The organism is Rhizobium album, from assembly GCF_003122325.1.
Classification (GTDB): Bacteria; Pseudomonadota; Alphaproteobacteria; order Rhizobiales; family Rhizobiaceae; genus Metarhizobium; species Metarhizobium album.
Map to the genome: position 1 here is coordinate 166,149 of NZ_QFBC01000004.1, position 222,463 is coordinate 388,611.

At 62.9% G+C, this 222,463-nt stretch carries 225 protein-coding genes, 3 tRNA genes and 4 pseudogenes (2 of these 232 only partly in view); 132 read left to right on the forward strand and 100 right to left on the reverse strand.

Annotated elements, in window-relative coordinates:
- Positions 1-665, forward strand: partial view of a class I SAM-dependent methyltransferase gene (locus DEM27_RS11465; protein WP_109458370.1) — the 3' portion only. It extends 67 nt beyond the left edge of the window; only the last 665 of its 732 coding nucleotides appear in the window; its start codon lies beyond the left edge, outside the window; its stop codon occupies positions 663-665.
- Positions 666-781: 116 nt separating this feature from the next.
- Here DEM27_RS11465 and dnaA read toward each other — a convergent pair whose 3' ends face one another.
- The 3 genes from dnaA to mutM all read right to left on the reverse strand — a co-directional run bounded on the left by dnaA (position 782) and on the right by mutM (position 4,503).
- Positions 782-2,323, reverse strand: a complete 1,542-nt coding sequence (gene dnaA, locus DEM27_RS11470) for a chromosomal replication initiator protein DnaA (RefSeq protein WP_109458371.1) — start codon at positions 2,321-2,323, stop codon at positions 782-784.
- Between the two features lie 838 nt (positions 2,324-3,161).
- Positions 3,162-3,428, reverse strand: a complete 267-nt coding sequence (gene rpsT, locus DEM27_RS11475; RefSeq protein ID WP_109458372.1) for a 30S ribosomal protein S20 — start codon at positions 3,426-3,428, stop codon at positions 3,162-3,164.
- Between the two features lie 184 nt (positions 3,429-3,612).
- Positions 3,613-4,503, reverse strand: a complete 891-nt coding sequence (gene mutM, locus DEM27_RS11480; protein WP_109458373.1) for a bifunctional DNA-formamidopyrimidine glycosylase/DNA-(apurinic or apyrimidinic site) lyase — start codon at positions 4,501-4,503, stop codon at positions 3,613-3,615.
- A gap of 149 nt (positions 4,504-4,652) precedes the next feature.
- On the opposite strand from mutM, the gene ubiE reads away from it, so the two are divergent.
- The 3 genes from ubiE (at position 4,653) to DEM27_RS11495 (ending at position 7,807) form a co-directional block, all read left to right on the forward strand.
- On the forward strand, positions 4,653-5,429 hold the full coding sequence (gene ubiE / locus DEM27_RS11485) for a bifunctional demethylmenaquinone methyltransferase/2-methoxy-6-polyprenyl-1,4-benzoquinol methylase UbiE (protein WP_109458374.1): 777 nt from the start codon (positions 4,653-4,655) through the stop codon (positions 5,427-5,429).
- Positions 5,430-5,477: 48 nt separating this feature from the next.
- Entirely contained in the window at positions 5,478-7,049 is a 1,572-nt protein-coding gene (gene ubiB / locus DEM27_RS11490; RefSeq protein WP_109458375.1) for a 2-polyprenylphenol 6-hydroxylase, read from the forward strand.
- A 245-nt stretch (positions 7,050-7,294) separates the two neighbouring features.
- Entirely contained in the window at positions 7,295-7,807 is a 513-nt protein-coding gene (locus DEM27_RS11495) for a DUF1993 domain-containing protein (protein ID WP_109458376.1), read from the forward strand.
- A 21-nt stretch (positions 7,808-7,828) separates the two neighbouring features.
- Here DEM27_RS11495 and DEM27_RS33585 read toward each other — a convergent pair whose 3' ends face one another.
- Positions 7,829-9,028 (reverse strand): LysR family transcriptional regulator, encoded by a 1,200-nt coding sequence (locus tag DEM27_RS33585; RefSeq protein WP_165823398.1) that lies wholly within the window; start codon positions 9,026-9,028, stop codon positions 7,829-7,831.
- Between the two features lie 109 nt (positions 9,029-9,137).
- On the opposite strand from DEM27_RS33585, the gene DEM27_RS11510 reads away from it, so the two are divergent.
- The 5 genes from DEM27_RS11510 to DEM27_RS11530 all read left to right on the forward strand — a co-directional run bounded on the left by DEM27_RS11510 (position 9,138) and on the right by DEM27_RS11530 (position 16,415).
- Positions 9,138-10,721, forward strand: a complete 1,584-nt coding sequence (locus DEM27_RS11510; protein ID WP_109458377.1) for an aromatic amino acid lyase — start codon at positions 9,138-9,140, stop codon at positions 10,719-10,721.
- 30 nt (positions 10,722-10,751) lie between these two features.
- A complete protein-coding gene (locus DEM27_RS11515; protein ID WP_109458378.1) occupies positions 10,752-12,128 on the forward strand; it encodes a dihydroorotase in 1,377 nt (458 codons plus the stop codon).
- A 4-nt stretch (positions 12,129-12,132) separates the two neighbouring features.
- Positions 12,133-13,422, forward strand: coding sequence for a Zn-dependent hydrolase (locus tag DEM27_RS11520; RefSeq protein ID WP_109458379.1), 1,290 nt, complete (start codon positions 12,133-12,135; stop codon positions 13,420-13,422).
- Positions 13,403-14,497 carry a DUF917 domain-containing protein gene (locus tag DEM27_RS11525; RefSeq protein ID WP_109458380.1) on the forward strand — a complete coding sequence of 365 codons (1,095 nt, stop codon included), beginning with the start codon at positions 13,403-13,405 and terminating at the stop codon, positions 14,495-14,497. Before DEM27_RS11520 ends, DEM27_RS11525 begins: the two co-directional genes overlap by 20 nt.
- Positions 14,498-14,753: 256 nt before the next feature.
- Entirely contained in the window at positions 14,754-16,415 is a 1,662-nt protein-coding gene (locus DEM27_RS11530; RefSeq protein WP_109458381.1) for a urocanate hydratase, read from the forward strand.
- Positions 16,416-16,819: 404 nt separating this feature from the next.
- Here DEM27_RS11530 and DEM27_RS11535 read toward each other — a convergent pair whose 3' ends face one another.
- From DEM27_RS11535 to DEM27_RS11565, 7 genes are all read right to left on the reverse strand, one after another.
- The gene (locus DEM27_RS11535) at positions 16,820-17,392 is read right to left on the reverse strand and encodes a glyoxalase superfamily protein (protein ID WP_109458382.1); all 573 of its coding nucleotides are present in this window, start codon (positions 17,390-17,392) and stop codon (positions 16,820-16,822) included.
- 205 nt (positions 17,393-17,597) lie between these two features.
- Positions 17,598-18,848 carry a cysteine desulfurase-like protein gene (locus DEM27_RS11540; protein ID WP_109458383.1) on the reverse strand — a complete coding sequence of 417 codons (1,251 nt, stop codon included), beginning with the start codon at positions 18,846-18,848 and terminating at the stop codon, positions 17,598-17,600.
- A gap of 78 nt (positions 18,849-18,926) precedes the next feature.
- Complete coding sequence (locus DEM27_RS11545; RefSeq protein WP_245445793.1) at positions 18,927-19,610, reverse strand: GntR family transcriptional regulator; 684 nt, start codon at positions 19,608-19,610, stop codon at positions 18,927-18,929.
- Between the two features lie 98 nt (positions 19,611-19,708).
- Complete coding sequence (locus tag DEM27_RS11550; protein ID WP_109458385.1) at positions 19,709-20,008, reverse strand: CcdB family protein; 300 nt, start codon at positions 20,006-20,008, stop codon at positions 19,709-19,711.
- Positions 20,009-20,233, reverse strand: a complete 225-nt coding sequence (locus DEM27_RS11555; RefSeq protein WP_109458386.1) for a type II toxin-antitoxin system CcdA family antitoxin — start codon at positions 20,231-20,233, stop codon at positions 20,009-20,011.
- A gap of 79 nt (positions 20,234-20,312) precedes the next feature.
- Complete coding sequence (gene lepA / locus DEM27_RS11560) at positions 20,313-22,139, reverse strand: translation elongation factor 4 (RefSeq protein ID WP_109458387.1); 1,827 nt, start codon at positions 22,137-22,139, stop codon at positions 20,313-20,315.
- 75 nt (positions 22,140-22,214) lie between these two features.
- Positions 22,215-23,477, reverse strand: coding sequence for an MFS transporter (locus tag DEM27_RS11565; protein WP_109458388.1), 1,263 nt, complete (start codon positions 23,475-23,477; stop codon positions 22,215-22,217).
- A 163-nt stretch (positions 23,478-23,640) separates the two neighbouring features.
- On the opposite strand from DEM27_RS11565, the gene DEM27_RS11570 reads away from it, so the two are divergent.
- The 4 genes from DEM27_RS11570 to DEM27_RS11585 all read left to right on the forward strand — a co-directional run bounded on the left by DEM27_RS11570 (position 23,641) and on the right by DEM27_RS11585 (position 26,410).
- Positions 23,641-24,216: a helix-turn-helix domain-containing protein gene (locus DEM27_RS11570; RefSeq protein ID WP_109458389.1), complete on the forward strand. Its 576-nt coding sequence runs from the start codon at positions 23,641-23,643 to the stop codon at positions 24,214-24,216.
- 21 nt (positions 24,217-24,237) lie between these two features.
- Complete coding sequence (locus DEM27_RS11575; RefSeq protein WP_109458390.1) at positions 24,238-24,756, forward strand: GNAT family N-acetyltransferase; 519 nt, start codon at positions 24,238-24,240, stop codon at positions 24,754-24,756.
- Positions 24,757-24,869: 113 nt separating this feature from the next.
- Entirely contained in the window at positions 24,870-25,265 is a 396-nt protein-coding gene (locus tag DEM27_RS11580; protein WP_109458391.1) for a DUF4148 domain-containing protein, read from the forward strand.
- A 119-nt stretch (positions 25,266-25,384) separates the two neighbouring features.
- A complete protein-coding gene (locus tag DEM27_RS11585) occupies positions 25,385-26,410 on the forward strand; it encodes a histone deacetylase family protein (protein ID WP_109458392.1) in 1,026 nt (341 codons plus the stop codon).
- Between the two features lie 47 nt (positions 26,411-26,457).
- Here the strand turns inward: DEM27_RS11585 and DEM27_RS11590 are convergent, their stop codons facing one another.
- Positions 26,458-27,288, reverse strand: coding sequence for a tetratricopeptide repeat protein (locus DEM27_RS11590; RefSeq protein ID WP_109458393.1), 831 nt, complete (start codon positions 27,286-27,288; stop codon positions 26,458-26,460).
- Positions 27,289-27,418: 130 nt separating this feature from the next.
- Between DEM27_RS11590 and DEM27_RS11595 the strand changes: the two genes are divergently transcribed.
- From DEM27_RS11595 to DEM27_RS11615, 5 genes are all read left to right on the forward strand, one after another.
- Positions 27,419-28,810 (forward strand): leucyl aminopeptidase family protein, encoded by a 1,392-nt coding sequence (locus tag DEM27_RS11595; protein ID WP_109458394.1) that lies wholly within the window; start codon positions 27,419-27,421, stop codon positions 28,808-28,810.
- Positions 28,811-28,951: 141 nt separating this feature from the next.
- Positions 28,952-29,302, forward strand: a complete 351-nt coding sequence (locus DEM27_RS11600; protein ID WP_109458395.1) for a MarR family transcriptional regulator — start codon at positions 28,952-28,954, stop codon at positions 29,300-29,302.
- A gap of 38 nt (positions 29,303-29,340) precedes the next feature.
- Entirely contained in the window at positions 29,341-30,192 is an 852-nt protein-coding gene (locus DEM27_RS11605) for a C40 family peptidase (RefSeq protein WP_109458396.1), read from the forward strand.
- Positions 30,193-30,292: 100 nt separating this feature from the next.
- Positions 30,293-30,646, forward strand: coding sequence for a hypothetical protein (locus DEM27_RS11610; RefSeq protein WP_109458397.1), 354 nt, complete (start codon positions 30,293-30,295; stop codon positions 30,644-30,646).
- 91 nt (positions 30,647-30,737) lie between these two features.
- Complete coding sequence (locus DEM27_RS11615) at positions 30,738-31,769, forward strand: hydroxyacid dehydrogenase (RefSeq protein WP_109458398.1); 1,032 nt, start codon at positions 30,738-30,740, stop codon at positions 31,767-31,769.
- A gap of 117 nt (positions 31,770-31,886) precedes the next feature.
- Here DEM27_RS11615 and DEM27_RS11620 read toward each other — a convergent pair whose 3' ends face one another.
- Positions 31,887-33,242: a DUF4214 domain-containing protein gene (locus DEM27_RS11620; protein ID WP_109458399.1), complete on the reverse strand. Its 1,356-nt coding sequence runs from the start codon at positions 33,240-33,242 to the stop codon at positions 31,887-31,889.
- Positions 33,243-33,412: 170 nt separating this feature from the next.
- Here DEM27_RS11620 and DEM27_RS11625 point away from each other — a divergent pair, with 170 nt between their 5' ends.
- The 4 genes from DEM27_RS11625 to DEM27_RS11640 all read left to right on the forward strand — a co-directional run bounded on the left by DEM27_RS11625 (position 33,413) and on the right by DEM27_RS11640 (position 36,238).
- A complete protein-coding gene (locus DEM27_RS11625) occupies positions 33,413-34,063 on the forward strand; it encodes a MarR family winged helix-turn-helix transcriptional regulator (protein WP_109458400.1) in 651 nt (216 codons plus the stop codon).
- 156 nt (positions 34,064-34,219) lie between these two features.
- Positions 34,220-34,768 carry a carboxymuconolactone decarboxylase family protein gene (locus tag DEM27_RS11630; protein WP_109458401.1) on the forward strand — a complete coding sequence of 183 codons (549 nt, stop codon included), beginning with the start codon at positions 34,220-34,222 and terminating at the stop codon, positions 34,766-34,768.
- A gap of 61 nt (positions 34,769-34,829) precedes the next feature.
- Positions 34,830-35,399, forward strand: coding sequence for a TlpA disulfide reductase family protein (locus DEM27_RS11635; RefSeq protein WP_109458402.1), 570 nt, complete (start codon positions 34,830-34,832; stop codon positions 35,397-35,399).
- 152 nt (positions 35,400-35,551) lie between these two features.
- Complete coding sequence (locus DEM27_RS11640; protein WP_205908896.1) at positions 35,552-36,238, forward strand: MOSC domain-containing protein; 687 nt, start codon at positions 35,552-35,554, stop codon at positions 36,236-36,238.
- A 90-nt stretch (positions 36,239-36,328) separates the two neighbouring features.
- Here DEM27_RS11640 and DEM27_RS11645 read toward each other — a convergent pair whose 3' ends face one another.
- From DEM27_RS11645 to DEM27_RS33975, 4 genes are all read right to left on the reverse strand, one after another.
- Positions 36,329-36,802, reverse strand: coding sequence for a VOC family protein (locus tag DEM27_RS11645; RefSeq protein WP_109458404.1), 474 nt, complete (start codon positions 36,800-36,802; stop codon positions 36,329-36,331).
- 111 nt (positions 36,803-36,913) lie between these two features.
- Complete coding sequence (locus tag DEM27_RS11650) at positions 36,914-38,134, reverse strand: MFS transporter (RefSeq protein WP_109458405.1); 1,221 nt, start codon at positions 38,132-38,134, stop codon at positions 36,914-36,916.
- 41 nt (positions 38,135-38,175) lie between these two features.
- A complete protein-coding gene (locus tag DEM27_RS11655) occupies positions 38,176-39,075 on the reverse strand; it encodes a dihydrodipicolinate synthase family protein (RefSeq protein WP_109458406.1) in 900 nt (299 codons plus the stop codon).
- Positions 39,076-39,419: 344 nt separating this feature from the next.
- Positions 39,420-39,698 (reverse strand): Arc family DNA-binding protein, encoded by a 279-nt coding sequence (locus DEM27_RS33975; protein ID WP_165823399.1) that lies wholly within the window; start codon positions 39,696-39,698, stop codon positions 39,420-39,422.
- A 372-nt stretch (positions 39,699-40,070) separates the two neighbouring features.
- Here DEM27_RS33975 and DEM27_RS11665 point away from each other — a divergent pair, with 372 nt between their 5' ends.
- Positions 40,071-41,165 (forward strand): helix-turn-helix domain-containing protein, encoded by a 1,095-nt coding sequence (locus tag DEM27_RS11665; protein ID WP_109458408.1) that lies wholly within the window; start codon positions 40,071-40,073, stop codon positions 41,163-41,165.
- A 217-nt stretch (positions 41,166-41,382) separates the two neighbouring features.
- Here DEM27_RS11665 and DEM27_RS11670 read toward each other — a convergent pair whose 3' ends face one another.
- Both DEM27_RS11670 and DEM27_RS11675 read right to left on the reverse strand, forming a co-directional pair.
- On the reverse strand, positions 41,383-41,916 hold the full coding sequence (locus DEM27_RS11670; protein ID WP_109458409.1) for a GNAT family N-acetyltransferase: 534 nt from the start codon (positions 41,914-41,916) through the stop codon (positions 41,383-41,385).
- A 171-nt stretch (positions 41,917-42,087) separates the two neighbouring features.
- The gene (locus DEM27_RS11675; RefSeq protein WP_109458410.1) at positions 42,088-42,318 is read right to left on the reverse strand and encodes a tautomerase family protein; all 231 of its coding nucleotides are present in this window, start codon (positions 42,316-42,318) and stop codon (positions 42,088-42,090) included.
- A gap of 299 nt (positions 42,319-42,617) precedes the next feature.
- Here DEM27_RS11675 and DEM27_RS11680 point away from each other — a divergent pair, with 299 nt between their 5' ends.
- Positions 42,618-43,547 carry a LysR family transcriptional regulator gene (locus DEM27_RS11680; RefSeq protein WP_109458411.1) on the forward strand — a complete coding sequence of 310 codons (930 nt, stop codon included), beginning with the start codon at positions 42,618-42,620 and terminating at the stop codon, positions 43,545-43,547.
- A gap of 111 nt (positions 43,548-43,658) precedes the next feature.
- Positions 43,659-44,462, forward strand: coding sequence for a 5-oxoprolinase subunit PxpA (locus DEM27_RS11685; RefSeq protein ID WP_109458412.1), 804 nt, complete (start codon positions 43,659-43,661; stop codon positions 44,460-44,462).
- A gap of 51 nt (positions 44,463-44,513) precedes the next feature.
- Here the strand turns inward: DEM27_RS11685 and DEM27_RS11690 are convergent, their stop codons facing one another.
- Entirely contained in the window at positions 44,514-45,374 is an 861-nt protein-coding gene (locus DEM27_RS11690) for a DUF4214 domain-containing protein (RefSeq protein WP_109458413.1), read from the reverse strand.
- A 411-nt stretch (positions 45,375-45,785) separates the two neighbouring features.
- Here DEM27_RS11690 and DEM27_RS33980 point away from each other — a divergent pair, with 411 nt between their 5' ends.
- From DEM27_RS33980 to DEM27_RS11710, 5 genes are all read left to right on the forward strand, one after another.
- A complete protein-coding gene (locus tag DEM27_RS33980; RefSeq protein ID WP_165823400.1) occupies positions 45,786-48,008 on the forward strand; it encodes a sensor histidine kinase in 2,223 nt (740 codons plus the stop codon).
- Between the two features lies 1 nt (position 48,009).
- On the forward strand, positions 48,010-48,690 hold the full coding sequence (locus DEM27_RS11695; protein ID WP_165823401.1) for a response regulator: 681 nt from the start codon (positions 48,010-48,012) through the stop codon (positions 48,688-48,690).
- A gap of 129 nt (positions 48,691-48,819) precedes the next feature.
- A complete protein-coding gene (gene greA / locus DEM27_RS11700; RefSeq protein ID WP_109458415.1) occupies positions 48,820-49,302 on the forward strand; it encodes a transcription elongation factor GreA in 483 nt (160 codons plus the stop codon).
- Between the two features lie 138 nt (positions 49,303-49,440).
- Positions 49,441-50,370: an MYG1 family protein gene (locus DEM27_RS11705; protein ID WP_109458416.1), complete on the forward strand. Its 930-nt coding sequence runs from the start codon at positions 49,441-49,443 to the stop codon at positions 50,368-50,370.
- A 123-nt stretch (positions 50,371-50,493) separates the two neighbouring features.
- Entirely contained in the window at positions 50,494-50,784 is a 291-nt protein-coding gene (locus tag DEM27_RS11710; protein WP_109458417.1) for a hypothetical protein, read from the forward strand.
- Positions 50,785-50,849: 65 nt separating this feature from the next.
- Here DEM27_RS11710 and DEM27_RS11715 read toward each other — a convergent pair whose 3' ends face one another.
- The gene (locus tag DEM27_RS11715) at positions 50,850-51,569 is read right to left on the reverse strand and encodes a Crp/Fnr family transcriptional regulator (protein WP_109458418.1); all 720 of its coding nucleotides are present in this window, start codon (positions 51,567-51,569) and stop codon (positions 50,850-50,852) included.
- A 216-nt stretch (positions 51,570-51,785) separates the two neighbouring features.
- Between DEM27_RS11715 and coaBC the strand changes: the two genes are divergently transcribed.
- Together coaBC and DEM27_RS11725 are read left to right on the forward strand one after the other, a co-directional pair.
- Positions 51,786-53,006 (forward strand): bifunctional phosphopantothenoylcysteine decarboxylase/phosphopantothenate--cysteine ligase CoaBC, encoded by a 1,221-nt coding sequence (gene coaBC / locus DEM27_RS11720; protein WP_109458419.1) that lies wholly within the window; start codon positions 51,786-51,788, stop codon positions 53,004-53,006.
- Positions 53,003-53,383: an MmcQ/YjbR family DNA-binding protein gene (locus DEM27_RS11725; RefSeq protein ID WP_109458420.1), complete on the forward strand. Its 381-nt coding sequence runs from the start codon at positions 53,003-53,005 to the stop codon at positions 53,381-53,383. The genes coaBC and DEM27_RS11725 overlap by 4 nt, the downstream gene beginning before the upstream one ends.
- Here DEM27_RS11725 and DEM27_RS11730 read toward each other — a convergent pair.
- Positions 53,364-54,188, reverse strand: coding sequence for a class II glutamine amidotransferase (locus tag DEM27_RS11730; RefSeq protein ID WP_109458421.1), 825 nt, complete (start codon positions 54,186-54,188; stop codon positions 53,364-53,366). The two genes, DEM27_RS11725 and DEM27_RS11730, sit on opposite strands and share 20 nt — an antisense overlap.
- A gap of 251 nt (positions 54,189-54,439) precedes the next feature.
- Between DEM27_RS11730 and DEM27_RS11735 the strand changes: the two genes are divergently transcribed.
- The 3 genes from DEM27_RS11735 to DEM27_RS11745 all read left to right on the forward strand — a co-directional run bounded on the left by DEM27_RS11735 (position 54,440) and on the right by DEM27_RS11745 (position 55,976).
- Positions 54,440-55,066 (forward strand): glutathione S-transferase family protein, encoded by a 627-nt coding sequence (locus tag DEM27_RS11735; RefSeq protein ID WP_109458422.1) that lies wholly within the window; start codon positions 54,440-54,442, stop codon positions 55,064-55,066.
- Positions 55,067-55,132: 66 nt separating this feature from the next.
- Positions 55,133-55,564, forward strand: a complete 432-nt coding sequence (locus DEM27_RS11740; protein ID WP_109458423.1) for a DUF3237 family protein — start codon at positions 55,133-55,135, stop codon at positions 55,562-55,564.
- Between the two features lie 7 nt (positions 55,565-55,571).
- Positions 55,572-55,976, forward strand: a complete 405-nt coding sequence (locus tag DEM27_RS11745) for a GFA family protein (RefSeq protein ID WP_109458424.1) — start codon at positions 55,572-55,574, stop codon at positions 55,974-55,976.
- A 67-nt stretch (positions 55,977-56,043) separates the two neighbouring features.
- On the opposite strand, the gene pcaF is transcribed toward DEM27_RS11745, so the two are convergent.
- Entirely contained in the window at positions 56,044-57,249 is a 1,206-nt protein-coding gene (gene pcaF / locus DEM27_RS11750; RefSeq protein ID WP_109458425.1) for a 3-oxoadipyl-CoA thiolase, read from the reverse strand.
- 221 nt (positions 57,250-57,470) lie between these two features.
- Here pcaF and mbfA point away from each other — a divergent pair, with 221 nt between their 5' ends.
- Complete coding sequence (gene mbfA, locus DEM27_RS11755; protein WP_109458426.1) at positions 57,471-58,454, forward strand: iron exporter MbfA; 984 nt, start codon at positions 57,471-57,473, stop codon at positions 58,452-58,454.
- Positions 58,455-58,530: 76 nt separating this feature from the next.
- Here the strand turns inward: mbfA and DEM27_RS11760 are convergent, their stop codons facing one another.
- Together DEM27_RS11760 and DEM27_RS11765 are read right to left on the reverse strand one after the other, a co-directional pair.
- Complete coding sequence (locus tag DEM27_RS11760) at positions 58,531-59,133, reverse strand: transglutaminase-like cysteine peptidase (protein ID WP_109458427.1); 603 nt, start codon at positions 59,131-59,133, stop codon at positions 58,531-58,533.
- Between the two features lie 129 nt (positions 59,134-59,262).
- Entirely contained in the window at positions 59,263-60,063 is an 801-nt protein-coding gene (locus tag DEM27_RS11765) for an alpha/beta hydrolase (RefSeq protein WP_109458428.1), read from the reverse strand.
- Positions 60,064-60,246: 183 nt separating this feature from the next.
- Between DEM27_RS11765 and infC the strand changes: the two genes are divergently transcribed.
- The 8 genes from infC to pheT all read left to right on the forward strand — a co-directional run bounded on the left by infC (position 60,247) and on the right by pheT (position 66,214).
- Positions 60,247-60,783, forward strand: coding sequence for a translation initiation factor IF-3 (gene infC / locus DEM27_RS11770; protein ID WP_109458429.1), 537 nt, complete (start codon positions 60,247-60,249; stop codon positions 60,781-60,783).
- A gap of 213 nt (positions 60,784-60,996) precedes the next feature.
- Entirely contained in the window at positions 60,997-61,200 is a 204-nt protein-coding gene (rpmI, locus tag DEM27_RS11775) for a 50S ribosomal protein L35 (protein WP_109458430.1), read from the forward strand.
- 42 nt (positions 61,201-61,242) lie between these two features.
- Positions 61,243-61,647, forward strand: a complete 405-nt coding sequence (gene rplT, locus DEM27_RS11780) for a 50S ribosomal protein L20 (RefSeq protein ID WP_109458431.1) — start codon at positions 61,243-61,245, stop codon at positions 61,645-61,647.
- 129 nt (positions 61,648-61,776) lie between these two features.
- A complete protein-coding gene (pheS, locus tag DEM27_RS11785; RefSeq protein ID WP_109458432.1) occupies positions 61,777-62,859 on the forward strand; it encodes a phenylalanine--tRNA ligase subunit alpha in 1,083 nt (360 codons plus the stop codon).
- A 3-nt stretch (positions 62,860-62,862) separates the two neighbouring features.
- Positions 62,863-63,099 (forward strand): DUF4160 domain-containing protein, encoded by a 237-nt coding sequence (locus DEM27_RS11790; RefSeq protein WP_109458433.1) that lies wholly within the window; start codon positions 62,863-62,865, stop codon positions 63,097-63,099.
- Positions 63,080-63,355: a DUF2442 domain-containing protein gene (locus DEM27_RS11795; protein WP_109458434.1), complete on the forward strand. Its 276-nt coding sequence runs from the start codon at positions 63,080-63,082 to the stop codon at positions 63,353-63,355. Before DEM27_RS11790 ends, DEM27_RS11795 begins: the two co-directional genes overlap by 20 nt.
- 4 nt (positions 63,356-63,359) lie before the next feature.
- A complete protein-coding gene (locus tag DEM27_RS11800; RefSeq protein ID WP_109458435.1) occupies positions 63,360-63,779 on the forward strand; it encodes a GFA family protein in 420 nt (139 codons plus the stop codon).
- Positions 63,776-66,214, forward strand: coding sequence for a phenylalanine--tRNA ligase subunit beta (gene pheT, locus DEM27_RS11805; RefSeq protein ID WP_109458436.1), 2,439 nt, complete (start codon positions 63,776-63,778; stop codon positions 66,212-66,214). The genes DEM27_RS11800 and pheT overlap by 4 nt, the downstream gene beginning before the upstream one ends.
- 74 nt (positions 66,215-66,288) lie before the next feature.
- Here the strand turns inward: pheT and DEM27_RS11810 are convergent, their stop codons facing one another.
- Both DEM27_RS11810 and DEM27_RS11815 read right to left on the reverse strand, forming a co-directional pair.
- A complete protein-coding gene (locus tag DEM27_RS11810) occupies positions 66,289-67,032 on the reverse strand; it encodes a type 1 glutamine amidotransferase (protein ID WP_109458661.1) in 744 nt (247 codons plus the stop codon).
- Positions 67,033-67,155: 123 nt separating this feature from the next.
- Entirely contained in the window at positions 67,156-67,596 is a 441-nt protein-coding gene (locus DEM27_RS11815) for a DoxX family protein (protein ID WP_109458662.1), read from the reverse strand.
- A 178-nt stretch (positions 67,597-67,774) separates the two neighbouring features.
- Between DEM27_RS11815 and DEM27_RS11820 the strand changes: the two genes are divergently transcribed.
- Positions 67,775-68,068, forward strand: a complete 294-nt coding sequence (locus DEM27_RS11820; RefSeq protein ID WP_109458437.1) for an Rdx family protein — start codon at positions 67,775-67,777, stop codon at positions 68,066-68,068.
- Positions 68,069-68,126: 58 nt separating this feature from the next.
- Here DEM27_RS11820 and DEM27_RS11825 read toward each other — a convergent pair whose 3' ends face one another.
- Positions 68,127-68,492 carry a BA14K family protein gene (locus DEM27_RS11825; RefSeq protein WP_109458438.1) on the reverse strand — a complete coding sequence of 122 codons (366 nt, stop codon included), beginning with the start codon at positions 68,490-68,492 and terminating at the stop codon, positions 68,127-68,129.
- A gap of 272 nt (positions 68,493-68,764) precedes the next feature.
- On the opposite strand from DEM27_RS11825, the gene DEM27_RS11830 reads away from it, so the two are divergent.
- The 3 genes from DEM27_RS11830 (at position 68,765) to DEM27_RS33985 (ending at position 70,807) form a co-directional block, all read left to right on the forward strand.
- Positions 68,765-70,198, forward strand: a complete 1,434-nt coding sequence (locus DEM27_RS11830) for a phosphomannomutase (RefSeq protein WP_245445795.1) — start codon at positions 68,765-68,767, stop codon at positions 70,196-70,198.
- Between the two features lie 80 nt (positions 70,199-70,278).
- Positions 70,279-70,365 (forward strand) — tRNA-Leu (locus DEM27_RS11835).
- A gap of 187 nt (positions 70,366-70,552) precedes the next feature.
- Positions 70,553-70,807: a hypothetical protein gene (locus tag DEM27_RS33985; protein WP_165823402.1), complete on the forward strand. Its 255-nt coding sequence runs from the start codon at positions 70,553-70,555 to the stop codon at positions 70,805-70,807.
- 40 nt (positions 70,808-70,847) lie between these two features.
- Here the strand turns inward: DEM27_RS33985 and DEM27_RS11840 are convergent.
- Positions 70,848-70,937: transfer RNA gene (locus DEM27_RS11840), tRNA-Ser, on the reverse strand.
- Between the two features lie 222 nt (positions 70,938-71,159).
- Between DEM27_RS11840 and DEM27_RS11845 the strand changes: the two genes are divergently transcribed.
- The 10 genes from DEM27_RS11845 to deoA all read left to right on the forward strand — a co-directional run bounded on the left by DEM27_RS11845 (position 71,160) and on the right by deoA (position 80,588).
- On the forward strand, positions 71,160-71,477 hold the full coding sequence (locus tag DEM27_RS11845; RefSeq protein ID WP_109458440.1) for a hypothetical protein: 318 nt from the start codon (positions 71,160-71,162) through the stop codon (positions 71,475-71,477).
- Positions 71,478-71,500: 23 nt separating this feature from the next.
- Positions 71,501-72,166 (forward strand): peptide-methionine (S)-S-oxide reductase MsrA, encoded by a 666-nt coding sequence (msrA, locus tag DEM27_RS11850; protein ID WP_109458441.1) that lies wholly within the window; start codon positions 71,501-71,503, stop codon positions 72,164-72,166.
- 224 nt (positions 72,167-72,390) lie between these two features.
- Positions 72,391-73,383 (forward strand): BMP family lipoprotein, encoded by a 993-nt coding sequence (locus DEM27_RS11855; RefSeq protein WP_109458442.1) that lies wholly within the window; start codon positions 72,391-72,393, stop codon positions 73,381-73,383.
- Positions 73,384-73,609: 226 nt separating this feature from the next.
- Positions 73,610-75,118 (forward strand): ABC transporter ATP-binding protein, encoded by a 1,509-nt coding sequence (locus DEM27_RS11860; RefSeq protein ID WP_109458663.1) that lies wholly within the window; start codon positions 73,610-73,612, stop codon positions 75,116-75,118.
- A gap of 7 nt (positions 75,119-75,125) precedes the next feature.
- The gene (locus tag DEM27_RS11865; RefSeq protein WP_109458443.1) at positions 75,126-76,232 is read left to right on the forward strand and encodes an ABC transporter permease; all 1,107 of its coding nucleotides are present in this window, start codon (positions 75,126-75,128) and stop codon (positions 76,230-76,232) included.
- A gap of 10 nt (positions 76,233-76,242) precedes the next feature.
- A complete protein-coding gene (locus DEM27_RS11870; protein WP_109458444.1) occupies positions 76,243-77,214 on the forward strand; it encodes an ABC transporter permease in 972 nt (323 codons plus the stop codon).
- A gap of 3 nt (positions 77,215-77,217) precedes the next feature.
- Positions 77,218-77,610 carry a cytidine deaminase gene (locus DEM27_RS11875; RefSeq protein WP_109458445.1) on the forward strand — a complete coding sequence of 131 codons (393 nt, stop codon included), beginning with the start codon at positions 77,218-77,220 and terminating at the stop codon, positions 77,608-77,610.
- Positions 77,607-78,392 (forward strand): purine-nucleoside phosphorylase, encoded by a 786-nt coding sequence (locus DEM27_RS11880; RefSeq protein ID WP_109458446.1) that lies wholly within the window; start codon positions 77,607-77,609, stop codon positions 78,390-78,392. The genes DEM27_RS11875 and DEM27_RS11880 overlap by 4 nt, the downstream gene beginning before the upstream one ends.
- Positions 78,393-78,494: 102 nt before the next feature.
- On the forward strand, positions 78,495-79,265 hold the full coding sequence (gene deoC, locus DEM27_RS11885) for a deoxyribose-phosphate aldolase (protein WP_109458447.1): 771 nt from the start codon (positions 78,495-78,497) through the stop codon (positions 79,263-79,265).
- A 3-nt stretch (positions 79,266-79,268) separates the two neighbouring features.
- Positions 79,269-80,588, forward strand: a complete 1,320-nt coding sequence (deoA, locus tag DEM27_RS11890; protein WP_109458448.1) for a thymidine phosphorylase — start codon at positions 79,269-79,271, stop codon at positions 80,586-80,588.
- A gap of 143 nt (positions 80,589-80,731) precedes the next feature.
- Here deoA and DEM27_RS11895 read toward each other — a convergent pair whose 3' ends face one another.
- The 12 genes from DEM27_RS11895 to DEM27_RS11950 form a co-directional block, all read right to left on the reverse strand.
- Positions 80,732-81,289, reverse strand: a complete 558-nt coding sequence (locus DEM27_RS11895) for a TIGR02281 family clan AA aspartic protease (protein ID WP_245445797.1) — start codon at positions 81,287-81,289, stop codon at positions 80,732-80,734.
- A gap of 102 nt (positions 81,290-81,391) precedes the next feature.
- Positions 81,392-82,021 (reverse strand): uracil phosphoribosyltransferase, encoded by a 630-nt coding sequence (upp, locus tag DEM27_RS11900; RefSeq protein WP_109458449.1) that lies wholly within the window; start codon positions 82,019-82,021, stop codon positions 81,392-81,394.
- A 173-nt stretch (positions 82,022-82,194) separates the two neighbouring features.
- Positions 82,195-84,591 carry a phosphoketolase family protein gene (locus tag DEM27_RS11905; protein ID WP_109458450.1) on the reverse strand — a complete coding sequence of 799 codons (2,397 nt, stop codon included), beginning with the start codon at positions 84,589-84,591 and terminating at the stop codon, positions 82,195-82,197.
- Between the two features lie 231 nt (positions 84,592-84,822).
- Positions 84,823-85,809, reverse strand: coding sequence for a type II secretion system F family protein (locus DEM27_RS11910; protein WP_109458451.1), 987 nt, complete (start codon positions 85,807-85,809; stop codon positions 84,823-84,825).
- A gap of 16 nt (positions 85,810-85,825) precedes the next feature.
- Positions 85,826-86,830 carry a type II secretion system F family protein gene (locus tag DEM27_RS11915; protein WP_109458452.1) on the reverse strand — a complete coding sequence of 335 codons (1,005 nt, stop codon included), beginning with the start codon at positions 86,828-86,830 and terminating at the stop codon, positions 85,826-85,828.
- Between the two features lie 12 nt (positions 86,831-86,842).
- Positions 86,843-88,339 carry a TadA family conjugal transfer-associated ATPase gene (locus DEM27_RS11920; protein ID WP_109458453.1) on the reverse strand — a complete coding sequence of 499 codons (1,497 nt, stop codon included), beginning with the start codon at positions 88,337-88,339 and terminating at the stop codon, positions 86,843-86,845.
- Positions 88,340-88,369: 30 nt separating this feature from the next.
- Complete coding sequence (locus DEM27_RS11925; protein WP_109458454.1) at positions 88,370-89,659, reverse strand: CpaE/TadZ family protein; 1,290 nt, start codon at positions 89,657-89,659, stop codon at positions 88,370-88,372.
- 32 nt (positions 89,660-89,691) lie between these two features.
- Positions 89,692-90,411, reverse strand: a complete 720-nt coding sequence (locus DEM27_RS11930; protein ID WP_420028814.1) for a CpaD family pilus assembly protein — start codon at positions 90,409-90,411, stop codon at positions 89,692-89,694.
- Positions 90,412-90,424: 13 nt separating this feature from the next.
- Positions 90,425-91,999, reverse strand: coding sequence for a type II and III secretion system protein family protein (locus DEM27_RS11935; RefSeq protein WP_109458455.1), 1,575 nt, complete (start codon positions 91,997-91,999; stop codon positions 90,425-90,427).
- On the reverse strand, positions 91,996-92,805 hold the full coding sequence (gene cpaB / locus DEM27_RS11940; protein WP_109458666.1) for a Flp pilus assembly protein CpaB: 810 nt from the start codon (positions 92,803-92,805) through the stop codon (positions 91,996-91,998). The genes DEM27_RS11935 and cpaB overlap by 4 nt, the downstream gene beginning before the upstream one ends.
- Positions 92,806-92,993: 188 nt before the next feature.
- Positions 92,994-93,506 carry an A24 family peptidase gene (locus DEM27_RS11945; protein WP_109458456.1) on the reverse strand — a complete coding sequence of 171 codons (513 nt, stop codon included), beginning with the start codon at positions 93,504-93,506 and terminating at the stop codon, positions 92,994-92,996.
- Positions 93,507-93,629: 123 nt separating this feature from the next.
- Positions 93,630-93,803 carry a Flp family type IVb pilin gene (locus DEM27_RS11950; RefSeq protein WP_109458457.1) on the reverse strand — a complete coding sequence of 58 codons (174 nt, stop codon included), beginning with the start codon at positions 93,801-93,803 and terminating at the stop codon, positions 93,630-93,632.
- A gap of 393 nt (positions 93,804-94,196) precedes the next feature.
- On the opposite strand from DEM27_RS11950, the gene DEM27_RS11955 reads away from it, so the two are divergent.
- The 5 genes from DEM27_RS11955 (at position 94,197) to DEM27_RS11975 (ending at position 98,221) form a co-directional block, all read left to right on the forward strand.
- On the forward strand, positions 94,197-94,604 hold the full coding sequence (locus DEM27_RS11955; RefSeq protein WP_337250471.1) for a pilus assembly protein N-terminal domain-containing protein: 408 nt from the start codon (positions 94,197-94,199) through the stop codon (positions 94,602-94,604).
- A gap of 108 nt (positions 94,605-94,712) precedes the next feature.
- Entirely contained in the window at positions 94,713-95,345 is a 633-nt protein-coding gene (locus DEM27_RS11960; protein WP_109458458.1) for a TadE/TadG family type IV pilus assembly protein, read from the forward strand.
- Positions 95,345-95,941 (forward strand): TadE/TadG family type IV pilus assembly protein, encoded by a 597-nt coding sequence (locus DEM27_RS11965; RefSeq protein WP_109458459.1) that lies wholly within the window; start codon positions 95,345-95,347, stop codon positions 95,939-95,941. Before DEM27_RS11960 ends, DEM27_RS11965 begins: the two co-directional genes overlap by 1 nt.
- 94 nt (positions 95,942-96,035) lie before the next feature.
- Positions 96,036-97,256 carry a phosphopentomutase gene (locus DEM27_RS11970; protein WP_109458460.1) on the forward strand — a complete coding sequence of 407 codons (1,221 nt, stop codon included), beginning with the start codon at positions 96,036-96,038 and terminating at the stop codon, positions 97,254-97,256.
- Positions 97,253-98,221, forward strand: coding sequence for an adenosine deaminase (locus tag DEM27_RS11975; protein ID WP_109458461.1), 969 nt, complete (start codon positions 97,253-97,255; stop codon positions 98,219-98,221). The genes DEM27_RS11970 and DEM27_RS11975 overlap by 4 nt, the downstream gene beginning before the upstream one ends.
- A 26-nt stretch (positions 98,222-98,247) precedes the next feature.
- On the opposite strand, the gene DEM27_RS11980 is transcribed toward DEM27_RS11975, so the two are convergent.
- On the reverse strand, positions 98,248-98,607 hold the full coding sequence (locus tag DEM27_RS11980) for a VOC family protein (protein WP_109458462.1): 360 nt from the start codon (positions 98,605-98,607) through the stop codon (positions 98,248-98,250).
- 11 nt (positions 98,608-98,618) lie between these two features.
- Entirely contained in the window at positions 98,619-100,202 is a 1,584-nt protein-coding gene (locus DEM27_RS11985; RefSeq protein ID WP_109458463.1) for a peptide chain release factor 3, read from the reverse strand.
- 84 nt (positions 100,203-100,286) lie between these two features.
- Between DEM27_RS11985 and dut the strand changes: the two genes are divergently transcribed.
- From dut to cysK, 4 genes are all read left to right on the forward strand, one after another.
- A complete protein-coding gene (dut, locus tag DEM27_RS11990) occupies positions 100,287-100,751 on the forward strand; it encodes a dUTP diphosphatase (RefSeq protein ID WP_109458464.1) in 465 nt (154 codons plus the stop codon).
- A complete protein-coding gene (locus DEM27_RS11995) occupies positions 100,751-101,650 on the forward strand; it encodes a GNAT family N-acetyltransferase (protein WP_109458465.1) in 900 nt (299 codons plus the stop codon). The genes dut and DEM27_RS11995 overlap by 1 nt, the downstream gene beginning before the upstream one ends.
- Before the next feature lie 193 nt (positions 101,651-101,843).
- Complete coding sequence (locus tag DEM27_RS12000) at positions 101,844-102,461, forward strand: LysE family translocator (RefSeq protein WP_109458466.1); 618 nt, start codon at positions 101,844-101,846, stop codon at positions 102,459-102,461.
- Between the two features lie 155 nt (positions 102,462-102,616).
- Positions 102,617-103,585 carry a cysteine synthase A gene (cysK, locus tag DEM27_RS12005; RefSeq protein ID WP_109458467.1) on the forward strand — a complete coding sequence of 323 codons (969 nt, stop codon included), beginning with the start codon at positions 102,617-102,619 and terminating at the stop codon, positions 103,583-103,585.
- 64 nt (positions 103,586-103,649) lie between these two features.
- Here the strand turns inward: cysK and DEM27_RS12010 are convergent, their stop codons facing one another.
- From DEM27_RS12010 to rsmI, 9 genes are all read right to left on the reverse strand, one after another.
- Positions 103,650-105,182 carry a YifB family Mg chelatase-like AAA ATPase gene (locus tag DEM27_RS12010; protein WP_109458468.1) on the reverse strand — a complete coding sequence of 511 codons (1,533 nt, stop codon included), beginning with the start codon at positions 105,180-105,182 and terminating at the stop codon, positions 103,650-103,652.
- A 178-nt stretch (positions 105,183-105,360) separates the two neighbouring features.
- Positions 105,361-106,308: a glutathione synthase gene (gene gshB / locus DEM27_RS12015; protein ID WP_109458469.1), complete on the reverse strand. Its 948-nt coding sequence runs from the start codon at positions 106,306-106,308 to the stop codon at positions 105,361-105,363.
- 108 nt (positions 106,309-106,416) lie between these two features.
- Positions 106,417-106,920, reverse strand: coding sequence for a cupin domain-containing protein (locus tag DEM27_RS12020; RefSeq protein ID WP_109458470.1), 504 nt, complete (start codon positions 106,918-106,920; stop codon positions 106,417-106,419).
- Between the two features lie 86 nt (positions 106,921-107,006).
- Entirely contained in the window at positions 107,007-108,128 is a 1,122-nt protein-coding gene (locus DEM27_RS12025; protein WP_109458471.1) for a sn-glycerol-3-phosphate import ATP-binding protein UgpC, read from the reverse strand.
- Between the two features lie 12 nt (positions 108,129-108,140).
- Positions 108,141-108,983: a sn-glycerol-3-phosphate ABC transporter permease UgpE gene (gene ugpE, locus DEM27_RS12030; RefSeq protein WP_109458472.1), complete on the reverse strand. Its 843-nt coding sequence runs from the start codon at positions 108,981-108,983 to the stop codon at positions 108,141-108,143.
- A 13-nt stretch (positions 108,984-108,996) separates the two neighbouring features.
- The gene (locus tag DEM27_RS12035; protein ID WP_109458473.1) at positions 108,997-109,878 is read right to left on the reverse strand and encodes an ABC transporter permease subunit; all 882 of its coding nucleotides are present in this window, start codon (positions 109,876-109,878) and stop codon (positions 108,997-108,999) included.
- Between the two features lie 70 nt (positions 109,879-109,948).
- Positions 109,949-111,247: an extracellular solute-binding protein gene (locus tag DEM27_RS12040; protein WP_109458474.1), complete on the reverse strand. Its 1,299-nt coding sequence runs from the start codon at positions 111,245-111,247 to the stop codon at positions 109,949-109,951.
- A 114-nt stretch (positions 111,248-111,361) separates the two neighbouring features.
- The gene (locus tag DEM27_RS12045) at positions 111,362-111,730 is read right to left on the reverse strand and encodes a YraN family protein (protein ID WP_109458475.1); all 369 of its coding nucleotides are present in this window, start codon (positions 111,728-111,730) and stop codon (positions 111,362-111,364) included.
- Positions 111,720-112,631 (reverse strand): 16S rRNA (cytidine(1402)-2'-O)-methyltransferase, encoded by a 912-nt coding sequence (rsmI, locus tag DEM27_RS12050; RefSeq protein WP_109458476.1) that lies wholly within the window; start codon positions 112,629-112,631, stop codon positions 111,720-111,722. Before rsmI ends, DEM27_RS12045 begins: the two co-directional genes overlap by 11 nt.
- A 251-nt stretch (positions 112,632-112,882) precedes the next feature.
- Here rsmI and dnaN point away from each other — a divergent pair, with 251 nt between their 5' ends.
- From dnaN to DEM27_RS33990, 8 genes are all read left to right on the forward strand, one after another.
- Positions 112,883-114,001, forward strand: coding sequence for a DNA polymerase III subunit beta (gene dnaN / locus DEM27_RS12055; protein WP_109458477.1), 1,119 nt, complete (start codon positions 112,883-112,885; stop codon positions 113,999-114,001).
- A gap of 74 nt (positions 114,002-114,075) precedes the next feature.
- On the forward strand, positions 114,076-115,014 hold the full coding sequence (locus DEM27_RS12060) for a DUF72 domain-containing protein (RefSeq protein WP_109458478.1): 939 nt from the start codon (positions 114,076-114,078) through the stop codon (positions 115,012-115,014).
- A gap of 104 nt (positions 115,015-115,118) precedes the next feature.
- Entirely contained in the window at positions 115,119-115,757 is a 639-nt protein-coding gene (gene pmtA / locus DEM27_RS12065) for a phospholipid N-methyltransferase PmtA (protein WP_109458479.1), read from the forward strand.
- An 11-nt stretch (positions 115,758-115,768) separates the two neighbouring features.
- Positions 115,769-116,341 (forward strand): histidine phosphatase family protein, encoded by a 573-nt coding sequence (locus tag DEM27_RS12070; RefSeq protein WP_245445799.1) that lies wholly within the window; start codon positions 115,769-115,771, stop codon positions 116,339-116,341.
- Entirely contained in the window at positions 116,328-117,020 is a 693-nt protein-coding gene (pyrF, locus tag DEM27_RS12075; protein WP_109458480.1) for an orotidine-5'-phosphate decarboxylase, read from the forward strand. The genes DEM27_RS12070 and pyrF overlap by 14 nt, the downstream gene beginning before the upstream one ends.
- A 22-nt stretch (positions 117,021-117,042) precedes the next feature.
- Complete coding sequence (locus DEM27_RS12080; protein WP_109458481.1) at positions 117,043-117,330, forward strand: DUF1330 domain-containing protein; 288 nt, start codon at positions 117,043-117,045, stop codon at positions 117,328-117,330.
- 111 nt (positions 117,331-117,441) lie between these two features.
- Complete coding sequence (locus tag DEM27_RS12085) at positions 117,442-118,422, forward strand: complex I NDUFA9 subunit family protein (RefSeq protein WP_109458482.1); 981 nt, start codon at positions 117,442-117,444, stop codon at positions 118,420-118,422.
- 287 nt (positions 118,423-118,709) lie between these two features.
- Positions 118,710-118,874 carry a metallophosphoesterase family protein gene (locus DEM27_RS33990; RefSeq protein WP_165823403.1) on the forward strand — a complete coding sequence of 55 codons (165 nt, stop codon included), beginning with the start codon at positions 118,710-118,712 and terminating at the stop codon, positions 118,872-118,874.
- Positions 118,875-118,926: 52 nt separating this feature from the next.
- Here the strand turns inward: DEM27_RS33990 and DEM27_RS12090 are convergent, their stop codons facing one another.
- On the reverse strand, positions 118,927-119,733 hold the full coding sequence (locus DEM27_RS12090) for an undecaprenyl-diphosphate phosphatase (protein WP_109458483.1): 807 nt from the start codon (positions 119,731-119,733) through the stop codon (positions 118,927-118,929).
- Positions 119,734-119,881: 148 nt separating this feature from the next.
- Between DEM27_RS12090 and DEM27_RS12095 the strand changes: the two genes are divergently transcribed.
- From DEM27_RS12095 to DEM27_RS12135, 9 genes are all read left to right on the forward strand, one after another.
- Positions 119,882-120,574 carry a glutathione S-transferase family protein gene (locus DEM27_RS12095; protein WP_109458484.1) on the forward strand — a complete coding sequence of 231 codons (693 nt, stop codon included), beginning with the start codon at positions 119,882-119,884 and terminating at the stop codon, positions 120,572-120,574.
- Positions 120,575-120,599: 25 nt separating this feature from the next.
- The gene (gene queG, locus DEM27_RS12100) at positions 120,600-121,766 is read left to right on the forward strand and encodes a tRNA epoxyqueuosine(34) reductase QueG (protein ID WP_109458485.1); all 1,167 of its coding nucleotides are present in this window, start codon (positions 120,600-120,602) and stop codon (positions 121,764-121,766) included.
- Positions 121,757-122,647: an SDR family oxidoreductase gene (locus DEM27_RS12105; protein WP_165823404.1), complete on the forward strand. Its 891-nt coding sequence runs from the start codon at positions 121,757-121,759 to the stop codon at positions 122,645-122,647. Before queG ends, DEM27_RS12105 begins: the two co-directional genes overlap by 10 nt.
- Before the next feature lie 417 nt (positions 122,648-123,064).
- Positions 123,065-123,424 carry a septal ring lytic transglycosylase RlpA family protein gene (locus DEM27_RS12110; RefSeq protein ID WP_109458487.1) on the forward strand — a complete coding sequence of 120 codons (360 nt, stop codon included), beginning with the start codon at positions 123,065-123,067 and terminating at the stop codon, positions 123,422-123,424.
- 111 nt (positions 123,425-123,535) lie between these two features.
- On the forward strand, positions 123,536-124,825 hold the full coding sequence (locus tag DEM27_RS12115) for an RsmB/NOP family class I SAM-dependent RNA methyltransferase (RefSeq protein WP_109458488.1): 1,290 nt from the start codon (positions 123,536-123,538) through the stop codon (positions 124,823-124,825).
- 130 nt (positions 124,826-124,955) lie between these two features.
- The gene (locus DEM27_RS12120) at positions 124,956-126,236 is read left to right on the forward strand and encodes an imelysin family protein (protein WP_109458489.1); all 1,281 of its coding nucleotides are present in this window, start codon (positions 124,956-124,958) and stop codon (positions 126,234-126,236) included.
- A 46-nt stretch (positions 126,237-126,282) separates the two neighbouring features.
- The gene (locus tag DEM27_RS12125; RefSeq protein ID WP_109458490.1) at positions 126,283-127,824 is read left to right on the forward strand and encodes a di-heme oxidoreductase family protein; all 1,542 of its coding nucleotides are present in this window, start codon (positions 126,283-126,285) and stop codon (positions 127,822-127,824) included.
- Positions 127,824-128,930 carry an imelysin family protein gene (locus tag DEM27_RS12130; RefSeq protein WP_109458491.1) on the forward strand — a complete coding sequence of 369 codons (1,107 nt, stop codon included), beginning with the start codon at positions 127,824-127,826 and terminating at the stop codon, positions 128,928-128,930. Before DEM27_RS12125 ends, DEM27_RS12130 begins: the two co-directional genes overlap by 1 nt.
- A gap of 4 nt (positions 128,931-128,934) precedes the next feature.
- The gene (locus tag DEM27_RS12135) at positions 128,935-130,026 is read left to right on the forward strand and encodes a DUF1513 domain-containing protein (protein ID WP_109458492.1); all 1,092 of its coding nucleotides are present in this window, start codon (positions 128,935-128,937) and stop codon (positions 130,024-130,026) included.
- A gap of 7 nt (positions 130,027-130,033) precedes the next feature.
- On the opposite strand, the gene DEM27_RS12140 is transcribed toward DEM27_RS12135, so the two are convergent.
- Positions 130,034-130,582, reverse strand: coding sequence for a GNAT family N-acetyltransferase (locus DEM27_RS12140; RefSeq protein ID WP_109458493.1), 549 nt, complete (start codon positions 130,580-130,582; stop codon positions 130,034-130,036).
- A gap of 83 nt (positions 130,583-130,665) precedes the next feature.
- Between DEM27_RS12140 and DEM27_RS12145 the strand changes: the two genes are divergently transcribed.
- The 4 genes from DEM27_RS12145 to guaA all read left to right on the forward strand — a co-directional run bounded on the left by DEM27_RS12145 (position 130,666) and on the right by guaA (position 133,972).
- Positions 130,666-131,118 (forward strand): TspO/MBR family protein, encoded by a 453-nt coding sequence (locus tag DEM27_RS12145; RefSeq protein WP_109458494.1) that lies wholly within the window; start codon positions 130,666-130,668, stop codon positions 131,116-131,118.
- Between the two features lie 36 nt (positions 131,119-131,154).
- Entirely contained in the window at positions 131,155-131,631 is a 477-nt protein-coding gene (locus tag DEM27_RS12150) for a PaaI family thioesterase (protein ID WP_109458495.1), read from the forward strand.
- A complete protein-coding gene (locus tag DEM27_RS12155; protein WP_109458496.1) occupies positions 131,628-132,266 on the forward strand; it encodes a 5'-methylthioadenosine/S-adenosylhomocysteine nucleosidase in 639 nt (212 codons plus the stop codon). Before DEM27_RS12150 ends, DEM27_RS12155 begins: the two co-directional genes overlap by 4 nt.
- 143 nt (positions 132,267-132,409) lie before the next feature.
- Positions 132,410-133,972, forward strand: a complete 1,563-nt coding sequence (gene guaA, locus DEM27_RS12160) for a glutamine-hydrolyzing GMP synthase (RefSeq protein WP_109458497.1) — start codon at positions 132,410-132,412, stop codon at positions 133,970-133,972.
- A 21-nt stretch (positions 133,973-133,993) separates the two neighbouring features.
- Here the strand turns inward: guaA and DEM27_RS12165 are convergent, their stop codons facing one another.
- Positions 133,994-134,548: a DUF922 domain-containing Zn-dependent protease gene (locus tag DEM27_RS12165; RefSeq protein ID WP_109458498.1), complete on the reverse strand. Its 555-nt coding sequence runs from the start codon at positions 134,546-134,548 to the stop codon at positions 133,994-133,996.
- 203 nt (positions 134,549-134,751) lie between these two features.
- On the opposite strand from DEM27_RS12165, the gene DEM27_RS12170 reads away from it, so the two are divergent.
- Positions 134,752-135,411: a 2'-5' RNA ligase family protein gene (locus DEM27_RS12170; protein ID WP_109458499.1), complete on the forward strand. Its 660-nt coding sequence runs from the start codon at positions 134,752-134,754 to the stop codon at positions 135,409-135,411.
- A 72-nt stretch (positions 135,412-135,483) separates the two neighbouring features.
- Here DEM27_RS12170 and DEM27_RS12175 read toward each other — a convergent pair whose 3' ends face one another.
- Positions 135,484-136,434 (reverse strand): aldo/keto reductase, encoded by a 951-nt coding sequence (locus DEM27_RS12175; RefSeq protein ID WP_109458500.1) that lies wholly within the window; start codon positions 136,432-136,434, stop codon positions 135,484-135,486.
- A 221-nt stretch (positions 136,435-136,655) separates the two neighbouring features.
- Between DEM27_RS12175 and DEM27_RS12180 the strand changes: the two genes are divergently transcribed.
- Entirely contained in the window at positions 136,656-137,642 is a 987-nt protein-coding gene (locus DEM27_RS12180; protein ID WP_109458501.1) for a Gfo/Idh/MocA family protein, read from the forward strand.
- 6 nt (positions 137,643-137,648) lie between these two features.
- On the opposite strand, the gene DEM27_RS12185 is transcribed toward DEM27_RS12180, so the two are convergent.
- Genes DEM27_RS12185 through DEM27_RS12200 form a run of 4 tightly spaced genes read right to left on the reverse strand, consistent with a single transcriptional unit; the run spans position 137,649 to position 140,055 of the window.
- Positions 137,649-137,978 carry a GtrA family protein gene (locus DEM27_RS12185; protein WP_109458502.1) on the reverse strand — a complete coding sequence of 110 codons (330 nt, stop codon included), beginning with the start codon at positions 137,976-137,978 and terminating at the stop codon, positions 137,649-137,651.
- Positions 137,978-138,340: a DMT family transporter gene (locus tag DEM27_RS12190; protein WP_109458667.1), complete on the reverse strand. Its 363-nt coding sequence runs from the start codon at positions 138,338-138,340 to the stop codon at positions 137,978-137,980. Before DEM27_RS12190 ends, DEM27_RS12185 begins: the two co-directional genes overlap by 1 nt.
- Positions 138,341-138,350: 10 nt before the next feature.
- The gene (locus DEM27_RS12195; protein WP_109458503.1) at positions 138,351-139,046 is read right to left on the reverse strand and encodes a class I SAM-dependent methyltransferase; all 696 of its coding nucleotides are present in this window, start codon (positions 139,044-139,046) and stop codon (positions 138,351-138,353) included.
- 19 nt (positions 139,047-139,065) lie between these two features.
- Positions 139,066-140,055: a glycosyltransferase gene (locus tag DEM27_RS12200; RefSeq protein ID WP_109458504.1), complete on the reverse strand. Its 990-nt coding sequence runs from the start codon at positions 140,053-140,055 to the stop codon at positions 139,066-139,068.
- 126 nt (positions 140,056-140,181) lie between these two features.
- On the opposite strand from DEM27_RS12200, the gene DEM27_RS12205 reads away from it, so the two are divergent.
- Complete coding sequence (locus tag DEM27_RS12205) at positions 140,182-142,032, forward strand: hypothetical protein (protein WP_109458505.1); 1,851 nt, start codon at positions 140,182-140,184, stop codon at positions 142,030-142,032.
- Between the two features lie 47 nt (positions 142,033-142,079).
- Here DEM27_RS12205 and DEM27_RS12210 read toward each other — a convergent pair whose 3' ends face one another.
- Both DEM27_RS12210 and DEM27_RS12215 read right to left on the reverse strand, forming a co-directional pair.
- Positions 142,080-143,387 carry a phage head spike fiber domain-containing protein gene (locus DEM27_RS12210; RefSeq protein ID WP_109458506.1) on the reverse strand — a complete coding sequence of 436 codons (1,308 nt, stop codon included), beginning with the start codon at positions 143,385-143,387 and terminating at the stop codon, positions 142,080-142,082.
- Positions 143,387-143,650, reverse strand: a complete 264-nt coding sequence (locus tag DEM27_RS12215) for a spike base protein, RCAP_Rcc01079 family (protein WP_109458507.1) — start codon at positions 143,648-143,650, stop codon at positions 143,387-143,389. Before DEM27_RS12215 ends, DEM27_RS12210 begins: the two co-directional genes overlap by 1 nt.
- Before the next feature lie 280 nt (positions 143,651-143,930).
- On the opposite strand from DEM27_RS12215, the gene xseA reads away from it, so the two are divergent.
- Together xseA and DEM27_RS12225 are read left to right on the forward strand one after the other, a co-directional pair.
- A complete protein-coding gene (gene xseA, locus DEM27_RS12220; protein WP_109458508.1) occupies positions 143,931-145,544 on the forward strand; it encodes an exodeoxyribonuclease VII large subunit in 1,614 nt (537 codons plus the stop codon).
- Between the two features lie 2 nt (positions 145,545-145,546).
- A pseudogene (locus DEM27_RS12225) lies at positions 145,547-145,747 on the forward strand (NAD(P)H-dependent oxidoreductase); the annotation flags it as partial.
- Positions 145,748-145,848: 101 nt separating this feature from the next.
- Here DEM27_RS12225 and DEM27_RS12230 read toward each other — a convergent pair.
- On the reverse strand, positions 145,849-146,331 hold the full coding sequence (locus DEM27_RS12230) for a MarR family winged helix-turn-helix transcriptional regulator (protein WP_109458509.1): 483 nt from the start codon (positions 146,329-146,331) through the stop codon (positions 145,849-145,851).
- A 99-nt stretch (positions 146,332-146,430) separates the two neighbouring features.
- On the opposite strand from DEM27_RS12230, the pseudogene DEM27_RS12235 reads away from it, so the two are divergent.
- Positions 146,431-147,325 (forward strand): annotated as a pseudogene (locus tag DEM27_RS12235) (EamA family transporter).
- A 27-nt stretch (positions 147,326-147,352) separates the two neighbouring features.
- On the opposite strand, the gene DEM27_RS12240 reads toward DEM27_RS12235, so the two are convergent.
- Complete coding sequence (locus DEM27_RS12240; protein ID WP_109458510.1) at positions 147,353-148,603, reverse strand: aminopeptidase; 1,251 nt, start codon at positions 148,601-148,603, stop codon at positions 147,353-147,355.
- A 150-nt stretch (positions 148,604-148,753) separates the two neighbouring features.
- Between DEM27_RS12240 and DEM27_RS12245 the strand changes: the two genes are divergently transcribed.
- From DEM27_RS12245 to DEM27_RS12260, 4 genes are all read left to right on the forward strand, one after another.
- The gene (locus tag DEM27_RS12245; protein ID WP_109458511.1) at positions 148,754-149,503 is read left to right on the forward strand and encodes a helix-turn-helix transcriptional regulator; all 750 of its coding nucleotides are present in this window, start codon (positions 148,754-148,756) and stop codon (positions 149,501-149,503) included.
- A gap of 327 nt (positions 149,504-149,830) precedes the next feature.
- The gene (gene yddG, locus DEM27_RS12250; RefSeq protein WP_109458512.1) at positions 149,831-150,709 is read left to right on the forward strand and encodes an aromatic amino acid exporter YddG; all 879 of its coding nucleotides are present in this window, start codon (positions 149,831-149,833) and stop codon (positions 150,707-150,709) included.
- Between the two features lie 70 nt (positions 150,710-150,779).
- The gene (locus DEM27_RS12255; protein WP_109458513.1) at positions 150,780-151,904 is read left to right on the forward strand and encodes a glycosyltransferase family 4 protein; all 1,125 of its coding nucleotides are present in this window, start codon (positions 150,780-150,782) and stop codon (positions 151,902-151,904) included.
- On the forward strand, positions 151,901-152,830 hold the full coding sequence (locus tag DEM27_RS12260; RefSeq protein ID WP_109458514.1) for a UDP-glucose 4-epimerase family protein: 930 nt from the start codon (positions 151,901-151,903) through the stop codon (positions 152,828-152,830). Before DEM27_RS12255 ends, DEM27_RS12260 begins: the two co-directional genes overlap by 4 nt.
- Before the next feature lie 110 nt (positions 152,831-152,940).
- Here the strand turns inward: DEM27_RS12260 and DEM27_RS12265 are convergent, their stop codons facing one another.
- From DEM27_RS12265 to DEM27_RS12275, 3 genes are all read right to left on the reverse strand, one after another.
- A complete protein-coding gene (locus DEM27_RS12265) occupies positions 152,941-154,002 on the reverse strand; it encodes a M14 family metallopeptidase (RefSeq protein WP_109458515.1) in 1,062 nt (353 codons plus the stop codon).
- A 76-nt stretch (positions 154,003-154,078) separates the two neighbouring features.
- Positions 154,079-154,705 (reverse strand): hypothetical protein, encoded by a 627-nt coding sequence (locus DEM27_RS12270; RefSeq protein ID WP_109458516.1) that lies wholly within the window; start codon positions 154,703-154,705, stop codon positions 154,079-154,081.
- Between the two features lie 98 nt (positions 154,706-154,803).
- Complete coding sequence (locus DEM27_RS12275; RefSeq protein ID WP_245445801.1) at positions 154,804-154,980, reverse strand: hypothetical protein; 177 nt, start codon at positions 154,978-154,980, stop codon at positions 154,804-154,806.
- 294 nt (positions 154,981-155,274) lie between these two features.
- Between DEM27_RS12275 and DEM27_RS12280 the strand changes: the two genes are divergently transcribed.
- From DEM27_RS12280 to DEM27_RS12295, 4 genes are all read left to right on the forward strand, one after another.
- Positions 155,275-157,581 carry a transglycosylase domain-containing protein gene (locus DEM27_RS12280; RefSeq protein WP_109458518.1) on the forward strand — a complete coding sequence of 769 codons (2,307 nt, stop codon included), beginning with the start codon at positions 155,275-155,277 and terminating at the stop codon, positions 157,579-157,581.
- 276 nt (positions 157,582-157,857) lie between these two features.
- Complete coding sequence (dnaK, locus tag DEM27_RS12285) at positions 157,858-159,771, forward strand: molecular chaperone DnaK (RefSeq protein WP_109458519.1); 1,914 nt, start codon at positions 157,858-157,860, stop codon at positions 159,769-159,771.
- A 79-nt stretch (positions 159,772-159,850) separates the two neighbouring features.
- Positions 159,851-160,984, forward strand: a complete 1,134-nt coding sequence (gene dnaJ, locus DEM27_RS12290; RefSeq protein ID WP_109458520.1) for a molecular chaperone DnaJ — start codon at positions 159,851-159,853, stop codon at positions 160,982-160,984.
- Positions 160,985-161,235: 251 nt separating this feature from the next.
- Positions 161,236-161,748 (forward strand): MarR family winged helix-turn-helix transcriptional regulator, encoded by a 513-nt coding sequence (locus DEM27_RS12295; protein WP_245445803.1) that lies wholly within the window; start codon positions 161,236-161,238, stop codon positions 161,746-161,748.
- A 12-nt stretch (positions 161,749-161,760) separates the two neighbouring features.
- Here the strand turns inward: DEM27_RS12295 and DEM27_RS12300 are convergent, their stop codons facing one another.
- The 8 genes from DEM27_RS12300 to DEM27_RS12335 all read right to left on the reverse strand — a co-directional run bounded on the left by DEM27_RS12300 (position 161,761) and on the right by DEM27_RS12335 (position 169,901).
- Positions 161,761-162,435, reverse strand: a complete 675-nt coding sequence (locus DEM27_RS12300; protein WP_109458521.1) for an amino acid ABC transporter permease — start codon at positions 162,433-162,435, stop codon at positions 161,761-161,763.
- A gap of 194 nt (positions 162,436-162,629) precedes the next feature.
- A complete protein-coding gene (locus DEM27_RS12305; RefSeq protein ID WP_109458522.1) occupies positions 162,630-163,427 on the reverse strand; it encodes an ABC transporter substrate-binding protein in 798 nt (265 codons plus the stop codon).
- An 82-nt stretch (positions 163,428-163,509) separates the two neighbouring features.
- Complete coding sequence (locus tag DEM27_RS12310; RefSeq protein WP_109458523.1) at positions 163,510-164,718, reverse strand: pyridoxal phosphate-dependent aminotransferase; 1,209 nt, start codon at positions 164,716-164,718, stop codon at positions 163,510-163,512.
- Between the two features lie 180 nt (positions 164,719-164,898).
- Positions 164,899-166,386 (reverse strand): aldo/keto reductase, encoded by a 1,488-nt coding sequence (locus tag DEM27_RS12315; protein WP_109458524.1) that lies wholly within the window; start codon positions 166,384-166,386, stop codon positions 164,899-164,901.
- Between the two features lie 26 nt (positions 166,387-166,412).
- The gene (locus DEM27_RS12320; protein ID WP_109458525.1) at positions 166,413-167,414 is read right to left on the reverse strand and encodes a branched-chain amino acid ABC transporter permease; all 1,002 of its coding nucleotides are present in this window, start codon (positions 167,412-167,414) and stop codon (positions 166,413-166,415) included.
- Positions 167,414-168,322: a branched-chain amino acid ABC transporter permease gene (locus DEM27_RS12325; protein WP_109458526.1), complete on the reverse strand. Its 909-nt coding sequence runs from the start codon at positions 168,320-168,322 to the stop codon at positions 167,414-167,416. Before DEM27_RS12325 ends, DEM27_RS12320 begins: the two co-directional genes overlap by 1 nt.
- Positions 168,319-169,083, reverse strand: a complete 765-nt coding sequence (locus DEM27_RS12330; RefSeq protein WP_109458527.1) for an ABC transporter ATP-binding protein — start codon at positions 169,081-169,083, stop codon at positions 168,319-168,321. The genes DEM27_RS12325 and DEM27_RS12330 overlap by 4 nt, the downstream gene beginning before the upstream one ends.
- On the reverse strand, positions 169,080-169,901 hold the full coding sequence (locus DEM27_RS12335; RefSeq protein WP_109458528.1) for an ABC transporter ATP-binding protein: 822 nt from the start codon (positions 169,899-169,901) through the stop codon (positions 169,080-169,082). Before DEM27_RS12335 ends, DEM27_RS12330 begins: the two co-directional genes overlap by 4 nt.
- A 108-nt stretch (positions 169,902-170,009) precedes the next feature.
- Between DEM27_RS12335 and DEM27_RS12340 the strand changes: the two genes are divergently transcribed.
- From DEM27_RS12340 to DEM27_RS12380, 9 genes are all read left to right on the forward strand, one after another.
- Positions 170,010-170,792, forward strand: coding sequence for a GntR family transcriptional regulator (locus DEM27_RS12340; protein ID WP_109458529.1), 783 nt, complete (start codon positions 170,010-170,012; stop codon positions 170,790-170,792).
- 22 nt (positions 170,793-170,814) lie between these two features.
- A complete protein-coding gene (locus DEM27_RS12345; RefSeq protein ID WP_109458530.1) occupies positions 170,815-171,165 on the forward strand; it encodes a TIGR04076 family protein in 351 nt (116 codons plus the stop codon).
- 3 nt (positions 171,166-171,168) lie between these two features.
- On the forward strand, positions 171,169-172,224 hold the full coding sequence (locus tag DEM27_RS12350; RefSeq protein WP_109458531.1) for an aldo/keto reductase: 1,056 nt from the start codon (positions 171,169-171,171) through the stop codon (positions 172,222-172,224).
- Positions 172,224-172,658 carry a DUF4440 domain-containing protein gene (locus DEM27_RS12355; RefSeq protein WP_109458532.1) on the forward strand — a complete coding sequence of 145 codons (435 nt, stop codon included), beginning with the start codon at positions 172,224-172,226 and terminating at the stop codon, positions 172,656-172,658. Before DEM27_RS12350 ends, DEM27_RS12355 begins: the two co-directional genes overlap by 1 nt.
- 39 nt (positions 172,659-172,697) lie before the next feature.
- On the forward strand, positions 172,698-173,960 hold the full coding sequence (locus tag DEM27_RS12360; protein ID WP_109458533.1) for an ABC transporter substrate-binding protein: 1,263 nt from the start codon (positions 172,698-172,700) through the stop codon (positions 173,958-173,960).
- Positions 173,961-174,210: 250 nt separating this feature from the next.
- Complete coding sequence (locus DEM27_RS12365; protein ID WP_109458534.1) at positions 174,211-174,939, forward strand: transcriptional regulator NanR; 729 nt, start codon at positions 174,211-174,213, stop codon at positions 174,937-174,939.
- Between the two features lie 97 nt (positions 174,940-175,036).
- On the forward strand, positions 175,037-175,663 hold the full coding sequence (locus tag DEM27_RS12370; RefSeq protein ID WP_109458535.1) for a ribonuclease D: 627 nt from the start codon (positions 175,037-175,039) through the stop codon (positions 175,661-175,663).
- Between the two features lie 106 nt (positions 175,664-175,769).
- Positions 175,770-177,032, forward strand: a complete 1,263-nt coding sequence (locus tag DEM27_RS12375) for a hypothetical protein (RefSeq protein WP_109458536.1) — start codon at positions 175,770-175,772, stop codon at positions 177,030-177,032.
- Between the two features lie 128 nt (positions 177,033-177,160).
- On the forward strand, positions 177,161-177,502 hold the full coding sequence (locus DEM27_RS12380) for a hypothetical protein (RefSeq protein WP_109458537.1): 342 nt from the start codon (positions 177,161-177,163) through the stop codon (positions 177,500-177,502).
- A 59-nt stretch (positions 177,503-177,561) separates the two neighbouring features.
- Here the strand turns inward: DEM27_RS12380 and DEM27_RS12385 are convergent, their stop codons facing one another.
- Positions 177,562-178,947 (reverse strand): nicotinate phosphoribosyltransferase, encoded by a 1,386-nt coding sequence (locus tag DEM27_RS12385; protein ID WP_109458538.1) that lies wholly within the window; start codon positions 178,945-178,947, stop codon positions 177,562-177,564.
- 263 nt (positions 178,948-179,210) lie between these two features.
- On the opposite strand from DEM27_RS12385, the gene DEM27_RS12390 reads away from it, so the two are divergent.
- Complete coding sequence (locus DEM27_RS12390; RefSeq protein WP_109458539.1) at positions 179,211-180,968, forward strand: hypothetical protein; 1,758 nt, start codon at positions 179,211-179,213, stop codon at positions 180,966-180,968.
- Positions 180,969-181,071: 103 nt separating this feature from the next.
- On the opposite strand, the gene rpsA is transcribed toward DEM27_RS12390, so the two are convergent.
- From rpsA to aroA, 3 genes are all read right to left on the reverse strand, one after another.
- Positions 181,072-182,775, reverse strand: a complete 1,704-nt coding sequence (rpsA, locus tag DEM27_RS12395; protein ID WP_109458540.1) for a 30S ribosomal protein S1 — start codon at positions 182,773-182,775, stop codon at positions 181,072-181,074.
- Between the two features lie 169 nt (positions 182,776-182,944).
- Positions 182,945-183,583 (reverse strand): (d)CMP kinase, encoded by a 639-nt coding sequence (gene cmk / locus DEM27_RS12400; protein ID WP_109458541.1) that lies wholly within the window; start codon positions 183,581-183,583, stop codon positions 182,945-182,947.
- Positions 183,580-184,947 carry a 3-phosphoshikimate 1-carboxyvinyltransferase gene (gene aroA / locus DEM27_RS12405; protein ID WP_109458669.1) on the reverse strand — a complete coding sequence of 456 codons (1,368 nt, stop codon included), beginning with the start codon at positions 184,945-184,947 and terminating at the stop codon, positions 183,580-183,582. Before aroA ends, cmk begins: the two co-directional genes overlap by 4 nt.
- A gap of 268 nt (positions 184,948-185,215) precedes the next feature.
- Between aroA and DEM27_RS12410 the strand changes: the two genes are divergently transcribed.
- The 7 genes from DEM27_RS12410 (at position 185,216) to rnhA (ending at position 188,749) form a co-directional block, all read left to right on the forward strand.
- Entirely contained in the window at positions 185,216-185,602 is a 387-nt protein-coding gene (locus DEM27_RS12410) for a TIGR02300 family protein (RefSeq protein ID WP_109458542.1), read from the forward strand.
- Positions 185,603-185,749: 147 nt separating this feature from the next.
- A tRNA-Ala gene (locus DEM27_RS12415) sits at positions 185,750-185,825 on the forward strand.
- A gap of 204 nt (positions 185,826-186,029) precedes the next feature.
- Positions 186,030-186,335, forward strand: coding sequence for a hypothetical protein (locus DEM27_RS12420; RefSeq protein WP_109458543.1), 306 nt, complete (start codon positions 186,030-186,032; stop codon positions 186,333-186,335).
- A 2-nt stretch (positions 186,336-186,337) separates the two neighbouring features.
- Positions 186,338-186,541, forward strand: a complete 204-nt coding sequence (locus DEM27_RS12425; protein ID WP_109458544.1) for a hypothetical protein — start codon at positions 186,338-186,340, stop codon at positions 186,539-186,541.
- A 12-nt stretch (positions 186,542-186,553) separates the two neighbouring features.
- A complete protein-coding gene (locus tag DEM27_RS12430) occupies positions 186,554-186,751 on the forward strand; it encodes a hypothetical protein (protein WP_109458545.1) in 198 nt (65 codons plus the stop codon).
- Between the two features lie 153 nt (positions 186,752-186,904).
- On the forward strand, positions 186,905-187,933 hold the full coding sequence (locus DEM27_RS12435; protein ID WP_109458546.1) for a hypothetical protein: 1,029 nt from the start codon (positions 186,905-186,907) through the stop codon (positions 187,931-187,933).
- A gap of 246 nt (positions 187,934-188,179) precedes the next feature.
- Complete coding sequence (gene rnhA / locus DEM27_RS12440; protein WP_109458547.1) at positions 188,180-188,749, forward strand: ribonuclease HI; 570 nt, start codon at positions 188,180-188,182, stop codon at positions 188,747-188,749.
- A 321-nt stretch (positions 188,750-189,070) separates the two neighbouring features.
- Here rnhA and DEM27_RS12445 read toward each other — a convergent pair whose 3' ends face one another.
- The 4 genes and pseudogenes from DEM27_RS12445 to DEM27_RS12465 form a co-directional block, all read right to left on the reverse strand.
- A complete protein-coding gene (locus DEM27_RS12445) occupies positions 189,071-189,634 on the reverse strand; it encodes a DUF4214 domain-containing protein (RefSeq protein ID WP_109458548.1) in 564 nt (187 codons plus the stop codon).
- Positions 189,635-189,756: 122 nt separating this feature from the next.
- Positions 189,757-189,984, reverse strand: coding sequence for a hypothetical protein (locus tag DEM27_RS12450; RefSeq protein ID WP_109458549.1), 228 nt, complete (start codon positions 189,982-189,984; stop codon positions 189,757-189,759).
- A 371-nt stretch (positions 189,985-190,355) separates the two neighbouring features.
- Positions 190,356-190,727: pseudogene (locus DEM27_RS35345) on the reverse strand (BRO-N domain-containing protein); the annotation flags it as partial.
- Between the two features lie 268 nt (positions 190,728-190,995).
- The gene (locus tag DEM27_RS12465) at positions 190,996-191,223 is read right to left on the reverse strand and encodes a hypothetical protein (RefSeq protein ID WP_109458552.1); all 228 of its coding nucleotides are present in this window, start codon (positions 191,221-191,223) and stop codon (positions 190,996-190,998) included.
- Between the two features lie 96 nt (positions 191,224-191,319).
- Between DEM27_RS12465 and DEM27_RS12470 the strand changes: the two genes are divergently transcribed.
- Complete coding sequence (locus tag DEM27_RS12470) at positions 191,320-192,240, forward strand: DUF4214 domain-containing protein (RefSeq protein ID WP_109458553.1); 921 nt, start codon at positions 191,320-191,322, stop codon at positions 192,238-192,240.
- Between the two features lie 33 nt (positions 192,241-192,273).
- On the opposite strand, the gene DEM27_RS12475 is transcribed toward DEM27_RS12470, so the two are convergent.
- Positions 192,274-192,819: a DUF4214 domain-containing protein gene (locus DEM27_RS12475; protein WP_109458554.1), complete on the reverse strand. Its 546-nt coding sequence runs from the start codon at positions 192,817-192,819 to the stop codon at positions 192,274-192,276.
- A 594-nt stretch (positions 192,820-193,413) separates the two neighbouring features.
- Between DEM27_RS12475 and DEM27_RS12480 the strand changes: the two genes are divergently transcribed.
- Positions 193,414-194,292, forward strand: a complete 879-nt coding sequence (locus DEM27_RS12480) for a tyrosine-type recombinase/integrase (protein WP_165823405.1) — start codon at positions 193,414-193,416, stop codon at positions 194,290-194,292.
- A gap of 203 nt (positions 194,293-194,495) precedes the next feature.
- Here DEM27_RS12480 and DEM27_RS12485 read toward each other — a convergent pair whose 3' ends face one another.
- Positions 194,496-195,254, reverse strand: coding sequence for a DUF6680 family protein (locus tag DEM27_RS12485; protein WP_128755494.1), 759 nt, complete (start codon positions 195,252-195,254; stop codon positions 194,496-194,498).
- A gap of 41 nt (positions 195,255-195,295) precedes the next feature.
- Between DEM27_RS12485 and DEM27_RS12490 the strand changes: the two genes are divergently transcribed.
- On the forward strand, positions 195,296-195,865 hold the full coding sequence (locus tag DEM27_RS12490) for a recombinase family protein (protein ID WP_205908893.1): 570 nt from the start codon (positions 195,296-195,298) through the stop codon (positions 195,863-195,865).
- Between the two features lie 50 nt (positions 195,866-195,915).
- Here the strand turns inward: DEM27_RS12490 and DEM27_RS12495 are convergent, their stop codons facing one another.
- From DEM27_RS12495 to DEM27_RS12520, 5 genes are all read right to left on the reverse strand, one after another.
- Positions 195,916-197,178, reverse strand: coding sequence for an ATP-binding protein (locus DEM27_RS12495; RefSeq protein ID WP_165823406.1), 1,263 nt, complete (start codon positions 197,176-197,178; stop codon positions 195,916-195,918).
- Positions 197,179-197,320: 142 nt separating this feature from the next.
- Positions 197,321-198,625 (reverse strand): tyrosine-type recombinase/integrase, encoded by a 1,305-nt coding sequence (locus tag DEM27_RS12500; RefSeq protein WP_245445805.1) that lies wholly within the window; start codon positions 198,623-198,625, stop codon positions 197,321-197,323.
- Positions 198,626-199,642: 1,017 nt separating this feature from the next.
- Positions 199,643-200,197: an OmpA family protein gene (locus tag DEM27_RS12510; protein WP_109458559.1), complete on the reverse strand. Its 555-nt coding sequence runs from the start codon at positions 200,195-200,197 to the stop codon at positions 199,643-199,645.
- Positions 200,194-200,859: a L,D-transpeptidase gene (locus tag DEM27_RS12515; protein ID WP_109458560.1), complete on the reverse strand. Its 666-nt coding sequence runs from the start codon at positions 200,857-200,859 to the stop codon at positions 200,194-200,196. Before DEM27_RS12515 ends, DEM27_RS12510 begins: the two co-directional genes overlap by 4 nt.
- A gap of 546 nt (positions 200,860-201,405) precedes the next feature.
- Positions 201,406-202,986: a class I adenylate-forming enzyme family protein gene (locus tag DEM27_RS12520; protein ID WP_165823407.1), complete on the reverse strand. Its 1,581-nt coding sequence runs from the start codon at positions 202,984-202,986 to the stop codon at positions 201,406-201,408.
- Between the two features lie 158 nt (positions 202,987-203,144).
- On the opposite strand from DEM27_RS12520, the gene DEM27_RS12525 reads away from it, so the two are divergent.
- From DEM27_RS12525 to DEM27_RS12545, 5 genes are all read left to right on the forward strand, one after another.
- Positions 203,145-204,128: a quinone oxidoreductase family protein gene (locus tag DEM27_RS12525; protein WP_109458562.1), complete on the forward strand. Its 984-nt coding sequence runs from the start codon at positions 203,145-203,147 to the stop codon at positions 204,126-204,128.
- A 7-nt stretch (positions 204,129-204,135) separates the two neighbouring features.
- Entirely contained in the window at positions 204,136-204,591 is a 456-nt protein-coding gene (locus tag DEM27_RS12530) for an acyl-CoA thioesterase (RefSeq protein WP_165823408.1), read from the forward strand.
- 109 nt (positions 204,592-204,700) lie between these two features.
- Positions 204,701-205,882, forward strand: coding sequence for an acyl-CoA dehydrogenase family protein (locus tag DEM27_RS12535; RefSeq protein ID WP_165823409.1), 1,182 nt, complete (start codon positions 204,701-204,703; stop codon positions 205,880-205,882).
- A gap of 9 nt (positions 205,883-205,891) precedes the next feature.
- Entirely contained in the window at positions 205,892-206,959 is a 1,068-nt protein-coding gene (locus tag DEM27_RS12540) for an acyl-CoA dehydrogenase family protein (RefSeq protein ID WP_109458565.1), read from the forward strand.
- Between the two features lie 24 nt (positions 206,960-206,983).
- Positions 206,984-207,790 (forward strand): enoyl-CoA hydratase/isomerase family protein, encoded by an 807-nt coding sequence (locus DEM27_RS12545; protein WP_109458566.1) that lies wholly within the window; start codon positions 206,984-206,986, stop codon positions 207,788-207,790.
- 72 nt (positions 207,791-207,862) lie between these two features.
- Here DEM27_RS12545 and DEM27_RS12550 read toward each other — a convergent pair whose 3' ends face one another.
- The gene (locus tag DEM27_RS12550; RefSeq protein WP_128755495.1) at positions 207,863-209,374 is read right to left on the reverse strand and encodes a FadR/GntR family transcriptional regulator; all 1,512 of its coding nucleotides are present in this window, start codon (positions 209,372-209,374) and stop codon (positions 207,863-207,865) included.
- Positions 209,375-209,485: 111 nt separating this feature from the next.
- Positions 209,486-209,650: pseudogene (locus DEM27_RS12555) on the reverse strand (cupin); the annotation flags it as partial.
- A gap of 186 nt (positions 209,651-209,836) precedes the next feature.
- Between DEM27_RS12555 and DEM27_RS12560 the strand changes: the two are divergent.
- Genes DEM27_RS12560 through DEM27_RS12570 form a run of 3 tightly spaced genes read left to right on the forward strand, consistent with a single transcriptional unit; the run spans position 209,837 to position 212,576 of the window.
- Positions 209,837-210,694 (forward strand): transketolase, encoded by an 858-nt coding sequence (locus DEM27_RS12560; RefSeq protein ID WP_109458672.1) that lies wholly within the window; start codon positions 209,837-209,839, stop codon positions 210,692-210,694.
- Entirely contained in the window at positions 210,687-211,685 is a 999-nt protein-coding gene (locus DEM27_RS12565) for a transketolase family protein (protein WP_109458568.1), read from the forward strand. Before DEM27_RS12560 ends, DEM27_RS12565 begins: the two co-directional genes overlap by 8 nt.
- A 9-nt stretch (positions 211,686-211,694) precedes the next feature.
- Positions 211,695-212,576: an enoyl-CoA hydratase/isomerase family protein gene (locus DEM27_RS12570; protein ID WP_109458569.1), complete on the forward strand. Its 882-nt coding sequence runs from the start codon at positions 211,695-211,697 to the stop codon at positions 212,574-212,576.
- 28 nt (positions 212,577-212,604) lie between these two features.
- Here the strand turns inward: DEM27_RS12570 and DEM27_RS12575 are convergent, their stop codons facing one another.
- From DEM27_RS12575 to DEM27_RS12600, 6 genes are all read right to left on the reverse strand, one after another.
- Entirely contained in the window at positions 212,605-213,021 is a 417-nt protein-coding gene (locus DEM27_RS12575; protein WP_109458570.1) for a hypothetical protein, read from the reverse strand.
- Between the two features lie 5 nt (positions 213,022-213,026).
- A complete protein-coding gene (locus DEM27_RS12580; protein WP_165823410.1) occupies positions 213,027-214,256 on the reverse strand; it encodes an MFS transporter in 1,230 nt (409 codons plus the stop codon).
- 5 nt (positions 214,257-214,261) lie between these two features.
- Positions 214,262-216,721: a TonB-dependent siderophore receptor gene (locus DEM27_RS12585; protein WP_165823411.1), complete on the reverse strand. Its 2,460-nt coding sequence runs from the start codon at positions 216,719-216,721 to the stop codon at positions 214,262-214,264.
- A gap of 179 nt (positions 216,722-216,900) precedes the next feature.
- Positions 216,901-217,827 (reverse strand): FecR family protein, encoded by a 927-nt coding sequence (locus DEM27_RS12590; RefSeq protein WP_109458573.1) that lies wholly within the window; start codon positions 217,825-217,827, stop codon positions 216,901-216,903.
- Between the two features lie 102 nt (positions 217,828-217,929).
- Positions 217,930-218,400 (reverse strand): RNA polymerase sigma factor, encoded by a 471-nt coding sequence (locus tag DEM27_RS12595; RefSeq protein ID WP_245445817.1) that lies wholly within the window; start codon positions 218,398-218,400, stop codon positions 217,930-217,932.
- Between the two features lie 964 nt (positions 218,401-219,364).
- Positions 219,365-221,023, reverse strand: coding sequence for a M20/M25/M40 family metallo-hydrolase (locus DEM27_RS12600; RefSeq protein WP_109458575.1), 1,659 nt, complete (start codon positions 221,021-221,023; stop codon positions 219,365-219,367).
- A 185-nt stretch (positions 221,024-221,208) separates the two neighbouring features.
- On the opposite strand from DEM27_RS12600, the gene DEM27_RS12605 reads away from it, so the two are divergent.
- Positions 221,209-221,466 (forward strand): hypothetical protein, encoded by a 258-nt coding sequence (locus DEM27_RS12605; protein WP_109458673.1) that lies wholly within the window; start codon positions 221,209-221,211, stop codon positions 221,464-221,466.
- A gap of 80 nt (positions 221,467-221,546) precedes the next feature.
- Here DEM27_RS12605 and DEM27_RS34355 read toward each other — a convergent pair whose 3' ends face one another.
- Complete coding sequence (locus DEM27_RS34355) at positions 221,547-221,765, reverse strand: hypothetical protein (protein ID WP_205908897.1); 219 nt, start codon at positions 221,763-221,765, stop codon at positions 221,547-221,549.
- 131 nt (positions 221,766-221,896) lie between these two features.
- Between DEM27_RS34355 and DEM27_RS12615 the strand changes: the two genes are divergently transcribed.
- Positions 221,897-222,343 (forward strand): type II toxin-antitoxin system RelE/ParE family toxin, encoded by a 447-nt coding sequence (locus DEM27_RS12615; protein WP_109458576.1) that lies wholly within the window; start codon positions 221,897-221,899, stop codon positions 222,341-222,343.
- On the opposite strand, the gene DEM27_RS33590 is transcribed toward DEM27_RS12615, so the two are convergent.
- Positions 222,277-222,463, reverse strand: the end of a protein-coding gene (locus DEM27_RS33590) for a hypothetical protein (protein ID WP_128755496.1). 365 nt of this gene lie beyond the right edge of the window; 187 of the gene's 552 nt are visible here — the last part of the coding sequence; its start codon lies off the right edge, out of view; the stop codon is at positions 222,277-222,279. The two genes, DEM27_RS12615 and DEM27_RS33590, sit on opposite strands and share 67 nt — an antisense overlap.

The window sequence follows — 222,463 nt, forward strand, 5'->3', positions numbered from 1 at the left end:
ATACCGCCTTCTATCTCGGTCGTGCCGCCCCCGGAGACCGCATCCTCGACATCGGCTGCGGCACAGGCCTGACGGCACAGCTTTTTGCCGAGCGCGGCCATGAGGTCACCGGCGTCGAGCCGGCGGCAGCCATGCTTGCCGTGGCCCGCAACAACGACGTGGACGGTCGGATCAACTGGGTCGAGGCGGATGCGCGCACGCTCGACCTGCCGCAGCGTTTCGACCTGGCGATCATGACCGGCCATGTCTTCCAGGTCTTTGCAGCCGACGACGCCCGCGCCGTGCTGCAGGCCGCCTTCCGGCACCTGGAGAGCGGCGGCCGCCTTGTTTTCGACAGTCGCAACCCGTTGCGGCGCGCCTGGCAAGGTTGGACGCCACAGCACTCGGCCCGGCGCATCGTGGTGGAGGGTTTGGGGCACGTTGACGTTCACCACGCGGTGACGGCGGTGGAGGGCGAATGGGTGACCTTTGTCAGCGAGCATCGATTTATCGAGACCGGCATCGTCAAGGCCAGCCATAGCCGCCTTCGTTTTCCGCCATCGACGGAAATTACCGCGATGCTGCAGGCCACGGGGTTTACCGGCATCGAACTTGACGGCGACTGGAACGGCAATCCTTTCACGCCCGACAGCGCCGAAATCATCGCCTGCGCCCGCAAGCCTTGAGCGCGGCACCAACAGCAAAAAGCCTCACCCTTTTTGCACGAAAGGATGAGGCCTGAGGGCACAAACAGATAAATGCCGGGCCGCAGACAGTCGAACCGTCTCGCCCGGCAACACGATCACTCGTTGATCAGACGCTTCAGAAGCTCGATCTCATGGCTCAGCTTGGTATCGCCGGAGATCAGCTCCTCGATCTTGCGCACCGCATGCAGCACGGTGGTATGATCGCGGCCGCCAAAACGCCGGCCGATTTCCGGGAAGGACCGTGGCGTCAGCGTCTTCGACAGATACATGGCGATCTGGCGCGGCTTGACGATCACGCGCGTGCGGCGGTTCGAGACCAGTTCCTGGCGCGAGACGTTGTAATGCCTTGCGACGATGCGCTGGATGTCCTCGATGCGCACCCGCTTCGGCTCGGAGCCGACGAGATGGGCGAGCAGTTCGTCGACGCGGTCGATCGACAGGTTGGGTTCGAAGGAGCGGCGGAAGATCAGCTGGTTGAAGGCGCCTTCCAGCTCGCGGCCGCTCGCGGTGATGTTGCGGGCGACATGCGAAATGATATCGCCGGGAATGTCGATCGACGGATCGTCCTTGCGGACGGACTGCAGCCGCTGCGTCAGCATTTCCAGCCGCATGTCGTAGTCGGGAACATCGAGTTCGATCGCCACACCGCCCTGCAGGCGCGAACGGACGCGCGGATCGAGCGATTCCAGCTCCCAGGGGGCGCGGTCGGCAGCCACGACGACCTGCTTGGCGCTGTCGAGCAGCATGTTGAGCAGATGGCAGAATTCGTGCTGGATCATCTTGCCCTGCAGGAACTGCATGTCATCAATGATCAGAAGGTCGATGTTGCGCAGCGAGTCCTTCAGCGTCAGCGCGTCATTGTCGCGGATGGCGGTGGCAAAACGCCACATGAAATATTCCGCCGTCAGATAGACGACGCGCGGCAGCCGCGGGCTGTTGACTGCGGCATTGGCGATTGCCTGCAGCAGATGCGTCTTGCCGAGACCGACCGTCGAATGGATGAACAGCGGATTGAAGCGCACCGCACCGGCGCCGGCTTCGGCGATGGTCTTGGCGGCGGCGAGCGCAACGCGGTTCGAAGAACCTTCCACGAAGGACTCGAAGGTGTAGCGGGAGTCGAGCGGCGAGCCGAACAGCGGGCCCGGGGCGGAGGCCGGGCGCTGCGGCACGGCGCCGGCGCTTGCGGCGACCTGGCCGATGCTCTGCGGCGCGCTGCGGCGCGGCTGGGCCGGAGCCGGTTCGGCCGCGGACTGGCTTTCCTCGGCGGCGGAGGGCCGGACGCTCCGGGTCGCCGTGCGCACCAGGATTTCCACCTTGAGGATTTCGGGATCTTCCGCCTGGAAGATACCGGTGATGAGATCGATATAGCGGTTGTTGATCCAGGACTTGAGGAACGTCGTCGGCACCGTCAACCGCACGACACTCTTGGACACCGAATGCAGCTTGAGCCGTGCAAACCAGCTTGCATAGACATCCTGACCGACTTGAGCCTTCAATCGGGCACTGAACCGATCGAACAGTGCGTTATAGGTCATACCGGTTTTATCCTCCGTCACCTCGGAGCATACCGCGTCAAACGGCTTCGGTGCCTTGTCCCCGTCTCCAAGGGCACCGGTCGTCATCATATTCACTTGCATTGTCGCCGCCTTCCAAATTCTCGTTGTCGGGCGAAACTATCCCGCTCGCCCGAGCCTTATTCTTTTCTCCGGTCCGTGCCCCGCTGGCCCGCGCCGGTCATATCCTGTTAAGTTGGGTCACCGGGCCAATCCGGCAACACCGACCTGAAGGAACCGGCCTTGCCGTTCCCTCTGCGGGCTCAACCGCCGCCATCCGATCCTCGCCCTCGTCGTTGAGACTCGAATGTTTTTCATGCCCTCCCTGATCACTCAAAACACCAGAGGACGCGAAGCCGCAAGACAGCCCGCGCGGTATCGATACCGATACCGTTAAATTCCCGTCAACTGTTTGAAAAGACGGCGTAGAACACGCCGCTTCCCAGGAGACAAAACCACTCTTCCGCTTGTTCAGCGTCAAATGAGCCAACATTGTGAAGGTGGTGTCCGCGCCCCCCGTTGAGAGGCATTTAGGCAGGATCATATGCCGAGATCAATGATGAATTTTACGCAAAATTAAGGGACGGGCATTGACTCCGGAGCCGCAATTTGGGTGTCACAAAGGCCTTCATCAAGAATCGCTTTTGAATCAAGGAGATTCAAAAAAGGCCAATTTGGAGCGGCGGGAAAAACAAAAAAAATAAAAAATCGCTTGACTCAAAGACCGGCCCAGCTGCCGCAACGAGAGTCATCCAGAGACCATACAACCTTCCGCAAACCTTTGAAAATAAAAGGATTTTTATGTCATGCCAGTGACATGCGGCCGTCTTGAGAAATTAACCAAGCCGTGGCGGAAGGCCAGAATCCGAAAAGCCCGGTCTCGCGACCGGGCTTATCATTTCACGTCATAATTGACGAAAATTTAGACCGCCAGAGCCTTCACGCGGCTCGCCAGGCGGGACACCTTGCGGGAAGCGGTGTTCCGATGCAACACACCCTTGGTGGCAGCGCGGGCCAGTTCCGGCTGGGCAGCCTTGAGGGCTTCCTGGGCGACGGCGAGATCGCCCGAAGCGATAGCTTCCTCAACCTTGCGGATGAAGCTGCGGACGCGCGAGCGGCGGTTCTTGTTGATTGCGGTGCGGCGAGCGATCTTGCGGGTCGCCTTCTTCGCCGAAGTAGTATTGGCCATGGATGCCTCTCTTCGAATTCAAACCAAACTCCGCCATCGCCGCGCCGGTCGTTGCGACCTTTCGTATCAGCCATGCGGGGAGCATTTGTGGAAGGCCGTCCAAGGCTTTCCGAACTGTGGGCGGGCATATAGCTCGAAAGCCGGGCGACGTCAACGCGCATTTTTCAAGAAAGCCAGCAATGGCCTAATGCTGGCACCGATCGCAATAGAAGGACGAGCGGCCCGACTGGACGATGCGTGCCACCGTGCCGGCGCAATCGGGCGTGCTGCAGGCCGTGCCTTCGCGGTCGTAGACGGAAAAGGAATGCTGGAAGTAACCCAGCGACCCGTCCGTCCGGATATGGTCGCGCAACGACGAGCCGCCGGCGGCGATCGCATCGGCGATGACGTCGCGGATGGCGGTGGTCAGCGCCAGAAGCTCCGGTTTCGGCTTGCCATCCGCGGTCACCAGCGTACCGGCGGCGCGCTGCGGCTTCAAGTGCGAGCGCCAGAGCGCCTCGCAGACATAGATGTTGCCGAGGCCGGCGATGTTCTTCTGGTCGAGCAGCGCGCCCTTCAGCGGCTGTGACTTTCCCTCGAAACGCCGGGAGAGATAGTCGGCATCGAGGCTGTTGCCCGTCGGCTCCGGCCCGAGCTCGCGGAAGGCGGCATAGGTGTCGAGGTCATTCCGCGCCATCAGTTCCATGAAGCCGAAGCGACGCGGATCGTTATAGATGACACGCAGGGCGCGGCCTGCCGCTGCCAGATGGAAGATCACATGATCGTGTTTTTCGTCTTTCGAACGCGGATGATGGAAGTCGCCCGGCACATCGACGGCCGCCCCCTCCTCGATGCGAAAGGAACCGGACATGCCGAGATGGGCGATGATCGTCAGGCCGTTTGCCAGATCGATCAGCAGGTATTTCGCCCGCCGGCCGAGCGAAACGATCGTCTGGCCATCGACCCGGACGGAAAAATCCACCGGAAAGGGAAACCGCAAGTCGCCGCGCCTAAGTTCGAGACGGGTGATGCGCGCGCCCTCCATGACCGGCGCCAGGCCGCGGCGGACTGTCTCTACCTCTGGCAATTCCGGCATGGCGTTCCTAACTTCCTGTTCCAACCCGTGGCAATGTGGTCTATAGACCTGCGCGATCTGCCGCAGGCTCTTTCGAGCGCAGAGATAGTGCGGCGGCGGCGTTTTTGCTATCGTTTTTCGACGATGGCCCTGCAAGATGGAGTGACCCGATGACTGAAAGCCGCACCTCTGCCGACGGCGGCATGTCCACCTCCTACGGCTTCCGCGACGTTTCCGAAGGCGAGAAGCAGGGTCTGGTCAATGAGGTCTTCCACAAGGTCGCCAAGCGCTACGACATCATGAACGACGTGATGTCGGCCGGCCTGCACCGTGTCTGGAAGGACGGCATGGTCGCAGCACTCAATCCGCGCAAGGATGCCTCCTACAGGGTGCTCGACGTCGCCGGCGGCACCGGCGATATCGCCTTCCGCATCGTCGAGGCATCGAATCGCCTGGCGCATGCCACCGTGCTCGACATCAACGGCTCCATGCTCGGCGTCGGCGCCGAGCGCGCCGCCAAGAAGAAGCTTTCCGACAACCTCACCTTCGTCGAGGCCAATGCCGAAGACCTGCCCTTCGAGGCCAACTCCTTCGACGCCTATACGATCGCCTTCGGCATCCGCAACGTGCCGCATATCGACGTGGCGCTGAAGGAAGCCTACCGCGTGCTGAAGCGCGGCGGGCGGCTGCTGGTGCTGGAATTTTCCGAGGTGGAAATGCCGTTGCTCGACAAGGTCTATGACCAATGGTCTTTCAAGGCGATCCCGCAATTCGGCAGGATGATCACCGGCGAGGCCGAACCCTACCAATACCTGGTGGAATCGATCCGCAAGTTCCCGAACCAGCAGGATTTTGCCGCGATGATCCGCGAGGCCGGTTTTTCGCGCGTCACCTTCACCAATTACGCCGGCGGCATCGCCGCGCTGCACTCCGGCTGGAAGCTCTGACGGCATGGCCAGAACACGTTTGATGCCGCTGACGGGCAGGCCGGCGCGATGAGCACGTTCGGCGCCTATTTCCGCCTCGCCCGCGTCGGCTGGGTTCTGGTGCGCGAGGGTGTGGTTTCGGCCCTGCCCTCCGAAGGCATGCCGCCGATGGCGGCGCTGGTGAAATCCTTTGCCGGCCTTTTTGCTCGCAAGCGCCCTTCCGAGGAGCGCAGCGACCGGCTGGCACGCGCCGTCGAACGGCTAGGGCCGTCCTACGTCAAGATGGGGCAGTTTCTGGCGACCCGGCCGGACGTGGTCGGCGCCGACTTCGCCGATGATCTGGCCGGCTTGCAGGATCGCATGGCCTTTTTCCCGGTCGCGGCGGCAAAAGCCTCCGTCGAGGGGTCGCTCGGCCGGCCGGTCGACGAGCTTTACAGCCATTTCGGCGATCCGATCGCCGCAGCCTCTATCGCCCAGGTGCATCCGGGCGAGGTGGAGACACTTGAAGGCAGGCGCAAGGTGGCGATCAAGGTGATCCGCCCTGGCGTGCGCCAGCGCTTCGGCCATGATATCGAGGTCATGTATCTCGTCGCGCGGGTGCAGGAGACGTTCATTCCTTCATCGCGGCGGCTGCGGCCGCTCGAGGTCACCCGCACGCTGGAACAGACCACCAAGGTGGAGATGGACCTGCGGCTGGAGGCGGCCGCCCTTTCCGAAATCGCCGAAAACACCGCCAATGACCCCGGCTTCCGTGTGCCGAAGGTCGATTGGGAGCGCACCGGCCGCGACGTCGTCACCATGGAATGGATCGACGGCATCAAGATGTCGAATGTCGAGGCGCTGCGAGCCGCCGGACACGACCTCAACCTCATCGCCGACAGGCTGATCCAGTCCTTCCTGCGCCATACGCTGCGCGACGGTTTCTTCCATGCCGACATGCATCCCGGCAACCTGTTCGTCGATGCCGCCGGCGATATCGTCGCCGTTGACATGGGCATCGTCGGGCGGCTCGGCAAGAAGGAGCGCCGCTTCCTCGCCGAAATCCTCTACGGCTTCATCACCCGCGATTACCTTCGGGTCGCCGAGGTGCATTTCGAAGCCGGCTACGTACCGGCGCATCACGATGTCGCGAGTTTTGCCCAGGCGATCCGCGCCATCGGCGAGCCGATCCACGGCCAGCCGGCGGAAACCATCTCCATGGGCAAGCTGCTGACGCTGCTCTTCGAGGTCACCGAACTTTTCGACATGGAGACCCGGCCGGAACTGGTGATGCTGCAGAAGACCATGGTGGTGGTCGAAGGCGTCGCCCGCATCCTCAACCCGCGCTTCAACATGTGGAAGGCCTCCGAACCCGTCGTCGGCGACTGGATCCGCACCAATCTCGGCCCGCAGCGCCTGATGACGGATCTGCGCGACGGGCTGAAAGCCGCCTTCAAACTGGCGGAAGCCGCACCGGAAATCGCCGCCAAGACCGAAAAAATTTCGCGCGAGATCACGGCGATGAGCGAGAACGGCCTGCGTTTCGACCCGGCGACGGCCGAGGCGATCGGCAAGTCGGAAGCCCGGCACGGCCGCTCCGGGCGCGTGGCGCTGTGGCTGATCGCGCTGACCCTGCTCTACATCGCCTGGCAGGTCACCTAAGCTGGCCGGGCTCCCTTCTCCTTTCAGGGAGAAAACGGCCCGACGGGTCGGATGAGGGGGCGAGACCCGGCAAGACTTTCCCCCGTAGCCCCCATTCCGCTGCAGACCGGTTTGGCGCGGCAAATAAAATCCCGGCTCGATGCCTGCAGGCCGTCGCGAAGCGGCTGAACGCTTCCTATATGCTCGCCATCGACGGCCGGGTCTCACCGGCCGCGACACAACAACAGCGGCCAAAAGGGAGCCCCATGTCCATTTCCGTCTACGATCTCACCGTCCCGGCGTTCCAGCGCGGCCTCGACGTCCTCTCCCACTATCTCGACAAGATCGAAGCCTATGCGCAGGACAACGGCGTGGATGCCAACGAGTTGCTGGGCGCCCGGCTCGCTCCGGACATGCACCCTTTTTCCGCGCAGATCCAGCGCGTCACGGACACCTCCAAGAACGCCCTCGGCCGCCTTTCCGGCCAGGAAGCGCCGCGCTTCGAGGACACCGAAACCACCATCGCCGAATTTCGCGCACGACTGGCCAAGGCGCGTGCCTATTTCGCCACCGTGACGCCGGAAAGCCTTGATGGCAGCGACAGCCGGGAGATCACCGTACCGCTCGGCCGCACCACCACGAAAGTGTTGTCCGGCAAGGACTATCTGACGAAGTTCGTTTTCCCGAATTTCTATTTCCACATCACCACCGCCCACGGCATTTTGCGCGCCCGCGGCCTGCCCGTCGGCAAGATGGACTATCTCGGCCCGATCGACTGACCTGTCCACCCTCCGCAGCGCTCAGGCCCGCATGAGGGACAGGAGTTCCAGCACCTGCCGCTGAAGACCCTGCCCCGTGCGGGCCTTCGGCCAAGCGATCCACAGCGGCAGGCTGTGGGAGGGATGCAAGCTGACCTGCCGGAGTTCGCCCCCCATCGCCGCCAGCGAAACACTCGGCAGGATGGACAGGAAACCATGACGCCCGACGAGCTTGAGGATGACGGGGATCGAATCGACCTCGACGATTTCCAGCCGCCGGCCGCGGCCATGGCCGAGGAGTTCGTCCAGCACCGGGTCGATCTTCTGCCGGAGGCCACTGCGCAGGCTGGGGATCGCCACCGGATGACGAAGCAGCAAGGCCGTCAGCGCCGCCGGATCGTCGAGGCGGACGCCGTCCATTTCCGACGCCCGGCCGACGAGGGCCAGCGGCGAGGCTGAGAGCAGCCGGCCGTCGAGATCGTCCGGCAGGGTTTCGACATCGAGCAGGACGACGTCGAACAGGCCGCGTCGCAGGCTGTTCAGCAGTTCCTCGGCGATCATCGAGGAAATGAACACCGGCTGGCGCGGATGGGCAAGCCGCCACCCCGCCGCCAGGTCGGCGAGGAAATCGGCGATCTGGCTGTCCGGCCCGAGCGGGATGACCGAGCCGATGCGCACCACCGTTTCGGTACGGCGGAAACGTTCGTCGGCGGCATTGGTCAGGTCGTGCCAGAGCCGTTCGATGCGCCGGATGATGTCGACGGCACGCTCGCCGGTTCGCGTCGGCGCCGCACCGCTGCGACCACGCTCCAGCACCGCATAACCCAGGACCGCCTCGACATGGGCGATCTGCCGCGTCAACTGCGGCTGGCCAAGACCGAGTTCGCGCGCCGCGGCGCGGATGCTGCCGATGCGCGCTACATGCAGAAGGCGGATCAGCGCGTCGAAACTCAGCATCTTGCCGGCAAGGGCTGCAACGCCGGGCGCCGGCCGGCCGTCGGCAATGAACAGCTCCGCGGCCAGATTGCTGAGTTCCTTCAATCTCGGCAGCAGGCGGCTGCCTTCGAGCGTCAGCATCAAGGAGGAGCCGGTTTTCTGCACCAGCGGCATGGCAAGCTCGGCCTCCATCCGGCGGATCGCGGCGGCAACCGAAGCCGGCGGGCGGGAGAGCGCCCGTGCCGTGGCCCGCAGGTTCTTCAGCTCCAGAACGATCGTCGTAGCAAGCACCGTCGCCGTGTCCATGATCGCGCTTTCGCCTTGGTTTTGTTGCCACATCATCCGTTCATGATTTGGGATATCCCACAGACGGGGATGTTTGAATAGTGTTCGCGAAGCAGGAGACGACCAAAGCATGACAGGCCCCCATCCCACCATCGAACTGACCGGCCAGCCGCTCGGCTTTGCCGAGCTAATGGAGATCGGTGCCGGCCGCATCCTGCCCGTCGCATCGCCCGCCGGCATGGCGCGGGTGGAGATGGCGCGCGGCATTCTCGAAGAGGCGATTGCCAGGGGCGTGCCGGTCTACGGCTCCACCACCGGCGTCGGCGCGATGAAGGATGTCGAGTGGTCGCCCGACGAACTCGATGCATTCAATCTCGGCCTGGTGCGGGCCCATCATTTCGGCACAGGTTCGCCCTTTCCCTGCTCGGTGGTGCGCAACGCCATGGCAATCCGCGTCAACACGGCATTGACCGGTTACGTCGGCTGCTCGACGGACCTGGTGGAAGCCTACCTCGACCTGCTTGCCGCCGACGTCATTCCGGTGGTGCGCCGCACCGGCTCCATCGGCTGCGCCGATATCGGCCTGATGGGCCAGATCGGCGCGGTGCTGACCGGCGTCGGCGAAGCCCGTTTCCGGGGTGAGCGCATGTCGGCCGAAGCGGCCTTCCTGGCCGCCGGTCTTGCGCCGCTGCGCATGGCGCCGCGCGACAGCCTTGCCTCGCTCAGCGTCAACGCCGTGAGTTTTGCCGCCGCGGCGGAGGCGACCCGCGACGCGGCCACCGCCATCCGAATGATGCTGGCGACGGCGCTGATGTCGGCCGGTGCGCTCGGCGCCTCGCGCCACCCATGGCAGGCGGTCGTGCATGTCGGCACGGCACGGGAAGCGCTGATCGGCTCCTGGCTCTGCCGCGCCGCGGACGACTGGGACTGGCCGGTCGCGACCCACATCCAGGACCCGCTCAGCCTGCGGATGATCGCCCAGGTTTTCGGCGCCGTGTTCGAAAGCCTTCTGACCGCCGGCCACAAGATCCTCGCCGCCACCGGCCGCTCCGACGACAATCCCGTCGTCGTCGAGGGCAAGGTCCTGACCTCAGGCGGCTCATTGCCGCTCGACGTCACCATCCTGCTCGAAGCCGCTGCCATCTGCATGGCGCATGCGGCCCGTAACTCCTTCAACCGCTGCGTCCTGCTCGGCAACGGCCAGCGGCGCAACCTGCCGGTCAACCTGGTGCCGGAAGGCCGCATCGCCACCGGCTTCGGCCCGGTGATCAAGCTCGCCGGCGAGATTTTTTCGCGCGTATTGTCGATGTCCAATCCGGTCTCGGCGCAGTCGCTGGTCGTGGCCTCCGGCATGGAGGATGAGGCTGCCTTCCTGCCGCTGGTGATCGAGCGTTTTGGCCGACAGGTGGAAGCGGTCAAGCGCCTCTCGGCGCTGGAGGCCCTGCTTTCGGCCCAGGCGATGGATATTCTCGGCGACAAGCCCGGCGGCGTGCCGAAGATGCTCTACGACATCGTGCGCAAGCATGCGGATTTTTACGTCGTCGACCGGCCGCTTTCTTCCGAGGTGGAAGCGATCGAGGAGGAACTGTCTTCGGAGCGTGTCGTCGGAGATCTCGCCGCTCAGGTGCCGATCGCCTCCATCGACGATTTTTTCGCGCTTTGCCCCCATCCACGCGACAACAGCCAGCGTCTGCCGGACGCGCTGTCCGCCTGAGCCTTCGAACCCGGGAAAAAGAGGAAGACCATGGCTGATTTCGATCTGGTTCTGAAAGGCACGGTGGTCCTGCCCGACCGTGTGGTCGAATCCGGTTATGTCGCCGTCAGCGGCGGCAAGATTTCCGAGGTCGGCCAGGGTGTCGCCCCCGCGGCGAAGGAGTGCCACGATCTCGGCGCCGCCTTGATCCTGCCGGGCGCCATCGACGCCCAGGTGCACTCGCTGTCGCAGAAGAACCAGGAGGATTTCATCTGGTCGACGCGCTCGGCGGCCGCCGGCGGCGTGACGACCATCGTCGACATGCCTTATGACGAGGGCAACCTGGTCTGTTCGGCCGAAGCGGTGAAAAAGAAGGTCGATCACGCCGGCCCGCAGGCCCGCGTCGACTTTGCGCTCTACGGCACGATCGATCCGGAGGAAGGTCCGGCGCGCATCGCCGAGATGGTGGCGGCCGGGGTTTCCGCCTTCAAATTTTCCACCTTCGGCACCGACCCGAAACGGTTCCCGCGCATTCCCCCCGCGCTGCTCGACGCCTGTTTTGCGGCGATAGCCCCGACCGGCCTGACCGCCGGCGTCCACAACGAGGACGACGAGGCGGTGCATGCCTACATGGCGAAGGTGAAAAGATCGGGCATCACCGACTGGCGCGCCCACGGCCTGTCGCGGCCGCCGATCACCGAACTTTTGGCCATGCACACCATCTTCGAGACCGGCGCGCAGACCGGTTGCCCCTCGCATGTGGTGCATTGCTCGCTCGGCCGCGGTTACGACATCGCCCATGCCTATCGCCGCGACGGTTTCGAGGCGACGGTGGAATGCTGCATCCACTACCTGACGCTGGACGAAGAAAACGACGTCAGGCGCCTGGGCGGCAAGGCCAAGATCAACCCGCCCATCCGCCCGCGCGCCGAGGTCGAAACTTTGTGGCGCAAGGTCAGCGAAGGCAAGGTCTGGCTGGTTTCGACCGACCATGTCAGCTGGTCGGAAGAGCGCAAGACCAACCCGGACATGCTGGCCAACTCCTCCGGCGTGCCGGGTTTGGAAGTCATGGTGCCGCTCTTCGTCAAGGGTGCGCTGGAACGCGGCATTCCGCTGTTCTGGGCGGCGCGGTTGATGGCTGAGAATCCGGCTAAACATTTCCGCCTTGACCACGTCAAGGGTGCGCTCACCCCCGGCAGGGACGCCGATATCACCGTGTTGACGCCGGAGGAGACGGTCTACGATGCCGCCGCCAGCGGCCACAATATCGTCGGCTGGAGCCCCTATAACGGCATCCGCCTGCCCTACCGGGTCTCCGGAACCTATCTGCGCGGCAAGCTCGCTTTCGACGGCAGCAAGGTGCTGGCCGAGCCGGGGACCGGCGCCTTCGTCCGCCCGCCGCTCCGCCACGTTCTGGCCGGAGCATGAGCCGATGAGCCGCAACCTGCCTGTCGATGCCGACCGTATCGCCGAAGACATCGATGCGCTGGCGGCGATCACCGAGGAAGGCCACCCCTATACCCGTCGCGCCTTCTCGCCGCTGTTCCTCAAGGGCCGCGCCTATATCGAAGCGCGGATGAAGGCGGCGGGCCTCGAAACCCGTATCGATGCCGGCGGCAACCTCATCGGCCTTCGTCGCGGCCGGAACCCGGCGCTCGGCACCATCATGCTCGGCTCGCATTCCGACACGGTACCGAATGGTGGTCGCTTCGACGGCGTTGCCGGCGTCATTGCCGCGCTGGAGGTCGCCCGTGCCCTCGAAGACCAGGGCACGGCGCTGAACCACAATCTGGAGATCGTCGATTTCCTGGCGGAAGAAGTGTCGCCTTTCGGCGTTTCCTGCGTCGGCAGCCGTGGCATGACCGGGCAGCTCCCCGATGCCTGGCTCGGCCGCACCGCGGAGGGCCGCACGCTGCACCAGGCGATCATCGACATGGGCGGCAATGCCGGCGTGCTGGCGCGGCAATCCCGCCCCGACATTGCCGGTTTCCTGGAACTGCATATCGAGCAGGGACCGATCCTGGAGATGGAAGGCCGCGATATCGGCGTGGTCACCGCGATTGCCGGCATCACCCGCATCGAGGTGACCATCGAGGGCCGCGCCGACCATGCCGGCACGACGCCGATGACCGGCCGGGCCGATGCGCTCGTCGCCGCCTCGCAACTTGTGCTCGACATCCGCCAGGCCGCCACCAGTCTCGGCACCGGCCGGGCCACCCATTTCACCGCAACGGTCGGCGAATTCCGCATCGAGCCGAATGCCGCCAACGTCGTGCCGTCGAAGGTGGTGCTCTTGATCGATGCCCGCGCCGAACTGCGCGACGACATGTTGACCTTCATGCGCTGGCTGGACGAGACCGCCAAGCGGATTTCTGACGATTACGGCGTGTCCGTGCTGCCGCCGGTAACGATCTCCGACAATCAGCCGACACCCGGTCACCCGGACCTGCTCACCATCCTCGACCGCGCCGCCGATTCGGTCGGCGCCAGCCATCGCCGCATGGCCTCGGGGGCCGGCCACGACACCGCCTGGATCGCCAAGGTGGCGCCGGCGGCGATGATCTTCGTGCCGTGCAAGGACGGCCGCAGCCACTCCGCCGACGAATGGGCGGAGAACGACGACATAGCGCTCGGCGCGGCGGTGCTTTTGCGCGCCACGCTGGCCATGGATGAACTTCTGCCCACACTTCAGGAGAACCGGAATGGGACGCATACTCGTTGAGAAGGATGTCGAGGCGGCCGTGAAGGGCGGCTCTGTTTACGCAGCCGGCGGCGGCGGCTGGGCCGACCACGGCCGCATGCTGGGTTATGCCGCCGTTTCGATCGGCAAGCCGGAACTGGTCTCGATCGACGAATTGGCCGACAGCGACTGGATCGCCACCGCCGCCGCCATCGGTGCCCCCGCTTCGACCACACCGTGGGAAATGCGCGGCGTCGATTACGTCAAGGCGGTGCAGCTCCTGCAGGAGGCGCTCGGCGAAAGGATCGCCGGCCTGATCATCGGCCAGAACGGCCGCTCCTCGACGCTGAACGGCTGGCTGCCCTCCGCCATCCTCGGCACCAAGGTGGTCGATGCCGTCGGCGACATCCGCGCCCATCCGACCGGCGACATGGGCTCGATCGGCATGGCCGGCTCGCCCGAGCAGATGATCCAGACCGCCGTCGGCGGCAATCGCGATGAGAACCGCTATATCGAGCTGGTGGTGCGCGGCGCCACCGCCAAGGTTTCGCCGATCCTGCGTGCCGCCTCCGACCAGTCCGGCGGCTTCATCGCTTCCTGCCGCAACCCGTTGCGCGCCTCCTATGTCCGCACTCATGCCGCACTTGGCGGCATCTCCATGGCGCTTGCGCTCGGGGAGGCGATCATCGCGGCGGAAAAGAAGGGCGGCGGCGCCGTCATCGACGCCATCTGCAAGACGACCGGCGGCACGATCCTGGCCGAAGGCACGATCACCAGGAAGGACGTCGTCTACACCAAGGAAGCCTTCGACATCGGCACCATAACCATCGGCGCCGGCGACAAGGCGGTAACGATGCATGTGATGAACGAATACATGGCGGTGAACGATGCCGGCGGCGCGCGGCTCGCCACCTTCCCCTCGGTCATCACCACGCTGTCGCCCGAGGGCGAGCCCCTGAGCGTCGGGCAGTTGAAGGAAGGCATGAACGTGCACATCCTGCATGTGCCGAAGGAGATCATCCCGCTTTCCGCCAGCGTGCTCGACCCGACCGTCTATCCCTCGGTGGAAAAGGCCATGGGGATCGATATCGCGAAATATGTGTTTGCAGGGCGGTAGGCCGCCATTCTCTCGATGCCGTCATCCTCGGGCTTGTCCCGAGGATCTACCCTCGGCTGCAAAGACAATGACGATAATGGCTATCTTTGCCGTGCTTGGACCCTCGGGACAAGCCCGATGGTGACGCAGAAGAGGTTTTATAAGTTTGTCACCAAGCCGACGACGTTAACTCACCTTCCTCTCCCCCGGGTGAAAAGATTCCCGTCGGGGTAGATGAGGCGCCGGCCGACGCGCCGTAAACCATAAGGACACCACCATGCCCAAGCCCAACCCGCGTCACCCGAACTTTCCGATCCCCGGCGGCCCGGCGTTGCGCGCCAAGGGCTGGCGGCAGGAGGCGCTGCTGCGCCTGCTCGAAAACGTGCTCTCGGTCGGCGAGGACCCCGACAGCCTCGTTGTCTATGCCGCGTTGGGCAAGGCGGCCCGCAACTGGGCAGCGCATCGCGGCATCGTCAAGACATTGATCGAGATGGACGAGGACCAGACGCTGATTATCCAGTCGGGAAAACCGATCGGCCTCGTCAAGACCCATGCCAAGGCGCCGCTGGTGATCATGGCCAACTGCAACATCGTCGGCCAATGGGCGAAAGCCGAGTATTTCTACGAGCTGCAGCGCAAGGGCCTGATCTGCTGGGGCGGGCTGACGGCCGGTGCCTGGCAATATATCGGCAGCCAGGGCGTCATCCAGGGCACCTACGAGATCTTCATGCGCATCGCGGAAAAGCGCTTCGGCGGCGAGCTGGCCGGGCGTTTCATTCTCACCGCCGGCCTGGGCGGCATGGGCGGGGCGCAGCCGCTCGCCGGTCGCATGGCGGGTGCGGCGATCCTCTGCGTCGACATCGACCCGGCCCGCGCCGAGGCGCGCAAGAAGATCGGCTACCTCGAAGAGATCGCGCCGGACCTCGACGCGGCGCTCGCCATGATCGACGCCGCGGTCAGGGACAGGCGGCCGCTGTCGGTCGGCCTGGTTGGTAACGCCGCCGACATCTACCCGGAAATCGCCCGCCGCGGCATCGTGCCCGACATCGTCACCGACCAGACCTCGGCGCATGACCTCGTCTACGGCTACGTGCCGAAGGGCATGGGCCTGCAGGAGGTCCGCTCCTTGCGCGAGGACGGCCAGGGACAGCTGATGGCGGCGAGCCGCGCCTCGATCGTCGACCACGTGCGCGCCATGCTGGATTTCCAGAAAAAGGGCTCGGAAGTCTTCGACAACGGCAACCTGATCCGCACCCAGGCACGCGAAGGCGGCGTCACCAACTCCTTCGACATTCCGATCTTCACCGAAGCCTATCTGCGTCCGCTGTTCTGCCGGGCCATCGGCCCCTTCCGCTGGATGGCGCTGTCGGGCGAAGAAAGCGACATCGCCCGCATCGACGACCTGCTGCTGGAGATGTTCCCGGATAACAGGATCGTCACAAACTGGGTGCGGCTGGCCCGCCAGTACATCCCCTTCGAGGGGCTGCCGGCGCGCATCGCCTGGCTCGGCCACGGCGAGCGCACCGCGCTTGCCCGCGCCGTCAATACCCTCGTCGCCAGGGGCGAGCTGAAAGGCCCGGTCGCCTTTTCCCGCGACCACCTCGACGCCGGCGCCATGGCCCATCCCAACATCATGACCGAGCGGATGAAGGACGGCTCCGACGCCATCGCCGACTGGCCGCTGCTCGACGCCATGATGTTGTGCTCGTCGATGGCCGATCTCGTCGTCGTGCATTCCGGCGGCGGCGGTTATGCCGGCTACATGACAAGCTGCGGCGTCACCATCGTCGCCGACGGGACGTCCGAAGCCGACGAACGGCTCGACCACGCGCTGACCAACGACACGGCGCTCGGCGTCATGCGTTATGCCGATGCCGGCTACGAGGAGGCGCTGGACGAGGTGGGGAAGAAGGACGTGCCCTACATCCGTCTGGAATGACAGGTCAGGCGCCTGACGCGCGGGACACATCGATATTGGCGGCCTGCGCTGCGGCAAACCAGCTGCAGAGGGCCACCACCAAGGCGACGGAAACCAGGGAGAGCCGGTGCAGCAGCGTCATATCGCCTTACCCATACCCAGCCGACGCAGCCGGATGCGCTCGTATATGGCCGCGAACACCTGCAACCTCCCCGACCGCCGGCAGGCGCGGCGGCACATGGCCAATAGGTACGGATCAGATCGGCTGAGGGTATTCTATTTCGCCGGGACAGGAACTACGCACGGCCTGACTTTTTTTGCGCTTTACACCGTAAGACGCGATGCTTGCGAGCCGGCAGGCGCGTTGCAAGGCCGTGGCTATCCAAGGCCTTGCGTCCAGCGCATCTATTCGCGAGGCAGGCCGGTCAGGCCTGGCCAGCCTGTTCGCCATCCTGTTTTTCGCAGAAGGCGATCCTGTTGCTGAACGGATCGGTGACCGTCATTTCCAGCCCCCAGGGCGCTTCTTCCACGCCGGGCTTCATGTAGCGGTAGTGTTTGCCGATCAGTTCCTCGCGGAACGCCCGCACCCCTGTCATCCACACGAAGGCCTTCGCCCCGGGAGACGCATCGCCGGCATGTTCGGAAAGATGCATGATCAGCCCGCTGCGGGACACCTGGCAGTAGAGCGGAAAATTCTCACCGAAACGATGCTCCCAATCGACAGTGAAGCCGAGGAAATCCCGATAGAATTCCATCGCCTTTTCGACCGAAAAAATCCGGAAGATCGGGATCGGCGGAGTGATGACCACCTTTTCCGCCGGCTTGGCCGGCGCAGACTCGGCTGCCTCTATGCGGGCCGCCAGGATATTCCAGTCATCGCAGCCGAACTGGGCGGCAATGATCTCAAGCGTTTCACTATGGGTCACGGAGACGTTGCGGTCGGCAAAGGCCTGACGAAGAACTTTGGCCATGAGTTTGGCATCGCGGAAATCGCGCATGAATTCATCCTTCCTCTCGGTAGACGACACCGCCAGTGCCCGCATTGCTGACCCGTCTACCATCGGATGCCATCAGGCAAGGACGAAAGGGTTTTTGCTGTCTTCGGATGTATTCACCAAACGCATGAGGCGTCGCGGGGCGGCCGGCCACATCCGGCCAAAACGGACGATATGCGGTCAGCTGCCGGGACGCAAGGGGGATTGGTTAGCGGCGGCGCGCGATGATTTCGCCCAGCACATCGCTGAAGCGCTTGACCTCGTCCAGCGTATTGTAATGCACCATGGAGATGCGGATGGCGCCGGTTTCCATCGTCAGCCCGAGGCGCTTCATCAGCCGCGGCGCAAACATGTGGCCGTCGCGCAGGCCGATGCCGGCCTGGCCCATGTCTTCGGCGATGACCTGCGGCGTGATGCCGGGAATGGAAAAGCAGATGGTCGGGACGCGGCCGGCCACCTTGTCTTCGTCGGAAATACCATAGATCACCGCGCCGTGCTGCTTCAGCACTTGCAGCAGCGCCTTCGTCAGCACCATTTCATAATCGCGGATGGCGCCCATGGCGGCGGCAAGCGCGGCACGGCGGGAGTTTGCTTCCGGCAGGAAACGGCGGCCGAGCGCTTCCAGATAATGGACGGCGGCATTCATGCCGGCGACGTTCTCGTAGGTGAAGGTGCCGACCTCGATCTTGTAGGGCGGCACGTCGGGGATGAAATCCTCCTTGAAGGTCGGCAGCTTGACGAGGGCATCGTAGCGGCCCCAGAGGAAACCCATGTGCGGTGAGAAATTCTTGTAGCCGGAGCAGACGAGATAATCGCAATCCCAGGCCTGCACGTCGATCAGGCCATGCGGGCCGTAATGCACGCAATCGAGGAAGACTTCCGCGCCCGCCGCATGGGCGATGCGGCCGACTTCGGCGACATCGACGATGGTGCCGATCGAATGGGCCGTCACCGTGCAGGCGACGAGGCGGGTTCTGTCGTTGACGAGCGGCTTCAGGTCTTCGGGATGCAGCGTGCCGTCCTCGCGCATCTTCCACCAGACGATTTTCGCGCCATCCGCCTCGAGCGCCAGCCAGGTGGCGATGTTGGCATCGTGATCCATATCGGTGACGACGATTTCATTGCGCTCATCCAGCATCTTGGCAATGCCGAGGCTGACGAGGCGAATGAAGGAGGTGGCGTTGAGGCCGAAGGAGATTTCTTCCGGACGATAGGCGTTCACCAGAAGGGCGACGCTTTCGCGTGCTTCCGCAAGGCTGCGATCGACACCCTGGCTGTGCCGGTACTTCGCCATGCGCTGGACATTGTAGTCGACCAGATGGGTGGCAACGGCATCGACCACCGACTGCGGCACCTGCGATCCACCGGCATTGTCGAGGAAGATGAAATCGCCGGCCTTCTCCAATGCGGGAAACAGCTTGCGGATCTCATGCACAGGAAAATCGATCTGGGCGGCCATGGCAAAATCTCCTGAAATAGGGTTGTGATCATTTGATCACAAGAAATTTTAAAGTTCAAGCATCTCGATGCCGGCCCGTCAGGAATCGGGGCAGAACCGCTGCAGGATATCCGCGGTCCAGGTGATGTCGTGGACAATCGAGGCGCGGACCCGACCGAAATTGCCGTCCTTCAGCGCCGCCAGAACGGCGCCATGCTGCCCTGAGGCCTCGATTTCGCCGGAACGGATCAGCGGCTCCACCGACGTCTGCAGGAGCCGCATATAGGGGCCGAAGCGCAGCCACAGCGTCTCGATCAACTGCAGCAGCACCTCGGAGCCGGAGGCGCGGTAGATGGTGAAGTGGAAGTCGTAGTTCTTTGCCATCAGGTCGTAGACATCGCGGTCACGACCGATGGAACGCTGCTCGGCGACGATCGCCTCCAGCCCGGTTATGTCGCGTGCCGTCAGCCTGGGCGCGCCGAGCTCCGCCGCCAGCCCTTCGACTGCGACGCGGGCGCGGGCCAGATCCTCCAGCCGCGCCACCGTCACCGCCGGCACGCGGGCCGAGCCGTTCTGCGCCAGTTCCAGTGCCTTCTCGGCGCCGAGCCGCCGCAACGCCTCGCGCACCGGCATGTTGCTGGTGCCGAACCGCTCCGCCAGCGAGGCGATGGTCAGCACCTGCCCGGGATCGAAGCTGCCGGCCATCAGCGCATCCCTGAGCCGCTGGTAGACGGCGTCCTGCACGGTCATGCGTGGCGGTATGGGGCCGGGGGCAAGCTTCACGTCAATCGCTCCGTCGCAATTCGATATCGGCAAGGGAGATGCCAGATCGGCCGGCGGAAGGCAAACCGGATCGACGCCGGTGGCGGCCGCCGGAGAGATCAGAAACCCTGGAAGAGGAAATCGGTGGCGGCGATGATGGTGTCGGCTTTATGCGAAAGATCGGCAATCGGCTCCCGCAATTCCTTTGCCGGTACCGCCGCAAGGAATTCCGTCAGCATCACATACATCTCGCCATCGATATCGAAGCGCGGATTGAGCCAGCGAACGAACGTATCGACGTCGCTTTCACGCACCAGCGGAGCCACGATCCGGGTGTGCAGGCCGTCGAGAAGATTGCTTTGCAGATCGAGTGCCAGGGCATCGCCGTGGCCCAGACGATAGACCTCGAACCGAGCCATTCAAAACCGCCGGTATTCTGCAAAAGGCAGTCCGTGCTTCTCGATATACTCGTTGGCGGCCCGGATCGCATCGGCGTTTTCAATGCGCCACCGGCGCTCCTTTTCCGCCTTGATCGCAGCAGCTAAATCATGGGTCGCAATTTGCGCACGATCGATTCCGAGGGCCTTGGCTTCGGCAGCCAACGCATCGTCTCTGTCCTCAGCCTGTCGAGCGCGCGAAACCATGTTCTCTCCGGGGTTGTACGAAGAATATACTGCAGAGATGCAAAATGGCAAAGGTGCTGGAAACGAGCGAGGAAGAACCTCACTCGTCCCCCATCTTCAGCGCGGCGATGAAGGCTTCCTGCGGGATTTCCACCTTGCCGAACTGGCGCATGCGCTTCTTGCCTTCCTTCTGCTTTTCCAGCAGCTTGCGCTTGCGGGTGGCGTCGCCGCCGTAGCACTTCGCCGTCACGTCCTTGCGCAGCGCCCGCACCGTCTCGCGGGCGATGACCTTGCCGCCGATCGCCGCCTGGATCGGGATCTGGAACATGTGCGGCGGGATCAGTTCCTTCAGCTTCTCGCACATGGTGCGGCCACGGCGGTCGGCAGCGGAGCGGTGCACCAGCATCGACAGCGCATCGACAGGCTCGCCGTTGACGAGGATCGACAGCTTCACCAGGTCGCTCTCGCGATAGTCGGCGAGATTGTAGTCGAAGGAGGCATATCCCTTGGAGATCGACTTCAGCCGGTCGTAGAAATCGAACACCACTTCGTTGAGCGGCAGTTCGTAGGTCAGCATGGCGCGGCTGCCGACATAGGTGAGTTCCGTCTGGATACCGCGGCGATCCTGGCAGAGTTTCAGGATACCGCCGAGATATTCGTCCGGCGTCAGGATCGTCGCCTTGATCCAGGGCTCGCGGAATTCCTCGATCTTGACGACATCGGGCATGTCGGCCGGATTGTGCAGTTCCTTTTCGGTGCCGTCCGTCATCGTCAGCTGGTAGACGACCGAGGGTGCCGTGGCGATCAGGTCGAGGTCGAATTCGCGGGAGAGGCGCTCCTGGATGATTTCGAGGTGCAGCAGGCCGAGGAAGCCGCAGCGGAAACCGAAGCCGAGGGCCGCCGACGATTCCATTTCGAAGGAGAAGGAGGCGTCGTTGAGGCGCAGCTTGCCCATGGCGGCGCGCAGTTCCTCGAAATCGGCAGCGTCGACCGGGAAGAGGCCGCAGAAGACCACCGGCTGCGCCGGCTTGAAGCCCGGCAGGGCTTCCGCCGTCGGGCGCTTGTCCTCGGTGATCGTATCGCCGACGCGGGTGTCGGCCACTTCCTTGATCGAGGCGGTGATGTAACCGATCTCGCCGGGGCCGAGGCTGTCGACATTGACCATCTTCGGGGTGAGCACGCCGACGCGCTCCACCTGGTATTTCGCATCCGTGCCCATCATGCGGATCGTCTGGCCCTTCACCAGCACGCCGTCGATGATGCGCACGAGGACCATGACGCCGAGATAGGTATCGTACCAGCTGTCGACCAGCAGCGCCTTCAACGGCGCCTTCTCGCCGCCGGCGCTCTTCGGCGGCGGCAGCTTGTTGACGATGGCTTCCAGCACGTCGGGGATGCCGAGGCCGGTCTTGGCCGAGATCAGCACCGCGTCCGAAGCGTCGATGCCGATGACTTCCTCGATCTGCTCCTTGATGCGGTCGGGTTCGGCCGCCGGCAGGTCGATCTTGTTGAGCACGGTGACGATCTCGTGGTTGTTGTCGATCGCCTGGTAGACGTTGGCGAGCGTCTGCGCCTCGACGCCCTGCGACGCATCGACGACGAGCAGAGAGCCTTCGCAGGCCGACAGCGAGCGCGACACTTCATAGGCGAAGTCGACGTGGCCGGGCGTGTCGATCAGGTTCAGCACATAGGTCTCGCCGTTCTGCGCCTTGTAGTGCAGGCGCACGGTCTGGGCCTTGATGGTGATGCCGCGCTCGCGCTCGATATCCATGGAATCGAGCACCTGTTCCGACATTTCGCGCTCGGCCAGGCCGCCCGTCGACTGGATCAGCCGGTCGGCCAGCGTCGACTTGCCGTGGTCGATATGGGCCACGATCGAGAAGTTGCGGATATGGTCGAGGGGCGTACGGGTGCTGTCTGTGCTCATGGTCGCGCATATAGCAGGGGGCTTTCGCGCCGCAAAGCGGAAAGAAAGACTTTGTTGACGATATTGGCCGGAAAATCAGCCGTTGCGGGCGGTATCGCCGGCTGGCGGATCGGTGAGCCCGGCGGCATTCGGCACCTGCGCCGTCATCATCTCGAAGGTTTCGCGTGCCTCTTCCGGCGCCCGCGGACGCTCGCGCAGGCGCAACGCAACAAAGATCGCATAAGCGACGGCAAGCGCGATCGCGACGTAGATGAAGGTTTTCGGCCCGAAGGCGGGCGTGATCAGCGTCACGGCGAGCGGCGCCAGCGTCGCGGAGATCGACCAGGCGAGCAGCTGCGTGCTGGCCAGCGGCACGAAGTCCTTGGGATCGGTGCGGTCGTTGCCGTGGGCGTTGGCGATCGAATAGACCGTCTCCACCGCCCCGGCCCAGATGGTGAAAACCAGCATCAGCAGCAACAGGCTGGCAAAGGAGACGAACAGCGAGGCGACACCGGCGACCGCAATCAGCGTGCAGACGCCGATCAGCACGTAGCGGCGATCGACGCGATCGGACATCACCCCCATGGGATACTGGATGAAGATCAGGCCGAACTGCATGCAGAACATCAAGAGCGCCACATCCTGCTGCGAAACATTGTTTTCGGCGGCATAGATCGGCGTGAACCCCTGCACCACCATCGATAGCCCGCCAGCGGCAAGCACGCCGACGAAGGCGACCGGCGAATTGCGCCAGGCCATGGCGATGTCGACGCTGACCTTTGCCGGAGCCGGCGGGATCGGCAGGCGCGTCAGGCTGATGGGGATGATGCCGAGCGTCGTGAACAGCACCGTCAGCATCGGCGCCATGTTGCCGTCCGCCGGGATCTGCCCGAAAATCCAGGCGCCCGTGCCGATACCGATGACATAGGTCATGTAGAAGACCGACATCGCCTTGCCGCGCCAGGCATTCGACGAGGCGTGGTTGAGCCAGCTCTGGGCAATGATGAAATTGGTATTGGCCGCAGCCCCGTAAAGCCCGCGGGCGAACACCCAGAGCAGCGGATTGACGCCGAAGCCGATCAGGATCGCCGACAGGATCACGACGGCAAACGAGCAGGGCAGCAGCCGGGCGTGGCCGACACGTCGGATCAGCAGCCCGGTCACCGCGCAGCCGACGAAACCGCCAAAGGCGATCGCCGTCAACGTCGCACCGGCGATCCAGGACGGCGCCTCGTTGCGGGCCAGCAGGAAGGGTACGTAGGCCAGCATCATGCCGTTGCCCAGCGCCACGCCGGTCATCGACACGATGATGCTGAAGATCGACAGAACCGATCCCGTTTCCTCCTTCGGCTGGCTCATCGTTCCCTCCCCGGCATGCGGACGCCCTCAACGCGACTCACTTGATGCAAGACCATAACGGCGACGGGCCGGCGGCAATATCGCCGGAGCGGCATGAATGAAATATTTTCCAGGACGGCCGAGGTTGCTTGATTCCATCAAAAGATCATGCAATTCTATAATAATGGAATCAAATGATACGGGGATCGAGATCGCCCTTGGCGCCCGCCTGAAAGCGTTGCGGACGCAACGGGCGATGACGCTAGAAGATCTGGCCGCGGCATCGAATGTTAGCCGGGCAATGATCTCCCGCATCGAACGCGCAGAAGCCAGCCCGACGGCATCGCTGCTGGCGCGCCTGTGCGAAGCGCTCGGCCTGTCGCTGTCCGCCTTCTTCGCCGATGGCGAACAGACCTATTCTCCGCTCAGGCGGCGTGCGGCACAGCGGCTCTGGCGCGATCCGCACACCGGTTACCTGCGGCGTTCGGTATCGCCGGAAGGCACGCCGTCGAGGGTCGATATCGTCGAGGTGGATTTTCCCGCCGGCGCCCGCGTCAGCTTTCCGCCGCGGCCCGAAAGCCGGGTGATGACCCAGCATATCTGGCTCTTCGAAGGCGAGCTGGAGATGACCATCGGCGAGACGGTGCATCGGTTGCAGCCGGGCGACTGCCTTTACATGGATATCGGCGATGCCTTCGACTTCCACAATACGGGCAAGGCGCCCGCCCGTTACGCCGTGATCCTCGATCGCGGCCACTGAACCGTTCAAGGAGTTCCTGCCATGACGACCCTCCGTCTTCTGACCGGCGCGGAAGCTCGCGCCGCAATTCCCGGCCTGTGCGAGGTGCTTGCCGATTCCGTCACCGGCGGCGCCTCCGTCGGTTTCATGCAGCCTTACGCGGCAGCCGATGCCGAACCCTATTGGCAGGGTGTCGCCGAACAGGCCGAAGCCGGCGCCACGCTGCTGATGGTTGCCGAAACGGATGGCGAGATCGTCGGCACCGTCCAGGTCGGCGTGGCGCAGATGCCGAACCAGCCGCATCGCGGCGACCTGAAAAAGCTGCTCGTCCACAGCAAGGCCCGCGGCCAGGGCCTGGGCCGGCAGTTGATGATGGCCATCGAACAGGAGGCGGCCAAGGCGGGCAAGACGCTGCTGGTTCTCGATACCGCGACCGGCAGCCCGGCGGAATCGATCTATCCGCGGCTCGGCTGGACCCGCGTCGGCGTCATTCCCGATTATGCCATGTGGCCGGAAGGCGGATATTGCCCGACCACCATCTTCTACAAACGTCTCGCCTGAGCGATTTCAACCCAAAAATAAGCCGATGCCACAGAGGGTTGGCCATTTTCGGCCGCCTGGGGCCATGCTAAGGATCGCGTGCAGGCATCCGCCTGTGTTTTGGGGATCGAACGATGAAAACTACATATTCTGTACGGCGCCTGCTTTCGGCCGCCGCAGGCGTTGCGGTGCTGTCTTCCGCACTGCTCGGCTTCGCTTCCAGCGCTTCGGCGGCAGACGTTACCTTCGTGATGCGCAACAGCCATCCGAACGCGGTCGAAGTCGAGCTTTACAGCCAGGATCGCAGCCATGTCTGGCCGGGCGACAACCAGGTCTATTACCTCGACGACGGCGAATCGAAGACCATGTCTCTCGCCTGCAACGAAGGCGAAAAGATCTGCTACGGCGCCTGGGTTTCCGGCGACAAGAGCACCTATTGGGGCACGGGCCCGGACAACGCCGAAACGTGCACGGATTGCTGCTACACGTGCACGGGCGGCGAGACGGAAGAAATCAACCTCGTCCCGTAATCGATTTTGCCGGCCGGACGCCTCTCTCGGGCGCCCGGCCGGCCTTTATGCGCAAGCGGCTTGCCTTTGCCTTCGCAACGGGGCTAACCTGATTTGATCAAAATCATCAGGGTCTTATTATGCGAGTCATTTATTCCGAAGATCACAAGCTGAGAGATGCCAAGACCGAGTTGCACGGCGGCCTGCTGGTCAAGCCGTTCGAAGGTCCGTTCCGCGCCGAATGGATCCTGCAGGCGGTGAAGGAAGAGGGGTTCACCGATGTCGTGGCGCCCGACAGCTATTCGCTGGAAACGGCGGAAAAGGTGCACGACAAAGGTTTTCTGTCCTTCCTCGAAACCGTCTGGGACCGCTGGGTCGCCGAAGGTTTCCAGGGTGAGGTGATCCCGACCTCGTTGCCCTATCGTCGTTCCCGCCACAAGATCCCCAACAACATCGACGGCGTCGTCGGTTATTACGCCAATGCGCTCGAAACCTCGATCACCCAGGGCACCTACAAGGCGGCGATTTCGTCGATGAACTGCGCGCTGACCGGCGCCGACTGGGTGAATGCCGGCAACCGCTTCGCCTTCTCGCTCTGCCGCCCGCCGGGCCACCATGCCGGCATCGACCTCTATGGCGGCTACTGCTTCATCAACAACGCCGCCGTCGCCGCCCAGCGCTTCCTCGATCACGGCGCCAAGAAGGTCGCCATCCTCGACGTCGATTTCCATCATGGCAACGGCACCCAGGATATCTTCTACGAGCGCAACGACGTGCTGTTCGCCTCGCTGCACGGCGACCCGGTCGATGCCTTCCCCTACTTCCTCGGCTATGCCGACGAGACCGGCGCCGGTGCCGGCGAAGGTTATAACCACAACTACCCGATGCCGCCGGGCACGCCCTGGAGCGTCTGGGGGCAAGCGCTCGACGATGCGCTCGTCAAGATCAAGGCGTTCGGCGCCGAAGCCATCGTCGTTTCGCTGGGTGTCGATACGTTCGAAAAGGATGCGATCAGCTTCTTCAAGCTGAAGACACCGGATTACATCACCATGGGCGAGAAGATCGCCAAGGCAGGCGTTCCCGTGCTCGTCTGCATGGAGGGCGGCTACGGCGTCAACGAGATCGGCATCAATACGGCCAATGTCCTGAAGGGGCTGGAGGCTTAAACGCTTTCATTTTGAGGGTGGGGTCGAAAAAAACGACCCCGCCCTCGTCAATTCGTCCCGTTCTCGATAGCCGGCTTACCTTTATCCGCAAGCTGCTTCCAGGAATTCTGCTGCGACAGCATCGAGCGCAGATAAGCGACGTTGGCATCCGCCTGCTGCTGCGAGAGTTCGCGCCGGGCAATTTGTTCCGCCTCATCGAAACGGCCCTGCAGGCCGACGACGAGTGCCAGGTTCTGGCGCACGCGGCTGTCGGCCGCCGCCTGCTGCGAGGCGGAGCGCAGGTAGGTTTCGGCGGTCTTCAGGTCACCGGCCAGCACATAGGACATGCCGAGGTTGGAGAGGATCGACGGTTCGTTCGGCTGGATGTCGAGCGCGTCGCGATAACGACCGCGCGCCTCGTTCGCGCGGCCCAGCTGGTCGAGGATGGCGCCTTCGGCGGATTTCAGCCGCCAGTCGGGCCGGTCCGGCGTCTGGGCGCGGCCGATGGTGGCCAGCGCCTGCTCCAGCTGCCCGGCGGCGGCCTGCGCCTTGCCGTAAGCGGCAAGAACCTCGCGGTCGGTCGGATTGGCGATCGCCACCCGCTGCATGACGGCCAAGGCCTGGGCATTCTTGCCGCTCATGCGCAGGACATTGGCATAACTCATGCCGATCTTGGCGTCCTTGGGGTTTTTCTCGTAAGCCTTGCCGATATTTTCGCCGGCACTGGCCAGTTCCGTGCTATTCATCTCCTCGACCGGCTTCGACATGCGCGGGATCGAACCCGTCGTCAGTTCCTTTCGCGACGATGCACAGCCGGCGAGCGCGACAGCGATCAGCGCCACGGCGATCCCCTGGAGAAGCTTCGACCTGCGTGAAACAATGCGTGCGGAAGATGCCATGGCCCTGCCTTCGATAGCGATTCTGCGCCATTTCGCGAAGTTTTTCGGCGCAACCTTCGATCCAGCAATAATCTGTTAACCCTAACAGAGTGTTAATGCAGCGATTCCCCAGCCAGTCCGAAGGTTGATCATGGCCCCCTACCAATACATCGAACGTCCCTCGCCCTTTACCGTCAAGGGCGGCAGTTCGCTGCCGATCTTCGCCGTGACGCCGGCCCATATCGAGACCGGCACCATCGATCCCGTCGCCCTCGACTGGGCGGGCAAGGCTGGTTACAAGGCCGAAACCGGCTCGCTCCTGTTGATCCCCACCAGCGACGGCCATCTTGGCGGCGCGCTGTTCGGGCTTGGCAAGAACCCGTCGAAGGCACCGTTCCTCACCGGCAAGCTTGCCCGCTCGCTGCCCGCCGGCGAATGGCACATCGAGACCGCGCCGCTGACCGCCAACCGGCTGGCGCTCGGCTACGGCCTCGGCAGCTACCGCTTCGACCGCTACAAATCCGAAAAGTCGGCCGGACCGACCCTGCTCATCCCGCAGGATGCCGATGCCCCCGACATCAAGCGCCAGCTAGCCGGCGTCTTCCTTGCCCGCGACCTGATCAACACACCAACCAACGACATGGGTCCGGCGCAGCTCGAAGCCGCCTTCCGGGCGCTGGCGGCCCATTACGGCGCCGAAACCAGCGTCATCACCGGCGCCGAACTCCTGGATCGCAATTTCCCGCTGGTTCACACCGTCGGCCGCGCCAGCGCCGACGCACCGCGCCTGCTCGAAATGCGCTGGGGCAAGAAGGGACACCGCCGCATCACGCTCGTCGGCAAAGGCGTCTGCTTCGATACCGGCGGCCTCGACATCAAGCCGGCCTCCTCCATGCTCTTGATGAAGAAGGACATGGGCGGTGCCGCCAACGTCATGGGCCTGGCGCTGATGATCATGGACGCCAAGCTGAAGGTCGACCTGCGCGTCATCGTTCCCGTCGTCGAAAACTCGATCTCCGCCAACGCCTTCCGGCCCGGCGACATCTACCGCAGCCGCAAGGGCCTGACGGTGCAGATCGACAATACCGACGCCGAAGGCCGGCTGATCCTGGCCGACGCACTGGCTTATGCCGACGAAGAGGAGCCGGACCTGCTGGTCGACATGGCGACGTTGACGGGCGCGGCGCGCGTGGCGCTCGGCCCCGATCTGCCGCCCTTCTTCACCGACGATGACCAGCTTGCCGACGACCTCAACGACGCCAGCATCGAGACCGACGATCCGATGTGGCGCATGCCGCTGTACATGGGTTACGATCGGGATATTTCCGCACGGCTCGCCGACCTCACCAATGCGCCGTCCGGCGGCATGGCCGGTTCGATCACCGCGGCGCTGTTTCTCAAGCGTTTCGTGACCCAGACGAAGAGCTGGGTGCATTTCGACATCTTCGGCTGGGCGCAGAGCGAACGACCGCACTCGCCTGTTGGCGGCGAGGCGCAAGCGATCCGTGCTCTTTACCAGCACATCCGCCGCAGTCTGCGCTGAAGTCCGGACCGGCCGGCCTCTTGCCAGGGCAGCGGCTTTCCGGGACAATAAGGCAATTCCAGCAAAAGTGCGCAGCGGTTTTGCGGCCGGAATTGCGTGCAAATGCTCTCGAAATGCGGTCTGGACAGGACGGAGTGCCGTGTGAGCTTGGAATTGACGGCGTCGCAGGCGCTTGGCCTGTGGCATGGGGTGATGCTGGAGCAGGTGCGCCAGGACGGTTTCGACCTGACGCTGCGGCAGATGGCGATCCTGCTGCACATCTATCTGGTGCCCCCACCCCACACCGTGCGCGGCCTGGCGGCAACGCTCGGCGTCACCAAGCCGGTGATCACCCGCGCGCTCTACACGATGGGCGAACTCGGCCTCGTCGACCGGGTGCGCGATGATATCGATCGCCGCAACGTCATCATCAAGCGAACCGTCAAGGGTGCGCTTTATCTCGAAGCCCTCGGCGACCTGGTGATGGCGCAGGGCCGCTCACTCACCGCCTGACAGAAGATAGCCTCCAGGCCGCCGCCGGAAAGGAACCGATGCTCGACCGCCGCCTCCACGCCTTCCGGTCCGATCTTGCCGAACAGGATCTTGAAGGGCATGTCGATGCCCTCCGTTTCGTTGCCGGCGACAAGGCCCGCATCGCGACGCCCGTCATCGCGCTGCGGCCCCTCGCGGACATGGAAACCGGCATCGACACCGAACTGCTGCTGGGCGAGGAGGTGACGGTTTTCGAGCGCGCCGATGGCTGGGCCTGGGTCAAGGCATCAGAAGACGGGTATGTCGGCTATCTGCCGGAAGCGGCTCTGACAACGGATGCCGACGCACCGACGCACCGCATCGCCGTACCGCGCAGCTTCGTCTATCCGCGTGCCGAATTGCGCAGCCCGGTGGTCAAGGCGCTCTCCATGGGGAGCCGCCTGACGGTCACCGGTGAGGCGGAGACCCGCGGCACCCGCTATTTCCTGCTGGCGGACGGCGGCGCCGTCATCGCCGCCCATTGCCTGCCGGTAGACGCAGTGCTCGATGACGACGCCGTATCGATTGCGCTGCGTTTCCTCGAAACCCCTTATCTCTGGGGCGGCCGCTCGGGCTTCGGCCTCGATTGTTCCGGCCTTGTGCAGCTATCGCTGATGATGGCCGGCCACAAGGTGCCGCGCGATACCGACATGCAGGCCGCCTTCCCCGCCGAGGACCTGCAGCGCGGCGATCTCCGGCGCGGCGACCTCGTCTTCTGGAAAGGCCATGTCGGTATCATGGAGGATGAGGCAACGCTGCTGCACGCCAACGGCCACACGATGACCGTGGCGCGCGAAAACTTCGACAAGGCGGTGGAGCGCATCGGCTGGCTCTACCAGCGGCCGACCGCCTATCGCCGGCTTGTATTGTGAGGCTTGCGCCATCAAATAGATGTGCGTTCCCGTGATCGGTCATCTCGGCTATTTTCATGGAAAAAGAGGCCGGCCGGATGCGGCCGGAAAGACGAAACGAATGCCTTCCCTGCGCCACGCTGCAGTTCTTGCCGCATTGACCCTGCTTTATGCCGCGCCAGTCATGGCGACGGATTTCAGCCGCGAGGCCGTGACTGCCGGCGATCCTTACCGCGACCTGCCCGGCGTCAAGGAACCGAAAAACAATCTCGGCAGCAACAGCGACGGCTTCGAATGCCGCACCGAACTCGGCGAACGGCGTTATTACCGCCGCGATCCCTTCTACCGCTTCGGCGAACCCGGTGTCGTCTACAGTTGCAATCGCAATGGCGTCACGGTCGAGAGCTTCGAACCGCCGTCACGCGGCGGCCGGTTCCCCGGGCAAAAGCAGGTCGGCTGGCCCTGGCAGGAGTAACCGCTTCCGGCTGCTTGATTTTTCGTGACAAAATTCCGATCCTGCCCGTCAATCACGGAGAATCCGCTGGGAGAGCGGAGGGGAGGAATGCATGTCTGACGATAGGAAGCCGCTGGTCATCTCGGCGCCGGCGCCGCGTACCCTGGATCTGGTTTTCAGCGACGAGGCTCGCCGCGCGCTTCACGTCGGCTACCGGATCGTCGAAGCCGATGCCGAAGACATCGCCGGCCTGCCGGACGACGTGCTGCGGGAGGCGCGCTACATCATCGGCCAGCCGCCGCTTTCGGAAGACACGCTGGCGCGGCTGAAAAGCCTGCGCTGTGTTCTCAATGTCGAGAGCAACCTTTTCAACAACATGCCCTACGAGACCCTGTTCCAGCGCGGCATTCATGTCGTCACCACCGGCCAGGTGTTTGCCGAACCGGTCGCCGAACTCGGCCTTGCCATGGCGCTCAACCTTGCCCGCGGCATCGTCGAGGCAGACGCGGATTTTCGTGCCGGCAAGGAACTCTGGGGCGGCGACGGCAATCGCTCGGCCCGACTGATAAGCGGCGCCGAGATCGGCATCATCGGCTTCGGCGATCTCGGCAGGGCGCTGAACCGGGTGCTGGCGGGCTTTCGCGCCCGCATCCGCGTCTTCGATCCCTGGCTGCCGCCGTCCATCCTCATCGACAACAACGTCGAACCCGCCAGCCTCGACACCGTGCTGCAGAACAGCGATTTCGTGTTCGTCGTCGCCTCCGTCACCACCGAAAACCAGGGTTTCCTTGGCGCGGATGCCTTTGCAAGCATGCGCAAGGGCGCGGCTTTCATCCTGCTCAGCCGCGCCGGTGTCGTCGATTTCGATGCGTTGATCGCAGCCGTCGCAAGCGGCCATATCGTCGCGGCCAGCGACGTCTTTCCGGAGGAACCGCTGCCGCTCGACCATCCCGTGCGGCGGCAGGCGGGTTTCCTGCTCTCCGCCCACCGCGCCGGCGCACTCGACAGTGCCTTCAAGAAGATGGGCGACATGGTGCTGGAAGACATGGCCCTGATGGACCGCAACCTGCCGCCGATGCGCTGCAAACGCGCCGAACGCGAAACCGTCGCCCGCATGCGCTCGAAACCGGTGACGGTGAACTGAGCAAGGCCGGCAGATGCTGCGCCCGGCAGCTATTCGTCAGGGCAAGGAAAAGGCATCTCCGCTGTACCATAACGGCGGAGATGCCTTGAGAGCGGTTTCGGGTCAGGTGCCTGACCCTCAGACGTACCAGATACCATCCGCGATCGCCGGCGCGACGCCCGTGATGTTTTCGGCACTTTCGGAGAATCCGGCGAGAACCGACGCCTTCGACACGCCGCCGTTCATCTGGCCTTCCCAATAACCGATGCCAGCGGCCTCGCCGGCACGGCCGAGCACGTTCTCGTAGAGCTTGGAAATAAAGCCGACATTGTCCGTCACGCCACCATAGACCGAGGCGAATTCCTGCGAGCCGATGAAGCCCGCAGCGACATCCAGCAAGGAGCGGCCGGCATCGATGGTCTTGATCCAGAAAGACAGCCCGGCAGCATCCGGCGTCCGGTCGAAGGCCGCCTGATAGATCCGGTAGGCCTGCCCGGCATTGCCCGCGATGTCCAGTGCCAGGGTTCCGTCGCTGAAACCGAGACGTTCGACGCCGAACAGCGACTGCGTCTGGTCGCCGAAACGCATCGTGATGGTGTCCGCCGTACGATCAAACTGAAACTGCGACATGCTGGAGCGGGCCACGGAATTGTGAACCATGTCGAGCCCGGGCCCGGCATTGGCAGAGAACGATTGCCCGTGCGCGTAAATGATGTCGTCGCCGGCATAAGTGACGATCGCATCGCGCCCGCCGCCCGTTTCGATGATGTCGTTGGCGCGCGTTCCGCGGATATATTCACCAGCAGCAGTTCCCGTCTGGCGCAACGTTTCGCTCGGCGCGTCCCAGGTCCATGCATAGGGATAGGCGGCATCCGCGGAGGCGTTGCCGAAAAGAACCTGAACCGCTTGAATATCGAAGCTTCCGAGACGCGGCGTATAGTCATTGTAGGTCATGACCGTATAGGTGCCGTTATCCATCGACGGATCGAGGATGACGTCCGGATCCGTATCGAAGGGGTGCTTCAACCCAAGCGCATGACCGATCTCGTGCAGGGCGACGTGGGTAAAATCGTCGTTGCTATAGGTGAGGGTGTCCGTGTTGAAACGAACGACGCCGGCACCATCATCGCCCCTGCCGCCATACACCGAAAAGGAACCATCGGCATTGACGAAGGCGCCGCTGGTCGGCAGGCCGGCATCGGCAGCACTTTCGTTGTCTTCGAGTGCATAAAAGCCGAAATTCAGATCGCCCTCATGGGACTTGGTTTCGAGAAGGATTACACCGCTGGCCGATGCCCAGGTGTCGAGCGCTGCACGAATAAGGCCCTGCTTGCCGGCATCCATGGCGCTGGCAAAAGGATTCTTCTCCGGCTCGATATTGCCCGCGGCAGACGAGGTCATGAAGGAATAGGTGAGGATGACCGGTTTTGCCTGAAGTGTCGGATACCAGTAATAACCGGACAAGAGTGCCGTATAGTCTGTAACTGTCGCCATGATTTCCCCTCGGATTGCTGCGGACCCCACACCCGCTCGGTCAGTGTAAGAGATATCGAGATACGACGGATGTCTACACTCGAAAGCTCGCCGGACCGGCTATTTTTGGTGTGATCCGCCGCACTTTTCGCGGCCTTGCAAATAAATAGGAATCCTATATATATGCGATCATGGAAACGCCGAAGAACCCGACCTCGATCCAACACCGAATTCGCGAAGGCCTATCGCGGGTTGCGATGGTGATGCGCGTCGACGACTGGAACCGTGCGAAGCGCGCCGGCATCAACCCGACGCAGCTTTCGATCCTCGAACTTCTTGAGGGTCGCGGAGACGGACTTGGCGTCAAGGAGATCGCCTTCCATCTCGGCGTGTCGCAGCCAACGGCCACGGATTCGATTGCTGCCCTCGAACGCAAGGGCTGTGTCGAGAAACGGCAGACGGAGACCGACAGGCGCGGCGTCAGCGTCGCGATCACAACTGCGGGCCTGACGGCCCTTCGTGCCGGCGATGGCGAGGAAAGCTTGGCCAACCAGGCGACCGAGGCGCTGGCGGCGCATGAACAGGAAGACCTGCTGGTCATGCTGATCAAGATGATCCGGCAGTTGCAGGTCAACGATGCCATACCGATCCAGCGCATGTGCACGAGCTGCCGCTTTTTTGCGCCTTTTGCCCATGCCGATGCGGCCCAGCCGCATCACTGCAAATTCGTCGACGCAGCTTTCGGCCAGCGGGATCTTCGCATCGATTGCCGCGACCACGAGACCGCCGATGCCGCAATCCGGGCTGCCACCTGGGCTGTGTTTGAAAACGGTCGGGACTGACCCCTGCGCTGCCGGCACGACCGGCGCCGCGTTGGGGCAGGACCGCTTCCCGCGATTTATCCGGCAGGGCCGTTCCTGGCGGATAAAACATCGGTCCGGCGACTGCCATCACCGGACCGACAACTCCCTCCCTCCAGGCTATTGAAAGGAAAGAACATGACAAGGATTACTCTCATCGACCCGTCGAATGCAACGGGAACCACCGGTGAACAGCTGGCCCAGATCAAGTCCGCATTCGGCATCGTTCCCAACATGTTCAAGGCAGCGGCAAATTCGCCGGCGGCGCTGAGCAGCATGTGGGGTTCCTTCGGCGCCCTCGGCGGCGGTCGGCTCGGCGCCAAGCTCGGCGAGCAGATCGCCGTCGCCATTGCCGACCGCAACGGCTGCAATTATTGCCTCGCCGCCCATACCGGCCTCGGCCGCAAGGCGGGCGCCACGGCACAGGAAATGGCCGAGGCGCAGGCCGGCCGCTCGACGGATGCCCGCACGGCCGCTGCCCTGCAGTTCGCCATCATCGTTGTCGACAATCGCGCCGGCATCCAACCTTCCGAGGTCGATGCGCTGCGGACGGCCGGTTTCGACGATGAAGAGATCGTCGAGATCATCGCCCACATCGCCCTCAACCTGTTCACCAACTACCTCAACGTCGCGCTCGACGTTCCGGTCGACTTTCCAGGTGTGAAGCTGACGCGCACGGCTGCCTGAGCAACCCCATGCAGGGCGGACCGTTCCCTCCGGTCCGCCTACACCGGAAGGATCCGACATCATGACCCGTTTTAATGCCCCGCTCGCGCCCGAAATCGCCGCCAGCGAATGGTTCAATGCCCCGACCCCGCTTTCGCTGCAGGCGCTTCGCGGCCGGCCGGTCTTTCTTCACAGCTTCCAGCTGCTCTGCCCCGGCTGTGTCGCCGAAGCCATCCCGCAGGTGCTGCGCATCGAACGCATCTTCGCCAATACCGATCTGCAGGTCATCGGCCTTCACACCGTCTTCGAGCATCATGCGGCGATGACGCCGGTGACGTTGCGGGCTTTCCTGCACGAGTACCGGCTGAAATCCCCCGTCGCCGTCGACCTTGCGGAAGACGGATCGGACATTCCGGTGACGATGCGGCGTTTCGGGCTGCGCGGCACACCGTCCTCGGTGCTGATCGGCCGTGACGGCGCCATCATCCACCAGGCATTCGGCGTCGAAGACGACATTGCCGTCGGCGCAAGGATCGCCATGGCGCTCTCTGCCCGCATGCCGGACATCAAGCCGGCCGTGGCATCCGATGAAGAAGGCGCGTGTGCCGATGGTACTTGCGCTGTTTCCCCGTCCGCGCAGGATGCCGCCTGAGGCCGCGATGATCAACACCGCCCGCGTTCTGCGGCATGTCCCCGGCCGGGTTTCGTTCCTGGCACCAACGAAGGCGGACGGTTCCACCGACCGCCGCAGCGATATCGACCAGCATCCGCCTTGATGCCGTTGAACTTGGAGGAAAGACCATGATGACGCTCCCGCTCCTCGGTTTGCTGGTCGGCAAGGTCGTCCCGCTTGGGCCGCGCAGAGTCCTGAGCGGCATCGCCAAGACGCAGGTTCCGGACAGTGTCACACTGTCGGAAACCGGCTTCCATGGCGACGTACAGGGCGATCCCATCCGGCACGGCGGGCCGGAAAAGGCCGTGCATCACTATCCGTTCGACCACTATGCGGCCTGGGCGGAGGGGCTCGGCCCCCATCCGCTGCTCAGCCATCCCGGCGCCTTCGGCGAAAACCTCTCGACCGCGGGGCTGTCCGAAAATACCGTGGCGATCGGCGATGTCTTCGCGCTTGGAACGGCGATCGTCGAAGTCAGCCAGGGCAGGCAGCCCTGCTGGAAGCTCAACGAACGCTTCGGCACGCCGGCGATGGCCCGGAACGTCCAGTCCACGGGGCGGACGGGCTGGTATTACAGGGTGCTGCAGGCCGGCACCGTCACGCCCGAAGACAGTCTGACGCTCATGGAACGGCGGTCGCCGGAATGGACCGTCGCCAGGATCTGGCGCACCTTCTACATCGACCCGCTCAACCGAAGCGAGCTTTCCGGCATTGCCGCGCTTGAACGCCTTGCCGACGGCTGGCGCAGCCACGCCACCCGCAGGCTGGAAACCAACAAAGTCGAAGACTGGAACAAGCGCCTCACCGGCATCGGTTAGAGAAAGACCAGCAAAAGCGCGTCGCGGTTTTGCGTCCGGAGTTGCGTACGAGCAAAGAGACGGAGAATGCCTCCGCCGGCGCGAAAAAAATCAGCCGCGCCGGGCTGCCTCGATTGCGGCGACGTCGATCTTCTTCATGGTCATCATCGCGTCGAAGGCGCGCTTTGCTTCGGCGCCGCCGGCCCGCATGGCTTCCATGAGCACCCGGGGCGTGATCTGCCATGAGATGCCCCAGCGATCCTTGCACCAGCCGCATTCGCTTTCCTGGCCGCCATTGCCGACGATGGCGTTCCAGTAGCGGTCGGTTTCCTCCTGGTTTTCCGTCGAGATCTGGAAAGAAAAGGCCTCGTCGTGCTTGAAGGCCGGGCCTCCGTTCAGGCCCATGCAGGCCACGCCGGCAACCGTGAATTCGACGACAAGCACATCGCCCTGCTTGCCATCGGGAAAATCGCCGGGAGCCCGTATGACGGCGCCGACGGCGCTGTCGGGAAAGATCTCGGCGTAGAAGCGGGCCGCCGCCTCGGCATCCTTGTCGAACCACAGGCAGATCGTGTTCTTGGCCATAACAATACCCTTTCATCCTGGTTGCAGGGTCGCCTTCGACGACCGATGCCTTGAAGACGCACAGGTTTACGGCAATCCGACATCAGGCTGAAAATTGTTTCGCGATGCGGGTCATTCCGCTTTCGAGCGCGGCGTGTCATCGATCTTCGGGAGGAACCACGTCAGCAGGCCGGCGAGCGGCAGGAAGGAACAGAGCCAGTAGACCGCTTCGATGCCGATATTGTCCGCCAGGCCGCCCAGGATGGCGGCGGCGATGCCGGCGAGCCCGAAATTCAGCCCGTAGAACAACCCGCCGATCAGGCCGATGCGGTTGGGCAGCAGTTCCATCGCGTAGATCAGGATCGAGGCGAAGGCGCTCGCCATGATCAGGTTGATCAGGATGGACAGGATCACCGTCCAGTACAGGTCCGCATAGGGGAGCAGCAATGTCAGCGGCAGCGGACCGAGCACGGAGATCCAGATGATCCGGTAGCGGCCGATCCGGTCGCCGACGATGCCGCCGATCAGGGCACCGGCCGCCGAGGCCAGCAGGAAAACGAACAGCATGATCTGCGACATCTGCACCGATGTCCCGAAGCGATCGATCAGGTAGAATGTGTAGAACGACCGGAAACTCTCCATGTAGGCGTTTTTCGAAAACATCAGCAGCGTGAGGACGACGAGGCCGACGGCCACGGTTGCCGGCGCATGGCGATGCAGCTTTTGCGCCGATCCCGCCGCACTCGCCGCGCTCTGCGCCAGTTGCCGGATCAGCGCATGCTGTCCGGCGGTCCAGATCATCAGCGCCATCGCGACAAGTGCCGCCAAGGCAAACCAGGCAAGGCTGGACTGCCCGTGCGGCACGATGAACACGGCAGCGAGCAGCGGCCCGAGCGCGCCGCCGAACTGGCCTCCGACCTGGAAGATGCCCTGCGCCAGGCCCTGCCGGCCACCGGACGCATACCGGGCCATGCGTGTCGCCTCCGGATGGAAAATCGAGGAGCCGATGCCGATGCAGGCCGCCGACACCAGGATGAGGGCGTAGCTCGACGAATAGGCGAGCCCGAGGACGCCGGCAAAGGTGAAGATCATCGCGACCGCCGTCGAATAGGGCATCGGATGCTTGTCGGTGTACAGGCCGACGACCGGCTGCAGCAGCGACCCCGCCGTCTGGAACGTCAGCGTGATGATGCCGATCTGCACGAAATCGAAACCGTGCGCCTCCTTGATGACCGGATAGATCGCCGCGATCAGGGACTGCATCAGGTCGTTGAGGAGATGCGCCAAACCGAGGATGAAGAGGATGCCGAGAAATGCCTTGGGGCGCCGGGCGGTCATGGAGATCGAAGTCATTGGATGCGGACCTGAATATTATGGCGAAAAACGTCTGGATATCATGCGAAATGCTTGCGAAGGACGATCAACGCCGCGGCGACGCGGTCGCGGGCCGTATCGGGCAGCGGGAGAACGGGCCTCAGAGGTTCGACTTTGCACAGGCCGAGGAGTTCGGCAATGACATACACCACCCTGAAACTGCCGAATTCCCTGAACAGGCTCCAGAGTGGCTCGAATGCAGCATTCAGCCGCTGTGTCTGCGCCACGTCGCCGGATTGTGCCGCCCGCGCCAGGGCCAGCGTTTCGACCGGCAACAGGCCCGCGGCCACCGAATACCAGGCATCGCCACCCGCCAGCAAGGACGCGGCGCAATCCCAATCGCCGCTGTAGCCTATGCGGAACGAGGGTGACGTCACTGACCGGATCGCATCCAGTTCGCCGGCGAAGTCTCCATCGGCCGGCAAGGGCATTTTTACGGCCGCGATATTTGCGACTTCGGACAGGCGGCCGATGAGCTCCCTTGAAAAGGTAAACCGGGTCGTGCCGGGATTGTTGTAGATCGCAAGCGGCAGTTCCCCGGACTCGGCGACGGCGGCAAAATGCGCATAGACTTCTTCGTCGCGCAACGGCGTGTAGGAGACCGGGGCCAGAAGCAGGCCGTTCGCGCCTGCGGCCCTGGCATCACGCGCCAGCGCCTGGGCGTCGTCCGTCCTGAGCGCGCCGACACCGACGATGACGGGTATGCGCCCACCCACTGTCGCCATTGCCGCTTCCACCGCCCGTCGCCGCTCCTCCCGCGTCAGGAAGGCGTAGGCGCCCGTACTGCCGAGCAGGCCGATCGAATCGACCCGGGCATCGGCAAGACGGTTCAGAACACGGGCAAGCGCCACGGTATCGACGCGACCGGAGGGATCGGCGGGCGTGATCGGAAAGGCCGACAGGCCTTCGAAGAGCGACATGGTGTTCCTTTCAAATCCGGGAGAGGAGAAACTTCGGCCCGACGAAGCCGAAGGACGCTGCGAGGGCGCCCTCGATGCAGCGGCAGCGCGACGATAGAGGCGAAACATCGGGCCTGTCGAGAAGAGATGGCATAACCGCAGAAAATCGTGATGCCGGGAGCCGCGCATCCCGCGGGATGACGACGATGCCGGATGAAGACGCGCCGGGACACGGCCCGGCCTCCTCAGCGCGATACAGACCAGCATGGATTTCGGGTTCAGCAGGTGCATCTCGCAGGCCGCGCCTGTAAAGCGCTGCCATGGACGCCTTGACGCGATCCTGCCCCGCTGCCGGCGCGCGGTCGCTATTCCCCGGCGATCCGCAATGTCTTGCGTGACGGATACTGTTCGTTTGTCGTCGCCAGGTAATGGCGGAACTGCTCCTCCAGGCAGGAGATGCGATCTCTCATCTCCTGCATGCTGTCATCCGCTGCTTCGAAGCGATTGCCCGTCTCGAAGGAGTTTTGCAACCGCGTCAATATCTCGGCCGTCATCGACCGGTTGTTGAGTGTCGCCGACTTCATCAAATCGCGGCGCATGGTTTCCGGAATGCGAAGCCTGAGATAATATTCGTTTTTTGACATGGACATTCCATTGCAAGCTGTGAATGGCGCCTTCCCGACCGACACCGGTCCGTCCCCGTTGCCGATCAGGGCGATCTTGGCGAAAATGGTATATTCAAAGGGGTCACCTCTTTTCCGAGCATGCCGGCGGGCCGGGCCATCCCCATGGCTCGCCCAGGAAACCACCCGCGGAAGACTGTCTGAATGGCCTGATGCCGCAGTCAAGACGCATGCGAGCGATTTGGACACTGGGATAATTATATGGGACGGGCAGTATAGAGACGGGGCCGGCCGGCCGGAAATCGACGACGAAGGCCGGAGACGGCGCTTGAAAAGCATCGGCGGTGACGCCTATTGTTTTGACCGCCGTCAATCGTTCCTGTCGAAGGCTTCATGACAAAACGCCTGTCTCCCATCGCCGTTTCGACCATCGATTGTTTCAGGATGGTTTTTCCGGAAAACGATCCCCAGGCCTCGGCGGCCTACGGTAAAATGATGCTGCCGCTGTTCGAGTTCGACGTACCGGATCCCGGCAGGAAGACGCCGTTCTCCTGTGAAGCGGAGATCTATTGCCTGCCTGATGTCACGGTATCTCGGACAAGGGCGACGGCCTCTCGGTTTACGCGGACGGTTCGAACGATCGCCAGGTCGGCAACCGACGACATGCTGGTGGTGTGTTATACGAGCGGTCACTTCACCTGTCGCATCGGCGAGAGAACCCGGCGCGTCGAGCAGGGAGAACTCGCATTCTTCGATCTTTCGCAAGAGGTCGTCATCGAGGCGCCATCCGTCGACAATATCAGCCTGGCCATTCAAAGGCGCAAACTGAAGCCGGCCATCCCGCTGCTCGACAGCGCCCATGGTCTCGTCATCCCGCCCGGAGCGCTCTCGAGGGTGCTGATCGGGGTGATGGAACACACGATGGAAATGGGAGCGACGATGCAATCGCCGCAAGCACGACCGATCGGCGAAGCGATCATCCTGCTCATCAATGCCTGCCTCGAAACCCTGTCGCAGCCGAGGACGACGTCCGACATACAGAGCGGTGCCGTGTCGCTGGCAAGCGTGAAGGCGGCCATCGAACGCCGCTTGGCCGACCCCAATCTGGGGGTCCAGTCCTTGCTTGAGGAATTCGGCATGACGCGCTCGACCCTCTACCGCGCCTTCGAACCGCTTGGCGGCGTCACGGCCTACATCACAGAACGGCGGCTGCGGCATGCATTCCGCCGGATGACCGATCCCGCCGAAAAAAACCTGCGCGTCTCGCACCTGGCCTTCGAACTCGGCTTCACGCATGCCTCGGCCTTCACGCGCGCCTTCAAGGCGCTCTTCGGCCTGACGCCCAAGGACATCCGGACGCTTGCCATCCGGCCGGCCGGCGAAGACATTCCGTTCTTCGTGTCGCCGGAGGCGATCCCTTACATTCATCCTCTCACGCCGGCGCTCATCGAATCCGGCTCGCGGGTCCCTCTCGGGCGCAAATCGTGATTCACGCGGGGCGAAGAATTGCACCATTGCGAGAGGTCGCCCGCCGCGTGTTCCGGTCGCCCTGCACGACAACCAGCGGCCGCCCCCGCTGTCGCTCAGCGACAGTGCCGCTTGACCATCAAGGGCGAAATGGGCGATTTCCCCTGTCCGCAGCGGGGTCGATGGCGCGGGCGGCGGGCAAAATATGCCGGATGGCTGCGGTTTGCGCCGGAACGCTCTACTCGCCGGTCCATCCCGAGCGCGTCAGCTCGTACCAGACTTCGCCATGCTCCCTGCCCGGAATCGGATCGGACGACTCGGTCGGCGTCGTGCGGGCATAGGTCATGCCGATCTTTTCCATCACGCGGCGCGAGGCCTGGTTCACCGCCATCGTGGTTGCCACGATCCTGTCGTAGCCGCCGGTTTCGAACCCCCAGTGCACGAGTGCCGAAGCGCCCTCCGAGGCCAGGCCCTGGCCCCAGTCCATCCGGCGCAGGCGGTATCCGAGTTCGGCCAGCGTGTCGCTCTCCGGCCACAGGCAGAACCACCCGACGAAGGCGCCGTTGCCCGTGCGGCGCGCCGTCCAGACATAAGGCTCCGTTCCGCTGGGCATGAGGAATGTCGCGTTCGGATCGACCCGGTCACGATCGACCGTGTGCCCGCCGTTCAGGAAGCGCATGACCTCGGGATCACGCTCGAGCGCGATAAAGTCGGTGCAGTCATCGCGACAGCAGGGGCTGAGTGTGAGGTGCTTCGTCTGCAGAACGGCCATTTTCGAACATCCATCCATGTCCCGGCAATCTGCGACAGTCGCGCAATACGGTCAATGTGCAGGCTGATAAACTGGCATTATGCACAACCATGTCGGAGCAGCGCAGACGGGCGTCTGGAGCAGGAGGCCGGTGATAGAATCCGGTTTGCGGGACGCACAGCGTTACCGGCTTCACGCCGGGTGGTCGCCGTCCGGCTCGGGGTCGTTTTCGTATTCATATGCGTCGCAGAACAGCTTGCCGTTGCGGCCCCAGTCTTCCCGGCTCACGTCGGTGAAGATGAAATTGATCGTTTCGGGTTTGCATTGCGCGATGCGGGCGAATTCACGGGTCAGCACTTCGGCCAGTTCCCGTTTCTGCTCAAGCGTGCGCCCCGGAAACCAATCGACACGAATGAAAGGCATGATGGATCTCCTTCTTGCAGCCGGTTTGCATCCAGCGAAACGACAGGCAACGGCGTCGCCAGCCGATACTGGTTAGCCGGTTGCCGGCGTCATTCCCAATCGGATTTGCCGTTGCCGTCTTATCCGCTTTTCTTATGGCGGCAGTTCGATCGATGCCGGATTGAGGGAAAACCGGCCCGAAAGGTGTTCTTTGTCGCCGGGCCTGCCAGCTTCGCCTCGACGGACGGACGGGAGGAGGTCATAGTCCGGCGGTCGGTGTCGCCGTTCGGTGTGGCGCCTCCTGATCAGTGGGTTCGATAATGCGCGTTTCTCTTCGTCACTTCCGTTTCTTCGTTGCCGTTGCCGAAACCGGGCAGGTGTCGAAGGCGGCCGCGGCCCTGTTCACGTCGCAGCCGGCGGTGACGGAAGCGATCAAGACGCTCGAAACCGACATGGGCGTCAAGCTGTTCAACCGCAGCCCGAAGGGTGTGACGCTGACCTATGAGGGGGCGATCTTCCTGCAGCATGCCCAGACCGTGCTTGCCGCCGCCGTGGATGCGATGCTGGCGCCGCAACAGGTGCAGCGGGACATGGCGGGGCAGATGACGCTCGCATGCACCCATACCGTGGCGGGCTATTTTGTCACGCCGTTGCTGTCGCGGTTCCGGCGGATTTTTCCGGGTATCGAGGTCAACCTCGTCGAATTCGAGCGGCCGGAGATCGAGCGGCGGGTCCTGTCGGGCGAAGTCGACCTGGCGGTCTGCCTGCTTTCACCGCTCGAAAGCGGCGACCGGATCGAGACCGAATTGCTGGTGCGGTCGAAGAGAAGGCTGTGGCTGCCCGCCAACCACGCCTTGCTGGAGCGCAAATCCATTTCGCTGCGCGACATACAGGCCGAGCCCTACATCATGCTGGCGGTGGACGATGCCGAGGAGACGACGCTCTCCTATTTCCGGAATGCCGGCCTGGAGCCCAACGTCGTCTTCCGCACCACGTCGATGGAGGCCATCCGCAACGTCGTGGCCGAGGGTTTCGGTGTCACCGTCCTGTCGGACATGGTCTACCGGCCGTGGTCGCTCGACGGCATCAGGCTCGCTGCGGCCGCCATTTCCGATACCGTGCCGAGCATGGATATCGGCCTCGTCTGGAGCCGCAGCGCCGGGCTCAGCCGCGATGCGAAAGTCTTCGTCGACGTCTGCCGTTCGGGCTCGGGCATCCTGGGCGGCATCGTGTACGACGAGCCGCAGTGAGGCGGCGCCCATTATCGGAAATTCCGAATTTCAATATCCTGCAATAAGATTATCAAACGGCGATCCCGGCCTGTAGCCTTGTTTTCTCACGTTAAAGCAAGGGGATATGGCATGGTCCGCAAGACAATCGACATCAGCTGCGACATGGGGGAAGGGTTTGGCCCCTGGCAGCTCGGCTCCACCAACGACGAACAGCTGATGACGCTGATCAGCTCGGCAAACATCGCCACCGGTTTCCATGCCGGCGACCCGAACCTCATGGACCTGTCCATCCGCCGGGCGCTCGGCAACAATGTCGCGCTCGGCGCCCATCCGGGCTTCCGGGATCTGCAGGGTTTTGGCCGCCGCAGGGTCGAGGCCAGTGCCGAGGAGATGGTCAACGACATCGTCTACCAGATCGGCGCGATCAGGGAGTTCGCCCGGCTGCACGGCGCAAGCCTGCAGCATGTCAAGCCGCATGGGGCGCTCTATATGGCGCTGGCCGCGGACGAGGCTGCATCGACCGTCTTCGTCAACACCATGCGTCGCATCGCCCCCGATACCTTCATCTACTGCATGGGCGCCTCCGCAACCTACAGGATCGCCGCTGAGCAAGGCCATCCGGTCGTGCGCGAATTCTATGCCGACCGCGAATATGACACGACCGGCAAGATCGTCTTTACACGCAAACCCGACGACTACAATCCGAAGAAGGCTGCCGACCGCGTGTTGCGCGCCTGCCTTGAAGGCAAGGTCCGGCCGATCGACGGGGAGGATATCGACGTCGGCTTCGAATCCATCTGCGTGCATTCGGACACGCCGGGCTCGGTCGAACTGCTCGTCGCCATCCGGGAAACCCTCACCGCAAACGGCATCGAGATCGCGCCGCCGTCGGCCGCAACGGCCCGGGCGGCGGACCAAGCCCCGCCGCGCTGAAAGCAGGGGTGGGAACGGGACCGCAAGCTTGTCCGCGGTCCCGCCTTGTCCTCAAGCGTACCAGATGCCGTCGGCAATGGCGGTGGAAACGCCGGTGACATTCTCGTTGCTTTCGGAGAAGCCGACCAGCGCCTCCGCCTTGGAGAGACCGCTGTTCAGGCGGTCTTCCCAGTAGCTGATGCCCGCGGTTTCGCCGGCGCGGCCGAGCACGTTTTCGTAGAGCTTCTGCACGAACTGGAGATTGGTGGGGTCGGCGCCGTAGATCGACTTGAATTCAGCCGAACCGATGAAGCCCGATGCAACATCGAGCAGCGTCTTGCCGCCATCCATGGATTTGATCCAGTAGGACAGTCCCGCCGTGTCCGGCGTGCGGTCGAAGGCCGCCTGGTAGATACGATAGGACTGGCCGGCGGCGCCGTTGAAATCGAAGGCGAGGATACCGTCCTGGAACTGCAGGCGCTCGATGCCGACCTGCTGGAAATCATATCCGGCACCATGCACGGTCACCTTGTGTGTGGCGGCATCGTAGGTGACGCTGACGTCGGAGAAAATCTTGGCGATCGTCGCGAAATCGAGGTCGCCGGTGGCCGGGCCGGGATCGACCGGACCGCCGGTGTTGAATTCCGGGATATCCTTGATCAGGGTCGTCGACGGATATTTCGCAAGAAGAGCGTCGACCGAGTTGACGAATTCGGCTTTGCCGATCTCGAAAAGATGCGGATTCTTCTCCAGTTCCTGTCGGGCCAGATCAAGATTGCTTTCGATTTCGGGGGTTAATTGCCCATAGGCCTTGAGAAGCTGCTCGACCTTATCGAAGAGCGCTCCGAAATCCGTGATGTTTAGACCGGCGACACCCGATTTCGCCAATTGAATAAAACCGGCGAGATCGCCGATCGTCATTTCTACTGCCATTTTAAGCCTCCTTTTGTTGCGGCGAGTAGAAACGCAGTGGTTTTCCCTGTCAATTTTACCCGCGTAAGATTTACGGCAAAACAACGTCCTCTCACCCGAACGGGTGATGCAGCGCCGGGGGGCGAATGAATGTTCTGCGCTCTACTGGACGGATACGGTTGTCAAAGCTTCTCAAGACGTTAAGGTAATCCGGAGTCCAGTGCCGAAGAAATGCGACTGACGGGCTGCAGGTGAGGCGTTTTGCGGCGGTAAACGGGGTGCGTACAATGGGAGATTGTAGATTTCTCTGCAGGCAGGCGGCCGGCTTGCCGGGCGGAGAGGAAAGCGTGGCGCCGTCGCCAGAGAGGGAGCGTCGCGATGCGCCCGCCCTGCGCGGCAGGCCCCGGCACGCCAGACGGGCCTGAGGGAAGGATGTTCGCTCCCGTTTCCCGACTTTTCCTGTTCATCGTCTTGATCGCGCTCGCGATCTTTTTCACGTGCGCACTCGCCTCGAACCAGGCGGCCAGCCATCTCGGCCTGCGGGTGGCAGAAAAGAGACTGGCCGATGGCGGTTTTGCCGGCGTGGTCGATGGCAAACCGGCCGCGATCTTCGGCGTTGCGCGCCTCTCGCCCGGCGGCCACGCGCCGGACCTCGCTTCCGTCGACGGTTTCGAACGCCATGCGGCGGACCGGCCGGACGATGCCGTCTTCTTCGAAGCGGACGATTTTATCGAAGAGCCGGACATGCTTGCCTCCTACGCGGCCAGCAACCGGTTCATGGCGCGCCAGGGCGCACTGGCGGAGATCTTGCGCGGTCCGTTTACGGTCGTTTACAGGTCCGGCGTCGATGCGCCACTTGCGGCCGCCCAAATATTACCGGCGCCGGATCGCGACCTGTCTCAGCTGGGGTCGGATTTTTTCGTGCAGATCGGCGCGGCCTCCTGCATGCTGCTGATTGCCGCCTTCCTCGTGACCCTGCGCCCCGGAAACGGTCCGGCGCTGGCCTTTGCCATGTCGGGGCTCGGAGCCGCGGTAGCGGCGCTGACCGCGGCGATCTACAGCTCGCGCGACATCGCGCTGGATGTCGCCCTTTTCAGGACATTGTCGGTCTTCAACCAGATCGGTACGTTCCTGTTCGGCATCGGCGTGATCTATCTCTTTGCCGTCTATCCGGTCCGTCTCGTTTCCTGGCGGCAGCTGTGGCCGGTGCCGCTCGTCTGTGGCCTGTTGGTGTTTGCCTATCGCCTGCAGCTTCTGCCGCATGAATGGGTGACGCCGCACATCGGCATCGTGCTGCTGCTGGTCGGCATCGTCGTCCTGGTCGTCGCCCAGTATCGCGCCACACGCGGCAATCCCGCCGATCGCGCCGTCATGCTGTGGCTCGGCATGTCGGTCATCACCGGCGCCGGTTCCTTCGTGCTGTTCGTCACCGTACCGGTCGTCATGGGGCTGCAGGTCGTGTTGTCGCAGAGTGTCGCCTTCGTTCCGCTGGCGGCGATCTATGCCGGGATAGCCGTCGGTATCGCACGGTATCGCCTCTTCGATCTCGGCCGCTGGGCCTATCGCCTGGCTTTCTACACGCTGGCGATCATGCTGATCGTCGCCGCAGACCTGGCGATCGCCTTTGCGCTCCGGCTGTCGCCGTCCAATTCGCTCGGCGCGGCGGTTCTTCTGGCCGGCTTCGTCTACATCCTGTTTCGCGACCTGGCTCTGCGCCGCATGCTGGCCCAGCGCCAGCCGGAAATCGTCAACCTCTACCGCCAGACCAATGCGGTGGCGTTCCAGCCCTCGGCCGCCGGCAAGGAGGAGAACTGGGCGCGCATGATCACCGGACACTTCAATCCGATGGCCAGCGAATTCCTTGGTAAATCGAACGACGGCAGGCCTTGCCTGCTGGAAGAGGGGCTGGGGCTCGCCATCCCCGCCTATCCCTGGTCGCGCGCCATGACGCTGCAGCTGGCGGAACGGGGCGGCCGGCTGTTCAACAGGCGCGACCTGGATCTGGTCGAGCAGCTCGCCAGCCTGGTGCAATCCGCCGAAAGCGACCGCCTTTCCTACGAGCAGGGCGTGCTCGAAGAGCGTCGGCGCATCGCCATGGACCTGCACGACGATGTCGGCGCCCGGCTGCTGTCCGGGCTTCATGCCAGAAGCGAGGCGCATCGGCAGGAATCGATCATGGATGCGCTGTCGGATATCCGGCAGATTTCCAGCGGGCTCATCGGCCGCGACGTCGTGCTCTCGGAACTCATCGGACACCTTCGCCACGAAACGCGCAACCGCGCCGAAATGCACGGCTTCACCCTGGACTGGCCGCTGACCCCCGCCGACGATTCGCAGCGCATCCTTCCCTACCAGGTCCATCGCAATTTTAACGCGGCGCATCGAGAGGCGCTGTCGAATGCGCTGAAACACGGCCTGCCCGGAAAGATCACCGTGCGGACCGAAGAGAGCGAAGGCCAGCTCATCCACGAGATCAGCAATGCCTCGGGCGATCCGGAAGACGCCGCACCCCACCGTGAGGGACGCCGGCTCGGATCCGGCAACATCCGGCTTCGGGCAACCAGGCTCAACGGCAGCGCCGAGACGGAATGGCGCGATGGCCGCTTCATGCTGCGGCTGGTTCTGCCGCTCGCGCCGACGGGCGCAGGAGAATAACATGGACGTGGTATCGGCTCGCAACGTCATCGTCGTCGAAGACAACCGGGAAACACGCCAGTGGATCTGCGAGACGTTGCGCCATCATTTCGATCGCGCCAACCCTCTGCCCGCCGCCAATTGCGAGGAAGCCGAAGCCATTCTGGCCGATGCCGAGGCGCATGGGCACAAGATCGACCTGGCATTGGTCGACATCAACCTGCCCGACGGCAGCGGCATCGCCATCATCCAGCGGATCGCCCGCAGCTTTCCGGAAACGCTGCCCGTCGTGGTGACGATTTTCGAGGATGATGCGACGCTGTTCAACGCGCTGGCCGCAGGTGCCCGCGGTTATGTCCTCAAGGGGGTGAAAACCGAAAGCCTGGTGGAGCAAATCCGGCGCATCGAACACGGCGAACCGCCGATCTCGCCGCAGATCGCCCACCGCATCCTTGCCTATTTCCGCGGAAAGCTGCCGCATGTGCCGGTGCAGGATGCAGCTGACAGCACCGACCGGCTGACGCAGAGGGAAATGGAAATCCTGCGCCTGCTCGGCAAGGGCCTGACCGCCATGGACATCAGCGTCGCGCTCGGCATTTCCCGCAATACCTGTACCACCCACATCAAGGCGATCTATCGCAAGCTCGGCATCTCCACCCGCGCCGAGGCAGCGCTGGAGGCGAACCGCCGCGGCCTTGTCTAAGGCATGTCGCGACACGTTTTTGAGCAATGCCGGCAAGGTGTGCGACGCTGCCGGTGGGCAAGGTTCTGGCGAACAGGCGATTTTTGCCGTATTGTCGGTCGTTTACCGCACCGCAAACGGAGTCCGATATTGAGCGTTGCCTTCGTCAAGGAAGAGAGTGCCGAAGCTGCTTCCGAAACCCTTCTGCCCGACCGCCCCGTCTCGCCCCATCCCAACCTGGTGACCCGGGCGGGGCTGCAGGCGCTGGAGCAGCAATTGCGGCTGGCGCGCGAAGCCTATGATGCGGCCGGTTCGATCGAAGACGTCAACGAGCGGCGGCGGCAGGCGGCCGGCCCCCTCAGGGACCTGCGATATCTTGCAGAGCGCGTCCGCACCGCCCAGGTCATGCCCGATCCGGCATCCACCGAGGTCGTCGTCTTCGCGAGCACGGTGACCTTCCACCGGGACGACGGGCGGGTGCAGACCTACCGTATCGTGGGCGAGGACGAAGCCGATCCGAAAGCCGGCTCGATTTCCCACGTGTCGCCGGTGGCAAGGCTGCTGATGGGCAAGGCCGTCGGGGATGTGGTCACTGTCGGCAACCAGGAACTCGAAATCGTCGCCATCGCCTGATCGCATCCTCGTGCTCAAGCCGGCAGCAACGCGGATTAAAACGCGGCCCCGGCAATTGGCGGATTGAGGCGGCCGGCAACACAGGCTATCCACGGCGTTGAGAAAATGCACCAGCCACGAACGAAGGCTCCCTGCCGCATGAATCCAGACTTCCTCGTCACCCATTCCGGTGGTTTCCACGCCGACGAACTCCTGTCCAGCGTCGTCCTGACCCGGCTTTTCCCGCAGGCCCGGCTGGTCCGCAGCCGCGCGCCGGAATGGATCACCCCCGGCGCGGACCGGATCATCTATGACGTCGGCGGCGCCTATGATGCCGAAGGCGGGATTTTCGATCACCATCAGCGCGGCGCCCCGCTGCGCGAGGATGGCCAGCCCTACAGTTCCTTCGGCCTGATCTGGAAACATTACGGCCGCGATTACCTCCTGGCCCTTGGCGTGCCGGAGGCGCATGCCGAAACGATCCATGCGTCCTTCGATGCCAAATTCGTGCTGCCGGTCGACCTGATGGACAACGGCGCGCTCAATCCCTCCGTTGCCGGCCCGCTGGCCGACCTGACGTTTCCGGCGCTGATCGAAACGTTGAAGCCCGTCTTCGACGACAACGAGCCGGGTGCGGACGACCGCGCCTTCCAGGCGGCGCTGTCGATCGCGCGCAGCTTCGTGGAGGCAGGCCTGGCGCAGAGCGCCGCGAAACTGCGGGCGGAAAGCCTGGTCTTCCGCGCCATCGAGGCAGCCGGCCCGTCGCATGTCGTCGAATTGCCGATGGGCATGCCGTTCCGCGCCGCCATCGTCAAGGCCGGCGCCGACCACCTGCTGTTCGTCGTCCATCCGCGCGACAAGGACTGGTGCCTGACCGGGATCCGCCGTGCCGACGAAGGTTTCGAGCTGCGGGCCGACCTGCCGGCGGGCTGGGCCGGACTGAGCAATGGCGAACTGGAGGCGGTTTGCGGCGTCGAAGGTGCAAGCTTCTGTCACAAGGGCCTGTTCATCGCTGCCGCCAAGACCCGTAAGGCGGCGCTGGCGATGGCCGACCTGGCCGTCCGGGAGGCGCTGGCGGCCGCCGCCTGACCGCCCCGCCACCATCACAGCCGCTTCCTGGCCCTTGAATGACGCGCAGGAGTTCTTAAGTGAAGCTTACCGAGGCTTCATGAGCTCGGCACGTCACAATGACTTTGAAAGTAGGTGGCCAATATGGAAAGCAGACAGATAACCATCCGAGACCTCAGCGTCGCCGAACGCCAGGAAATCTTCGTCACCATTGCCCAGACCCTGGAAGGCAACGCCCGCGAAGCCTTCGTCGAAGGCGACAAGCAGTTTGCCCAGCTCTCCAACAACATGGCGGAAGCGATCCGCATCAATGTGGACGAGCTGTCGCGCAACGATCCCGATACGGCCGAACGCGTGCTGCAGCAGGCAGCCGCCATCATCTCCAAGTTCAAGGCCGGACATCCCCACCAGATGCCGAGCACGGCAATCCACTGACAGGTGGCCTGACAGCGGAACGGGTGACGGGCAACGGCCTGTTTCCCGGATGCCGGCGGGAGGCGTCAGCGGCTCTCCACCATCTGGCTGAGATAGGTCGGATCGAACTGCGCCAGCGCCGTCAGCCGCGGCCAGTCGAGAATGGTGATGGTCTGGTTGACCCAGGTCAGCAGGCCGTCACGGCGCAGGGGCTGCAGCGTCTTGTTGAGATGCACCACCGAGATGCCGAGCACATCGGCCAGCTCCACCTGCGTCAGCGGAAAATGGAAGCTGAAATCCACCGTCTTCTTCACCGCCTTCAACCGCACGTAAAGCTCACAGACCAGATGGGCGAGATGCGCCTTCTTCGAGCGTCGCCCCATGGCCACGATCCATTCCCGGTGGATGGCCCCGTCGATCAGCGTGTCCAGCCATAAAAGCCGCGACAGATGCGGCTGGGTTTCGGTAATGTCTTTCAAATAGGTGTGATCGGCAAAGCCGACGTGACAGGCCGACAGCGCGATGATGCCGTGATCCATGGTTTTCAGCAGGAAGGCATGCAGGTCCATGAAATCGCCGGCGACATGCAGCGCCGTGATCTGCCGCGTGCCATCCGCCATGAATTTGTAGCGCGCGGCAAATCCCTCCAGCAGCACGGCGCTCTGAGTGGGTCGCGATCCCTCGCTGACTATATCCTCGTCGACGAGAAAAAACCGGTCTCGCGTCACGATTTGCCTGAGGGTTGTCTGTTCCGCGTTTGTCAGTATGTCGCGGTTCGACAGATTCAATAACAGCGACTCAATCAAAGTATGCCCCGCCAATAGTATATGGCGGTCGGTAATGCATGTGGAGCAGCCGCACATTTAACTTTTACAAGTCGTGGCGCGATTCATCGATATTTATGAAGCCATCCGGCGGCGGCCGGGTGCGTCGACCAAGGTGATTTTCGCCCTGGCCGCGATTCCGCTTGGCGCAATTATGCAGTAGGGTCACGGCCTGTTTCTGGTCGCGGATGCTTTTTCATGACACTTTCCGGCAAGCGTATCCTTCTCATCATCTCCGGCGGCATTGCTGCCTACAAGAGCCTCGACCTGATCCGTCGCCTGCGCGAACGGGGTGCCGGCGTTCGCCCGCTGATGACGGCCGGCGCGCAGCAGTTCGTCACGCCGCTTGCCGTCGGCGCGCTCGCCGCCGATCACGTCTTCACCGACCTGTTTTCCCGCGAGGACGAGCAGGATGTCGGCCATATCCGGCTGGCGCGTGACTGCGACCTGATCCTGGTGGCGCCTGCCACCGCCGAACTGATGGCGAAGATGGCCAACGGCCTGGCCGATGATCTCGCCTCCACCGTGCTGCTTGCCGCCGCAAAACCCGTGCTGGTCGCCCCGGCGATGAACCCGGTGATGTGGGGCGCTGCCGCCACCCGCCGCAATGTCGCGACACTGAAGGGCGACGGCATCCGCTTCATCGGCCCCGCCGCTGGCGAGATGGCCGAGAGCGGCGAAGCCGGTATCGGCCGCATGGCGGAACCGCTCGACATCGTTGCCGCCGCGGAACGCCTGCTCGACGACGGGCCGAAGCCGCTTGCCGGCCGCACGGCGATCGTGACGTCAGGACCGACGCATGAGCCGATCGATCCGGTGCGCTACATCGCCAACCGCTCCTCCGGCCGCCAGGGCCATGCGATCGCCGCGGCGCTGGCGGCACTCGGCGCCGAGGTGACGCTGGTGTCCGGTCCCGTCACCATCCCCGATCCGGCCGGCGTGACGACCGTCCATGTCGAACGCGCCGAAGAGATGCGCGATGTGGTGATTTCGCGCCTGCCCGTCGATATCGCCGTCATGGTTGCCGCCGTCGCCGACTGGCGGGTCGCTTCCTCTTCGGGGCAGAAGATCAAGAAGCAGCCGGGCGAGGCGCCGCCACCATTATTACTGACGGAAAATCCGGATATCCTGAAAACGGTCGGCCATCATGAAAACCGGCCGGCGCTGGTGGTCGGTTTTGCCGCCGAAACCCAGTCGGTGGAAGAAAACGGCCGGGCGAAACTCGAACGCAAGGGCGCCGACATGATCGTCGCCAACGATGTTTCGCCGGAGACCGGCATCATGGGCGGCAGCCGCAACCGGGTGAAGATCATCAGCCGCGACGGCGTCGCCGACTGGCCGGACCTGCCGAAGGACGCTGTGGCCGAACGCCTCGCGGCGCTGATCGCTGAAACGCTCGGAGCAAAGATCGGCGCATGAGTTCGGATCTGTTCAGCCGCGACGGTTTCGATGCCTTCCTGGCCGGCCTGCCGGCCGTCTCCTTCGTCGACCAGTGGGAAGCGCATGTCGCCAAGGTGGACGACAAGGTGTTTGCCGCCCTCGGAGACAGCAATTGCAACTGGGGCGACAAGATCGTCATCAAGGTCAGCGAAGAAAGTTTCGAGATCCTGACGGCAATCGAGGAAATCGGCCAGGCCGCCTATTTCGCCAAGCGCAAATGGGTGTCGGTCGGGCGCGCCGCGCCGCTGGGAGAGAACGAGTTGCGGCATTATATCCGCCGCTCTTACGAACTCGTCGCCGCTGGCCTGACCAGGAAGCGCCGTGGCGAACTGTCGATCAGCCTGCCGCTTCCATGAAGGCCGCCGCGCCGCGGCCGGGCGCCTTTTCCAGCGGCTGGAACAGCGCGGTTTCGAGGCCGTTTTCGCTGACGATGACGGCGCTGCCATCGGGGATTTCCACCCAGGTATCCGCCTCGTCGTTCAGCGGTTCCGAGACAAGACAATAGCCGCCACCCTTGCCGATCGGCGCCGCATAAAGGGTCGGCGCCCTGGCGTCGCTGGCGTAACGCACGGCATAAAGCGACTTGCCGTCGGAAAAGGCGGTGGTGAAGCGCACCAGCACCTCGCCCGTCAGATGTTTCGACAGCCGTTCGACGAAGGCAAGCGTTTCGGCCATCGCGCCGAGCGGATCGCTGCGCAGGCCGAATTGCAGTGCGAGCAGGAAGATCAGCTCGGAATCCGTCGTGCCCATGCGGGCCTGAAACAGCTCGTCATCCAGCATCGTCTCCATCGGCCGGCGCAGCCGGGCGAAGTCGCCGATCTGGCCGTTGTGCATGAAGGACCAGTTTTCGTGGATGAAGGGATGGCAGTTGTCCCGCCGCGTGCCGCCATGTGTGGCTGCCCGCACATGCGCCAGGAACAGCGGCGAGCGGATCTGCCGCGCGATGCTGCGCAGGTTGCAGTCCGACCAGGCCGGCAGGATGTCGCGATAACGGCCGGGGTCCGGCCGGTCGCCGTACCAGGCGACACCGAAACCGTCGCCATTCGTCGCCGTCTTCGCCCGCGTGGCGCAATGCGACTGCTCGATCAACGAATGCGCAGGCGAAGAAACGAGTTCCTCAAGATAGAGAGGATCTCCGCGATAGGCGGCCCATCGGCACATGGTTCACTCCGGTCCAGTGGCGAGAGATGAAATGTCAGCTTTGTAAAAAATGCCTAACGAAGCATTAAAACAAACCGTTTCTCTTCCGAAATCCCGGCAGAATCGTGTTTTTGCCAGTCCTGGCATGGGAATGGCGAGAAATACCGCCTGCCAAAGCGAAGAATCCCCGGTGGAGAATGAGCGGCGCGGCTTCCCATCATGCCGGCTTCGGCTAGAGTCCCTGCCAACAAGAACAGGCGTGGGAGAACAGCATGTATCGGCTTTACGGGTCGGCGGGATCGGGCAGTGCGGCGGTCGAGGCGGCGCTGGCGGAAAGCGGCGCAAATTATGTCACGGTGACCGTCAACACCGGCGAAGGCGAACATCTCGCCGCCGAATTCGCCGCGGTCAATCCCCGCAGACAGGTTCCGGCACTGGAATTGCCTGACGGTTCCGTCATGACCGAGAGTGCCGCCATGATGCTGCATCTCGCCGATGCCTTTTCTGCCGCCGGGCTTGCCCCGCCGCCCGGCTCTTCTGCCCGTGCCCAGCACGATCGCTGGCTGCTGTTCATGGCGGTGAACATCTACGAGGGTGAATTGCGCCGCTTCTATTCCGACCGCTATACCGACGATGCCGGCGGCACTAAAGCCGTCGAAAGCAACGCCTATGCCTATGTGCAGCGCCATTATGCGATGATCGAGGACGCCATCGGCGCCGGCCCGTTCCTGTTCGGGGCGCAGCCGAGCATGGCCGACATCTATCTCTGGAACCTGGCGAGCTGGATGGATCGCGCCTGGCTTTCCGCCGCATGCCCGAAGCTATCGAGGCTGGTCGCGGCGGTACGCGAACGGCCGCTGGTAGCGCCGATCCACAATGCGCATTTCGACGAAGCGTAGGCCGGAGAAAGCGCTTGGCACTTGCCATGGGTTTCGCATCAGCCTGAGATTTATCGGAGAACATAGATGACCACGGCAGACCCACGCCTTTCCTTCGTCGCCGAACTGGCCGTCACCATTGCCGAGCCCTATATGATCGGCAATGTCGGTCCCGGTATCCGCGAGGTGATCCCGATCACCGGCGGCACGGTGACCGGCCCGCGCCTGAACGGCATCGTCCTGCCCGGCGGCGCGGACTGGTGCCTGACACGGCCGGACGGCATTTGCGACATCTGGGCGCGCTACACGCTGAAGACCGACGACGGCGTGCTGATCTCGCTCGTCAATGCCGGCACCTGCGGGCAGGATGCCGAGGGCAACTTCGTCGGCAAGACCGTGCCGCAGTTCGAGGTGGAAGAGGGGCCTTATACCTGGCTGCGCCACGGCCATTTCGTCGGCACGCTTCTCACCGATGCCGGCGGCACGCTGGCCCGGGCGAGATTGTACGAGGTGATGTGAGGCGCGGATGCATATCGACGGCGGATGCCATTGCGGATACGTGACCTATGCTGCGGAGATCGATCCGGAGCGGGTGTCGATCTGCCATTGCAGCGATTGCCAGATGCTGACCGGATCGGCCTACCGGGTCACCGTCACGGCGCGGCGAGCGGATTTCCGGCTGTTGTCGAATGCCCCGAAACTTTATGCCAAGATCGGCGACAGCGGCCGTACCAGCCTGCAGTTCTTCTGCCCGGAATGCGGTTCGCCGGTCTATCGCAGCAGCGACGATCCTGACGATCACGAGATCGGCATCCGCCTGGGCGGCATCCGGCAAAGGCGGGAGTTGCGTCCACGGCGGCAGATCTGGTGCCGCTCGGCGCTTTCCTGGGTGGATGATATTGCCGAGCTTCCGCGATCATCGCAGGAATAGCTCCTCCGGAATGACACTGACGGTCATCGGGCAGCCGCGCGCGCGGCTGCCCCAAACCCTTTTCCGCTCAGACCCGTTCGAGCGCGATGGCGATGCCCTGGCCGACGCCGATGCACATGGTGGAGAGCGAATAGCGGCCGCCCGTCTCGGCAAGCTCCAGAGCAGCGGTGCCGGTGATGCGGGCGCCCGACATGCCGAGCGGATGGCCGAGCGCGATGGCGCCGCCATTGCGGTTGACCTTTGAGTCATCGTCGGCGATGCCGAGTTCGCGCAGCACGGCAAGCCCCTGGCTGGCGAAGGCCTCGTTCAACTCGACGACGTCGAATTTTTCCACGCCAAGCCCAAGCCTTGCCATCAGTTTCCGCGATGCCGGAACCGGGCCGATGCCCATGATGCGCGGCGAAACGCCGGCCGTTGCACCACCCAGAACCCGGGCGATCGGCGTCAGGCCATATTTCTTGGCTGCCGCCTCGGAAGCGACGATCAGCGCGGCAGCACCGTCGTTGACGCCGGAAGCGTTGCCGGCGGTCACGGTGCCGCCTTCCTTGCGGAAGGGCGTCGACAGCTTGGCGAGCGCCTCGATGCTGGTGGCGCGGGGATGCTCGTCCCTGTCGACGACGATGGCATCGCCCTTGCGCTGCGGGATGGTGACGGCGACGATTTCTTTGCCGAGCCGGCCGTTTGCCTGCGCCGCAGCGGCCTTTGCCTGGCTGCGCACCGCAAAGGCATCCTGGTCCTCGCGGCTCACCTTGAAATCCGCAGCGACGTTTTCGCCAGTCTCCGGCATGGAATCGATGCCGTATTGCTTCTTCATCAGCGGATTGACGAAACGCCAGCCGATTGTCGTGTCGTGGATTTCGGCATGCCGGGAAAAGGCGGTCTCGGCCTTGGGCATCACGAAGGGCGCGCGCGACATGCTTTCGACGCCGCCGGCAATCATCAGCTCGGCCTCGCCGGCCTTGATGGCGCGGGCGGCGGCGATGATCGCATCCATGCCGGAACCGCAGAGCCGGTTGATCGTCGTGCCCGGCACCGATTGCGGCAGGCCTGCCAGAAGCACCGCCATGCGGGCGACGTTGCGGTTGTCCTCGCCCGCCTGGTTGGCACAGCCGTAGATGACATCGTCCACCGCTTCCCAATCCACCGCGCCGTTGCGCGCCATCAGCGCCTTCAGGGGTGCGGCCCCCAGATCGTCCGTTCGCACAGACGACAAGGAGCCGCCGAAACGGCCGATGGGCGTGCGGATATAGTCGCAGATATAGGCTTCGGTCATGGTCGCATTTCTTTCCTGCAGGGCCCGGCGGGCCTTTTCGTGTGCCGTTCGGCACCCTCTCCGATTTTTCGCCGCCACATAACCCTCTCGACCGCTTCCCCGTCAATGCCCTGCCGGCAAATCGATGGGATGCCATCATCGCCGCCGTGCGGACTGCAGCGTCTTGACGCACGGCAGAGACATCGCTAAGTTTAGAATAATTCTAAACTGGAGTTGATGACATGCTCGGCCGCCTTTTCACGCGCCACAAACGCCTGTTCTCATCGCTGAGCGAGCAGGAAATCCTCGCCCTGGCGATCGCCTCGGAGGAAGATGATGCGCGGATCTACCTCGCCTACGCCGACCAGTTGCGGCAGCAATATCCGCATTCGGCCAAGGTGTTCGAAGACATGGCGGAGGTCGAACATACCCACCGCAACGTGCTGATCGACATGCACCGCCGGCGGTTCGGCGAGCGTATCCCGCTGATCCGGCGCGACCATGTCCGCGGCTTCTACGAACGCAAGCCGGATTGGCTGCGCGCCAACCAGTCGCTCGAGCAAATCCGCGCCGAGGCCGAACGCATGGAGGAGCAGGCGATCCGCTTCTACCGCGAGGCGGCCTCCGTCACCGGCGATGCCGACATCCGAAAGCTTCTCGGCGATCTTGCCGTGGCGGAGGAAGGGCACAAGGACATCGCCCATATGCTCGGCGAAAAACATCGCCCGGAAGACGCCCGCATCGAGGAAGACGAAACCGCGCGCCGGCAGTTCCTGCTGACCTATATCCAGCCCGGCCTTGCCGGCCTGATGGATGGCTCGGTCTCGACGCTGGCGCCGATCTTCGCCGCCGCCTTCGCCACCCAGGACACGTGGCAGACCTTCCTCATCGGCCTCTCCGCCTCGGTGGGCGCCGGCATCTCCATGGGTTTTACGGAAGCGGCGCATGACGACGGCAAGCTCTCGGGCCGCGGCTCGCCACTCAAGCGGGGCCTTGCCTCCGGCATCATGACCGCGCTCGGCGGCCTCGGCCACGCCTTGCCTTACCTCATCCCGCATTTCTGGACCGCCACGGCAATCGCCGCCGTCGTCGTCTTCATCGAACTCTGGGCGATCGCCTTCATCCAGAACCGCTATATGGAAACGCCTTTCCTGCGCGCCGTCTTCCAGGTGGTGCTCGGCGGTTCGTTGGTGCTGGCGGCAGGCATCCTGATCGGCAACGGATGATGCGTGGATATCTTCCAAACAACAAGGCCCGCCCCTCGCAGGGCAGGCCTGTTGAACAAATCGGTGGATGCAGGACTTATTGCAGCGCGCCGACCATGACGTCGGTGCCGTTCTCGATGGTCACCCAGCGGCCGGTGTTGAAAGTCGCCTGACGCTTCAGGAACGTGTAGGGTGTCTCGGACCACAGCTTGACCTCGTCGACGAGATTATCGAGCACGAAATCGCCTTCGGAGGTGCGCAGCGTCAAGACGGCATGGCCTTCGCCATCCGGCTTGCGCACAACGGTGATCAGCAGGTCGGAGGCCGAAAAACCGCGTTCCATCAGCTTGCGGCGCTTCAGGAGAACGAAATCCTCGCAGTCGCCGGCATCGGTCGGATAGGCCCAGACCTCGTCGCGGCCGAACAGTTCCTGGTCGGTCATCGGCGTGATCGTCTTGTTGACGTCCACGTTGATCTTCTCGACCAGCGACCAGCCGAATTCGGTGACATGCGGCGCAGCCGTGTTGCGGTTGCGGATGTTGCACTCGTCACGATACTTCTGGCAGAATTCGTAATGGCCGATCGGCTGGGAAGTCACGCCCCCGGTGATCATGGCGGGATGCGGCTTGGGCGCCGGCACGGCGATGGTCGCGGATGCAATGACGGCTACAAAAGCCACCAGCAGTCCCCTCGCACTCATTACAGCTTTCATGTGGTCGCCCCTCAAGTCTTAATAAAAAGTTAAGGGTCTTGGGGGCGAAGTGTCAATCATTACCGAAGCGTTAACGGAGAACATCAACGACTATGGTTAATATGCAACGAATCAGCCCTATTCCGCTGCCATTTCCCGGATCGCATCGCGCATGCGCTCGATGTCCTGCGGCCTTGATAGCCTATGGTCGCCGTCGCGGATGAGCGTCAGCACCACGTCGTCGGCCGGCAGATGCTCGACGAGTTTCAATGCATGCGTGTAAGGAACGTCGGCATCCTGCATGCCCTGCAGGATGTGAACCGGGCAATCGGTTGCGATGATGCCCTGCAGCACCCGGTTCTGCCGCCCATCCTCGATCAGCGCACGGGTGAAGATGTTGGGCTCGGGGCTGTAGTCCGACGGCTCCTCGAAATAACCGCGTTCGGCCAGCGACGTCCGCTCGGTTTCGGAAAGATTGGGCTCGATCAGTTCGGCGGTAAAATCGGGCGCCGGCGCGATCAGCACCAGTCCGTGCACCGCCGGCCGGCCGGCCTTCTTCAACTCCTGCAGCAACCGCAGGGCGATCCAGCCGCCCATGGAGGAGCCGACGAGCAGCACGCGGTCCGGCCCGACATGGGCGATGACCGCAAGCGCCTCCTCCAGCCAGCGGCTGATCGTGCCGTCGGTGAACGCGCCGCCGGACTGGCCGTGGCCGGAATAATCGAAGCGGATGGCGGCAAGGTCGAGCGTTTCGGCAAGTGCGTCCATCTCCACCGCCTTGGTGCCGGCCATGTCGGAGCGATAGCCCGAAAGCCACACCAGCGTCGGCCCCTGCCCGTCGGCGGCGGCGGGGCGGACGTGCATGGCGATCCGGCGCGAAGAATCCCCGTCTCCGACAGTCAGGAATTGCGGATCGGACGGCAGAAGGGAAGCAACCATGTCATAACTCCGGTAAAAGACGCGCGCTTTTTAAAGCAGATTCGCGAAAACCCTTACAGGAGGTGCTTTTTTCCTGGAAGCGTGCTATTGACTTCATCGTGGCAATCACGACATTGCCGTCAGTTGCGTTGACGGGCTCACGCGTGCCGCCGCACTCTTGAATCATCAAAGGAGAATACGACCATTCGCAGACCTTTCAAAGCCGATGCCCCAGTCAAGGACGGGCCGCGCGCCAACAGGGAAATCCGTATCCCGAAAGTTCAGCTTATCGACGCCGAAGGCCAGAATCTCGGTGTCGTCGCGACCGACCAGGCTCTCAAGCTTGCGGAAGAAGCTGGCCTCGATCTCGTAGAAATCTCGCCCAATGCCGAACCGCCGGTCTGCAAGATTCTCGATCTCGGCAAGCTGAAGTATTCGACGCAGAAAAAAGCCGCCGAAGCCCGCAAGAAGCAGAAGATCGTCGAAGTCAAAGAAATCAAGATGCGCCCGAACATCGACACCCATGACTATGAGGTGAAGATGAAGGCGATGAACCGCTTCTTCGAAGAAGGCGACAAGGTAAAAGTGACGCTGAAGTTCCGCGGCCGTGAAATGGCCCACCAGGAACTCGGCCTCAAGCTTTTGCTTCAGGTCAAGGAGGATACGCTCGGTATCGCCAAGGTCGAAGCCGAACCGAAGCTGGAAGGCCGTCAGATGATGATGGTCCTGGCGCCGAAATAAGGCCGCCGCCGGATACATGCACGAGCCGTCCTCAGGGGCGGCTTTTTGTTTTCCGGCCGTTCTCGCAAAATCCGTGAGCGGCCGGTTGCACTTTTGTGAAAGCGCGGTTATAAGCGCCCGTCCGAACGGTCCGGCAGGGCATGCCGTGGCCGTTCTTTATGCTTGAAGCTGGCCTCGTCCGCCGCTTCGATACAAGAACAATGGAGTAGCAAAATGCCCAAGATGAAGACGAAATCCTCTGCCAAGAAGCGGTTCAAGATCACCGCCACCGGCAAGGTCAAGGCTGCAGCCGCCGGCAAGCGCCACGGCATGATCAAGCGTTCCAACAAGTTCATTCGCGACGCCCGCGGTACCATGGTTCTCGCCGAACCCGATGGTAAGAAGGTGATCAAGAACTACCTGCCGAACGGTCTCTGAGACTCTTTCGCACTTTTGGATCAGATTTAAGGAGATCATGACATGGCACGCGTAAAACGTGGCGTAACGGCTCACGCCAAGCATAAAAAAGTCCTCAAGGCCGCCAAGGGTTTCTACGGCCGCCGCAAGAACACCATCCGCGCTGCAAAGGCTGCGGTTGACCGTTCCAAGCAGTTCGCGACGCGCGACCGTCGCGCCAAGAAGCGCAACTTCCGCGCCCTGTGGATCCAGCGTATCAACGCTGCCGTCCGCGATTTCGGCCTGACCTACGGCCGCTTCATCGACGGCCTGAACAAGGCTGGCATCGAAGTCGATCGCAAGGTCCTGTCCGACATGGCCATCCATGAGCCGGCTGCTTTCGGCGCGCTCGTCGAAGCCGCCAAGAAGGCGCTCGCCTACCTCAAGGACACGGGCACCCCGAACGAGTTTGAAGGCGCGGTCAAGTAACCAGCGCTTCCCAGACTTTTCGATAGTATTGGGAAACCCGCGCTGGCAGGGCTGGCGCGGGTTTTTTCATGTCTCCGTCACCTGAACGCGATAGGTGCGTTCGGATCATCGCCCGGCAGGAATCTGGAAATGTCCGATCTCGACAGTTTGAAATCATCGCTCCTGACGGAGATTGCCGCAGCGGCGGACGAAGCCGGCATCGAGGCCGTCCGTGTCGGCGCGCTCGGCAAGAAGGGTTCGGTCTCCGAACTGCTGAAGACGCTGGGCAGCATGTCCGCCGACGAGCGCCAGACGCGCGGCGCGGCGATCAATGCGCTCAAGACCGAAGTTACCGAGGCGATCACCGCCCGCAAGGCGGACCTCAAGGATGCCGCGATCGCTGCCCGGCTGAAGGCCGAAACGCTTGATGTCAGCCTGCCGGTACGCTCGTCGCCGGCCGAACGCGGCCGCATCCATCCGATCAGCCAGATCGTCGACGAAATCACCGCCATCTTCGGCGACATGGGTTTTTCGATCGCCGAAGGCCCCGACGTCGAGACCGACTACTACAATTTCACGGCGCTCAACTTCCCCGAAGGCCACCCGGCCCGCGAGATGCACGACACCTTCTTCTTCCAGCCGGATGAAAAGGGCGAGCGCAAGGTGCTGCGCACCCATACCTCGCCGGTGCAGATCCGCACCATGGAAGCCCAGAAGCCGCCAATCCGCATCATCATCCCCGGCAAGACCTACCGGCAGGATTCCGATGCGACCCATTCGCCGATGTTCCACCAGGTGGAGGGCCTCGTGGTCGACAAGACGGCCAACGTCGCCAATCTGCGCTGGGTGCTGGAAGAGTTCTGCAAGGCCTTCTTCGAGGTTCCCTCGGTGACGATGCGGTTCCGCCCGTCCTTTTTCCCGTTCACCGAGCCGAGCTTCGAAGTGGACATCCAGTGCGACCGTTCCGGCCCGATCGTCAAGTTCGGCGAAGGCACGGACTGGATGGAAATCCTCGGCTGCGGCATGGTGCATCCCAACGTGCTGCGCGCCGGCGGGCTCGATCCCGACGAGTACCAGGGTTTTGCCTGGGGCATGGGCCTCGACCGCATCGCCATGCTGAAATACGGCATGCCGGACCTGCGCGACTTCTTCAACGCCGATGTCCGCTGGATGAACCATTACGGTTTCCGCCCGCTCGACATGCCGACGCTGTTCGGAGGGTTGAGCCAGTAAGCGATGCCGACCCTGTTGATATGGCATGGATACAAGTTCCGGTTCTACGCCTCGGACGGGCCTGAACCGCCCCATGTCCATATCGTCAAGGAGGGCGGGTCGGCCAAGGTTTGGCTCGCCAGCATGGAAATGGCCTATAGTCACGGTTATAATGCGCGGGAGATCGCGGAGTTCTCCGCCAAAATCGCCGAGAACCGTGACGACTGGATGGAGAGGTGGAATGAGTTCTTTGGAATTTGAAACCGAAGAGATGCGGCCTGTTTCGGCAAGCTGCGACGCTCATTTCGTCTATGTGACGCTTGCCGACGGCCGGCAGATCCGGGCGCCGCTCTGGTGGTATCCTTTTTTGGCGACTGCGACACCCGAACAGCGGTCGAAGACGGAGTTGCAGTTTTCCGGTGTCTGGTGGCCGGAGATCGACGAAGGTCTGTCCGTCAAAGGGCTTCTTCTCGGCTGGAAGGCTCCCGGCGCAAAAGCCCCCGGGAAGGTTGCGTGATACGATGACCACACATGCAGGCGGCTGCCGCTGCGGTGCGATCCGTTTCGAGGCGAAGGCCGAGCCCATCCACATCAGCTACTGCCATTGCGGCGACTGCCGGCGGGCGAGCGGTGCGCCGGTTTCCGCCTTCGTCGGTTTTCGCGCCGATGATGTGGCTTTCTCCGGTGAGGCGGCCTCCACCTACGGCGCAGCGCCGATCACCCGCAGCTTCTGCGGCCGCTGCGGCTCGCCTATCGCTTATGCCGACGACCGGCTCGCCGGCCAGATCTACATGATGCTCGGCGCCATGGATGCGCCGGAACACTATCCGCCGCGCGTGCACGGTTACGTGCGCGAGCAGCTCGCCTTTTTCCATATCGACGACGGTCTGCCACGGATGGAGACGATCACCGTGCCAAGATCCCAAGGAGCACAGTTATGAAATTCACACTCTCCTGGCTGAAGGATCATCTCGACACCGACGCCACGCTCGACGAGATCTGCACGCGGCTGACGGCGATCGGCCTGGAAGTCGAGGATGTCGACGACAAGGCCGTCTACAAGCCCTTCGTCATCGCCCGTGTCCTGGAAGCCGAGCAGCATCCGCAGGCCGACCGGCTGAAGGTGCTGAAGGTCGATACCGGCTCCGGCGATCCGGTGCAGGTCGTCTGCGGCGCGCCGAATGCCCGCGCCGGCCTCGTCGGCGCCTTCGTGGCGCCGGGCACCTATGTGCCGGGTATCGACGTGACGCTCGCCGTCGGCACCATCCGCGGCGTCGAAAGCCGCGGCATGATGTGCTCCGAAAAGGAACTCAACATTTCCGACAATCACGACGGCATCATCGACCTGCCGGCGGATGCGCCTGTCGGCACGTCCTTCGCCACTTATGCCGGCCTTGACGATCCGGTCATCGAAATCAACCTGACGCCGAACCGGCCGGACTGCACCTCGATCTTCGGCATCGCCCGCGATCTTGCCGCCTCCGGCCTCGGAACGCTGAAAACCCGTCCCGCGCCGTCTTTCGCCGCGGAAGGCGAAACGACCGTCAAGCTCAGCATCGATCTCGACGACGAGAAGCTGTGCCCCGGTTTCGCCCTGCGGCTGGTGCGCGGCGTCAAGAACGGCCCGAGCCCGAACTGGATGCAGCAGCGGCTGATCGCCATCGGCCTGCGGCCGATCAATGCGCTGGTCGACATCACCAATTACATGACCTTCGACCAGGGCCGGCCGATGCACGTCTTCGACGCCGCCAAGGTGAAGGGCAATCTCACCGTCCGCCGCGCCACGGAAGGCGAAACCGTGCTGGCGCTCGACCAGCGCGAATACAAGCTGTCGCCCGGCAACGTCGTCATCGCCGATGACAACGGCGTCGAATCGATCGGCGGCATCATGGGCGGCGAACATTCCGGCTGCGACGACAACACCGTCGACGTGCTGATCGAATCGGCGCTCTGGGACCCGATGAACATCGCCAAGTCGGGCCGCACGCTCGGCATCATCACCGATGCCCGGTATCGTTTCGAGCGTGGCGTCGATCCGGAATACATGGTGCCAGGCCTGGAGCGGACCACGGAACTGGTGCTGGAACTCTGCGGCGGAACGGCGGCCAAGGCCGAAGTCGTCGGTTACAAGGGCCATGTGGCGAAAGTGGTCGAATTCCCGCTCACCGAAGTCAAGCGGCTGACCGGCCTGGAGGTTTCGGCGGAAGAGAGCCTGGATATCCTGAAACGACTTGGTTTCGGACCGCAGGGAATCGGGGATATTGATTCCGGCGCACGCATTCCGGTCACGGTTCCGTCCTGGCGCCCCGATGTCGACGGCAAGGCCGACCTCGTCGAGGAAGTGCTGCGCATCCACGGCGTCGACAACATCCGCCCGGCGCCGCTCTCCAACCATGCGGCCGTCAACGGCAAGATCCTGACGACGCTGCAGATCCGCACCCGCGCCGCCAAGCGGGCGCTTGCCTCGCGCGGCATGCTGGAAGCGGTCACCTGGTCGTTCATCTCCGAGGAGCAGGCAAAGCTGTTCGGCGGCGGCAAGCCGACGCTGAAGCTCGCCAATCCGATCGCCGCCGACATGTCCGACATGCGCCCCTCGCTGCTGCCGGGCCTGCTGTCGGCGGCGCAGCGCAACGCCGACAAGGGTTATGGCGACGTGGCGATCTTCGAAGTCTCGGGCACCTACGAGACGGACGCGCCGGAAGGCCAGCGCCGTGTTGCCGGCGGCGTGCGCCGCGGCACGGCATCGCTTGTCGGCGCCGGCCGCATGTGGTCGAACACGGCGAAGGGCGGCGGCAAGCCGGTCGATGTCTTCGATGCCAAGGCCGACGCGCTCGCCGTGCTGGAGGCCTGCGGCATGCCGATGACCAACGTGCAGATCGAGCAGGGCGGTCCCGACTGGTACCATCCCGGCCGCTCCGGCACGATCAAGATGGGACCAAAGGTGATCCTCGGTCATTTCGGCGAATTTCATCCGAAGACGCTGGAAGCGCTCGACGTTTCCGGCGCGCTTTGCGGCTTCGAGGTCTATGTCGATGCCATGCAGGAGCCGAAGAAGAAGGCGACCCGCACCAAACCGGCGCTCGACCTCTCGCCCTTCCAGGCCGTCAAGCGCGACTTCGCCTTCGTGGTCGATCGCGGCGTCGAGGCCGGCACCATTCTCAAGGCGGCCTCCAGCGCCGACCGCAAGCTGATTGCCTCGGTCAATGTCTTCGACGTCTTCGAAGGCGCCTCGCTCGGTGCCGACAAGAAGTCGATTGCCATCGAAGTGGTGATCCAGCCGGTCGAACGCACGCTGACGGACGAGGATTTCGAAGCCTTGACCGGCAAGATCGTCGCCAACGTCACGAAATCCACGGGCGGCGTGTTGCGCGCCTGAGGCGCAAAGCCATCGTCAAAAAAGAAGCGTCGCTCCGAAAGGGCGGCGCTTCTTTCTTTATAGCCGGGAAGGCGTCACTCGCCCGCGAGCAATTCCTTTTGTGTTTCAGCGGCTTCCGCCACCTTGATCGTCGCCACCCAGGCGCGGGCCAGCGCCAGGCCGGCGGCATCGGCGGGAACGCCGCGGGCGACGGCGAGTTCCGGGTGCTGCTCCAGCCAGCCCGGATGCAGCGTCTCCATCACCTGCGGCAGTTTCTGCCGCCAGTCGTCGACGACGGTGGTGCTGGCCTCGAAATGGAACTGGGTGCCATAGGCAGCGCGGCCGATGCGGAAGGCCTGGTTGCTCACCTTGCCGCTGGATGCCAGGTGCACCGCGCCCTCCGGTAGCGTGAAGGTGTCGCTATGCCATTCGAAGATCGGAAAATCTTCGCCGGCGGCCGAAAGCACCGGGTCGTCCTGCCCGGCCGGCGTCGTGCGGATGTCGTGCCAGCCGAACTCCACCGTCTGGCCGAGAATATTGTCGCCGCCATAACCGCGCGCCAGGATCTGGCTGCCGAGACAGATGCCGAGCACCGATTTACCGGCATCGCCGAAACCGCGCATCAGCGCGGCGAGCGCCGGCAGATAGGGATGCGTGTGGTCGTCGATGGCACTCTGCTCGCCGCCGAGCACCACCAGCGCATCGTGATCGTCAAGAGCGGGCAAGGCACCGCCGTTCCAGGGCTGGAAGATCTCGACCTTCGCGCCGGCTTCCGAAAGCGCGACGCCGACCTGGCCCAGATGAGAAACCACGGTGTTTTCAACCACTGCCACGCGCATGCTCATGCCACCTCTTGCGATCTCACTATCCGAATGGCCCTGCTGGCGACGCAGCGGGGCATTGTCGCGGAGGACAAGATCATGTCCGGCAAGGCGGTTCAAGAGCGGCGTCGGGTCATGGCCTCAGAATTGCCGGCCGATCCTGGCATCGACGGAGTGACGATTGGCGCCGCGGAAGGCGAAGAACAGGGTGATCGCCGCCCAGAGGATCGATTTTTCGGCGCCCATCAGGCCTTCGGCGCGCAGATAACCATGCACGTAGACGGTTACCAGAAGCACGATGGTGGCGGCAACGGCGGCCGGGCGGGTCAGCAGGCCGATGGCCAGCAGGATGCCGCCGAAGAACTCGGTGGCGGACAGCAGCGGCGACCAGAAGGCGCCCGGATAGAAGCCCAGTCCCTCGACCATCCCCGTCGCGCCAAAAGGATTGAGGATCTTGCCGTAACCGTGCACCGCAAAAAGACCGCCCGTCACGACGCGCAGCAGCGTTTCCGTCCAGGGAGTCAGCGCGGCATAGAGCGGTGCCAGTGCCGGAATGATCGGTTTCGGGCGTTCTTCGGTCATTTCCATTCCTTCCGTTCGAATCTGCCCGCATGCTGTGCGAAAACATCGCGGTCCAGGCAAGCCGGCCCAGGTCAAAACTTGACTGATCGAGTTGAATTTTCTGTGAGGCCGGCGTGAGCAGCCGTTGCCCGGCACGGCGGGCATGCTTAGATGACGAAAACAGCCGAGGACAGATCCGATGACCGAAAAACCCCGCATCACCATTCTTTACTGCACGCAGTGCAATTGGCTGCTGCGCGCCGGCTGGATGGCGCAGGAACTGCTGTCAACCTTCGGCGAATCGCTCGGCGAAGTGGCATTGCTGCCGGGCACCGGCGGCAACTTCGAAATCCACGTTAATGATCAGCTCATCTGGGAACGCAAGCGTGATGGCGGTTTTCCCGGCCCGAAGGAGCTGAAGCAGCGGGTGCGCGATATCATCGAGCCCGGCCGCGATCTCGGCCATACCGACAGGGTCTCGCACGAAAGCTGAGGACAGGCCATGCCGCCGGACCGGCGCCGATGCACCGGCCCGGCAGGATGGATGACCGTCAGCCCCAGGGCGAGCGGCATACCCGGTAGGCGCCGCCATAGCTCAGGAACCGGTTGGTGGCCGGATTGTAGGATTGGTAGCGGTTCAGGCACCAGCGGACATGGCGGTTGTAGCCGTGGCGCGGCCGGTAATAGTCACGGCTGTAATATCGCGGCCGGTGGTAGTGGCGATAGCCGTAATGTGGCCGCCAGACGCGACGGCAACCGTAATAGCCGCAGATGACGCGGGCTTCGCTGACATCGCTTTGGCGGTCGAGCACCGGGGAAGGCAGGCCCATCGGGGCAGCGCTTGCCGGCAAGGGTAGAAGTGCGGTCAGGCTGACGGCACAGGCGGTGAGCAACTTGCGGAAGATCGACATGGTCATAACCTCTCGTTCGTTGGTGGGAAAAGCCCCCTGGCATCCCCTGTGACTGCAACGTTTGCCGATGCGGTTTTATTTGCCGGGCGAAATCGGGGCAGGCGCACGGCCGTTGGCCGCGATTGATTGTGTGCCCTGGTTGATCCATAAGGAACGCGTGTTTTTCAGGGCATCTGCCTTCGTTTCGAAGGACCGACCGCCCTGTTTTGTTGATGGATGCAGCTCCTGACGGGCAATCGCAAACGCGCTCCGGGAGCTGTCTTATGGGAGTCCGATCCGTGAGCCTGAAATTCGGCACCAGCGGCCTGCGTGGCCTTTCGATTGATCTCAAGGGCCGGGCTTCGGCGCTGTATGCCACGGCCTTCGCCCGCCACATGCTGGAAAGCGGCCATGCAAAGCCGGGCGACGAAATCCTCGTCGGCCGCGATTTTCGCGATTCCAGCCCAGAGATCGCCGCGATCTGTTTTGGCGCGCTGGAACGGGCCGGTTTTATGCCGGTCGATTGCGGCACGATCCCGACGCCGGCGCTGGCGCTCTACGGCATCGGCCGCAAGGCGGCGTCGCTGATGATCACCGGTTCGCATATTCCCGCCGACCGCAACGGCATCAAGTTCTATCGTCCCGACGGTGAGATCGACAAAAGCGACGAAGCGGCGATCAACGCCCAGGCCGAGAGCCTGCGCGCCAACATGGGCGCCTTCGACGAAACGCCCGGCAGCGGCCGTGACGCGGCCGCAGACGCGCTGGCTGCCTTCCGGGCGCGGTATGCCGCACTGCTGCCGGACGGAGCGCTGTCGGACCTGAAGATCGGCGTCTACCAGCACAGCACGGTTGCCCGCGACCTCTTCGTCGACCTGCTGCAGCATTTTGGCGCCGAGGTGGTGGCCCTCCGCCGTTCCGAGACCTTTATTCCGGTCGATACCGAGGCCGTCTCGCCGGACACGGTGGCGCTGCTCAAGGCGTGGGCCGTCCAGCACCGGCTCGACGCCATCGTCTCGGCCGACGGCGACGGCGACCGGCCGCTGCTTTCCGACGAAACGGGTGAACCGCTGCGCGGGGACCTTCTCGGCCTGATCACCGCCAATTTCCTCAACGCCGCAGTGGTGGTGACGCCGGTGACCTCCAATTCCGGCATCGAGGCCGCCGGCGCTTTTTCCGTGGTGCGCACCAGGGTCGGCTCCCCCTTCGTCATCGCCGGCATGAACGAGGCGCTGGCGGCGGGTAAAAGCGGCGTGATGGGGTTCGAGGCCAATGGCGGCCTGCTGACGGCATCGCCGTTCACCGTCAACGGCGTGTCGCTCGCCCCGCTGCCGACCCGCGACAGCGTCCTGCCGGTCCTGGCGGCGCTTTTCGAGGCGAAGAAAGCGGGCCTGACGCTGTCGGCATTCGCCGGCGGCTACCGCCTTCCCTTCGCCGACGCCGACCGGCTGGAAAATTTCCCCGTCGAAACCAGCGCGGCGCTGATGGCGCATCTGCGCGGGTCGCAGGCGGCGCTGGCGGCCTTCCTGGCGCCTCTCGGTACGGTGGCGGCCACCAGCGACATCGACGGGCTGCGGGTGACCCTCGGCGACGGCCGACTCGTTCATCTTCGTCCTTCCGGAAATGCGCCGGAGATGCGGTGCTACGTCGAGGCGGAAACTGTGGATGCAGCAAAATCGCTGTTGCGTCAGGGGCTTGAGCTGATCCGGGGCTGGTCCGAGAGGGGTGTCTGAGAAGTTTTTTCGCCTATGACGCAAAAACTTCAAAAACCCTGTTGACACCGAAGGGCTACCCCCTTACATCGCTCCTCGTCGCCCAGATGGCGGAATTGGTAGACGCGCCAGCTTCAGGTGCTGGTACTCGAAAGGGTGTGGAGGTTCGAGTCCTCTTCTGGGCACCAAATTCCCGATTTAGATCGTCCAGTACGACGCTAAATATCGCATAAAGCCCCGGTTTTCCGGGGCTTTTGTGTTTTTGGCGTTCAGTGTTGTCCAGTTGTAGCCAGCCGATTTGTTGGTAACTTTGTTGGTACATGCTCGTACCAACGTCGAATTTGAAAAGCCCATGCGGACGCGTCGCACAGCATCGTGAAATGGAAACCCAACACTGGTGCGGACAAGACCGGCTCCTCCGACCCGTTTGCCGTCCACAACTATCGCTCTCCGGAATTCACAGGCTTGCGCGATACCACGAAGCAAACCTGTAGGCTGATCAGACCATTACAACGCGACAAATCGGCCGACGCAAATCGATCCGCGCTTGCTGAGAAAAGTTTCAAGGTCATCGCTGGAAAAAAGGATGAGCAATCCACGACCAACCTTCAAAAAAACTGGGCAACGTAGAGGTGAATAATATGGGAAATCAATCTGTTACGATTGAAAATGGCGGACAGGGAGGGATTCGAACCCTCGGTACGCTTTCACGTACACACGCGTTCCAGGCGTGCGCCTTAAACCACTCGGCCACCTGTCCACTGCTGGCCGTTGCGTGGAAGCAATCGAACCGAACGGGCGCGGTATATAACGAGGATCGTTGCGGGATCAACCGGAATCTGACGGTTTTTTGCAGATCCTGTAACAAAACTGTTTTTTCTGCCGCATTGCGCTGAACCGGCGGCGCATCTATCATCCCTCGCCGGATGGATACAGTGCCAATCGGCGGCATGGGACAAGGAAATCCGGGGCAAGGGATTCGATGCGTTTTCTCTTTCGATTCTTGAGCATGGTTTGTCTGGTGCTGGCCGTCATTGCCGGCACCGTCGATTCGATCCAGTCGGTTTCCGCTTCCGATGTCGTGCTGACCTCGTTCGGCAGCGCCTGGCTGGACCTCAGCCCCGTGACCCTGATGTATGTCGAAGAAATGGTCGAGCATTACCTGCATCCCTGGGCCTGGAATCCGGCCTTGAGCTGGGTGCTGTTCCAGCCGACCTTCGTGGTCTTTCTCGTGCTGGCGCTGGCCTTCTGGATGGTCGGCTATCGCAGGGAAAATGCCGACGAGGGTTTTGCCGTGTAGCGGCCACAACCGAGGGAGAAGCCATGTTCCTGGTCGAGATGTTCAGCCGCAAGACGACGATGCCGACGGCCGAGACAGCCCTTGCCGGCCGCAAGGAGGCGATCGCCACGGCCGAGGCGCATTTCGTCAGCGGGCATCCGCTCAAGGGACCTTATCCGCAAAGAAGCGAAACGATCTATCTCGGCATGGGCTGTTTCTGGGGTGCCGAACGGCTTTTTTGGGCCACGCCGGGCGTCCGGGTGACGGCGGCCGGTTATGCCGGTGGCTTCACGCCGAACCCGACCTACCAGGAAACGATCACGGGGCTCACCGGCCATGCCGAGGTCGTCAAGGTGGTCTACGATCCGACGGTGATCACCGCGGAACGGTTGCTGAAGATCTTTTTCGAGGCGCACGATCCGACGCAAGGCATGCGCCAGGGAAACGACATCGGCACCACCTACCGCTCGGCGATCTATACGACGACACCGCAACAGCTGGAAGCCGCCGAACGGATGCGCGGGATTTTCCAGGCGGCGCTCAAGGCTGCAGGCCACACCTCGAAGGTGACGACGGAGATCGCACCATCGGGCGAATTCTATTATGCCGAGGATTATCACCAGCAATATCTCGCCCGGAATCCGGCTGGCTATTGCGGCCTGCGCGGCACGGGCGTCGCCTGCCCCGTCCTCGAACCAAGCGGCGGATGAAAGCGCTTTCGATGGCGAAAAACTGCGCCTTCGGGCACAGTTTCGCTTTTCCCACATTTCTTTACCAAGCGAAAAATTTCTGGTGAATTTTTCCCCGAGCCATGCAAGGATGATGACACACCGAGCTTCTAAAAAAAGGGGCCGGCAGTTCCGCAGACAGGCCTGACAACAAGAACGGGCGTGCGGGAGGACCCAAAAAGATCAATAGCAACAAGGGCTGCACAATGAAAAAATCCCTCTTCGGTCTCCTTGCCTTGGCTGCCATGTCGACAACGGCTCTCGCCGCCGACATCAAGCCGGCGCTGGTGTATGGCACCGGCGGCAAGTTCGACAAATCGTTCAACGAAGCGGCCTATAACGGCGCCGAAAAGTTCAAGGCGGAAACCGGCATCGACTATCGCGATTTCGAGCCGACCGGCGATACGCAGGGCGAGCAGGCGATCCGCAACTTCGCAAGCCGCGGCTTCAACCCGGTCGTCGCCGTATCCTTCGCCTGGACGTCCGCCATCGAGAAGGTGGCTGCCGAATTCCCCGATACCAAGTTCGTGATCGTCGACTCCGTCGTCGACAAGCCGAACGTCCGCTCCGTCGTCTACAAGGAAGAAGAGGGTTCCTATCTCGTGGGCGTCGTGGCTGGCCTGGCATCGAAGACCGGCAAGGTCGGCTTCGTCGGCGGCATGGACATTCCGCTGATCCGCAAGTTCGAATGCGGCTACGAGCAGGGCGCCCGTGCGGCCAACGCCAAGATCGAAGTCTTCCAGAACATGACCGGCACCACGGGTGCGGCCTGGAACGATCCGGTGCGCGGCGGCGAACTGACCAAGAACCAGATCGACCAGGGTGCGGACGTCATCTACGCGGCAGCCGGCGCCACCGGCCTCGGCGTGCTGCAGACCGCCGCCGACAACAAGAAGCTGTCGATCGGCGTCGATTCCAACCAGAACCACCTGCATCCGGGTTCGGTCCTGACCTCGATGGTCAAGCGTGTCGACCTCGCCGTCTACAACGCCTATGCCGACACCAAGGGCGACAATTTCACCGCCGGCGTCCAGGCGCTGGGCGTCAAGGAGGACGGCGTCGGCTGGGCACTCGACGACAACAACAAGCCGCTGATCACGCCGGAAATCCAGGCTGCGGTCGACAAGGCGAAGGCCGACATCATTGCCGGCACCGTCAAGGTCCACGACTACATGAGCGACAATTCCTGCCCGAAGTGACAGGTTTTTGACGGGGCGTGGGGCGGATCGTTTCGCCACACGCCTTTTTTGTATGTCCCGGGCTTTCCCGAGAGGCGGCCGGTCGGCCTTGTGGCTTTACCGGCACGGATTTGGGCAGGGGATGATGTGTCCGGCGCCACGGCAGGCTTGCGGCCCTGCGTGACCGCCGACGACGCGTGTTCCGTCTGAAACGCCTTTGGAAGGTCCAGCTCTGGAGCCGCACAACGTGAGCCAAGCGCCCGCCATAGAACTCGTGGGCATCGACAAGAAGTTCGGTGCCGTCCACGCCAACAAGAACATCAATCTGGCCGTCGCCAAGGGTTCGATCCACGGCATCATCGGCGAAAACGGTGCCGGCAAGTCGACGCTGATGTCGATCCTCTACGGTTTCTACCATGCCGACAGCGGCGAGATCCGCGTCGGCGGCACGCCCGTCACCATCCGCGACAGCCAGGCGGCGATCAATGCCGGCATCGGCATGGTGCACCAGCACTTCATGCTGGTCGAAAATTTCACCGTGCTGGAAAACCTGGTATTGGGTGCGGAAGGCGGCATGCTGCTCGCCGGCGGCGTCGCCAGGGCGCGCGCCGAGCTGAAGCGGCTGGCGAAAGACTACGGCCTCGAAGTCGATCCCGATGCGGTGATCGAGGAACTGCCGGTCGGCCTGCAGCAGCGCGTCGAAATCCTCAAGGCCATGTATCGCGGCGCCGAGATCCTCATCCTCGACGAGCCGACGGGTGTCCTGACGCCGGCGGAGGCCGATCACCTGTTCCGCATCCTCGGCGTGCTGCGCGACCAGGGCAAGACCGTCATCCTCATCACCCACAAGCTGCGCGAGATCATGGCGATCACCGATACGGTGTCGGTCATGCGTCGCGGCGAGATGGTGGCGACACGCAAGACCGCCGAGACCACGGTTGAGGAACTGGCCGAGCTGATGGTCGGCCGCCGCGTATTGCTGCGCGTCGAAAAGGGCGAGGCCAAGCCCGGCGCCGTGGTGCTGTCGGTGCGCAACCTCACCGTCAAGGACGGCCGCGGCGTCACCATGGTCGACAATGTTTCCTTCGACGTGCGCGCCGGCGAGATCGTCGGCATCGCCGGTGTCGCCGGCAATGGCCAGTCGGAACTGCTGGAGGCGATTTCGGGTATCCGCATGCCGGCATCCGGCGAAATCCTCATCGACGGGGAGCCGATCGGCAAGGCCGATCCGGCGCGGCTGCGCGATCTCGGCCTCGCGCATATTCCCGAAGACCGCCACCACATGGGCCTCGTCTTGCGCTTCGAGGAATATGAGAACGCCATCCTCGGTTATCATCGTGATCCGAAATATGGCGGCCTCTTCCTCGATCTCGATGCGATCCGCAAGGACGCCATCGAGAAGATCGAAAAATACGACATCCGCCCGCCGAACCCGCGGCTGCGGACGGCGAATTTTTCCGGCGGCAACCAGCAGAAGATCGTCGTCGCCCGCGAGATCGAGCGCGATCCCAAGCTGCTTCTCATCGGCCAGCCGACCCGGGGCGTCGATATCGGCGCCATCGAATTCATCCATCGCCGCATCATCGACATGCGCGACGCCGGCAAGGCGCAATTGCTGGTCTCGGTCGAACTCGACGAGATCCGCGCGCTTTCCGACCGCATTCTCGTGATGTTTGCCGGCCAGATCGTCGGCGAAAAGACGGCGGATGCCGGCGAACAGACCCTCGGCCTGATGATGGCCGGCATTGCCGCGTGAGGCCCCGATGAACACCGCATCCCTCCCCCTTCCCGGCTGGATCACCTTCGGCCTCATCCCGCTGATCAACCTGGTGCTGGCCTTCTTCTTTTCCGGCCTCGTCGTCTGGTTCATCGGCGAAAACCCCTTCGATGCGCTGGCGCTGATGCTGGAAGGCGCGCTCGGCAGCGGCGAAGGCATCGGCTTCACGCTTTATTTCGCCACCAACTTCATCTTCACCGGCCTCTCCGTCGCCGTCGCCATCCATGCCGGCCTGTTCAACATCGGCTCGGAAGGCCAGGCCTATGTCGGCGGGCTAGGCGCGGCGCTGGTGGCGCTGTCGCTCGATCATTACGTGCCGTGGTACGTGACGATGCCCTTCGCGATCCTGGGTGCCGCGCTGTTCGGCGCCGGCTGGGCCTTCATCCCGGCTTTTCTGCAGGCCAAGCGCGGCAGCCACATCGTCATCACCACCATCATGTTCAACTTCATCGGCGCAGCACTGATGGTCTACCTGTTGGTCAACGTGCTGATCGTGCCGGGCAAGATGGCGCCGGAAACCCGTACCTTCCTCGAAGGCGGGCAGTTGCCGAAGCTCGACTGGTTGATGGCGCTGTTCGGGCTGAAGCTCGGCCCGGCGCCCTTCAACGTCTCCTTCCTGGTGGCGCTGGTGATGTGTGTCGTCGTCTGGGCGCTGATCTGGCGCACCAAGCTCGGCTACGAGATGCGCACGCTCGGCGTCAGCCCGTCGGCGGCGGTCTATGCCGGCATCCCTTACGCGCGCACCGTCATCATCGCCATGCTGATCTCCGGCGGCCTTGCCGGCATGATGGCGCTGAACCCGGTGCTCGGCTCCTCCGGCCGCCTGCAGGTGGAATTCGTCGGCGGCGCCGGCTTCGTCGGCATCGCCGTGTCGCTGATGGGGCGGAACCATCCGGCCGGCATCATCCTCGCCGCCATCCTGTTCGGCATCCTCTACCAGGGCGGCGACTGGGTGTCCTTCGAAATGCCCAACATCACCCGCGAGATGATCGTGGTGATCCAGGGTCTCGTCATCCTGTTTGCCGGCGCGCTGGAATACATGGCCCGGCCGGCGCTGGCGCGGCTCTATTACTCCATGGCCAGGAAGGCGTGAGGCGAAAGAGATGGATTTCTTCGATATTCTCGTCAGCATCCTCGGCTCCACCATAAGGCTTTCCGTGCCGCTGGTGTTTACCGCGCTGGCCGGGCTGTTTTCCGAACGTGCCGGCGTCTTCGACATCGGCCTCGAGGGCAAGATGCTGGCGGCCGCCTTCTCCGCCGCCTGCGTCGCCTATATCACCGCCTCGCCCTGGCTGGGCCTGGTCGCCGGCATCGGCGTTTCGGTGGCCTTTTCGCTGCTGCACGGCTTTGCCTCGATCACCAACCGTGGCAACCAGATCGTTTCGGGCGTCGCCATCAACTTCGTCGTCGCCGGCCTGACCATCGTGCTCGGCCAGGCCTGGTTCGGGCAAGGCGGCCGCACGCCGCAACTGCTGCCGCAAGGCCGGTTCTCGCCGATCATCCTGCCCGGCGTCGAGGCCCTGCGCGGCATCCCGGTCATCGGGCCGCTCTACGCCAACGTCATTTCCGGCAACAATATCCTCACCTACATGGCCTTCCTCGCCGTGCCGATCTCCTGGTGGATCCTCTACCGCACCCGCTTCGGCCTGCGCCTGCGCGCCGTCGGCGAAAATCCGGGCGCGGTCGATACGGCCGGCATCTCGGTCACCTGGCTGCGCTACCGCGCCGTCATCTGCGCCGGTATCCTCTGCGGTTTTTCCGGCACCTACCTGGCGGTGGCGCAATCGGCGGCCTTCATCAAGGACATGTCGGCCGGCAAGGGCTATATCGCGCTCGCCGCACTGATCTTCGCCAAATGGAAGCCGGTGCCGGTGATGTTCGCCTGCCTGCTGTTCGGTTTCCTCGATGCCTTCGCCAACTTCATGCAGGGCAAGTCGGTGCCGCTGATCGGCGAAGTGCCGGTACAAATCTTCCAGGCGCTGCCCTATGTGCTCACCTGCATCCTGCTTGCCGGCTTCATCGGTGTCGCCAATCCGCCTAAGGCGGGTGGCGTGCCCTATACGAAGGAACGTTGATCGATGTCTCAAGACCTGTTTGCCGCCGCCAAGGGGGCGATGGCCTTTGCGCACGCGCCCTATTCGAAGTTTCCGGTCGGCGCGGCTATCCGCGCCGAGGACGGCAGGATCTATACCGGCGCCAACATCGAGAACCTCTCCTTTCCACAAGGCTGGTGCGCCGAGCCGACAGCGATCAGCGCCATGATCATGGGCGGGGCGAAACGCATCGTCGAGATGGCGGTGATCGCCGAAAAGCTCGCCTCCTGCCCGCCCTGCGGCGGCTGCCGCCAGAAAATCTCGGAATTCGCCTCCGCCGAAACCCGCATCTACCTCTGCGACGATGCCGGCGTGACGCAGACGATGACGATGAACGAGTTGCTGCCCGCCAGCTTCAAGACGGAGATCCTCGGATGACCCTCGATCTGATTACCGGCCGGCTCGGCACGTCGAGACCACGCCACGCCATCATCCTCGGCTCCGGCCTCGGCTCGCTGGTCGATGCGGTGACGGATGCGGTGCGCATTCCTTATGCCGATCTGTCCGGCTTCCCCGTCAGCGCCGTCTCCGGCCATGCGGGCGAACTGGTGGCCGGCATGCTGGGCAGCGTGCCGGTGTTCATCCTCTCCGGCCGCGTGCATTATTACGAAAAGGGCGATGCCAACGCCATGCGCCGGCCGATCAAGATCTTGAAGGATCTCGGCGTCGATACGTTGATCCTCACCAATTCCGCCGGTTCGCTGCGCGAGGACCTGCCGCCGGGCTCGGTGATGCAGATTACCGACCACATCAACTACTCCGGCATGAACCCGCTGATCGGCGAGGAAAGCGACGCCCGTTTCGTCGGCATGACCACCGCCTACGACGCCGGGCTCGCCGCCCGTATGCAGACCGCGGCAGACCGCTGCGGCGTGCCGCTGCAGCAGGGCGTCTACATGTGGTTTTCCGGCCCGAGCTTCGAGACGCCGGCGGAAATCCGCATGGCGCGCATCCTCGGCGCCGATGCCGTCGGCATGTCCACCGTGCCGGAGGTGATCATCGCCCGTTTCCTCGGCCTCAAGGTCGCGGCCGCCTCCGTCATCACCAATTACGGAGCGGGCATGACGGGCGGCGAACTGAGCCATACCGAGACAAAGGACATGGCGCCGATCGGCGGCCGGCAGCTTGCCGCCATCCTTGCCGAGATGATTACAGGTTGACATGCAGGCGCGAGCCGGGTGTTCTTCGGCTCCAGCCTATCCAGAAGTTTGCCTTGAGGCCCTCGATTCGTGAATGATCGAGGTAGGGGAGGACAACCGATCATGGAGCATCACAGCCTGCGGGAGACCGCAGCCTTCGGCCTGTCGCTTCTCGACCTGACCGAACTCGACGAAACCGCTGCGCCGGAGAGCATCGACGCCTTGTGCCGCAGGGCACAGACGCCTTTCGGAAATGTCGCGGCGATCTGCATCCTGCCGCGTTTCGTGCCGCGGGCGCGGCTGACCCTCGGCAACAGCCATGCGATCCGCATCGCCGCGGTCGTCAATTTTCCCGATGGCGGCTTCGAATTGGCCGATGTCGTGTCGGAGGCCCGCCAGGCGGTGGCCGACGGCGCCGACGAAATCGAACTGGTGATCCCGCACCGAACCGTTGCAGAGGGCGATGGCGAGGCGGTGAAGGACATGGTCGCCGCGGTGCGCGAGGCTTGCCCGCCGGCCGTACCGGTCAAGGCAATCCTCGAAACCGGCACGCTGAAGGACACGGTGCTGATCGGGAAGGCGGCCAGCCTTGCCATTACGGCCGGCGCCGAACTCGTCAGCACCTCCGCGGGCCACATGGCTGACGGCGCGACGCTGGAAGCGGCCGACATCCTGCTGCGGGCGATCCGTGCAAACGGCGGCAAGGTCGGTTTCAAGGCCGCCGGCGGCATCGATACGGTCGCAGTGGCGATCCTCTACCTGCGGCTTGCCGAAACCATCCTGGCCTCGGACTGGGCCATGCCTTCCACCTTTCGCTTCGGGGCCGATGGCCTGCTCGACGACATCGTCGCCATTCTCGGCAGCCCGCCGCCTGCCCTTCGTTCCTCAGGATAGATCATGATCCCGCAAGACATCATCCGCCGCAAGCGTGACGGCGAACGGCTGGCGCGCGAAGACATCGCCGCCTTCATCGGTGCCATGGCCCGCAACGAGATCGCCGAAGCCCAGGTCGGCGCCTTCGCCATGGCCTGCTGGTTCCGGGGCATGACGCCGGATGAAACCGTGGCGCTGACGCTGGCCATGCGGGATTCCGGCGAGGTGCTGTCCTGGCAGGAAATCGGCCGACCGGTCGCCGACAAGCATTCCACCGGCGGCATCGGCGACAACGTCTCGCTGATGCTGGCGCCGATCGCCGCCGCCTGCGGCCTGGCGGTGCCGATGATCTCCGGCCGCGGACTGGGCCATACCGGTGGCACGCTCGACAAGCTGGAATCCATTCCGGGCTACGCCATCATGCAGGATGCGGCCCTGTTCCGCCGCACGGTGAAGGAGGTCGGCTGCGCCATCATCGGCCAGACGGCAGCGCTGGCGCCGGCCGACAAGCGGCTCTATGCCATCCGCGACGTAACTGCGACGGTCGATTCCGTGCCGCTGATCACCGCCTCGATCCTCTCCAAGAAACTCGCGGCCGGACTGGAAACACTGACGCTCGACGTCAAGATCGGCAACGGCGCCTTCATGACCACGGCTGAGGAGGCACAGGAACTGGCGCAATCGCTGGTCGACGTCGCCAACGGCGCCGGCGTGCGCACCGCAGCGCTGATGACCGACATGAACCAGCCGCTGGCGGATGCCGCCGGCAATGCGGTCGAGATGCGCAACTGCGTCGATTTCCTCAAGGGCCTGAAGGGCGGCACGCGGCTGGAAACCGTGGTGCTCGCCTTCGCGGCGGAGATGCTGGTGCAATCCGGACTTGCGATCTCGCCCGCCGACGGCGAACTGCAGGCGGTGCGCGCGCTTCAATCCGGCCGGGCGGCGGAGATTTTCGGGCGGATGGTGCATGCGCTCGGCGGCCCGGCGGATTTTGTCGAGAGGTCGGAGGCCTACCTGCCGCGCGCCCCGGTGGAGATTGCCGTGACGGCCGAGCGTGACGGCTGGCTTTCCGCCTGCAATGCCCGCGACATCGGCATGAGTGTGATCGAACTCGGCGGCGGCCGCCGGTTACCGACCGACGCCATCGACCATCGCGTCGGCTTCGACCGCATCGTGCCGCTCGGCACCTGGCTGCAACGCGGCGACCGGATCGCCATGGTGCATGCCGCGGACCAGGCGAGCGGCGAGAAGGCGGCGCTGGACCTTGCCGGCAACTACCGGCTATCGGTCACGCCGCCGGGCCTGCCGCCGGTCATCGTCAAGCGGGTGGACAAGTCCGCTTGACGCGCGTTGCGTCTTTCCGAGTCTCTCTCACGTTGTCGCTCCGTGTTTCCGCATGCTGTTTTCGCAAAACCGTTGCGGCCTTTGCGCTTTTCCCGCCGTGATCGTCCGCAGGCCGGAAGGGCTTGGGATACAGAGCCGCAGCTTCACTGTTTCAGTTGCAGGATACCGCCCGCCACGCGGTAGGAATCGAGCTTCTTGAGAAAGCTCATGCCGACCAGCGTGCCCGACAGCGCATTGTCGCGCAAAACGAAAGCCTCGACGTCGCGAACGCGGATCGTGCCGATCTCCATGCGGTCGAGGCTGATATGGGCGGCCCTGGTCTGGCCGTTGGCGGTGTTGACCGCATATCTGAAATCGAGGCCGTTGCCGGAGAAGCCCAGGCGCCGGGCGGTGCTTTCGTTGATGGCGACATAGGTGGCGCCGGTATCGATCAGCCCGTCGATGCTCTTGCCGTTGACCCGGAAGGTGCCGGCATAATGGCCGCGCTCGTCGGCCTGCAGTTGCACCGTACCGCTTGCGGCCGGCGTCAGCGCCACCGGTTGCGCCTCCTGTGTCACCACTTTTGCAACTGGCGTTTCCGCGTCATCGACCGGTGCATGCAGCAGCGAAGGCACCTGCGTCGCAACGGCGGCGGCGATGGCGGCGATGACGATCACGCGGGTCAGCACGAGGCGCGGCTCCTGGATGAAAAGGACAATCAAATCCCTAGCCGCAAACGCCTTTCGATGCCGCTAAATTGCGCAGGAAAAGGCCCGGAGCGCAGGGCGTCCGGGCCGGATTTTCCATCAATGGTTAAGATGGGCTTACTTCGTGCCGTACATGCGGTCGCCGGCATCGCCGAGGCCAGGAACGATGTAGCCCTTCTCGTTCAGGTGGCTGTCGATCGAGGCGGTGAAGATCGGAATGTCGGGATGGACGGCGCGGAAATTGGTGATGCCTTCCGGAGCGGCGAGCAGGCAGAGGAAGCGGATGTTCTTCGCGCCGCGCTCCTTGAGTTTTTCCATGGCGGCAATCGAGGAATTGCCGGTTGCCAGCATCGGATCGACGACGATGATCAGCCGCTCGGAAATGTCTTCCGGCGCCTTGAAGTAATATTCCACCGGCTGCAGCGTCTCGTGGTCGCGGTAGACGCCGATATGCGAGACGCGGGCGGAGGGAACAAGCTCCAGCATGCCTTCCAGCAGGCCGTTGCCGGCACGCAGGATCGAGGCGAAAACCAGCTTCTTGCCTTCGAGCAGCGGCGACTGCATCGTCGTCATCGGCGTCTCGATCGTCTCCATGGTGAGTTCGAGATCGCGGGTGACCTCGTAGCAGAGCAGGGTCGAGATTTCCCGAAGCAGCCGGCGAAAGCTGGCTGTCGAGGTTTCCTTGCGGCGCATGATGGTCAGCTTGTGCTGCACCAGCGGGTGATCGATGACTGTAACGCCGTCCATGAAAATCCACCTTCCGGGCTGTTGCGCGATGTCATGTTTCTTTCACGGAAAACGCCGCGGCTGCAAGAGAGGATGCGCGTTTTGACGCTTCATCCCCAGATGCGAAAGGTTAAATCGCCCGACGACGCAGGGCGGCCGGTGTGCGGAAAAGCCGGCCGCTCGCGGGATTGCGCCTACCCCTTGTCGTAAGGCCACACCCAGTTCTGGATTTCCGGCATGTCCTCGCCGTGCTTGCAGACATACCGTTTGTGCTCGCCGAGCTTGGCGGTCATCTGGTCGACGGTGTCTTTGGCCCGCGCCGCCAGGCCCGGCACCCGTTCGATGGCGGCGAGCGCCAGGTGGTAGCGGTCGATCTTGTTCAAGACAGCCATGTCGAAGGGCGTCGTGGTCGTACCCTCGTCGATGAAACCGTGCACGTGCATGTTGTCGTGGTTGGTCCGTTTGTAGGTCAGCCGGTGGATCAGGTAGGGATAGCCGTGATAGGCGAAGATCACCGGCCGGTCGCGGGTGAACAGCTGGTTGAACAGAGCATCCGGCAGGCCGTGCGGATGCTGGTCCGGCGATTGCAGCGTCATCAGGTCGACGACGTTGACGACGCGGATGCGCAGGTCCGGCAAGGCCTGGCGCAGGAGATCGACGGCCGCGAGCGTTTCCATGGTCGGCACGTCGCCGGCGCAGGCCATCACCACGTCGGGTTCGAAACCCGGTTCCTCGGTGCCCGCCCAGTGCCAGATGCCGGCGCCGTCCTCGCAATGGCGGATCGCTTCGTCCATCGACAGCCATTGCGGCTCCGGCTGCTTGCCGGCGACGATGACGTTGATGCGGTCATAGGTCTTCAGGCAATGATCGCCGGCCCAGAGCAGCGTGTTGGCGTCCGGCGGCAGGTAGATGCGCACCACGTCGGCGGTCTTGTTGGCGACGAGATCGACGAAGCCGGGATCCTGGTGGCTGAAGCCGTTATGGTCCTGCCGCCATACATGCGAGGTCAGCAGATAGTTGAGCGAGGAGACCGGCCGTCGCCATTCCAGCCCGCGCGAGACTTTCAGCCACTTGGCATGCTGGTTGAACATCGAATCGACGATGTGGATGAAGGCCTCGTAGCAGGAAAACAGCCCGTGGCGGCCGGTGAGCAGGTATCCTTCCAGCCAGCCCTGGCACAGGTGCTCGCTCAGCACCTCCATGACCCGGCCGCGGCGGGCCAGATGTTCGTCATAGGGCTCCAGATCGGCCATCCACACCCGGTCGGTGACGGCGAAGACGTCGCCCAGCCGATTCGATTCGGTTTCGTCGGGGCCGAAGATGCGGAAATTCGCCGACGCCTCGTTGAGCGTCAGCGCATCGCGCAGGTAACCGCCGAGCACCTTGGTCGACTGCACCATCTCGCCGCCGCGCCTTCCCACCTTGACGGCGTGGTCGCGGATATCGGGCAGTTTCAACTCGCGGCGAAGCTGGCCGCCATTGGCATGCGGATTGGCGCCCATGCGCCGGCTGCCGCGCGGCGCCAGGGCCTTCAGCTCGGCGATCAGCCCGCCCTTTTCGTCGAACAGTTCCTCCGGCCTGTAGCTGCGCATCCAGTCCTCGAGGATCTGGCGGTGGCCGGCATCCTTGCGGCATTCGGCGACGGGTACCTGGTGCGAGCGCCAGAACCCCTCGACCTTCTTGCCGTCCACCTCCTTCGGGCCGGTCCAGCCTTTCGGGCTGCGCAGGACGATCATCGGCCAGCGCGGCCGCGTCACCGCATCGCCTTGCGAGCGGGCGATCGCCTGGATCGCGGCGATATGGTCGAAGGCATAATCGAAGGCCGCAGCCATTTGCTGGTGCATGTCCGCCGGGTCGCTGCCCTCGACGAAGATCGGCTCGTAGCCGTAGCCGCTGAAGAGCTGCTGCAATTCCTCGTCCGGCAGTCGCGCCAAAACGGTCGGATTGGCGATCTTGTAGCCGTTGAGGTGCAGGATCGGCAGGACGGCGCCGTCATGGGCGGGGTTGAGGAACTTGTTGGAATGCCAGGCGGCCGCAAGCGGCCCGGTTTCCGCTTCACCGTCTCCGACGACGCAGGCGACCACCAGGCCGGGATTGTCGAAAGCAGCGCCATAGGCATGCACCAGGGCGTAACCGAGTTCGCCGCCCTCATGGATCGACCCCGGCGTCTCCGCCGCCACATGGCTCGGAATGCCGCCGGGAAAGGAAAACTGCTTGAAGAGGCGGCGCATGCCCTCCTCGTCTTCGCCGATCTCCGGGTAGATCTCGCTGTAGCTGCCTTCGAGATAGGTGTTGGCCACAATGCCCGGCCCGCCGTGCCCCGGTCCGCAGATATAGATGACGTCGGCGTCACGCGCCTTGATGATGCGGTTGAGGTGGGCATAGATGAAATTGAGCCCCGGCGTCGTGCCCCAGTGGCCGAGCAGACGCGGCTTGACCTGTTCGGCGGCAAGCGGCGTCTTGAGAAGCGGGTTGTCCAGCAGGTAGATCTGCCCGACGGAGAGATAGTTGGCGGCGCGCCAGTAGCGGTCGATCAGGCTGAGGTCGTGCGGTGAAAGCACGTCGGTCTTGAGGGTCGGCTGAAGCGGCATGAAACGTCTCCTCGGTGGGGGCGATACGGTTGCTGCAAACTGGCTCGGAGAACCTTGGCCATCCTTGATATAGATCAGCTTTGCCGCTTGTCGCCAATTATCAGAACTGGCCTTGCATCCTGCCGTCCGTCGCGCACGCTTTACATCTCCTGCCCGCATCTTCCCCACGCGGCATGGCGATACGCAGCGTTCGGTGGATGATGCGTAAAAAAGAACGTATGCCTTGGCGGATCAGAACTTGTCAGCCACCTGGATGCCGGCCGGGCCGAGGATGACGGCGACCAGCACCGGCAGGAAGAACAGGATCATCGGCACCGTCAGTTTCGGCGGCAGGGCGGCGGCCTTCTTCTCGGCCTCGTTCATGCGTTCGTCGCGGCTTTCCTGCGCCAGCACGCGCAGCGCCTGGGCAACAGGGGTGCCGTAGCGGTCGGCCTGGATCAGCGCCTGGGTGACGTTCCTGACCGCATCGAGCTGCGTGCGGTTGCCGAGATTTTCGAGCGCGACGCGACGATCGCTGAGAAAGGAGAGTTCGGCTGTCGTCAGCACCATTTCTTCGGCGAGCGCCGGCGATTGTTCGGCCATTTCTTCCGAAACGCGCCGCATCGCCGCTTCCATCGAGTTGCCGGCCTCGACGCAGATCAGCATCAGGTCGAGGCCGTCGGGCCAGGCGCGCTTGATGGAATGCTGCCGTTTCGACATCCGATTCGAGACGTAGATGTTCGGCGCATAGAAACCGACATACCCGATCACCACCGTCAACAGGATACGCAACGGCAACGGCTTGTCGCCGAGATTGCCGAGCACGAACACCCAGACGATGCCCAGAACCAGGAAAATGAAGGGCAGGATGAACCGTGCCGCGAGAAACATGTTGAGCGCGTTCTGCGACCGCAGGCCGGCGGCCCGCAGCTTGTTAATGGTGTTGGCATCGACCAGCGCTTCCCTGAGATTGAAGCGTTCGACGATCTGCTGCGCCGACTGGCTCTTCTGCGTTCGCAGCGAACCCTTCGGCGTCGCCTGGTCGACGTTCATGCGGGCGCGTTCGCGGGCGCGGATCTGGTCGCGCTCGACGGACACGGCCTTCATCCGCTTGCCCAGTTCGCCGCGCTCGAAAAACGGCATGGCGAAGGAATAGAGCGAGGCAAAAACGGCGATCGCCACCAGCACCGCCAGGATCGTGGTGGGGTCGGTCAGTCTGGCGGCGAGATCTGCGGTCATAGAGATTCCAATCCGATCAAATGTCGAAACTGACCATGTTTTTCATGACAAAAATGCCGATCGACATCCAGATCGCCGAGCAGACGAGAATGAGATGTCCGCGCGGATCGGTGAACAGCAGCATGATGTAACCGGGCGAGGTCAGGTAGACGAGGAAGGCGACGATGAACGGCAAGGCACCGATGATCACCGCCGACGCCTTGGCTTCCATCGACAACGCCGCAACCTTCGCCTTCATCTTCTTGCGTTCGCGCAGCACCTTGGCGAGGTTGCCCAAAGCTTCGGACAGGTTGCCGCCCGCCTGGGCCTGGATGTTGATGACGATGGCGAAGAAGTTGACCTCCTGCAGCGGGATCGACGTGTGCATGCGGGTGCAGGCGTCGGGAATGCTCATGCCCATCTGCTGCGATTCGACCACGCGCCGGAACTCGGACTTGACCGGTTCCTGGCCGTCGGCGGCGATCATCCGCAGCGCGTCGTTCAGCGGCAGGCCGGACTTGATGGCGCGCACCATGACGTCGAGCGAGTTCGGAAACTCCTCGAGAAACTTGTTCTTCCGCCGGCGGATGAGAAATCCGACCACCCAGCGCGGCAGGCCGATCGAGGCGGCAAAGGCAAGGCCGACGGCCAGCAGCAGCGACGCCCCCAGCAGGAACGCCACGAAAAATGTCACCAGCCCCAGGCCGACGCTGCCGAGGTAAAAATGCTTCATCGCCAGAGGCAGACCGGTCTGCACCAGCCGTGTCTTCATCCCGGCCGTCTTGACGCCCTTCTGGCTGCGCTTCTCCATCTCCTTGATGGAATCCTGCATCGACTTGCGGCGCTTGGACAGTTCGTCGACGCGGTCGCGCGCCGCCTTCACCTTGCCGGCGTCGGTCTCGGCGGACTTGACGCGATTGACGCGCCCTTCGGTCTTCTTCTGGGTCTCGATCGTGGAAAAGAGCACGCCATAGGCAAGCGCGCCGGCGGCGATGGCCACCAGCGCGATGAGTCCCAATATGGACGGATCAATTCCGAACATGCCCCGGTTTCCTTATCTCGACTTGTCTTCCATCGCGTCCAACGCCGCGGCCAGGCGCCGCTCCTCGTTGAAGTAGCGGGCACGGTCCCAGAAATGCGGCTTGCCGATGCCGGTCGACTTGTGACGGCCGATGATGCGACCGTTGGCGTCTTCGCCTTCGAGCTCGTAGCGCATCAGGTCCTGGGTGATGATGACGTCGCCTTCCATGCCCAGCACCTCGGTGATGTGGGTGATGCGGCGCGAACCGTCGCGCAGGCGGGCCGCCTGGATGATGACGTCGACGGAACTGGAAATGATTTCGCGCACCGTCTTGGCCGGCAGCGTAAAACCACCCATGGCGATCATCGATTCCATGCGGCTCAGGCATTCGCGCGGCGTGTTGGCGTGGATGGTGCCCATCGAGCCGTCGTGACCGGTGTTCATCGCCTGCAAGAGGTCGAAGACCTCCGGTCCGCGCACTTCGCCGACGATGATGCGTTCGGGACGCATACGCAGGCAGTTCTTGACGAGGTCGCGCATGGTGATCTCGCCCTCGCCTTCGATGTTCGGCGGACGGGTTTCGAGCCGCACCACATGTGGCTGCTGCAGCTGCAGTTCGGCGGTGTCTTCGCAGGTGATGACGCGTTCGTCGGTATCGATGTAGCGCGTCAGGCAGTTGAGCAATGTCGTCTTGCCCGAGCCGGTACCGCCGGAGATGATGACATTGCAGCGCACCCGGCCGACGATCTGCAGCACGGTCGCGCCGTCGGGCGTGATGGCGCCGAACTTCACCAGCTGGTCGAGGTTGAGCTTGTCCTTCTTGAATTTACGGATCGTCAGGGCCGGGCCGTCGATGGCGAGCGGCGGAGCGATGACGTTGACGCGCGAGCCGTCCGGCAGGCGCGCGTCGCAGATCGGCGAGGATTCGTCGACGCGACGGCCGACCTGGCTGACGATGCGCTGGCAGATCGACAGCAGCTGCGAATTGTCGCGGAAGCGGATGTCCGAGGGGATCGACTTGCCGCCGACTTCGATGAAGGTCTGGCCGGCGCCGTTGACCATGATGTCGGAGATGTCGTCGCGGGCGAGCAGCGGCTCCAGGGGACCGTAGCCAAGAACGTCGTTGCAGATATCGTCGAGCAGCTCTTCCTGCTCGGAGATCGACATCGCGAAGTTCTTGATGGTGATGATGTCGTTGACGATGTCGCGGATTTCTTCGCGGGCGCTTTCCGTGTCGAGCTTGGCGAGCTGCGACAGGTCGATCGTGTCGATCAGCGCCGAGAAGACCTGCGACTTGGTGTCGTAATAGTCCTCGGCGCGGGCCGGGCGGCGGCGCGTGCCGGACGCCTGCAACGGCGGCGGCGCCACCTGCTGGCGGGCAGCCGGCGCCGGCTCGACCGGCGTGCTGGCCGCTGCGGCGGCGGAGACGGCCGGAGGCGGGGCGATATCGGCCTGGGCTATCGCCTGCGGCGGCGGGGCGACGCTGCCGCCGCCCTTTCCGAAACCATCGCTGCTACGTTTGCCGAACATGAGAATGACCCAATCTACGAGACTTCGGTACTATTTGCGTCCGAGAAGGCCGAGGACCTTGCCGAGCCCGCCCTTCTTCGGTTTCTTGACGCTGGCGCGCCCGGTGACGATATGCGCCAGCTGCGAAAAGGTTTCCGCCGTCGGCGACTTGGCGTCGATCTCCGAGATCATCCGCCCGCTGTTGGCGGCGTTGCCGAACAGCTGCGGATCGAAGGTGACGATCGCCACGGGATCGGTTTCCAGCGGTTCGCAGAAATCGGACGTGGAGATTTCCGGCCGCTTCGGCATGCCGACCTGGTTGAGGATCAGGTGCGGCGGCCTGTCGTTGGGCCTGAGTTTCTTCAGCGCATCCAGCATGTTCTTGGTGTTGCGCAGGTTGGCGAGATCCGGAGAGGCGGTGATCACCACCTCGTCGGCGCCAGCGAGAACCGTGCGTGTCCACTCGGACCACATGTGCGGCACGTCGAGAACGGTGACCGGCGCGGTGCGCTGCAGGATCTCCAGGACCGGCAGGAAGGCATCGCCATGGAAATCATAGGCCCGGTCGAGCATCGACGGCGCCGCGAGAAGCGAAAGATGTTCGGAGCACTTCGCCAGCAGGCGATCGAGGAACATCTCGTCAAGACGATCCGGCGAAAACACCGCCTCGGCCATGCCCTGCGTCGGGTCCTGGTCGAAATCGATATTTGCCGTGCCGTAGGGCAGGTCGAGGTCGGCGAGGATCGTCTCGGTGGAAAACAGGTTGGAAATGCCGAAGGCGCAGTTGTGGGCGATGGTCGAGGACCCCACACCGCCCTTGGCGCCGATGAAGGCGATCGAGCGGCCGAGCGGCTCGGCCTCGGGATCGACGAAGATCGTCGAGATCGCCGCCAAGGTGTCGGCCATGGACACCGGCATCACCATATATTCGGAAATGCCGTTGCGGATCAGGTCGCGATAAAGGCCGATATCGTTGTAGCGGCCGATCAGCACCACCTTGGTCGAGGGATCGCAGACCTCGGCCAGCGGCGCAAGCTCGGCCAGCAGGGCCGCCGGTTCGGCTGCGGTTTCGAGGATGATCAGGTTCGGCGTCGGCACGGAAGCGAACATGTTGGCCGCCGCCGAGATACCGCCGGCATTGACCCGCATGTTGACCTTGGCCATGCGCCGGTCCTGGCTGCATTTCTCCATCACCCGCTGCATCGCCTCGCTTTCGCAAAAGGCATGCACGGAAATGCGCGGCAGCGGACGCAGGTGCTCGATATCGCTCGGGCGCGTCTGGTCCTCGCCGTGCGGGCCGCCGGCGTCGCCGGATTTGATGTCGTATTCTATCGCGCTCATCTGTTTCTTCCTGGCCTTCGCCCGTGCCGTCGTTACTCCGCGGTGGCGGTGCTCTTTCCTTCACGATACAATCCGATCACCGTCGTCCGGCGCTTCGCATCGATCGGGGTCATGCCGCGCGGCGCCACCAGATCCATCGGATTGGCGATCTGGGCTGCAAGGTTGCTCTGCGAGGCGCAGCCGAAATTGTAGTAGTTCTTGTTTTCGGCCGTGTTGTTGGTGATGTCTTCCGGCCACTGGCCGCATTCGTTGGTCATGGCGGTGATCGCCACGTAGCTGAGGCGGATCGGTGCCGCGTCGCCGTCCGGGGAGGCGCCGTAAGCGGTTTCGACCATCTTCGGCCGCGGCACGCCGGCCTCGGCCATTACCTGGCGCAGCTCGCGCCGCAGATGGGAGGCGGCCGCCGCATTGGCCGAACCTTCCGGATACTGGATCTGGAAGATGCCCGAAGCGTCGGTGCGGTAGTTCGCCAGGAAACCATGGATCGCATCGCGGGTGCCGACCGTCAGGCGCCGGTCGCCGGAACCGACGGGAATGTCGAGCGTGTGCTCGACCTCGGCCAGCGAGATCGGATGGCGGGTGCGGTAGTCGTCGGGGATCGCCCCCGTCGACATCCGGTCGCGATTGTTGCCGCAGCCGGCGAGCATGCCGGCCGATGCCACGACCAGGGTGATGGCGGCGGCGCGGAGGAAGGGGCGGATCGGCTGCACGAGCATGTCTTTTCCGGAAATCGCGTTCTTGAAATTCGTCATCGTGCCGCCCGCCCTACTTGTAGATGAAGCCGATCGTGCCATGGTAGCGGCTGCCCGGAAGGATGTTTTCCTTGCGGCCGTAGACCTTGTTGACACGATTGAGGAAGAAGGCGGCGGCATCGTTTTCCGGCTGGAAATTGTCATCCGGCCGGGAAAGCTGGTTGCGGGCGACCGGACGCACCAGATAGGGCGTGGCGATGATCACCATTTCGGTCTCGTTGCGCACGAAGTCGCGGCTGCGGAAGAGCGTGCCGATGACCGGGATCTTCGACAGTCCGGGAAGCCCCGAAACCGCCTGGCGCATGTCGTCGCGCACCAGGCCGGCGATGACGATCGAACCGCCGGAAGGCAATTCGACGCTGGTGGAGGCCTCGCGCTTGCGAATGCCGAGATAGGTCACGCCCGGCACGTTATAGTTGGCGGCAGTGACGAACGAACCTTCGAAGGTCGGCTCGGAAACGTTGGTTTCGACCTTCAGGCTGATGCGCCCCGGTGACAGGACGACGGGCGTGAAGTTGAGTTCGATGCCGTATTCCGTCGTCTCGTTCTCACGTTCGACGACCGTCTTGCCGGTGTCGGCATCCTGGCTGATCTCCTGGCTCGACGCCAGGCGGAACTCGCCGCCCACCTTGAAATGCGCCGCTTCGCCGGAAATCGCCGTCAGGCTCGGCTCGGCAAGCGTGCGCATGACGCCGGCCTGTTCCATGGCGTTCATGTAGGCGGAAATATCGACGCCGCCGAAACCGCCGGTCAGGTAGTTGCCGGTAAACCAGTCGGCGGAGGCGCCGAGGTTGGTGGGGTTGCGGAAGCTGATCGCACCGTCGCGGCCGCCGATCGAGCCGCTGAAACCAAGCTGCTTCATGACAGAGCGGGTGACTTCGGCGACGGTGACCTTGAGCATCACCTGGTCTTCGCCCTCGATGGTGAGCAGGTTGACGATCTGCGATTCCTGCCGGTCTTCCGCAAAGATCGCCACGGCGCCGTCACCGTTGCTGTTGCTCGATGCGACCTGGTTGCGCGTCGTCGCCTCACCGCCCTTGAGGAAGGCGGAGGCGAGCTTTTCGGCCTGGGCCGCATCCTGCGGCGTGCGCACGCTGCCGGTGAGGACGATGTTGTCGGAGACGATCTCGACCTTGATGTCGGATTCCGGAATGAAGCGCTTCAGGTTGGCCTGCAGGCCTGTGATGTCGCGTTCGATCTCGATGTCGAGGCTGACGATCTCCTCGCCGCCCGGGCCGAAGACGAAAATATTCGTCTGGCCGACCGTCTTGCCGAACAGGTAGATGCGCCGCGAGGTACGGGTCACCGCATCGGCCATTTCCGGATCGGACACCAGGATATCGTGGGCATCGGTCGGCAGGTCGACGACGATCGCCTTGTTGAGGCCGAGCTTGACGCGCTTGCGCACACCCGGACCGGACTGGGCGATGCGCAGCACCGTGTCGCTGGCATAAGCGGCGCCCGCATCGGGCAGTCCCGGAACGACCTGGCCCGGCAGGCCCGAAAGCGCCAGGCAGAAGGAGAGGCCGCCGGCGATGGAAGCGCGGATTTTTTGTTTTCTCGTGTTCACTGTCTCGCTCCCGCTCATTGTGCTCTCGTCTCGCTGGCTTTGACGATCGAGCCGGACTTGATCACCTGGATCGACGGCGTGCCGGTATCGCCGCTCAGAAGGTAGTCGGCCGCATCGGTGTCCTCTTCCTGGGCGTCGGCGACGGAGCGCAGGGCGAGCGACAGCCGGTCGGCCATCTGCTGGGCAACGGAAATCACCTTGGCCTGGTCGGGCGTCAGCTCCAGCGTCGCGGTGGTGCCGACCACCGTTTTCGAACCGTCGTTCTTCTCCTCGATCTGCTGATCGATCGCCAGCACGCGGACGTTGGAAAGAACCGTCTCGGTCAGGTACTTGGTGTCTTCGCCCTTGCGCACCATGATGACGTCCACCCGGTCGTTGGGCAGGATGAAACCGCCAGCACCGGTCGATACCGAGATATCGGTCGCCACCGCGCGCTTGCCGGAGGGCAGCAGCGACGACATGATTCGGCTGTTGGCGTCGGCGATCTTTTCCGCCCGGACCGGTTCACCCTCGAACATCGGCAGTCGCACCACGGCGCCGCCAAGCTCGGTCAGGGCGTTCGGCCGGTTTTGCTCGGTGATCACGCCCTCGACGACGCTGCCTTCCGGCCAGGCCATCCAGCGGATCGAATCCTCGTTCAGGCGCGAGCCGACCGGCAGGTTCATCGCCGAAACCAGCACGTTGACGGTCGGCTCCTTCTTGATGATCGCCTGGGCCTGCTCGACCACTTTCGTCTGTCCGCCGGCCAGTTTCATGGCCAGGATCCCGGCCAAGCCCGCCGCCGAAATGGCGACAGCAAGGATGATGATGCGAGCGGGTTTCATGGTCATTCCTCAAAGGGGCTCGATAGTTCTCCCCGCAGAAGACCAGCAAAAGGTATAATTATGGTTAATGAGATGCTTACAGGTCTGGTTAATGGACCGTAACCATGCGCTTCGAAAGCGTGCACACGCAGCCGGAGGCCAGCGTGGCCAGCGGGTTTCGAAAAAAACCGAGATTCGGAAATAAAGGATCAGTGCAGACGATGCAGCGCCGCCACCATGAGGGGTGAGGACGGATAGGCCAGAAAACCGGCGATGCCGATGGCGACGCCGTAGGGGATCTTCTTGGCGGCAAACAGCGAGGGCGGCAGCGGCACGCCGACTGCGATCGCGGAATTGGCATGCGCCCGGATCATCAGCACCAGGACCGTCACCAGCCCGCCGATGAGACCGACATAGATCATGAACATCTCGAGCGAGCTGTTGAAGCCGAACCAGACCGCCGCAGCGGTCAGCAGCTTCGCATCGCCGCCGCCCATGACATTGGCGGCAAACAATCCGAAGCAGATGGCGAAAACCAGAAGGCCCGCGAGGAGGTGAAGACCGATCTCGGCAAATCCCAGGCCGGCAAATGGTGCAACGATGAGAAAGGCTGCAAGCAGAATCACCGAAACACGGTTCGGGATTGTCATCGTCAACAGATCGATACAGGCAGAAATCGCCAGGCAAAGCGGGAATATAACGAAAATCAACGCTTCGATCATATGCTCTGCCTCTTCCGCCCTCAGATCGAACCGCAATATCCGGCCGATCTCAGAGGACTCGAAAACAAACCGCCTCTGTGCAAAGAGGCGGCGCTTGCTTTTTCGGTAGACCGCAAAAGGAGATCAGGTCGGTGCGTTGATCTTGGTAGCGAGGCCGTTGAAAGTATCGCCGATCTTGCCCCCGAGGGCGGTTGCGCCGGTGATGAGAGCGACGGAAATCAGGGCTGCGATCAGGCCGTATTCAATGGCGGTCGCACCAGATTCGTCCTTCAGGAAACGTGCGAAAAGCTTGGTCATGACTCTATCCTACTCCACTTGTTTGTTCAGCACTTCCGCCAACTGTTTCCGTTGATCGGATCGACTGCAAACTAGCGAACGGCCATTGCCATCGCCTTAAGGAACGCGGTTACCAGATCCTTAATCGGCGTTTGAAGCCGGCATGGTAAACATCGTTTAAGAGAATTCGCGAGGATTTTAAATATATCCGGAAAGCTTGCGTTTTCGCAAGCCGCGGAGCACTTATCGATACACGATGGCTCCAGGAAGATACACTTCTACTGCATGACAGTGTTCGATATTCATACATTCGGCCCAAAAAGAGGCCGACGCTGAACCATTTAACGCTTCATTCACCATTTCCGGTCATTTTGATCGCTGTTATCGACCATACACTCGCAAAAAAGGCGTCGAATGTTGTTCCGCAACGGTATCGCGATGTTCGTCTTCCTCGCCGCAGCCACATCGGCCGCTGCAGACGACGACATGCTGCGCGTCTATATGGACCATGCCCGGGTGTTGAAGCTCGACCGGCCGGTCAGCAAGGTCATCATCGGTAACTCTGAGGTCGCCGACGCCACCGTTGCCGATGCCAAGACAATCGTATTGACGGGGCGGAGTTTCGGCACGACCAATCTCGTGCTGCTCGATGCCGACGGCAATGCGATCGTCGACGAACGCATTCTCGTATCGATCGACGAAGACAGCACCGTGCGGGTTTTCCGGCGGACGGATCGCTCGGTGCTCTCCTGCACGCCGAATTGCGAACAGCACGCCGCCCATGGCAACGCCGCCAACGCCACCCAGGCGACAGCCCCCTGATATCCGGCATTTCTGTGCCGATACGGAAATTGCCGGCGACCAGTGAAACGGAAAATCAACGAAGCCACCCTAAAATCACCCTGTTCGAGATGGTCCGGATAGAGCCTGATGGGTCGCAATTACCAGGAAGACGAAAAGAAGACGCCGTCCCGGTCCGTCCTGCGCCGCACGGCTCGCAGCCTTGCGCGCTCGGATGACGGCGCGGCGGCCATCGAATTCGCCATTCTTGCCTTTCCCTATTTCCTGATCGTCTTTGCCATCATCGAGACGTTCATCGCCTTTACCGGCGAACAGCTCGTCACCAACGCCGTCGATACGATGGCACGCAAACTGCGAACGGGCCAGATCACCTTCGGCATGGGCCGCACCACCGATATGAACGAGAAGCAGTTCCGCACGGAATTCTGCGACGAGATCTCGATCCTGATCACCTGCTCGAGCACAGAGTTGACCACGCCGAACAAGCTTTACCTCGACATCCGCACGTTCGGGACCTTTGCAGCGATCCCGAAAACCATCCCGCGGATGTCGTCCGACCGCTTCGCGGACATCGATACGACGAGCTTCAAGTTCAACCCCGGCGGCCCGGGCACCATCAACATGTTCCGCGCCTATTACCGCTGGCAGATCATGACAGACATCGTGCGGCCCTACATCACCAATGTCCGGCCGAAAAGCGGTATGCCGACCGATTTCCTGATCATCGCCACCTCCGCCTTCCAGAACGAGGCTTACCCGTGATGCGTCCCGTCGCCGCTCGCCTTTCCAGGATTGCCGCCGGCGCCGGCAAGCGCCTCGGGCGCCTGTGGCGCGACAGGCGCGGCGTCGGTGCGGTGGAATTCGCGCTGCTCGCCCCCGTGCTGCTGATGCTCTACATCTGCGCCTTCGAGCTGACCGTCGGCCTCAGCGTCGCCAAACGCGCCACGAGGGCAACCGGCACCATCGCCGACCTGGTGGCGCAGCAGAACGGAAAAGTGACCAAGGCCTTCCTGGCAACCATGGTCGACGTCGCCGACAGCATCTTCGTGCCGTTCAGCTCATCGAGCCTGACATTGAAGATCAGCGGCATCACCATCGATGCCAGCAACGCCGCGAAGATCAGCTGGTCGTGGCAGAAGGGCGGAACCCGGCCCTATGTCGTCGGCGCATCCGTCATCGTGCCCTCCGAGATGCAGAAACCCAGTACCTTCCTGGTGCGCGCCGAACTCTCCGTGCCGCATGATCTGATGATGTTCATGGCCAATGCCTTTTCGATGAGCACGACGCAGATCACCATCAAACGTGAATATTTCTTCCGCCAGCGCGTCGGCGATTCGATCAGCTGCACCGACTGCTGAACCCGTCTCCTCCAAATTGCCAAGTCTTGCGCCAGCCGCTATGGATGTCGCTTTCGACGGCGCAAGATGCTGCCGGGTTGCTGCAGGGTTTTAGATGGCACGCGCCTTTCTGTTCGTTCTTGATTCCTTCGGCGTCGGCGGAGCGCCCGACGCGCCGGCCTATGGCGACGACGGCGCCAACACGCTCGGCCATATCGCCGAATATTGCGCCGCCGGTGCCGCCGACCGCGCCGGCCTGCGCAGCGGTCCCCTGAAACTGCCCAACATGTCGGCGCTCGGCCTCGTCCACATTGCCAAGATGGCAAGCGGCGTCGCGCCGGCCGGCATGCCGGTGCCGGACCGTATCTTCGGCCTGCACGGCGCAGCCTCGGAAATCTCCCGCGGCAAGGACACGCCGTCCGGCCATTGGGAGATCGCCGGCACGCCGGTCACCTTCGACTGGGGCTATTTCCCGGCAGACGGCGACGCCTTTTCGCCCGATCTCGTGGAAGCGATCTGCGAGGCGGCCGGCCTGCCCGGCATCCTCGGCAACTGCCACTCTTCCGGCACCGAGATCATCGCCCGCTTCGGCGAGGAGCATATTCGCAGCGGCAAGCCGATCTGCTACACCTCGTCGGACTCCGTCTTCCAGATCGCCGCCCACGAGATCCATTTCGGGCTGGATCGGCTCATCGATCTCTGCCGTATCGTCCGCGCCCTCATCGATCCCCTGAACATCGGCCGCGTCATCGCCCGGCCCTTCGTCGGCGAAACGGCCTCGACCTTCGAGCGCACGGGAAACCGCCGCGATTTCTCGGTGCCGCCACCGGAACCCACCCTGCTCGACCGGCTTGCGGCAGCCGGCCGCTCGGTGCATGCCGTCGGCAAGATCGGCGACATCTTCGCCCACAAGGGCGTCACCCGCCTGATCAAGGCAAACGGCAATGCGGCGCTAACGGAAGCGACGCTGCGGACCATGGACGAGGCGAAGGACGGCGATCTCGTCTTCACCAACTTCGTCGATTTCGACATGCTCTACGGCCATCGCCGCGACGTGGCCGGTTATGCCGCGGCGCTGGAAGCCTTCGACCGGCGTCTGCCGGACATCCACCGCAAGATGAAGAACGGCGACATCGTCGTGCTCACCGCCGATCACGGCTGCGATCCCACCTGGCGCGGCAGCGACCATACGCGCGAGCGCGTGCCGGTCATGCTCTTCGGCCCCGGCATCCGCTCCCGCTCGATCGGCATCCGCCCGACCTATGCGGATATCGGCGAAACCATCGCCCAGCACCTGGGAATCCCCGCAGGGGCCCATGGAAGGAGTTTCCTGTGACGTCGCATCTGAAAAAAGTCGAGCTGCACTGCCATTTGGAAGGTGCAGCGCCGCCGGACCTCGTCGTCAGCCAGGCCGCTCGCTACGGCATCGACACCAGTGCCTTTCTCAAGGACGGCAGCTATGCCTGGAACGATTTTGCCGAATTCATCCGCTGCTACGACGCCGTCGCCGCCGTGTTCAGGACGGAGGCGGACTATGCACTTTTGACCGAGACCTACCTGCTCGAACTCTCTGCGGTGAACACGATCTACAGCGAGTTGTTCGTTTCTCCCGACCACGGAGACCGGATCGGCCTGGGAGCCGACGCCTACATGGCCGGCGTGACCGCGGGCATCCTGTCGGCGAAGGAGAAGACCGGCATCGAAGCCCGGCTGGTGGTTGTCGGCGAACGGCATTTCGGCCCGGAAAGCGTCATCGCGGCGGCCGAATATGCCGCCCGGAGCGACAATCCGCTGATCACCGGCTTCAACATGGCCGGCGAGGAGCGCATGAACCGCGTCTCCGATTATGCCCGCGCCTTCGATATCGCCCGCGATGCCGGCCTCGGCCTCACCATCCATGCCGGCGAGGTCTGCGGCGCCTTCAGCGTCACCGATGCGCTCGATCTCGTGCGCCCGGCGCGCATCGGTCATGGCGTGCGTGCCATCGAGGATGCCGATCTGGTCAAGCGCCTCGCCGATCTCGGTACCGTACTGGAGGTCTGCCCCGGCTCGAACATCGCGCTCGGCGTCTTCCCGGATTTCCAGGCGCACCCGTTGCGGGCACTGCGCGATGCCGGCGTCAAGGTGACGATCAATTCCGACGATCCGCCGTTTTTCCATACGTCGCTTGCGCGGGAATACGAGATCGCCGCCGATATCATGGGATTTTCAGACGCAGAGATCGATGCGATGACACGCACCGCCGTCGAAGCCGCCTTCGTCGACGAGGAGACCCGCGCCCGGCTGCTCGTAGCGCTCTGATTGTCTGACGAGCGTTGTAAGGCGTTTCAGGCCTGGTGCGCGTGCGAAAGTATGTTGACGAGATTGCCGAAGGGATCGCGGAGGAAGAACCGCCGCACGCCCCAGGGCTCGTCGGCCGGTCCGTAGACGATGTCGAAACCGGCCGCGACGGCGCGGGCAAAAACATCGTCGATATCGTCGACCTCGATCGAAAGCGCCGGCACAGGCGTGCCGGAGCCGCCTTCGCTGGCAATACTGACCTGCACCGACGAAAGCGCCTCGCCGGCGAAGGTGGTGATCCAGCCATGATCCATCGCCACATCGAGGCCGAGGAGATCACGATAGAAGGAGCGGGCCAACGACGGATCGTCCGCCTTCAGGTTGGCAACGATACGAAGCACGGCCATGATACCCTCCGTTACGCCGCCTTGACGACGTGATATTCCTTGATCGCCACCATGCGGATCGCCGGATAACGCTCCGCCTCGTAGCGCAGCGAAAACGCATCCTGCGCCAGGAAGACCGGATCGCCGTCGAGATCGCGGGCAATGTCGCCGCGCCGCTGGGTGACGAATTTTTCCAGTTCCGCCGGTTGATCCGCGGAAATCCAGCGGCAGACGGAGAAGCGCGACATCTCGAAGGAGACCGGCAGGCCGTATTCGGCCATCAGCCGCTCCTTGAGCACGTCGAGCTGCAGGGCGCCGACGACGCCGACGATGGCCGGCGAGCCGTCTTCCGGCGAAAACAGCTGCACGACACCCTCTTCGGCCATCTGCTGCAGCGCCTCCTTGAGCTTCTTCGCCTTCATCGCGTCCTCCAGCCGCACGCGGCGCAGGATTTCCGGCGAAAAGTTCGGCACGCCCTGGAAAACCAGCGATTCGCCTTCGGTCAGCGTATCGCCGATGCGCAACGTGCCGTGGTTGGGAATGCCCACCACGTCGCCGGCATAGGCCGTATCGGCCAGCTGCCGCTGCGAGGCGAAGAAGAATTGCGGCGCCGTCAGGCCCATCTGCTTGCCGGTGCGCGCCAGACGCGCCTTCATGCCGCGCTCCAGCTTGCCGGAGCAGACGCGGGCAAAGGCGATGCGGTCGCGGTGGTTCGGGTCCATGTTCGCCTGGATCTTGAAGACGAAGGCGGTCATCTTGTCCTCGGCGGCATGCACCGTGCGGATGTCGGCCACCTGGTCGCGCGGCGGCGGCGCAAAATCGCCGAGCGCGTTGATCAGGTCGCGCACGCCGAAATTGCGCAGCGCCGAACCGAAGAACACCGGCGTCATGTGGCCTTCGAGGAAAGCCTGGCGATCGAAGGGCCGGCAGGCCTCGCGGGCCAGCTCCAGTTCCTCGACCAGCGCCGCGCGCTCGTTTTCCGGCAGGTGATCGGCTACGCTTTGCGGGCCGTTGACCTTCTGCGGCTCGACCTGCGTGTCCGAACCGCGGAACGTATTGTTGGCGAGATTGTAGGAACCGCAGAAGCTCTTCGAACGCCCGACCGGCCAGGTTATCGGCGCGGTGTCCAGCGCCAGCTTTTCCTCGACCTCGTCGAGGATCTCGAACGTGTCGCGGCTTTCACGGTCCATCTTGTTGACGAAGGTGATGATCGGGATGTCGCGCATGCGGCAGACTTCGAACAGTTTCAGCGTCCGCGGCTCGATACCCTTGGCGGCGTCGATCACCATGACGGCGGCATCCACCGCCGTCAGCGTGCGGTAGGTGTCGTCGGCGAAGTCTTCGTGACCGGGCGTGTCGAGGATGTTGAAGACGTTGCCGTCATATTCGAAGGTCATGACCGAGGTGACGACCGAAATGCCGCGTTCGCGCTCGATCTTCATCCAGTCGGAGCGCGTCTGCATGCGGTCCTTCTTCGCCTTGACTTCGCCGGCGAGCTGGATGGCGCCGCCGAACAACAGCAGTTTTTCGGTGAGCGTCGTCTTCCCGGCATCCGGGTGCGCGATAATCGCAAAGGTGCGGCGGCGGGAAACCGCCTCGGCGAGAGTTTCGGCCATGTCAGAAATCCTGTTCGTTGGCCGGTTATCTAGCGTTTCGTTCCCCAATATGCAATTGACCGACAGCAAACAAAGGAAGTGCAGATGCAAGACGTTCTCGGCCCCACCCTCCGCCTCATCCGCCTGCCGCATGGCGAGGGCGTGGAACTGCCCGCCTACGAGACGCGCGGCGCCGCCGGCATGGACCTGAAGGCGGCGGTTGGCGAAAACGAGCCGCTGGTGATTGCGCCGGGCCGCCGGGCACTGGTGCCGACCGGCTTCATCTTCGAGATCGCCGACGGTTTCGAGGGCCAGGTGCGGCCGCGCTCCGGGCTTGCCTTCAAGCACGGCATTACCTGCCTCAACACGCCGGGCACCGTCGACAGCGATTATCGCGGCGAGGTCAAGGTGCTGCTGATCAACCATGGCGACGAGGATTTTGCGGTGACCCGCGGCATGCGTATCGCCCAGATGCTGATCACCCCGGTGGTGCAGGCCCGCATCGTCGAGGCCACGCAAGCGAGCGAAACTGCCCGCGGCGCCGGCGGCTTCGGCTCGACGGGCGTGTAATGGACAAGCCCCTCGCCACGCAGGACCTGATTTTCCGCCAGGACTATTTTGACGATCCGGCCGGCTGGCGGGCAATTTCCGACCTGTTGCGGGATGTGTTCGGCGTCGATATCAGCCCGCTCGACAGGCTGGGCGGCCATGACCGCAGCAACATGCCGTCGGCCTGGTTCGATGCCGATGGCCGTTGCGTCGCCAATTTCAGCGCATTCGCGATGCCGCTGATGATCGAGGGCCGCAGGGTCGAGGCAGCCGGCCTGCAATCCGGCGCGGTGCGGCCGGACTATCGCGGCCGCGGCCTGTTCCGCGAGCTGACCCGCATCACGCTGCAGCGCTGCGAGGAAGCGGGGTACGAAGCGATCGTGCTCTACACCGACAAGCCGGGCCTCTACCTGCCATACGGTTTCGTCACCGTGCCGCAATTTCGCTTTTCCGGCCCGGCGCCGGCAGCGGCGGATATGGATGCGACAGCCCGGCGGCTGGATATTCGCCAACCGGCGGATCTTGCCGTTATCCGCACGGCGCTGGCGAGCCGGACACCGGTTTCCAACCGTTTCGCTGTAACCGACCAGTCGTTGATGTTCCTGCTCAATGCCTATCTGGTCGAGGATGTCCGCCTGTCCTTCATGGACGATTTTTCCGCGGTCGTCGCCTGGCGGACGGCAGAGGACGGCCGGTTCGAACTGCTCGACATCGCCGCGCCTGCCATCCCGCCGCTTGCCGCGATCCTGGCAGCCCTCGGGCAAAGGCCGGCCAGCGTCACAGCGCATGTTCCGCCGGACCGGCTCGCCTGGCAGGCGACGGCGGAGAAGGACGAGGGTGGCCTGGTGTTCATGATGCGTTGCGCGCCGGACCTCATCCCGGCCGAGCCGTTCTGCCTGTCGCCCATGGCGGAGTTCTGAGCGGCCGGAGCTTCCACGTTCCTGCGAAGCGGCCCGCTGCCTCCGGCGGTTGGACGGGGACGGGTGCCAAAATAACCGCTTGCACGAATCGACAACGATTCGCCATTGTCCGCCGCGACCCGCCCTGCAGTGTCGGGCCTTGCATTTTGCAAGGCTTCGGCTGCGCTGAAAGCCTGGATTCCGGAGATATGAAATGACCCTGACTGCCCTGTTTGCCTATTGCGTCGCGCTGTTTATCGCCGCCGTCATCCCCGGCCCCGGCGTCACCGCGCTTGTCGCCCGGGCGCTGGGTTCGGGCTTCAGGGAAACCTTCTTCATGGGCCTCGGCATGATCCTCGGCGACATGGTGTATCTGACGGCCGTCATTCTCGGCCTGGCCTTCGTTGCCCAGACCTTCACCGAGGCTTTCATCGTCATCAAGTTTGCCGGTGCGCTCTACCTCGTCTACATCGCCTGGAAACTCTGGACCGCCGGGCTTCTGCCGCAGGACATCGCCGCCAGGCGCTCCAGCAATCCGGCGCTCGCCCTTCTCTCCGGCCTGCTGATCGCGCTCGGCAATCCAAAAACCATGCTGTTCTATGTCGCCCTGGCTCCGACGCTGATCGATATCCGCAGCATCGGCCTGCAGGACTATGCCGTGCTGCTGGCCGCCACCTTCTCCGTGCTGCTGGTCGTGCTGCTTCCCTATATGGCGCTCGCTTCTCGCGCTCGTGCGCTGCTGAAGCGGCCGCGCGGCCTGCAGGTGCTCAACCGCATGGCGGCTGCGATCCTTGCGGGCACGGCGACCTTCATCGCCGCCCGCGCCGCCTGATGCCGAAATGTCGGCGGAGGCGATGCGAACCGGCGTCCAGTCCCCTCTCCCGGCCATTTTCCTTGCGCTGCATGCCGCTTGCGACAGCAAGGCTCTGGCGGAGCGGCGGAATTGATCCTACTTTGCCGCCAACCATGACGAACAGGGAGAAAACCATGTCTGAACCTCGCAAGCCCGGCCGCGGCCGGATCTACGCCTCGATCACCGAAACCATCGGCGATACGCCGATCGTGCGGCTGGACAAGTTTGCCAAGGAGAAAGGCATCAGGGCCAATCTTCTCGCCAAGCTGGAATTCTTCAACCCGATCGCCTCCGTGAAGGACCGCATCGGCGTGGCGATGATCGAATCGCTGGAAGCCCAGGGCAAGATCACGCCCGGCAAGACGACGCTGATCGAGCCGACTTCGGGCAATACCGGCATCGCGCTGGCTTTCGCCGCCGCCGCCAAGGGCTACCGGCTGATCCTGACCATGCCGGAAACCATGTCGGTCGAGCGCCGCAAGATGCTGGCCCTGCTCGGCGCCGAACTGGTGCTGACCGAAGGCCCGAAGGGCATGAAGGGCGCGATTGCCAAGGCGGAAGAACTGGCTGCCGCCGATCCGGACGCAGTCATCCCGCAACAATTCGAGAACCCGGCCAATCCGGAGATCCACCGCAAGACCACGGCGGAAGAAATCTGGAACGACACCGACGGTTCGGTCGACTTCCTCGTTTCCGGCATCGGCACCGGCGGCACGATCACCGGCGCCGGCCAGGTGCTGAAGACGAAAAAGCCCTCGGTCAAGGTCGTCGCCGTCGAGCCGGCCGACAGCCCGGTTCTTTCCGGCGGCAATCCCGGCCCGCACAAGATCCAGGGCATCGGCGCCGGTTTTGCGCCAAAAGTCCTCGACACGACGATCTACGACGAGATCGTCAAGGTGACCAATGACGAAGCCTTCGAAAATGCCCGGCTTGTCGCCCGGCTCGAAGGCGTGCCGGTCGGCATTTCCTCCGGCGCGGCCCTTGCGGCGGCAACAGTCATCGGCCAGCGCGAAGAAAATGCCGGCAAGACCATCGTCGTCATTATCCCCTCCTTCGCCGAGCGTTATCTTTCGACAGCGCTTTTCGAAGGCCTGGGCGGCTGATCCAAAATATCTCCCGGCGGCATGGCGTTACCGCGCCCTTCCGCCGGCATTGTCATCCCACGCATCAAGCCGCCGCCGATAGTCGCTCGCCGGCGATGCGATAAGAAATGGCCTCGGCCAGGTGGATGCGGCCGATAACCTCCTTGCCATCGAGATCCGCCAGCGTTCGCGCCACCTTCAACACCCGGTGATAACCGCGGGCGGAAAACTTCAGCTTCTCCGCCGCATCGCGCAGCAACTGCAGCCCGCCGGCATCCGGCTCGGCCAGAATCTCGATCAGCGCCGTGGAGCAGCGGGCATTGGTGGAAACCGAACCGGCGCCGGCCGCGAGGAAGCGCTCCCGCTGCATCTCCCGGGCACGGGCGACGCGGGCCGCCACCGTGCTGCTCTGCTCCGCCGCCATCGGCCGGAGAAGGTCGGTGGCGGCCACCGCAGGCACATCGATGCGGATATCGATGCGATCCATCAGCGGCCCGGAAATGCGCGCCTGATAGTCGCTCATGCAGCGCGGCCCGCGGGCGCAACTATGGCCGGGTTCGCCCGCCATGCCGCAACGGCACGGGTTCATCGCCGCCACCAGCTGGAAACCGGCCGGATAAGAAACCCGGTGGTTGGCACGGGCGATGAAACATTCGGCGGTTTCGAGCGGCTGGCGCAGCGCATCTAGAACCTGCGGAGAAAATTCCGGAAACTCGTCGAGAAACAGCACGCCGTGATGGGCGAGCGAGGCCTCGCCGGGCCTGGCGCGCGAGCCGCCGCCGATCAGCGCCGCCATGGTGGCCGAATGGTGCGGCGCGCGATAGGGCCGCCGGTCGGAGAGCTTGCCGCCGGGCAACTGGCCGGCGATCGAATGGATCATCGACACTTCGAGCAGTTCCGGCGCCGACAGCGGCGGTAGGATCGACGGCAGGCGCGCCGCGAGCATCGACTTGCCGGAGCCGGGCGGCCCGACCATCAGCAGGTTATGGCCGCCGGCGGCAGCCACCTCCAGCGCCCGCTTGGCGCTTTCCTGGCCCTTGATGTCGGCAAGATCGGGCAGGTTGGCGGCATTGGCGCGAACTGCAGGTTCCGGCCGCGACAGCACCTGCGTGCCGCGGAAATGGTTGGCAAGCGCAATCAGGCTGCGTGGCGCCAGAAGTTCGATGCCGGCACCGGCCCAGGCCGCCTCGGCACCGCTCTCGCTCGGGCAGATCAGGCCCTTGCCGACCGCATTGGCGGCAATCGCGGCCGGCAGGGCACCGGCAACCGCCGCCAGCGTGCCGTCGAGATTGAGTTCACCGATGACGACAAATCCCTGCAGCGTATCGCCAGGGATAGCGCCCAACGCCGCCATCAGCCCGAGCGCGATCGGCAGGTCGAAATGCGAGCCCTCCTTGGGAAGGTCGGCGGGCGCCAGGTTGACGGTGACCCGTTTGGGCGGCAGGGCAAGGCCGGAGGCATGCAGCGCCGCCTGGACCCGCTCGCGGCTTTCGGCCACCGCCTTGTCCGGCAGGCCGACGATCTGCATACCGATCTTGCCGGGCGCCAGCATGACCTGCACGTCGACGGGAACACCTTCTATGCCCTGGAATGCAACCGTACTGACGCGCGCCACCATGTTTCCGCCCCTTGTGCAACTGCAAGGCCCGGTTTTACAGCTTTAGCGGGCCTGCCGGTACAATCTGGCATGGAAGATGGAATAAAACAAGAACATCAGAAGAACAATTTCCCGCTCCTCGCGCATTCAGGTTGCGAGAGGTTGCAGGGGCGGAACAAAGCGGATGAAACGACGGCGATTATGCCCGTTTGCTCTCGATCGCGTCCCAGAGCAGGCTGGCGATATCGGCGCCGCCGAACTTCTTCACTTCGCGAATGCCGGTGGGCGAGGTGACGTTGATTTCGGTCATGTAGTCGCCGATGACGTCGATGCCGACCAGCAGGAAACCACGGGCTCGGAGCGCCGGGCCGATGCGTTCGCAGATCTCCAGTTCGCGCGACGTCAGTTCCGTTGCCTCGGCGCGGCCGCCGACATGCATGTTGGAGCGGCTGTCATGCTCGGCCGGCACGCGGTTGATGGCGCCGGCGGGCTTGCCGTCCACCAGCAGGATGCGCTTGTCGCCCTTGCGCACCGCCGGCAGGTACTGCTGGGCGATGAAGGGTTCGCGGAACATCTGGCCGAACATTTCGAGCAGCGAGGCAAAATTGCGGTCGTCGCGCGAGGAATGGAAAACGCCGGCGCCGCCGTTTCCGTAAAGCGGCTTGATGATGATGTCGCCCATCTCCGCCCGGAAACGGGCGATCTCGCCGACATCGCGGGTGATCAGCGTCTTGGGCATCAGGTCGGCGAATTCGGTGACGAAGATCTTTTCCGGCGAATTGCGCACCCAGGCCGGATCGTTGACCACCAGCGTCTTCGGATGGATGCGCTCCAGCAGATGGGTCGAGGTGATGTAAGCCATGTCGAAGGGCGGGTCCTGGCGCAGCAGCACCACGTCCATGGTCGAAAGATCGACCCGCTCGGCCGGACCGAGCTCGACATGGTCGCCCTTGACGTCGCGCAGCACCATCGGCTCGACGCTGGCATAGACCTTGCCGTCGCGCAGGCTGAGCCGGTCGGGCGTATAGTGGAACAGCTTGTAGCCGCGCGCCTGCGCCTCGAGGCTCATGGCAAAGGTGGAATCGCCGGCTATGCTGATGCCGGATACATGGTCCATCTGGACCGCAACATTCTTGATCGTCGCCATGGGCTGCTCCCGTTCGATGCCGGCTTTATCTAGGATAGGCCGGGCATGAACGCAACGGGGCGACGCCTGCGGCGGATGCAAACTTCCCGCCGCAGGCTGCCCAACAGATCAGCCGGCGAAACCTTTCGGCTTCCTGGCGCGCAGGAAATTGGACAGCCGGTAGGCCGCCGCGACCGGCCCCGGGAAGGGCTTGCGCACGAAGGCGATCTTCTTGACATACTCATCGACGCGCCAGGTCGCCCAGGTGCGGCCGCTGAAATAGCCGATGTCGCCGGCGCGAAGCAGGCGCACCGAACCGTCTTCGGCGGTGACATGCACTTCGCCTTCCAGGATCACGACCGTCTCGTCCCAATGGAAATACCAGCGGAAGGTGCCGGCGGTACAATCCCAAAGCGCCGTCATCGCCGCCTCGTCGGCGCTCCGGGAATGTTCGGCGCTGCGGGCCTGCGGTTCGCCCTCGATGATCCAGGACGGCTCGATCGGGGAAGGTTTCATTTCCATTTCGTCGACGGGCGCCGAAACCAGTGGCCGGCTGGCCCCCGTCAACGCCGATATCGGCAGCGTCCGCACCGCCATGGCCACGGCGGTCGCCAGCATCACCTTCATCACCATTCTTCCCCACCCCCGGTATCAAACAATCCGCATCGATCAGCCTAGCGGGGAGTCGTAAGAAGTCGGTTCAGACGGTCGGTTGCATTTTAACGATGTGCGACGAGACGTCCTGCGCCAAGCCTTTCGGCGGCTGGCGTCGTCGGTGCGGGCAGGCCATTCCCGATACGTTTGCCGGTCTCATTGGCGAAGAAATGCAGCCGGTCGGGGGGGATCGCCAGGTTGATCGCGTCACCCAGTGCGGTTTCCGGCGGCAGGGCGGCGGTCAGTGGCTGATCGCCCAGCGTGCCGTGCACGAGACGCTGCGACCCCAGTTCCTCGACGTAATCGACCCGCAAGGCAAACGACACCTCCCCCTCGCGGGCGATCCGCAGGTCTTCGGCGCGCAGGCCGACCGTCAATGGTCCCGAGGCGGGGGCATAACCGCCAAGCTCGAACATTGCCGGTCCGATCGCCAGCCGGTCGCCATGCAGGTCGCCCTTCACCAGGTTCATGGCCGGAGAGCCGATGAAGCTGGCGACGAAGGTGGAGGCCGGGGTGTGATAGACCTCGAGCGGCGCACCGATCTGCTCAATCTGGCCGCCGTTCAGCACCACGAGGCGGTCGGCCAGCGTCATCGCTTCCAACTGGTCGTGGGTGACGTAGATCGAGGTGGTGCCGAGGCGGCGCTGCAGGCGCTTGATCTCGCCGCGCATCGAAACGCGCAGCTTGGCGTCGAGGTTCGACAGCGGTTCGTCGAAAAGGAAGGCGGCCGGCTTGCGCACAATGGCGCGACCCATCGCCACACGCTGGCGCTGGCCGCCGGAAAGCGCCCGCGGACGGCGCTCCAGATAGGGTTCGAGCTGCAGCATGCGCGCAGCCTCGGCGACACGCTCGGCAATCTCCGCCTTCGGCGTGCCGCGGTTCTTCAGGCCATAGGCAAGGTTTTCATAGACCGTCATATGCGGATAGAGCGCATAGTTCTGGAACACCATGGCAATATCGCGATCAGCGGGATCGACATCGTTGACGACACGGTCGCCGATGCGCACCGCGCCTTGCGAAATCACCTCCAGCCCGGCGACCATGCGCAGCAGGGTCGACTTGCCGCAACCGGACGGCCCGACGAGCACGATGAACTCGCCATCGGCGATGTTGATGTCCACCGAGCGGACAGCGGTCACGCCGCCGGTATAGATCTTCGAGACCTGGTTGATGTCGATCGTCGCCATCGGCGCGTTCCTTTACTTGTCGCTTTCGGTGAGGCCCTTGATGAACCAGCGCTGGAAGATCACCACGATCAGAACCGGCGGCAGCATGGCGAGCACGGCGAGCGCGAAGGCCTCGTTGTAGTCGGGGATCTGCGAGCCGATCCAGACCTGCAGGATGGACTTGATGCCGCGCATCAGGGTGAAGAAGCTTTCGTCCGTCGTCATCAGCATCGGCCAGAGGTACTGGTTCCAGCCGTAGACGAACATGATGATGAAGATCGCCGCCATCATCGTGCGCGACAGCGGGACCAGCACGTCGATGAAAAACTTGAAAGGGCCGGCGCCGTCGATGCGGGCCGCCTCCAGGAGTTCGTCCGGCACCGACTTGAAGAACTGCCGGAAATAGAAGGTGCCGGTGGCCGAAGCCAGAAGCGGCACGATCAGGCCGGTATAGGTGTTGATCAGGCCAAGCTGGGTCATCACCTGGTAGGACGGCATGATACGCACTTCGAGCGGCAGGAGCAGCGTCGTGAAGATGATCCAGAAGGCGAGGTTGGCCATGCGGAAGCGGAAATAGACGATGGCATAGGCGGCGAGCATCGACAGGATGATCTTGCCGGCGGCAAAACCGACGCCGAGGATGAAGGAGTTCATCACCATGCGGGCGCCGGTGACCTGGCCGGTGAATCCGCCCTGGCGGGTCAGCACCGTGGTATAGGTCTCGGCAAAATGGCCGCCGGGCGAGAGCATCAGGCCCTTGCTGTGGATTTCCGCCGCCGTATGCGTCGAGGTCATGAAGGCGACGACGACCGGCGTCATCAGGAAGAGAACACCGCAGATCAGGATCAGATGGTCGAAAAACCGTGTCTTATGCATGGCCGCGCTCCCCTCAGGTGTAATGCACGCGCCGCTCGATGAAGCGGAACTGCAGGATGGTGAGCACGAAAACGACGACCATCAGGATGACCGACTGGGCCGAGGAGCCACCGATATCGTTGCCGCGGAAGCCGTCCATGTAGACCTTGTAGACCAGCGTGATCGGGTTGTTGGCGGCCTTGTCCTTCACCATGACGTCGATGATGCCGAAGGTGTCGAACAGCGAATAGGTGATGTTGATGACCAGGAGGAAGAAGGCGGTCGGCGCCAAGAGCGGCAGCACCACCGTCCAGAAGCGCCGGAAGCCGGAGCGACAATCGATGGCAGCGGCCTCGCGCACGGAGACCGGCACGCTCTGCAGCCCGGACAGGAAGAAGATGAAATTATAGGGGATCTGTTTCCACACCGCGACCACCACCATGGCGAAGGCGGTGTCGACATAGTTGAGCCCGACCTTCATCTCCCAGCCGAAGAAGGCGGCGATCTTGACGAAGGGGCCGATATGCTGGTCGAAGAACATCATGCCGATCAGGCCGGCGACCGGCGGGGCGATGGTATAGACGGATATCAGCAGCGTCTTGTAGGCGGCATTGCCGCGAATGACCGCATCCGCCTTGACGGCGAGCAACAGGCCAAGCGACAGCGAAAAGAAGGTGACGAGCCCGGTGAACACCACGGTGAAGCGGGCGATCCTGCCATATTCGGCGCTGGCGAAGGCATCGGCGTAGTTGCTGAGGCCGACGAAGGTCGAGCCGAAACCGAAGGGATCTTCCAGGTAGAAGGACGACTGGATCGCCTGCACCGAAGGCCAGTAGAAAAAGATGACGATCACGGCGAGTTGCGGCGCCAGGAAGACATAGGGCAGGTAAGGCGACGAAAATTGCACGCGTTTCATGGTCGGGCCTTCAAAAAACGGTTCCGGAAGCGAAACGCCTCCGGAACCCTTGATTTCAGAGGTTCGGAATTCAGCCGGCCGTCTTGGCGAAGCGGGCGAGAAGGTCGTTGCCTTCCTTTTCGATCGTCTCGAAGGCTTCCTTCGGGGTGGTTTCACCGGCGAAGATGCGGCCGTATTCGCGTTCCATGATTTCGCGGATCTGCGGGTAGAAGCCGAGGCGGTAACCCTTCGACCATTCGCCCGACGGCAGCATCAGCTGCTTGATGCCGACTTCGGCAGCCGGCTTCTCGTTGTAGTAGCCTTCAGCCTTGGCAAGCTCGTAGGCAGCCTTGGTGATGGCGACGTAGCCGGTGGCCTGGTGGTAGAACTTCTGCACATCAGGCGAGGTCAGGAACTGGAAGAAGTCGGCGACGCACTTGTTTTCCTCGTCGGACTTGCCAGCCATGGCGAACAGGGCTGCACCACCGATGAAGGTGTTGGTGCCGGCGCCCTGGATCGAACCCCAGTACGGCAGGAAGGTTGCCGAGAACGGCATCTGGGCGGTCTTCTGCAGGCCGCCGAAGGAACCCGACGAACCGATCCACAGGGCGACCTTGTTTTCTTCGAACGGCTTCTGGTTGTCGGACCAGCCGGCGCCGTAATAAGCGAAGTAACCCTGGTCGGCCCAGCCCTTGAGCTTGTCGAACATCATGACCAGCTGCGGATTGGTGAGCTGCATCTTGGTGTCGACGACGCTGTCGTAACCGTTGTTGTTGGTGGCGAACTGGATGTTGTTGCGCGAGAAGAAGTTCTCGGTGAACTCCCAGGTCAGCTGCGACTGGACGAGCGGGATGTAGCCGGCTTCCTTGAGCTTCGGCGCGATGGCTTCGAACTCTTCCCAGGTGCTCGGCGCTTCGACGCCGGCCTTCTTCAGGGCTTCGTCGTTGATGTACATGATCGGCGCCGAGGAATTGAACGGCATGCCGACGAACTTGCCGTCGGCGGCAGCGTAGAAATACTTCACGCCTTCGATGAAGGCGTCGCGGTCGAAGGCGTAGCCTGCCTTGATAATCAGGTCTTCGGCCGGAATGACGGCGCCCTTGGCGTTGATGATCGTCGCCGCGCCGGCGTCGAACACCTGCAGGATGTTCGGCTGCTCGCCCGAACGGAAAGCGGCGATGCCGGCGGCGAGCGCCTCTTCGTAGGTGCCCTTGGAGACCGGGGTCAGGGCGCAGGCCGTCTGGGCGGCGTTGAACTTCTGAGCGACTTCGTTGATCACTTCGCCGTTGCGGCCGCCCATGCCGTGCCACCAGGTGATGTTGGTCGCGGCAAACGACGACGTGGCCGTAAAGGTGACTGCGAGCGCAGCCATCGAGATGGTCTTGATCATGGAAAAATCCTCTCCGCCATTGGTTGGGGTGAGGAGACGCAATAGTCAGGACGTGTGACGGCGGGTTGAAGCTTTTTTGTCAGTTCAGTTACATTTGCCGTCACAATCGCGCCATCAGAAGGCATCGCGAAAATGGCGCGGCCAGCGGCCGGGCAGCACGGCGACGATATCGTAGCGCTGCGACAGGCAGGCGGCGTCGGCCTGGCGGGAAAACCAGATGTCGGAGGCGGCGCGGATGCGTTGCTGGGCGGCAAAACCGACGGCATCGACGGCCAACCCCTCCTCGCGCCGCGCCTTGACCTCGACGAAGACGGCGATATCGCCGCGGCGGGCGATGATGTCCACCTCGCCTGCCCTGGTGCGGTAGCGCATCGCGACGATGCGATATCCCTTCAGGACAAGATAAAGCGCGGCGACATATTCGCTCGCGCGGCCGCGGCGTTCGGCCTTTTTCCGTTTCTTGCCGAGAGGATCAGCGTCCATCCTTCATGTCCAGAAGGCGCTGGTAGAGATCCTTGCGCGGCAGGCCGGTGATCCGGGCGGCCTCCGTCGCCGCCTTGCCGGCCGGCCGGTCGGCGACGAGCGACATCAACAAGGCATCGACATCCGCCGCCTCTGGGGCAGCCGCCGGCAGCGGCGGGCCGACGACCAGCACGATCTCGCCCTTCACCGCCCTGTCGGCGTAGTCTTCAGCAAGCGATGACAGCGTGCCGCGATTGAACTCCTCGAAGGTCTTGGTGAGCTCGCGGCAGACGGCAGCCGGTCGCTCGCCGCCCAATACCTCGGCGGCGGCAACCAGCGTGGCGCCGATGCGGTGCGGCGATTCGAAAAAAATCAGGGTTGCAGGGGCGTCCAGAAGTTCGGCAAGCCGATCCCGCCGCGCCTTGTCCTTGCTCGGCAAAAACCCGGCAAACAGGAAGGCGTCGTTGGGCAGGCCGGAGCCGACAAGGGCGGCCAGCGGCGCCGAAGCGCCGGGGATCGGCACGACGCGATGGCCGGCCTCGATCGCCAGCTGCGCCAGGCGGTAGCCGGGATCGGAGACCAGCGGCGTGCCGGCATCCGAGACCAGCGCCACCGAACGGCCGCCGCCGAGCGCCGCCAGCAGGCGCGGCCCCGCCTCGGCGGCATTGTGTTCGTGATAGGCGTAGGGCTTGTTGCGGATGCCGTAGCGATCGAGCAGCACACGCGTCACCCGCGTATCCTCGCAGGCGAGCACGTCGGCGCCGGCCAGCGTTTCGAGCGCCCGCAGCGTGATGTCACCGAGATTGCCGATCGGCGTGGCGACGAGATAGAGCGCGGGCTCGATCGGCCTTGCCGGCACGGCGACATTGTTCAGCCGGTAGCTGCGGGCCGCATCGGTCGGCTGCTCGGAATCGTCTGCCACGCGTCTTTCTTTCGTCCACAATACGGTAAAGCGCCTTTATGCGGGAGGCCGGCGCCGGCGGCAAGGCGGTTTCTCATGTGGATCAGCGTGCAAATGCCGGTTTTGAGGCGATGCTGCGCTGCATGGCCCTTGCATTTGCGGCTAAAACTCTGCCATTTTGCCCGTCCACATAAGCCGGCTTGCAGCCGGAGGATACATCTGCGTGCGACCGGCCCCGGCCGGGACGCACTGGTCGAAAGCGGTAGCATCTCATGCGCATTACTCTTGAGCGGTCCAATCTCCTGAAATCGCTGAACCACGTCCACCGCGTGGTCGAACGGCGCAACACGATCCCGATCCTGTCGAACGTGCTGCTGCGCGCCGATGGCACCGCGCTTGCCATGAAGGCGACTGACCTCGACCTCGAAATCACCGAAGAGACCCCCGCCAATGTCGAGCAGGCGGGCGCCACCACCGTGCCGGCGCACCTGCTCTACGACATCGTCCGCAAGCTGCCCGACGGTGCCGAAGTGTTCCTCGCCACCACGCCCGACGGCGGCACGATGACCATCGCGTCGGGCCGCTCGAAATTTTCGCTGCAATGCCTGCCGGAAGCCGATTTCCCGGATCTCACCGCCGGCACCTTCAGCCACACCTTCAAGCTGACCGCCTCCGACCTGAAGATGCTGATCGACCGCACGCAGTTCGCTATCTCGACGGAAGAGACGCGCTATTACCTGAACGGCATCTTCTTCCACACCATCGAAGCGCAGGGCGACCTGAAGCTGCGTGCCGTCGCCACCGACGGCCACCGCCTCGCACGCGCCGACATCAAGGCGCCGTCCGGCTCGGAAGGCATGCCCGGCATCATCATTCCGCGCAAGACGGTCGGCGAGTTGCAGAAGCTGGTCGACAATCCGGAGGCGACCGTCACCATCGAGGTTTCGGACGCCAAGATCCGCCTGTCGATCGGTTCGATCGTCATGACCTCGAAGCTGATCGACGGCACCTTCCCCGATTACCAGCGCGTCATCCCAACCGGCAACGACAAGGAAATGCGCGTCGATTGCCAGACCTTCGCCCAGGCCGTCGACCGCGTCTCGACCATCTCGTCCGAGCGTGGCCGCGCCGTGAAGCTGGCGCTGACCGACGGGCAGCTGCTGCTCACCGTCAACAACCCCGATTCCGGCAGCGCCACCGACGAACTCGCCGTCTCCTACGAGAGCGACGCGATGGAAATCGGCTTCAACGCCAAGTACCTGCTCGACATCACCGCGCAGCTTTCCGGCACGGACGCCGTCTTCCTGCTCGCCGATGCCGGTTCGCCGACGCTGATCCGCGACACGGCCGGCGATGATGCCCTCTATGTGCTGATGCCGATGCGCGTGTAGCCGGCGGGGAACCCGGCCGGCGGCATTGCGGTTCTGTTGCGTGGGCGATCGTGCCCGCGGATGGAGGATCGTTTATGGCCGGCCAGGGCATCGTTCGCATCGGCATATCGGGATGGACCTATGCGCCCTGGCGTGGCCGGTTCTATCCCGAGGGCCTGCTGCAGAAATACGAACTCGCCTACGCGGCAACGCAGTTTCCCTCCATCGAGATCAACGGCACCTTTTACGGGCTGCAACGGCCGGACAGTTTCAAACGCTGGCGCGACGAAACACCGGACGATTTTGTCTTCGCGGTGAAGGGGCCACGCTACATCACCCATATGCTGCGGCTCGAGGAGATCGAGGCGCCGCTCGCCAACTTCTTCGCGTCCGGGCTGCTGCGGCTCGGGCCGAAGCTTGGCCCGGTTCTCTGGCAGTTTCCGCCGAGCATGGCGTTTGACGCCGACCGTTTCGAGGCCTTCTTCAAGCTGCTGCCGCAGGATGCGGATGCCGCCACCGCGCTCGGCCGCCGCCACGACGATCACGTCAAGGCGCGCGCCTGGCTGACGACGGATGCGACGCAGCCGATCCGGCATGCGGTGGAGATTCGTCACGACAGCTTCCGGTCACCGGCCTTCATCGACCTGCTGCGGCGACACAACATCGCGCTCGTGGTCGCCGATACCGTCGATTGGCCGCTGCTCATGGATGTCACCGCCGACTTCGTCTATTGCCGTCTGCACGGTTCCGACGAGCTTTACGTCAGCGGCTATGATGACGAGGCGCTCGACGAGTGGGCGCGGCGCGTGCGGGACTGGGCGCATGGCGGTTGTCCCGACCCGGAAAGGCATGTGCTGCCGGACAGCGCGCCTCACGGTAAGGCCCGCGACGTCTTCGTCTATTTCGACAACACCGACAAGAAACAACGCGCACCACGCGATGCCCGGGCACTGATGCAGCGGCTGGACGATCTGGTGCCGGCTGTTGCGCATCCAGCCTCGCCGGCGTGGATGGGCAGACGTGCCGGTGTATAAATTAACGATCCTGCCACCGGGGCCGATGTTCCGACTTGTTTTTGCCGCAGATCCGAACAATCTAAACGACAGGTTAAGAACCGGAACGATTGGTTAGGGACAACATGACGTTGCGCGTGAAGGTGAAGGAACACATAAGCCGGAAATTCGACAATGAAATCCGCTTCTTCCGCGGCTGGATGACCGGCCCCCGTTCCGTCGGCGCGATCATGCCGACCTCCGGCCGCATGGCGCGGCGCATGGCGAGCCTCATCGACACCGGCTCCGGGCTGCCCGTCCTGGAACTCGGCCCCGGCACGGGGGTGATCACCAAGGCGATCCTCGAGCGCGGCGTGCCGGCGGACAAGCTCGTCTCGGTCGAATATTCCACCGATTTCTACCAGCACCTGAAGAAGAGCTATGAAGGCGTCACCTTCATCAATGGCGATGCCTTTGACCTCAAGGAAACGCTCGGGAGCTTGCGCGACCAGACCTTCGATTGCGTCATCTCCGGCATTCCGCTCCTGAATTTCCCGATGCATACGCGGGTGTCGCTGCTCGAAGACCTGCTCGACCGCATGCCGCCCGGCCGGCCGGTGGTGCAGTTCTCCTATGGCCCGGTTTCACCGATCATCGCCCAGCCCGACCGCTACCACATCAAACATTTCGACTTCATCGTCCGCAACATTCCCCCGGCGCAGATCTGGACCTACAGCCGCGGCGGCGAGGCGGCGCAGCGCAAATCATGTACGCGGTGTATCTGACCCATCCGTAGGTGCGGATCGATCCCGACGTGCCGGTACCGGCCTGGGGATTATCCGAGACCGGCGTTTTGCGCACACGGCGGACCGCCGAGGCGTCATGGGTGGGCGGCCTGAAACGCATCGTCAGCAGCGACGAGACCAAGGCGATCGAAACGGCCGGCATCCTGGCGGTGAGCGTGGGCATCGCGGTCGATGTCGTCGCCGGCATGCACGAGAACGACCGCTCCGCCACGGGCTTCCTGCCGCCGCCGGACTTCGAGGCGGCCGCCGACCTGTTCTTCGCCCATCCCGATGACAGTTTTCGCGGCTGGGAGCGGGCGCGCGACGCCCAGGCCCGCATCGTTGCCGCCATCGAAACCATTCTTCGCCAGCACGATCCGGCCGGCCCCATCGCCTTCATCGGCCATGGCGGCGTCGGCACGCTGCTGAAATGTCATCTGTCCGGCCGGCCGATTGCCCGTCAGGCCGACCAGCCGGCGGGCGGCGGCAATCTTTTTGCCTTCGACCTTGCCTCGCGGCGCGTCTCGTGCGACTGGACGCCCATGGAAAACTGGCAGGGATGGCAAACAGATGATCGCACGTGACCGTTTGATTGTCGGCCTCGACGTGCCCACCGTTCAGGAAGCCGAACGGCTGGTGGCGACGCTCGGCGACGATATCCTCTTCTACAAGATCGGCTACCAGCTCGCTTTCGCCGGCGGGCTCGAGTTCGCCCGCGACATCGCCCGGGACGGCAAGAAGGTCTTCCTCGACATGAAGCTGCTCGATATCGACAACACCGTCGCGTCGGGTGTCGAGAACATCGCCAGGATGGGCATGTCGATGCTGACATTGCATGCCTATCCCAAGGCGATGCGCGCCGCCGTCCAGGCCGCCAGGGGCTCCGGCCTGTGCCTGCTCGGCGTCACCGTGCTGACCTCGATGGACGAGCAGGACCTGACCGATGCCGGCTACGAATACGACCCGCACACGCTGGTTTTGCGCCGCGCCGAACAGGCGCGCCAGGCCGGCATGGGCGGCATCGTCTGCTCGGCGGAAGAAGCGAAGGCGGTGCGCGCCGTGATCGGCCCGGACATGGCCCTGGTGACGCCCGGCATCCGCCCCGCAGGCACTGAGAAGGGCGACCAGAAGCGGGTGATGACGCCGGCCGATGCCATCCGCGCCGGTTCGAGCCATCTCGTCGTTGCCCGGCCGATCGTCAAGGCCGCCGATCCGCTTGGCGCCGCCCGCGCCATCCTCGCCGAGATGACGGCAGCAGTCTAAAAAGAAAAACGGAGAAAGCACCATGGCAAAAGGTTACTGGATCGCCCGCGTCGATATTCACGATCCCGAGCGCTACAAGGATTATGTCAGCGCCGCCAAGGTGGCTTTCGAAAAATACGGCGCAAACTTCCTTGCCCGCGGCGGCGCCTACACCGAGTTGGAAGGCCCGGCGCGCATGCGCAACGTGGTAATCGAGTTTCCGTCCATGCAGCATGCCGTCGATTGCTACAACTCGCCGGAATACCAGATCGCCGCCAAGATCCGCCAGGAGGTGGCGACGGCGGAAATGGTGGTCGTCGAAGGCATCTGAACCGCAGGCTCCTTTCGCAACTGCGGCGTGATGGCTCTTCACCTTGCCGGACGATTGGGCTAAGGAGAAATCCACAGCCACGACACGCTTTGCCCTTCAAGGAGCCAGACCATGACCTTGTCCAACCTTCCGCCGCTCGTCACCGTGTTCGGAGGATCGGGTTTTGTCGGACGGAGCATCGTGCGGGCGCTGGCCAAGCGCGGTTATCGCATCCGCGTCGCCGTGCGCCGTCCCGATCTCGCCGGTTTCCTGCAGCCGATGGGCACTGTCGGCCAGATTTCGTTCGTGCAGGCCAATCTCCGTTATCGCGCCTCGGTGGATGCCGCCGTCTCTGACGCCGACCATGTGGTCAACTGCGTCGGCGTCCTGTTCGAGAGCGGCCGCAACACCTTTGACGCCGTCCAGGATTTCGGCGCCCGCGCCGTGGCGGAAGCGGCCCGCGCCCGCGGTGCCTCGCTGACCCACATTTCCGCCATCGGCGCCGACGCCAGGTCGGACTCGGCCTATGCCCGCTCCAAGGGCCGCGCCGAAGCGGCGATCCTGTCGATCAAGCCGGATGCGGTGATCCTACGCCCGTCGATCGTTTTCGGCCAGGACGACGGTTTCTTCAACAAATTCGCCCGCATGGCGCAGACCATGCCGGTGCTGCCGCTGATCGGCGGCGGCAAGACCAAGTTCCAGCCGGTCTTCGTCGAGGACGTAGCCGAAGCGGCCGCCCGCGCCGTCGACGGCAAGCTTGCGCCCGGCGCCACCTATGAGCTGGGCGGAACGGCGGTGATGTCGTTCAGGGAATGCCTCGAAACCATCCTGCGCGTCGTCGATCGCAAGCGCAGCTTCGTGCCGCTGCCCTTCGGCGTGGCGTCGCTGATCGGCAGCCTCTGTTCGCTGGTGCCGTTCATCGCTCCGCCGCTGACGGCCGACCAGGTGACGCTGCTGAAGAGCGACAACGTCGTTTCCAAGGCCGCGACCGACGAAGGCCGCACCCTTGCGGGCATCGGCATCACGCCCGCCATGCTCGACCGCGTGCTGCCGTCCTACCTGGTGCAATACCGGCCGGCCGGCCAGTTCACCAATTCCGGCAGCGCCGCCTGACGTTTGTCAAAGACACGATTCGATTCCGCCCGCCTTGTTCCAACGGGGCGGGTTCTTTATTTCAGGCAAAAAATATCTCAGGAATGACTTTTTCCAGGGCGTTTGCGGAACCGGGCGAGCCCTCGGGAGTTGCACAAATACCGCACTCGAGGAATCGTATTGTTAACCTCGAGTTTAGCAAGATCTACTATTGATGTTTGTGGCCCCGCACCATAAACACCCCGGCGTCCGTGCCGGCGCGTGTTTCCCGGCATGGCGCCATAATCCTGTTCTGAAAGGCATTTTCCATGGGGAAGTCAATCGCACTGTTCTTTGCGTGTGCGGCTCTGGTCATTCTTGCGGGCTCGTTCATGGCCCCCGGCACCGTCGCCGCGTTGAAGAGCGAATGCGCTCCCGCCTATGGCGTCGATCCGTGCAGCACGGGTTCGATTGGCACGACTGCCGCCAAGTAGGAACAGCGACCATCAGGGCCGATCGTTTGACCGGCCCTTTTTGTTTGCCCTGTCAGCCCATGAGGAGCAGGCCGACCAGGCCGGCGGCACCCACCAGGATGCGCCACCAGGCAAACGGCGAATAACCGCGGCGGGAAACGAAATCCAGCAGCGACCTGACGACGAAGAGGGCCGAGACGAAGGCCATCAGGAAACCGACGAAGATGATCGTCGCATCGTCGAAACTCAGCGCATCGCGATTCTTGTAGAGGTCGAGAACGAAGGCCCCCAGCATGGTCGGCATGGCGAGGAAGAACGAGAATTCCGCCGCGGAGCGCTTGTCCGTCCCCATCAGCAACGCACCGACGATGGTGGCGCCCGAGCGCGACGTGCCGGGGATCATGGCAACACACTGGCAGAGCCCTATCTTGAAGGCCAGCGACAGCGGGTAATCCATGACATCGCGATATTTCGGCCGGAACTGCATGCGGTCGACGACGAGCAGCACGATGCCGCCGAGGATGAGCACGATGCAGATCAGCACCGGCGTTTCGAACAGGATGGTCTTGATGAAATCATGGGCGAGCGCCCCGATGACCGCCGCCGGCAGGAAGGCGACGAGAACAGCCGCGACGAAGCGGCGCGCCCGCGGATCGGAGGGCAGAGCCAGGACGATCTGCAGCAGCTTGCTGAAATAGACGAGGAGGATGGCAAGAATGGCGCCCAGCTGGATCAGGACGGCAAAGGTATTGCCCGGCGACTTGAAGCCGAGGAAATGTCCCGCGAGCAGGACATGGGCGGTGGAAGAAACGGGGATAAACTCCGTCAGGCCTTCGATAAGGCCAAGAATGAGAGCGCTGATAATGGATTGGTCAGCCATGTGTGGTCCTTTGGGGCTGCTGGACGGCCTGATTCGCTTGTCTTAGCGATGCCAAACTCATATAGCTTCACCGCATGAGTCATGGCCAGAGCGCTTCAGACGAGCGCGGAATGGCCCGACAACAAGGCAAATCAACGACCGAGTCTCAATGCCAACGCTGTATCATCACCCCATGTCCTCCGCCTCCCGCTTCGTCCGGCTGATCCTGACGGAATACGGTTTCCAGGCCGATCTCATCGAGGAGCAGATTTGGGAAAAACGCCGGGATTTCCTGGCGCTCAATCCGGCCGGCACCCTGCCGGTCTATGTCGACGACAGCATGCGGGCACTCTGTGGCGCCATGGTCATCTCCGAATATCTCGACGAGACGCATGGCGTGCTGAAGCGCGACCGGCGGCTTCTGGCCGAAGATCCGTTCCAGCGCGCCGAGATCCGCCGGCTAGTGGAGTGGTTCATGCAGAAGATGGAACAGGACGTGACGCGACCCTTGGCGCGTGAGCGGGTGTTCAAGCTGCAGATGACCGCCGAACAGGGCGGCGGCGCACCGGATTCGAAAGTGCTGCGCACGGCGCGCTCGAATATCCGCCAGCACATGCGTTATCTCTCCTGGTTGGCCGGCTCGCGGCCCTGGCTGGCCGGCGACCGGCTGAGTTATGCCGATCTTGCCGCCGCCGCCTCGGTTTCGGTGCTCGATTATCTCGGCGAAATCGACTGGTCGGAGGCACCTGCCGCCAAGGACTGGTACCAGCGGCTGAAATCACGCCCGTCCTTCCGCTCCCTGCTGGTCGACCGCGTTCGCGGCCTGACACCGGTGTCGCATTACGCCGATCTCGATTTCTGACCCGATTTCTGGCACAAGGCAACCTATGCCGCATGCAGGAACCGAGGAAAAACGGGAGCGACGCCGCGAGAGCCTGACGGCCTTCCTGCGTGCCGAAGCGCTGGCGCAAGGTTTCGACCTCTGCCGTATCACCGGCCCCGGCTCCATTCCGCAGGCGCCCGCCCGGCTTGCGGAATTCATCGATGCCGGCCGCCACGGCACGATGGACTGGATGCCGGAAACCCAGGCGCGTCGCGCCGATCCCTCCGTGCTCTGGAGCGAGGTGCGCTCCATCGCCGTCTTCGGCCTGAACTATGGTCCCGACGAGGACCCGCGCGGCATTCTCGACAAGCCCGACAAGGCGGCGATTTCCGTCTATGCCCGCAATCGCGATTACCACGACGTCATCAAGGGCCGGCTGAAGGAGATCGCCACACGCTTTGCGGCGCGGGCGAAGGAAGACGTCAAGGTTTTCGTCGATACCGCGCCGGTGATGGAAAAGCCGCTGGCTGCGGCGGCCGGGCTCGGCTGGCAGGGCAAGCACACCAATCTCGTCAACAGGACGCACGGTTCCTGGCTGTTTCTCGGCAGCCTGTTCACCACGGCCGATCTCGTGCAGGACGAGCCGGAGCGCGATCATTGCGGTTCCTGCCGCGCCTGTCTCGACGCCTGCCCGACGGATGCCTTCCCCGCCCCCTACAAGATCGATGCGCGGCGCTGCATCTCTTACCTCACCATCGAGCACAAGGGCGACATCGATCCGTCATTGCGCGTGCGGATGGGCAACCGCATCTACGGTTGCGACGACTGTCTTGCCGCCTGTCCCTGGAACAAGTTTGCCCAGGCGGCCTCGGAAATGAAGTTTCGGGCGCGCGAAGACCTCAAGGAGCCGTCGATCGCCTTCCTGCTGACGCTCGACGACCCGACATTCCGCAGCTTCTTCAGCGGCTCGCCGGTCAAGCGCATCGGCCGGCATCGCTTCGTCCGCAATGTGCTGATCGCCGCCGGCAATTCCGGCGACCGGAGCCTGATCGGTCCCTGTCGCGAGTGTCTGGCCGACGAGATGCCGGTGGTGCGGGCCATGGCGGTCTGGGCGCTGTCGCGATTGATGACACCGCAGGAATTCGGCGGCCTTGCCGAATGGCGCGAAAAGGAACAGGACTCCGCCGTATTGGCGGAATGGCAACGGGCAGGAGCAGCTTTATGCATATGACGGTTTTTGGCGCCGGTTATTCCGGCAAGGCGATTGCCGATCTCTACCGGCAGGCAGGACATGCCGTTTCCGGCACGACCCGCTCAGTGGAAAAATTCGGCAGCCTGCAGGCGCTCGGCATCGAACCGCTGCAATTCGACGGAACCGCGCTTAGCCCCGAGCTGAAACAGGCCCTGGCAAAAACGACACATCTGCTGCAATCCATCGCGCCCGGGCGCGATGGCGATGCGCTCTTGCGGCTCGCCGGCCACGACCTGCGCAGCCTGATGCCGCAATTGCAATGGATCGGCTATCTCTCCACCGTCGGCGTCTATGGCGATCACCAGGGCGGCTGGGTCACCGAAGAAACGCCCTGCAAGCCGGTCTCGGCCCGTTCCCTGGAACGTGTCGAGGCGGAAACGAACTGGCTGGCCGCCGGCAAGCAGATCGGCGTGCCGGTGGCAGTGCTGCGGCTTTCCGGCATTTATGGCCCGGGCCGCAACGCCTTCGCCAACTTGGCGAACGGCACCGCCCGCCGGCTGGTCAAGCCCGACCAGGTGTTCAATCGCATCCGTGTTGAGGATATTGCCGGCGCGACCGTCTTCCTCGCCGACCGCCTGCTCGGCGGCATCTATAATATCACCGACAACGAGCCCTGCGCGCCCCAGGACGTCGTTGTGGAAGCGGCACGGCTGATGGGGGTCGAACCGCCGCCGGAACAGCCCTTCGAAACCGCCGAACTGTCGTCGATGGCGCGCTCCTTCTACGGCGAAAACAAGCGGGTATCCAACGCCCTGCTCAAGCAGCTCGGTTTCGCCTTCCGCTATCCCGACTATCGCCTGTCGCTGCAGCAGCTCTGGGCGTCGGACACGTGGCGCAAGGAGGCCGCCGATCCGGCGTAAGCCGACCGGCTTTTGGTCACGCGTAAAAACATTGCATACAATGAAAAGAGACGAAAATTCTCTCTTCCGGCGGAAACAGAGTCAAATCTACCTCTGCCAGAAAAACCTCCGGGCTGAAAAGACGCGTTTCCGGGCATCAAAATTCATGTCAATAGAAAAAAATTCTTGCGCGATTTTGTGATCGCCGCCACCTGCGGGAAGTCGCGAAAAACCCTTCTCATTTTTTACTGAATCTATTTAATTTTTTCCCTTTTTTCGGAAAAATTTTCCGCATTTTCGATTGCCGGCTAAATATCGCAAATATTACGGTCTGTAATATTGCGTGATGGAACAAGGCACTTTTTCGCCATTTTTGGCCGCCTTTTCCTCCCTCCCATTCCAACGCGGCCAGTGCCGCCTTGAAGGGGACCTACCGATTTGAAGAGATTTTGCCGTTCTGTCGTCACTGCCGCTGCCGTTTTTGCCTGTTCGTCGGCATTGGTTGCCGAAGCCCGGGCCGCTGGATGCGGAGGTGCGTCATGGTACGCGCTTGGCTCGAAAACCGCCTCCGGAGAGCGCATGAATGCCAAGCTTCTCACCGCCGCCCACCGCTCGCTGCGGTTCGGCACCAAGGTGAAAGTCACCAACCGCAACAACGGCCGCAGCGTCGTCGTGCGCATCAACGATCGTGGCCCGTTCATCCGCGGCCGTGTTCTCGACCTGTCGAAGGCTGCCGCCCAGAACATCGGCATGGTCAGTTCCGGCACCGCCAAGGTCTGCTACGAGGTGATCGGCTGATCGGCCGGTCCTTCGAAATGCTTGCTCTTGCGTCCAATCGCAGGTACCACCCGGCTTGAACGGCCGCTCAGGACAGATCCGGCGGCCTTGCGGGACACGGGAGACGATTTCATGCGATTGGGCGGACGGTTGGCGGGAGCCATCGAGGTGCTTGCCGACATCGAGGCGCGCAAGCGGCCTGTCGCGGACGCCCTGAAGGACTGGGGCCTCGCACACCGCTTTGCCGGCTCCGGCGATCGCGCCGCCATCGGCAATATCGTCTATGACGCCCTGCGGATGCGGCTTTCGCACGCCTGGCTGATGGACGACGACAGCCCGGCCGCCCTCGGCTATGCCGTCATGCTGCGCCAGTGGGGCGAAACCGCCGAGACGCTGGCCGCCGAACTCGACGGCGACCGCTTCGCTCCGGAACCGCTGAAGCCCGAATGGCTGTCCGCCTTTTCCAGCCGCTCGCTCGACGATGCCCCGGCCCATGTCCAGGGCGACATTCCCGAATGGGTACAGCCGTCGCTGGAAGCAAGTTTCGGCGCCGACTGGCTGCGCGAAGCCAGGGCGCTGGCGGAACGCCCGACGCTCGACCTGCGCGTCAACACCTTGAAGGCCGGCCGCGACAAGGTGCTGAAGGCGCTGGAGCGGTCGTCGCCGCAGGCGGCACGCATCGCCCGCCAGGGCATCCGCATTGCCGCCGGCGAAGGTCCGTCGCGGCTTCCCAACGTCACGGCCGAGCTTTCCTTCCAGAAGGGCTGGTTCGAGGTGCAGGACGAGGGCTCGCAGATCGTTGCCGACCTTGCCGATCCACGCGACGGCGAACAGATCCTCGATTATTGCGCCGGCGGTGGCGGCAAGACGCTGGCCATGGCGGCGGCGATGCACAACAAGGGGCAGGTGCACGCCTACGATGCCGACCGCAAGCGCCTGGCGCCGATCATCGAGCGGCTGAAACGGGCCGGCACCCGCAATGTCCAGGTGCATGACAGCCGCAACGGCCTGCAGGGTCTCGCCGGCCGCTGCGACCGCGTGCTGGTCGATGCGCCCTGCACCGGCACCGGCACCTGGCGCCGCCGCCCGGATACCAAATGGCGGCTGACGGCAAAAAATCTCGACGAACGCATTTCCCAGCAGCAGGAAGCGCTGGAACAGGCGGCGGAGTTCGTCCGTCCCGGCGGTTCGCTGCTTTATATCACCTGCTCGATCCTGCCGGAAGAAAACGAGCGGCAGGCACAGCGGTTCTGCGAGGCCCATCCCGACTACCGCATCGTGCCGGCGCTCGACACCTGGAAGGCACATTTCGGCGATGCCGCGCCCAAGCCGCGTTCCGCCGACGGCAAGACGGTAACGCTGACGCCGGCCAGCACCGATACGGACGGTTTTTTCTTCTGCCGCATGCAGCGTAACGGTTAACCGGCGCCTCGCCGGCTTGATCACCGTTTGAAATCATTCCAAACTAGAGCGTTTGACACCAGTTTGGTTTTGCGCGAAGACAACCTGTCCGATTGAGGGGACGGCGAAAAACGCCGTCACAGGAGAGATCATGATCCGGAAAACCGTTCTGCGCGCCGCCCTGGCGCTTCTGGCCGCCTCGGCGGCCTATTCTGCCTTGCCTGCCAAGGCCGCGACCGATCCGGCCGCCGTCGTCAAGCATTATGCCGAACTGGCGCATGCGAAATACGAGGACTCGCTGACCACCGCAAAGGCGCTGGACAAGGCGATCGACGCCTTCCTCGCCAGCCCGACCGAAGAGACGCTGAAGGCCGCCAAGACCGCGTGGATCGCCGCCCGCGTGCCCTACCAGCAGTCGGAAGTCTATCGTTTCGGCAACCCGATCGTCGACGACTGGGAAGGCAAGGTCAACGCCTGGCCGCTGGATGAAGGCCTGATCGACTATGTCGATGCCGGCTACGGCACGGAAAGCGATGAGAACGCCCTCTATACGGCCAATGTCATCGCCAACAAGCATATCAAGATCAACGGCAAGGACGTCGACGCGACCAACATCACGCCGGAATTCCTGTCGGACACGCTGCACGAGGCGGGTGAAGTCGAGGCCAACGTCGCCACCGGTTACCACGCCATCGAATTCCTGCTGTGGGGCCAGGACCTGAACGGCACAGGCCCGGGGGCCGGCAAGCGCCCGGCGACCGACTACGACCAGAAGAATTGCACCAACGGCAATTGCGACCGCCGCGCCGCCTACCTGAAGTCGGCCTCGACGCTGCTGGTCTCCGACCTGCAGGCGATGGTCGATGCCTGGGCGCCGGAAGGCAAAGCGACCAAGACCGTCACCGCCGATCCGAAGGCCGGCCTCACCGCCATCCTGACCGGCATGGGTTCGCTCTCCTACGGCGAACTTGCCGGCGAGCGCATGAAACTCGGCCTGCTCCTGCACGATCCGGAAGAGGAGCATGATTGCTTCTCCGACAACACCTACAACTCGCATCTCTACGACGCCGTCGGCATCGCCTCGGCCTATACGGGCGAATACACCCGCACCGACGGCACGAAGCTGACCGGTCCTTCGCTTTCCGCCCTGGTGGCCGAGAAGGACAAGGCGCTGGACGCCGAGATGACCGCAAAACTCACCAAGACGCTCGACGCCATGCATGCCATGGCCAAGCGTGGCGAGACCACGGAAGCCTACGACCAGATGATCGGCGAAGGCAATGCCGAGGGCAACGCCGTGGTGCAGGCCGCCATCGACGGCCTGATCGACCAGACGAAGACCATCGAGCGCGTCATCACGTCGCTCGATCTCGGCAAGATCCAGCTTGAAGGTTCCGACAGCCTGGATAATCCTAACGCCGTCTTCCAATAAGCGAAAAGGCGGGTCACGGCCGATCTCGACCGTGACCCGGACCCCCATGAACCGCATCCCGGCCCGTCGTGTCCTCGCCCTGCCGCTTGCCGTTCTCCTGAGTTCTGCCGTGCTGGCCGCTGCCGAAGCAGGCAGCGACGATCTGCCCGCGACCCGCTCCGATCTTTCCGCCAGGGATGCCGCCCGCGTGGCTGACGTAACGGCGCCGATTGCCGATTTCTCCAAGGCGGAAGCCTACGAGGCGATGCAGGGCGGCGGCGGCACGTCGATCGATCCCGTCACTGCCGATGCCTTTTCGCATGTCTCCGCCAATCTCGCCGTCGAGAAACAGCAGGATTTTCATCTCGGCAACGCGCTGTTTCGAAAACTCTGGGTTTCTGCGCCTTCCTCGACGCAAGCCTCCGATGGGCTGGGGCCGCTGTACAACGCCCGATCCTGCTTCAGCTGTCATATCCGCGACGGCCGCGGCCATCCGCCGGAAGGCGGGCGCGACGCCATTTCGATGTTCCTCCGGCTCGCCCGGCCGGCCGCAACGCCTGCGGAACTGGCGGCGCTGCAAAATCACGAGGCGCTGAATTTTCCCGATCCGGTCTATGGACGGCAATTGCAGGATCTCGCCGTGCCGGGACTGGCCGCCGAAGGGCGGATGGTGATGCGCTACGACGAAGTACCGGTGACGCTCGCCGACGGCGAGGTCGTCTCGCTACGCCGGCCGCACTATTCCGTAGCCGATCTCGCCTACGGGCCGCTGGATGCGGCGACGACGCTGTCGCCGCGCGTGGCGCCGATCATGCTGGGGCTCGGGCTGATCGAGGCGATCCACCCCGCCGACATCCTCGCCGCCGCGGACCCGGACGACCGCGATGGCGACGGAATCTCCGGCAAGGCAACCATGGTGCGCGACCGGTCAGGTGGCAGCCTGGCGCTCGGCCGCTTCGGCTGGAAGGCGCAGAACGCCACGGTGCGCGACCAGACGGCCGCCGCCTTTGCCGACGACATCGGCCTTTCCACCTCCGCCGAGAACCGCCCCCACGGCGATTGCACCGAACAACAGACGGCCTGCCTTTCGCTGGAAACCGGCGAGCAGGAGAGGCTGGGTAGCGCCGAGGCGCCGGACCCGGTGCTCGACCTCGTGACCTTCTATTCGCAGAATCTCGCGGTGCCGGCTCGCCGCAAGGCAAGCTTTCCCGAGGTGCTGAAGGGCAAGCAGGTCTTTTACCAAACCGGCTGCACCGCCTGCCACACGCCGAAATTCGTCACGCGCCGCGATGCGTCGGACAAGGCTTTCGCTTTCCAGCTCATCTGGCCCTATTCCGATTTCCTGCTGCACGACATGGGCGACGGGCTGGCGGACGGCCAGCCGGTCGGCCTGGCCGACGGGCGGGAGTGGCGCACGCCGCCGCTTTGGGGTATTGGCCTGACGAAGACCGTCAACGGCCACAGTTTTTTGCTGCACGATGGCCGCGCCCGCAATCTGACCGAGGCCATCCTCTGGCACGGCGGCGAGGCGGAGACTGCCCGCAAGACCTTTTCCGGCCTGCCGAAAGACGATCGGCAGGCGCTCATCACCTTCCTGGAGTCGCTCTGATGCGCCTGTTGCCCTCTTTGCTGATCAGCCTGTCGCTTGCTTTTGCCCCGCTTGCCGCCCATGCCGAGGAAGAGACGGCAAGTCCGCCCGCCGCCCTCGACGAAAAGACCGTCGAGGCGATCATGGCGCGGGCGGTGGACGAGGTGATCCGCCCCGGCTACCGCGATTTCCATGCCAGCGCCGGCAGGCTGACGGCGGCGATGAACACGCTGTGCGGCGAAGCCTCGGCTCCGGCATTCGACGCCGCCAGGGGCGCCTTTACCGACACGATCAAGGCCTGGTCGCGCATCGAGATCGTCCGCGTCGGCCCGGTGATCGAGAAGAACCGCTTCGAGCGCATCCTCTTTTATCCCGACCGCAAGAGCACCGGCCTCAAGCAGGTGCAGGCGACGCTGGCGAGCGGCGACGAAAAGGATACCGATGTCGATTACGTCGCGACCAAGAGCGTGGCAATCCAGGGCCTTGGCGCACTGGAATACATCCTGCACGGCACCGGCGCCGAAACGCTGACGCAGGAGAAATCCGGTTTCCGCTGCCGCTACGGCGCGGCCGTCGCCGGCAATATCGAGAGCATAGCCGCTGGCCTGGTCGACATCTGGGAAAAGCCCGACGGCATCCAGGCGGCGTGGAAACATCCGGGACCGGACAATCCGGAATTCCGCACCGGCGGCGAAGCGATCACCGCGCTGCTCGGCATCCTCGTCCACGGCGTCGAGACGGTGCGCGACCAGCGGCTGGAGATTTTTTACAAGGGAACACAGCCGAAACCGCGCACGGCAATCTATTGGCGCTCCGGCAACACGTTTGTCTCGATCACCGCAAACCTGGAAGGGTTGAAGACCCTGTTCGATACGTCGGGCATTTCCGACCTGCTGCCGGCGGAGAAAAAATCCGTCGCCGGCGAGATCGATACGCTGCTCGACGGACTTCTGGCGGCAGCGCCGACCATCGATGCCGACGTGGCCAAGTCCGTCGAAACACCGGCCGAACGCCAGAAGATCGAACTGCTGCTGGCCGAGACACGCGATCTCATCCTGCGCCTCAACGACGATCTCGGCGGAGCGCTCGGATTGACGGCCGGCTTCTCCTTCTCGGACGGAGACTGAACCCTTGCGCGGCGCGTTGATCGACCGGCGCGATTTCGTCAGGGCGGCGGGGCTGGCCTTCCTGGCCGGACTGTCGCCCCGGGCGGCGTTTGCGCTCGGCCGCAGCGACGCCGTCTTCGCCTCCGCCTATCGCGGCGCCGACGGCGGATACGGCATCGCGACGCTGACCGAGCGCGGCGAGATCGTCGACCGGTTCGACCTGCCCGCCCGCGCCCACGGCATGGCCTTCAGCCCGGCGACCGGCCGCACCGTCGCTTTTGCCCGCCGGCCCGGCACCTTCGCCATGGTCCTGGACCTCTCCGGCCGTTCGGAACCCGTCATCCTGTCGGCGCCGGAGGGGCGGCATTATTTCGGCCACGGCTGCTTCTCGCCGGACGGCCGGCTGCTCTATGCCAGCGAGAACGATTTCGAGGCCAACGGCGGCATGATCGGCATCTACGATGCGACGGCCGGCTTTGCCCGCGCCGGCGAATATTCCGCCTTCGGCATCGGCACGCACGACCTGACGATCTCCGACGACGGCCGCATGCTGATCGCCGCCAACGGCGGCATCGAGACCCATCCGGATTTCGGCCGCACCAAACTCAACCTCGACCACATGGAGCCGTCGCTGGCCCTGATCGACGCGTCGAGCGGCGCGCTGATCGAACGGCATGGCCTGCCGCCGTCCCTCAGGCAACTTTCCACCCGGCACGTCGATGTCGCTGCCGGCGGCCGCGTCTGGTTCGCCTGCCAGTACGAGGGTCCGCGCAACGACCTGCCGCCGCTGGTCGGCCATTTTGCCAAAGGCGAGGACCTCGCTTTCGTCCCGCTTCCGGAGGACGTGACCATCGGGCTCGGCAATTATGTCGGCGCCATCGCCGTCAACCGCCAAGACGGGCTGGTGGGCATCACCTCGCCGGTCGGCGGCGGCATGGCGGTGACCATCGATGCCGGAAGCGGCAAGGTCACGCAAAGCCGCGTCCTTGCCGATGCCGCCGGCGTGGCGCCGGCCGCAAACGGCTTTGCCGTCTCCTCCTATCGTGGCGACTTTCAGGACCGCCACAGCCCTGTCGCCTGGGACCAGCACATCGTCCGGCTGGCGGCGCGAGGCTGACCGGGGGTCAGGCGATCTCCAGCCCGAACTGCCCGGCCAGGTCGTCCCAGGCGTAACCGACCTGGCCCAGTGTGACCCCGCCGATGGTCACCGCCGCGCGGCCGACCGGCACGGCACCCAGCCGCGAATAGAACCGCCGGTTGGGATTGTCGGCCAGCACCCAGACCAGCATGGACCGGCGATCGCGCTGGACCGCATCGTAAGCGGCGGCCCGCACCAGCCCCTGGCCGATGCCGAACCCCTGGAAGGCGTCGAGCACATAGAGCGAATAAAGCTCGGCCCGATAGGGCATGCGCGGCACACGCGACGGGCCGCTGTTGGCAATGCCGACGATGCGGTCGTCTTTTCTCTGCGCGGCAACGAGATAACTTGCTTCCGGCGCCAGCATTCGCCGGCGATGCCGCTCGATCTGCTCCCCGACCGTCATGGCATCGAGAAACGCGCCCGGCAGCATGTCACCGAAGGTGGAACGCCAGGTGGCGACCAGCACTTCGGCAATGCCTTGAAGATCGGCTGCCCGGCCCTTGCGGATCTCGATATCGGCCCTGTTGCTCATGGCGGAAAGTAGAACATATTTTTGTGCCGGCCCCAAGCGTTACGGCGCTGGAATGCGCGGCGTGCCGCGCTAGATAGAAGCGCATGAAAACGACAACGATCCATGCCCTCTTCATCGCCGCAGCCCTCGGCGGCGGCCTCGCCATCGGTTACCTTTTCCTCCCCGGCGAATGGTACCAGTCGCTGGTCAAACCGTTTTTCACGCCGCCGAATTGGCTGTTCGCACCGGCCTGGTCGATCCTCTACGTGCTGATCGGCATTGCCGGCGCCCGCACGTTCATTCGCGAAAGGGCCTCGCCGCCGATGGCGCTGTGGGTATCGCAGATGGTCCTGAACTTCCTCTGGTCGCCGGTTTTCTTCGGTGCCCAGCGGCCGGCGCTGGGCCTCGGCATCATCATCCTGCTGCTTTTGTCCATCCTTCTGTTCATCATCCGCCGCTGGCGCCTCGACCGGGTTTCGGCGCTGCTTTTCGTGCCTTATGCGCTGTGGGTAAGTTTTGCGACACTCCTGAACGCGTCGATCGTTTATTTGAACTGATTTCACAATTCGACCGCTTGTCCTGACACCGGCCGCATGCCAATTTCGCAACTGCGAAGGGGGCGGGGCTCAGTGATTCACGGCGATTTTCAACAGCGGATACGCAACAGTTTTGCGCGGCAACGCGCCATGGAAACGATCGGCGCGGAGCTGACCCGCGTCGAGCACGGCTCCGTGGAGATCGAGCTGAATTTCGATCCGAAACTGACGCAGCAGCATGGTTTCCTGCATGCCGGGGTGATCTCCGCCGCGCTCGATTCCGCCTGCGGTTACGCCGCCTACAGCGTCATCGATCCGGATGCCTCGATCCTGACGATCGAATTCAAGGTCAACCTCATGTCGCCGGGCCGCGGGGAACGGTTCCTGTTTCGCGGCGACGTCACCAAACCCGGCTCGACCATCATCGTCGCCGATGGCCGAGCTTATGCGATCAGCGACGGACCGGCCAAATTGATCGCCTCGATGACCGGAACGATGATGGTCATCCGCGGGCGCGAAGGGATAACGGGATGAAGTTCGAACTGAAGGAAGTGTCGGGGAAATCGATCCTGTTCGTCATGGCGGCGAATGCGGAATACGGGCCGTTCCTCAAGTCGCGCGTTTCACCGCTGATGACCGGCGTCGGTCCGGTGGAAGCGGCGATCATGCTGACCAAGGCGCTCTCGGCGCTGGAGGCCAGCGACGACCTGCCGAACCTGGTGGTGTCGCTCGGTTCGGCCGGTTCGCCGAAGCTGGCGCAGACCGAGGTCTACCAGGTGACGTCGGTCTCCTACCGCGACATGGACGCCTCGCCGCTCGGTTTCGAGCGCGGCCAGACGCCGTTTCTCGACTTGCCGCCGGTCTTGGAAATGCCGCTGCGCATCCCCGGCATTCCGGAGGCGACGCTTTCTACCGGCGCCGACATCGTGTCGGGCGCCACCTATGAGGCGATCACGGCCGACATGGTCGATATGGAAACCTATGCGGTGCTGCGCGCCTGCCAGCTCTACAAGCTGCCGCTGATCGGCCTGCGCGGCATTTCCGACGGCAGGCAAGAGCTCAGCCACATCGGCAACTGGACGGAATACCTGCATATCGTCGACCGCAAGCTCTCCTACGCCGTCGACAGCCTGTTTACCGCGCTGGAAGACGGCGTTTTCTGGTTCTGAGCAATTCCGGCAAAATGCGGTGCGGATTTGCGTTCGGAAGGGCGTGAAACAAGCGGCAGACCACCGCTTTTTCGGCACAATCAGGACAATATAAATCCGTTCCGGCAATTGCATGCCGTGGTACTTTTCTTTAAAGGCTCGCCATGACCCAGACAGCACCGTCCGACACCGTCCTCATCATCGATTTTGGCAGCCAGGTCACGCAGCTCATCGCCCGGCGCGTGCGCGAAACCGGCGTTTATTGCGAAATCGTGCCGTTCCAATCCGCCGAAGAAGGTTTTGCCCGGCTGAAGCCGAAGGCGATCATCCTGTCCGGCGGACCGGCCTCGACGGTCGATGAAGGGTCGCCGCGGGCGCCGCAGGCGATCTTCGACAGCGGCCTGCCGATTTTCGGCATCTGCTACGGCCAGCAGACCATGTGCATGCAGCTCGGCGGCAAGGTGGAAAGCGGCCATCACCGCGAATTCGGCCGTGCCTTCCTCGAAGTCGAGAAGGATTGCGCCCTGTTCGACGGCGTCTGGTCGCTCGGCTCGCGTCACCAGGTGTGGATGAGCCACGGCGACCGCGTCACGGCGCTGCCGGAAGGTTTCGAGGTCGTCGCGACCTCCGCCAACGCACCTTATGCCTTCATCGCCAACGAGGCGAAGAAATATTACGCCGTGCAGTTCCACCCGGAAGTGGTGCACACGCCCGACGGCGCCAAGCTGATCGCCAACTTCGTCCATAACATCGCCGGCCTGAAAGGCGACTGGACGATGTCGGCCTATCGTGCCCGCGCCGTCGAAGCGATCCGCAACCAGGTCGGCAACAAGCGCGTCATTTGCGCCCTGTCCGGCGGCGTCGACAGTTCCGTCGCCGCCCTCCTGATCCATGAGGCGGTTGGCGAGCAGCTGACCTGCATCCTCGTCGATCACGGCCTGATGCGCAAGAACGAGGCGGCCGATGTCGTCGCCATGTTCCGCGAGCACTACAATCTGCACCTGCTGCATGTCGATGCGTCCGACCGCTTCATTTCGGCGCTGGAAGGCGAGAGCGATCCCGAAACCAAACGCAAGACCATCGGCCGGCTGTTCATCGAGGTGTTCGAGGAAGAAGCCAAGAAGCTCGGCGGCGCCGAATTCCTGGCGCAGGGCACGCTGTATCCCGACGTCATCGAAAGCGTCTCCTTCACCGGCGGCCCTTCGGTTACCATCAAGAGCCACCACAATGTCGGCGGCCTGCCGGATCGCATGAACATGCAGCTGGTCGAACCGCTGCGCGAACTGTTCAAGGACGAGGTGCGCGTGCTCGGCCGCGAACTCGGCCTGCCCGACAGCTTCATCGGCCGCCATCCCTTCCCGGGTCCCGGCCTCGCCATCCGCTGCCCCGGCGGCATCACCCGCGAGAAGCTGGAGATCCTGCGCGAGGCGGATGCGATCTATCTCGACGAAATCCGCAAGGCCGGCCTCTACGACGCCATCTGGCAGGCCTTCGCCGTGCTCCTGCCGGTGCAGACCGTCGGCGTCATGGGCGACGGCCGCACCTACGAATTCGTCTGCGCCCTCCGCGCCGTTACTTCGGTCGACGGCATGACAGCGGATTTCTATCACTACGACATGGAATTCCTCGGCCGCGCCGCCACCCGCATCATCAACGAAGTGCGCGGCATCAACCGCGTCGTCTATGACGTGACGTCCAAGCCACCGGGCACCATCGAGTGGGAATGACCGGTCTTCCCGGCAGCGCCGTCAGTCGTTGACGAGTTGCAGGATAAGGTTGTGGACGTTGCCGCCGGGGCTGAGTTCGACGCGGTCGAAATCGCGGCCCTCCTGGCGCTGGGCCTGGGAAAGCCCGCCGAGCCGCGTATTCATCTCCGCCTTGATCTTGCGGCAGCCCGGATCGTCGGGAACGGTCAGCCCGACGGTGGCGGCCTCGATCTTGCGCACCATCGCCTTGATCGTCTCGCCGTGGACGCGCTCATGCGCGGCGACGCCGTCTATGAAGATCTCCCATCTTTGGCGCAGTCCCTCCGGCAGGCTGCCGGCCGGCTTCGGCAGCGTATAGGTGATGATCAGCTTCGGCCGCGCCGTGGCGAGCACGCAGGCATTGTCGCGCGTTTCATATTTCCGCGTCCAAGTCAGCTTGAAGGTGGTGTGGGCGATGACCCGCCCGCCGACGCCGACATTCGGGCCGCGTTCGCCGATCGATTGATAAAGTGTGGCGCCGGATTGCCCCGATATCGAATAGGTCTTCACCTGTTCCACCGCCTGCCATTCGGCCAGCGCGGCGTTCGGCAACACCATCAGAAAAGGCACGAGCAGACCATAGCGGTTTATTTTCACGGGAACCCTCGGGACATCGTCAAGATCGCGGCGAACCTAAAGGGCGAACGGCCGTCTTTCAATCGAGGCGGCGAGGTATTTCACACACACATGTTCACTTTTTGTTCTTTACACATGTCGGACCGCCGCTATGCTGGGCCCCTTTCCCAGGAAGGTCACGCGTCATGCCCAGAAAATCCAGCCGCCGATCCGCCACCGGACAGCAGGAGATGCTTTTGCCGGGTGTCGGCGAGCGGAAGCCGCCGCCGCACCTGCCGGAAAAAACCGCTCCGCAACGGATCTTCGTTGCCCTGATGCCGGGCATGCAGGCTGCCGCCAAGGCTTGCTCCGTCGCCGAAAATATCAGCCATGAGCAACGATTGGCGGCCAGTCTGCGACCGCCGCGCATTCTCCATGTGACCCTCTGCTTCATCGGTGATTACCTGAAGACGCCGCATCCGGTACTCTTTGGAGCCAGCGAGGCCCTGTCCAGACTTGTTGCCCCGGATTTCGAGGCCAGGCTGGACCATGCCGTCGATTTTCGTGTCAGGAACGGGCAGAGAGCATTGGTGCTGTGCAGCAGCCAATCCAACGATGCCTTGTCGTTTTTGCAGCAACAGGTGGTCGAGGTGCTTTCGGAAGCCGGTGTGATTTCCTCGAAGCCCGGCGGCTTCACGCCTCACATGACGTTGTTTTATCACCAGCGGCAGACGCCGATCGAGACCCGGTGGCTGGACGAACCGATCGTCTGGGGAGCCGGTGGCTTTCGCCTGATCGAAAGTTTTTATGGCCAGACGCGGTATGTCAATCACGGTGACTGGCCGCTGTCGCTGGACCATGGCTGACACCGAAAGGCAGGCCGGAGAGTTGGCGTGACGTTCGGCGGCAGTTCTGCCGCCGAACCTTGCTCCCCGAATTTATACGCCGGCCTTGTCGAGCAGGGCAATCGCGTCTGCCGAGAGCGTGAGGCTGGCCGCCTTCACCAGGCTTTCGAGTTGCGGCAGGCTGGTGGCGCTGGCGATCGGCGCGGTCACCACCGGCTTGGCCATCAGCCAGGCGAGGGCGATTTCCGCGTGTTTCGCGCCGGTTTCGGCCGCCACCTGATCCAGGGCCGCCAGGATGCGCTGGCCCTTGTCGTCGAGATATTTCTCGACGTCGCTGCCGCGCGCCTTGCCCGCCGTGTCGTCCTTCGTGCGGTATTTGCCGCTGAGGAAGCCGGAAGCCAGGCTGAAATAGGTGATGACGCCGATCTCTTCCGCGCGGCAGAGGTCGGCCAGCGCGCCCTCGAAGCCGGCACGGTCGTAGAGATTGTATTCCGGCTGCAGCACGTCGTAGCGCGCCAGGCCGTTTTTCGCGGCCGCATCGAGTGACGCCTGCAACTGCGCGGCATCGAGGTTGGAGCCGCCGATAGCGCGGATCTTGCCCTGTTCCTTCAGTTTCGTATGGGCGGCCAGCGTTTCTTCGTAGGGAACCGAGGCATCCGGCCAGTGCGACAAATAGAGGTCGATGTAATCCGTCTGCAGACGCTTCAGCGAATCCTCGACGGCCTGCACGATCCATTTCTGCGACAGGCCCTTGCGGCCCTCGCCGAGATCGGAGCCGACCTTGGTGACGATGATCGCCTTGTCGCGCGACACCGCGCCGCTCTTCAGCCACTTGCCGATGAGCGTTTCCGACTCGCCGCCCTTGTTGCCCGGTGCCCAGGACGAATAGACATCCGCGGTGTCGACGGTGTTGAAGCCGGCGTCGAAGAAGCCGGAAAGCAGGTCGAAAGACGTCTTTTCGTCGGCCGTCCAGCCGAAAACATTGCCGCCGAACACCAGCGGGGCGATCTTGACGCCGGTTCGCCCAAGGGGACGCAATTCCATGATGAAAACTCCAGGATGATAACGGACTGAAAGACCCGGCGACGCCGGGCTTCAGCAGACTAGCGGCGCATGTCGCCGAATGCCATTCTCTTTCCTATGAAAGGGGCTTGGCCTGCGAAAGGGCTTGACCTCTGAAAGCGCCCGGCGATATCCGGCCGCCATTGCATCACCCCCTGCCCCTGCCTATGGTGCGGCCAAAGACCAGCCAGGGAGATGAAAACATGCTGCGCTTCGGAATTCTGTCCACCGCCAAGATCGGCCGCGAACTCGTGGTGCCTGCCATCCAGGATGCCGAAAACTGCGTGGTGACCGCCATCGCCAGCCGCGACCTTGCAAGGGCGCGCGAAATGGCCGACCGGTTTTCCGTGCCGCACGCCTTCGGTTCCTACGAGGAGATGCTGGCCTCCGACGCGATCGACGCCGTCTATATTCCGCTGCCGACCTCGCAGCATGTCGAGTGGTCGGTCAAGGCGGCCGATGCCGGCAAGCACGTGCTGGTGGAAAAGCCGCTGGCGCTGAATGCCGACGAGATCGATGTCCTGATCGAAGCCCGCGACCGCAACAACGTGCTGGTGACCGAAGCCTACATGGTGACCTATGCGCCGGTCTGGCTGAAGGTGCGAGAGCTGATCAAGGACGGCGCGATCGGCTCGCTCAAACATGTGCAGGGCGCATTTACCTATTTCAACCGCGATCCCGGCAACATGCGCAACGTGCCGTCGCTCGGCGGCGGCGGCCTGCCCGATATCGGCGTCTACCCGACGATCAGCACCCGCTTCGTCACCGGCAAGGAGCCGAAGCGCATCCAGGCGGTGACCGAGCGCGACCCGGAATTCGGCACCGACATCTATTCCAGCGTCAAGGCCGATTTCGGTGATTTCGAGCTGACCTTCTACATCTCCACCCAGCTCGCCCATCGCCAGGTGATGGTGTTCCACGGCACCGAGGGCTACATCGAGGTGAAGTCGCCGTTCAACGCCGACCGCTACGGCGCCGAGGAGATCGAGCTCGCCAACCGCAACCACAACGAATCCCGCGTTTTCCGCTTCCAGGACAGCCGTCAGTACAAGTGCGAAGCCGAGGCTTTCGCCCGCGCGGCGCGCGGCGAGGACCAGGAAGTGGTGACGCTCGAAAGCTCCAAGCTGAACCAGAAGGTCATCGACGCCATCTATCGCGCCAGCGAGAAGGACGGCTGGGAGACGGTCTGAGCCGTCTCAATCCCGGCTGACGAAGCGGGCGTAACCGAACAGCGCAAAGGCGATGGCGGCCAGCGACGACAGGAGGCGCGCCGTCACCGGCTGTATGTCCGGTGAGCCGAACACAAGGGCGGCAAACAGGCCGTAACCGAACAGCGCCGTCGTGAGCAGGAGATAACGCGCTCTCCGGCCCTCGCCGATGACCCACATGACCGCCATGGCGGCGGCGAGCGCGGCAAGGCCGGCCAGGAACGCCGGGCCGCCGCTTGCCCCATGCAACAGGTGCAGCACCAAAACCTCGAGCAGGAAACCGGCGATCAGGGCAGCGGTGAAACGGGCAAGGCGCATCAGGCGTTGATCGCGATCATGCCGGCGACGATCAACACGGCGCCGACGGCATACCGCAATGTCACGGCCTCGCCCAGAAAGATCTGCGCCAGAAGCGGCACGAAGCAGAATGTCAGCCCCATGAAGGAATAGGCGATCGTCAGCGGCACCGATTTCAGCACGTAGATCCAGACCAGCGTGCCGAACCCGTAGAGAGCCAGGGCGGCAAGCAGCAGCGGATTGAAGGCCAGCTGCAACAGGCCGCGCATGCTGAAATCACCGGCCGACGTGCTGGTCAGCTTGAACAGCACCTGGCCGGCCGCGATCAGCAGCGGCGTACCCAGAAGTCCCACCCATGTGCCGACTGGCAGCGACAAGAACATCATCCGCTCCTCAAGCCCGGTCTTCGCAATAAAAAATGTCGCGGCCGATATCGATGCATTCGTGCACCGCCGGCACCGGATGGACGGCGCGCAGGAAGGAATGCGTGTAGGGGAAGAAGTTGAAGTGCGGATTGAAGGTGTAGCGGTATTCCCGCTCCCGCGGCACGACGATGATCAGCCGTCGGCGTGCGATGCGCCTCAATTCCGCGATCGCCTGCCGGTAGTCCAGCAGATGCTCGATGACATGGGTGCAGACCACGGTATCGAACTCGCCGTCGGCAAAGGGCAGGGACTCGATCTTGGCGGCGACATATTCGATGCCCGGCAAGGCCGCCGCGTCCTCGACGACAAAATCGACGCCGGTCAGGCGCGAAAGCGCCGGATGCGCCGCCTGGATGTGGCTGAGCAGCGCGCCGGTGCCGCAGCCGACATCGCAGAGGCTGTCGCCGACCACGGAGGCGTTGATACGGCGGATGGTGGCGGCGGAATTGTCGGTGCCCTGGTGAACCCGCGGATGGTTGCGGTAGAGCGTTTCGTATTCGGCTTCGGTCAGGAACGGCGCCCGTTCGCGGAAGCGGGCGAGATGATTGATGTGGTCACCCCAGGCGAGGCGCGCCATCCAGCGGAAGGCGGCGGAATCGCGCAGGATCGGCGGCATGACGTCTTCGATGACGAAGCGGATGCGGTTGGTGGTTTCCCTGTTCATCGTTGCGCTCCGAGGCCGATCAGGCCGCCCTCACCGTTTTATCGGCAGCAGGCCTGGCGGCGGATGGCCGCAGCCGGCCGACCGGCAGGCTGATGTAATGGATGCGCATCTGCTCCGCCCGGCCCCTGGCGACGGAATCGAGGATGGTGCCGGCAGTAAACATCATGAAGGAAATCATCATCAGCGCCATGGACAGAACCCAGGTCGGCTGGCGGTTCACCAGGCCGGTGGCGAAATATTCGAGCAGCACCGGCGTCATGAACACGGTGCTCGTCGCCATGAAGGCGACGCTGAGCGCGCCGAAAAAGGCGAAGGGCCGCGTTTCCTTCATCAGCATGGCGAACATCCAGAGGATTTTTGCGCCATCCCGAAAGGTCGACAGTTTCGAATGCGAACCCTCCGGCCGCCGGCCGTAATCGAGTTCCAGTTCGCTCACCGGCAGTTTCAGCCGCGAGGCATGCACCGACATTTCCGTCTCGATCTCGAAACCGGCGGAAACGGCGGGAAAACTCTTGACGAAGCGGCGCGAGAAGGCGCGGTAGCCGGAGAAGATATCGGTGAAATCGCTGCCGAAGATCATGCGGTAGAGACGGTTGAACAGCCGGTTGCCGATCGCATGGCCCTGGCGCCCGGCATCGGCATGCACGCCGCGGCGGGTGCCGACCACCATGTCGGCCCCCTCGGTCAGGAGCGTGCGGATCAGGTCTTCGGCATCGTCTGGCGAATAGGTGCCGTCGCCATCGGCCATCAGGTAGACGTCGGCCTCGATGTCGGCGAACATGCGGCGCACGACATTGCCCTTGCCCTGCCGCCGTTCGCGCACCACGGTGGCGCCGGCCAGCATCGCCTGTAGCGCCGTGCCGTCGACGGAATTGTTGTCGTAGACGTAGATGCGGGCCTCCGGCAGCGCCTCGCGAAAGCCGCGCACGACGGCGGCGATCGTGCCCGCCTCGTTGTAGCAGGGCAGGAGTACCGCGATATCCAGGCCCTCGGCGTCAGCAACAACCATGATTTCTACCCGCAACTCAAGAAAACCATCGGCAAACTGCGCGCCGCATTCGGATTTTACTATTTCTTGAGAAGGTTAAGGCATGGTTTCCGTCACCTTCTTGTATCGCGTTAAAGGACGGGCAGCATGGCGAATGCGGCACTGACGACGGAAACCGCCGGCCGGGGTGCGGCTTCACGCACGGCATCCGGGCACCTGCTCGCCCAGTTGCGTTTTGCCGTGGTCCTTTACGGCATTATCACCATGCTCGTGCTCGCCGCGCTGAACATGCCGGGCTCCCACGACTATGTCGGCGCCGACAATGACGATGCCATGCGGCTCGTCGAAGTGCGCGACTTGCTGGCCGGCCAGAACTGGTTCGACATGCAGCAGTACAGGCTTGGCCTCGAAGACGGGACGCCGATGCACTGGTCGCGGCTCGTCGACCTGCCGATCGCCAACCTGATCTCGTTCTTCGACCTGTTCCTGCCGCACACGGCAGCGGAAGCCGCAGCGCTTGCCGCCTGGCCGATGGGCCTCGGTGTCTGCCTGCTTTTTGTCATGGGGCTTGCCGGCCGGCGGATCGGCGGCACGGCGGTGATGCATGCGGCGATGGGGCTGACCGCCATCTACCTGGTCACCGGCAACCGTTTCCTGCCGGGCGCCATCGACCACCACAATGTCCAGCTGCTGCTGATGGCGATCGTCGCCGCCATGCTGGTCGATCCTGAGCGCCGGCCGGCGAGTTTTGCGATTGCCGGGCTTGCGGTCGCGCTGGCGATTGCCGTCGGCGTCGAGACGGTGCCGCATGTCGCCGTCGCCTGCCTGATCGTCGCCGGGCTCTGGGCCTGGCATGGCGCCGACATCGCCCGCCCGACGCGCGCCTTCTGCATCGCGCTCGTCATCGGCATGTCCGTCGCCTTCTTTTCGACGGTGCCGCCCGGCCTCTATGGGCTGGTGACCTGCGACAGCCTGTCGCTCGGCTTCTACGGCCTGACCTCGGTCGGCGCCACCATGCTGTTTGCCTCGACCTATGCCGCCAACGGCTTTTCCATGCCGATGCGGCTGACGGTGCTCGGCGCCTCCGGCATCATGGTGCTCAGCGCGCTGGTGACGCTGGCGCCGCAATGCCTCGGCAATCCTTTGAGCGACCTCGATCCGATGATCGCCAACCTGTGGCTTTCCAATGTCAGCGAAGCGCAATCGCTCTTCAGGCTGATAAGACTGGATCCCGGCTCGGTCGGCGGTTTTTACGGAACGGGCCTGTTTGCGCTGGCCGTCTGCGCCTTCCGCATCTGGCGGCGGGACCGGGTTGAAATGCATGCCGTACTCGGAGCCCTGCTGCTGGTCGGCGTCGCCGTGGCGATGTTCCAGGTGCGCGGCGCGGCCTTTGCCAATCTCCTTGCCATCCTGCCGCTCGCGCTGCTCTTGATGGAGATCCGCCGCATCGCCAATGCCGACCCGGAAAACATGGGGGCGGGTTTCGTCTATATCGTCACGGCGTTTCTCTGCGTGCCCTCCGCCTGGGGGCTCGGCGGCGTTCTCGGCGCCCAGGGGGTCAAAGGCCTTGTCGAACACTCGCCCCTTGCCGAAACGAAACCCGGCCCGCGTTGCTCGTCGCAGGCGGCGCTGGCCCAGCTCTCGGCACTGGAACCGGGTGTCGTGGCGTCGTCCATCGAATTTGGCGCCGCGATGCTGCGCTTTACGCCGCACCGCATCCTCTCTGCGCCCTATCACCGCAACCAGGGCGGCATTCTGACCGAGATGTATATCGGCCTTTCCAATCCGCAGCAGGCCGAGTCCTTCCTGCGCGGCGCCGGCGTCACCGTGATTGCCTATTGCGCCGGCGACTGGCAGACGCACCATTTTGCCGAACTGGAGCCGCGGGGACTATACGCGGACCTGGCGCGCGGAAACATTCCCGCTTATCTGGAGGCACTGCCGGCAGCCGAAGGTTCCGACCTCACGCTTTACCGCGTGCTGCCGGAAGAGAAATGATCCGATCGCGCCCGGCCCCGGGGCCGGACGCGACGCGCGGGGCGGGTTCACAGATGCGCCACCGCCTTGGCCGGCAGCGCCGCATCCGCCATGCGGAACGGATAGAGCGCAATGAAATCATAGTGGCCGGAAGAGACATTGCCGCTCTCGGCGCGGCCGAGATAACTCTTCGTCAGGGTCGTATCGAGCGCAACCGCGGTATTCTGCACCGTTGCTCCGTTGTAGGACCCCGCCTTGCCCGATCCGCTCCAGGCGGCAGCAACACCGAAGGGCGGCAGGGGAGCGGCCGCTGACGCCAGCGTGACGATGCTGCTCGCGCCGAAAACGATGCTGTTCTGCGTGCTGTTGAAGCCGACGAGCCGCGACATCGCGGTTCCGCCGACAATGGCGCCGAACGCCCCGCGCATGCCCTGCCCGCGGATGACGACGCCGGCAGCGGCGCGCTGCAACACCGCTTCGCCAGTCGGCGAGAACCGGCAGACATCGCCGCTGCGTGTGACGGACGCCGTCGTCGTCGGCACGTAGGACGACGGCGACAAGCCGCTTTCCAGCTGCGCGCCGTCGAAGTCCACCGTGCCGGCGCCGCTGAACATCTGCAGCTGCAGCGCCGTGCCGGCCGGCGTAAAACTGAAGCCGACACGGTAATAACCGCCGGGAAAGGCGGTGACGAACGGCGTAGCCGAGCCGCTGCCGGTGCTCGCGGCCGTGCGGCTGGCCCAGCTGACAGTGATTTCGTAGCCGGCGGCATTGGCGCCGTCATAGGCTCGCAACCGCGATTGCGCCGCCGTTCTGGGTTTCATCCAGGCCCAGAAGCAATAGGTCTGGCCGGACGTGACCGAAACCGACTGGGAATACCGGGCATCCGTGGAGGCACCGGTCAGCCGGAAAGCATCGCCATCGCCGAAAAGGCTCGGCTGGCCGCGAACCGCCGCCATGTCGACGGCGGTCCAGGGCGAGGCGGCGAGATTGCGCGACTGCAGCAGCAGATTGGCGACCTGCGCCTCGACCAGCAACTGGCGGCTGCCGTGCGACCAGTCGAAGCGCGCCGTGTCGGCGGCTGCCGTCCTGATCGTGCCATCCGAATCGAGATAGGTGGCCGTCCCGGCGCGGCTGAACAAGAAAAGATCGGCGAAGGCGACGGGGCGCACCGCATCGCCGATTGCGGCGGCCGTGGCCGCTGCAATGCTTGCCGGCGCGAGGCCGGTCAGGACGCAGGCGTTGCGCCGTGCATCGAAGGCGAAAGCCGGCGGTTTGGCCGGCCCGCCGGCGATATCGGCGGCAAGGGCCCCCGGCAGCGCCCAGAAGGGCAACGGGCGCCCGCAACCGGTCAACGAGATCTGAGCATCGACCACCATCAGACCAGGCCCACGATGTCGGTGGCGGTGGTGCCGGTGGCGCGCACGCGCACCGCCCGCAACGGCAGGATCGAACCGGCAAACACATTGGCCAGCGTCACCACCTCACCCGACAGCATCGTGACGCTGAGGTTGCCACCGCCGCCGACATAAAGCGCCCGGACCGTCTCGGCGAGATCGGTCGCATCGTTCGGCGTGATCGAAAAACCCGAGCTTGCGGGCCCGGACAGCGAAGGTTGGGTATTGGCAAAACGGTCGGCCATCGGAAACTCCTTGGAAATGACGGTTCCCCATGATGCGTTCCGCCGGCGGCGCGGGGATCGGCGGGGACGATCTTTTTGACACGCGACCCGATGTTTCCGGTCAAATGCCATGCCAAGCCTTTGACGATGCTGGAACTGGAGGGCCAGTCATGCGGAGAGCGGACCGTCAAGGCGCGAGCCATGCCGCGCAAAATCATCCTCTCCTGCTTTTTCGGGGAAGAGGCGGATGGAGCGGAGGTTTGCTGCTGACCGCGGCGCCGTCATCGGCTAGGATCGCGCCATGGCCAATCTCTTCGACGTCGACACCCCATCGAACCTGACCGAATACAGCGTTTCGGAACTTTCCGGCTCGATCAAGCGCACGGTGGAAACGGCATTCGACCAGGTGCGGGTGCGCGGCGAGATTTCCGGCTATCGCGGCCCGCATTCCTCCGGCCACGCCTATTTTTCGCTGAAGGACGACCGTGCGCGCATCGACGCCGTCATCTGGAAAGGCACGATGAGCCGGCTAAAGTTCCGGCCGGAAGAGGGCATGGAGGTCATCGCCACCGGCAAGGTCACCACCTTTCCGGGCTCGTCGAAATACCAGATCGTCATCGAAAGCCTGGAACCGGCCGGCGCCGGCGCGCTGATGGCGCTGATCGAGGAGCGCAAGCGCAAGCTTGCCGCCGAGGGCCTGTTCGATCCCGAACGCAAGCGGCGCCTGCCGTTTCTGCCGCGGGTCATCGGCGTCGTCACCTCGCCGACCGGGGCGGTCATTCGCGATATCCTGCACCGTATTTCCGACCGCTTTCCGGTGCGGGTGCTGCTCTGGCCGGTAAAAGTCCAGGGCGAAGGCTCCGGCCAGGAGGTCGCCAATGCGATCCACGGTTTCAACGCGCTGTCGCCCGATGGCGCCATTCCGCGGCCGGACGTGCTGATCGTCGCCCGTGGCGGCGGCAGCCTCGAAGACCTCTGGAGCTTCAACGACGAGATCGTCGTCCGGGCGGCGGCCGAAAGTCGCATCCCGCTGATTTCGGCCGTCGGCCACGAGACCGACTGGACGTTGATCGATTATGCCGCCGACGTGCGTGCACCGACGCCGACCGGGGCGGCGGAAATGGCCGTGCCCGTGAAGGCCGAGCTGCAGTCGCAGCTTGCGGCGCTCTCTGCCCGGCTGCAGGGCGGCACCGGCCGCCACATGGACCAGCGCCGCCAGAACCTCCGTTCGCTGGTGCGGGCGCTGCCCTCGCTCGACCAGTTGCTCGCCTTGCCGCGCCGTCGCTTCGACGAGGCTGCCGTGGGCCTGGGACGTGGCCTGTCGCTGAACACCATCAACAAACGCCGCGGCTTCGAGCGGTTCGCCGCCCATCTGCGGCCGGAGCTGTTGACGGGTCGCATCAACGAGCGCCGCCAGCAGGTGAACGAGCGGATGGTCCGTATCGAGCGGTTCATCGAGCGCCGCACCGCCGAACTAAACTCCCGGCTGAAGCGGGCGGATGCCGTGCTCGGGCTGGTGCCGGCCCGCCTCGATACGCAGGTGGCGCGCTTCCGCGACCGGCTGTCCAACCTGACGCGCCATGCCGACAGCACGCTCGCCCACCAGCTTCGCCGTTGGCGCGCCGATGTGCTGGCGCAGGACCGGGTGCTGCAATCGCTGTCCTACAAGAACGTGCTGCTGCGCGGCTATGCGGTGATCCGCGATGCCGACGACAGGCCGGTGTCGCGGGCAGCGGCACTTGGCCCCAGCGCGGCGATCTCCATCCAGTTCGCCGATGCCCGTGTCAACGCCGTCACCGGCAGCGAAGCCGGCCCGCCGCTGCCGCCCGCCGACACGCCGCCTACTCCGTCCCGCAAGCGCAGCGCAAAACCGGCCGCGCCCGAAAAACCGCCGGAACAGGGAAACCTGTTTTGATCATGCGCCTGCTTCTCGTCTTCGCCCATCCGCTGGAACACAGTTTTGCCGCCGTCGTCGCCCGCACGGCGAAGGAGACGCTGGAGGCCGGCGGCCATAGCGTCGATATGCTCGAGCTCTATCGCGAGGGGTTCGATCCGCGGCTGACGGAAACCGAGCGGCGCGGATACCATAGCACCAAACGCAAGGCGCATCTGCAGCGGATCCGGCAGGCGCTGTCGAAGATCTAGAGTATTTCCGACCGAAGCGGGACCGCTTAGGCAACGGAATGTTGCAAAAACAAAGAGTTGGAGCATTTCCGGCTTCACTCGAACGCAGCCAGCAGTTGGCGCAGCAGCCCGTCGAGCGCGGCCTTCTCGTCTGCCGGCAGACTTTCGACCAGCCGGTTCTGGTTGACGACATGCTCCGTCACCGTCTTCTCCACCAGGGAAAAGCCCTTTTCCGTCAAGGCGATGAGTACGCTGCGGCGATCCTGCGGATTGACCACGCGCTCCACCAGACCGGTTTTCTCCAGCTGGTCGATGCGGTTGGTCATCGTGCCCGAGGTGACCATGGTCGTCGCCAGGAGATCGCCCGGCGACAGGCGATAGGGCGCGCCGGAGCGGCGCAGCGTCGCCAGTACGTCGAAGCTGGATGACGACAGACCGTTTTGCTGCAGCACGGCTTCGACCTCGCGGGAAAGATGTGTCGAAAGCCGCTTCAGCCGGCCAAGAATGCCCATCGCGGTGACGTCGAGATCCGGCCTTTCGCGCCGCCACTGGTCCAGAATTCTGTCGACGTGATCCATCTGCCGCCCTCGGTGTTCCTTTCCGATAAGACCCGGACATCTTGACGTCAAGATATTTACGCCTATGCTGCAGTTTATCTTGAAGTCAAGATTATTGAGATGAAGACAAATTCCGGATATGCCGCCGACGTCCTGCTGACCGCCATCGCACCGGCGATCCAGGGGCAGCACCTATTACGTCACCACCAGTTTCCTGCCGACGGGTTATCCGCTGACCGTGTCGCTGCTGCGCGCCCTGCCGGCGGGCCTGCTGCTGCTGCTGCTCGTCCGCCAACTGCCGCATGGCATCTGGTGGCGGCGGGCTTTCGTGCTCGGCGCACTCAATTTTTCCTTCTTCTGGGCGATGCTGTTCGTCTCCGCCTATCGGCTGCCCGGTGGCGTGGCCGCCACTGTCGGCGCCGTGCAGCCGCTGATCGTTATCGCTTTGTCGCGCCTCGTCCTGGCAAAACAGATACGGCCGCTCGCCGTCGTGGCGGGGCTGACCGGCATTTTCGGCGTCGCGCTGCTGGTGCTGACGCCTCGGGCAGCGCTCGATCCCATCGGCATCATGGCGGGGCTGGCCGGTGCGGTATCGATGGCCTTCGGCACAGTGCTGGCCCGCCACTGGAAACCGCCGGTCTCCAGCCTCACCTTCACCGCCTGGCAGCTGACGGCCGGCGGCCTGCTTCTGATCCCGCTCGTGTTGCGGCTGGAACCGGTGCCACCGGTGCCGACGACAGAAAACGTGTTCGGCATGGCCTATCTCGGCCTGATCGGCGCGGCCTTCACCTATCTCTTGTGGTTTCGCGGCCTCTCGCGCATCGAGCCTTCCGCGGCAGCGTCGCTCGGTTTCCTCAGCCCGCTCGTCGCCACCCTGCTCGGCTGGCTGCTGCTCGGGCAGAGCCTGACGCCGCTGCAGATCGCCGGCTTCGTCGCCGTGCTGGCGAGCGTGTGGATAAGCCAGCAGGCAAGCCTGCCCGCTGGCGCCAAACCGGCGGGCAGCCGCGCCGCCTGAGGCGCGGGCCTGCCATTGACGATGCCTCTATTGCGCCCATTCGCCCTTGCGCATGACGGCGACGCGGCTGCCATCCGCCGTGACGCCGTCGATATCCACGTCGCCGGAGCCGATCATCCAGTCGATATGGATCAGGCTGGAATTGCCGCCCTGCGCGGCGATCTCATCCGGACTGAGCGAGGCACCATCGAGGAAGCACTTCGAATAGCACTGGCCGAGCGCGATGTGGCACGAGGCGTTTTCATCGAACAGCGTATTGAAGAACAGGATGCCGCTTTTCGAGATCGGTGAGGAATGCGGCACCAGCGCCACTTCGCCGAGGCGCCGGGCGCCTTCGTCGGTATCCAGCACCTTGTTCAGCACCTCCTCGCCACGGCTCGCCTTGGCTTCGACGATGCGGCCGGCCTCGAAACGCACGCGGATGTCGTCGATCAGCGTGCCCTGGTGCGACAGCGGCTTGGTGCTCGATACGTGTCCTTCGACCCGCAAGGCATGCGGCGTGGTGAACACCTCCTCCGTCGGGATGTTGGGATTGCAGGTGATGCCGTTCTTGGCCGTCGAGGCGCCGCCATGCCACTCGTGGCCGTCGGCAAGGCCGACGGTGAGATCGGTGCCGGGACCGGTGAAATGCAGCGCGGAAAACCGCTTTCCGTTCAGCCAGGCGGAGCGCTTGCCGAGATCGGCATTATGGGCGGCCCAGGCGGCGATCGGATCGGCGACATCGACGCGCGAGGCGGCGAAGATGGCATCGGCCAGGCGGCGCACCGCGTCGTCCTCGGCCAGCTCCGGAAAGACCTGCTTCGCCCAGGAGGGGTTGGGATAGGAGACGATGTTCCAGTTGATGTCGAAATTCGAGATCTTCTCCAGCGCCGGCTTGTAGGCCATCGAATTGGCGCGGTTTGCCCGCGCCACCTTGGACGGATCCTCGGCAGACAGCAGCATCGGATTGTCGCCGGCAATCGCCAGCCGGGCAGCACCGTTGGCAAAGGCCTTGGCCATGCCGTCGTAAAGCCAGCCGGACGCCTTGTCGAAACTTTCGTCGGGCGCATGGCGATAACGGGCGAGTGTCGCCTCCTCGTCTGCATAGAAGGTGGTGACGAGGCCGGCGCCGGCAAGATAGGCATGCTTGGTGATCAGCCGTACCAGCGGCAGGGCGGCGATCGGCGCGGTCACGACGAGATCCTGCCCCTTCTGCAGCTGAAGGCCCACCCGGACGGCAGTTTCCGCGAGCTTTTCGAGTTTGACGGGATCGACGGGGGACGAAGAGGAAACGGTCATGGACGGCCTTCTTTTGTTGTCTGCTTCGCCTGACTATGTAGGCCATGGCCGGGAAAAACTGAATGCGCGCGGCCAAGGATTTTGGCTTTTGCCGAAAAGCCCGCCAATGATATAGGGCCACCAGACGCATTCCTGCCAGCGCGGATCACCATGGACGTTTCGGCCAGCGACGACTATCTCAGCTTTCGCAGCTATGGCGGCGAGGCGGAGCTGCATTGCCACAACTTCCACCAGATCGTCCTGCCGCGGCTCGGCGTGCTGGAGCTGGAGATCGGCGGCAAGGGCGGTGTCGTGGCGAGCGGCCGCGGCGCGGTCATTCCGGCCGGCACCCGCCATGCCTTTCGCGCCGGCGGGCGCAACGGTTTCATCGTCGTCGATGCCCGCTGCCCGGCGCTCGACGAACCGGCCGTCGCCCGCTATTCCGCCTCCGCCTTCTTCGAGATCCGGCCGGCCGTGCAGGCTTTGCTCGACCATCTTTCCGCTGCCGCCGGCGACGGCGAGGTGAGCGCCAGCCTGCGCACCAATTGGTGCAGCCTGCTGTATTCGGCTTTGTCGCAGCCGGCCAAACCCTCGGCCGAAAGCTCCACCCGGTATCTCGACCGCGCGCTCGCCTTCATGCGCGCCCATGTCGACCGCCCGCTCGGTGTCTCGGACATCGCCCGCGAAGCCGGTGTGGGCGAGACGCGGCTGCACGGCCTGTTCCGGACGCATCACGGCACGACGCCGCATGCGATGCTGATGGAGATGCGCCTCGACGCAGCACTCGACCTGCTGGCGAATACAGAACTGCCGATCGCCGACATTGCGCTTTTGACCGGCCATCCGGACCAGAGTGCCCTCACCCGCCGGCTGCGCCAGTCGCGCGGCATCACGCCGTTGCGGTTTCGCAAGGGGCATTGAAGCCAGGCACGCCGTCCTTTCATCGCGTTGCGAAGGATTTGCACAAAATCGTGCAGGATTTGGCTATCCGGCTTTTTGGTGAGCGGTTAGAGCATTTCCAGCCGGAGCGGAATCGCTTCGGCGTCGGATAATCCGGCAAAAACAAAAGGATAGAGGATTTCCTGTGAACTCCTGTTCACAGGAAATCCTCTAGGCATCTGCCGAAACGGCGGCATGAGCGGGTGCGACCTGCCCCTTCTCCCCAGCGGGGAGAAGGGGATGCCACATGCGACCGCGGGAAACGGGACCGACAACGAACAACGGCCTGAGCGCCAAAGAAGGAACGACATGACGACGGCGAACCGCACGAGAGCAACGACGATCGGCATCGTGGCGATCCTCCTCTGGGCCTGCCTCGCCCTGCTCACCGCCAATGCCGGCAGCCTGCCGCCTTTCGAACTTCTGGCGCTGACATTCGCCGTCGCCTTCGTCGCCGGCATCATTCTTCTCGCCGTGCGTGGCCGAGCGGCGCTAGCGGAGATGCGCCAGCCCTGGCAGCCGTGGATCGTCGCCTTTCTCGGCCTGTTCGGCTACCACGCTTTGTATTTTTACGCATTGCAAACGGCGCCGGTCGCAGAAGCCAGCCTCGTCGCTTATCTCTGGCCGCTGTTCATCGTGTTGTTTTCGGCCCTGCTGCCGGGCGAAGGCTTGAAACCGCGCCATGTCGTCGGCGCCCTGCTCGGTTTTGCCGGCACCGGCATCATCATTCTCGCCCGCAACGGCGGCGCGGGCGGTTTTACGGGTGCCGTCAGCGGTTATCTCGCCGCTTTTGCCTGCGCCCTGGTCTGGTCGGGTTATTCGGTGCTCAACCGTCGTTTCGAGGGCACGCCGAGCGGCATGATCGTCGGCATCTGCGGCGCGGTGGCGCTGGCGGGCGGGCTCTGCCACCTGCTGTTCGAAACCAGCACGGCGCCGGATGCCGGCCAGTGGATCGCCATTCTCTGCCTCGGGCTGGGGCCGGTCGGCCTCGCCTTCCTCGCCTGGGACCATGCCACCAAGCATGGCCACCTACCGCTGCTCGGCGCGCTGTCCTACCTGGCACCGCTGATTTCAACCGCGCTGCTGGTGGCGACAGGTGCTGCACCGGCAACGCTGACGCTGGCGCTTGCGGCACTGCTGGTCATCGGCGGTTCGGTGCTGGCAACCGTCGGCGGCAAACGCGGCTGACGCTTTCTTCTTGGAAAGGCGGGCGGCCTGTCGTATCACCGGCCCGTTTCTCCGATCCGAAGGCCCCGGCATGCGCGTCCTGCATTTCTTCAAGACCTACTGGCCCGACACGTTCGGCGGCGTCGAGCGCACGATCCATGCCATCGCCAAGGGAACGGCGCCGCTGGGCGTGCAGACGGACGTGCTGTCGCTCAGCCGCGAGCCGGACCTGAACACCGTGCTGTTCGAAGGGCACTGGGCGCACAAGGCGAAGCTCAACCTCGAAGTCGCCTCGACCGGTTTTTCGCTGGAGGCGTTCGGACGGTTTCGAGCGCTCGCCGCGGAGGCGGATATCGTCCACTATCATTTCCCCTGGCCGTTCATGGACATGGTGCATTTCGCCAGCCGGCTCAACAAGCCGACGCTGGTCACCTATCATTCCGACATCGTCAAGCAGAAGGGGCTGCTGACGCTGTATCGTCCGCTGATGCGGGCGTTTCTCGGCAGCGTCGACCGCATCGTGCCGACCTCCCCCAACTACCTGCAATCGAGCCTCGACCTCAGCGATTTCAAGGACAAGTGCACCGTCATCCCGATCGGCCTCGACCGCGCCTCCTGTGCGCCGGCCAGCGAGGCGAAGAAGGCGGAGTGGCGGCGGAAGCTGCCGGAGACATTCTTCCTCTTCGTCGGCGTGCTGCGCTACTACAAGGGTCTGCATATCCTGATCGACGCCGCAAAACGCACCGGGCTGCCGGTCGCCATCGTCGGCGCCGGGCCGATGGAAGCGGAGCTGAAACAGCAGGCGGAGAGGCTTGGCGCCGGCAACGTGTTTTTCCTTGGCGCGCTCGACGACGAGGACAAGAGCGCGCTGCTGGAGCTCAGTTATGCCACCGTCTTTCCCTCGCATCTGCGTTCGGAAGCTTTTGGCCTGTCGCTGGTGGAAGCATCGATGTTCGCCAAACCGATGATCACCTGCGAGGTCGGCAGCGGCACCAGCTACGTCAACCTCGATGGCACGACCGGCATCGTCACCGCGCCGGACGATGCCGGCGCCCTTGCCGAAGCAATGACGAAACTTGCTGGCGATCCGGCCCAGGCCGCGGCTTTCGGCCAGGCGGCGCTGGCCCGCTACGAGGCGCTGTTCACCATCGACCGCATGTGCGCCGCTTACGCCGAGCTTTACGGCGAACTTCTGTCGCGGACACGCCGGAAATGATCCTGGTCACCGGCGCCACGGGTTTTGTCGGCCAGGCCCTGATGCGGGACCTTGCCAGCCGCGGCATGGCCTATCGCGGTGCAAGCCGCAGGCAGGGCACCGGCCACGTCGTCGTCGGCGACATGACCGGCGACACCGACTGGAGCGCCGCACTCGCCGGAACCGAAATCGTCATCCACCTTGCAGCCCGCACCCATGTGCTCAACGAAACCGCAACCGATCCGCTCGCGGCCTACCGGGCCGTCAACGTCGACGCCACGCTCAACCTCGCCCGACAGGCGGCGCGGGCCGGCGTGCGACAGTTCGTGTTCCTGAGCTCGGTCAAGGTCAATGGCGAGCGCACGCTGCCCGGCCATCCGTTCCGCGAAAGCGATCCGCCCCGGCCGGAGGATGGTTACGGCATCTCGAAGCGGGAAGCAGAAGACGGCCTGCTGGCGCTGGCGGGCGAAACCGGCATGGCGGTGACCGTGCTGCGCCCGCCGCTGGTCTACGGCCCGGGGGTGAAGGCGAATTTCGCCAGCCTCGTCAGGCTGTCCACCACCGGCCTGCCGCTGCCTTTCGGCGCCGTTCGCAACGAACGGTCGCTGGTCTATGTCGGCAATCTCACGGATGCGATCATCCGCGTTCTCGATCAACCCGCCGCCGCCGGGCAGGTGTTTCTGGTCGCCGATGCCGAACGCCCGTCGATCGGCGCGCTGGTAACGGAGATCGCCGCTGCTGCCGGAAAACCGGCGCGCCAGTTTTCTGTCCCGCCATCCTGGATATCCGCCGCGCTGAAATTTTGGGGCCGCGGGGCGATGGCCGAGCGGCTGCTCGGTTCGCTGACGGTGGATACGGGCAAGATCCACAGCCTTCTCGGCTGGACACCGCCCTCTTCGCTACAAGACGGATTGCGTGCCACCCTTGGGTCGGAGCCGCCTGCATAGAAAGCGATGCATCGCAGCGACTATGCCCTGTCATTGCCGTTGGCGACAGCCCGGCAAGCATGCCCGCCGTTTCCGATAACCCACAGTACCGGCGCCCGCATCCTCCCCGATCAATCCTCCAGCGTGCCGGGCTTGCGGCTGGCGCTGCTCGGCAAATCGCAGGCAATCTTCATCAGGTCGCCGCGGCGGCGGGCGAAGCGGCTGGAGACGCGGGTGACGATCAGGCCGGCCTGCGGCGCCCAAACCTCGATCGCGCCTTCCGGAAAGCCGGGACGGGTGACGATGGTCGCCAGCCGTTCGCCGGCCTCGACACGGTCGCCGATGTCGCGGTGGAAGAGCACGGTGCCTGCCTCCGGGGCGCGGATCATCTCGATATTGTCCAGCGGTGCGGCGGGCCTGGCAAAGGCAGGCAACGGTTCCGACACAGCCCTGACGATGCCGCGGGCGACGAGGAACCGGAAAAGCCCCTCGGCATCGGCGGCCGCCATCTCGGGATAGACCTCGCGCGTGCCGCGCAGTTCCAGCGTGGTCGAAAGCCGGCCGGGCAGGCTGGTTCTTCGTTCGCCACCACCTTCGTGTTTCCAGGCATACCCCACCGCTTCCTCGAAGGCGGAGCTTTCGCCATCCGAGAGCAGCACGGCATCCATGGACAGCGCCGAGGCCAGATCGGCCGCCTCCGGCCAGAAGACGGTGTCGATATAGGCATATTGCAGCGATTCATCGTCGCAATGCAGGTCGAGCACCAGCTCGGCGCCGAGCGCCATGTGCAGCAGCTTGCGCTTCAGCCGGTCGGTGGCGGAAAATCGGCCGAGATCGGCCAGCAGCGTATCGCGTTTCTCCAGCGGGATCAGCGGGAAATCGCGGTTGAAATTCGCCCGCGAGCCAAGGTCGAAACGCCCCTGCAACTCGCCGAAATGCGATTGTGCCAGGCCGATCGGATTGGCATGCGGTACGATGGTCAGCGAACCGGCAATCGCCCCCTCGGCTTCGGCGCGGCGCAGCCGCTCGCAGAGGAAATGCACGAGCGCCGTACCCGGCAGTTCGCCGGCATGCAGGGCCGCCTGGATATAGACGGTCGGCGCCCGGCTGTCGTCACCCTTGAAATGGAAGACCGGCAGGCGCCAGGCGATGCCGGGCGTATCGCCTTCGATGGTGATTTCGGAAATATCCATGGCCGTTTCCCTTCCGCGCCGCATCCAGGCTTGTTCTTTGACTATCGCCTATTCCTTCGACTGGGCGAAGGCAAGCTCAGCCTTTCGGTTCGGGGCCAGGTGGAAATCCGCGGTAGAAGTCCGCATGGCTGCCTTCATGATTGGCCATGCCCGGCTTGGTCAGCAGGCCGCGCGGAGCGGCAAAACTGCGGATCGTGCGGCGCGGCATCTCGTGCCACTGGATGTTGACCGCCCAGAGTTTTGGAAAGAAGCACAAGGACGCATAAGGCAGGTGGTCGTGGATCCACCAGGCAAGCGACTGCCAGCCGCCCTCCTCGCGCCGCCGGTCCCAGGCCCAGGGCACGACGATCGTCGCCGTGGCGCCCATGAAGCCCTGCGCGTCGCGCCGGTCCCAGATGTGATCGGCGCAACTGGCCTTGTTGGAGGAGCAGTTGAGATTGTGCCTGTTGCCGAAACCGTTGACGGCGGCATTGCGGTAGGCCGAGCGGATGTGGATGCGTCCGAACGCCTGCTGCAATGGTTCCAGCAGTTCCTCGCACAGCTTCGTGCCGGCGGCGATCGCCAGATCCGGATCATCCGGTATATTGGGGATCCTGTAGAAATCGGCGATTTCCGAATGCAGGAATTCGCGCATGAAGAAATTTTGGGAAAGGCGTACCCGGCCGAACTCCTCCAGCCCCTTCATCGATCCCGGTTTTTTCATGCCATCCTCCGCCCGCGTTCCATGCCGGAAGGGCAAACCGGGTGCCACCCGATTCCTGCACGCCGTTTCTTGCGCGCAAGCCGCCTGGGGTGGCCGGTTCAGCCGTTCAGCTTCAGCTGCAACTGTACGCCGTTCTTCAGAACATATTTCGGCCTGATGGAAAGATCGATGCGGGCGAGCCGCTTGCGGCGCATTTCCATCTCGCGCTCCCGCGCCGCCCTGCACTCGGCCACCATCGCCATTGTCCGTTCGATCACCTGTTCCGCATGGGTCATAACGATCTCCTTTGTTCACTGTATGTTCTCATTGGAATTTGCAGCTGTCAAGAGGCCGGAACGGCGGATTATCGGGCGCCGGCAGTGCGTGAAATCTTGCCGCAAGGGATTGAGGTCGTTAACGTTTCCTCAACAAAGCCTTTAACGCCCCCTTAAATCGCCGCATTTAAAGTTCATCGCCATTGCCGGGGAAAGAACGGCCGCAACGCATGTGCCGTTCGGTCATTTCAAGGCTTTGGGCGGCATGCAGGACGCTGACCGCATCGAACAGAACGGGACGCAGCCGGTCGGCATATGGCAGGGAACGACAGATCACGTCAGCGCATTGAACCTTCCTTCGAGGCGGAACGCCCGCGCGGCGGCGGCGAGATACGGATGGAAGCGGAAGACCGCATCGGCAGCGGATCAGGACGCGGCGCAAAACCGGCGAAGGCAGCCAAGCCGCCGAAGGCCGGCAAGGCCCGCCGCGCCAGGGGCGGCGGCATCACCGGCTTCCTGCGTTTCGTGACCTACTGGTGCCTGGTTCTCGGCATCTGGGGCGGCATCGCGGTCGCCGGCCTCGTCATCTATTACGGCGCGCGCATGCCGAGCGCCAGCACCTGGTCGATTCCCGACAGGCCGCCGAACATCAAGATCACCGCCGTCGACGGCACGACGATCGCCAACCGCGGCTCCACCGGCGGCGAGGCGCTGTCGCTGGAAAACATGTCGCCCTACATTCCGATGGCGGTGATCGCCATCGAGGACCGGCGCTTCTATTCGCATTTCGGCGTCGATCCGCTCGGCCTTGCCCGCGCCATGCTGACCAACGTCACCACCGGCCGCATGGTGCAGGGCGGCTCGACGCTGACGCAGCAGCTGGCCAAGAACATGTTCCTGTCGCAGGAGCGTACGCTGGAGCGCAAGGTGCAGGAGGTGCTGCTCGCCTTCTGGCTGGAGCAGAACTATTCCAAGGACCAGATCCTGGCGATGTATCTCAACCGCGTATTCTTCGGCTCGAACGCCTATGGCGTCGAGGCGGCCTCGCGGCGTTACTTCAACAAATCGGCCCGTGACGTCAACCTCGGCGAGGCGGCGCTGCTTGCTGGCCTGCTGAAGGCGCCGTCGCGGCTTTCGCCGGCGCGCGATCCGGAAGCGGCCGAGGCGCGTGCCCAGCTGGTGCTGGGGGCGATGCGCGAGGAAGGTTTCATCACGGACACCGAGATCAAGACAGCGATGTCGCAGACGCCGACGCAGGCGAAAAGCTACTGGTCGGGCGCCGAACATTATGTCGCCGACATGGTGATGGACCAGCTGCCGGCGCTGGTCGGCGACATCAAGGAAGACCTGGTCGTCGACACGACCATCGATATCGGCCTGGAAAAGAAGGCCGAGGAAGCATTGACCACGGCGCTCGACGCCGACGGCAAGAAACTCAACGCCTCGCAGGCCGCCCTCGTTTCCATCGACGGCACCGGTGCCGTCCGCGCGCTCGTCGGCGGCCGCGACTATGCCGAAAGCCAGTTCAACCGCGCCGTCACCGCCAAGCGCCAGCCGGGCTCGGCCTTCAAGCCCTTCGTTTATGCCGCAGCGCTCGAAATGGGCATCACCCCCGGCTCGGTCCGCAACGATGCGCCGGTCAGGATCGGCAAGTGGACGCCGGAAAATTACGACCTGAAATATCGCGGCCCGGTAACGCTCGCCTCGGCGCTCGCCAATTCGCTGAACACCATCGCCGCCCAGCTCGTCATGGAAGTCGGGCCGGCGCGGGTCGCCAAGGTCGCCCACCGTCTCGGCATCGAATCCTCGCTGCAGGCCAATGCCTCCATCGCGCTCGGCACGTCGGAAGTCTCGCTGCTGGAGCTGACCTCGGCCTATGCGCCGTTCATGAACGGCGGCTACAAGGCGACCGCCCATGTCATCCGCCGCATCTCCACCGCCTCCGGCAAGGTGCTTTACGAAAACACCTACGACAACCCTCCGCGGGTGCTGAGCGAGGCGGTGGTGATCAATATGAACGCCATGCTGATGCGGGTGATCACCGAAGGCACCGGCAAGAAGGCGCGGCTCGACGGCTGGCAGGTGGCGGGAAAATCCGGCACGACGCAATCCTTCCGCGACGCGCTGTTCGTCGGCTACACCAGCAACCTGACCACCGGCGTCTGGTTCGGCAACGACGACGGCAAGTCGATGAAGAAGGTCACCGGCGGCGGCCTGCCGGCGATTGCCTGGCACGATTTCATGAAGGCCGCCCATGAAGGGCTGTCGCCGGCGCCGCTCTTCGGTAGCGGCCAGCCCGCCGAAGAGATCCCGCCGAGCACCATCGAGCCGGCGGAAGAATTGCCCTCGACGATCGGCGACATCATTTCCAACGCCGATCCCGAAACCAACGGCAATTTCCCCGACCTGCCGGCGGACGGCATCGGCGGCGAGGCGACCGCCTCCACCCCCCGCCGGCTGCCCGGCGACCTGGAGGAAGGCATCCCGATGGAGTTCCCGCAGGAAGGCGCCGACGCCGCCCTGAACCAGGACCTCGTGCCGCCGGCGGAGGTGGGCGGAGATGCCGTGATTTCGACGCAAAACCGGCGCCGGACGCTGCTCGACGTGCTCATGGGTCAATGAGGTTTTCATCCGCCCGGGGATGACTTATATCAGTGCGAACGGCGCGCTTGTCCGCTGTGGCCGATTCGCGTGACCATACCCCCTGATTTTGTGTAGCAAAGGGCTCAAATTGCTCGCTTCCGGGCGCTCATCCGCCTTGCAGTCGTCAAAAGCCCTTCTTATATACGCCGCATCGCCGCAGCACACGCTTGCGAAATCCAACAGACCATCCCGTAAGGGGCTGTTTATGGAATGCCTGACAAGGGTCCCGACAGCTTGCTTCAAGGAGAGAATGATATGGCTAAAGTTATTGGTATCGACCTCGGAACCACGAATTCCTGCGTCTCCGTCATGGACGGCAAAGACGTCAAGGTGATCGAAAACGCCGAAGGCGCGCGCACGACGCCGTCGATGGTGGCATTTTCGGATGATGGCGAGCGCCTCGTCGGCCAGCCGGCCAAGCGCCAGGCCGTCACCAACCCGACGAACACCCTCTTCGCCGTCAAGCGCCTCATCGGTCGCCGCTACGAAGATCCGACCGTCGAGAAGGACAAGAAGCTCGTCCCGTTCAATATCGTCAAGGGCGACAATGGCGACGCCTGGGTCGAAGCCAACGGCAAGGGTTATTCGCCCTCGCAGATCTCGGCCATGATCCTTCAGAAGATGAAGGAAACCGCCGAATCCTACCTCGGTGAAAAGGTCGAAAAGGCCGTCATCACCGTTCCCGCCTATTTCAACGACGCCCAGCGCCAGGCCACCAAGGATGCCGGCCGCATCGCCGGTCTCGACGTCCTGCGCATCATAAACGAACCGACCGCAGCGGCGCTCGCCTATGGCCTCGACAAGAAGGACGGCAAGACCATCGCCGTCTACGACCTGGGCGGCGGCACCTTCGATATCTCGGTCCTCGAAATCGGCGATGGCGTCTTCGAAGTGAAGTCGACCAACGGCGATACCTTCCTCGGTGGTGAAGACTTCGACATGCGTCTCGTCGAATATCTTGCCGGCGAATTCAAGAAGGACCAGGGCATCGACCTGAAGGGCGACAAGCTGGCCCTGCAGCGCCTCAAGGAAGCTGCCGAAAAGGCCAAGATCGAGCTGTCCTCGTCGCAGCAGACCGAAATCAACCTGCCGTTCATCACGGCGGATGCGACCGGTCCGAAGCACCTGACGATGAAGCTGACCCGCGCCAAGTTCGAAAGCCTGGTCGACGACCTGATCCAGCGCACCGTGGCACCGTGCAAGGCCGCCCTCAAGGACGCAGGTGTCACCGCCGGCGAAATCGAGGAAGTGGTTCTCGTCGGCGGCATGAGCCGCATGCCGAAGGTGCAGGAAGTCGTCAAGCAGCTGTTCGGCAAGGAGCCGCACAAGGGTGTCAACCCGGATGAAGTCGTCGCCATGGGCGCCGCCATCCAGGCCGGCGTCCTGCAGGGCGACGTCAAGGACGTCCTGCTGCTCGACGTCACCCCGCTGTCCCTCGGCATCGAAACGCTGGGCGGTGTCTTCACCCGTCTGATCGATCGCAACACGACGATCCCGACGAAGAAGAGCCAGACCTTCTCGACCGCCGAAGACAACCAGCAGGCCGTCACCATCCGCGTTTCGCAGGGCGAGCGCGAAATGGCGCAGGACAACAAGCTGCTCGGCCAGTTCGACCTTGTCGGCCTGCCGCCGTCGCCGCGTGGCGTCCCGCAGATCGAAGTGACCTTCGACATCGACGCCAACGGCATCGTCCAGGTTTCGGCCAAGGACAAGGGCACCGGCAAGGAACAGCAGATCCGCATCCAGGCATCGGGTGGTCTCTCCGACGCCGACATCGAAAAGATGGTCAAGGACGCGGAATCGCATGCGGCCGAAGACAAGAAGCGTCGTGAAGTCGTCGAAGCCAAGAACCAGGCCGAAAGCCTGATCCACTCCACCGAGAAGTCGGTGAAGGATTTTGGCGACAAGGTATCGGAAACCGACCGCAACGCCATCACCGCAGCGATCGAGGCCCTGAAGACCGCCACCGAAGCCTCCGAACCGGATGCCGAGGACATCAAGGCCAAGACCCAGACCCTCATGGAAGTCTCCATGAAGCTCGGCCAGGCGATCTACGAGGCCCAGCAGGCCGAAGGTGGCGCCGAAGCGTCCGCGACCGGTGATGACAACGTCGTCGATGCCGACTACGAAGAAGTCAACGACGACGACGATCGCAAGCGCTCCGCGTAAGGCTGAGCCAAGTCTAATATGACACTGAAATCCGGCTGCCTCGGCAGCCGGAACGCTATTGACCGGGGTCTCCAACTTTATGGCTAAAGCTGATTTTTACGAAACGCTCGGCGTCGCCAAGACGGCGGATGAAAAGGAGCTGAAAAGCGCCTTCCGCAAGCTGGCAATGCAGTATCATCCGGACAAGAACCCGGACAGTGCCGAGGCGGAGCGCAAGTTCAAGGAAATCAATGAGGCATACGAGACGCTGAAGGACCCGCAGAAGCGGGCCGCCTACGACCGTTTCGGCCACGCAGCCTTCGAGGGCGGCATGGGCGGCGGCGGTGGAGCCGGTTTCGGGGGCGGCGGTTTCTCCGATATCTTCGAAGACATTTTCGGCGAGATGATGGGTGGCGGGCGCCAGCGCCGCTCCTCCGGCGGTCGCGAACGCGGCGCCGACCTGCGCTACAACATGGAAATTTCGCTGGAGGAATCCTTCTCCGGCAAGACGGCGCAGATCCGCGTGCCGACCTCGATCACCTGCGACCTCTGCACCGGCACCGGCGCCAAGCCCGGCACCAGCCCGAAGACCTGCGCCACCTGCCAGGGCTCCGGCCGCGTGCGCGCCGCGCAAGGCTTCTTCTCGATCGAACGCACCTGTCCGACATGCGGCGGGCGCGGCCAGACGATCAGCGATCCCTGCACCAAGTGCCATGGCCACGGCCGCGTCACCGAGGAGCGTTCGCTGTCCGTCAACATTCCGGCCGGCATCGAGGACGGCACCCGCATCCGCCTGCAGGGCGAAGGCGAGGCCGGCGTGCGCGGCGGCCCGGCGGGCGACCTCTACATCTTCCTCTCCGTCAAGCCGCATGAATTCTTCCAGCGCGACGGCGCCGACCTCTACTGCACCGTGCCGATCTCGATGACGACGGCGGCGCTGGGCGGCAAGTTCGACTGCGCCACGCTCGACGGCACCAAGTCGCGCGTGTCCGTGCCTGAGGGCACGCAGCAGGGCAAACAGTTCCGCCTCAAGGGCAAGGGCATGCCGGTGCTGCGCTCCAACCAGGTGGGCGACCTCTACATCCAGATCCAGATCGAAACGCCGCAGAAGCTCACCAAGCGCCAGCGCGAACTGCTGCAGGAATTCGAACAGATCTCCTCGAAGGAAAACAATCCGGAATCGACCGGTTTCTTCTCGAGGATGAAGGATTTTTTCGACACTCTGAGTGATTGACGCCCATACTGCGTCATTTTGAAGAGGCCGGCGGAAGATCGTCGGCCTTTTGCTTGCCGGAATCGTCACACAAGCGGACGATGGGAAACACTCTCCCGGATTTTGGCGGTTTTCTCTTCAGTTAAATCGATTGTATAACTGTCTACGCAGCTTCAAACGCGGACAAGGCTAATCATTTGACATTTCAAATATTGGTCCCTAGATCATCTGTTACGGCTAGATGTGAACAAACGGACACGGGCGTCGAGACGATGGAAGCGGACAGCGAAACGATCGATCTGGAAATCATCGCCCATGGCGTCCATGGCGGCGGCAAGCCGGAATTGCGCTTGTGGTTACGCATGCTGTCGACCACCAAGCTGATATCCCAGGAAATCCGCCGCCGGCTGCGTTCGGAATTCGGCGCCACCCTGCCGCAGTTCGACCTCCTGGCACAGCTTTACCGCGAGCGCGACGGTCTCCGGCTCGGCGAACTCTCCAAGCGCACCATGGTGACCAACGGCAACATCACCGGCCTGGTCGAGCGGCTGGAGGCTGACGGCTTGGTGCTGCGCGAAACGCCTGACGGCGACCGGCGCGTGACGGTGGCCAAACTCACCAAGCGCGGCGAAGACTATTTCAGCTCCATGGCCAAGGCGCATGAGGGCTGGCTGCGCGATATCATGGCCGATGTCGACCCGGATATGGTGGGGACGCTCCTGACGCAGATCGGCGTCGTCAAGACGTCGGCCAACAACCACCTCTCCGCCGGCGCCTTCGACTGAAGGCACAAGCGCTCAGCGCACCTTTTCTTTCTGGAACCGCTTTTCGAGCAGGCTGACGAAACGCACCATCGGCCACAGGCAGATGATGTAGATGATCGCTGCGCCGATCAGCGGCGAAGGATTGGCATGCAATGCCTGTGCATCCGTTGCCTCCTTCAGCAGTTCCGGCAGGGCGACTGTCGAAGCAAGCGCGGTGTCCTTGAACATCGACACGCAGTTGCTGGTGGTCGGCGGGATGACGATGCGCATCGCCTGCGGCAACACGACAAGCCGCAGGGTGACGATGAACGGCAGGCCGAGTGCCGCGGCGGCCTCGAACTGGCCCGCCGGTACGCTCTGGATGCCGGAGCGGAACACTTCCGCCGAATAGGCCGCCATGACGATCGACAGCGCCAGCGCCGCGGACGTCCAGGACGAGAAGCGCAGGCCGAGGAATGGCAGGGCGTAATAGATCAGGATCAGCACCACCAGAACCGGCGCGGCGCGAAAGATGTCGATGTAGAACACCGCCAGCAGCCGGAAGGGTTTTGGCGCATAGAGGCGCACGAGGCTGATGAACAGGCCGGCCGTCACCCCGAAAACGATGCCGGCGATACCGAGCAGGAAGGTGGTCAGCAGGCCGCGCATCAGGGCCGGAAAGCTGGCGGCCAGCACGTCGTAGTTAAAGAAGGTTTCGACCAGCGTCATCGGCGTTCCAAGCGGCTTGCGGGACAGCTCCAGTTGAAGGCGCGCAGCGCTTCGGCGTCCGGAGATGCATGAAAACGGAGGGCCGGAGCATTTTCGCTTCAGGGACAAGCGGAATGCTGCGGATCACAGGCAATACCCGCGCCGGTGTTGCCACCTGGCGCGGGTTTTCCAGCATGTTCGAATAATCGAGGCGATCAGGGCGTCGGGATCGGCAGCTCGGTAACGGTTGCCGAATCCGCCGGCGGTTCTGTGCCGAACCACTTCTTGTGAATGGCGGCCAGCGTGCCGTCCTTCTTCATCTCTGTGATGGCGGCATTGGCCTTTTCGAGCAGCGGATGGTCCTTGGTCATCATCAGGCCGTACTGTTCGCCGGTCTTGATGCGCACCTTGACGGTCAGGTCCTTCATCTTCAGGAAGGCGTATTCCATGCCCGGGATGTCGCTGACGGCGGCATCGACGCGGCCGGCGGTCAGATCCATCAGCAGGTCCTGCTGGGCGTTGTAGCCCTTGATTTCGGTGATGCCGAGCTTTTCCTGGTTATCCTTAGACCATTTGTCGCCGGTGGAACCGGAGAGAACGCCGACGATCTTGCCCTTGAGATCGGCTTCCGCCGCAAAGCTTGCATCCTTCTTGGAAGCGATGCCCATGTCGGCATCGTAATAGGGCTGCGTGAAGGACTGGCTGCCGAGGCGTTCCTTGGTGATGGTGATCGAGGAGATCGCAACGTCGATGCGCTTCGAACTGGTGGCCGCAAACAGCGCCTGGAAGCCGAGGTCGGAGATTTCGGTGGTCATGCCGAGACGCTTGGCGACTTCGGTGGCGATATCGACTTCAAAACCCTCGAAGGTGCCGCTCTCGGTCTTGTATTCGAACGGCGGGTTGCTCGGATAGGAGCCGATCACAAGCGCTTCGGCAGCGGCGGTATGCGCGGTGGCGGTCATCAGGCCGACGGCGGCCATGATGCCCATGAGATGACGGCGCGTAAAACTCATTTCGTTCTCCCTCTGGCGTTGAGCCATTGTTCACTTGATTGTTCTTCACTTGCCTGCCGGCCGAGCCGGCCGACAATTCCCCTTATGCCAAAGCTTCGACCATACGATCGAGCGCCGTTGCAATCTGATCCTTATCACGGAAAACGCACATCCGCAGGAAGGCCTTGGACGATTCGCCGAAAAGATAGCCGGGCGCCAGGCCGACACGGGCGGCCTCCAGAATCCGGGCGCAGGCGGCCCGAGAATCCGGCTCGCCCTCCAGTGCGAAAAAGGCGTACATGCCACCCTTCGGCTTGTCCGGCAGGATCATGCCCGGAATGAACTTCAGCCGGTTGTAGGCAAGGTCGAGACCGGTCCTGGCCCGATCGCGGATCTCGGCGACCAGCGGTTCGCCCTGGCGGATCGCCGCCACGGCGCCGGCCTGGACCATGCCCGAGGTGCCGCTGTTGATATATTGCGTCATGGCGCCCAGATGCGAAGCCACCCCGGTCGGATGCGTCAGCCAGCCGATGCGCCAGCCGGTCATCGCCCAGGCTTTGGAAAAACTATTGATCGAGATCACCCGGTCGTCGTCGCCGGCGATCTGCAGGACCGACGGCGCGACCGGGCCATCGAAATACAGCCGGCCATAGACTTCGTCGGAAATGATCCAGATGCCGGTCTTGCGGCTGAAATCCAGAAGCGCCTGCATTTCCTCCCGGCTGGCCGTCCAGCCCGTCGGGTTGGAGGGAGTCGACAGGAAGATCGCCCGGGTGCGGGCGTCGCAGCGGGCGAACAGCTTGTCGAGGTCGAGGCGGAAATCCGTGTCGAAATCGAGCGCCACCGGGCGCGGCTCGCCGCCGATCAGGTGGATGGCGTTGTGGATGTTCGGCCATTGCGGCGCGACGTAAACGACGTTGGTGCCGACATCGACCAGCATTTCCAGAGCGATATAGAGCGCCTGCATGCCGCCCGGCGCCACCGTGGTGCGCTCGATGCCGATCGGACAGTCGTGCAGCGCCGTCTGGTATTCGCTGAGCGCGACATTGAGCGGATCGAGGCCGCGCATGTTGGGAATGTAGAAGGTCTTGCCTTCGTCCAGCGCCGCCGTCGCCGCATCGCGGATGAATTTCGGCGTCACGACGTCGCCTTCGCCGTACCACAGCGGAATGACATTGCCGAGTTCGCGGGCGCGCATGGCGAGCAGCGCGATGTTTTCCGTATGCAGGTCCTGGATCTGCGGCCGGATGCCCGCAAGGGCGGAGGGGCCCGAATTGTGTCCCTGCCTGAACGAAGCATGGTTGACGGTCATCGAAACGCTGCCCTTGACATGTTTTCTGCCCACTTCCCGCCAAAGGCAGAAAAAACGGCTCTTATATTGCGAAATGGTGAAACAAATCCCGGCGCATTTCAAGCGAGAAATTTTAAGTTTAAAAAGAATTTTGCCAGGTCAAGGCCGCCGCTTGGCGGCCCTGATGCAATGGCACAACCGTCAATCGACAATCGCTTCGCAATCGATCTCCACGAGGTAGTCGCCGATCAGGTCACCGACCGCAAGCAGGGTGTTGGCCGGCCGGATCTCGCCGAAATAGCGGCCATGAATGCGCGACACCGGCTCCCAGTCATCGACATGCCGGAGGAAGACGCGGGTGCGCACCACATCTTCCATCCGCGCGCCGAGCGCCGCCAGGCTGGCAGCGATCTTGTCGAGGATGAAGACGGTCTGGCCGGCGGGATCGCCGGGGCAGACCACTTCGCCGGAGCCGTTCGTCGCCGTCGTGCCGCTGACCAGCACGCGGTCCTTGACGCGGACGGCGCGGCTATAACCGGCAAGCGGCTCCCAGACGCTGCCGGAATCGACGCGCAGACGCTCCGGGCGGCCGGGCATCGAGGTGGCGGTGAAATATTTCGGCACGCTGTCGAGATGGTGGCTCAAATCGCCCGAGGCGGTGAGGAAGGGCGGGCGGCGATATTCGTCGCCGCAATCGCCCGCCAGCATGCGCGTGCCGGCGAGCGCCTTGTCGATGACCGCATGGTCTTCGCCGTCGAGCGCAAACGAGAAAAGCTTGAGGTTGTCGCCGCGATGCTCGCGCTCGCCGAGCCGGGCGCCGATGATGGTGGCGGCCACCGCCTCATGCTGCAGCACCCAGCGGGTGGCGACGTTGGAGATCGAGACGCCGTGCCGCTTCGCTACCACGTCGAGGGCGGAGAGGATGCCCTGCAGCGCCGGCCAGCCGCCGATCTCATCGACAAAACGCTTGTATTTCGACTTGCTCCAGTCGGCGATGTCGCCTTCGGCCGGTTCCGGCCGGCCGAGCCAGCGCTCCGACATCAGCCCGCCGGCCAGCGTGCCGTAGGCGAGAAGCCGTATGCCGTTTTCCAGGCAGAAATCGCTCATCTCGCCGGCGGCGCGCCGGTCGAGCAGCGAGAAGCAGACCTGGTTGGAAACGACGGGAATGCCGTGCTTGACCAGCACTCGCAGGTGCGCGGTGTCGAAATTGGTCAGGCCGATATGGCCGATCAGCCCCTCCTCCTTCAGCGCCGCCAGGCCTTTCATCGCATCGAGATAGGCGGGATGCTCGAACGTCCACCAATGGAACTGCATGAGGTCGATGCGCGAGACATTCAGCCGCTTCAGGCTGCGCTCGACGCCTTCGCGCACGACGGAAAGCGGCATCGGGCCGGGAACCGGGCACCATTTGGTGAAGGCGACGGGGCGGTTGGGGCCGGCCGCCTCGCCGGCGGCGACACGCGCCAGCAGGCGACCGGCAATGATTTCGGCGCTGCCGTAATGATCGGCCATGTCGAAGCTGTCGAAACCGGCACGGGCGTAGTCGAGCAGCACGGAGGACATGGCTTCTGGGTCGAGGTCAGGGCGATCGCGCTCCATGTCCGCCACCTGCCAGAGGCCGGTGACGATGCGGGAGATGTGGAGATCAGGGGCAAGCTTGAAACGGTCGGGCGCAGTCGGGACGGTCATGGCGTTGTTCCGGAAAAGAGAAGGAGTCATTCGGCTTTGGCCGACGCCGGCGGGGCGAGCGTATCGGCAAGGTCCATGTGGCGGGAAACGATGATCTTTTCACCCAGCAGGCCGCGCGGCCGCAGGATGAGGGCGACCGACAGCAAAACGCCGATGCCGGTGATCTGCAAGGCCGCGGCGCGCGCCTGCTGTTCCGGCGGGAAGATCGCCTGGATGGCGCTGCCCGACAGCGCCCAGAGCGCCCAGATGACCACGCCACCGAGGATGGCGCCGAGATTGTTGCCGGAGCCGCCGATGATCAGCATGGTCCAGACCTGGAAGGTCAGGGTCGGCAGGTAGTTTTCCGGCGCGATGAAGCCGATGAAATGCGCCTGCACCGCACCACCCAGCCCCATGATGGCGCCGCCGAGCACGAAGGCCTGCAGCCGGTAGCGGGCCGGGCTCTTGCCGAGCGACGTCGCCGCCTCCTCGTCCTCGCGCACGGCGCGCAGCACACGGCCCCAGGGGCTGCGCACCAGCCGCTCCAGCGCCAGATACAGCACCAGCACCACGACGGCGATGGTGGCGAGGTTGGCGAAATTGAAGGCCAGCGCATTGCCGGCCAGCCCCCCGAACATCCGCGGGATGAAACCGATGCCGAAGGGCCCACCGGTCAGCCATTGCGCATTCAGCGCCACCAGCTGGATGGTGACGGCAACGCCGAATGTGGCGATGGCGAGGTAATCGGAGCGCAGCCTGAGCGTCGCCAGGCCGATGAAGCCGGTCACGGCGGCGGAGACCAGCATGGCGCCGCCCCAGCCGACGACGATCGGCAGGCCGAAACCACCAAAATGCATGTCGCTCGGCGGCGTGGTGAGGATCGCCGAGGTGTAGGCGCCGACGGCGGCAAAACCGGCAACGCCGACATTGAAAAGACCGGTCTGCCCCCATTGCAGGTTGAGCCCGAGGCAGAGGATGGAATAGCTGAGCGCCGTCGCCAGGAAAAAGGCGATGTAACCGGCCAGGCCAAGATTGAGGAGATCGAGCATCAGGATCTAACTCCGAACAGGCCGGACGGCCGCACGATGAGGACGACGATCAACAGCAGGAAAGCAATAGCGGCGCGCCATTCGGCGCCAACGGTCTGCACCGCCACCGCTTCGGCAAGACCGACGATCAGCCCGCCGATCAAGGCACCCGGCACGCTGCCGATACCACCGAGGATGGCGGCGGCAAACAGCGGTAGAAGCAGGTCGAAACCCATGTACGGACGGATCTGCACGAGCAGGCCGACCATGATGCCGGCGGCGCAGGCAAGCGCCCCGCCGATCATCCAGGTGATGTTGACGATGCGGGCGACATCGATGCCGGCCACCCGCGCCAGATCCGGATTTTCGCTGACCGCCCGCATGGAACGGCCGGTCTGCGTGCGGGTCAGCAGCAGGTGGATGGAAAGCACCAGTGCGGCGGTAAGCCCGATCAGCACCATCTGGTCGGGCGTGGCGCGGATGCCGAGGCCGAGTTGCTTGGCGATCTGCAGCTTCTTGCTGAAATAGGTCGGGCTGGAGGTGAAGAAAAATTCGAGCAGGCTGCGCAGCGCCATGGAAGCGCCGAAACTCGCCATAACAGCGGTGATGGCATTGGCGCGCCGCCGCAGGTGGCGGAAGAGCACGTAATCGAGGCCGAGCGCCAGAAGGCCGGTCAGCGCCATGGCGAAAACGGCGGCGACCAGCAGCGTCCAGCCGAAAGAAAAAGGGCCGATGGCCGGCACCGCGCCGCCCATGGCCCAGCCGAGAATGCCGGAGGTAAACAGCGTCGCATAAGCGCCCCAGGAGATGAACTCGCCATGGGCGAAATTCGAAAACCGCAGAATGGAATAGGTCAGCGTCACGCCGATGGCGCCGAGACCGATGATCGAGCCCGTCAGCAGGCCGTCGACGAGGAATTGCAGGTTCATGCCGGCACCTCCCTGCCGCGCAGCTTGCCGCCGCCGAGATAGAGCGCGGCGATGGCCGGATCGTTCCAGAGGTCGGCGGCGCCGCCCTCATGGGCATTACGACCTTCGGCGAGGATATAGGCGCGGTCGGCGATCGCCAGCGCCGCCCGGGCGTTCTGCTCGACCAGCACGATGGTGACGCCCGCCTTGCGGATGCCGGCGAGATTGACGAAGACCTGTTCCACCAGTTTTGGCGACAGGCCGGCGGAAGGTTCGTCGAGCATGACGACGCGCGGCGAGACCATCAGCGCCCGGGCGACCGCCACCATCTGGCGCTGGCCGCCGGAAAGCCGGCCGGCGAGAAGGTGACGCTGGCGGGCGAGATCGGCAAACATGCCGTACATCTTGTCGAGCTGCGGGGCGCGTTCGGCCTTTGGCAGGATACCGGCCGCCAGCCGCAGATTGTCCTCGACGCTCATCTGGCCGAAGACGTTTTCCGTCTGCGGCACGAAGGCAAGCCCTTCATGCACCAGCCGGTGCGCCGGCAGTGCGGCGATCTCCCGGCCCTCCAGCCGGACCGAACCCGACTGTTTCGGCACCAGGCCGGCAATCGACTTGATGAAGGTGGATTTGCCCGCGCCGTTCGGGCCGAGGATGACGACGATCTCGCCCGGCGCCACCGTCATCGAGGCGCCGCGGACGATCGGCACGCCGGGATCGTAGCCGGAAACGAGGTCGGTGACGGCGAGGATCGGCTGATTTTCAGCCTGCGGCGCGCTCATAACAGGTGCCCTCCGCCGAGATAGGCCTCGATCACCCTGGGATCGGCCGCCACCGCCTCGGGCGTGCCCTCGCAGAGCAGCTTGCCCGTCGCCATGACGAAGACATGGCTGCAGAGGCGGGCGATCATATCCATGTTGTGCTCGATGATCAGGAACGTCGTGCCGCGGCGATTGATCTCGACGATCCGGTCGATGATCACCTCCAGCAGGCTCGGATTGACGCCGGCCGCCGGTTCGTCGAGCAGGATGATGCTCGGATCGGCCATCAGCACGCGGGCGAGTTCCAGAAGCTTGCGCTGGCCGCCCGAGAGCACCTTGGCCGGCTGGCGGGCGAGATGCGTCAGCGTCACGAAGTCGAGCAGCGCCATCGCCTTGTCGTAGGTTTCCTTTTCCTCGCGGGCGACGCGGCCCGGCATGATCCAGTTCGGCAGGATGCGTTCGCCGGCCTGGTTCTGGCGGCCGAGCATGACGTTTTCCACCAGCGACATGTTGGGAAAGGGTTTTGGGATCTGGAAGGTGCGCCCGAGGCCGAGGGTGATGCGCCGGTGCGCCGGGCTTGCCTCCACCGCCTCGCCCCCGATCAGCACCCGGCCGGCGGTTGGGCTCATGGCGCCGGCGAGCAGGTTGAACATCGTCGTCTTGCCGGCGCCGTTCGGACCGATCAGGCCGACGATCTCGCCCCGACCGATCGACAGCGACACACCGTCGACGGCAGCGATGCCGCCGAAACGCTGCACCACGTTGTCCGCGGCAAGCACCGGCCTTTCCTGCGTGCGCTCGCGCCGGCCATCCGGCGGCGCTGCCCCTGTCTCATGCATTCGGCGCAACTCCGAAAAAAGAGTTTGATCTTCAATTTCTGATCACATATCTTAAATCATACGGTAACGCGCACTTAACCCTCTGGCAAGAGTGATCCGGGCAGGCAGATGGCGGATTTTTCAAGGGTGCTGAACATCAAAGGGGGGCCGCCGCAGCCCGCGCCTTTGCGCGACAAGCTGACGCCGGTCGTGCGCGAAACGGTGCAGGACCGCGTCTACCAGCAACTGCGCCAGGCGCTGATCTACGGGCTTTTCGACCCCGGCCAGGTGCTGATCATCCAGGATATCGCCGTGTCGATGCAGACCAGCACCATGCCGGTGCGTGATGCCCTGAGCCGGCTCATATCCGAACAGGCGCTGGAGGCGCTGCCAAACCGCTCCGTGCGCGTGCCTGTGATCGATCCGAAGCGGCTCGACGATCTCCTGAAGGCGCGCATCGTTATCGAGGGCGCGGCGCTGGAGCTTGCCACCCATCGCATCACCGACGAAGAGATCGAGGCGCTGCACCCGCTGATCGGCCATTACGACGAGGCGCTGGCGAACCGCTCGGACTATCCGATCGAGGAGGAACTGGATCTCAACAAGAGTTTCCATTTCCGCATCTACCAGCATTCCGGCTCCGACGTCTTGTTTCCGATCATCGAGAGCCTGTGGCTGCAATCGGGCCCCTATGTGCGCGCCGCCGTGCTGAAGTTCGATCCGAAGAGCGAGATATCGGCGCTGCATTATCACCGGGAAATCCTTGCGGCGCTGAAGGCGCGGGATGCGGAAGCCGCCAAGCGGGCGCTCGCCTCCGATATCAGCCGCGCCTTCGACCTCTTGCGCGATACGCCGCTGACCGACAGCGAACCGGCGCCCCCGGCCAAGAGACGCTACAGGCGCAAGACATGACGACGAACAGGGTGGAACGGATATGACGGCGACGGACGACGGTTTCGAGCTTTACGACCTGCGTGTCGAGGCAGTGGTGCCCGAGGGCAAGCCGATCTATTGCGGCGCCAGGCCGGGCGACCATTTCGAGCTGCGCGGCGAGATGCTGAGCCTGCCGCCCGGCCAAGGCTTTTCCATCTATTCGCTGGCCGCGGTGCTGCCGCTGCTCGCCGCCAAGCAGCGGATGACCCATAAGAACGACTGGATGACCAGCGATGCGGAAATCGCCTGCCCCGACCCCAACTGCGCCAGCCGCCTGAAAATCGTGCGGCTCGGCAAGCGCCGTTTCAGCCATGCCGAAACCACCGCCGTGCCGCTGCCCAAGGAAGAGTGAAAAATGACTGCCAAGACCTACGACCTCCGCCCCGGCTATACGATTTCCCGCGTCATTCGCGGTGGCTGGCAGCTTGCCGGCGGCCATGGCCCGATCGACCGCACACAGGCGGTGGACGACCTGATCGCCGCTTATGACGCCGGCCTGACGACCTTCGACTGCGCCGACATCTATACCGGCGTCGAGGAACTGATCGGCGATTTCCGCGTCAAGCTTGCCGACAAGCGCGGCGTCGATGCGGCGACGAAGGTGAAGGTGCACACCAAGATGGTGCCGGACCTCGACGTGCTGCCGCGCATCAGCAAGGCCTATGTCGCCGGCATCGTCGAGCAATCGCTGAAACGGTTGCGGGTCGAGCGGCTGAACCTCGTGCAGTTTCACTGGTGGGACTATGCCTTTGCCGGTTATCTCGATGCCTTCGGCTGGCTGAACGAGCTGCGCCAGGAAGGCAAGATCCAGAACGTCGGCGGCACCAATTTTGACATGCCGCGGGTCAAACAGGTGCTGGAGGCCGGCATTCCGCTCGCCAGCATGCAGGTGCAATATTCCGTGCTCGACAACCGGCCCGAACACGGCTTTGCCGACCTCGCCGCCGCAAACGGCATCACCCTGCTCTGTTACGGCTCCGTCGCCGGCGGTTTCTTGAGCGACCGTTGGCTCAGCGTACCCGAGCCGGAGATGCCGCTCGAAAACCGCTCGCTGGTGAAATACAAGCTGATCATCGACGATTTTGGTGGCTGGGACCTGTTCCAGGACCTTTTGCGCACGCTGAAATCGGTCGGTGATCGCCATGGCGCCGACATCGCCACCATCGCCAGTGCCTATATGCTGGAGCAGCCGGTGGTCGGCGCCGTCATCGTCGGTGCGCGCAACCAGGCGCATGCGCTCGCCAATGCGAAGATCATGGACATCGCCCTGACGGAAACCGACCGCGCCGCGATCGCCGCCGTGCTTTCGCGCCGCAGCGGCCCGGACGGCGACATCTACACGCTGGAGCGCGACCGCCACGGCCGCCACGGCTCGATAATGCATTACAACCTCAATGCGGGACGGCACTGATGACATCGACCCTTCTCGATATTGCCCGACAGGAAATCGTCGAACTGCACGAATTCTTCGTCCGCTGGTTCGTCGATGACGGCTCACCGGCGCCCGATTTCTCCCGCTTCGAAAAGGCCATGGCGGCCGACATGACGATGATTCCGCCCGAAGGCGTCATCCTCGATCGCGCCGCCGTCGTCGAGCACGTGCGTTCGGCGCGCGGCAAGGTGGCCGGCGATTTCTCGATCACGATCGAGGACGTCTGGTCGGCCTATGAAGATCAAAACAGTATCCTCGCCTGCTACGTCGAGGTGCAGTGGCGCAACGGCCAATGGAGCCGCCGCCGCTCCAGCGTGCTTCTTTCCAAAAATTCATCGGCGCCGCTCGGTATCGAATGGCGGCATCTGCATGAAACCTGGCTGCAGGCGCCGAATGCATCACAGGCTGTTTAATCGTTCGAAATCCAGAGTGTTAAAACAAGGGGAACCCGCATGAAAAAGACGCTTCTTTCTCTCTCCACCGGCCTGGCGATGCTTATCGCCGCCGGTGCCGTCCAGGCCGCCGATTGCAAGATCACCGTCGGCCTCGTCATGGAACTGACCGGACCTGCCGGTGAATACGGCCAGGCCGGCGCCAAGTCGGTGGAAATGGCCTTCCGCGACATCAACGAAGCCGGCGGCGTGCGCGGCTGCGATCTCGTCACCGATACCCGCGACAGCCAGAGCCAGGGCAACGTCGCCGTCGACGCGGCAACGCAGCTGGTACAGGTCGGCAAGGTACCGGTCGTCATCGGCGGCATCATCTCGTCGGTGTCGATCCCGATCCTGACCTCGGTCACCGGCCCGGCCAAGGTGGTGCAGGTCTCACCCGCCTCCTCCTCGCCGACGCTGACGGCGCTCGGCCGCGACGGCAAGACCAACGGCGTCTTCTTCCGCACCATCACCTCGGATGCGCTGCAGGGCGTCGCCGCGGCGAAATACGCCCTCGACCAGGGTTTCAAGAAGCTCGCCGTCATCCACGTCAACAACGACTTCGGCGTCAACATGGTCTCGGAATTCTCCCGCGCCTACAAGGCGCTGGGTGGCGAGATCGTCTCCGTCACGCCCTATAACGAAAAGCAGTCGAGCTACCAGTCGGAAGTCACCAAGGCGATGGAAGGCGGCCCCGACGGCCTCTACCTGATCAGCTATCCGGTCGACGGTGCGACCATCGCCCGCGCCTGGATCTCGCAGGGCGGCGTGCAGAAATTCCTGCTCAACGACGGCATGAACAGCGCCGACTTCATCTCGGCCGTCGGCGCCGAATATCTGAACGAAGCCTACGGCACCTCCTCGGGCACCAGCCCGACGAAGTCGACGGAATATTTCAACGCCAACTACAAGGCCTTCTCGAACATCGAGCCGTCGAATCCTGCGGCCGACCGCTCCTACGACGCCGGCGCCATCGTCGGCCTCGCCATCGCGGCAGCGGGTTCGGAAGACCCGGCGGCGATCCGCGATGCGATCTACAAGGTCGTCGATCCCGCGGGCGAGCCGATCTTCGCCGGCAAGGAGGAGTTTGCCAAGGCGCTCGGCCTGATCAAGGACGGCAAACCGATCAAGTATGAAGGCGTCATCGGCCCGGTTTCCTTCGACAAGTACGGCGACATCACCGGCCCGTTCCGGCTGTGGAAGGTGACGGACGGCGAGGTCAAGACCGTCGGCGAGATGACCACCGACGACGTCAACACGCTGAAGGCCGAAGTCGACAAATAATCCAGTAATCCCGGCAGGACGAAGAGCCCCGGAGCCCGGCTTCCGGGGTTTTTCTTTTCAAGTCTTTTTGCCTGGAACCGGTCTGCGGTGAGGATTTCCATCTTTCACTGGCACAAACTCGACAACTGGTATAATGAGTATATCAACAATCGATTTAATTGCGCCGCTGGGGGACACGGCGACACCATTTCCCGCTTTCCAACCGCTTTAATCCCGCCTAACCATGAAGCGTGCCAAACCGAGACCGACCATGAGCCCGCGATCCGAACCCATCGTCCGCCGCAAACTGTCCGACGAGGTCTTCGACCGCCTCGAGCGCCTGATCACCTCAGGCGAACTGCAGCCCGGCGACGAGATGCCGTCCGAGCGCGAACTGATGGAACGGTTCGGCGTCGGCCGGCCGGCGATCCGCGAGGCGATGCAGTCGCTTGCCAATATGGGGCTGGTGGCGATTTCCCACGGCGAGCGCGCCAAGGTGTTGGAACTGACGGCGAAATCGCTGTTCCGGCAGGTGGACCTCACCGCCAAGATCATGCTGGCGAAATCCTCCGATACGCTGGAACACCTGAAGAATGCCCGCATCTTCTTCGAGCGCGGCATGGCGCGGGTGGCCGCCGAAAAGGCCTCGCCGCAGGACATTGCCGATCTGCGCGTAATCCTGGAGCGGCAGCGCGCTTCGCTCGGCCAGGCCGAAGCCTTCATCGCCGCCGACATGGCGTTCCATACACGCATCGCCGAGATTTCCGGCAATCCGATCTTTGCCGCCGTCAGCGAATCTATGCTGGCCTGGCTGAAGGAATACCACACCGAAATGCTGATCTGGACCGGCAAGGAAAAGTTCACGCTGGCCGAGCACGAGGAGATCATCCACTGTCTGGCGCAGAATGACGCCGACGGTGCCGAACAGGCGGTGCTGAAACACCTGGAGCGGTCGCGGGCGCTCTACGCGCTGAACAACGCCCGCTCCACGGAAGAGTGAGGCGCCGATAGCCGGTCTCCGGCTCGAAAGCCGTATCGCGCCGCGGTCGTTTGCGCTATAGCCAGCCTCGATTGACCAGTACAGTCCGGAGTTTTCCATGGCCGCCACCATCCGCACCCACGAAGGCGACATTTCCGCCGCCGATGCCGCCCGCTACACCGGTGATATCGCCATCGACACCGAAACGCTTGGCCTGGTGCCGCGCCGCGACCGGCTGTGCGTGGTGCAGCTTTCGCCGGGAGACGGAACCGCCGACGTCATCCGCATCGCCGCCGGCCAGACCGAGGCGCCGAACCTCGTCGGCCTGCTCGCCGATCCGACCCGCCGGAAAATCTTTCATTTCGGCCGCTTCGACATTGCCGTTCTCTTCCATACCTTCGGCGTGACGACAACGCCGGTCTTCTGCACCAAGATCGCCTCGCGACTGGTGCGCACCTATACGGACCGGCACGGTTTGAAGGACAACCTCAAGGAGATGCTCGAAGTCGACATCTCCAAGGCGCAGCAATCCTCCGACTGGGCCGCCGCGACGCTGTCGCAGGCGCAACTGGAATATGCCGCCTCAGACGTGCTGCACCTGCATGCCCTGCGAGACAAGCTGACCGAACGGCTGGTCCGCGACGGGCGCAAGGATCATGCGGAAGCCTGCTTCGCCTTCCTGCCGACCCGCGCCAAGCTCGACCTGCTCGGCTGGGACGAGACGGATATTTTCGCGCACAGCTGAACCCGTGTAAAGCATGATACATCTTTGAATTGTTTATTAACGCCGCATTAAGCGTCGCGATCTATTTTCGAGCATATTTCAGAGGCAATATTCTCGGAGGTGTTTCGTGCTGCTTCCCACCCAACAGGCCGGCGGCGATTTCCTGACCGGCTTCATGCGCAACATGCTCGAGCAGATCGAGGAGCGGCGCGCCGAGGACGCGGAAAAGGCAAGCGGCACGAAGTCCACCAAGGACGACGATCTTCTCAAGGCGAAGATCAAGTCGGACAAGGCCCGGCAAACGGCGAATGCCAAGATCAACGAGCATTTCTTCGGCGCGTTGCAGAACGACCAGAACCGCATGGCCGAGTTGATCTCGCGTTTCTCGAACGCACTCGGCGTCGCCCAGGCGGATGGCGAAACCGCCACCGATTTTGCCGACCGGCTGCAGGACGCCCTGACGCTGGTGGGAACCGTTGCAAAGAACTATTCCAACGGCGACGCCATTCCGATCGGCCTGAAAACCCTCAAGGTCTCGACCGAAGATCTCGTGGCAGTGCTGGATGGCACCTTTCCGGAGGGAGAAGAACCGAGTTCGATGACGCTTTATGCGGCCCGCATCGTTTCCGCGGCCGGTGTCAGCACCAGCAGCGACACATTCTACGACGATGTGGTAAAAGCCCTGACGGATTATCGCCAGACGCTGGCCAATTCCGTCGAGGACGTGGAAAAGCAGTCGGGCCTGACCGACCTCGGCATTTCCGCCGCGCAACTGATCGAAGCGATCCGCCATCCCTGGGGCGAGACGGCGCGGGCCGTGACCAAGGCCTTAGACGATCAGGCCGTACAGGACAAGACCCTGACCAAGGACATCGCCAAGGCCATCCAGCGCCTCGAAGACGTCGCCGATCCGAAAACCCTCGCCGAACTGAAGGTCGAGCGGACAGAAACAGATCCGACGCAGGTCGAGGACGAAGAAACCCGCCAGGAACGCGAAGCCGATATCAAGACGCAGGAGGTCTTCGAAAAGGTCGAGGACGTCAAGGACGCGCAGGACGCGATCAGCGAAAGCAACGCGGCCCAGCCGGGACCGGGCGAGGCCGAGCCGGCGGCCGATGCCACGGAAATCATCCAGGCGCTCGCCGCCAGTGCCGAGGCAATCGAACAGAGCGACGACAGCAGCAAGGCGGAAACCGCCGAAGAGCCATCCGCCGTCGACGACGGCGACCCGAAAACGCTCTCGCGCGACGAACAGATCGCCATCGTCGTCGAACACACGCCGGAATCGGCCATGCAGGCGGCGGCAGAAGCCGCCAACGACATCGTCGCGGTTTCCGTCGACGAGATCGGCATCTACGAAATCCTGAAGAAGCAAAAACAAGCCGCTTGAGTTTATTGAGCGGCTTTTACCCCGTTGTTAAGCATTTTGGCGTTTCATAGGCGCCGGCAGATCGGGGCAGATCTCCGCGAGATATCTGCGAGTGCGGTATCATTTGTGTGTTGTGAGTAGGAGTAGGAATGGGAAGTATTTTCCCGGCGGTTCAGGGTTCCGAGGATTTTACCTCGACATCCCTGGACCTGGGTGAGCAGGCCGATATGTTTGCGGCATTGCTCGATCCCGAAACAGCAAGCGCGTTCGATCCCCGCTCGACCGAACCGTCCTTCAACGACAATTCCCACGACGATTACACCGGCATGCGCGGCATGGCGGCGCCATCGGCAAAGAGCGTCAAGGGAACATGGCTCGATGCTTTCCAGCGCGAGAACATGGATGACTACCAGGTGGAAACAGGCCATCTCACCGCCGTCAATTCCGATGAGGCCGGCCTCTACCGGTTGTTTCGCAATCTTTCCCCCTGAAGCACAGGCTTGAACTCGCTCCGGCAAAAAGCGCGTGCGCGTCCTGCCGGCTGTGCGTTTCAAGCCTCTGCGGCACGGGTGCGGATATCGTCGAAGGTCTGGTCGACCAGCAGTTCGCCGTCCTTCCAGACGGGTATCAGGCTGTTGGCCTGGCGGCCGAGTTCATCGAGCCGGATGCCGGCGAGATCGCCGAGCTGGTGCGTGACAGCAAGGCGACCGCTCTTCGACGCCTTCTCGTTCATCATCGCCGGGCGCTTGGCGATATCGTGCCAGTGACCGGCGGCGTCCTGGCGGGCACTGGCCTTCATCGTGAAGGAATAGCTGTCCCGCGTGACCTTCTGCATCAGGCCCGAGCCCATGCCGAACAGGATGTTTTCGGCGGAAAAGCCTGCCGCCTCCATGCGCCCGAGCACCATGGCGATATCCTGCCCCGAAACGCCGTCGCCCTGCAGCACGCGGACATTGTCGTTGATGACCTTGAAACCCTTGGCATTCAGATGGGTGCCGAAGGCATAAGCCAGCTGGGCCACCACCCGGACGGGCGTATCGATCGGATCGCCGCTGTCGGGGCGGACGATCAGCGTGCCGCCGGCAGCCCGGACCCTGTCGATCAGTTGCTTGCCCCAGATCTCCGCCACCGCATTGTTGATGTCGTAGCTGTCGGAAACCACCGAATAGGTTCCCGTGCCGAATTTCTCGATCATGTTGGCATAGGCTTCCGCTTCACGCGGCTGGCCCCAGGAGGTCATCGTCGCATGTTCGGCCGCCGGAAACGACGTGCCGGCCATGCGCGCGCCGTAATATTTGCGGGCATAGAGAATGCCGGCGAGCGTATCGGTCGTCGCAAACTGCACGAGATGGGCAGCACCGCCCAGGCCGGCCTGCTCATGGCTGGTTGCCGCCCGCGAGCCGAAGTCATGCAGCAATGACGGCAGGAGCGCCGCCGGATCCTCGCAGGTCCGCTCCAGGAAGGGCATGAGCATGTCCTTCAGCTTGCGGGCGTTGCTGGCGACGGAGGACGGATACCAGACGGCGCGCAGCAGCGCCGTCTCCAGATAGGACGTCACCCAGGCGCAGGCGGGATCGGTATTGACGATCTGCAGCATCGGCACGCCGCGCCGGACGACGGTTCCCTCCGGCAGCGCCTCGATCGCCACCGGCATATGGCCGCCATGGCGTTCGACGATGCCGAGCCAGCCTTCCCGGTTGAACGGCAGGCCGTGGGCGACGGAAACCTCCGCAGCCTCCAGGATGTCCATCTTGGTTACAGGTCGGGCGAGATATTCCTTGAGGAACATCTGCAACCCGAAGAACACCACCTCGGGTCGCGGCGACAGGCCACGTGCCTCGATATAGGAGGAGATCGCCCGGGTATCGCCAGGATACTGCAGGTAATGACTGAGCTTGTAGCTGTCGGTGTTGAGGATGGGATTGACAGGGCTCATGGCGGGTTCCGACAGGCAGGGTTGATGCGGGCGGGCAGCATGAAGCGGCACGACGATGGTATCTATAGCAATGGCCGGCGGTTGGCATCGTCATTAGCGTTTTATTAACCATTGGATGATAAATTAAAGGTTAATAAAGGAGCATTCACAGGTGCTATGAAGCACCACGCGGCTTTCGGAGTTTGCGATGGAATGCCACGGACCGCATGAGCGGCCTTGTTGAACCCCTGCTTTCATCGCCACCGATACCTGAAGGAGTCACCATGCTGCCTCCGCTTCGCTCGTCGTCCAGTTCGAATTCACAATACCAGAACCAGGCAAGCCTGAACACGTCGGGCCAGGCCGTGTCCGTCTCCACCTACAAGGTGCATTTTGCCGGGGGAGATCGCGACCCGAATTCCAATGCCGCCGGCAAGCTGAGCGTCCTGCTTCTCGCCGGTCGCGACCGCATGACCGATCACCTGGCGATGCTGGCCGATATCGTCGGCGAGACCATCGACATGCCCCGCAAGGACGGGGAAAGCAGCGTCGACTATATCCAGCGCCTCAGCGAGGCGATCCGCAGGCTGACACCGGCGCAGCGGATGGAGGTGGAACGGCAGCTCAACCAGGCAATCCAGGGACTCAAATTACGCTTCCTGCTGGCGGCCTTCCAAAATCCCACCGGTCCGGAAGCCGCCCGCATCGCCGCCTACCTGGAAACGGCCCGCAACGTCGAGCGTGATCTCGCGGCAAAATCCGTGGTGACCTCCTACCGGCAGCACGAAGAAGCCGAAATCCCTCGGGCCCAACAGCCTGACGCGGCTATCGCGCAGCCTGCCCGCGACAGCGCCGCCACGCCCACGCCCGCCGCAGCGGCCGACACGGCTGACACCGGCGAAACCGCCACAGACCATCAAACCACGACAAGCCAGGCATCTGCGGCAGAAGCGCCGACCGAAGAAACACAGGAAGGGGAAACATCCATGCGACGTGAATTTCCGGAGCAATATCTGCTCGAAGCAGAACCGGAAACCCAGGCCACCCCTTTTTCCGAGCTATCGGACAAAACGCCCGATGCCCGCAGCTTGCAGGACATGCTGAAAAAGGCGTTCCAGCAAGGCGAAAGCAGCGACGACGCCATCCAGGCCAAGGCGACGGCGCAACTGCGCGAGGAAGCCTCGCGGGCAGCGCTGCTCGACATCGCCTCCGGTTTCGAAGCCATCCAGGAGGAATTGACCGAGTTCGATTTCGACGCGCAGGCCTCGCTGCCGACCCGCGCCGAGACCTCGGCGAAACGTAACGCCGATAACCGTCCGCAGCAGACTTTCGAGCAGGCGGAACCGCAGGAAGCCAACCGTGGCCAGACTGCCGCCCGCCAGCAGACAACGGCCGTCAATGCCGCGACACTGCGCAACATCTTTACGCCCAACCCGATCCGGGAAGGCGACTATCATCCGACCCTTTACGTTCTCAAGGGCTGGACGGAACTGGCCACACCCGAAGGGCAGCTGCCGCTGGACGAGATGACCGCGCCGCTTTCCCTTTCGGAGTCGGAAATCGAAATGGCGGCGATCCGTTTCTCTTCCAGCGCCGCAAAGGCACCGGTTGGCGGAACGGCCGAGCCGCCGATACCATCCTTGGCCGTTTCGGAAACCGAAGCCGATGCGGAGGCGACACGGGCCGAACGACACGCGACGGCAACAGACGGCGCGGCCGCCAAGACCGCTCCGACCCTGATCGAAAAGCAGGTGCTCATGCAGCTGGCGCTCGCCGCCCGCGACGGCATTCCCTATCCGCTTGTCGGATATCCGTCGGCGCAGGAACTGCTTGCCGACGACACCGAGGAAGCACGCCGGCGCGAGGATGACGAGAACGCCGAGGATGACGAAGACCGGCGAAACGACGAAGAGCGACAGGCCGGACAGGACGACGAACAGCTTTCCCACGAGGAGACGGACGACCTTTCGCCACTCGCCGACAACGACGATGATGCCGAACGCGCCCATGACCTCTACCAGCGCATGGCAGGCTGGTCCTGAGGCTGGCCTCCCACAGCCCGACAGGCAAAACGCCATGAAAAAACCCGCCGGGAACTGCTCCCGGCGGGTTTTCTTATTCTGTTGAGGCCTTGGCCGCCGATGATTATTCGGCGTTGCGGTTCTTCAGAGCCGCGCCGAGGATGTCGCCGAGCGACGCGCCACTATCGGACGAACCGAACTGGGCGACGGCTTCCTTCTCTTCGGCAATTTCCAGCGCCTTGATCGACAGAGTGATCTTGCGATCCTTCTTCGAGAAGTTGGTCACGCGCGCATCGACGGTTTGGCCGACCGAGAAACGCTCCGGACGCTGCTCGTCGCGGTCACGCGACAGGTCCGAACGGCGGATGAACGAGGTGATGTCTTCGTGGTTGACGAGACGCACTTCGATGCCACCGTCGTTGACGGCGATGACTTCAGCCGAAACGACGGCATTCTTGCGCAGTTCGCCGGAAGCGGCGGCATCGCCGACCGAATCCTTGCCGAGCTGCTTGATGCCGAGCGAGATGCGCTCCTTGTCGACGTCCACATCGAGAACGACGGCGCGAACGACGTCACCCTTGTTGAACTCTTCGATGACCTGTTCGCCCGGGCGGTTCCAGTCGAGGTCGGAGAGGTGCACCATGCCGTCCACGTCGCCGTCGAGGCCGATGAACAGGCCGAATTCGGTCTTGTTCTTGACTTCGCCTTCGACTTCCGTGCCAGCCGGATGGCTGTGCGCGAATGCCTGCCACGGATTCTCGAGCGTCTGCTTGAGGCCGAGCGAGATGCGGCGCTTGGACGGATCGACTTCGAGAACGACGACGTCGACTTCCTGGCTCGTGGACAGGATCTTGCCGGGGTGGACGTTCTTCTTGGTCCAGGACATTTCCGAGATATGGATCAGGCCTTCGATGCCCGGCTCCAGCTCGACGAACGCACCGTAGTCGGTGATGTTCGTGACGGTACCGGAAATCTTCTTGCCTTCCGGATACTTGGCCGAGATGCCATCCCACGGATCGCTCTCGAGCTGCTTCATGCCGAGCGAGATGCGGTGGGTTTCCTGGTTGATGCGGATGATCTGAACCTTGACCGACTGGCCGATGTTCAGGATCTCCGACGGATGGTTGACGCGGCGCCATGCCATGTCGGTCACGTGCAGCAGGCCGTCGATGCCGCCGAGGTCGACGAACGCACCGTAATCGGTGATGTTCTTGACGACGCCGTCGACAACCTGGCCTTCTTCGAGATTCTGAACGATTTCAGAACGCTGCTCGGCACGCGATTCCTCGAGAACCGTACGGCGCGAAACGACGATGTTGCCGCGGCGCTTGTCCATCTTGAGGATTTCGAAGGGCTGCGGAATGTGCATCAGCGGGGTCACGTCGCGGATCGGACGGATGTCGACCTGCGAACGCGGCAGGAAGGCGACGGCGCCGTCGAGATCGACGGTGAAACCGCCCTTGACCTGGTTGAAGATGACGCCTTCGACGCGCTCGCCAGCTTCGAACTTGACTTCGAGGCGGGTCCAGCTTTCTTCGCGGCGCGCCTTGTCGCGCGACAGAACGGCTTCGCCCAGCGCGTTTTCGATGCGCTCGACGTAGACTTCGACTTCGTCGCCGACCTTCAGCGTGCCGTCCTTGGCCTTGGCGCCGAATTCCTTCAGCGCGATACGGCCTTCGACCTTGAGGCCGACGTCGACAATGGCGACGTCCTTCTCGATAGCCGTGATGATACCCTTGGCAACATAGCCTTCGGCCAGATCGTTCTTGGCAAAGGACTCTTCGAGAAGGGCTGCGAAATCCTCACGGGAGGGAGTAGCTACAGACATAAAATCTCCTGGTGTGTCCGGTTACGGACACGGCGCGCCGGTGGTTGGCGTTGAACAGGCCTGAACCCAGTCCGCCTCACTGTCAGAGGCTATCCGGCGCATGGACGGAATTTCAGGCTTTTGTCAAAACTAACAGGCCTCGTGCAAGAGCACGCAAACCCGGTAACTTTTAGGCATTCTGGCTCAGGGCCGCGTCGATGATCGATTTCGCCGCCTGAAACGCGGCCTCTATACTCATTTCCGAGGTATCAAGCAAGTGTGCGTCTTCAGCCGGTTTCAGCGGGCTGTCGGCACGCCCCATGTCACGCGCGTCGCGCTGCTTCACATCGGCGAAGATCGCCTCGTAATCGGCTGCCGCGCCCCGGGCGAGGATCTCGTCGTAACGCCGCTGCGCCCGAACCTCCGGCGAGGCCGTGACGTAGAGCTTGACCAGCGCATCCGGGCAGACAACCGTGCCGATATCCCGGCCATCGAGCACCGTGCCCGGCGCCTTTTTCGAGAAGGCGCGCTGCGCCGTCACCAGAGCCTTGCGAACCGACGACATCACGGCAATCTTCGAAGCCGCCTCGCCGATCTCGTGTTTCGACAGGATATCGCGATCGAGCCCCGCCAGTTCAAGGGTTTCCGCCACTTTCGCCGCCACCGGCTCGTCATCGAGCGGCAGGCCCGCATCGAGCAGCGCCTTGGCCGTGGCGCGGTAGGTCAGGCCGGTATCGAGGTGGTGAAACCCGTAGGTCTCGGCAATCCGCCGCGACAACGTCCCCTTGCCGGCCGCCGCCGGGCCGTCGATGGCGATGACAATGGTCAAGCGGCCGCGCCTTCGTGAACTTCGATCTTCGCACCCAGCCGCGCCATCAGGTCCATGAATTCCGGAAAGCTGGTGGCGATCATCGTTGCGTCGTCCACCGTCACCGGATGTTCGGACGCCAGGCCCATGATCAGGAAACTCATGGCGATGCGATGGTCGAGATGGGTGGCGACGGCAGCACCCGAGGCATTGCCCAGGCCCTTGCCGCCGGGCACGCCGCGCACGACCAGCGTGCTTTCGCCCTCGTCGCAATCGACGCCGTTGAGCTTCAGGCCGTTGGCGACGGCGGAGAGGCGGTCGGATTCCTTGACGCGCAACTCTTCGAGACCGTTCATCACGGTCGCGCCTTCGGCAAAGGAGGCCGCAACGGCCAGAACCGGATATTCGTCGATCATCGACGGCGCCCGGTCTTCCGGAACCGTGACGCCCTTGAGCTCGGAAGAGCGCACGCGCAGGTCGGCGACATCCTCGCCGCCGGCGAGCCGCGGGTTGAGGACTTCGATATCGGCGCCCATTTCCTGCAGCGTCAGGATCAGGCCGGTGCGCGTCGGGTTCATCAGCACGTTGAGGATGGTGACATCTGAACCCGGCACGAGCAGGGCCGCCACCAGCGGGAAGGCCGTGGAGGACGGATCGCCCGGAACGTCGATCGTCTGGCCGGTCAGCTTGCCGCGGCCTTCGAGGCGGATGGTGCGCACGCCGTCGCTGCCGGTTTCGACCGTCAGGTTGGCGCCAAAACCCTGCAGCATCTTTTCCGTATGGTCGCGGGTCATGATCGGCTCGATCACCGTGGTGATGCCCGGCGTGTTGAGACCGGCAAGCAGCACGGCCGACTTCACCTGGGCGGACGCCATCGGCACGCGGTAGGTGATCGGCGCCGGCGTCGCCGGTCCGTGCAGCGTCACCGGCAGGCGATCGCCATCGGCGGACGTTACCTGCACGCCCATCTGCCGGAGCGGATCGAGCACGCGGCCCATCGGCCGCTTGGTCAGCGAAGCGTCGCCGATGAAGGTGCTGTCGAAATCATAGACGCCGACAAGGCCCATGGTCAGGCGGCAGCCGGTGCCGGCATTGCCGAAATCGAGCGGGGCTTCCGGTGCCAAGAGCGCGCCGTTGCCGGTGCCGTCGATGATCCAGACGTCGCCATCCTTGCGGATCCTGGCGCCCATGGCCTGCATCGCCTTGCCGGTGTTGATGACGTCTTCGCCTTCGAGCAGGCCGGTGATGCGCGTTTCGCCGGAGGCCAGGCCGCCGAACATGAACGAGCGGTGCGAGATCGACTTGTCGCCGGGGATGCGGGCGGTGCCGGACAGGTTGGACGAGCGGCGTGCGGTGGCGGGTTTGGCGGCGGCCCCATGCGACATGGAAAAATCCTTTGCAAAGCGCTTCATTCTTCCGCACAGTCCCCTGACCTCTCACGGCCGGGCGGCGGCTTCGGCGGGGTCGTTAACACAAACTCCCGGTGCGGTCATCCGCCCGGCTCCAGAAAAAGCAGGCGGAAGCGGCATAAAGTTTGCTTTGACATAAGAAGCCGCAACGATTAAGGGGACCGGCTGATAAATTCCCTTAAAACGCCGGCTAAAACGGCATTTGCCGAATCTTTCATTCGGACATTCTCACGAGGCTTTGACAGTGGCAAAAGCGGAACTTGGAACCAAACGCACCGATCCGGACACCGGCAAGAAATTCTACGACCTGAACCGGAACCCGATCGTTTCCCCCTACACCGGCAAATCCTGGCCGTTGTCCTACTTCGAGGAAAGCTCGGTCGCCGCCATCATGGAGAAGGCCGAGGACGAGGAGGTCGCGGAAGTCGATACCGAAAGCACGGAAGTCGAACTGGTGTCGCTGGAAGACGGCGACGATGCAGCCGGCGGCGACGACCTGCCCGACATGGGCGATGACGACGTCGATATCGGCGACGATGACGACGACACCTTCCTGGAAGCCGACGAGGACGAAGACGAAGACGACGTCAGCGGCATCATCGGCGTGACCGGTGACGACGACGACGTTTAAGCATTTGATTGTGCCCGGCGAGCAAAAAAGTCGCCGGGCATCGTTTTTTGGGCTTGCACTCTGCGAAAACCGGAAGTAATAAGCCGCCACCCCGACGGAAACAACGCCTTCGGACTTCCCGGACCCGGTTCGCCGGACCCAAAAGATGGGGCTATAGCTCAGCTGGGAGAGCGCTTGCATGGCATGCAAGAGGTCAGCGGTTCGATCCCGCTTAGCTCCACCAATCACTTTGTCAGTGATATTTTATCTTTAAATACAGCATGTTACCAAATTGGCATCGCGCCTCGCGTACCCCGGTTCGTACCCCATTCGAGTACCCCGCATTTTAGCGCTGGCACATGAAGCCTCCCGGCAGGCTCATGTTGTGCAATCGCCCATGCGCCTGCTTGGCGGCTTCTCGCCTCCCCAACATCAAGCAGGATACGAAATGAAAAACTCTGCCGGTCTATTCCCCCACGCCGCCTTCAATACCGCGCTCGACATCCGCGATGCCTTCCGCCGCCGCTTCGCCATCGAATATTTCTCTGACCCCGCCAGCGGCGCATTCCGGGGCGTGTTCTTTCGCTTGCCCTTCATCAGCCGCGATATCTGGATAGAGCGCTGGGAGCGGTCGGTCGGCTTCGCTATCGAGCGGATGGACAGCAGCACCATCCAGCTCTTCGCGGGCCGTATTCAGTGCGTCATCGCCGCTACAGCGCAGCCAGAGCGGGCGAGCAACGAGGGGGCGCTGTGACAATGGTCGCTCTTCTCTCCGGCATCGGTGCATTCATCGGAACGAACTCGGCTATCGGCATCGCCCGCGCCATCGCCAGCAGCATGAGCCAATTTATGCTGGTGCTGCTGCGCTTCTCCTACTTCTCCCTGCCTATCAGGATGGTCGGGTGGTTCGCGGCAACGTGGGCGGGCCTGAGCGCCTACGATGCCATGAGCGGGTTTTGAGGAGGCGACAGCATGCGCATTCGCATCATCGCTAGCCGCAACGCGATTAGAGGCGGCATCACCTACCACGCCGAACGGCAGGCGAAATTCCTCTGGTGGACCTATTGGACGTATGTCCAGGGGTCGCTGCAGGAGACGGCAGAAGAAGCCGAAAGAGTGGCGAGGGAGGAACTGAAGCCGGTGCCGCCAGCGAGGGAAATGGATATTTGAGGATGGGCTACGCTGGGGCGATGGGGGATTAGGACCCCCTATAGCATGCCTCACCGACCGCCGCCCTTGCGGCGCACCGAACCGCCGCAGCGTATTTCCGCCAGTTGGGCCGCCTTCTTGTGCTCTCCCACGGCCAACTCCCAAAGGAAAATTATGGACGCATCCAAATTGGACATGGAGAAATTCCGTAAGGTTCGCTCATTAATAGAGCGCGGCGGTACGGAAGGCGAAAAATCAGCAGCCAGAAACAAGGCCGAGGTTTTGGCGAAGAAAGCCGGATTGACGCTTGAAGAGGCGCTGAGGGCCGATGATGCCGACCAGCGGAAAAATGCGAGTGCTGGCAGTGGAACGTCGCAGTGGCAGGCCAATGAGGCGCAGAAGAAGCGAAATGAAGAGGACCGAGAAAAGCGGGCGCAGAAGAGATTCGAGGAGGCTGAGAAGATGTACGGCCCCTATGAGGATGCTTTCAGAGAGACGGATATTGAAATCCGGCTCAATATTGCCTTGCAGGCACACGCCGTCTTTCGGAAATTCACTGGAAGCGATGAAGAATATATCCACGGGTATCACGGCTGGGAGCGGGGTGATTTGTCAGCGTCCATTGTGGACGCGCTCCATTTCGCCCATCCCGTCCCCAAAGACATCCCTGGAGCCTGGAAGGAACATATCTATTGGGATAATCTAAGCGCAAAAAGGTATGCTTATGACGAGTATTATGAGCATCCTGTATATGTCCGATGCCGAGAAGAATTGCTGGGGTCCATTTTGGACAACATGCCTGTGAGGGATTGGCGCGACTTCGACATCCGCATGAAATGGCGGCTGGAGCAAGTGGAGGACGGGTGGGCATCAACCTACGAGGAGAGTCTTGCGCAACACAAGCGCCTTGAAGACGACATGCGCATACTGAGGCAGGCAGCAGAAGCTACCCTTCATCCGTCCAAAGTGGACGCTGTAGCCACTGCGACAGAAGGCGATAACCCATCGTCTGGCATCCATAGTGGACGGTCTTCCACAGCCGGACATGTGACCGGCACAGGCCAACGCCGCTCTGCCGTTCTCAAGCTCTTAGAAACCAGCCCGGAGCTTTCCGACCGGGAGATTGCACGGCGATGCGGTGTCAGTCCGCAGACGGTTGGCAGCTATAGACGCAGTCTGGCAATCGCCAGCAAGGTCGCGTAAATCTTCTCCGAAGCAATCTGGACGCAATGCTGGCTCAACCGGCAAGCCTACCATTGGTCCTTATAAGCGAAGCAGCATCCATTCTGGACAGCAACGCAACTTGGGCAGGGTTCACCGGTCTGGATATCAATGTCCAATCTGGACGGCTCTTTCCGTTGAGCTGTGACTAAAGCTCCCCCTTGAATTCCCTACGAACTTTCTCCCTCGTCACATGCCGAACGGCTGCGACCAATCGCAAGGAACACTATGTCCGAAACAGGAACCGAAAACTCTCTCACCAATGCCCGCCGCTATCGTATTCACACGGATGGAGGTTGCCGCCGCAATCCCGGCCTCGGCGGCTGGGGTGCCGTCCTCCAGATCGTCGAAAGCAATGCAGATGGCGAGACCATTGTCAAGGAGGCTGAAACCAAGGGAGCCGAACCGCAGACCACCAACAACCGAATGGAGCTAATAGCCGCCATCAAATCTCTGGAATGCCTTTCCGACAAATCCATGCCTGTGACCGTGGTCTCCGATAGCGAATATCTCGTGAAGGGCATGAACGAATGGATAAACGGCTGGATACGGCGGGGCTGGAGAAACGGCAAAGGGAAGCCGGTCGAAAACCTCGATCTGTGGCAGCAGCTCGATACGGTCGCCCAGGTATTTCATGAAATCCGCTGGGAATGGATTAAGGGCCATGCCGGGCATCCGTTGAATGAGCGAGCCGACCAGCTTGCAAATGCCGCCATGGACGCGCTTGAGGCGAAGCTGAAAGCGCGGCGGAAGCTGCGTAGCCCGCAAGGGCGAGCAGTGATGGTAAAAACAGCATAGTCCTCAAAGCTAGCAACAGCATAAACGCTGTTTACACCACAGCGACTCACTGACGGGCGGAGCCATCTATTGGCTGCCCCACACGATTGCATGCCTAATGCGCACCATAGGCCGCCTAAGCGTCAACTAGAGCCATGCGCGTTGTCATGAGACCAAAAGGAGAAAGACCATGGATGGAAGCTGCGGTCTTCTTTTCCAGCGAAACGGGAGTTAGGGCCCCCTATAGGAGAAGAGGTAAGGTTAGATAAAGCTGATATAACAGGATATCTTATAAGATGGATATAACAGGCAACACTACAGCATTGCTTTAAGTACCTCTCATCATCCGAACGGACGGTGGAAGATCTGATCGGTCCCGACGACTGAAACATCCGAAGACACAAGTTTGTCAACGGCTGTTTGAACCTCAAGGTCGGTAGGCATGTAGCTCGTGCCTACCGGCTCAAGGAAGTCCCTGCCGAAAGCTTCCGCCCATTCGCCTGCATAAGCTGCCTTCTCTGTGCTTGTATCAAGCTCGCTCATGAACATGTGAGCGGCCATAGTCTTGTTGGCGAACGTATCCCTGTCAGCCCCTTGAGCCGCCAGTGCAATGTTGATTGCAATGTTTTCAATCGTCAGCGCACCGCTGGTTAGCTGCTCTGTCCAATAGGCCATGCCACCGTTTTCAGGAACACGGTTGAACAGGTCTTGGTAGAGGCTGGCGATCACATCGGCAGGCTCACTGCTGGCGAAACGGCTAAGATATTCGGGCGTGCCCGTTATATCTCCAAGGGTGGAGAAGTCGGTTCCCCCCTTGGTCTCATTCGAAAACCAGAGGAACCCCTCAGGGTCTGCAGGCCGTCCGAAGACTGCGATGTAGACGGCCATCGTATTGTTTTCTTGCATGCATTTCACTCCTTATGCGCGAATAACATAGCATGTCGAGGCTGTTATACAACCCAAGGAGAGGCCCGCACTTTGGTAGAGGTTAGACTGCCGTGGGCGGCACCGGGCCGAACTTCGGGATATTAAAAGCTTCGACCTGGGGGGCCGACCGGCAACGCTTCGGCAGCGGCATAGGTCACCACCGGAGCAACGCGCTCGGGCATCGTGACCGTGGCGTAAACGGTCACCTGTTCGATGAGAATGGTTTCGCCCGGTGCCTCGTAGGCAAAGCGGCGGGCGGTTTCTTCGGCGGCTTCAGCGGTCTTCTCAGTCCACGAGACGCCGCTGGGGAGGTGGATGCGGTAGCTCATGCAATGACCCCTTCAGCCAGCATGTCCTTGAACACGTAGGTCGGATAGACGTTGATCTTGCCGTAAGCGTTGTTGCGGCGGCTGCTGTACTTGATGCCCCGCTCCCGGCAGTATGCGCTTGCCCGCATACCGATCTCCGGTGACGACGCTTCGATATCGAACTTGTCGGCAGCTTCGAAGGCGGTGATGAGCTTGCGGATGCGGCGCTCGTCCTTCGGCTTTTCGTTCGGGGCCTGATTACGCTCGGCCAGAAGCTGGGCCAGGAGCTGGTTGGTCACCGCCTGCTGCTGCATCATGAGGTCGAACATCTGGGCGAACGCCTCGGGCAGAGGCATGCCCTGCCGATCATCCGCATGTGCATTGTCGCGGGCTTCCTCGTTGAGGAGATAGCCTCCCGTCTTGCGGATGGAGGGGAGGACATCGCGGGTGACCCAGTCTTGGAACTTGCGGGCCTCGGGTTTGTCCGAGCGCATGATTAGCTTGTAAAGGCCGCTTTCGGAGACAAGCACCACACGTCGCGGTGCCACGGCCTTGCCGACCCTCACTTCAATCCGATTGAACTGAGTTTCGTCTGCATTCAGCTTCTGCACGAGCATAGTAACGTTTGGGTTTCCAGCAGGGCTGAGGTAGGAGCCAGTGATGAAGCAGACATCCCGCGCCACGAACCACGGCTCGCCTTCCTGCATGATGACGCGCAGCTCAAGGCCGGAAAAATTGAAAGTGTGAAGATCAGAATTGGTCATGGGTGTACCTTCCCGGAAGTCGGGTTCAAAAGATTGATGAGGATTTGAGGGGGTCAGCGGTTGCGACCGGTCAGCCGGTCGAGGAGCGTGCGCTGGGGCGCGAAGTGCCTGCCCTCTTCACCGCAGCTGCCGTGGGTGGCACGTGCCGTGCGGGGGTAAGCGTTGAGGTACCCTTCAACGGGGTCCGCGATGCGGAGCGCTGGGTTTGTGCAGGCCAGCCCCCATTCTTTACAGAAGCGGCACTTCACGCAGGGCTTGGGGTTCTCGCTCATGGCCGGTGAGCCTTGGCCAACGCAGCCACGTCGTAGCCTTGCTCCCGCAAATCCGTGGCCATGTGGAAGGAGATGTTACGGCCCGACCGCCAGAGGGCTATGGCCTTACCGAGGGTGGATTGCATTTCGTTCTGGATAATCGCCGCTGCAGTGAAAGGCGTCCTCACCGTAGGGCTGGCCGCAATGATCACCGACAATGCCAATGTGCCGATGCTCGACGGCATCCACACCCCCAAGAATTCCCCAGGTCATTGAAGCGACATCTGCTGCCCCCGCCAACTGGCGTTTGGGGCCGACCAAACATTTTCAAAGGAATTACTATGACGCGTATCATCACGTATTCGTTCGCGCCTGCCAACTTGGTTTTTCCGGCCAACTGGGGTTACAGCATGGCGGGAACGCTGACCAAAAGCTGGAGCACGGTTTATTCAGGCTTCGCCTACAAAGCCAAGACACGCGCCGCGTTTGATCGCTGGGCCGCAACGTGCGACATGGGCGCATTCGAATTGCCGGACCCCGGTACAGCTCCGGGTGCCTCGACTGAGCCGCACGTTCGCTTCCACCTCGGAGCAATCGACGCCCCCACAGCTAGCCCGAATGTGCAAGCATTTGCCTTTTACTCACATGAGAGCGGGGGGCGCGCGTCCGATATTACGTTTGAAAACGATGCTGCCGACGTGGCGTTCGCGCAAATGACCAACAGCGGCGGCTTCACCTACTTCTATAGTTTGATCACCCACGAACTGGGTCACGCTATCATCGACATGCCGCACAACACGGAACCCGGAAGTGTTCTGAACGGTATCGGAAACGCTGTTCCCAGCTCCTACGATGCCTGGTGGGCCGCAAACAAATACGGCGCTGCCACAACGAACGCCCAAAAGCTTGCTCAGGGCAAGGCTCTCGGTATCGTGTGGTCGCTCTATAAGGGTGGAACCAACGGCAATCCTGACTTGCCAGGCACGGCCTATTGGGTCAACGGCATCAAGGCTGGCACGCGGACTGCGCTTGGATTGGCGTCAGCTCTGGTGGGGAACCTGGCCGGATTGGCGACACCGGATTTCATTTGGTTCCTGTACGACCGAATCCTCGCTCGGGCAGCCACCTCCACGGAACTTTCCTACTGGGGAACGCGTGTGTCGTCGGTCGGTCGTGCGCAGGTTTTCCTTGAGATCGCTGATAGCCCGGAGGCCGCAACCCGCCGTCAGGCGGTATTCTCTGGTTCCACGCTTTGGTGGTAAGGATTGGGGCCACCTTCTGGGGTGGCCTCTCCCTCAGTTTATCACGTAGCCGTGGTCAACCGAATGGATATAGGCAGTGATATTGACCTGCGCGACTTCTTCTGACCAAATCGTAGCAGGGTCATTCGTTACTGTATCCAGCCACTCTCGCATATAATACTCGGCTTGGTCGCCCGAGAAGTAGGTTCGCTCTGCCTGCGTGTCGAGTGCAGCCATGAAGTTGTGGGAGGCCATGGTCTTGTTGGCCAAGGTCTCCCTATCGATTCCTTGAGCCGCCATTGCAATGTTGACTGCGATGTTCTCTACAGTGAGCGCTCCAGTTTCTAGTTGCATCGCCCAAAAAGCCATTTCGGCATCCTCGGGCACCCGATCAAAGAGCTCGTGGTAGAGGCTAGAAATGGTCTCAGCAGGGGACTTCTGGGCATATAGCCGCTGGTACTCAGGCGTTCCAGTGATGTTCCCAATAGTCGAGAAGTCAGTCCCCCCCTTGGTCTCGTTTGAAAACCACAAAAAACCTTCTGGGTCCGCGGGCCGCCCAAAGACCGCGATGTAAACTGCCATCGTATTGTTGATGATCATGAAATCCACTCCTTATGCTAGAAATGTAGTTAGTTTATAAAAGCCACGCAATCTAGGCGGAGGATTACAGAGGTGCGCAAGCCGTCTCAAGTTAGGCAAAACGAGATAGGTCTCGCTGTTCGTGGAGATATTCGAATTTGAGATGTTCAGCTTAACCGCGCCCAAACCGACCGTTTCATGTGTCGGAATATTTGAGATTATGCGTTAAACGGCGGATTTTCAGAATATAAATTCGAAAATCGAACGCGATTTATCACAGAATTGATATTTACACTACAGTAATGTTATGCATCTGTGAAAATATTGACTTCCAATAGTTTCCCAATCAAAAATATATGTGGAAACAATTGGAGGTTCCGAAGATGTCCATCTCGTTACGCGGGAATAGCTTTCAGGCTACGGTAAATCATCACGGGCTCCGACAAAGACGGCAATTTCCAACAGCGGCTGAAGCCCGCCAGTGGGAGATAGCGGTAAAAAACACTTGCCAAGGCAGAAACGGGCAATGCCAAGCGTAAGTCACTAGGCCCGCGTTACCGCCCGGCAGACGTTGGAGAGTTAGCGGCGTACATGCTTAATTTCCATTGGAAGGGGATGAAGAGCTACAAAACGGCAAAAGTGAATCTCGACCATATTGTCAGGTTGATCGGTCCGCGTACAAAGCTGCCTTCTATCACTTCGCATACAATCAATGTGGCCATCGCCCAACTCAAGCAGGCCGAGTATCCACCCTGCACGATAAATAAGAAGGTCTCCCCACTCCGGTTCTGCCTGAAGTATGCGGTTGAACAGCAATGGCTTAAGCGGCTTCCAACTATGCCCTTTTACAAACCGACTGAAGGCCGTCTTCGTTGGTTCACAAGCGCTGAGGAAGCGCGGATGCTACGATGGTGCAGGGCGCATCTCTGCGATCTGCTATGGGACTACATTGTGGTCTCGCTTGATACAGGGCTTCGCCAAAGCGAGGTGCTGAATCTCAAAGCTCGAAATGTAAACGAGGGGCGGGTGACAGTTTGGGGCGCGCGAACACAAGACGACTGGGGCACAAAGGCGGGCAACACACGAGTTGTTCCGCTCACGCCCCGCGCTCGTGAGGTTTTGGAACGGCTCTCACTTGACAACCCAGGCCGACTTTTTCCGGTCTCGAAAGACCAGCTATTCGGTTCGTGGCAAAGAATGCGACAAGCGTTGGGATACGCTAGAGACCCAGAGTTTGTGCCCCATGCGATGCGTCATACGTTCTGCACGCGGCTGGTAAAGGCGAATGTGAACCTCGCGGTTATTCAAAAATTAGCAGGTCATCTGCGCATTGAGACGACGTTAAAATATGTGCACCTTGACGATGACGTTTTGGTGGAAGCGATTGAGCTTCTGAACGAGCACAGAGTGGGCATCATCTCAAGTAATGCTAGTGGACGTAGAAGCCCCAAAAAAACTGAGGACATCTTGCTTGATTCATACGACCTATCCTGAATGTTGTCATCGCGCTTGCCGTGGAATCGGCCATGTCCTGGGGGTTGGCCAACGATCCAATTTGGATTGATTGAGTTGGAACCCGAAGCATTTTTTGCCGAAAATTTACGAGCCGCCAAAATCAAATCAAAGGCTATAGGCATTCCCCCCCCTATGGGGGTGGGCAAGTCTCGCGACATTCAAAGAGGTGAATCGCCACGCGCCTACACTACATCCTTTGCGGGTTCAGATACCGTATTTGATGTGTCTTCTTGGATTTGCTCCGATTTAACGAGGGATGGCGCAGATTGGTGTAGTTGATCCACCCAAACTCGAAGGGGACGAACGCCGCTCGCGATTTCCGACAATGCCGCCCGGAGGCTTTTCAAAGCCTGCTCCTCGTCCTGCCAACCCTGAGGTGCGTAAGCGCCCCTAAGAATTTGAAGCTGCTCCACTGGTCGTCCCACAGCTTTAGACATAGCTGACAGCAGGTACGCGACACGCAAGTCTGCCTGTTCGTTTAGTCTCGGCCTTGCCTGAGGGGTGAACCATGCTAGGTCGTCAAAAACTGCAATCAGCTCGACGTACCGCTCCATTACAGACTTGTCAGCATAAAAGTGTACCGGCAAAAGATTAAGGGCGCCAACAAAGTCCGCATTGGTTGGATGTCGCCGCGTCCTCATCATAGCGACGAACAATTCCTGTCTAGATCGCATTCTCGAAGACCGCTCTTGATACCACAGCGTAATAACAACCGCGAAAATCGGCCCGATAAACGTTGCTGCCACTACAGCCCAATCAATGTTTGACCAATCCATTGCTAACGTGTCCCCCTCAGTTTTCTTAAGACTGGTGATAGTTGAAATGCAAAGCAAGACTGCAACTGAAGCAATTTGCTCTGTCTCAAAAGGTATACGGACAGCGGACAGCCAAAACAGGCTCAAAATCGTCCGATATGGATTGACATTTGAATTATCGAACATTATTCCGATTTCATCTTAAACCTTTTCGGACAGTCATTCCCATGAAAATCGGCTACGCCCGCGTCTCCTCCACCGGCCAGAACGAAACAGCACAGGTGGACATACTCACCCGCAATGGAGCGGAACAGGTCTTCATCGACAAGGCCAGCGGCACCAGCCGGGACGGGCGCCCGAAGCTGGCTGAAGCCATTCGTTATGCCCGCAAGGGCGATGCTCTAGTCATAACGCGACTCGACAGGCTGGCCCGCTCTGTCCCTGACCTGCACGCCATTGCCCAAGAGCTACAGGCGAAGGGCGTTGATCTTATCGTGACAGAACAGAAAATCGACACGTCCACCTCCATGGGGCGGCTCATGTTCAATATGCTCGGGGCCATTGCCGAGTTCGAAACGGACTTGCGGAAAGAGCGCCAGCTTGACGGCATCGCCAAGGCAAAGGACGAGGGTCGCTACAAAGGGCGTCCGGTGACGGTCGATGGCGATGCTATCAGGGCCGCCATCGCAGCCGGTGATAAGCCGATGGCAGTGGCCAAGCGGTTTAACGTGGCGCGTTCCACGGTCTACCGTATGAAGGCAGAAGCGATGCTGGATGATGCAGCTATTGCACCTTAGGGTGTGAGGCGGAGTGTCTATTTGCTTTAGAATAAACAAGCTGACAGTGTCTATCGGACATCTCTACCCAGTGCCACATTCTGTCTTTCGGCCCTTAGCCGGACATAGCCACGAATAATGTTTTCTCGAAATCCAAACCACCCAGAACCATATCCGATAATGACAGAACCGTGCCCATCCTTTCTTAGGGCAAGCATTCTCTGATTGAACTTTTCTCTCGTGAGAATTTGTCGCCCTCTTCGTGCACTCATTATCCGTTTGTAAGACGCCTCGTAAATCTCCGTCAGCTGCCTTCGCTCGGAGGTGGTGTCAGCCAAGGACCAAAGCGCTTCTTCGTAGTCTTCTGTGTTTTTCGTTTTCATCGTAGCGCGCTCGTATTGAAGTTTTAATGTGGCCTCCGCGCGACTGATTGCTCCTTCGATGCCATCCTTGTAGTGCTTCGACTGCAGAGACTCGGCAGGAGAGGCATCGTCAAAAGCACTCCAAAACATGGATTCCCCTATCAGATGCACATAATGAGGGAACCCATCGCTAATCTGTCCAACCCTAACAAGAAGTTCGCGATCTATTGCTATTCCAATCTTCTCTGCGGTATGATTTATTATATCCCATAAATAATTGTGATGCAGCTTGGGTAAATTTATTGTTTCCAGTACACGTCCCGCCGATGGATGCGCACCTATCAATTCATTTAGAGTAGAAGCTATTCCGCAAAAAATGAACCTTATTCCATCTCCAACTTCTGGAATATTTTTAATTAACTCTGCAAATTTCTCTTTCTCTCGAACATCGGTTATTCTCTCCATTTCATCTATAATAACGACCTGCTTGTCGGCTCGTACACTTTGAACATATCGAATAATATCAAGTGCTTCATTTATAGTACTCGGTTCATTGATCGTCGCGCGCGGGGCTTCCCCCTTTTTCAACGACCCGCCTACCCCCAACAAGTTCGCCCCATACGCCGATGAAGTGCCACCTTGCTCAATACGTTTCCGGATATCAGTTAAAGAATCTCCAATCGCCTTTACAACACTTCCGAAGGTACTTCCCTGGTTGCAAACGACGTATATTGGTGAGTACTTAGATGAATTTTGAAGGAATGCTGCCGTTTGCGCAACCGACGTCTTACCGACACCGCGATCTCCAAAAATAAAGATTTGCCTTCCCTGTGAGCTGAAGGTCCTGTCAATTGTTTTTAGTGCCGCATCTCGTCCGAATAATCTTTCCGGCGTTTTGATTGTTGCCGATGGGGTAAAATTTTCTGACATAATTTGCCGGAACATTTCTTCCGATACATTTGGAAAAGACATAAGGCACCAGCTCCGCTGTCGAATCAGATCAACGTTAAGTGGCACCATTTTCGCGCTAAACGCATCGGCATAGCAATGCTTTGTTCGAAGAGGGTGTGGATAGCTGGCCGGCAAAACCAAACTATGGACCGCAACCTAAAGCTCATCTTGCGGCAGGCAACCGCACCGCCTCCACACATGCCCGCGCTTGCTCAATAACCGGCCCCGCTGAATACACGCCCAGCGTCATGCCTTGCCGCTTGTGACCGACCACAACCGCGATTAGGCTTTCTGGCTGTCCAGCCCTTTCTGCCGCCGTAACGAACCAGCGGCGGAATGAATGGAAGTTGATGAGCGAACGTCTACGCCCATCACGCTCCTCCCGAACACCAATGGAGCGAGCGTATGCTGTAAACTGGTTTGATGTCTTGAATGACCGTTCTCGTTTCGTGTCTGCGTTCTTCGGTCCCGGCCACTCGGGGAAGAATGGATCATCGGGAGCTTTGCCCTTTGTCCGTCGCTCCACGATTTCTTTTAGGTCTGAGTGGATTGGGCACAAGCGTTCGACCTTTTCCTTCTTTTGCGGCTTGAAAACAAAGACCCCCTCGTCTCTGCAATCCTTCACCCGCAGGCACACGATAGGGTCGAGGCGGCAACCTGTTAGGGCCGCAATCCGCATTAGGTCGTGCATCGCTTGCGTGGTCTCACCAGTCAGCAGCTTAACCATCTCTTCTTGGGTAAAAGGTCGCTCTTTTTCATCGTGAGCGACTGGTGGAGGCATGAGTGCAAGCCCACGCCAAACATCCATGGTCACCTCCTCGCGCTTTTCCAGCCATTGCCAGTAGCGAGAAAGCCGATTGATGTACTTGTTCAACGTAACCGGTGACAAAGAAGGCTCCAGCCCCTGCAGATCATCGACAAAGCGAACAGCGGCCTTCTTGGACGGAAACGATTGCAGGAAAGGTTCGACCTCGTTCTCCTCGCACCAGCGTTTCAGCAGTTTTATCGCCCGCTCATCGTCGCCCCTGGTGCGCGGCTTGACGGTCAGTTGCGCCATATACTGGCTGTGGAAGTGGTCGATAGGTGTCGCCCTGCCCGCGACGATCTTCGCGAATTGCCTGGCTTGCCGCACCTTAGCGGGGTCAAACGCGGGCTCTTCTTCACCGGTTACAGGGTCGATATCAACGCTCGTGGGCTTACCAAGGACGGTATCGATAGCCACGGATATTCCCGTACTGATCGCCTCCACTTCAAGATCGTTGTCTGCCCTGCGCAGTTGACGCCGAAACTCTTCCGCAACGGAACGGAGATCGGCGCCCCCACCTGCCGCCGCCGCTTCCGCAATACGCGCTCGCATCTCGTTCACAATTGGCCATTTGAGCTGGTTTGCTACCGTGAGGCTGTCCGTATTGAGTGGGTGTTTCAGTCGTGTCCCGAGGCGGCTTTGAAGCTCTTTCGGAACGGACATCGTGACCCTCCACTTGCCCCGATGCTCCTCCAGATATTGCGTGTTTCGTGCTGTCGATCTTGCCATAAACGCGCCCCGCGTACCCCAGTACGTACCCCATTGACGTACCACCATGACATTGATATACCGCAACAATATTGAATTTCAATGGAGAATTTGGATGGCCGGTTACTCCCCGCTTAGCTCCACCAATCCGTTTGTCTTCTTGAATATTATAGAGAAATCAAACGGCTACGGCGAAGACGCCGAAATCCTCTGACCAATTTTTAGAATCCACTGATGTTCTGTGTCGCACATCATTGCGGTTGTCGGAATGTTAGTCCCGCCGTGAACTCCCCCGCGCCTCTGGCACGGCCCGCTCAACGGTACGCGCTTGGCTCTGCGCGCGCTATGGCGACGAAAACAAAACGTTAGATATAGCGAACTTGCAGTGCCCGTTGTTTCCGTGCGCGGAGGGCGCGGATGGGTATGCTGTTAAAGAGGCTGGAAAGCCGGTGACCGCTTTCTTGGTGGAACTGATCGCACAGCTCCAAGCCCACGCGACGGTGCCGATATCGATGCTCGGGCATACTCCGCGTGGTTGGCAAAGTGAGCCGACCACGGGTGCAGGATATCGCGCCTCCATCGATGGCGCACTACCACGCCACGGACGGCAGGCCTCACGATCAACCGCAAGACCATCACGACATTATCCCGGTCAGTCTTCGCGGAAATGTGAGCCCGAACATAGTTGCCCCCATGGCCGCTTCTATGCGTGAACCAGTTGGGCGAAAGACCGAGGTCCATCAAGCGATGAAAATGGTCTCCATCCACGATGGCCAGCCGGCCGTCGTTCAGTTGCACTTGAACAATTGGGCAGCCGTCCTTGTCGATGGCCTCGGTCAACAGACGGCGAGCCATCGGATACAGTTCATTACAGCACCATTTTCCTTTTTGAAATCAATATATTGGCGCAAGCGAGCGCTGACCGGCGTCGTGGCGATCAGCCTCTGTCGACTGCATCCTGTCCGTGGCAATTCAAGGGGTGTCACGCTCCGTGCGCAGATTGGTGACCACGCGGCGATTCTGCACCTTGCAGGAGCGATCGGTGCAATCGCGAACCTCGCGGTCGTTGCCGTAGCCCTTGGCCCACATGCGGCTGGACGCCACGCCCTTCGAGGCGAGATAGGCCATTGCCGCATCGGCGCGCTTTTGCGACAGTTTCACCATTGACGATGCGCTGCCGGAATCGTCGGCGAACCCCTGCAGTTTCACCAGCCAGCGTGGATTGCTCACAAGCCAGGCTGCCTGCTTGTCCAAGGTGGCCCTGGCGACGGAATCGAGGCTTGCCGAATCCTCGTTGAAATAGGTCCGGCGTCCGACGTTCAGGATGAAATCTTCCTTGCTGCCCGGCAGGACGCTTTCGAAACCCGGCGCCGGATCGTTGGTTTGCCCGGTCATCGGCACCGCAGCAGGCTCTTCCACCGAAGCAATGTCGGTGGTGGTGCAGGCCGTGAGAGTGAGAAGCGCTGCCATAGAAAACAGCAGCCTTGCATATCCGGTCGGTGCAGACATCAGGGTAGGTTTCCTCATTCGACCGGGGTTGCGTCACTGACCTGCGGGGCTTGGTCGGCAATATGCGGCAGGACCTGTACCGCCGTGCCGATGGGGCAGCGCTGGTAGAGATCGATGGCATCCTCGTTGAACATGCGGATGCAACCGCTGGAGGCGTCCCGGCCGATGCTGCCCGGCTCCAATGTGCCATGGAACCGATAGCCGGTATCGACGCCGTCGCGAAGCAGGTACATGGCGCGCGGCCCAAGCGGATTTTTCGGAGAGCCGCCCTCGACGAATTTCGGCAGTTCCGGGTGACGCTTGCGCATGTCATCGGGCGGCGTCCAGCGAGGCCAGAGCGATTTCTGGTCGATGGTCGCCCGGCCATACCACTTGAAACCCTCACGCCCGACGCCGACGCCGTAGCGGATGGCCGTCTTGTTCTCCATGATCAGATAGAGAAAATGGTGCCTCGTATCGACGACGACGGTGCCGATCGGCTCGCTACTGAAGTATTTGACGACCTGGCGATGCCATTTCTTGTCGATCGCGGCGAAATTGGTTGCCCGGTAGGTCACGCCGTTATCGACGGCCTGACCGGCGAAATAGGATGATGCCGCAGCGAATGCCGGCTTCCCAGCCGCCTCCGCGCCGATCAACGCCAGGCTACCAAGCATCATGTCCCTGCGGGTCCACACCATCGGCACCTTCCCCCGAAAGCCAAACAGTTGACCGACAATAAATCAGATTTTCCACCGGCAACAATGGAAAAATTCCGCTGCCGATTCTTCTACGGAGAGATAGAAAATGTTTTTCTCACGAAAATTACAAATATTCTCGTAATTTCATATTAATTAACGTATTATTTTACAAACACAAAATTTTTATAATTCAAATATATGTAATATTTATGTAATATTTATGAAATATTTTATAAATATTATAGCATAAATATATAATACTCATATATATTTCTGAAAATTATCTACAATATGTTTATATATTTATCTGATCAGAGAAAAGAAATTATTATTGACAGGATCGAGGCGAAAATTCTCAAATCCCACCCGATTTTTTTGGATCGCTCCGATTCCTGACATCGATAATTTCATGTCCTCACCCAAACGGGTGATAAAACAACTGCGTTTTTTGTGCATGATGAGGGCGGACATCCTGTCAAGTCCAACTGCCCAACGCCTTCCCCAACCCCAAGGGAAGGCGTTTTCTGTTTTGCGGCCTGCATATTTTCAAACGCCGCTTTCATTCTTCCTGAAGCGTTCACGCAGCTCGGCCTTGAGGATCTTGCCCATCGGGTTTTTCGGCAGCTCGTCGAGAACGATAAAGCGGCGCGGGCGAGCGTAGTCGGCAAGCTTGTCGCGGCAGAAAGCGGCGATTTCGTCGAAATCGAGGGTCGCGCCCGGCGCCGGCGCCACGGCAGCGGCGACATCCTCGCCGAGATCCTTGTGGGGAATTGCAAAGACTGCCGCCTCGCGGATCGCGGGATGGCGGTAAAGCACTTCCTCGACGGCAATCGAGGCGATCTTCAAGCCGCCGCGATTGATCACGTCCTTGCGGCGGTCGGTGAAGAAAAGATAGCCGTCCGGATCGAGATGGCCGATGTCGCCGGTGCGGATACCGCCGCGAATAAAGGCTTCCGCCGTCGCTTGCGGATTGCGGAAATATCCGGTCGCCACGCCGGGGCCGGTCAGGAAAATTTCGCCGGTCTCGCCCCTCGGAAGCTCCTGGCCCTGTTCGTCGAGGATTTCCAGGCCGCAATAGGGCATGGCGATGCCGATGGAGCCGGCCTTTTTGCGCATCATCGAGGGTTCGAGCACCGTACCGGACGGCCCGCTTTCGGTCATGCCGTAGATCTGCACCTGTTGGACATGCGGCCAGCGGCGGTCGATGCGCTCCACCACCTCGAGCGGCATGGCCGATCCGCCATAGCCGATCCGCCGCAGCGAAGAAACGTCATAGGTGCCGCGCGAAAATTCGTCGATCATGAAATGGATGACCGAAGGCACGCCGTGGTAGAAGGTCGATTTTTCCTTGCCGATCAGTTCCAGCCGGCCGGCATTGCTGAGCGGCTCCTCGAAGACGAGGCCGCCACCGGCGACCCAGCTCGACATGCATCCAAGGTTGAGTCCGGAACTGGTGAAGAATGGCCAGCCACCCTGATAAAGATCGCCACGCTGCAGGCCGAGTGCTGTGCTGCAACTCAGGCCCGCGCCGATCATGGTGCGATGGTTGTGCATCACCGCTTTGGAGCGCGCCGTTGTTCCGGACGTGAACAAAAGGCAGGCCAGGCGCATCGGATCCTGCGGATCGGGCGGCATGGGCAGGGCAAGGCTTGCGGCGGGATCCGGCCAGCGTCGGGCCTGTTCCATATCCGCGCCGTCACCATCGACGATCAGCAGCATCGCCGGCGGAAACAGGCGCCGGATGCGCGCGGCATCGGCGGCGGTGCAGACGACGGCAGCCGGCTCCACCAGAACCAACGCATGCTGCAGTTCTTCATCGGCATAACGGACGTTCAGCGGGCTGACCGAGGCGCCGAGCCGCAAGGCACCGAGCGAGGTCAGGATGCATTCCCTGCCGGCGTCATTGCCCAGGAAGATGGCGATCCGGTCATCCGGCGCCATGCCTTCGGCGGCCAGCCCTGCCGCCATGACATCCATGCGTTCGACAAGCTGGGCATAGGTCAGCCGATCGCGCCAGCCATAGACCGAGCGGGCGGAAAGGGCGAGAAGCGAAGGGCTTTCGCCGGCGCGGCGGCGCAGAAGCTGCGGCACCGTCAGGGAAAGGACGTCGGGTTGCTGTTCGGTCATGGGCACACTGTCGGAGGTTGAATTTGCCCGATTATGCCGGAACTTGCCGCTGGTTTGCATGCCGGTCTTTGGTCTCCGGCGCGGACCAATGACCGGCTTGCCCGCGGGCGCAGACAATTCGATGCTGCTCTTCACGACGCATGACAACGGAGCAGCACATGTACGAGGCGAACCAGGTCCGCATCCACGCCTATGGCGGACCGGAAGAAATGAAAACCGACCGGGTGACGCTGCCGCCGCCGGGACCGGGCGAGGTCCTGGTGCGGCAGAAGGCCGTCGGCATCAATTTCATCGACGTCTATCACCGCAAAGGCGTGTTCCCCATTCCGGCCCTTCCCGGCGCCATCGGCGTCGAGGCGGCCGGTGAAGTCGAGGCCGTCGGCGAAGATGTCATAGCCTTGCGGCCCGGCGATCGCGTCGCCTACGCCGGCCCGCCGGTCGGTTCTTATGCCGACGCGCGCATCGTCGCTGCCGAAAAGCTGGTGAAGATCCCGGACACGATCGGTTTCGACGATGCGGCGACGCTGATGCTGAAAGGCATGACCGGCCATATGCTGATGACCCGCGTCCGACCGCTCAAACAGGGCGACATCGTTCTCGTGCATGCGGCGGCCGGCGGGCTCGGCTCGATCCTGTGCCAGTGGGCGTGTGCACTCGGCGCGCGCGTCATCGGTACGGTTGGATCGCCGGCAAAGGTGGATGCGGCAATCGCACAGGGATGCTCCGACGTCATCCTCTACAAGCAGCAGGATTTTGCCGCCGAGACCCGGCGACTGACCGAGGGGCGCGGTGTCGATGTGGTTTATGAAGGCGTGGGCGGCGACGTGCTGGCGCGCTCGCTCGATTGTCTTGCGCCCTTCGGGCTTGCGGTCAATCTCGGGCAGGTCGGCAACCCGCTGCAATCGATCGAGCTGGCGGCCTTGGGGCCGCAACGCTCGCTGTCCGTCGCAGTGCCGGGCGTCTTTGCCCATCTGCGTACCACGCCCAACCTGCAGCAGGCCGCCGACGAGATGTTTGCGCTGGTGACCTCGAGCAGGATCAGCACCACCATCGGCCATCGTTACGGGCTGAGCGAGGCCGCCGATGCGCATCGCCTGCTGGAATCCGGCGCCTCGACCGGCGCCATCATCCTCGAAAGCTGAGCGAACCATGGCCCGCGCTACGCTTGCAACAGAACCCCGCCTCGTCGAGCGCTCGTTTTTCCCGTTCTGGCATGCGGCGATCATCCGCCATGCCGATCTCGATCCGAACAACCATGTCACCAACAGCGTCATTTGCGCCTGGTTCGATGACGGGCGCTACACGCTGCTGTGCGATGTCGTGCTGCCGCTCCTGGAGCCCGGCGACTATCCGGTGCTGGCCAGCGTCACCATCGATTTCCATCGCGAGATCCGTTTCAGAAGCACGCCGGAGATCGGCACCGCCGTGCATACGCTTGGAAACCGCTCGTTGAACATGGTGCAGGGCATCTTCTGCGATGGGGAATGCGTGGCGACGGCGACTTCCGTCACCGTGCTTGTCGATGGCAAGAGCGGCCGGCCCAGGCCTGTCGGTGAGGCAGTTGCGGCGGCACTCGGCGCCTTTGCCGGCCGGAAGGACGGCTGAATTGGTCTCCTGCCGGGGCCAGCGCATGGCTTGCCGCGACGGAGGCTGGCCGCTCTTATTTCCAACACAGACAGCACCGCCGACCGGGCGGCCATGAATGGAAACCGCGATGACGATGGATTCATTGTTTACGGCCGAGGAACAGGCCTTTCGAGACCGCGTCGGTTCGGCCCTGCGCGATATGCTGCCGGCCGACCTGGCGGAAAAGACCCGCAACTCGGTCCACCTGTCTCGCGAAGACATGGCGCGTTGGAACCGTATCCTGCACGGGAAGGGCTGGTCGGCGCATCATTGGCCGCAGGAGCATGGCGGCCCCGGCTGGTCGCCGATGGAGCGCTACCTGTTCGAGTCCGAATATGCCAATGCGGATGCGCCGCCGATCAGCGTCTTCGGCGTCTATCTCGTCGGCCCGACCCTCTACACCTTCGGTTCGCAGGCGCAGAAGGACCGTTATCTGCCGGGCATCCTTACCGGGGATGAGTTCTGGTGCCAGGGATATTCCGAACCCGAAGCAGGTTCCGACCTGGCGGCCTTGCGCACGACGGCACGGAAGACGGAGACGGGATGGGTGATCAACGGCCAGAAGGCCTGGACCACCGAAGGCCACTTCGCCGACCTGATGATCTGCCTTGCCCGCACCGATTCCACGGTCAAACAGCAGGCCGGCCTGTCCCTGTTCATCGTGCCGATGGATGCGCCGGGGCTTAAAATCTCGCCCGTCATCACCATCGATGGCGCCCACAGCGTCAACGAGGTTTTCCTCGACAATGTCGAGGTTCCCGAGGATGCGCTGATCGGCGAGGAGAACAAGGGCTGGACTTACGCCAAATTCCTGCTCAACCACGAGCGTACCAACAATGCCCAGGTGCATCGCTCCCGTCGTGAATTCGAGCGGCTGAAACGATCCGCCGCCGAGACGCTTGACGGCGACGGCCGGCCGCTTCTCGACAATCCCGCCTTTCGCCGGCGCTTTGCCATCATCGAAATGGAGGTGCGTGCGCTGGAGGCGACCGTGCTCCGGATCCTCGCCGTGCAGACGGGCGGCAAGGAGCCCGGCCCCGAGACCTCGATCGTCAAGGTGATCGGCTCGCGGCTGCAGCAGATGATCAGCGAACTCGCCATGGATGTTTTTGCAGAACGGGCGATCGCCGTACCGGCAAACGGGTTGAACGCGCCTTCGGATGCGGCAGCCTGGGCTGAACGGCATCTCTTCCGGCGGGTGGTGACCATCTATGCCGGTTCCAACGAGATCCAGAAGACCATTATCGCGCGCACCGCGCTTGGATTGTGAGAAGAACCGATGCGGCGTTCAGAAGAAAAGATGGAAGAAGACCGGCTGCTGCGTGACAGCGCACGCCGGTTCTTCGAAGAGCAGCGGGCGTGGAGCCCGACAGGAAAACACAACGGTCAGGCGGCCTATCTCGACATGGGCTGGCCGGGCATGGGATTGCCGGAAGAGCTGGGCGGAATGGGCGCCGATCTTTCCCAGTGCCTGATGGCGGTCGAGGAAGGCGGTCGAGTGCTGTTGCCCGACTGGCTGATCGACGATGTCGCCCTGACCGCCGGCCTTGCGCCGCTGTGCGACAAAAGCGGCATGGGCGACCTGCTGGGACGAGTGCCGTCCGGCTCGGTTCGTTTTGTGCTGGTGACCGGCGACCGGCGCCATCCGCCTCTTCGCCTTGCAAAGAATGGCACGGATGCAACCGTCACAGGCCGCAGCGGCCTCGTGCCGGATGCCCTGCGGGCCACGCATCTCCTCGTCTGCGCCGAAAACGCGGAAGGGGAGGCACAGCTCGCTGCCATCGCCGTTGATGCGGCCGACGGCGTCCATCGTGAAGCCTATCATCTGATGGATGGACGCAAAGCCGGCATCCTGTCCTTCGACGGCGCCGCCATACCCGCCGGCAATGTGCTGGCCAGCGGCGAGGAAGCCCGGCAGCGGATCGCCGAACTCACCGATCTCTGCACCGCCGGTCTTGTCGCCGATTGCATCGGCGCCCTGGATGCCGGGTTTTCGGCGACCATCGACCACCTGAAGACACGAAAACAGTTCGGCCAGCCGCTCTCCGCCTTCCAGGCCGTGCAGCACCTGATGGCCGATGCCTATTGCGACCGGGAAAACCTTCGTTCGCTCACCATCGCCATGACCGCCGCTTTCGATGGCCCGGCCGACGAACGCCGCAAGGCCGTCTCCGCCGCCAAGGCCTATCTCGGCCGCAACGGCCTGGCTGCCGCCAGCCGCTGCATCCAGGTCTGCGGCGGCATCGCCATGACCGAGGAATATTTCGTCGGCCACGTCTACAAGCGGCTGCAGACGACAGCCGCGCTCTTCGGCAATGCCGAAGATCATCTCGCCACGCTCATGTGAGCCGCCTGCCCCACGGAGAACACCATGAAACTGCCCCCCCTGGAAGAACGTTACGAAAAGCTGCTGATCACGCGCGAGGGCCGCAAGCTCACCATCACCATGAACCGGCCGGAATCGCTCAATTCTGCCGACACGCTGCTGCACGAGGAACTGGCGAACGTCTTCTACGACGTGGCGACCGATCCCCACAGCGACGTCATCGTCTTCACCGGTGCCGGCCGTGCCTTTTCCGCCGGCGGCGATATCCCGTGGATGCTGGATGCGATCGAAAATCCGGAAATGTTCGAGCAGACGGCGCGTGAAGCAAAACGCATCGCCTTCTCGATGCTGGAATTGGAAAAACCGCTGATCGCCAAGGTCAACGGCCACGCCACCGGCCTCGGCGCCACCCTGGCACTGCTCTGCGACGTCATCTTTGCGTCGAACACCGCCAAGATCGGCGATCCGCATGTTTCGATCGGTTTTGTTGCCGGCGATGGCGGTCCGGCGATCTGGCCGCAGATGATCGGCTACGCCCGCGCCAAGGAATATCTGCTCACCGGCGATCTCATTCCGGCAACCAAGGCGGCCGAGATGGGCCTGATCAACCATGCCGTAGCGCCGGAAGAGCTCGACGCAACCGTCGACGCCTTTGCGGACCGCCTGCTCAAGGGTGCGACCAAGGCGATCCGCTGGTCGAAGGTGGTGACCAACATGGAACTGAAACGCATCGTCCACGCCGTGCTCGACGCCGGCGTCGCCTACGAGGCGCTCAGCAACTATTCCCAGGACCATAAGGAAGCCGTCACGGCATTTCGCGAAAAGAGAAAACCGCAATTCACCGGCCGTTGATACGGCGCAGCGTGTAACGCTCAATGCAGAATGTCCGCGCGCTGCCGCCGCGGACATTTTTCGTTTCGGCCCTCAGGCGACGGCGCTCGCATAGCTGTCCCGGAAGGTGCCGACATGGCGGTCCATTGCCGCTGCCGCCGCTTGCGCATCGCGGGCCGTGATCGCCCTGACGATCTCGCTGTGATGTTCGAGCAGCAGCGCATCGCGCCCGCCGCCGATGCTGGGATCGGTCAGCGAATAGTTGAAGTAACCCATCACCACGTTTCGCAGCACTTCGGAGACGAACAGATGCAGGGCGCTGCCAGCCGCACGGGCGATGGTCAGATGCAGGTTCAGGTCGAGGTCGATGCGCCGTTGCGGCGTATGCGTCGAGCGGCGCATTTCCGCGAGAATGCGCCGCATGGCCAAAAGATCCGCCTCGCCGGCGCGAACCGCGGCCCGCCGCGCCGCCCAGACTTCCAGGTAATGGCGGATGGCGCACATGTCGCGGAAGCTCGGCACACCTTCGGCGGCGGCATCGGTCAGGCCATTCGCCAGCTGGCCGAGCGGCGGGTCGCTGACCGCATGGGTGCCCGACCGCTCGTTTGCCGCCACCAGGCCGTTCTGCTTGAGGATCGCCAACGCCTCACGGACGGAAACCCGGCTGACGCCGAACATGTCGGCCAGCCGCCGCTCGCTGAGCAGGCGGTCACCCTCCTCAAGCTGGCCGGTGGCGATCATGCCGGCGATCTCGCGGGCGATGGTGTCGCGCAGGTTGCCGGGTTGCTGCGCGGCAAGCTCACGCAGCAATTCGTCCTCCTCCAGGCTGCGAACCGGCGCGGATGGCAAGGGATGCAGCACCGCCCGCAGTAACTGGCTGCGCTCTGCCAGCGTCGCCCTTGCCTCGGACAGCTTTCGCCGGGCGATCTGGTTTGCCAGCCTGATGTTGATGCCTTCCAGCGCCTGCCGCGTCTCTGCCCCTGGCGGCGAGCGGTGGATGGCGTCGAAATAGGTGCGCAGACCCCGCGTCAGGTGCTGAATCAGCAGCGGGAAGACCGGGCTGCCGGTCAGTTCCGCCAGATGCACGCGCCATTCCACCTCGCGGTGACCCTGGCCATCGGCCGGCGCGCTCTGCAGCACGCTGCCGGCCAGCATGGCGAGGCCCTTGTCGGAGCCGTTGGCGATCGCACGTTCAACCAGCATGCCATCGAGAAAATCGCAGAATTCCGAGAGGTCGTCGAGGTTTTCGCGGTTGGCGCGCAACAGCGCCTCGATCCGGTCCGTTTGCGAAACGACACGCGTGCCCGATCCCTGCACCGCTTCGAGATAACCGATCGCCTTCAGCCGGTTGAGCGCCGAACGAACGCAGACGCGGCTCGCTGTCAGGGCATTGGCGATGCGCCGTTCCGGCGGCACCTGCGTTCCCGGCCGCAGGCGGCCGGTCGCGATCATCGCCAGCATGTTGACGGCCAGGCGATCGGAAAGCGCCGCCTTCTTCTGGATCTTCAGCCGCAGGCGCCCGGGTCGGCCGATCGATCGCACGTCGATCGGATTGGGGGTCTCCCCGCGCAGCAGCGACAGCTGCAATTCCAAAGTATCGATCAAAATCTTAACCTCCCGTTTCTGCCGGCCCAGCCCTGCGGAGAAAACCGCCTGCCGGATGCGCTCCTGCGCATTCACGCCGGACCTCCATCCGGCGTCAAAAACTTCGCTGCGTCAGCGAATGAATTGATCGACGAAACCTTCACCCAGCCCGACCGCCGTGTAGTGGCGCCGGCATAGATCGATCTTGGTGAACACGTCCTCGTATCCCAGCACCGCGCCATCCGGATCGACGTAGATCATCGCGCCGTTGACCTGGAACATGGTGATCATTTCCTCGGTAGGGCAATCTTGATTGGTCTTCCGACTCGACCAGCTTCAAGCGGTTCGTCGTGTCCATAGCGGTTCCTCCGGTCGCTGAGATGCGGTTACATTCACTGCATCGACTATCAACGTACAGCCTCCTCCCCAGGAACTCTGCGTTCACTACGGATATATGATACATCAACACTGAAAGAAATGTCCATGGCTAAAACTCTTCAGTACGAGCGGCCGAACGAGGAACCCTCCTTCCCTTACCTCCGGCAGAAGGCCCACCAGTTGCGTCGAAACATGCTGGAACAGGCGGCCGGCAAGGGCCAGGGCTATCTGGGTCAGGGTCTCGGCGTCGCGGAATTCCTGAGCGCGCTCTACTATCACGAGATGAAATTCGATCCGGCGCAGCCGGCGGCGGCCGACCGCGACCGCTTCTATCTATCGACCGGCCACTATTCGATCGCGCTCTGGGCGGTGCTGGCCGACCTCGGCATCATCGCCCACGAAGAGCTCAAGACCTATGGCGCCGACGAAAGCCCGCTGGAGATGAGCACGATCGCCGGCCGTGTGCCCGGCGTCGAGATGACCGGCGGCTCGCTCGGCCACGGGCTGGGCATCGCCGCAGGTGCGGCACTCGGGCTGCGGCTCAAGAAAAACCCGGCACGGGTCTTCTGTGAAATCTCCGACGGGGAGTTGCAGGAGGGCTCGACCTGGGAAGCGGCAACGGCGGCGGTCGCCTTCAGGCTCGACAATCTCATCGCCTTCGTCGACTGCAACGGCATCCAGGCGGACGGGCCGCTGGTGGTGCCGATCGAGCCGGTTGCCGACAAATGGCGGGCGTTCGGCTGGGCCGTGACGGAAATCGACGGCAATGCCATCGAGCAGGTTGTCGGCGCCATGCATTGGGCACGGGCGGAAAACGGCGTGCCGAAGATGATCGTCATGCGCACCCTGCCGGGCAAGGGCATATCCCGCCTGACGCAGCGCGAGAAGGCGCATTTCGTTCGGGTGGACGACGATGAATGGGACACGCTGCGCCGGGAATTGGAGGAAGAATACAATGTCTGACAGAAGAACACTCGGCATGGGCGAACTCGAAAAGATCGAGAACCGCCCGTTTGAAAAGGCCCCCTTCGCCCGCGGCGCCATGGCGGTCAACAAGAAACGCGGCGATATCGTCGTGCTGACGGCCGACCTTGGCAAATATACCGACGTCTATCCCTTCCGGGACGCCTATCCGGAGCATTATTACAATGTCGGCATGGCGGAACAGGCACTCGTCACCGTCGCCGCCGGCCTGTCGCATGCCGGCATGGTCGCCTACTGCACCACCTACGGCGCCTTCGCCACCCGCCGCGCCTACGACTTCCTGGCCATCGCCTGCGCCCATGGCAATGCCAACGTCAAGATGTTTGCCGGCAATCCGGGCCTGACCACCGGATATGGCGGCACGCACCAGGCGATCGAGGACCTGGCGCTGATGCGCGCCATCCCCGACATGACCGTCATCGACCCCTGCGATGCCATCGAAATGGCGCAGGTGGCGGAACAGGCGGCAGAGATCGAAGGCACGGTCTATTGCCGCCTGCTGCGCGGCAACGTGCCCGTCGTCTTCGACGAGACCTACCGTTTCGAACTCGGCAAGGCGAAACGCTTCGGCACCGGCACGGATATCGGCTTCATCTCCACCGGCTTCATGACCGAGCGCTGCCTGGATGCGGTGCAGGCGTTGCGCGCCCACGGCATCAACGCGTCGGTCCTGCATGTCGGCACCATCAAGCCGTTCGACGCCGCCGGCATTGCGGAATTCGCGCAGAGTGTCGACAAGGTGGTCACCGCAGAGAACCACATTCTCATCGGCGGCCTGACCAGCCTGGTGACCGATGCGCTCTATCGCAGCGGCACGCTCAAACCGATGCTGAGCATCGGCATTCCGGACCGGTTCATCGAATGCGGCTCCCTGCCCTACCTGCAGACCAAATACGGCCTGACGGCGGAGCGTGTCGGCCAGCAGGTGCTGGCATGGCTCGATGCCGCTGCACCGGTTGCGGCGACGTGAGGCCCTGATATGAGCGGCCAGGACAGTGCCGAGCCCCGGAAGCTTTTTCCGCGGCTCGTCCGCGATGGGCATCAGGCGGTCCCCTCCGCCTTACCCGTCACCCATTCTCATGCGGAAGGCATCGCCGAAATCCGGTTTACCCGACCGGAGCGATCGAACGCGCTCGATCTCGAAACGACCGCCGCCTTTGCGGAAGCCGTCGAGCGGGCGACATCGGAACCATCCGTAAAAGTCATCGTCGTCAGCGCGGAAGGCCGCAATTTCATCGCCGGCGGCGATCTCGATTATTTCCGGACTGCCGCCGACAGACCGGAAGCGGCGCGGCGGCTGATCACGCCGCTGCACCGGGCGCTTGCCGTGCTCGCCAATGCGCCACAAATCACCATCGGCAAGATCCAGGGAGCAGCGGCGGGCGCCGGCATGGCTATCGCGCTCAACCTCGATCTTGCCATCGCCTCAAGCAATGCGTCCTTCAATTTTGCCTATGCCCGGGTCGGCGCCTCACCCGATTGCGGCGGCTCCTGGATCCTGCCGCGGCTTGTCGGCCAGCGGAAGGCGCTGGAGATTGCGCTTCTGTCGGAAACCATCGACGCCCTGGAAGCCGCCCGGCTCGGCATCGTCAATCGGGTGGTTCCGCCCGAAACCCTCGACGATGAAGTCGCCGGGCTCGCAGCCCGGCTGGCCGCCGGCCCGGCATTAGCGCAGGATCACATCAAGTCGCTGATGCGTCAGTCCTTCGAACGGTCGTTCGAAGAGCAGCTTGACGACGAGCTCGCCGATTTTTCCGACTGTGCCGCAACCGCCGATTTCTCCGAGGCCATCCGTGCCTTCTTCGAAAAACGGCCGCCGGCCTTCGCCAAAACCTGCAAAGGCCCGGGCCTGCGGTCATGAGGGGGGCCTGCCGCGGATACTTGCATGCTTAGCTGCGCAGCATTTCCGCTGCAATCGCCTCCGACTCGTCGCGATCGCTTGCAAGGCGCTTCGGAAAGGGCAGGAATTTTTCCACCACGGGGAAACGGCCCGTCAGCAAGGCGCGCAGATGCGGGTCCTGGGTGATGTAGACATATCCGGCGCACCAGGTGCACAGCTCGTTCCTGTGCCGCTTCAGCCAGATCATCGACTGCTTCTCGTCTTCATGCGGTTCGTCGTCATGGTCATGCCCGGCCGGGGTCCAGACGATGACAAAATGCTGCTTCTGGTCGACGATGGCTTGCAACGAATTGAGGACCCGGTTGACCCGGTCATGCTCGCCGAGATCAGGAAAGCGGGCCTGGACTATAGGCCATCCGCTAATGTCGAACAGATCGGGGTCGGGAAAGGGGGCGGTGAAGGCCATGAGGGTCAGTTTTCACTCCTGAAAATACGCGGATTGGCGGCAAGCAGGACGACGACGAGGATGACGGCGCCGACGCCGTAGAAGGTGCTCCAGTCGACACGGCCGGCCACCTGCGCGGCGACGATGGTGAGAATGGTGCTGGCAAGCCGGCTGATGCCGTAATAGGCGGCATAGTCGGTCGCGGGCTGGTCGCTCGCCGACCAGCCGAGGATTTTCGCCATCAGCGTCACATAGATGCCGCTGATCGCGGCCCCCATCAGGATGCTGCCACCGATGGCCAGTGAACCGTCCGAAAGCAGGCTTGCCAGCAACAGCAGCACGACGGACAGGCATCCGGCGATGCTGAAGACGAGATAGGTGACGGAAAGGCCGAACCGCGCCATCAGCGGCATCGACACGAAGGAAACCAGTAGCATGCTGACGGGGCCGAGCGTTCCGACGACCCAGCCGATCCGCTCCAGCGGCACGCCGATATCCACCAGCATGATGCGGTTGAGGCCGGCGAGCGGAAAGATGACACAGGAAACGGCGGTCACCAGAGCCAGGCGCCGTCGCCGGTCGGAAAGCAGCAGGACACGCAGCAGGCTGGGTTTTTCCGATACCCGGGCTGCGGCAGCGGACTGCCGCCGCTCCCCGATCGCCAGCAGCGGGATCAGCAGCACCGTCATCAGACCCGCCAGCAGCAGGAGGGTCGTCGTCCAGCCGTAACGGCTGAAGAAAACGACGAAAGCACCGTTGCCGATCATGGCACCGGTGGACAGGGCCGCGAGTTTCAGACCGGAAGCCAGCGGGCGTCTGCCCGGCTCGATCCTCTCGACAGCAAACGCGTCGAGCGCCGTGTCCATGGTCGCCATCGCCAGCGTCACGGCAAAGCCAAGGCCCGCCAGCAGGGCGACCGGCCATTGCCCGCCCAGCGCAACGAGTACGATGGCGGTGATGGCGATCGCCTGCATCGCGACGATCCAGCCGGTCCGGTGCCCGAACACCGGCAACCGCATCCGGTCTATGTAGTGCGCCCACAGGAAGGCCATTCCGAACGGCAGATAGAAGGCATAGATCCATCCGACGGCGCCGATGTCATGCCCCTGCTGGCGCAAGACGGGCGGCAATCCCCCCTGGACCGTGCCCAGAACCGCGCCGAAACCGACATAAAGCGCATTGGCGGCAACGAGGGCGGCAAACTGGCCGGATCGCCCGGCGGAAGGGGTGCTCTCATGTGCGGAAACGCTGGTCACGGCCGTCACCAGCGGTAGGAAAGCGAGCCATAGATCGCCCGGCCGTTGCCATAGTTGCAGAAATTGTTGGAAAGGCAGGTGACGTAGGACTTGTCGAAAAGGTTGTTGACGGTGACCTTGGCCGTCAGACCTTCCAGCGTCGGCGCCTTCTTGCCGAAATCATAGCTGATTGCGGCATCGAACAGCGTATATCCGGGAACATCCAGCGCTTGTGCCGTCGCGCTGTAGACGTTCGGGGCATAACCGCCGACGGTCTTGCCGACATACCGTACGCCGCCGCCGATTTTCAGCCCTTCCAGCGTACCGTCGTTGAAGGTGTAGTCCGTCCACAGCGAGGCGGTATAGTCGGGAATACCGATCGGATAATCGCCGACATCGGCCCCCAGGCCTTTGACGACTTCCGCCTTGGTGTAGCTGAAGGCGCCGGTCAGGTTGACGCTGTCCGTCACCGCCACCTTGGCTTCGAACTCGACGCCGCGCGAACGCTGCTCGCCGGTTTGATAGCTGGTCATCGGGTTGAGGGAGGTCACCACGTCCTGCTGGGTGATGTCGAAATAGGCAAGCGTGAACAGGCCGTCGAAGCCGGTCGGCTGGTATTTGATGCCGATCTCCTTCTGGTCCGCCGTGGTCGGCTTGAAAGCGTTGCCGTTGGCATCCGTGCCGCTCACCGGCAGGAAGGAGGTGGAATAACTCAGATAGGGCGCCAACCCGTTGTCGAAATTGTAGATCAGCCCCAGCTTGCCGCTGAAGGCATCATCCTCCTGGGTGCGCGATGTGCCGGTCAGATGATTGTCGGTGGTTGTGCGGACAGTATCGTACCGGCCACCGGCGACAAGGGTCCAGTTGTCGATTTCGATCTGGTCCTGCAGGTAGAAACCGGCCTGGCCCAGGCTCTGCGTCTGGTTGGTGATGCGCGCCAGGGTCAGGTTCGTCGCCACGCCGCGCACAGGATTGAGGAAATCGATGGAGGGTGCTGCGCCATAGTCGCGGAGCTGGTCCCAGTCGGAATACTGATAGTCGAACCCGAACAGCGCCGTGTGCTGGAAACGGCCGGTATCGAATTCGGCCTGCAGCTGCAGGTCCGAGGTCACGCCGCGCAGCGTTTCGTCCGTCCCCAGCCCGTAGCGGGTTATCGTATGGCCGTCGGCGGCCATCCCCTGGGTTCCGATTGCCTTCGTCACGGTCGAATGATCGAGGTAGCGCAGATTGTGCCGCACGCTCCATGTTTCGTTGAAGCGGTGCTCGAACTGGTATCCGATCGTCGCCTGCTTTCGATCGAATTCGCTATAAGCAGGATCGCCGTCGTTGAACGAGCGGGGGATCATGCCGACCGGATTGTACCAGAGGCTGCCGAGTGTCGGCAGGACGCCGTAGAACCCGCCCTCCGGATCGCTCTGGTAGCTGCCGCTGACGGTGAGCGTGGTGTCGCTATCCGGCGCCCAGGTAAACGACGGGGCGATATAGAGGCGCTCCTCCTCCGTATCGAGGACCTGCGTGTCGGATTTCCTGCCGAGGCCGACCAGCCGGTAGAGCAGGCTGCGGTCCTCGTTGACCGGACCGGTGAAATCGAAGCCGAGCTGCAAACGGTCATGGCTGCCGTAGAGCAGCTCGATTTCCCGCCGCGCCTCCTCGCTCGGGGCTTTCGAAACCGTATTGATCATGCCGCCGGGATTGACGCCGCCATAGAGCGTCGATGACGGTCCTTTCAGGAATTCCAGCCGTTCGAGGCCATAGGTTTCGATTTGCGGGATCGCATAACCGCCGCCCCGCAGCATGCGGAGACCGTCGAGATACTGGTTGGAATCGGTCGGCGAGCCGAAACCGCGAATATAGGGCAGGTCGTAGCGCGAAGCGGAACCGCGGACCTCGGCGGCAACGCCGGCCGAATAACGCAGCGCCTGCGTCAGGCTCTGGGCACCCTGCGCCGACGCCTGCTCCTTGGTGATGACGCTGACGGATTGCGGCGTGCGGATGAGAGGCGTGTTCGTCTTCGTGCCGGTGCCGCTGTTGCGGGCGACATAACCGACGACGGGACCGAGCCGGTCGGTCTTTCCTTCGACGATGATCGGCGCCAGGGCGGTGGCGTCGCCGTTCGCGCCGCCCGGTATCGCCGAGGTCGTGCCGTTGATCGTCACCGTATTGCCGCTGACCTTGTAGAACAGGTCTGACCCCTGCAGAAGCTGGGCCAGGGCTTCGCCGCGCGTCATCGTTCCCCTGGCGCCGGGCGAGGTCTTCCCGCGCACCAGCCCGGCATCGAAAAAGAGCTGCAGGCCGGTCTCGCTGGAAAAGCGCATCAGGGCGGAAGACAGCGATTGCGCCGGGATATCGTAGGACGCCGTCCGCTCCACCGGGGCGGCACCGCCGGTCTGGCCGGCGGCGGGCAATGCCTGCAGGGTCAGCGCCGTCGACACCAGCAACCCCCAGACAAATCCCCGTTTGCGGGAGCCGATCCCTTCTGCCGCCATTTCGCACCCAGCGATAACCGTCGTTTCGCTTGCCCGCATTCGTCCCGTCCCCATATGTCCAGTCCCGCATCATGCGGGATCGTTGTCATCCAAGAGGGATCCCCGATTTCGTCCCTCGCATGGTTAGACACCCGGCGTGAGCGAACGAATGATCGCGGCAACGAATTTTTTGAAATTTCTCAGCGACGGGAAACGATCGCCACGAAGCCGGCGGCGTCCACCACCCGGACCGGCAGCGTTTCGGCGATGACGGCGAGCGCGCCGTTCGCCTCCTTCGTATCGAAGATCGCGGTGACGGGAATATCGCCCACCGTATCGTCCATCAGGATGATCTTGCCGCGCCGATACCGCTCCAGCTCTCTCAGCACGCGCCGCAGCGGCACGTCCTCGAAAACGATCCTGTCGCGCCGCCAGGCCTGGACCGCCTCGACGTCGATCGGCCGCGGCGACGTGGCGCCCCGCGGATCGTAGCTGACCTGCCACCCTTCCTCGACGGTGACGGGCACGGAACCGGACGGGGTGACGCGCACGGAATGCTCGATGACCGTCACCGTCACGTCCCGTTCACTGAACTTGACATCGAACCGCGTCCCCAATGCCTGGATGGTCCCTGCCGCCGCCTCGACGACGAAAGGACGCGCGGTATCGGCGGCGACGGTGAAGAATGCCTGGCCCCGGTGGAGGATCAGGCGGCGCTCGCCATCCGTGTAGAGGACCGACAGCGCCGAATAGCTGCCCAGTTCGACGGCACTGCCATCGGGCAGGGCAAAGGCGCGCCGCTCGCCGATATCGGTGACATGATCGGCAAGAAGCCCCGCCGGCAAGGCCCAGTAACCGCCGGCGGCGGCAAGCGCGGCAAGGCCGCCGAGAACGACGCTCCGCCGGCTGAGCGCCCGGGAGCGGCGAAGCCGCTGATATTCCGGCTTGACGATCTCGAAACGGTCCCAGAGCTGCTCGGCCCGCTCGTAGGCGTCGGCATGGGCCGGGCTTGCGGAGATCCATTCGGCAAAACGCGCCCTTTCGCTCGCCGACACCTGATCGTCCTGCATGCGGGCAAGCCATTCCAGCGCTTCGATGAACAGGGGATCGGTATCGTCGTCTTTCATGGGCTCCAGCGCAGCATCTCACCGTTCGGTTCCGTCATAGGCGACCGTCCATACTGTTAAAGACACTTCGCAACGGGTAATCAATGATCGAGAGGCAATGCTTCAGCGCAGCGCGCGGTCGAGATCGACCATTGCGTTCACGATCGAGCTGATGACCGTGTTGCGCGAGATCCCCATGCGCTCGGCAATCTCGTCATAAGACAGGTCCTCGATCCTGTTGAGGACGAAGGCCTCGCGACGGCGGGGAGGAAGCGAGGCGATCGCCTCCAGGAGGCGGCGCAACTCGCTGCGATAGAGCGCGATCGCCTCCGGCGTCGGCTGGCCGTCGGCAACATGCTCGACGTCGGAACCGGCGATTTCCACGGCCGATCTGCGCTTCATGTCTCGCAGGTGGTTCAGCGCCAGGTTGCGGGCGGCCATGCGGGCATAGGCCGGGCTTGGCGGCAGATCGTGGCGATGAAGCTTCGCGATCATGTTGGCGAAAGCCTGCTGGACAACATCCTCCGCCGTAATGGAATTGCCGACTATGCGCCTGACCAGGGAGCGAAGGCGACCGTGCTCGGCTTCATACAGCTTTTCGATGTCCAACAAGCGCGCAGCCATCTGCCGGTCGCCCCTTCAACGGTTTCGTTCCATTCCGAGCCAATTTGTCTACGTCGATCGAAAGTTGCCCGCAATCATCCAGTTTTCATTGGGAAATCCTGCGCGGGCAATTAAACAGGTAAATTATAGTCAAGTTTATCAATAAAAACACGAGCTTGTGATCGGACCTGGCGTTGTCTGGCTTGATGCGGCGTACGGAGCCGAAAAATCGCGCTTTTCGGACGCCGTGTCATAAATACAACATCAGGTCAGCGACCTCTTTTGCCGGAACGAGACGTGGTTCCATCGGCCATGCTTGAGAGGATCGCGCACATATCAAAGTCATGACACCGATCCTCGGAAGTTGTGCTGGCAGCCGGTTCTAGTTGCATGGATAACGGCGCAGCCCGGAGGCTCCGCTTCCGGAGCCTTTTGGCCGAAGGCTTTCCCGCCGCGATGTAGCAACGTCTGGATGTTTGGCCCCGGCAACGCACCGGGTCCGGGCTTGCCTCGCTCGCTGAGCAACCCCATATCCTCCAGCGCTTCAAAATGCACGCAGCCGCGGATGCTGCGCCGCCCTCCGGTCAGCGCTATCGCATGCAAGGGAATCCGCCCGCTGCCCTCATGTTCACCGTCAAGGCCTGCTCCTCCCAAGATCCATTTCCCCAAATCTTGGCGGCGGCATCACTGCCCTGTTCCTCTGGAAAGGTCGATGATCGAGACTGCATAAATTTGACATTACTCTGCAAGTTTATACGGTCGGGCTCTTGTCGGCAGGCCGCGCAGGATGCCGTATCGACCGTTTTCCGCATGAGCCAGCCCGATGACCACCTCAGCGGCTGACATTCACGACGACCTCACGTCGGTGTACCTGCGCCACCGGAAAATGTTGCGCACTGCGCTCAAACGGCGGCTCGGCTCGCATGATCCCCGGCAGCGACAGTCACTGGACGGTTCATTGCGGCTTATCTTCAAGCACAGAACGCGTCGCCTCGAACACGAGATCCGGGAGCACTTCAAATGTGTAGGGGCCGTGAGCCCGCTCCCATTTTTGATGATAGTCACGGCCCCATGGGCCAATGTTGACAACTGGAAAACTCAGAGCGTCATCCGCACCCGCGTCGGAATAGGCAGCCGCTGGTGTGTTGTTGGCCACGAGACGAGCCTGCGCTGAATCCTGCCGAGCACCAAGGAAACTCATGTCGGAGATACCGGCGAATATATGTCGGTCCCTGATCGTGGTGTCGTATCGGTCTTCGATCATCGGTACGATCGCACGGACAGCACGATGAAAGTTGTTGCCAGCTTGCCTTTGCTGTTCGAGATGAACAAGTGGATAGTGCAGGCTCCCGAAACCGATGACGACGGCAGGTCCTTCAATGTCCGCTTCTTTCACCATGGCGGCGACGATTGAGCGCGTCGTCTCAAGCGGATTGTCGTTCAGTGGAGGCGCTGCTTCATATGTTTCGATGCGCCGGGCCACATCGGGGTCGCCCTTGGCCAGAATATGATCGCGCAACTCGGCATAGGTCAGAATGCGCGCAGCGGCAGTGGGCGCCTCAACGCCTGCTTTCCTACCGTTCCGGATCTGGCGCTCGATCGCAGCATCTGCAGCATTCGCGACTTGTTGTTTGAAGTCGTTCAGCAGTTCGAGTGCGGTGCGGCGATGGGTAAGCCAGTTGAAGGCGATCCAGACCCTGTCGGGCGTGGTAACATCGTAAGAATCCCTGAGGTCCTTGACCTCAAGGCAAACGGGCGCCGGTGACATTTCGCCGAAGGCTTCGTCACGCAAATCTGCATTGGTATCGATCGTACGGACAATTTCGGATGCTATCAGATGGGCGCTGACGCCGTCGAAGGGGTAACCGGCATGGGTCGGCTTGCCTATGACGAAGGCGAACGGCAGAAATTTGCCGATCGAACCCAGATAAATGGCGCGGCCATCCACCCCGTCGCCTTCGCAACTCGACGCATCGAGGTTGATCGCTCCTGCGATGTCGAGATCGAAACGACGAGCGATGTCCGGCAACGCATCACGGAAGCTTCGCATACCGCGTGAACCGTTCTCCTCGTCAGGCGTGGCAACGAAAAGGATATTGCCCTCGGGCGCTTCCAAGGCTGCGAAACGCTCCATCGCAGCTATGCCGGCGGCAAGACCACTCTTCATGTCGAGCAGACCACGCCCGGGAACAAAGTTTCCGCTGCGCAAATCCGCGAGCGTCTTTTCCTCCGAGGCGCTGCGGGGGCGACCTGACAGCTCTTCGATCAATGCCGCGCACAATGGATCCGGATCGCAAGCGAGCGACGACAACGAGCCGTAGTTCGAAATCGATACGGTATCGAAATGTCCCGCAAGGACGATTGTTCGTCGTCCGGTCCCGCGCACGAGAGCGACAACATTCGAAACGGTTGGATCGCCGTGGCTTGGAACAAGGAAAAGCTGGCTGCCACGGCTTTGGAAATAGGGTGTGCTGCCGAGAAACTGGTGGAGCCTCTGCGAAAAAGCGGCCTCATCACGGGTTCCCGTGACGCTTGGCCACGATGTCAGTTGATATGCCACTTCCCGCGCCCGGCTGGCGGACAACCTTGCACCAACAGATATGTCGTTCGTCATTTTACACTCCAGGGATTTTAGATACGACAGTTGTCAAGAAGTCTGAGGGGACACCCATCTACGCCGTAACAGGATGCAGGTGCCAAGGTATATCTGTTTGGAGCGTGGAACTGAATTGGGTTGGCACCGCAGAATCTGATATGGGTGTGCATAGGTAACGCGACGAACCAGGGAGAGAGGCAATGGTGCTCAAAACCGACACTCGACAGGCGAACTGGCGTCGTGCCAATCCTGCGAAATACGATGCCCACCTTGCCGTGCAACGAGCGTTGAAGTCAGGCACGCTCGAAAAGCAATCCTGCGAGGTTTGCGGGCAAGAATCTGTTGACGCTCATCACGAGCAGTATGACCAGCCCCTCAGAGTACGCTGGCTATGCCGCCTCCATCACACTCGGCTGCACCATTACGGCGAGGACATGTTTCCTGTACGGAACACTCGTTAGAGAAGCCAGAAGCCCGCAGGCAATCGTTGCCTCCCGCCTGAGGAAGGTTTGCGATCGTGGATGCCTGGCGCAGGTCGGTGTTAGGCCGCCCAGTCGCCGAGATTGTTGCGCGGCTCGCTCCCGGCATGGAAGACGCCGACGTGCAGCCGCTCCGGGATGTGAGGACCATCGGCAATGACCAGCAGCCTGCATGTGAGCTTGCCCGATGAAATGCGCGCCTTCGTCGATATGCGCGCGAACGGGAAGAACCAGTACGCGACGCCGAGCGAATATGTGCGCGCGCTGATCCGCGAGGACATGGCGCGCGAAGAGGACCGGCTCTATGCGGTTCGCCCCTGCTGCGAGCCGAGCAGGAATTCCGTCGCGGAGAAATGCTTCCCCTCTCCGCGCTGGATGAAATCGACGCGGAACTCGACAAAGAGCTGCGATAGTGGCTCCCCGTATCCTTATCCTGCCGACGGCCATGGAGAACTATCGTCTGGCGGTGCGGGAGACGGAGCGGAAATTGTCGCCGCAACAGGCAAAGGCTTATGGCCGCCGACTTCGGCAAGGCTTCGAGGAGACCCCCGCGGTCCATGCGCGCGTCCGCAACAGAAAAGACGAGCGCGTCGGCACATCCTTGTTCCGGCTCCACAAAATCGAGTACCATTATGCCGCCTATATCGTCGTGGACGAGACAACCTTCGTCATTGCCGCCGTCCTGCACGAGTGGATGGACATACCGGCGCAGTTGCTCACGGTCGAGCGATTGATCGAGCTGAACGAAGCGAGTTGCGGTAACGGCAACCGGTGTGTCGGCACGCCCGTGGCTCAGCCCTTTGCGGCCGTCGTGCAAAGCGTCGCCCGGTGTGCTTCGATCCAGATCATCCAGTGGTGATCGGCTGAAACCAATGCCAGTCGCGACCAGCCGACGGGCGAGCCGGGTATACCCTTGATATGACCGACGACATGCGCGAGGTCGGCAAGTTTGCCGGCAAAGATGCCGTAGCGGCAATCG

What these genes read in the sequence shown, in the direction of transcription:
- DEM27_RS12585 (WP_165823411.1), bottom strand. Translation starts at nt 216,721, where the DNA reads ATGGCGGCAGAAGGGATCGGCTCCCGCAAACGGGGATTTGTCTGGGGG.
- DEM27_RS11575 (WP_109458390.1), top strand. Translation starts at nt 24,238, where the DNA reads ATGACGACCCTCCGTCTTCTGACCGGCGCGGAAGCTCGCGCCGCAATT.
- DEM27_RS12295 (WP_245445803.1), top strand. Translation starts at nt 161,236, where the DNA reads ATGGAAGCGGACAGCGAAACGATCGATCTGGAAATCATCGCCCATGGC.
- DEM27_RS11950 (WP_109458457.1), bottom strand. Translation starts at nt 93,803, where the DNA reads ATGACCAAGCTTTTCGCACGTTTCCTGAAGGACGAATCTGGTGCGACC.
- DEM27_RS11730 (WP_109458421.1), bottom strand. Translation starts at nt 54,188, where the DNA reads ATGTGCCGATGGGCCGCCTATCGCGGAGATCCTCTCTATCTTGAGGAA.
- DEM27_RS11965 (WP_109458459.1), top strand. Translation starts at nt 95,345, where the DNA reads ATGCGTCCCGTCGCCGCTCGCCTTTCCAGGATTGCCGCCGGCGCCGGC.
- DEM27_RS12355 (WP_109458532.1), top strand. Translation starts at nt 172,224, where the DNA reads ATGACATCGACCCTTCTCGATATTGCCCGACAGGAAATCGTCGAACTG.
- DEM27_RS11705 (WP_109458416.1), top strand. Translation starts at nt 49,441, where the DNA reads ATGAATCCAGACTTCCTCGTCACCCATTCCGGTGGTTTCCACGCCGAC.
- DEM27_RS12060 (WP_109458478.1), top strand. Translation starts at nt 114,076, where the DNA reads ATGGCCGGCCAGGGCATCGTTCGCATCGGCATATCGGGATGGACCTAT.
- DEM27_RS12325 (WP_109458526.1), bottom strand. Translation starts at nt 168,322, where the DNA reads ATGAACCTGCAATTCCTCGTCGACGGCCTGCTGACGGGCTCGATCATC.
- DEM27_RS12205 (WP_109458505.1), top strand. Translation starts at nt 140,182, where the DNA reads ATGGCGAATGCGGCACTGACGACGGAAACCGCCGGCCGGGGTGCGGCT.
- DEM27_RS34355 (WP_205908897.1), bottom strand. Translation starts at nt 221,765, where the DNA reads ATGTCCTCGCGGATCAGCGCGCGCACATATTCGCTCGGCGTCGCGTAC.
- DEM27_RS11880 (WP_109458446.1), top strand. Translation starts at nt 77,607, where the DNA reads ATGACCCTCGATCTGATTACCGGCCGGCTCGGCACGTCGAGACCACGC.
- DEM27_RS12475 (WP_109458554.1), bottom strand. Translation starts at nt 192,819, where the DNA reads ATGATCATCAACAATACGATGGCAGTTTACATCGCGGTCTTTGGGCGG.
- DEM27_RS11825 (WP_109458438.1), bottom strand. Translation starts at nt 68,492, where the DNA reads ATGACCATGTCGATCTTCCGCAAGTTGCTCACCGCCTGTGCCGTCAGC.
- DEM27_RS12575 (WP_109458570.1), bottom strand. Translation starts at nt 213,021, where the DNA reads ATGGCCTTCACCGCCCCCTTTCCCGACCCCGATCTGTTCGACATTAGC.
- coaBC (WP_109458419.1), top strand. Translation starts at nt 51,786, where the DNA reads ATGACACTTTCCGGCAAGCGTATCCTTCTCATCATCTCCGGCGGCATT.
- DEM27_RS11745 (WP_109458424.1), top strand. Translation starts at nt 55,572, where the DNA reads ATGCATATCGACGGCGGATGCCATTGCGGATACGTGACCTATGCTGCG.
- DEM27_RS11640 (WP_205908896.1), top strand. Translation starts at nt 35,552, where the DNA reads ATGACGCTCCCGCTCCTCGGTTTGCTGGTCGGCAAGGTCGTCCCGCTT.
- DEM27_RS12370 (WP_109458535.1), top strand. Translation starts at nt 175,037, where the DNA reads ATGGCCGCCACCATCCGCACCCACGAAGGCGACATTTCCGCCGCCGAT.
- ubiB (WP_109458375.1), top strand. Translation starts at nt 5,478, where the DNA reads ATGAGCACGTTCGGCGCCTATTTCCGCCTCGCCCGCGTCGGCTGGGTT.
- rnhA (WP_109458547.1), top strand. Translation starts at nt 188,180, where the DNA reads ATGTCCGAAACAGGAACCGAAAACTCTCTCACCAATGCCCGCCGCTAT.
- DEM27_RS11540 (WP_109458383.1), bottom strand. Translation starts at nt 18,848, where the DNA reads ATGGCCGCCCAGATCGATTTTCCTGTGCATGAGATCCGCAAGCTGTTT.
- DEM27_RS12540 (WP_109458565.1), top strand. Translation starts at nt 205,892, where the DNA reads ATGCGGCGTTCAGAAGAAAAGATGGAAGAAGACCGGCTGCTGCGTGAC.
- DEM27_RS12130 (WP_109458491.1), top strand. Translation starts at nt 127,824, where the DNA reads ATGCGCCTGTTGCCCTCTTTGCTGATCAGCCTGTCGCTTGCTTTTGCC.
- DEM27_RS11930 (WP_420028814.1), bottom strand. Translation starts at nt 90,411, where the DNA reads ATGACGAATTTCAAGAACGCGATTTCCGGAAAAGACATGCTCGTGCAG.
- DEM27_RS11495 (WP_109458376.1), top strand. Translation starts at nt 7,295, where the DNA reads ATGTCCATTTCCGTCTACGATCTCACCGTCCCGGCGTTCCAGCGCGGC.
- DEM27_RS11725 (WP_109458420.1), top strand. Translation starts at nt 53,003, where the DNA reads ATGAGTTCGGATCTGTTCAGCCGCGACGGTTTCGATGCCTTCCTGGCC.
- msrA (WP_109458441.1), top strand. Translation starts at nt 71,501, where the DNA reads ATGTTCCTGGTCGAGATGTTCAGCCGCAAGACGACGATGCCGACGGCC.
- DEM27_RS11535 (WP_109458382.1), bottom strand. Translation starts at nt 17,392, where the DNA reads ATGCGCGATTTCCGCGATGCCAAACTCATGGCCAAAGTTCTTCGTCAG.
- DEM27_RS11790 (WP_109458433.1), top strand. Translation starts at nt 62,863, where the DNA reads ATGCCGACCCTGTTGATATGGCATGGATACAAGTTCCGGTTCTACGCC.
- pheS (WP_109458432.1), top strand. Translation starts at nt 61,777, where the DNA reads ATGTCCGATCTCGACAGTTTGAAATCATCGCTCCTGACGGAGATTGCC.
- DEM27_RS12105 (WP_165823404.1), top strand. Translation starts at nt 121,757, where the DNA reads ATGCATATGACGGTTTTTGGCGCCGGTTATTCCGGCAAGGCGATTGCC.
- DEM27_RS12310 (WP_109458523.1), bottom strand. Translation starts at nt 164,718, where the DNA reads ATGACCGTCAACCATGCTTCGTTCAGGCAGGGACACAATTCGGGCCCC.
- DEM27_RS12020 (WP_109458470.1), bottom strand. Translation starts at nt 106,920, where the DNA reads ATGGTGATGAAGGTGATGCTGGCGACCGCCGTGGCCATGGCGGTGCGG.
- DEM27_RS11970 (WP_109458460.1), top strand. Translation starts at nt 96,036, where the DNA reads ATGGCACGCGCCTTTCTGTTCGTTCTTGATTCCTTCGGCGTCGGCGGA.
- DEM27_RS11670 (WP_109458409.1), bottom strand. Translation starts at nt 41,916, where the DNA reads ATGGCCGTTCTGCAGACGAAGCACCTCACACTCAGCCCCTGCTGTCGC.
- DEM27_RS12340 (WP_109458529.1), top strand. Translation starts at nt 170,010, where the DNA reads ATGGCGGATTTTTCAAGGGTGCTGAACATCAAAGGGGGGCCGCCGCAG.
- DEM27_RS11920 (WP_109458453.1), bottom strand. Translation starts at nt 88,339, where the DNA reads ATGTTCGGCAAACGTAGCAGCGATGGTTTCGGAAAGGGCGGCGGCAGC.
- DEM27_RS11550 (WP_109458385.1), bottom strand. Translation starts at nt 20,008, where the DNA reads ATGGCTCGGTTCGAGGTCTATCGTCTGGGCCACGGCGATGCCCTGGCA.
- DEM27_RS11985 (WP_109458463.1), bottom strand. Translation starts at nt 100,202, where the DNA reads ATGGCCGAAACTCTCGCCGAGGCGGTTTCCCGCCGCCGCACCTTTGCG.
- DEM27_RS11865 (WP_109458443.1), top strand. Translation starts at nt 75,126, where the DNA reads ATGAACACCGCATCCCTCCCCCTTCCCGGCTGGATCACCTTCGGCCTC.
- DEM27_RS11585 (WP_109458392.1), top strand. Translation starts at nt 25,385, where the DNA reads ATGCGAGTCATTTATTCCGAAGATCACAAGCTGAGAGATGCCAAGACC.
- DEM27_RS11995 (WP_109458465.1), top strand. Translation starts at nt 100,751, where the DNA reads ATGGACAAGCCCCTCGCCACGCAGGACCTGATTTTCCGCCAGGACTAT.
- DEM27_RS12125 (WP_109458490.1), top strand. Translation starts at nt 126,283, where the DNA reads ATGAACCGCATCCCGGCCCGTCGTGTCCTCGCCCTGCCGCTTGCCGTT.
- DEM27_RS12590 (WP_109458573.1), bottom strand. Translation starts at nt 217,827, where the DNA reads ATGAAAGACGACGATACCGATCCCCTGTTCATCGAAGCGCTGGAATGG.
- DEM27_RS11515 (WP_109458378.1), top strand. Translation starts at nt 10,752, where the DNA reads ATGGCTGATTTCGATCTGGTTCTGAAAGGCACGGTGGTCCTGCCCGAC.
- DEM27_RS12420 (WP_109458543.1), top strand. Translation starts at nt 186,030, where the DNA reads ATGAAAAACTCTGCCGGTCTATTCCCCCACGCCGCCTTCAATACCGCG.
- DEM27_RS12270 (WP_109458516.1), bottom strand. Translation starts at nt 154,705, where the DNA reads ATGAAAAAACCGGGATCGATGAAGGGGCTGGAGGAGTTCGGCCGGGTA.
- DEM27_RS11955 (WP_337250471.1), top strand. Translation starts at nt 94,197, where the DNA reads ATGTTGTTCCGCAACGGTATCGCGATGTTCGTCTTCCTCGCCGCAGCC.
- DEM27_RS11605 (WP_109458396.1), top strand. Translation starts at nt 29,341, where the DNA reads ATGCTCGACCGCCGCCTCCACGCCTTCCGGTCCGATCTTGCCGAACAG.
- DEM27_RS12045 (WP_109458475.1), bottom strand. Translation starts at nt 111,730, where the DNA reads ATGGACGCTGATCCTCTCGGCAAGAAACGGAAAAAGGCCGAACGCCGC.
- DEM27_RS12090 (WP_109458483.1), bottom strand. Translation starts at nt 119,733, where the DNA reads ATGGCTGACCAATCCATTATCAGCGCTCTCATTCTTGGCCTTATCGAA.
- DEM27_RS12155 (WP_109458496.1), top strand. Translation starts at nt 131,628, where the DNA reads ATGAAGTTCGAACTGAAGGAAGTGTCGGGGAAATCGATCCTGTTCGTC.
- DEM27_RS11680 (WP_109458411.1), top strand. Translation starts at nt 42,618, where the DNA reads ATGCGCGTTTCTCTTCGTCACTTCCGTTTCTTCGTTGCCGTTGCCGAA.
- ubiE (WP_109458374.1), top strand. Translation starts at nt 4,653, where the DNA reads ATGACTGAAAGCCGCACCTCTGCCGACGGCGGCATGTCCACCTCCTAC.
- DEM27_RS11690 (WP_109458413.1), bottom strand. Translation starts at nt 45,374, where the DNA reads ATGGCAGTAGAAATGACGATCGGCGATCTCGCCGGTTTTATTCAATTG.
- DEM27_RS12170 (WP_109458499.1), top strand. Translation starts at nt 134,752, where the DNA reads ATGCCCAGAAAATCCAGCCGCCGATCCGCCACCGGACAGCAGGAGATG.
- DEM27_RS12600 (WP_109458575.1), bottom strand. Translation starts at nt 221,023, where the DNA reads ATGACGAACGACATATCTGTTGGTGCAAGGTTGTCCGCCAGCCGGGCG.
- DEM27_RS11905 (WP_109458450.1), bottom strand. Translation starts at nt 84,591, where the DNA reads ATGCCGCTTCAGCCGACCCTCAAGACCGACGTGCTTTCACCGCACGAC.
- DEM27_RS12255 (WP_109458513.1), top strand. Translation starts at nt 150,780, where the DNA reads ATGCGCGTCCTGCATTTCTTCAAGACCTACTGGCCCGACACGTTCGGC.
- DEM27_RS11610 (WP_109458397.1), top strand. Translation starts at nt 30,293, where the DNA reads ATGCCTTCCCTGCGCCACGCTGCAGTTCTTGCCGCATTGACCCTGCTT.
- DEM27_RS12485 (WP_128755494.1), bottom strand. Translation starts at nt 195,254, where the DNA reads ATGTTCGATAATTCAAATGTCAATCCATATCGGACGATTTTGAGCCTG.
- DEM27_RS12450 (WP_109458549.1), bottom strand. Translation starts at nt 189,984, where the DNA reads ATGAGCTACCGCATCCACCTCCCCAGCGGCGTCTCGTGGACTGAGAAG.
- DEM27_RS12200 (WP_109458504.1), bottom strand. Translation starts at nt 140,055, where the DNA reads ATGGTTGTTGCTGACGCCGAGGGCCTGGATATCGCGGTACTCCTGCCC.
- DEM27_RS11635 (WP_109458402.1), top strand. Translation starts at nt 34,830, where the DNA reads ATGACCCGTTTTAATGCCCCGCTCGCGCCCGAAATCGCCGCCAGCGAA.
- DEM27_RS12280 (WP_109458518.1), top strand. Translation starts at nt 155,275, where the DNA reads ATGGCAGGGAACGACAGATCACGTCAGCGCATTGAACCTTCCTTCGAG.
- DEM27_RS12385 (WP_109458538.1), bottom strand. Translation starts at nt 178,947, where the DNA reads ATGAGCCCTGTCAATCCCATCCTCAACACCGACAGCTACAAGCTCAGT.
- DEM27_RS11565 (WP_109458388.1), bottom strand. Translation starts at nt 23,477, where the DNA reads ATGAGCCAGCCGAAGGAGGAAACGGGATCGGTTCTGTCGATCTTCAGC.
- DEM27_RS12305 (WP_109458522.1), bottom strand. Translation starts at nt 163,427, where the DNA reads ATGAGTTTTACGCGCCGTCATCTCATGGGCATCATGGCCGCCGTCGGC.
- DEM27_RS11855 (WP_109458442.1), top strand. Translation starts at nt 72,391, where the DNA reads ATGAAAAAATCCCTCTTCGGTCTCCTTGCCTTGGCTGCCATGTCGACA.
- DEM27_RS11525 (WP_109458380.1), top strand. Translation starts at nt 13,403, where the DNA reads ATGGGACGCATACTCGTTGAGAAGGATGTCGAGGCGGCCGTGAAGGGC.
- DEM27_RS11645 (WP_109458404.1), bottom strand. Translation starts at nt 36,802, where the DNA reads ATGGCCAAGAACACGATCTGCCTGTGGTTCGACAAGGATGCCGAGGCG.
- DEM27_RS12095 (WP_109458484.1), top strand. Translation starts at nt 119,882, where the DNA reads ATGCCAACGCTGTATCATCACCCCATGTCCTCCGCCTCCCGCTTCGTC.
- DEM27_RS33975 (WP_165823399.1), bottom strand. Translation starts at nt 39,698, where the DNA reads ATGTCAAAAAACGAATATTATCTCAGGCTTCGCATTCCGGAAACCATG.
- DEM27_RS11625 (WP_109458400.1), top strand. Translation starts at nt 33,413, where the DNA reads ATGGAAACGCCGAAGAACCCGACCTCGATCCAACACCGAATTCGCGAA.
- gshB (WP_109458469.1), bottom strand. Translation starts at nt 106,308, where the DNA reads ATGGCGACGATCAAGAATGTTGCGGTCCAGATGGACCATGTATCCGGC.
- DEM27_RS12190 (WP_109458667.1), bottom strand. Translation starts at nt 138,340, where the DNA reads ATGTTCTTGTCGCTGCCAGTCGGCACATGGGTGGGACTTCTGGGTACG.
- rplT (WP_109458431.1), top strand. Translation starts at nt 61,243, where the DNA reads ATGGCACGCGTAAAACGTGGCGTAACGGCTCACGCCAAGCATAAAAAA.
- DEM27_RS11800 (WP_109458435.1), top strand. Translation starts at nt 63,360, where the DNA reads ATGACCACACATGCAGGCGGCTGCCGCTGCGGTGCGATCCGTTTCGAG.
- DEM27_RS11520 (WP_109458379.1), top strand. Translation starts at nt 12,133, where the DNA reads ATGAGCCGCAACCTGCCTGTCGATGCCGACCGTATCGCCGAAGACATC.
- DEM27_RS11925 (WP_109458454.1), bottom strand. Translation starts at nt 89,659, where the DNA reads ATGAGCGCGATAGAATACGACATCAAATCCGGCGACGCCGGCGGCCCG.
- deoC (WP_109458447.1), top strand. Translation starts at nt 78,495, where the DNA reads ATGGAGCATCACAGCCTGCGGGAGACCGCAGCCTTCGGCCTGTCGCTT.
- queG (WP_109458485.1), top strand. Translation starts at nt 120,600, where the DNA reads ATGCCGCATGCAGGAACCGAGGAAAAACGGGAGCGACGCCGCGAGAGC.
- xseA (WP_109458508.1), top strand. Translation starts at nt 143,931, where the DNA reads ATGGCCAATCTCTTCGACGTCGACACCCCATCGAACCTGACCGAATAC.
- DEM27_RS12150 (WP_109458495.1), top strand. Translation starts at nt 131,155, where the DNA reads ATGCCAATTTCGCAACTGCGAAGGGGGCGGGGCTCAGTGATTCACGGC.
- upp (WP_109458449.1), bottom strand. Translation starts at nt 82,021, where the DNA reads ATGGACGGCGTTACAGTCATCGATCACCCGCTGGTGCAGCACAAGCTG.
- deoA (WP_109458448.1), top strand. Translation starts at nt 79,269, where the DNA reads ATGATCCCGCAAGACATCATCCGCCGCAAGCGTGACGGCGAACGGCTG.
- DEM27_RS12495 (WP_165823406.1), bottom strand. Translation starts at nt 197,178, where the DNA reads ATGTCTTTTCCAAATGTATCGGAAGAAATGTTCCGGCAAATTATGTCA.
- DEM27_RS12530 (WP_165823408.1), top strand. Translation starts at nt 204,136, where the DNA reads ATGGCCCGCGCTACGCTTGCAACAGAACCCCGCCTCGTCGAGCGCTCG.
- DEM27_RS11980 (WP_109458462.1), bottom strand. Translation starts at nt 98,607, where the DNA reads ATGGCCGTGCTTCGTATCGTTGCCAACCTGAAGGCGGACGATCCGTCG.
- DEM27_RS12275 (WP_245445801.1), bottom strand. Translation starts at nt 154,980, where the DNA reads ATGACCCATGCGGAACAGGTGATCGAACGGACAATGGCGATGGTGGCC.
- DEM27_RS12330 (WP_109458527.1), bottom strand. Translation starts at nt 169,083, where the DNA reads ATGAGCGCGCCGCAGGCTGAAAATCAGCCGATCCTCGCCGTCACCGAC.
- DEM27_RS11710 (WP_109458417.1), top strand. Translation starts at nt 50,494, where the DNA reads ATGGAAAGCAGACAGATAACCATCCGAGACCTCAGCGTCGCCGAACGC.
- yddG (WP_109458512.1), top strand. Translation starts at nt 149,831, where the DNA reads ATGACGACGGCGAACCGCACGAGAGCAACGACGATCGGCATCGTGGCG.
- DEM27_RS12115 (WP_109458488.1), top strand. Translation starts at nt 123,536, where the DNA reads ATGCGATTGGGCGGACGGTTGGCGGGAGCCATCGAGGTGCTTGCCGAC.
- DEM27_RS12300 (WP_109458521.1), bottom strand. Translation starts at nt 162,435, where the DNA reads ATGACGCTGGTCGAAACCTTCTTTAACTACGACGTGCTGGCCGCCAGC.
- DEM27_RS11570 (WP_109458389.1), top strand. Translation starts at nt 23,641, where the DNA reads ATGGAATCAAATGATACGGGGATCGAGATCGCCCTTGGCGCCCGCCTG.
- DEM27_RS11665 (WP_109458408.1), top strand. Translation starts at nt 40,071, where the DNA reads ATGACAAAACGCCTGTCTCCCATCGCCGTTTCGACCATCGATTGTTTC.
- DEM27_RS12365 (WP_109458534.1), top strand. Translation starts at nt 174,211, where the DNA reads ATGAGCCCGCGATCCGAACCCATCGTCCGCCGCAAACTGTCCGACGAG.
- DEM27_RS12180 (WP_109458501.1), top strand. Translation starts at nt 136,656, where the DNA reads ATGCTGCGCTTCGGAATTCTGTCCACCGCCAAGATCGGCCGCGAACTC.
- DEM27_RS12245 (WP_109458511.1), top strand. Translation starts at nt 148,754, where the DNA reads ATGGACGTTTCGGCCAGCGACGACTATCTCAGCTTTCGCAGCTATGGC.
- DEM27_RS12140 (WP_109458493.1), bottom strand. Translation starts at nt 130,582, where the DNA reads ATGAGCAACAGGGCCGATATCGAGATCCGCAAGGGCCGGGCAGCCGAT.
- rpsA (WP_109458540.1), bottom strand. Translation starts at nt 182,775, where the DNA reads ATGTCTGTAGCTACTCCCTCCCGTGAGGATTTCGCAGCCCTTCTCGAA.
- dnaK (WP_109458519.1), top strand. Translation starts at nt 157,858, where the DNA reads ATGGCTAAAGTTATTGGTATCGACCTCGGAACCACGAATTCCTGCGTC.
- DEM27_RS12260 (WP_109458514.1), top strand. Translation starts at nt 151,901, where the DNA reads ATGATCCTGGTCACCGGCGCCACGGGTTTTGTCGGCCAGGCCCTGATG.
- DEM27_RS12515 (WP_109458560.1), bottom strand. Translation starts at nt 200,859, where the DNA reads ATGGTGTGGACCCGCAGGGACATGATGCTTGGTAGCCTGGCGTTGATC.
- DEM27_RS33990 (WP_165823403.1), top strand. Translation starts at nt 118,710, where the DNA reads ATGGGGAAGTCAATCGCACTGTTCTTTGCGTGTGCGGCTCTGGTCATT.
- DEM27_RS11655 (WP_109458406.1), bottom strand. Translation starts at nt 39,075, where the DNA reads ATGTCGCTCTTCGAAGGCCTGTCGGCCTTTCCGATCACGCCCGCCGAT.
- DEM27_RS11555 (WP_109458386.1), bottom strand. Translation starts at nt 20,233, where the DNA reads ATGGTTTCGCGCGCTCGACAGGCTGAGGACAGAGACGATGCGTTGGCT.
- DEM27_RS11695 (WP_165823401.1), top strand. Translation starts at nt 48,010, where the DNA reads ATGGACGTGGTATCGGCTCGCAACGTCATCGTCGTCGAAGACAACCGG.
- dut (WP_109458464.1), top strand. Translation starts at nt 100,287, where the DNA reads ATGCAAGACGTTCTCGGCCCCACCCTCCGCCTCATCCGCCTGCCGCAT.
- dnaN (WP_109458477.1), top strand. Translation starts at nt 112,883, where the DNA reads ATGCGCATTACTCTTGAGCGGTCCAATCTCCTGAAATCGCTGAACCAC.
- DEM27_RS12035 (WP_109458473.1), bottom strand. Translation starts at nt 109,878, where the DNA reads ATGAAACGCGTGCAATTTTCGTCGCCTTACCTGCCCTATGTCTTCCTG.
- DEM27_RS12215 (WP_109458507.1), bottom strand. Translation starts at nt 143,650, where the DNA reads ATGGCCGACCGTTTTGCCAATACCCAACCTTCGCTGTCCGGGCCCGCA.
- DEM27_RS12565 (WP_109458568.1), top strand. Translation starts at nt 210,687, where the DNA reads ATGTCTGACAGAAGAACACTCGGCATGGGCGAACTCGAAAAGATCGAG.
- DEM27_RS12085 (WP_109458482.1), top strand. Translation starts at nt 117,442, where the DNA reads ATGACCTTGTCCAACCTTCCGCCGCTCGTCACCGTGTTCGGAGGATCG.
- lepA (WP_109458387.1), bottom strand. Translation starts at nt 22,139, where the DNA reads ATGAGCACAGACAGCACCCGTACGCCCCTCGACCATATCCGCAACTTC.
- DEM27_RS11945 (WP_109458456.1), bottom strand. Translation starts at nt 93,506, where the DNA reads ATGATCGAAGCGTTGATTTTCGTTATATTCCCGCTTTGCCTGGCGATT.
- ugpE (WP_109458472.1), bottom strand. Translation starts at nt 108,983, where the DNA reads ATGCATAAGACACGGTTTTTCGACCATCTGATCCTGATCTGCGGTGTT.
- DEM27_RS12145 (WP_109458494.1), top strand. Translation starts at nt 130,666, where the DNA reads ATGAAAACGACAACGATCCATGCCCTCTTCATCGCCGCAGCCCTCGGC.
- DEM27_RS12240 (WP_109458510.1), bottom strand. Translation starts at nt 148,603, where the DNA reads ATGACCGTTTCCTCTTCGTCCCCCGTCGATCCCGTCAAACTCGAAAAG.
- dnaJ (WP_109458520.1), top strand. Translation starts at nt 159,851, where the DNA reads ATGGCTAAAGCTGATTTTTACGAAACGCTCGGCGTCGCCAAGACGGCG.
- DEM27_RS11675 (WP_109458410.1), bottom strand. Translation starts at nt 42,318, where the DNA reads ATGCCTTTCATTCGTGTCGATTGGTTTCCGGGGCGCACGCTTGAGCAG.
- DEM27_RS12265 (WP_109458515.1), bottom strand. Translation starts at nt 154,002, where the DNA reads ATGGATATTTCCGAAATCACCATCGAAGGCGATACGCCCGGCATCGCC.
- cysK (WP_109458467.1), top strand. Translation starts at nt 102,617, where the DNA reads ATGTCTGAACCTCGCAAGCCCGGCCGCGGCCGGATCTACGCCTCGATC.
- DEM27_RS12445 (WP_109458548.1), bottom strand. Translation starts at nt 189,634, where the DNA reads ATGCAAGAAAACAATACGATGGCCGTCTACATCGCAGTCTTCGGACGG.
- DEM27_RS12510 (WP_109458559.1), bottom strand. Translation starts at nt 200,197, where the DNA reads ATGAGGAAACCTACCCTGATGTCTGCACCGACCGGATATGCAAGGCTG.
- DEM27_RS12570 (WP_109458569.1), top strand. Translation starts at nt 211,695, where the DNA reads ATGAGCGGCCAGGACAGTGCCGAGCCCCGGAAGCTTTTTCCGCGGCTC.
- DEM27_RS12545 (WP_109458566.1), top strand. Translation starts at nt 206,984, where the DNA reads ATGAAACTGCCCCCCCTGGAAGAACGTTACGAAAAGCTGCTGATCACG.
- DEM27_RS11910 (WP_109458451.1), bottom strand. Translation starts at nt 85,809, where the DNA reads ATGACCGCAGATCTCGCCGCCAGACTGACCGACCCCACCACGATCCTG.
- DEM27_RS11870 (WP_109458444.1), top strand. Translation starts at nt 76,243, where the DNA reads ATGGATTTCTTCGATATTCTCGTCAGCATCCTCGGCTCCACCATAAGG.
- DEM27_RS12390 (WP_109458539.1), top strand. Translation starts at nt 179,211, where the DNA reads ATGCTGCCTCCGCTTCGCTCGTCGTCCAGTTCGAATTCACAATACCAG.
- DEM27_RS11510 (WP_109458377.1), top strand. Translation starts at nt 9,138, where the DNA reads ATGACAGGCCCCCATCCCACCATCGAACTGACCGGCCAGCCGCTCGGC.
- DEM27_RS11590 (WP_109458393.1), bottom strand. Translation starts at nt 27,288, where the DNA reads ATGGCATCTTCCGCACGCATTGTTTCACGCAGGTCGAAGCTTCTCCAG.
- DEM27_RS12520 (WP_165823407.1), bottom strand. Translation starts at nt 202,986, where the DNA reads ATGACCGAACAGCAACCCGACGTCCTTTCCCTGACGGTGCCGCAGCTT.
- DEM27_RS12185 (WP_109458502.1), bottom strand. Translation starts at nt 137,978, where the DNA reads ATGCGCCTTGCCCGTTTCACCGCTGCCCTGATCGCCGGTTTCCTGCTC.
- DEM27_RS11685 (WP_109458412.1), top strand. Translation starts at nt 43,659, where the DNA reads ATGGTCCGCAAGACAATCGACATCAGCTGCGACATGGGGGAAGGGTTT.
- DEM27_RS12210 (WP_109458506.1), bottom strand. Translation starts at nt 143,387, where the DNA reads ATGGTGGTCGATGCTCAGATCTCGTTGACCGGTTGCGGGCGCCCGTTG.
- DEM27_RS11960 (WP_109458458.1), top strand. Translation starts at nt 94,713, where the DNA reads ATGGGTCGCAATTACCAGGAAGACGAAAAGAAGACGCCGTCCCGGTCC.
- DEM27_RS11615 (WP_109458398.1), top strand. Translation starts at nt 30,738, where the DNA reads ATGTCTGACGATAGGAAGCCGCTGGTCATCTCGGCGCCGGCGCCGCGT.
- DEM27_RS12360 (WP_109458533.1), top strand. Translation starts at nt 172,698, where the DNA reads ATGAAAAAGACGCTTCTTTCTCTCTCCACCGGCCTGGCGATGCTTATC.
- DEM27_RS11795 (WP_109458434.1), top strand. Translation starts at nt 63,080, where the DNA reads ATGAGTTCTTTGGAATTTGAAACCGAAGAGATGCGGCCTGTTTCGGCA.
- DEM27_RS12470 (WP_109458553.1), top strand. Translation starts at nt 191,320, where the DNA reads ATGACGCGTATCATCACGTATTCGTTCGCGCCTGCCAACTTGGTTTTT.
- DEM27_RS12525 (WP_109458562.1), top strand. Translation starts at nt 203,145, where the DNA reads ATGTACGAGGCGAACCAGGTCCGCATCCACGCCTATGGCGGACCGGAA.
- DEM27_RS33980 (WP_165823400.1), top strand. Translation starts at nt 45,786, where the DNA reads ATGTTCGCTCCCGTTTCCCGACTTTTCCTGTTCATCGTCTTGATCGCG.
- DEM27_RS12335 (WP_109458528.1), bottom strand. Translation starts at nt 169,901, where the DNA reads ATGCATGAGACAGGGGCAGCGCCGCCGGATGGCCGGCGCGAGCGCACG.
- dnaA (WP_109458371.1), bottom strand. Translation starts at nt 2,323, where the DNA reads ATGCAAGTGAATATGATGACGACCGGTGCCCTTGGAGACGGGGACAAG.
- DEM27_RS33585 (WP_165823398.1), bottom strand. Translation starts at nt 9,028, where the DNA reads ATGGACACGGCGACGGTGCTTGCTACGACGATCGTTCTGGAGCTGAAG.
- DEM27_RS12010 (WP_109458468.1), bottom strand. Translation starts at nt 105,182, where the DNA reads ATGGTGGCGCGCGTCAGTACGGTTGCATTCCAGGGCATAGAAGGTGTT.
- DEM27_RS12465 (WP_109458552.1), bottom strand. Translation starts at nt 191,223, where the DNA reads ATGCCGTCGAGCATCGGCACATTGGCATTGTCGGTGATCATTGCGGCC.
- DEM27_RS12230 (WP_109458509.1), bottom strand. Translation starts at nt 146,331, where the DNA reads ATGGATCACGTCGACAGAATTCTGGACCAGTGGCGGCGCGAAAGGCCG.
- DEM27_RS11620 (WP_109458399.1), bottom strand. Translation starts at nt 33,242, where the DNA reads ATGGCGACAGTTACAGACTATACGGCACTCTTGTCCGGTTATTACTGG.
- pheT (WP_109458436.1), top strand. Translation starts at nt 63,776, where the DNA reads ATGAAATTCACACTCTCCTGGCTGAAGGATCATCTCGACACCGACGCC.
- mbfA (WP_109458426.1), top strand. Translation starts at nt 57,471, where the DNA reads ATGCTCGGCCGCCTTTTCACGCGCCACAAACGCCTGTTCTCATCGCTG.
- DEM27_RS11650 (WP_109458405.1), bottom strand. Translation starts at nt 38,134, where the DNA reads ATGACTTCGATCTCCATGACCGCCCGGCGCCCCAAGGCATTTCTCGGC.
- DEM27_RS11810 (WP_109458661.1), bottom strand. Translation starts at nt 67,032, where the DNA reads ATGCGCGTGGCAGTGGTTGAAAACACCGTGGTTTCTCATCTGGGCCAG.
- DEM27_RS12480 (WP_165823405.1), top strand. Translation starts at nt 193,414, where the DNA reads ATGAAGAGCTACAAAACGGCAAAAGTGAATCTCGACCATATTGTCAGG.
- DEM27_RS12040 (WP_109458474.1), bottom strand. Translation starts at nt 111,247, where the DNA reads ATGATCAAGACCATCTCGATGGCTGCGCTCGCAGTCACCTTTACGGCC.
- pyrF (WP_109458480.1), top strand. Translation starts at nt 116,328, where the DNA reads ATGATCGCACGTGACCGTTTGATTGTCGGCCTCGACGTGCCCACCGTT.
- DEM27_RS12560 (WP_109458672.1), top strand. Translation starts at nt 209,837, where the DNA reads ATGGCTAAAACTCTTCAGTACGAGCGGCCGAACGAGGAACCCTCCTTC.
- DEM27_RS12380 (WP_109458537.1), top strand. Translation starts at nt 177,161, where the DNA reads ATGGGAAGTATTTTCCCGGCGGTTCAGGGTTCCGAGGATTTTACCTCG.
- DEM27_RS12490 (WP_205908893.1), top strand. Translation starts at nt 195,296, where the DNA reads ATGAAAATCGGCTACGCCCGCGTCTCCTCCACCGGCCAGAACGAAACA.
- DEM27_RS12435 (WP_109458546.1), top strand. Translation starts at nt 186,905, where the DNA reads ATGGACGCATCCAAATTGGACATGGAGAAATTCCGTAAGGTTCGCTCA.
- DEM27_RS11530 (WP_109458381.1), top strand. Translation starts at nt 14,754, where the DNA reads ATGCCCAAGCCCAACCCGCGTCACCCGAACTTTCCGATCCCCGGCGGC.
- DEM27_RS11735 (WP_109458422.1), top strand. Translation starts at nt 54,440, where the DNA reads ATGTATCGGCTTTACGGGTCGGCGGGATCGGGCAGTGCGGCGGTCGAG.
- DEM27_RS11845 (WP_109458440.1), top strand. Translation starts at nt 71,160, where the DNA reads ATGCGTTTTCTCTTTCGATTCTTGAGCATGGTTTGTCTGGTGCTGGCC.
- DEM27_RS12025 (WP_109458471.1), bottom strand. Translation starts at nt 108,128, where the DNA reads ATGGCGACGATCGACATCAACCAGGTCTCGAAGATCTATACCGGCGGC.
- pmtA (WP_109458479.1), top strand. Translation starts at nt 115,119, where the DNA reads ATGACGTTGCGCGTGAAGGTGAAGGAACACATAAGCCGGAAATTCGAC.
- DEM27_RS12500 (WP_245445805.1), bottom strand. Translation starts at nt 198,625, where the DNA reads ATGTCCGTTCCGAAAGAGCTTCAAAGCCGCCTCGGGACACGACTGAAA.
- DEM27_RS11935 (WP_109458455.1), bottom strand. Translation starts at nt 91,999, where the DNA reads ATGAGCGGGAGCGAGACAGTGAACACGAGAAAACAAAAAATCCGCGCT.
- DEM27_RS11820 (WP_109458437.1), top strand. Translation starts at nt 67,775, where the DNA reads ATGACCGAAAAACCCCGCATCACCATTCTTTACTGCACGCAGTGCAAT.
- DEM27_RS12425 (WP_109458544.1), top strand. Translation starts at nt 186,338, where the DNA reads ATGGTCGCTCTTCTCTCCGGCATCGGTGCATTCATCGGAACGAACTCG.
- DEM27_RS11815 (WP_109458662.1), bottom strand. Translation starts at nt 67,596, where the DNA reads ATGACCGAAGAACGCCCGAAACCGATCATTCCGGCACTGGCACCGCTC.
- cpaB (WP_109458666.1), bottom strand. Translation starts at nt 92,805, where the DNA reads ATGAAACCCGCTCGCATCATCATCCTTGCTGTCGCCATTTCGGCGGCG.
- DEM27_RS11915 (WP_109458452.1), bottom strand. Translation starts at nt 86,830, where the DNA reads ATGTTCGGAATTGATCCGTCCATATTGGGACTCATCGCGCTGGTGGCC.
- DEM27_RS12535 (WP_165823409.1), top strand. Translation starts at nt 204,701, where the DNA reads ATGACGATGGATTCATTGTTTACGGCCGAGGAACAGGCCTTTCGAGAC.
- DEM27_RS12175 (WP_109458500.1), bottom strand. Translation starts at nt 136,434, where the DNA reads ATGGAATTGCGTCCCCTTGGGCGAACCGGCGTCAAGATCGCCCCGCTG.
- DEM27_RS11765 (WP_109458428.1), bottom strand. Translation starts at nt 60,063, where the DNA reads ATGGTTGCTTCCCTTCTGCCGTCCGATCCGCAATTCCTGACTGTCGGA.
- rpmI (WP_109458430.1), top strand. Translation starts at nt 60,997, where the DNA reads ATGCCCAAGATGAAGACGAAATCCTCTGCCAAGAAGCGGTTCAAGATC.
- DEM27_RS12080 (WP_109458481.1), top strand. Translation starts at nt 117,043, where the DNA reads ATGGCAAAAGGTTACTGGATCGCCCGCGTCGATATTCACGATCCCGAG.
- guaA (WP_109458497.1), top strand. Translation starts at nt 132,410, where the DNA reads ATGACCCAGACAGCACCGTCCGACACCGTCCTCATCATCGATTTTGGC.
- rpsT (WP_109458372.1), bottom strand. Translation starts at nt 3,428, where the DNA reads ATGGCCAATACTACTTCGGCGAAGAAGGCGACCCGCAAGATCGCTCGC.
- DEM27_RS11760 (WP_109458427.1), bottom strand. Translation starts at nt 59,133, where the DNA reads ATGAGTGCGAGGGGACTGCTGGTGGCTTTTGTAGCCGTCATTGCATCC.
- DEM27_RS12430 (WP_109458545.1), top strand. Translation starts at nt 186,554, where the DNA reads ATGCGCATTCGCATCATCGCTAGCCGCAACGCGATTAGAGGCGGCATC.
- DEM27_RS12195 (WP_109458503.1), bottom strand. Translation starts at nt 139,046, where the DNA reads ATGAACAGGGAAACCACCAACCGCATCCGCTTCGTCATCGAAGACGTC.
- DEM27_RS12350 (WP_109458531.1), top strand. Translation starts at nt 171,169, where the DNA reads ATGACTGCCAAGACCTACGACCTCCGCCCCGGCTATACGATTTCCCGC.
- DEM27_RS12320 (WP_109458525.1), bottom strand. Translation starts at nt 167,414, where the DNA reads ATGCTCGATCTCCTCAATCTTGGCCTGGCCGGTTACATCGCCTTTTTC.
- DEM27_RS11580 (WP_109458391.1), top strand. Translation starts at nt 24,870, where the DNA reads ATGAAAACTACATATTCTGTACGGCGCCTGCTTTCGGCCGCCGCAGGC.
- DEM27_RS12345 (WP_109458530.1), top strand. Translation starts at nt 170,815, where the DNA reads ATGACGGCGACGGACGACGGTTTCGAGCTTTACGACCTGCGTGTCGAG.
- pcaF (WP_109458425.1), bottom strand. Translation starts at nt 57,249, where the DNA reads ATGACCGAAGCCTATATCTGCGACTATATCCGCACGCCCATCGGCCGT.
- DEM27_RS11875 (WP_109458445.1), top strand. Translation starts at nt 77,218, where the DNA reads ATGTCTCAAGACCTGTTTGCCGCCGCCAAGGGGGCGATGGCCTTTGCG.
- mutM (WP_109458373.1), bottom strand. Translation starts at nt 4,503, where the DNA reads ATGCCGGAATTGCCAGAGGTAGAGACAGTCCGCCGCGGCCTGGCGCCG.
- DEM27_RS11630 (WP_109458401.1), top strand. Translation starts at nt 34,220, where the DNA reads ATGACAAGGATTACTCTCATCGACCCGTCGAATGCAACGGGAACCACC.
- DEM27_RS12000 (WP_109458466.1), top strand. Translation starts at nt 101,844, where the DNA reads ATGACCCTGACTGCCCTGTTTGCCTATTGCGTCGCGCTGTTTATCGCC.
- DEM27_RS11740 (WP_109458423.1), top strand. Translation starts at nt 55,133, where the DNA reads ATGACCACGGCAGACCCACGCCTTTCCTTCGTCGCCGAACTGGCCGTC.
- DEM27_RS12165 (WP_109458498.1), bottom strand. Translation starts at nt 134,548, where the DNA reads ATGGTGTTGCCGAACGCCGCGCTGGCCGAATGGCAGGCGGTGGAACAG.
- DEM27_RS12315 (WP_109458524.1), bottom strand. Translation starts at nt 166,386, where the DNA reads ATGACCGTCCCGACTGCGCCCGACCGTTTCAAGCTTGCCCCTGATCTC.
- DEM27_RS12120 (WP_109458489.1), top strand. Translation starts at nt 124,956, where the DNA reads ATGATCCGGAAAACCGTTCTGCGCGCCGCCCTGGCGCTTCTGGCCGCC.
- DEM27_RS11595 (WP_109458394.1), top strand. Translation starts at nt 27,419, where the DNA reads ATGGCCCCCTACCAATACATCGAACGTCCCTCGCCCTTTACCGTCAAG.
- aroA (WP_109458669.1), bottom strand. Translation starts at nt 184,947, where the DNA reads ATGTCGCATGGGGCCGCCGCCAAACCCGCCACCGCACGCCGCTCGTCC.